Source organism: Macrococcus psychrotolerans (genome assembly GCF_038095555.1).
In the GTDB taxonomy this organism is placed as follows: Bacteria; Bacillota; Bacilli; order Staphylococcales; family Staphylococcaceae; genus Macrococcoides; species Macrococcoides psychrotolerans.
The window spans coordinates 1,153,432-1,384,117 of record NZ_CP124591.1; the positions used below are offsets into that span (position 1 = coordinate 1,153,432).

At 37.2% G+C, this 230,686-nt stretch carries 239 protein-coding genes, 2 tRNA genes, 1 other RNA gene, 5 pseudogenes, 3 riboswitches and 3 other annotated features (2 of these 253 running past the window's edge); of the genes and pseudogenes, 29 read left to right on the forward strand and 218 right to left on the reverse strand.

Annotated elements, in window-relative coordinates; all coding sequences use genetic code 11:
* The 4 genes and pseudogenes from QA539_RS05840 to cmk all read right to left on the reverse strand — a co-directional run.
* A pseudogene (locus QA539_RS05840) lies at window positions 1-582 on the reverse strand (NAD(P)H-dependent glycerol-3-phosphate dehydrogenase); it reaches 418 nt to the left of the window's first position.
* 10 nt (window positions 583-592) lie between these two features.
* Window positions 593-1,903 (reverse strand): ribosome biogenesis GTPase Der, encoded by a 1,311-nt coding sequence (gene der / locus QA539_RS05845; protein ID WP_219491805.1) that lies wholly within the window; start codon window positions 1,901-1,903, stop codon window positions 593-595.
* 109 nt (window positions 1,904-2,012) lie between these two features.
* Entirely contained in the window at window positions 2,013-3,176 is a 1,164-nt protein-coding gene (gene rpsA, locus QA539_RS05850; RefSeq protein WP_419894954.1) for a 30S ribosomal protein S1, read from the reverse strand.
* Between the two features lie 80 nt (window positions 3,177-3,256).
* A complete protein-coding gene (cmk, locus tag QA539_RS05855; RefSeq protein WP_219491811.1) occupies window positions 3,257-3,907 on the reverse strand; it encodes a (d)CMP kinase in 651 nt (216 codons plus the stop codon).
* Window positions 3,908-3,981: 74 nt separating this feature from the next.
* On the opposite strand from cmk, the gene QA539_RS05860 reads away from it, so the two are divergent.
* Entirely contained in the window at window positions 3,982-4,947 is a 966-nt protein-coding gene (locus tag QA539_RS05860; RefSeq protein ID WP_099483520.1) for an asparaginase, read from the forward strand.
* Window positions 4,948-4,962: 15 nt separating this feature from the next.
* Here QA539_RS05860 and QA539_RS05865 read toward each other — a convergent pair whose 3' ends face one another.
* From QA539_RS05865 to QA539_RS05885, 5 genes are all read right to left on the reverse strand, one after another.
* Complete coding sequence (locus QA539_RS05865; protein WP_120785594.1) at window positions 4,963-5,943, reverse strand: YpdA family putative bacillithiol disulfide reductase; 981 nt, start codon at window positions 5,941-5,943, stop codon at window positions 4,963-4,965.
* Between the two features lie 45 nt (window positions 5,944-5,988).
* Window positions 5,989-6,636 carry an HPP family protein gene (locus tag QA539_RS05870; RefSeq protein WP_219491817.1) on the reverse strand — a complete coding sequence of 216 codons (648 nt, stop codon included), beginning with the start codon at window positions 6,634-6,636 and terminating at the stop codon, window positions 5,989-5,991.
* 17 nt (window positions 6,637-6,653) lie between these two features.
* A complete protein-coding gene (locus tag QA539_RS05875) occupies window positions 6,654-7,688 on the reverse strand; it encodes a LysM peptidoglycan-binding domain-containing protein (RefSeq protein ID WP_419894955.1) in 1,035 nt (344 codons plus the stop codon).
* A 76-nt stretch (window positions 7,689-7,764) separates the two neighbouring features.
* Window positions 7,765-9,147: a RecQ family ATP-dependent DNA helicase gene (locus QA539_RS05880; protein ID WP_419894956.1), complete on the reverse strand. Its 1,383-nt coding sequence runs from the start codon at window positions 9,145-9,147 to the stop codon at window positions 7,765-7,767.
* Entirely contained in the window at window positions 9,137-10,081 is a 945-nt protein-coding gene (locus QA539_RS05885; protein ID WP_419894957.1) for a helix-turn-helix domain-containing protein, read from the reverse strand. Before QA539_RS05885 ends, QA539_RS05880 begins: the two co-directional genes overlap by 11 nt.
* Before the next feature lie 132 nt (window positions 10,082-10,213).
* On the opposite strand from QA539_RS05885, the gene QA539_RS05890 reads away from it, so the two are divergent.
* Complete coding sequence (locus tag QA539_RS05890; RefSeq protein WP_041636407.1) at window positions 10,214-10,438, forward strand: ferredoxin; 225 nt, start codon at window positions 10,214-10,216, stop codon at window positions 10,436-10,438.
* Window positions 10,439-10,500: 62 nt separating this feature from the next.
* On the opposite strand, the gene QA539_RS05895 is transcribed toward QA539_RS05890, so the two are convergent.
* The 10 genes from QA539_RS05895 to QA539_RS05940 form a co-directional block, all read right to left on the reverse strand.
* Window positions 10,501-11,031 carry an ECF transporter S component gene (locus QA539_RS05895; RefSeq protein ID WP_241427513.1) on the reverse strand — a complete coding sequence of 177 codons (531 nt, stop codon included), beginning with the start codon at window positions 11,029-11,031 and terminating at the stop codon, window positions 10,501-10,503.
* A 49-nt stretch (window positions 11,032-11,080) separates the two neighbouring features.
* A riboswitch (FMN riboswitch) is annotated at window positions 11,081-11,198 on the reverse strand.
* Window positions 11,199-11,222: 24 nt separating this feature from the next.
* Window positions 11,223-12,980: an ATP-binding protein gene (locus QA539_RS05900; RefSeq protein WP_419894958.1), complete on the reverse strand. Its 1,758-nt coding sequence runs from the start codon at window positions 12,978-12,980 to the stop codon at window positions 11,223-11,225.
* Entirely contained in the window at window positions 12,980-13,687 is a 708-nt protein-coding gene (locus tag QA539_RS05905; RefSeq protein ID WP_219491832.1) for a response regulator transcription factor, read from the reverse strand. Before QA539_RS05905 ends, QA539_RS05900 begins: the two co-directional genes overlap by 1 nt.
* Window positions 13,688-13,705: 18 nt before the next feature.
* Window positions 13,706-14,914 carry a c-type cytochrome biogenesis protein CcsB gene (gene ccsB, locus QA539_RS05910; protein WP_219491835.1) on the reverse strand — a complete coding sequence of 403 codons (1,209 nt, stop codon included), beginning with the start codon at window positions 14,912-14,914 and terminating at the stop codon, window positions 13,706-13,708.
* On the reverse strand, window positions 14,907-15,272 hold the full coding sequence (locus QA539_RS05915) for a cytochrome c biogenesis protein ResB (RefSeq protein ID WP_419894959.1): 366 nt from the start codon (window positions 15,270-15,272) through the stop codon (window positions 14,907-14,909). Before QA539_RS05915 ends, ccsB begins: the two co-directional genes overlap by 8 nt.
* A 1-nt stretch (window position 15,273) precedes the next feature.
* Window positions 15,274-16,527 (reverse strand): cytochrome c biogenesis protein ResB, encoded by a 1,254-nt coding sequence (gene resB, locus QA539_RS05920; RefSeq protein WP_419894960.1) that lies wholly within the window; start codon window positions 16,525-16,527, stop codon window positions 15,274-15,276.
* A 16-nt stretch (window positions 16,528-16,543) separates the two neighbouring features.
* A complete protein-coding gene (gene resA / locus QA539_RS05925) occupies window positions 16,544-17,077 on the reverse strand; it encodes a thiol-disulfide oxidoreductase ResA (RefSeq protein ID WP_219491840.1) in 534 nt (177 codons plus the stop codon).
* An 84-nt stretch (window positions 17,078-17,161) separates the two neighbouring features.
* The gene (locus tag QA539_RS05930; RefSeq protein WP_413474539.1) at window positions 17,162-17,899 is read right to left on the reverse strand and encodes a pseudouridine synthase; all 738 of its coding nucleotides are present in this window, start codon (window positions 17,897-17,899) and stop codon (window positions 17,162-17,164) included.
* The gene (gene scpB / locus QA539_RS05935; protein ID WP_219491847.1) at window positions 17,896-18,441 is read right to left on the reverse strand and encodes an SMC-Scp complex subunit ScpB; all 546 of its coding nucleotides are present in this window, start codon (window positions 18,439-18,441) and stop codon (window positions 17,896-17,898) included. The genes QA539_RS05930 and scpB overlap by 4 nt, the downstream gene beginning before the upstream one ends.
* A complete protein-coding gene (locus QA539_RS05940; protein ID WP_419894961.1) occupies window positions 18,434-19,150 on the reverse strand; it encodes a segregation and condensation protein A in 717 nt (238 codons plus the stop codon). The genes scpB and QA539_RS05940 overlap by 8 nt, the downstream gene beginning before the upstream one ends.
* Window positions 19,151-19,179: 29 nt before the next feature.
* Between QA539_RS05940 and QA539_RS05945 the strand changes: the two genes are divergently transcribed.
* Complete coding sequence (locus tag QA539_RS05945; RefSeq protein WP_219491854.1) at window positions 19,180-19,698, forward strand: DUF309 domain-containing protein; 519 nt, start codon at window positions 19,180-19,182, stop codon at window positions 19,696-19,698.
* Between the two features lie 120 nt (window positions 19,699-19,818).
* Here QA539_RS05945 and xerD read toward each other — a convergent pair whose 3' ends face one another.
* The 3 genes from xerD to QA539_RS05960 form a co-directional block, all read right to left on the reverse strand.
* Window positions 19,819-20,706: a site-specific tyrosine recombinase XerD gene (gene xerD / locus QA539_RS05950; protein WP_419894962.1), complete on the reverse strand. Its 888-nt coding sequence runs from the start codon at window positions 20,704-20,706 to the stop codon at window positions 19,819-19,821.
* A 75-nt stretch (window positions 20,707-20,781) separates the two neighbouring features.
* The gene (locus QA539_RS05955; protein ID WP_283721872.1) at window positions 20,782-21,261 is read right to left on the reverse strand and encodes a Fur family transcriptional regulator; all 480 of its coding nucleotides are present in this window, start codon (window positions 21,259-21,261) and stop codon (window positions 20,782-20,784) included.
* Window positions 21,262-21,376: 115 nt separating this feature from the next.
* Complete coding sequence (locus QA539_RS05960; RefSeq protein WP_283721873.1) at window positions 21,377-21,913, reverse strand: NUDIX hydrolase; 537 nt, start codon at window positions 21,911-21,913, stop codon at window positions 21,377-21,379.
* Window positions 21,914-21,978: 65 nt separating this feature from the next.
* On the opposite strand from QA539_RS05960, the gene QA539_RS05965 reads away from it, so the two are divergent.
* A complete protein-coding gene (locus QA539_RS05965) occupies window positions 21,979-22,890 on the forward strand; it encodes an aldo/keto reductase (RefSeq protein ID WP_419894963.1) in 912 nt (303 codons plus the stop codon).
* Window positions 22,887-23,828: an alpha/beta hydrolase gene (locus tag QA539_RS05970; protein WP_419894964.1), complete on the forward strand. Its 942-nt coding sequence runs from the start codon at window positions 22,887-22,889 to the stop codon at window positions 23,826-23,828. Before QA539_RS05965 ends, QA539_RS05970 begins: the two co-directional genes overlap by 4 nt.
* Here the strand turns inward: QA539_RS05970 and QA539_RS05975 are convergent, their stop codons facing one another.
* Window positions 23,829-24,575: an SDR family NAD(P)-dependent oxidoreductase gene (locus QA539_RS05975; RefSeq protein WP_219491867.1), complete on the reverse strand. Its 747-nt coding sequence runs from the start codon at window positions 24,573-24,575 to the stop codon at window positions 23,829-23,831.
* Window positions 24,576-24,653: 78 nt separating this feature from the next.
* Between QA539_RS05975 and proC the strand changes: the two genes are divergently transcribed.
* Complete coding sequence (proC, locus tag QA539_RS05980) at window positions 24,654-25,457, forward strand: pyrroline-5-carboxylate reductase (protein WP_219491869.1); 804 nt, start codon at window positions 24,654-24,656, stop codon at window positions 25,455-25,457.
* Between the two features lie 82 nt (window positions 25,458-25,539).
* Here the strand turns inward: proC and rnz are convergent, their stop codons facing one another.
* Entirely contained in the window at window positions 25,540-26,460 is a 921-nt protein-coding gene (gene rnz, locus QA539_RS05985; RefSeq protein ID WP_419894965.1) for a ribonuclease Z, read from the reverse strand.
* A 106-nt stretch (window positions 26,461-26,566) separates the two neighbouring features.
* On the opposite strand from rnz, the gene zwf reads away from it, so the two are divergent.
* The 3 genes from zwf to QA539_RS06000 all read left to right on the forward strand — a co-directional run bounded on the left by zwf (window position 26,567) and on the right by QA539_RS06000 (window position 29,648).
* On the forward strand, window positions 26,567-28,045 hold the full coding sequence (gene zwf / locus QA539_RS05990; protein ID WP_419894966.1) for a glucose-6-phosphate dehydrogenase: 1,479 nt from the start codon (window positions 26,567-26,569) through the stop codon (window positions 28,043-28,045).
* A gap of 144 nt (window positions 28,046-28,189) precedes the next feature.
* Complete coding sequence (locus QA539_RS05995; protein WP_283721875.1) at window positions 28,190-28,789, forward strand: hypothetical protein; 600 nt, start codon at window positions 28,190-28,192, stop codon at window positions 28,787-28,789.
* Window positions 28,790-28,799: 10 nt separating this feature from the next.
* Entirely contained in the window at window positions 28,800-29,648 is an 849-nt protein-coding gene (locus QA539_RS06000) for an AraC family transcriptional regulator (RefSeq protein WP_419894967.1), read from the forward strand.
* Window positions 29,649-29,758: 110 nt separating this feature from the next.
* Here QA539_RS06000 and gndA read toward each other — a convergent pair whose 3' ends face one another.
* From gndA to QA539_RS06025, 5 genes are all read right to left on the reverse strand, one after another.
* Complete coding sequence (gene gndA, locus QA539_RS06005) at window positions 29,759-31,162, reverse strand: NADP-dependent phosphogluconate dehydrogenase (protein ID WP_283721877.1); 1,404 nt, start codon at window positions 31,160-31,162, stop codon at window positions 29,759-29,761.
* A 59-nt stretch (window positions 31,163-31,221) separates the two neighbouring features.
* The gene (locus tag QA539_RS06010; protein ID WP_419894968.1) at window positions 31,222-32,328 is read right to left on the reverse strand and encodes a M20/M25/M40 family metallo-hydrolase; all 1,107 of its coding nucleotides are present in this window, start codon (window positions 32,326-32,328) and stop codon (window positions 31,222-31,224) included.
* A 245-nt stretch (window positions 32,329-32,573) separates the two neighbouring features.
* Complete coding sequence (locus QA539_RS06015) at window positions 32,574-33,542, reverse strand: aromatic acid exporter family protein (RefSeq protein WP_099483053.1); 969 nt, start codon at window positions 33,540-33,542, stop codon at window positions 32,574-32,576.
* Window positions 33,543-33,545: 3 nt separating this feature from the next.
* Window positions 33,546-33,983 carry a BrxA/BrxB family bacilliredoxin gene (locus QA539_RS06020; RefSeq protein WP_219491888.1) on the reverse strand — a complete coding sequence of 146 codons (438 nt, stop codon included), beginning with the start codon at window positions 33,981-33,983 and terminating at the stop codon, window positions 33,546-33,548.
* Window positions 33,984-34,156: 173 nt separating this feature from the next.
* A complete protein-coding gene (locus QA539_RS06025; RefSeq protein WP_120785616.1) occupies window positions 34,157-35,251 on the reverse strand; it encodes a Glu/Leu/Phe/Val dehydrogenase dimerization domain-containing protein in 1,095 nt (364 codons plus the stop codon).
* 172 nt (window positions 35,252-35,423) lie between these two features.
* Between QA539_RS06025 and QA539_RS06030 the strand changes: the two genes are divergently transcribed.
* Window positions 35,424-35,657: a DUF2627 domain-containing protein gene (locus tag QA539_RS06030; RefSeq protein ID WP_099483051.1), complete on the forward strand. Its 234-nt coding sequence runs from the start codon at window positions 35,424-35,426 to the stop codon at window positions 35,655-35,657.
* 30 nt (window positions 35,658-35,687) lie between these two features.
* Here QA539_RS06030 and QA539_RS06035 read toward each other — a convergent pair whose 3' ends face one another.
* The 15 genes from QA539_RS06035 to QA539_RS06105 all read right to left on the reverse strand — a co-directional run bounded on the left by QA539_RS06035 (window position 35,688) and on the right by QA539_RS06105 (window position 48,908).
* Complete coding sequence (locus tag QA539_RS06035; RefSeq protein WP_419894969.1) at window positions 35,688-36,413, reverse strand: glycerophosphodiester phosphodiesterase; 726 nt, start codon at window positions 36,411-36,413, stop codon at window positions 35,688-35,690.
* Window positions 36,414-36,415: 2 nt separating this feature from the next.
* A complete protein-coding gene (locus tag QA539_RS06040) occupies window positions 36,416-37,087 on the reverse strand; it encodes a response regulator (protein WP_099483049.1) in 672 nt (223 codons plus the stop codon).
* Between the two features lie 12 nt (window positions 37,088-37,099).
* Complete coding sequence (gene recN / locus QA539_RS06045; RefSeq protein ID WP_219491900.1) at window positions 37,100-38,767, reverse strand: DNA repair protein RecN; 1,668 nt, start codon at window positions 38,765-38,767, stop codon at window positions 37,100-37,102.
* Between the two features lie 12 nt (window positions 38,768-38,779).
* Window positions 38,780-39,232 carry a transcriptional regulator AhrC/ArgR gene (gene ahrC, locus QA539_RS06050; protein ID WP_219491903.1) on the reverse strand — a complete coding sequence of 151 codons (453 nt, stop codon included), beginning with the start codon at window positions 39,230-39,232 and terminating at the stop codon, window positions 38,780-38,782.
* Window positions 39,233-39,309: 77 nt separating this feature from the next.
* Window positions 39,310-40,146 (reverse strand): TlyA family RNA methyltransferase, encoded by an 837-nt coding sequence (locus QA539_RS06055; protein WP_419894970.1) that lies wholly within the window; start codon window positions 40,144-40,146, stop codon window positions 39,310-39,312.
* The gene (dxs, locus tag QA539_RS06060; RefSeq protein WP_419894971.1) at window positions 40,133-42,016 is read right to left on the reverse strand and encodes a 1-deoxy-D-xylulose-5-phosphate synthase; all 1,884 of its coding nucleotides are present in this window, start codon (window positions 42,014-42,016) and stop codon (window positions 40,133-40,135) included. Before dxs ends, QA539_RS06055 begins: the two co-directional genes overlap by 14 nt.
* Window positions 42,017-42,109: 93 nt before the next feature.
* Window positions 42,110-42,964, reverse strand: a complete 855-nt coding sequence (locus QA539_RS06065) for a polyprenyl synthetase family protein (RefSeq protein WP_419894972.1) — start codon at window positions 42,962-42,964, stop codon at window positions 42,110-42,112.
* A complete protein-coding gene (gene xseB / locus QA539_RS06070) occupies window positions 42,957-43,157 on the reverse strand; it encodes an exodeoxyribonuclease VII small subunit (protein WP_219491914.1) in 201 nt (66 codons plus the stop codon). The genes QA539_RS06065 and xseB overlap by 8 nt, the downstream gene beginning before the upstream one ends.
* A 12-nt stretch (window positions 43,158-43,169) precedes the next feature.
* Entirely contained in the window at window positions 43,170-44,498 is a 1,329-nt protein-coding gene (gene xseA, locus QA539_RS06075) for an exodeoxyribonuclease VII large subunit (RefSeq protein ID WP_419894973.1), read from the reverse strand.
* Window positions 44,499-44,506: 8 nt separating this feature from the next.
* Entirely contained in the window at window positions 44,507-44,899 is a 393-nt protein-coding gene (nusB, locus tag QA539_RS06080) for a transcription antitermination factor NusB (RefSeq protein WP_120785626.1), read from the reverse strand.
* Between the two features lie 42 nt (window positions 44,900-44,941).
* Window positions 44,942-45,289, reverse strand: a complete 348-nt coding sequence (locus tag QA539_RS06085) for an Asp23/Gls24 family envelope stress response protein (RefSeq protein ID WP_012657076.1) — start codon at window positions 45,287-45,289, stop codon at window positions 44,942-44,944.
* Between the two features lie 85 nt (window positions 45,290-45,374).
* Window positions 45,375-46,724, reverse strand: a complete 1,350-nt coding sequence (accC, locus tag QA539_RS06090; RefSeq protein ID WP_219491919.1) for an acetyl-CoA carboxylase biotin carboxylase subunit — start codon at window positions 46,722-46,724, stop codon at window positions 45,375-45,377.
* A 1-nt stretch (window position 46,725) separates the two neighbouring features.
* Window positions 46,726-47,154 carry an acetyl-CoA carboxylase biotin carboxyl carrier protein gene (accB, locus tag QA539_RS06095; RefSeq protein WP_219491922.1) on the reverse strand — a complete coding sequence of 143 codons (429 nt, stop codon included), beginning with the start codon at window positions 47,152-47,154 and terminating at the stop codon, window positions 46,726-46,728.
* 119 nt (window positions 47,155-47,273) lie between these two features.
* On the reverse strand, window positions 47,274-47,831 hold the full coding sequence (gene efp, locus QA539_RS06100; protein WP_012657079.1) for an elongation factor P: 558 nt from the start codon (window positions 47,829-47,831) through the stop codon (window positions 47,274-47,276).
* A 24-nt stretch (window positions 47,832-47,855) separates the two neighbouring features.
* Window positions 47,856-48,908: a M24 family metallopeptidase gene (locus QA539_RS06105; protein WP_413474520.1), complete on the reverse strand. Its 1,053-nt coding sequence runs from the start codon at window positions 48,906-48,908 to the stop codon at window positions 47,856-47,858.
* A 95-nt stretch (window positions 48,909-49,003) separates the two neighbouring features.
* On the opposite strand from QA539_RS06105, the gene QA539_RS06110 reads away from it, so the two are divergent.
* Window positions 49,004-49,600: a hypothetical protein gene (locus QA539_RS06110; RefSeq protein ID WP_419894974.1), complete on the forward strand. Its 597-nt coding sequence runs from the start codon at window positions 49,004-49,006 to the stop codon at window positions 49,598-49,600.
* A gap of 154 nt (window positions 49,601-49,754) precedes the next feature.
* Here the strand turns inward: QA539_RS06110 and QA539_RS06115 are convergent, their stop codons facing one another.
* The gene (locus QA539_RS06115; RefSeq protein WP_419894975.1) at window positions 49,755-50,573 is read right to left on the reverse strand and encodes a VanW family protein; all 819 of its coding nucleotides are present in this window, start codon (window positions 50,571-50,573) and stop codon (window positions 49,755-49,757) included.
* A 1-nt stretch (window position 50,574) separates the two neighbouring features.
* Entirely contained in the window at window positions 50,575-51,108 is a 534-nt protein-coding gene (locus QA539_RS06120; protein WP_419894976.1) for a YqeG family HAD IIIA-type phosphatase, read from the reverse strand.
* A gap of 195 nt (window positions 51,109-51,303) precedes the next feature.
* Here QA539_RS06120 and QA539_RS06125 point away from each other — a divergent pair, with 195 nt between their 5' ends.
* Window positions 51,304-51,978, forward strand: a complete 675-nt coding sequence (locus tag QA539_RS06125; protein ID WP_419894977.1) for a hypothetical protein — start codon at window positions 51,304-51,306, stop codon at window positions 51,976-51,978.
* A gap of 119 nt (window positions 51,979-52,097) precedes the next feature.
* Here the strand turns inward: QA539_RS06125 and QA539_RS06130 are convergent.
* A pseudogene (locus QA539_RS06130) lies at window positions 52,098-52,313 on the reverse strand (IS3 family transposase); the annotation flags it as partial.
* 349 nt (window positions 52,314-52,662) lie between these two features.
* Window positions 52,663-53,493, reverse strand: coding sequence for a lipoate--protein ligase family protein (locus QA539_RS06135; RefSeq protein WP_419894978.1), 831 nt, complete (start codon window positions 53,491-53,493; stop codon window positions 52,663-52,665).
* A gap of 104 nt (window positions 53,494-53,597) precedes the next feature.
* Between QA539_RS06135 and QA539_RS06140 the strand changes: the two genes are divergently transcribed.
* Window positions 53,598-53,978 carry a rhodanese-like domain-containing protein gene (locus QA539_RS06140; RefSeq protein ID WP_099483037.1) on the forward strand — a complete coding sequence of 127 codons (381 nt, stop codon included), beginning with the start codon at window positions 53,598-53,600 and terminating at the stop codon, window positions 53,976-53,978.
* 40 nt (window positions 53,979-54,018) lie between these two features.
* Here the strand turns inward: QA539_RS06140 and gcvPB are convergent.
* From gcvPB to comGA, 10 genes and pseudogenes are all read right to left on the reverse strand, one after another.
* A pseudogene (gcvPB, locus tag QA539_RS06145) lies at window positions 54,019-55,487 on the reverse strand (aminomethyl-transferring glycine dehydrogenase subunit GcvPB).
* The gene (gene gcvPA, locus QA539_RS06150) at window positions 55,480-56,823 is read right to left on the reverse strand and encodes an aminomethyl-transferring glycine dehydrogenase subunit GcvPA (protein WP_219491932.1); all 1,344 of its coding nucleotides are present in this window, start codon (window positions 56,821-56,823) and stop codon (window positions 55,480-55,482) included. Before gcvPA ends, gcvPB begins: the two are co-directional and overlap by 8 nt.
* Window positions 56,824-56,835: 12 nt before the next feature.
* On the reverse strand, window positions 56,836-57,921 hold the full coding sequence (gcvT, locus tag QA539_RS06155; RefSeq protein ID WP_219494831.1) for a glycine cleavage system aminomethyltransferase GcvT: 1,086 nt from the start codon (window positions 57,919-57,921) through the stop codon (window positions 56,836-56,838).
* A 65-nt stretch (window positions 57,922-57,986) separates the two neighbouring features.
* Window positions 57,987-58,072: riboswitch (glycine riboswitch) on the reverse strand.
* Window positions 58,059-58,565, reverse strand: coding sequence for a shikimate kinase (locus tag QA539_RS06160; protein WP_219491935.1), 507 nt, complete (start codon window positions 58,563-58,565; stop codon window positions 58,059-58,061). It overlaps the preceding riboswitch by 14 nt.
* Before the next feature lie 160 nt (window positions 58,566-58,725).
* A complete protein-coding gene (gene comGF, locus QA539_RS06165) occupies window positions 58,726-59,178 on the reverse strand; it encodes a competence type IV pilus minor pilin ComGF (protein ID WP_219491938.1) in 453 nt (150 codons plus the stop codon).
* Complete coding sequence (locus QA539_RS06170) at window positions 59,123-59,365, reverse strand: hypothetical protein (RefSeq protein ID WP_419894979.1); 243 nt, start codon at window positions 59,363-59,365, stop codon at window positions 59,123-59,125. Before QA539_RS06170 ends, comGF begins: the two co-directional genes overlap by 56 nt.
* Entirely contained in the window at window positions 59,352-59,777 is a 426-nt protein-coding gene (gene comGD / locus QA539_RS06175) for a competence type IV pilus minor pilin ComGD (RefSeq protein WP_101037039.1), read from the reverse strand. Before comGD ends, QA539_RS06170 begins: the two co-directional genes overlap by 14 nt.
* Entirely contained in the window at window positions 59,770-60,093 is a 324-nt protein-coding gene (gene comGC, locus QA539_RS06180) for a competence type IV pilus major pilin ComGC (protein ID WP_283722000.1), read from the reverse strand. The genes comGD and comGC overlap by 8 nt, the downstream gene beginning before the upstream one ends.
* Window positions 60,094-60,114: 21 nt before the next feature.
* Complete coding sequence (gene comGB / locus QA539_RS06185) at window positions 60,115-61,188, reverse strand: competence type IV pilus assembly protein ComGB (protein WP_419894980.1); 1,074 nt, start codon at window positions 61,186-61,188, stop codon at window positions 60,115-60,117.
* A complete protein-coding gene (gene comGA / locus QA539_RS06190; RefSeq protein WP_219492120.1) occupies window positions 61,139-62,110 on the reverse strand; it encodes a competence type IV pilus ATPase ComGA in 972 nt (323 codons plus the stop codon). Before comGA ends, comGB begins: the two co-directional genes overlap by 50 nt.
* Before the next feature lie 211 nt (window positions 62,111-62,321).
* On the opposite strand from comGA, the gene QA539_RS06195 reads away from it, so the two are divergent.
* A complete protein-coding gene (locus tag QA539_RS06195) occupies window positions 62,322-62,570 on the forward strand; it encodes a DUF2626 domain-containing protein (RefSeq protein ID WP_041636023.1) in 249 nt (82 codons plus the stop codon).
* 27 nt (window positions 62,571-62,597) lie between these two features.
* Here the strand turns inward: QA539_RS06195 and QA539_RS06200 are convergent, their stop codons facing one another.
* The gene (locus QA539_RS06200; RefSeq protein ID WP_219492123.1) at window positions 62,598-63,218 is read right to left on the reverse strand and encodes an MBL fold metallo-hydrolase; all 621 of its coding nucleotides are present in this window, start codon (window positions 63,216-63,218) and stop codon (window positions 62,598-62,600) included.
* Window positions 63,219-63,307: 89 nt separating this feature from the next.
* Between QA539_RS06200 and QA539_RS06205 the strand changes: the two genes are divergently transcribed.
* Window positions 63,308-63,547 carry a DUF2759 domain-containing protein gene (locus QA539_RS06205; protein ID WP_219492126.1) on the forward strand — a complete coding sequence of 80 codons (240 nt, stop codon included), beginning with the start codon at window positions 63,308-63,310 and terminating at the stop codon, window positions 63,545-63,547.
* Window positions 63,548-63,573: 26 nt separating this feature from the next.
* Here the strand turns inward: QA539_RS06205 and QA539_RS06210 are convergent, their stop codons facing one another.
* From QA539_RS06210 to QA539_RS06270, 13 genes are all read right to left on the reverse strand, one after another.
* The gene (locus tag QA539_RS06210) at window positions 63,574-63,885 is read right to left on the reverse strand and encodes an MTH1187 family thiamine-binding protein (protein ID WP_086038848.1); all 312 of its coding nucleotides are present in this window, start codon (window positions 63,883-63,885) and stop codon (window positions 63,574-63,576) included.
* Window positions 63,885-64,853 (reverse strand): ROK family glucokinase, encoded by a 969-nt coding sequence (locus QA539_RS06215; protein WP_419894981.1) that lies wholly within the window; start codon window positions 64,851-64,853, stop codon window positions 63,885-63,887. Before QA539_RS06215 ends, QA539_RS06210 begins: the two co-directional genes overlap by 1 nt.
* Window positions 64,850-65,041, reverse strand: a complete 192-nt coding sequence (locus QA539_RS06220; RefSeq protein ID WP_133445012.1) for a YqgQ family protein — start codon at window positions 65,039-65,041, stop codon at window positions 64,850-64,852. Before QA539_RS06220 ends, QA539_RS06215 begins: the two co-directional genes overlap by 4 nt.
* A 4-nt stretch (window positions 65,042-65,045) precedes the next feature.
* Window positions 65,046-66,494, reverse strand: coding sequence for a rhomboid family intramembrane serine protease (locus tag QA539_RS06225; RefSeq protein WP_419894982.1), 1,449 nt, complete (start codon window positions 66,492-66,494; stop codon window positions 65,046-65,048).
* Window positions 66,470-67,024 (reverse strand): 5-formyltetrahydrofolate cyclo-ligase, encoded by a 555-nt coding sequence (locus QA539_RS06230; RefSeq protein WP_211517715.1) that lies wholly within the window; start codon window positions 67,022-67,024, stop codon window positions 66,470-66,472. Before QA539_RS06230 ends, QA539_RS06225 begins: the two co-directional genes overlap by 25 nt.
* 89 nt (window positions 67,025-67,113) lie before the next feature.
* Window positions 67,114-67,263 (reverse strand): 50S ribosomal protein L33, encoded by a 150-nt coding sequence (rpmG, locus tag QA539_RS06235; RefSeq protein ID WP_041636027.1) that lies wholly within the window; start codon window positions 67,261-67,263, stop codon window positions 67,114-67,116.
* Window positions 67,264-67,351: 88 nt separating this feature from the next.
* On the reverse strand, window positions 67,352-67,990 hold the full coding sequence (gene phoU, locus QA539_RS06240) for a phosphate signaling complex protein PhoU (protein WP_257886416.1): 639 nt from the start codon (window positions 67,988-67,990) through the stop codon (window positions 67,352-67,354).
* Window positions 67,983-68,873, reverse strand: coding sequence for a phosphate ABC transporter ATP-binding protein PstB (pstB, locus tag QA539_RS06245; protein WP_419894983.1), 891 nt, complete (start codon window positions 68,871-68,873; stop codon window positions 67,983-67,985). The genes phoU and pstB overlap by 8 nt, the downstream gene beginning before the upstream one ends.
* Window positions 68,874-68,898: 25 nt before the next feature.
* Entirely contained in the window at window positions 68,899-69,792 is an 894-nt protein-coding gene (gene pstA / locus QA539_RS06250) for a phosphate ABC transporter permease PstA (protein ID WP_219492139.1), read from the reverse strand.
* A 1-nt stretch (window position 69,793) separates the two neighbouring features.
* Window positions 69,794-70,723, reverse strand: a complete 930-nt coding sequence (gene pstC / locus QA539_RS06255; protein WP_219492141.1) for a phosphate ABC transporter permease subunit PstC — start codon at window positions 70,721-70,723, stop codon at window positions 69,794-69,796.
* Window positions 70,724-70,793: 70 nt separating this feature from the next.
* The gene (locus QA539_RS06260) at window positions 70,794-71,756 is read right to left on the reverse strand and encodes a PstS family phosphate ABC transporter substrate-binding protein (protein WP_419894984.1); all 963 of its coding nucleotides are present in this window, start codon (window positions 71,754-71,756) and stop codon (window positions 70,794-70,796) included.
* Between the two features lie 140 nt (window positions 71,757-71,896).
* Entirely contained in the window at window positions 71,897-73,906 is a 2,010-nt protein-coding gene (locus tag QA539_RS06265) for a peptidoglycan D,D-transpeptidase FtsI family protein (RefSeq protein ID WP_419895597.1), read from the reverse strand.
* A gap of 153 nt (window positions 73,907-74,059) precedes the next feature.
* Complete coding sequence (locus QA539_RS06270; RefSeq protein ID WP_419894985.1) at window positions 74,060-74,659, reverse strand: superoxide dismutase; 600 nt, start codon at window positions 74,657-74,659, stop codon at window positions 74,060-74,062.
* Window positions 74,660-74,791: 132 nt separating this feature from the next.
* On the opposite strand from QA539_RS06270, the gene QA539_RS06275 reads away from it, so the two are divergent.
* From QA539_RS06275 to QA539_RS06285, 3 genes are all read left to right on the forward strand, one after another.
* The gene (locus tag QA539_RS06275; protein ID WP_219492149.1) at window positions 74,792-75,523 is read left to right on the forward strand and encodes a DUF1189 family protein; all 732 of its coding nucleotides are present in this window, start codon (window positions 74,792-74,794) and stop codon (window positions 75,521-75,523) included.
* A gap of 85 nt (window positions 75,524-75,608) precedes the next feature.
* Window positions 75,609-76,715: a flavodoxin-dependent (E)-4-hydroxy-3-methylbut-2-enyl-diphosphate synthase gene (gene ispG / locus QA539_RS06280; protein WP_174804805.1), complete on the forward strand. Its 1,107-nt coding sequence runs from the start codon at window positions 75,609-75,611 to the stop codon at window positions 76,713-76,715.
* Window positions 76,702-77,280 carry a 5' nucleotidase, NT5C type gene (locus tag QA539_RS06285; protein ID WP_219492152.1) on the forward strand — a complete coding sequence of 193 codons (579 nt, stop codon included), beginning with the start codon at window positions 76,702-76,704 and terminating at the stop codon, window positions 77,278-77,280. Before ispG ends, QA539_RS06285 begins: the two co-directional genes overlap by 14 nt.
* Before the next feature lie 24 nt (window positions 77,281-77,304).
* On the opposite strand, the gene QA539_RS06290 is transcribed toward QA539_RS06285, so the two are convergent.
* The 5 genes from QA539_RS06290 to QA539_RS06310 all read right to left on the reverse strand — a co-directional run bounded on the left by QA539_RS06290 (window position 77,305) and on the right by QA539_RS06310 (window position 81,624).
* On the reverse strand, window positions 77,305-77,712 hold the full coding sequence (locus tag QA539_RS06290) for a Fur family transcriptional regulator (protein ID WP_219492154.1): 408 nt from the start codon (window positions 77,710-77,712) through the stop codon (window positions 77,305-77,307).
* The gene (locus QA539_RS06295; RefSeq protein ID WP_165980776.1) at window positions 77,702-78,547 is read right to left on the reverse strand and encodes a metal ABC transporter permease; all 846 of its coding nucleotides are present in this window, start codon (window positions 78,545-78,547) and stop codon (window positions 77,702-77,704) included. Before QA539_RS06295 ends, QA539_RS06290 begins: the two co-directional genes overlap by 11 nt.
* Before the next feature lie 2 nt (window positions 78,548-78,549).
* A complete protein-coding gene (locus QA539_RS06300; protein ID WP_101140304.1) occupies window positions 78,550-79,320 on the reverse strand; it encodes a metal ABC transporter ATP-binding protein in 771 nt (256 codons plus the stop codon).
* A gap of 68 nt (window positions 79,321-79,388) precedes the next feature.
* Window positions 79,389-80,285, reverse strand: a complete 897-nt coding sequence (locus tag QA539_RS06305; protein ID WP_101140303.1) for a deoxyribonuclease IV — start codon at window positions 80,283-80,285, stop codon at window positions 79,389-79,391.
* A 10-nt stretch (window positions 80,286-80,295) separates the two neighbouring features.
* Complete coding sequence (locus tag QA539_RS06310) at window positions 80,296-81,624, reverse strand: DEAD/DEAH box helicase (protein WP_101140302.1); 1,329 nt, start codon at window positions 81,622-81,624, stop codon at window positions 80,296-80,298.
* Between the two features lie 130 nt (window positions 81,625-81,754).
* Here QA539_RS06310 and QA539_RS06315 point away from each other — a divergent pair, with 130 nt between their 5' ends.
* The gene (locus QA539_RS06315) at window positions 81,755-82,723 is read left to right on the forward strand and encodes a 4-hydroxy-3-methylbut-2-enyl diphosphate reductase (protein ID WP_283721889.1); all 969 of its coding nucleotides are present in this window, start codon (window positions 81,755-81,757) and stop codon (window positions 82,721-82,723) included.
* A 37-nt stretch (window positions 82,724-82,760) separates the two neighbouring features.
* On the opposite strand, the gene QA539_RS06320 is transcribed toward QA539_RS06315, so the two are convergent.
* The 7 genes from QA539_RS06320 to QA539_RS06350 form a co-directional block, all read right to left on the reverse strand.
* A complete protein-coding gene (locus QA539_RS06320; RefSeq protein WP_419894986.1) occupies window positions 82,761-83,843 on the reverse strand; it encodes a Nif3-like dinuclear metal center hexameric protein in 1,083 nt (360 codons plus the stop codon).
* The gene (locus tag QA539_RS06325; RefSeq protein WP_219492162.1) at window positions 83,830-84,516 is read right to left on the reverse strand and encodes a tRNA (adenine(22)-N(1))-methyltransferase; all 687 of its coding nucleotides are present in this window, start codon (window positions 84,514-84,516) and stop codon (window positions 83,830-83,832) included. The genes QA539_RS06320 and QA539_RS06325 overlap by 14 nt, the downstream gene beginning before the upstream one ends.
* A 76-nt stretch (window positions 84,517-84,592) precedes the next feature.
* Window positions 84,593-84,946 (reverse strand): c-type cytochrome, encoded by a 354-nt coding sequence (locus QA539_RS06330; protein ID WP_219492164.1) that lies wholly within the window; start codon window positions 84,944-84,946, stop codon window positions 84,593-84,595.
* Window positions 84,947-85,035: 89 nt separating this feature from the next.
* Window positions 85,036-86,136, reverse strand: coding sequence for an RNA polymerase sigma factor RpoD (gene rpoD, locus QA539_RS06335; protein WP_219492167.1), 1,101 nt, complete (start codon window positions 86,134-86,136; stop codon window positions 85,036-85,038).
* A gap of 22 nt (window positions 86,137-86,158) precedes the next feature.
* A complete protein-coding gene (dnaG, locus tag QA539_RS06340; protein ID WP_419894987.1) occupies window positions 86,159-87,910 on the reverse strand; it encodes a DNA primase in 1,752 nt (583 codons plus the stop codon).
* A 13-nt stretch (window positions 87,911-87,923) separates the two neighbouring features.
* Window positions 87,924-88,739 carry a pyruvate, water dikinase regulatory protein gene (locus tag QA539_RS06345; protein WP_219492172.1) on the reverse strand — a complete coding sequence of 272 codons (816 nt, stop codon included), beginning with the start codon at window positions 88,737-88,739 and terminating at the stop codon, window positions 87,924-87,926.
* A gap of 11 nt (window positions 88,740-88,750) precedes the next feature.
* Complete coding sequence (locus QA539_RS06350) at window positions 88,751-89,383, reverse strand: helix-turn-helix transcriptional regulator (protein WP_219494835.1); 633 nt, start codon at window positions 89,381-89,383, stop codon at window positions 88,751-88,753.
* A gap of 283 nt (window positions 89,384-89,666) precedes the next feature.
* Here QA539_RS06350 and QA539_RS06355 point away from each other — a divergent pair, with 283 nt between their 5' ends.
* Window positions 89,667-91,055: a glycine--tRNA ligase gene (locus tag QA539_RS06355; RefSeq protein ID WP_219492174.1), complete on the forward strand. Its 1,389-nt coding sequence runs from the start codon at window positions 89,667-89,669 to the stop codon at window positions 91,053-91,055.
* A 38-nt stretch (window positions 91,056-91,093) separates the two neighbouring features.
* On the opposite strand, the gene recO is transcribed toward QA539_RS06355, so the two are convergent.
* The 21 genes from recO to lepA all read right to left on the reverse strand — a co-directional run bounded on the left by recO (window position 91,094) and on the right by lepA (window position 109,056).
* Window positions 91,094-91,849 carry a DNA repair protein RecO gene (gene recO, locus QA539_RS06360; protein ID WP_413474498.1) on the reverse strand — a complete coding sequence of 252 codons (756 nt, stop codon included), beginning with the start codon at window positions 91,847-91,849 and terminating at the stop codon, window positions 91,094-91,096.
* Window positions 91,849-92,751, reverse strand: a complete 903-nt coding sequence (gene era, locus QA539_RS06365; protein WP_120785658.1) for a GTPase Era — start codon at window positions 92,749-92,751, stop codon at window positions 91,849-91,851. Before era ends, recO begins: the two co-directional genes overlap by 1 nt.
* A complete protein-coding gene (cdd, locus tag QA539_RS06370) occupies window positions 92,751-93,155 on the reverse strand; it encodes a cytidine deaminase (RefSeq protein ID WP_419894988.1) in 405 nt (134 codons plus the stop codon). Before cdd ends, era begins: the two co-directional genes overlap by 1 nt.
* 11 nt (window positions 93,156-93,166) lie before the next feature.
* Window positions 93,167-93,511 carry a diacylglycerol kinase family protein gene (locus QA539_RS06375; protein WP_241427514.1) on the reverse strand — a complete coding sequence of 115 codons (345 nt, stop codon included), beginning with the start codon at window positions 93,509-93,511 and terminating at the stop codon, window positions 93,167-93,169.
* On the reverse strand, window positions 93,511-93,975 hold the full coding sequence (gene ybeY / locus QA539_RS06380; protein ID WP_219492183.1) for an rRNA maturation RNase YbeY: 465 nt from the start codon (window positions 93,973-93,975) through the stop codon (window positions 93,511-93,513). Before ybeY ends, QA539_RS06375 begins: the two co-directional genes overlap by 1 nt.
* Window positions 93,976-94,920 (reverse strand): PhoH family protein, encoded by a 945-nt coding sequence (locus QA539_RS06385; RefSeq protein WP_219492186.1) that lies wholly within the window; start codon window positions 94,918-94,920, stop codon window positions 93,976-93,978.
* 59 nt (window positions 94,921-94,979) lie between these two features.
* Window positions 94,980-95,399, reverse strand: coding sequence for a PH domain-containing protein (locus tag QA539_RS06390; RefSeq protein ID WP_219492189.1), 420 nt, complete (start codon window positions 95,397-95,399; stop codon window positions 94,980-94,982).
* Window positions 95,400-95,531: 132 nt separating this feature from the next.
* A complete protein-coding gene (locus QA539_RS06395) occupies window positions 95,532-95,792 on the reverse strand; it encodes a hypothetical protein (RefSeq protein ID WP_419894989.1) in 261 nt (86 codons plus the stop codon).
* Window positions 95,749-96,075, reverse strand: a complete 327-nt coding sequence (locus QA539_RS06400) for a hypothetical protein (RefSeq protein WP_419894990.1) — start codon at window positions 96,073-96,075, stop codon at window positions 95,749-95,751. The genes QA539_RS06395 and QA539_RS06400 overlap by 44 nt, the downstream gene beginning before the upstream one ends.
* A gap of 11 nt (window positions 96,076-96,086) precedes the next feature.
* Window positions 96,087-97,076, reverse strand: a complete 990-nt coding sequence (gene floA / locus QA539_RS06405; protein ID WP_219492193.1) for a flotillin-like protein FloA — start codon at window positions 97,074-97,076, stop codon at window positions 96,087-96,089.
* A gap of 17 nt (window positions 97,077-97,093) precedes the next feature.
* On the reverse strand, window positions 97,094-97,723 hold the full coding sequence (locus tag QA539_RS06410; protein WP_419894991.1) for an NfeD family protein: 630 nt from the start codon (window positions 97,721-97,723) through the stop codon (window positions 97,094-97,096).
* Window positions 97,724-97,878: 155 nt separating this feature from the next.
* Window positions 97,879-98,055 (reverse strand): 30S ribosomal protein S21, encoded by a 177-nt coding sequence (rpsU, locus tag QA539_RS06415; protein ID WP_219492197.1) that lies wholly within the window; start codon window positions 98,053-98,055, stop codon window positions 97,879-97,881.
* A 119-nt stretch (window positions 98,056-98,174) separates the two neighbouring features.
* Window positions 98,175-99,518 carry a tRNA (N(6)-L-threonylcarbamoyladenosine(37)-C(2))-methylthiotransferase MtaB gene (gene mtaB / locus QA539_RS06420; protein WP_283721896.1) on the reverse strand — a complete coding sequence of 448 codons (1,344 nt, stop codon included), beginning with the start codon at window positions 99,516-99,518 and terminating at the stop codon, window positions 98,175-98,177.
* A 119-nt stretch (window positions 99,519-99,637) separates the two neighbouring features.
* A complete protein-coding gene (locus tag QA539_RS06425) occupies window positions 99,638-100,375 on the reverse strand; it encodes a 16S rRNA (uracil(1498)-N(3))-methyltransferase (protein ID WP_419894992.1) in 738 nt (245 codons plus the stop codon).
* A gap of 1 nt (window position 100,376) precedes the next feature.
* Window positions 100,377-101,312, reverse strand: coding sequence for a 50S ribosomal protein L11 methyltransferase (prmA, locus tag QA539_RS06430; protein ID WP_283721898.1), 936 nt, complete (start codon window positions 101,310-101,312; stop codon window positions 100,377-100,379).
* Between the two features lie 2 nt (window positions 101,313-101,314).
* Window positions 101,315-102,433, reverse strand: coding sequence for a molecular chaperone DnaJ (gene dnaJ / locus QA539_RS06435; RefSeq protein ID WP_283721899.1), 1,119 nt, complete (start codon window positions 102,431-102,433; stop codon window positions 101,315-101,317).
* A 104-nt stretch (window positions 102,434-102,537) separates the two neighbouring features.
* Window positions 102,538-104,364, reverse strand: coding sequence for a molecular chaperone DnaK (dnaK, locus tag QA539_RS06440; protein WP_219492209.1), 1,827 nt, complete (start codon window positions 104,362-104,364; stop codon window positions 102,538-102,540).
* A gap of 52 nt (window positions 104,365-104,416) precedes the next feature.
* Window positions 104,417-105,010: a nucleotide exchange factor GrpE gene (gene grpE, locus QA539_RS06445; protein WP_219492212.1), complete on the reverse strand. Its 594-nt coding sequence runs from the start codon at window positions 105,008-105,010 to the stop codon at window positions 104,417-104,419.
* Window positions 105,011-105,012: 2 nt separating this feature from the next.
* On the reverse strand, window positions 105,013-105,966 hold the full coding sequence (hrcA, locus tag QA539_RS06450; RefSeq protein WP_219492215.1) for a heat-inducible transcriptional repressor HrcA: 954 nt from the start codon (window positions 105,964-105,966) through the stop codon (window positions 105,013-105,015).
* Window positions 105,967-106,077: 111 nt separating this feature from the next.
* A complete protein-coding gene (gene hemW / locus QA539_RS06455) occupies window positions 106,078-107,193 on the reverse strand; it encodes a radical SAM family heme chaperone HemW (protein WP_419894993.1) in 1,116 nt (371 codons plus the stop codon).
* Window positions 107,194-107,232: 39 nt separating this feature from the next.
* On the reverse strand, window positions 107,233-109,056 hold the full coding sequence (gene lepA / locus QA539_RS06460) for a translation elongation factor 4 (RefSeq protein WP_219492222.1): 1,824 nt from the start codon (window positions 109,054-109,056) through the stop codon (window positions 107,233-107,235).
* A gap of 181 nt (window positions 109,057-109,237) precedes the next feature.
* Between lepA and rpsT the strand changes: the two genes are divergently transcribed.
* Entirely contained in the window at window positions 109,238-109,486 is a 249-nt protein-coding gene (gene rpsT / locus QA539_RS06465) for a 30S ribosomal protein S20 (protein WP_283721903.1), read from the forward strand.
* A 66-nt stretch (window positions 109,487-109,552) separates the two neighbouring features.
* Here rpsT and holA read toward each other — a convergent pair whose 3' ends face one another.
* Window positions 109,553-110,524: a DNA polymerase III subunit delta gene (gene holA, locus QA539_RS06470; protein WP_219492225.1), complete on the reverse strand. Its 972-nt coding sequence runs from the start codon at window positions 110,522-110,524 to the stop codon at window positions 109,553-109,555.
* 92 nt (window positions 110,525-110,616) lie between these two features.
* Here holA and QA539_RS06475 point away from each other — a divergent pair, with 92 nt between their 5' ends.
* Window positions 110,617-110,751 carry a YqzM family protein gene (locus QA539_RS06475; protein ID WP_083754277.1) on the forward strand — a complete coding sequence of 45 codons (135 nt, stop codon included), beginning with the start codon at window positions 110,617-110,619 and terminating at the stop codon, window positions 110,749-110,751.
* Window positions 110,752-110,833: 82 nt separating this feature from the next.
* Here QA539_RS06475 and QA539_RS06480 read toward each other — a convergent pair whose 3' ends face one another.
* The 27 genes from QA539_RS06480 to QA539_RS06610 all read right to left on the reverse strand — a co-directional run bounded on the left by QA539_RS06480 (window position 110,834) and on the right by QA539_RS06610 (window position 135,088).
* Window positions 110,834-113,065: a DNA internalization-related competence protein ComEC/Rec2 gene (locus tag QA539_RS06480; protein WP_419894994.1), complete on the reverse strand. Its 2,232-nt coding sequence runs from the start codon at window positions 113,063-113,065 to the stop codon at window positions 110,834-110,836.
* Window positions 113,066-113,077: 12 nt separating this feature from the next.
* Window positions 113,078-113,539: a ComE operon protein 2 gene (locus QA539_RS06485; RefSeq protein ID WP_219492230.1), complete on the reverse strand. Its 462-nt coding sequence runs from the start codon at window positions 113,537-113,539 to the stop codon at window positions 113,078-113,080.
* Window positions 113,540-113,596: 57 nt separating this feature from the next.
* Window positions 113,597-114,262 carry a helix-hairpin-helix domain-containing protein gene (locus tag QA539_RS06490; RefSeq protein WP_419894995.1) on the reverse strand — a complete coding sequence of 222 codons (666 nt, stop codon included), beginning with the start codon at window positions 114,260-114,262 and terminating at the stop codon, window positions 113,597-113,599.
* A 78-nt stretch (window positions 114,263-114,340) separates the two neighbouring features.
* Complete coding sequence (locus tag QA539_RS06495) at window positions 114,341-115,057, reverse strand: class I SAM-dependent DNA methyltransferase (protein ID WP_283721906.1); 717 nt, start codon at window positions 115,055-115,057, stop codon at window positions 114,341-114,343.
* Window positions 115,057-115,410: a ribosome silencing factor gene (gene rsfS, locus QA539_RS06500; RefSeq protein WP_219492237.1), complete on the reverse strand. Its 354-nt coding sequence runs from the start codon at window positions 115,408-115,410 to the stop codon at window positions 115,057-115,059. The genes QA539_RS06495 and rsfS overlap by 1 nt, the downstream gene beginning before the upstream one ends.
* 12 nt (window positions 115,411-115,422) lie before the next feature.
* Complete coding sequence (gene yqeK / locus QA539_RS06505) at window positions 115,423-115,989, reverse strand: bis(5'-nucleosyl)-tetraphosphatase (symmetrical) YqeK (protein WP_283721908.1); 567 nt, start codon at window positions 115,987-115,989, stop codon at window positions 115,423-115,425.
* Window positions 115,967-116,545, reverse strand: coding sequence for a nicotinate (nicotinamide) nucleotide adenylyltransferase (gene nadD / locus QA539_RS06510; RefSeq protein WP_219492242.1), 579 nt, complete (start codon window positions 116,543-116,545; stop codon window positions 115,967-115,969). Before nadD ends, yqeK begins: the two co-directional genes overlap by 23 nt.
* A complete protein-coding gene (gene yhbY, locus QA539_RS06515; RefSeq protein WP_219492245.1) occupies window positions 116,545-116,838 on the reverse strand; it encodes a ribosome assembly RNA-binding protein YhbY in 294 nt (97 codons plus the stop codon). The genes nadD and yhbY overlap by 1 nt, the downstream gene beginning before the upstream one ends.
* Window positions 116,839-116,849: 11 nt before the next feature.
* A complete protein-coding gene (gene aroE / locus QA539_RS06520) occupies window positions 116,850-117,635 on the reverse strand; it encodes a shikimate dehydrogenase (protein WP_219492248.1) in 786 nt (261 codons plus the stop codon).
* Window positions 117,636-117,645: 10 nt separating this feature from the next.
* Window positions 117,646-118,743, reverse strand: coding sequence for a ribosome biogenesis GTPase YqeH (yqeH, locus tag QA539_RS06525; protein WP_219492250.1), 1,098 nt, complete (start codon window positions 118,741-118,743; stop codon window positions 117,646-117,648).
* Between the two features lie 112 nt (window positions 118,744-118,855).
* A tRNA-Gly gene (locus tag QA539_RS06530) sits at window positions 118,856-118,926 on the reverse strand.
* A gap of 78 nt (window positions 118,927-119,004) precedes the next feature.
* Entirely contained in the window at window positions 119,005-119,529 is a 525-nt protein-coding gene (locus tag QA539_RS06535; protein WP_283721910.1) for a YqeG family HAD IIIA-type phosphatase, read from the reverse strand.
* Between the two features lie 217 nt (window positions 119,530-119,746).
* Complete coding sequence (gene mtnN, locus QA539_RS06540) at window positions 119,747-120,433, reverse strand: 5'-methylthioadenosine/S-adenosylhomocysteine nucleosidase (RefSeq protein WP_219492254.1); 687 nt, start codon at window positions 120,431-120,433, stop codon at window positions 119,747-119,749.
* Window positions 120,434-120,490: 57 nt separating this feature from the next.
* Window positions 120,491-120,967 carry a transcription elongation factor GreA gene (greA, locus tag QA539_RS06545; RefSeq protein ID WP_012657154.1) on the reverse strand — a complete coding sequence of 159 codons (477 nt, stop codon included), beginning with the start codon at window positions 120,965-120,967 and terminating at the stop codon, window positions 120,491-120,493.
* A 22-nt stretch (window positions 120,968-120,989) separates the two neighbouring features.
* Entirely contained in the window at window positions 120,990-121,610 is a 621-nt protein-coding gene (udk, locus tag QA539_RS06550) for a uridine kinase (RefSeq protein ID WP_219492257.1), read from the reverse strand.
* A complete protein-coding gene (locus QA539_RS06555) occupies window positions 121,610-122,872 on the reverse strand; it encodes a peptidase U32 family protein (RefSeq protein WP_219492260.1) in 1,263 nt (420 codons plus the stop codon). The genes udk and QA539_RS06555 overlap by 1 nt, the downstream gene beginning before the upstream one ends.
* A 23-nt stretch (window positions 122,873-122,895) precedes the next feature.
* Window positions 122,896-123,819, reverse strand: coding sequence for a peptidase U32 family protein (locus QA539_RS06560; RefSeq protein ID WP_219492263.1), 924 nt, complete (start codon window positions 123,817-123,819; stop codon window positions 122,896-122,898).
* Window positions 123,820-123,830: 11 nt separating this feature from the next.
* Window positions 123,831-124,454 (reverse strand): O-methyltransferase, encoded by a 624-nt coding sequence (locus QA539_RS06565; RefSeq protein WP_283721911.1) that lies wholly within the window; start codon window positions 124,452-124,454, stop codon window positions 123,831-123,833.
* A 175-nt stretch (window positions 124,455-124,629) separates the two neighbouring features.
* Window positions 124,630-125,766: an endolytic transglycosylase MltG gene (mltG, locus tag QA539_RS06570; protein ID WP_241427439.1), complete on the reverse strand. Its 1,137-nt coding sequence runs from the start codon at window positions 125,764-125,766 to the stop codon at window positions 124,630-124,632.
* A 15-nt stretch (window positions 125,767-125,781) separates the two neighbouring features.
* Window positions 125,782-126,093, reverse strand: a complete 312-nt coding sequence (locus QA539_RS06575; protein WP_099482913.1) for a DUF1292 domain-containing protein — start codon at window positions 126,091-126,093, stop codon at window positions 125,782-125,784.
* Window positions 126,094-126,108: 15 nt separating this feature from the next.
* Complete coding sequence (ruvX, locus tag QA539_RS06580) at window positions 126,109-126,528, reverse strand: Holliday junction resolvase RuvX (protein WP_219492272.1); 420 nt, start codon at window positions 126,526-126,528, stop codon at window positions 126,109-126,111.
* Complete coding sequence (locus tag QA539_RS06585; RefSeq protein WP_241427516.1) at window positions 126,521-126,766, reverse strand: IreB family regulatory phosphoprotein; 246 nt, start codon at window positions 126,764-126,766, stop codon at window positions 126,521-126,523. Before QA539_RS06585 ends, ruvX begins: the two co-directional genes overlap by 8 nt.
* 79 nt (window positions 126,767-126,845) lie before the next feature.
* On the reverse strand, window positions 126,846-129,470 hold the full coding sequence (alaS, locus tag QA539_RS06590; RefSeq protein WP_419894996.1) for an alanine--tRNA ligase: 2,625 nt from the start codon (window positions 129,468-129,470) through the stop codon (window positions 126,846-126,848).
* Between the two features lie 247 nt (window positions 129,471-129,717).
* Complete coding sequence (locus QA539_RS06595; protein ID WP_283721913.1) at window positions 129,718-132,111, reverse strand: ATP-dependent RecD-like DNA helicase; 2,394 nt, start codon at window positions 132,109-132,111, stop codon at window positions 129,718-129,720.
* Window positions 132,112-132,113: 2 nt separating this feature from the next.
* A complete protein-coding gene (locus QA539_RS06600; protein WP_219492277.1) occupies window positions 132,114-132,773 on the reverse strand; it encodes a tetratricopeptide repeat protein in 660 nt (219 codons plus the stop codon).
* A 60-nt stretch (window positions 132,774-132,833) separates the two neighbouring features.
* Window positions 132,834-133,949, reverse strand: a complete 1,116-nt coding sequence (gene mnmA / locus QA539_RS06605; protein WP_219492280.1) for a tRNA 2-thiouridine(34) synthase MnmA — start codon at window positions 133,947-133,949, stop codon at window positions 132,834-132,836.
* Window positions 133,950-133,960: 11 nt separating this feature from the next.
* Window positions 133,961-135,088: a cysteine desulfurase family protein gene (locus QA539_RS06610; protein WP_101140268.1), complete on the reverse strand. Its 1,128-nt coding sequence runs from the start codon at window positions 135,086-135,088 to the stop codon at window positions 133,961-133,963.
* Window positions 135,089-135,259: 171 nt separating this feature from the next.
* Between QA539_RS06610 and QA539_RS06615 the strand changes: the two genes are divergently transcribed.
* Window positions 135,260-136,255 (forward strand): LLM class flavin-dependent oxidoreductase, encoded by a 996-nt coding sequence (locus QA539_RS06615; protein ID WP_419894997.1) that lies wholly within the window; start codon window positions 135,260-135,262, stop codon window positions 136,253-136,255.
* A gap of 525 nt (window positions 136,256-136,780) precedes the next feature.
* Here the strand turns inward: QA539_RS06615 and cymR are convergent.
* A complete protein-coding gene (gene cymR / locus QA539_RS06620) occupies window positions 136,781-137,203 on the reverse strand; it encodes a cysteine metabolism transcriptional regulator CymR (protein WP_012657169.1) in 423 nt (140 codons plus the stop codon).
* A 107-nt stretch (window positions 137,204-137,310) separates the two neighbouring features.
* Here cymR and QA539_RS06625 point away from each other — a divergent pair.
* Window positions 137,311-138,550 (forward strand): annotated as a pseudogene (locus QA539_RS06625) (replication-associated recombination protein A).
* Window positions 138,551-138,569: 19 nt separating this feature from the next.
* Here the strand turns inward: QA539_RS06625 and QA539_RS06630 are convergent.
* From QA539_RS06630 to QA539_RS06880, 51 genes are all read right to left on the reverse strand, one after another.
* Entirely contained in the window at window positions 138,570-139,568 is a 999-nt protein-coding gene (locus QA539_RS06630; RefSeq protein ID WP_219492287.1) for an ABC transporter permease, read from the reverse strand.
* Entirely contained in the window at window positions 139,561-140,490 is a 930-nt protein-coding gene (locus QA539_RS06635; RefSeq protein ID WP_219492288.1) for an ABC transporter ATP-binding protein, read from the reverse strand. Before QA539_RS06635 ends, QA539_RS06630 begins: the two co-directional genes overlap by 8 nt.
* Before the next feature lie 93 nt (window positions 140,491-140,583).
* Window positions 140,584-141,360, reverse strand: coding sequence for a tRNA threonylcarbamoyladenosine dehydratase (locus QA539_RS06640; RefSeq protein WP_419894998.1), 777 nt, complete (start codon window positions 141,358-141,360; stop codon window positions 140,584-140,586).
* 98 nt (window positions 141,361-141,458) lie between these two features.
* Window positions 141,459-141,647, reverse strand: a non-coding RNA gene (ssrS, locus tag QA539_RS06645) — 6S RNA.
* Window positions 141,648-141,700: 53 nt separating this feature from the next.
* Window positions 141,701-143,479, reverse strand: coding sequence for an aspartate--tRNA ligase (aspS, locus tag QA539_RS06650; protein WP_419894999.1), 1,779 nt, complete (start codon window positions 143,477-143,479; stop codon window positions 141,701-141,703).
* A 3-nt stretch (window positions 143,480-143,482) separates the two neighbouring features.
* Window positions 143,483-144,742: a histidine--tRNA ligase gene (gene hisS / locus QA539_RS06655; protein ID WP_241427440.1), complete on the reverse strand. Its 1,260-nt coding sequence runs from the start codon at window positions 144,740-144,742 to the stop codon at window positions 143,483-143,485.
* Between the two features lie 299 nt (window positions 144,743-145,041).
* Window positions 145,042-145,887, reverse strand: a complete 846-nt coding sequence (locus QA539_RS06660; RefSeq protein WP_219492297.1) for an N-acetylmuramoyl-L-alanine amidase — start codon at window positions 145,885-145,887, stop codon at window positions 145,042-145,044.
* The gene (gene dtd / locus QA539_RS06665) at window positions 145,884-146,336 is read right to left on the reverse strand and encodes a D-aminoacyl-tRNA deacylase (protein ID WP_419895000.1); all 453 of its coding nucleotides are present in this window, start codon (window positions 146,334-146,336) and stop codon (window positions 145,884-145,886) included. The genes QA539_RS06660 and dtd overlap by 4 nt, the downstream gene beginning before the upstream one ends.
* An 8-nt stretch (window positions 146,337-146,344) precedes the next feature.
* Complete coding sequence (locus tag QA539_RS06670; RefSeq protein WP_219492301.1) at window positions 146,345-148,537, reverse strand: RelA/SpoT family protein; 2,193 nt, start codon at window positions 148,535-148,537, stop codon at window positions 146,345-146,347.
* Window positions 148,538-148,641: 104 nt separating this feature from the next.
* Window positions 148,642-149,163 (reverse strand): adenine phosphoribosyltransferase, encoded by a 522-nt coding sequence (locus QA539_RS06675; protein ID WP_219492305.1) that lies wholly within the window; start codon window positions 149,161-149,163, stop codon window positions 148,642-148,644.
* A 10-nt stretch (window positions 149,164-149,173) separates the two neighbouring features.
* Window positions 149,174-151,441 carry a single-stranded-DNA-specific exonuclease RecJ gene (recJ, locus tag QA539_RS06680; protein WP_423245846.1) on the reverse strand — a complete coding sequence of 756 codons (2,268 nt, stop codon included), beginning with the start codon at window positions 151,439-151,441 and terminating at the stop codon, window positions 149,174-149,176.
* 21 nt (window positions 151,442-151,462) lie between these two features.
* Window positions 151,463-152,578: an amidohydrolase gene (locus QA539_RS06685; RefSeq protein ID WP_419895002.1), complete on the reverse strand. Its 1,116-nt coding sequence runs from the start codon at window positions 152,576-152,578 to the stop codon at window positions 151,463-151,465.
* The gene (locus tag QA539_RS06690) at window positions 152,571-153,686 is read right to left on the reverse strand and encodes a mandelate racemase/muconate lactonizing enzyme family protein (RefSeq protein ID WP_419895003.1); all 1,116 of its coding nucleotides are present in this window, start codon (window positions 153,684-153,686) and stop codon (window positions 152,571-152,573) included. The genes QA539_RS06685 and QA539_RS06690 overlap by 8 nt, the downstream gene beginning before the upstream one ends.
* Before the next feature lie 150 nt (window positions 153,687-153,836).
* Complete coding sequence (secDF, locus tag QA539_RS06695) at window positions 153,837-156,128, reverse strand: protein translocase subunit SecDF (protein ID WP_219492317.1); 2,292 nt, start codon at window positions 156,126-156,128, stop codon at window positions 153,837-153,839.
* 63 nt (window positions 156,129-156,191) lie between these two features.
* Entirely contained in the window at window positions 156,192-156,470 is a 279-nt protein-coding gene (yajC, locus tag QA539_RS06700) for a preprotein translocase subunit YajC (RefSeq protein ID WP_219492320.1), read from the reverse strand.
* An 11-nt stretch (window positions 156,471-156,481) separates the two neighbouring features.
* Window positions 156,482-157,621 carry a tRNA guanosine(34) transglycosylase Tgt gene (gene tgt / locus QA539_RS06705; protein WP_419895004.1) on the reverse strand — a complete coding sequence of 380 codons (1,140 nt, stop codon included), beginning with the start codon at window positions 157,619-157,621 and terminating at the stop codon, window positions 156,482-156,484.
* Between the two features lie 11 nt (window positions 157,622-157,632).
* The gene (gene queA, locus QA539_RS06710; RefSeq protein ID WP_283721917.1) at window positions 157,633-158,655 is read right to left on the reverse strand and encodes a tRNA preQ1(34) S-adenosylmethionine ribosyltransferase-isomerase QueA; all 1,023 of its coding nucleotides are present in this window, start codon (window positions 158,653-158,655) and stop codon (window positions 157,633-157,635) included.
* A gap of 2 nt (window positions 158,656-158,657) precedes the next feature.
* A complete protein-coding gene (ruvB, locus tag QA539_RS06715) occupies window positions 158,658-159,671 on the reverse strand; it encodes a Holliday junction branch migration DNA helicase RuvB (protein WP_219492326.1) in 1,014 nt (337 codons plus the stop codon).
* 15 nt (window positions 159,672-159,686) lie between these two features.
* Window positions 159,687-160,268: a Holliday junction branch migration protein RuvA gene (gene ruvA / locus QA539_RS06720; protein WP_419895005.1), complete on the reverse strand. Its 582-nt coding sequence runs from the start codon at window positions 160,266-160,268 to the stop codon at window positions 159,687-159,689.
* 8 nt (window positions 160,269-160,276) lie between these two features.
* Window positions 160,277-160,723: an ACT domain-containing protein gene (locus QA539_RS06725; protein ID WP_219492331.1), complete on the reverse strand. Its 447-nt coding sequence runs from the start codon at window positions 160,721-160,723 to the stop codon at window positions 160,277-160,279.
* Window positions 160,724-160,735: 12 nt separating this feature from the next.
* A complete protein-coding gene (obgE, locus tag QA539_RS06730; protein WP_219492333.1) occupies window positions 160,736-162,025 on the reverse strand; it encodes a GTPase ObgE in 1,290 nt (429 codons plus the stop codon).
* Window positions 162,026-162,514 carry a Spo0B domain-containing protein gene (locus tag QA539_RS06735; RefSeq protein ID WP_219492335.1) on the reverse strand — a complete coding sequence of 163 codons (489 nt, stop codon included), beginning with the start codon at window positions 162,512-162,514 and terminating at the stop codon, window positions 162,026-162,028.
* 176 nt (window positions 162,515-162,690) lie between these two features.
* Window positions 162,691-162,975: a 50S ribosomal protein L27 gene (rpmA, locus tag QA539_RS06740; protein ID WP_041636048.1), complete on the reverse strand. Its 285-nt coding sequence runs from the start codon at window positions 162,973-162,975 to the stop codon at window positions 162,691-162,693.
* A gap of 10 nt (window positions 162,976-162,985) precedes the next feature.
* Window positions 162,986-163,306: a ribosomal-processing cysteine protease Prp gene (locus QA539_RS06745; protein WP_012657189.1), complete on the reverse strand. Its 321-nt coding sequence runs from the start codon at window positions 163,304-163,306 to the stop codon at window positions 162,986-162,988.
* Window positions 163,306-163,614 carry a 50S ribosomal protein L21 gene (gene rplU, locus QA539_RS06750; RefSeq protein WP_012657190.1) on the reverse strand — a complete coding sequence of 103 codons (309 nt, stop codon included), beginning with the start codon at window positions 163,612-163,614 and terminating at the stop codon, window positions 163,306-163,308. Before rplU ends, QA539_RS06745 begins: the two co-directional genes overlap by 1 nt.
* A 13-nt stretch (window positions 163,615-163,627) precedes the next feature.
* Window positions 163,628-163,699, reverse strand: a sequence feature (ribosomal protein L21 leader region).
* A 51-nt stretch (window positions 163,700-163,750) separates the two neighbouring features.
* Window positions 163,751-164,254 carry a rod shape-determining protein MreD gene (gene mreD / locus QA539_RS06755; protein WP_419895006.1) on the reverse strand — a complete coding sequence of 168 codons (504 nt, stop codon included), beginning with the start codon at window positions 164,252-164,254 and terminating at the stop codon, window positions 163,751-163,753.
* Complete coding sequence (mreC, locus tag QA539_RS06760; RefSeq protein WP_419895007.1) at window positions 164,254-165,117, reverse strand: rod shape-determining protein MreC; 864 nt, start codon at window positions 165,115-165,117, stop codon at window positions 164,254-164,256. Before mreC ends, mreD begins: the two co-directional genes overlap by 1 nt.
* Window positions 165,118-165,146: 29 nt before the next feature.
* Entirely contained in the window at window positions 165,147-166,286 is a 1,140-nt protein-coding gene (gene nagZ / locus QA539_RS06765) for a beta-N-acetylhexosaminidase (protein WP_419895008.1), read from the reverse strand.
* Window positions 166,287-166,438: 152 nt separating this feature from the next.
* Entirely contained in the window at window positions 166,439-166,849 is a 411-nt protein-coding gene (locus QA539_RS06770; RefSeq protein WP_219492346.1) for a DUF4930 family protein, read from the reverse strand.
* 9 nt (window positions 166,850-166,858) lie between these two features.
* Window positions 166,859-167,380, reverse strand: a complete 522-nt coding sequence (locus tag QA539_RS06775; protein WP_413474456.1) for a GNAT family N-acetyltransferase — start codon at window positions 167,378-167,380, stop codon at window positions 166,859-166,861.
* A gap of 4 nt (window positions 167,381-167,384) precedes the next feature.
* Window positions 167,385-169,118 (reverse strand): ABC transporter ATP-binding protein, encoded by a 1,734-nt coding sequence (locus QA539_RS06780; RefSeq protein ID WP_219492350.1) that lies wholly within the window; start codon window positions 169,116-169,118, stop codon window positions 167,385-167,387.
* Window positions 169,115-170,854, reverse strand: a complete 1,740-nt coding sequence (locus tag QA539_RS06785; protein ID WP_419895009.1) for an ABC transporter ATP-binding protein — start codon at window positions 170,852-170,854, stop codon at window positions 169,115-169,117. The genes QA539_RS06780 and QA539_RS06785 overlap by 4 nt, the downstream gene beginning before the upstream one ends.
* 266 nt (window positions 170,855-171,120) lie before the next feature.
* The gene (locus tag QA539_RS06790) at window positions 171,121-171,483 is read right to left on the reverse strand and encodes a hypothetical protein (RefSeq protein WP_120785706.1); all 363 of its coding nucleotides are present in this window, start codon (window positions 171,481-171,483) and stop codon (window positions 171,121-171,123) included.
* The gene (gene radC, locus QA539_RS06795; protein WP_219492357.1) at window positions 171,483-172,154 is read right to left on the reverse strand and encodes a RadC family protein; all 672 of its coding nucleotides are present in this window, start codon (window positions 172,152-172,154) and stop codon (window positions 171,483-171,485) included. Before radC ends, QA539_RS06790 begins: the two co-directional genes overlap by 1 nt.
* Window positions 172,154-172,891, reverse strand: a complete 738-nt coding sequence (locus QA539_RS06800) for a prepilin peptidase (RefSeq protein ID WP_413474452.1) — start codon at window positions 172,889-172,891, stop codon at window positions 172,154-172,156. Before QA539_RS06800 ends, radC begins: the two co-directional genes overlap by 1 nt.
* A gap of 169 nt (window positions 172,892-173,060) precedes the next feature.
* On the reverse strand, window positions 173,061-174,443 hold the full coding sequence (locus QA539_RS06805) for a YfcC family protein (protein ID WP_419895010.1): 1,383 nt from the start codon (window positions 174,441-174,443) through the stop codon (window positions 173,061-173,063).
* A 157-nt stretch (window positions 174,444-174,600) separates the two neighbouring features.
* Window positions 174,601-175,863 (reverse strand): bifunctional folylpolyglutamate synthase/dihydrofolate synthase, encoded by a 1,263-nt coding sequence (locus QA539_RS06810; protein WP_419895011.1) that lies wholly within the window; start codon window positions 175,861-175,863, stop codon window positions 174,601-174,603.
* A gap of 5 nt (window positions 175,864-175,868) precedes the next feature.
* Window positions 175,869-178,502, reverse strand: a complete 2,634-nt coding sequence (locus QA539_RS06815) for a valine--tRNA ligase (RefSeq protein WP_419895598.1) — start codon at window positions 178,500-178,502, stop codon at window positions 175,869-175,871.
* Between the two features lie 42 nt (window positions 178,503-178,544).
* Window positions 178,545-178,748 (reverse strand) — a binding site (T-box leader).
* A 42-nt stretch (window positions 178,749-178,790) separates the two neighbouring features.
* A complete protein-coding gene (locus QA539_RS06820) occupies window positions 178,791-179,858 on the reverse strand; it encodes an AbrB family transcriptional regulator (protein WP_419895012.1) in 1,068 nt (355 codons plus the stop codon).
* Window positions 179,859-179,945: 87 nt separating this feature from the next.
* A complete protein-coding gene (locus tag QA539_RS06825; RefSeq protein ID WP_419895013.1) occupies window positions 179,946-180,365 on the reverse strand; it encodes a hypothetical protein in 420 nt (139 codons plus the stop codon).
* A gap of 97 nt (window positions 180,366-180,462) precedes the next feature.
* Window positions 180,463-181,746 (reverse strand): glutamate-1-semialdehyde 2,1-aminomutase, encoded by a 1,284-nt coding sequence (hemL, locus tag QA539_RS06830; protein WP_419895014.1) that lies wholly within the window; start codon window positions 181,744-181,746, stop codon window positions 180,463-180,465.
* Entirely contained in the window at window positions 181,746-182,729 is a 984-nt protein-coding gene (gene hemB / locus QA539_RS06835) for a porphobilinogen synthase (RefSeq protein WP_219492376.1), read from the reverse strand. The genes hemL and hemB overlap by 1 nt, the downstream gene beginning before the upstream one ends.
* Window positions 182,730-182,744: 15 nt before the next feature.
* Complete coding sequence (locus QA539_RS06840; protein ID WP_419895015.1) at window positions 182,745-183,413, reverse strand: uroporphyrinogen-III synthase; 669 nt, start codon at window positions 183,411-183,413, stop codon at window positions 182,745-182,747.
* Between the two features lie 15 nt (window positions 183,414-183,428).
* Entirely contained in the window at window positions 183,429-184,352 is a 924-nt protein-coding gene (hemC, locus tag QA539_RS06845) for a hydroxymethylbilane synthase (protein WP_419895016.1), read from the reverse strand.
* 9 nt (window positions 184,353-184,361) lie between these two features.
* Window positions 184,362-185,195, reverse strand: coding sequence for a cytochrome c biogenesis protein CcsA (ccsA, locus tag QA539_RS06850; protein ID WP_419895017.1), 834 nt, complete (start codon window positions 185,193-185,195; stop codon window positions 184,362-184,364).
* An 8-nt stretch (window positions 185,196-185,203) separates the two neighbouring features.
* Window positions 185,204-186,544: a glutamyl-tRNA reductase gene (gene hemA, locus QA539_RS06855; protein WP_219492384.1), complete on the reverse strand. Its 1,341-nt coding sequence runs from the start codon at window positions 186,542-186,544 to the stop codon at window positions 185,204-185,206.
* 90 nt (window positions 186,545-186,634) lie between these two features.
* Window positions 186,635-187,222 carry a ribosome biogenesis GTP-binding protein YihA/YsxC gene (yihA, locus tag QA539_RS06860; RefSeq protein ID WP_219492388.1) on the reverse strand — a complete coding sequence of 196 codons (588 nt, stop codon included), beginning with the start codon at window positions 187,220-187,222 and terminating at the stop codon, window positions 186,635-186,637.
* Window positions 187,223-187,306: 84 nt separating this feature from the next.
* Window positions 187,307-188,563 (reverse strand): ATP-dependent Clp protease ATP-binding subunit ClpX, encoded by a 1,257-nt coding sequence (clpX, locus tag QA539_RS06865; protein ID WP_413474865.1) that lies wholly within the window; start codon window positions 188,561-188,563, stop codon window positions 187,307-187,309.
* A gap of 142 nt (window positions 188,564-188,705) precedes the next feature.
* Complete coding sequence (tig, locus tag QA539_RS06870; RefSeq protein ID WP_219492393.1) at window positions 188,706-189,989, reverse strand: trigger factor; 1,284 nt, start codon at window positions 189,987-189,989, stop codon at window positions 188,706-188,708.
* A gap of 89 nt (window positions 189,990-190,078) precedes the next feature.
* Window positions 190,079-191,023, reverse strand: a complete 945-nt coding sequence (locus QA539_RS06875) for a hypothetical protein (RefSeq protein WP_219492396.1) — start codon at window positions 191,021-191,023, stop codon at window positions 190,079-190,081.
* A 1-nt stretch (window position 191,024) separates the two neighbouring features.
* Window positions 191,025-191,645, reverse strand: coding sequence for an NUDIX domain-containing protein (locus QA539_RS06880; RefSeq protein WP_219492399.1), 621 nt, complete (start codon window positions 191,643-191,645; stop codon window positions 191,025-191,027).
* A gap of 199 nt (window positions 191,646-191,844) precedes the next feature.
* On the opposite strand from QA539_RS06880, the gene QA539_RS06885 reads away from it, so the two are divergent.
* Window positions 191,845-192,576: an NAD-dependent protein deacylase gene (locus QA539_RS06885; protein WP_219492402.1), complete on the forward strand. Its 732-nt coding sequence runs from the start codon at window positions 191,845-191,847 to the stop codon at window positions 192,574-192,576.
* 82 nt (window positions 192,577-192,658) lie between these two features.
* Here QA539_RS06885 and QA539_RS06890 read toward each other — a convergent pair.
* From QA539_RS06890 to zapA, 14 genes are all read right to left on the reverse strand, one after another.
* Window positions 192,659-192,732, reverse strand: a tRNA-Arg gene (locus QA539_RS06890).
* A gap of 162 nt (window positions 192,733-192,894) precedes the next feature.
* On the reverse strand, window positions 192,895-193,395 hold the full coding sequence (locus QA539_RS06895) for a metallophosphoesterase family protein (RefSeq protein WP_413474861.1): 501 nt from the start codon (window positions 193,393-193,395) through the stop codon (window positions 192,895-192,897).
* An 11-nt stretch (window positions 193,396-193,406) separates the two neighbouring features.
* The gene (locus QA539_RS06900) at window positions 193,407-193,982 is read right to left on the reverse strand and encodes an XTP/dITP diphosphatase (RefSeq protein ID WP_419895018.1); all 576 of its coding nucleotides are present in this window, start codon (window positions 193,980-193,982) and stop codon (window positions 193,407-193,409) included.
* Window positions 193,979-194,785 carry a glutamate racemase gene (racE, locus tag QA539_RS06905; RefSeq protein WP_419895019.1) on the reverse strand — a complete coding sequence of 269 codons (807 nt, stop codon included), beginning with the start codon at window positions 194,783-194,785 and terminating at the stop codon, window positions 193,979-193,981. The genes QA539_RS06900 and racE overlap by 4 nt, the downstream gene beginning before the upstream one ends.
* Window positions 194,760-195,215, reverse strand: a complete 456-nt coding sequence (locus tag QA539_RS06910; protein ID WP_012657221.1) for a MarR family winged helix-turn-helix transcriptional regulator — start codon at window positions 195,213-195,215, stop codon at window positions 194,760-194,762. Before QA539_RS06910 ends, racE begins: the two co-directional genes overlap by 26 nt.
* A 137-nt stretch (window positions 195,216-195,352) precedes the next feature.
* Window positions 195,353-196,117 (reverse strand): succinate dehydrogenase iron-sulfur subunit, encoded by a 765-nt coding sequence (gene sdhB / locus QA539_RS06915; RefSeq protein WP_219492412.1) that lies wholly within the window; start codon window positions 196,115-196,117, stop codon window positions 195,353-195,355.
* 2 nt (window positions 196,118-196,119) lie between these two features.
* Entirely contained in the window at window positions 196,120-197,883 is a 1,764-nt protein-coding gene (gene sdhA, locus QA539_RS06920; RefSeq protein ID WP_219492413.1) for a succinate dehydrogenase flavoprotein subunit, read from the reverse strand.
* Between the two features lie 30 nt (window positions 197,884-197,913).
* Window positions 197,914-198,525 carry a succinate dehydrogenase cytochrome b558 subunit gene (locus QA539_RS06925; RefSeq protein ID WP_419895020.1) on the reverse strand — a complete coding sequence of 204 codons (612 nt, stop codon included), beginning with the start codon at window positions 198,523-198,525 and terminating at the stop codon, window positions 197,914-197,916.
* Window positions 198,526-198,728: 203 nt separating this feature from the next.
* Window positions 198,729-200,513 (reverse strand): excinuclease ABC subunit UvrC, encoded by a 1,785-nt coding sequence (gene uvrC, locus QA539_RS06930; protein ID WP_219492416.1) that lies wholly within the window; start codon window positions 200,511-200,513, stop codon window positions 198,729-198,731.
* Between the two features lie 73 nt (window positions 200,514-200,586).
* Entirely contained in the window at window positions 200,587-200,901 is a 315-nt protein-coding gene (gene trxA, locus QA539_RS06935; protein ID WP_012657226.1) for a thioredoxin, read from the reverse strand.
* Window positions 200,902-201,087: 186 nt separating this feature from the next.
* A complete protein-coding gene (locus QA539_RS06940) occupies window positions 201,088-203,424 on the reverse strand; it encodes an endonuclease MutS2 (RefSeq protein WP_419895021.1) in 2,337 nt (778 codons plus the stop codon).
* Between the two features lie 4 nt (window positions 203,425-203,428).
* Complete coding sequence (gene polX, locus QA539_RS06945; protein ID WP_419895599.1) at window positions 203,429-205,132, reverse strand: DNA polymerase/3'-5' exonuclease PolX; 1,704 nt, start codon at window positions 205,130-205,132, stop codon at window positions 203,429-203,431.
* Window positions 205,133-205,184: 52 nt separating this feature from the next.
* Complete coding sequence (locus QA539_RS06950; RefSeq protein WP_133433088.1) at window positions 205,185-205,727, reverse strand: CvpA family protein; 543 nt, start codon at window positions 205,725-205,727, stop codon at window positions 205,185-205,187.
* Window positions 205,720-205,992, reverse strand: coding sequence for a cell division protein ZapA (gene zapA / locus QA539_RS06955; protein ID WP_041636060.1), 273 nt, complete (start codon window positions 205,990-205,992; stop codon window positions 205,720-205,722). Before zapA ends, QA539_RS06950 begins: the two co-directional genes overlap by 8 nt.
* A 99-nt stretch (window positions 205,993-206,091) precedes the next feature.
* Here zapA and rnhC point away from each other — a divergent pair, with 99 nt between their 5' ends.
* On the forward strand, window positions 206,092-207,033 hold the full coding sequence (rnhC, locus tag QA539_RS06960) for a ribonuclease HIII (RefSeq protein WP_219492426.1): 942 nt from the start codon (window positions 206,092-206,094) through the stop codon (window positions 207,031-207,033).
* A 23-nt stretch (window positions 207,034-207,056) separates the two neighbouring features.
* Here rnhC and pheT read toward each other — a convergent pair whose 3' ends face one another.
* Both pheT and pheS read right to left on the reverse strand, forming a co-directional pair.
* The gene (gene pheT / locus QA539_RS06965; RefSeq protein WP_419895022.1) at window positions 207,057-209,456 is read right to left on the reverse strand and encodes a phenylalanine--tRNA ligase subunit beta; all 2,400 of its coding nucleotides are present in this window, start codon (window positions 209,454-209,456) and stop codon (window positions 207,057-207,059) included.
* Window positions 209,443-210,444 (reverse strand): annotated as a pseudogene (pheS, locus tag QA539_RS06970) (phenylalanine--tRNA ligase subunit alpha); the annotation flags it as partial. The gene pheT and the pseudogene pheS, both read right to left, overlap by 14 nt.
* Before the next feature lie 511 nt (window positions 210,445-210,955).
* Between pheS and QA539_RS06975 the strand changes: the two are divergent.
* Window positions 210,956-212,002: an LPXTG cell wall anchor domain-containing protein gene (locus tag QA539_RS06975; protein ID WP_419895023.1), complete on the forward strand. Its 1,047-nt coding sequence runs from the start codon at window positions 210,956-210,958 to the stop codon at window positions 212,000-212,002.
* A gap of 186 nt (window positions 212,003-212,188) precedes the next feature.
* Here the strand turns inward: QA539_RS06975 and QA539_RS06980 are convergent, their stop codons facing one another.
* Both QA539_RS06980 and QA539_RS06985 read right to left on the reverse strand, forming a co-directional pair.
* Complete coding sequence (locus QA539_RS06980) at window positions 212,189-212,929, reverse strand: TrmH family RNA methyltransferase (RefSeq protein WP_283721983.1); 741 nt, start codon at window positions 212,927-212,929, stop codon at window positions 212,189-212,191.
* Window positions 212,929-213,369 (reverse strand): MarR family winged helix-turn-helix transcriptional regulator, encoded by a 441-nt coding sequence (locus QA539_RS06985; RefSeq protein WP_413474851.1) that lies wholly within the window; start codon window positions 213,367-213,369, stop codon window positions 212,929-212,931. The genes QA539_RS06980 and QA539_RS06985 overlap by 1 nt, the downstream gene beginning before the upstream one ends.
* A 133-nt stretch (window positions 213,370-213,502) precedes the next feature.
* Between QA539_RS06985 and QA539_RS06990 the strand changes: the two genes are divergently transcribed.
* Entirely contained in the window at window positions 213,503-215,143 is a 1,641-nt protein-coding gene (locus QA539_RS06990; RefSeq protein ID WP_419895024.1) for an alpha-keto acid decarboxylase family protein, read from the forward strand.
* 134 nt (window positions 215,144-215,277) lie between these two features.
* The gene (locus QA539_RS06995) at window positions 215,278-216,726 is read left to right on the forward strand and encodes a potassium/proton antiporter (RefSeq protein WP_308317268.1); all 1,449 of its coding nucleotides are present in this window, start codon (window positions 215,278-215,280) and stop codon (window positions 216,724-216,726) included.
* Window positions 216,727-216,739: 13 nt separating this feature from the next.
* Here the strand turns inward: QA539_RS06995 and QA539_RS07000 are convergent, their stop codons facing one another.
* The 15 genes from QA539_RS07000 to thrS all read right to left on the reverse strand — a co-directional run.
* A complete protein-coding gene (locus QA539_RS07000; protein ID WP_219492444.1) occupies window positions 216,740-217,474 on the reverse strand; it encodes a class I SAM-dependent methyltransferase in 735 nt (244 codons plus the stop codon).
* Between the two features lie 450 nt (window positions 217,475-217,924).
* Window positions 217,925-218,989, reverse strand: coding sequence for a M42 family metallopeptidase (locus QA539_RS07005; RefSeq protein WP_219492446.1), 1,065 nt, complete (start codon window positions 218,987-218,989; stop codon window positions 217,925-217,927).
* Between the two features lie 157 nt (window positions 218,990-219,146).
* Complete coding sequence (locus QA539_RS07010; RefSeq protein ID WP_219492448.1) at window positions 219,147-219,320, reverse strand: hypothetical protein; 174 nt, start codon at window positions 219,318-219,320, stop codon at window positions 219,147-219,149.
* A 74-nt stretch (window positions 219,321-219,394) separates the two neighbouring features.
* Complete coding sequence (locus QA539_RS07015) at window positions 219,395-220,027, reverse strand: MOSC domain-containing protein (protein WP_219492449.1); 633 nt, start codon at window positions 220,025-220,027, stop codon at window positions 219,395-219,397.
* A gap of 226 nt (window positions 220,028-220,253) precedes the next feature.
* A complete protein-coding gene (locus QA539_RS07020) occupies window positions 220,254-221,612 on the reverse strand; it encodes a hypothetical protein (protein ID WP_283721986.1) in 1,359 nt (452 codons plus the stop codon).
* A gap of 34 nt (window positions 221,613-221,646) precedes the next feature.
* The gene (gene cobA / locus QA539_RS07025) at window positions 221,647-222,651 is read right to left on the reverse strand and encodes a uroporphyrinogen-III C-methyltransferase (protein WP_219492455.1); all 1,005 of its coding nucleotides are present in this window, start codon (window positions 222,649-222,651) and stop codon (window positions 221,647-221,649) included.
* Window positions 222,642-222,953 carry a nitrite reductase small subunit NirD gene (nirD, locus tag QA539_RS07030; RefSeq protein ID WP_219492458.1) on the reverse strand — a complete coding sequence of 104 codons (312 nt, stop codon included), beginning with the start codon at window positions 222,951-222,953 and terminating at the stop codon, window positions 222,642-222,644. The genes cobA and nirD overlap by 10 nt, the downstream gene beginning before the upstream one ends.
* A gap of 2 nt (window positions 222,954-222,955) precedes the next feature.
* Window positions 222,956-225,358 (reverse strand): nitrite reductase large subunit NirB, encoded by a 2,403-nt coding sequence (gene nirB, locus QA539_RS07035; RefSeq protein WP_219492461.1) that lies wholly within the window; start codon window positions 225,356-225,358, stop codon window positions 222,956-222,958.
* Window positions 225,359-225,385: 27 nt separating this feature from the next.
* Window positions 225,386-225,811 carry a precorrin-2 dehydrogenase/sirohydrochlorin ferrochelatase family protein gene (locus QA539_RS07040; RefSeq protein ID WP_219492465.1) on the reverse strand — a complete coding sequence of 142 codons (426 nt, stop codon included), beginning with the start codon at window positions 225,809-225,811 and terminating at the stop codon, window positions 225,386-225,388.
* Entirely contained in the window at window positions 225,792-226,523 is a 732-nt protein-coding gene (locus QA539_RS07045) for a sirohydrochlorin chelatase (RefSeq protein WP_219492469.1), read from the reverse strand. The genes QA539_RS07040 and QA539_RS07045 overlap by 20 nt, the downstream gene beginning before the upstream one ends.
* 166 nt (window positions 226,524-226,689) lie before the next feature.
* Window positions 226,690-227,046 carry a 50S ribosomal protein L20 gene (rplT, locus tag QA539_RS07050; protein ID WP_219492472.1) on the reverse strand — a complete coding sequence of 119 codons (357 nt, stop codon included), beginning with the start codon at window positions 227,044-227,046 and terminating at the stop codon, window positions 226,690-226,692.
* Between the two features lie 27 nt (window positions 227,047-227,073).
* A complete protein-coding gene (gene rpmI / locus QA539_RS07055; protein WP_012657249.1) occupies window positions 227,074-227,274 on the reverse strand; it encodes a 50S ribosomal protein L35 in 201 nt (66 codons plus the stop codon).
* A 12-nt stretch (window positions 227,275-227,286) separates the two neighbouring features.
* On the reverse strand, window positions 227,287-227,823 hold the full coding sequence (gene infC, locus QA539_RS07060; RefSeq protein WP_219492475.1) for a translation initiation factor IF-3: 537 nt from the start codon (window positions 227,821-227,823) through the stop codon (window positions 227,287-227,289).
* An 18-nt stretch (window positions 227,824-227,841) separates the two neighbouring features.
* Window positions 227,842-227,966 (reverse strand) — a sequence feature (ribosomal protein L20 leader region).
* 31 nt (window positions 227,967-227,997) lie between these two features.
* A complete protein-coding gene (locus QA539_RS07065) occupies window positions 227,998-229,443 on the reverse strand; it encodes an amino acid permease (protein WP_241427518.1) in 1,446 nt (481 codons plus the stop codon).
* Window positions 229,444-229,568: 125 nt separating this feature from the next.
* A riboswitch (Lysine riboswitch) is annotated at window positions 229,569-229,742 on the reverse strand.
* Window positions 229,743-229,794: 52 nt separating this feature from the next.
* Window positions 229,795-230,686, reverse strand: the final stretch of a protein-coding gene (gene thrS / locus QA539_RS07070) for a threonine--tRNA ligase (RefSeq protein WP_283721987.1). The gene runs 1,037 nt beyond the window's last position; the window shows 892 of its 1,929 coding nt (coding positions 1,038-1,929); the start codon falls outside the window, past its right edge — the gene reads right to left on this strand; the stop codon is at window positions 229,795-229,797.

Here is a 230,686-nt window from a genome sequence, read left to right on the forward strand (position 1 = left end):
ATATTCTTAAGCGCACCTCCAATTTCAACACCAATCAAGTCATCATTCGTATAGATTCTAAAATACGAATTCATAAAAATATCTTGTGCAATCTGCTTAATCTGTTTGTTGTCACTTGCTACAGCCACCGTTGTCGGATCTTTGAAGTGCAAGTTCTTCAGCATGACTCGGCCCACTCAGAACACCGACACCTTCAAACTTCTCAGGATCCATCTCTTCGGTTATCATTTCAGAGATTCTTTTAAATGTTATAGGCTCTATCCCTTTAGAAACATGAATAAAAATTTTCTTTTCATCCGCAACCTCATTAATCTGCTGCATGACTGAACGAATCGCTTTCGTAGGAACAGCTATTATGATTACCTTTGCATGCAGTACTGCTTGCTGAATATTTGAAGTCGCTTGCAATGCATCGTGCAGCTGAATCTCTTTAAGATACTTTTCATTCGTATGATGCGTGTTGATTTCATCAACGGTAGCTTGGGTCTTTCCCCACATTAAAACGTCGTGCTGATTCTCTGAAAGTACATTCGCTAGTGCAGTACCCCATGAACCTGTACCGATTACTGAAACTTGTAGCATACAATCACTCCTAATTTCTCTTTCTTGCAATTAAATGTAGTGGTGTTCCTTCGAATCCAAAGGCTGCACGAATTCTATTTTCTAAAAATCTTTGATAAGAGAAATGCATCATCTCAACATCGTTGACGAAGAATACAAAAGTTGGTGGCTCAATCGCAACTTGTGTCGTATAGAAGATGTTTAATCGACTGCCCTTATGTGTTGGTGTTGGATTCATTGCAACAGCATCAGTGATCACTTCATTAAGCGTACTGCTTTGAACTCGTTTACGATGGTTTTCCCCTGCCATATTAATCAGTGGGAATAATGTATTCAGACGTTTGCGTTCCTTTGCAGAAACAAAGGCAATCGGTGCATAATCTAAGAACTGGAAGTTTTCACGCACTTTATCTTCAAACTTCTTCATCGTTTTTGAGTCTTTCTCAACAGTGTCCCATTTGTTTACAACGATAACAATAGCTTTACCTGCTTCATGGGCATATCCAGCAATCTTCTTATCCTGTTCAATAATACCTTCTTCAGCATCGATAACAACCAGCACAACGTTAGAACGTTCGATTGCTTTCAAGGCACGTAATACAGAATAACGTTCTGTTGCCTCATATACCTTACCTTTTTTACGCATTCCAGCTGTATCGATCATCACGTATTCCTGATCCTCAAAAGTGTATACCGTATCTATTGCATCTCGTGTTGTACCTGCGACTGGTGATACGATAACACGCTCTTCACCAAGGATTGCATTGATTAAACTCGATTTCCCCACATTTGGTCTTCCTATAAGAGAGAATTTGATAACATCATCATCATAATCTTCTTCCTGCTGCTCAGGGAAGTGCTTTGCCGCTTCATCCAGCAAGTCTCCAATACCTAAACCATGTGATCCAGAGATCGGAATAGGCTCTCCAAATCCTAATGAGTAGAATTCGTATATATCTGCACGCATTTCAGGATTATCAATCTTATTGACACCTAATACAACAGGCTTGCTTGATTTAAATAATAGTTTTGCCACGAAATCATCTTCATTCGTAATCCCGTCACGTCCATTCACCATAAAGATGATAACATCCGCTTCCTCAATCGCAATTTCTGCCTGAGCACGAATCTGCTCCTGGAAAGGCTCATCACCTAGCTCAATCCCACCTGTATCTATAATATTGAATTCATGTGTCAACCATTCTCCGCTCGAATAAATTCTATCTCTTGTAACTCCGGGTGTGTCTTCTACAATCGAAACACGTTCCCCGACGATTCTATTAAAAATTGTAGATTTCCCTACATTTGCACGACCTACAATCGCTATCGTTGGTTTTGTCATTTTATCTATCCTCTCAAATAATATCCCTATTATTTTAACATAGTTTATCATTTATTAATATTTAAAAAAAAAGAGACAAGGCAAGCGCCATTGTCTCCTTAGAACTCTATTAAAGATTTAAGTTTTTAAGTTTGTCTCCAAACATATCTCCAAGTGTTGGAGCATCTTGATTCTCTTGATTTGAAGCATTGCTCAAGTATGTAGTATCAAAATCTTCTACTTGTTCTTGAGTCGCTTTAATTGAAAGACCAATACGTTTCTCTTCTTTGTTGATATCCAGAATCTTCACTTTAACCTTTCGACCTGGTTCAAGGACTTCTGATGGATTACCGATATGTTCGTGACTAATTTGAGAAATATGCACAAGGCCTTGTAATCCTTTATCAATTTCAACGAAAGCTCCAAAGTTTGCTAGACGAACAACTTCTCCATCAACGATGTCTCCGATACTAAACTTCTCTTCAATCGTTTCAAACGGCCCAGGTAAAGCAGCTTTAATTGATAAAGAAACGCGTTCTGCTTCTTTGTCGACGCTTAATACTTTAACCTTAACTTTGTCGCCGATAGACAGAGCATCTTCAACCTTATCGATATGATCATGCGTAACTTGAGAGATATGTACAAGACCATCTACTTCACCGATATCTACGAACGCTCCGAAGTTTGTAATACGTAAAACTTCGCCTTCGATTACAGAACCAACTTCAATTTCATCAAGACGTTGTTCTTTTTTCACTTTGTTCTCTTCAGCTTCGATGGCTTTGTGATTTAAGATTACACGGTTCTTCTCCTGATCTAGTTCTTCAATCTTTAAAGTTAATACTTGACCAACGTAGTTTGAGAAGTCTTCAATATAATTCGTAGAAATTAAAGATGCCGGAATAAATCCTCTTAGGCCTACATCAACAACAAGACCACCTTTAACTGCTTCTTTAACTTCTGCTTCTAGCGTTTCATCATTTTCGAACTTTTCTTTTAATGATTCAAATGATTCAGATTCATCTAGTTGACGTTTAGATAAGATGTAATGACCATCTTCCTCTTTATCTTCAATCTTAGTAACAAACGCTTCAATCTCATCGCCAATTTGAACGACTTCTTCAGCATTGTCAATATGTAGACTTGAAAGTTGACTGATTGGGATGATACCATCATATTTTGCACCATCTAAGTTAAGAACGACATGTTTCTCTTCAATCGCTTGTACCGTTCCTTTAACCTTGTCTCCTTCTTGAATTTCTTTAATCATTGCTTCGTTAAATTCTTCTGTCATTGTGGATTCCTCCTTGAAATTACAACTAGTGTTATTATAAACTTCTTACAAATCGAGCTGAAAGTCAAGGAATACGCTTTTTACATTGCGCTTTTTGCTAATTCAATAATCTGGGCTGTCACTTCTTCTATTGACTTTCCCGTTGTATCAATTTCAATAGCATCCTCTGCTTTTGTGAGCGGCGAGATTTCACGCGTCATATCCAGGTGGTCACGACGTTCAATATCTCTTTTCAATTCTTCGAATGTTGAGGCAATCCCTCTATTTCTGTTATCAATCAAACGACGTTCTGCACGTTCTTCTACAGAGGCTACCATATACACCTTTAATTCAGCTTCAGGAATAACTTTCGTTCCAATATCTCGACCATCCATAACAACACCTTTATGCGCTGTCATATTCTGCTGAAGATTCACAAGTTTCGTTCTAACACTTTCAATACTAGCAACCCTAGACACATTTGATGTAACATCGTGCTCTCTAATTCTATCGCTGACATCACTTCCATTGAGATAAATGCGCTGACCAGATCTATTGATCAGCTTCAAATCTATATGCTCAACCAACTTATCGATTTCTATTTCAGGCTGCTCTAAATGTGCGAGTGTAATCGCACGATACATCGCCCCAGTATCCACATAAATCATGCTTAATGCTTCAGCGACACGCTTAGCAATTGTACTTTTTCCTGCTGCTGCAGGTCCGTCTATTGCGATATTTATCTTATTCATTTATATACCTACCTTGTTGTTTAATCTTAATTATTCTATCATAGAGCTATATCAATGTATATTGGAGGACTAAAATGAAAAATATTCTCGTAATGCATACAGGTGGAACAATCAGTATGTCTGAAAATGCGCAGGGTGTCGTCACAACGAATGACACAAATCCTATGTCAAATATCGAAATCATTCAGTCGATTGCAAACATTACTGAAAAACACCCATTTCAAATCCCCTCTCCTCATATGACCCTTAAACATATGAATATATTAAGAAAATCAATTATCAATGAAATATACGAAGAAAACTATGATGGTATCGTCATCACACATGGCACTGACACACTCGAAGAAACAGCATATTTTCTGGATTTGACCCTCAACGTTTCAATTCCAGTAATCTTAACCGGCGCGATGCGTTCATCCAACGAAATCGGGGCAGATGGTCTGTATAACTACATCTCCGCAATACGTACAGCTTGCCATGATGATGCCAAAAACAAAGGCGTGCTTGTTGTGTTTAATGATGAAATTCATACAGCTATGAACGTAACAAAGACCCATACATCAAATACAAGTACTTTTCAAAGTCCAAATTACGGACCACTTGGTATTATCACGAAAAACAATATTTATTTCCATCATCATCCATTAACACATCCCCCGCTGGTTAAAGTCAATGAAGCGATTAAAGTTGGACTCGTAAAAGCCCATAGCGACCTAGACTCAGACTTAATTAAATTCTTTGCTGATCAGGAATATGACGGGCTTGTTATAGAAGCGCTTGGACAAGGAAACTTACCGCCTTCTTCATTAGACGGCATCCAACATCTAATCGATAAAAATATCCCGATTGTCATCGTATCCCGATGTTTCAATGGAATTGCAAGTGGTAACTATCAGTACGAAGGTGGCGGGTATGAGCTACAGAAGATGGGTCTCATATTCTCCAATGGACTTAACGGTCAGAAAGCGCGTTTAAAACTTATCGTCGCAATAAGTAATGGCTTAAATGATGCTCTTCTTGACGATTACTTCAAACGTTAAAAATACGCGGACAAATTATTGTCCACGTATTTCTTTTTTTATAATATCATCAGCTATCAGTCCGCCGTGAAATTTTCCGTTTTCAATGAATATCGTATTCGCGTCATTTCCTGCTGCGATCACCCCTGCGATATATAAATTGTCTATATTCGTCTCCATCGTCTCTTTGTCATAGAAAGGTGCTGTCCCGAATTCATTTGTTATGAGTTCTATCCCCATATCACTTAAAAACGTGTAGTCCGGGTGATAGCCAATCATTGCAAAAACAGTATCATTTTTGATTGCCATTTCTCCATCAGGGGTTTGAATGATCACTTCAGAATCATTGATAGAGGTTACATGACTATTAAAATAGAGTTTAATTTTTTCATGATTAACAAGGGATTCATAAAGAGGTAATATCCAGGGTTTCACACTCTTAGAATATGTATCGCCGCGATACACAGCTGTCACTCGTGCACCAGCTTTTTCAAGTTCGATCGCAGCGTCAATTGCAGAGTTTTTACCACCAATGATCAACACATCCTGATCAAAATAAGGATGGGCTTCCTTGAAGTAATGCTGCACCTTATCTAAATCAGCACCCGGTACATCTAATGTATTCGGCTGCCCATAATAACCTGTCGCAACTGTAACGTAATTACATTTATAGTGTGCTTTAGTTGTCGTGATGATAAATTCGTCTTCATGCTTCTCCACTTTTAGAACTTCTTCGCCAGAATGAATCTTTAAATCATGATATTTCACTACACTTCTGTAATAGACAAGTGCTTGGTTTCGATGCGGCTTATGTTCTTCAACAATAAACGGAATATCACCGATACTCAATTTTTCACTCGTCGAGAAAAAAGTCTGATGTGTCGGATAATTGTAGATTGCTTCGACGACATTCCCTTTTTCGATGATAATATTATCTATGCCTTTCTTTTTTTGCTCTATACTTGCTGATAATCCACATGGACCAGCTCCAATTATAATACTTTGTACGTGTTTCATTTTTTTCACCTTTCTTAAATAAAAAAGGGCTCAAAAGAGCCCCCTCTAGATTTCGTCATGTTCTTGTATATCGAGAATCTTAAAGCCATTGTTTTTAAGATACTTTGTAAACTTCTTAATATTTTTACTATCTTCAACTTTAACAATCATTCTTCGATGCATCTTATCTGTTTCGTCAAACGTTACAAAAGAAATAGCATTTAACTTATACTTCTTCAATGCTGAAGCAAGACGCATGATACGCCCTTCTGCATCTATTGATGTAATGGCAATGCGCACACCTTTTTGATTCATTCCAAATGCAGATTTAAACTGCTCCATAACATCAAATCGTGAAACCACGCCTAAAAAATCGTTGCGTTCATTGATAACACTTAAAATCGGAAAATCTTGTAATGTTAAGAAAGACTCTTCGAATAGCGCATCATCTTTAACACTATATTCATCAAGAGGAAGGATATCCTTAATCTTTGTGTTTTCAATGAATTCATCTCTTAGTTTGGGTGTCTTCATAAAGAAGAAATGTCTAAAGATGCTATAACGTGTCGCTGTGCCAATATATTTTCCTGTTTCAACAACAGGCATCCCGTCAATACCATGGTGTTCAAGCTTGTCAAGCACACTCTTAACCGTGTCATCTGGACTGGCAACATAACATTTTTCTTTAGGTATCATTATTGACTTTAAATACATAGTACCGCCCCCTTTTTTTATTTTGGTATAACTAACGTTTGTCCTTGTGAAAGATTATTGTCTGAAATACCATTTGCCTGTCTTATCTTTTCAACATTTTCTGGAGAGCCATTACCATAGTATTTAATCGCTATTCGGTAAAGATTCTCTTTAGCATTAACGACGTGTGTCGCCTGCGCCTGCTGATTGTCAGACTGGTTATTATTTGAAGCAGCTGATGATTGTGATGCATTGTCTGTTTGTGATGCATTATCCTGAACTTCTGCTGTTTTTTCTTCGGCTAATCTTGCTGCTTCTGTTTCATCAGCAGCTTTTTGTGCTGCCAGACGTTCTTGTGCCGCTTTTTCCTGTGCTGCTTTTTCCTGTGCCACTTTTTCCTTAGCCGCTTCTTCCTTAGAAGCTTCTTCCTTAGCTGCTTCTTCCTTAGCTGCTTTTTCTGACTCTGCCTCTTCAACAGTCTTATCCTTAGCTTTGTCTGTTTTTTCTTCAGCAGTTTTCTTCTTGTCGTTCGTTGCTACTTGTTCTGTATTATTATGTTTATTATCACTTTGAGAATTGATATAATTTGCAAGCAGCAACATAATTGGCAGTAGTATTAAAATCGCAGCAATCAGTGGAATAAATTTCTTAAGTCCACTATTATCCTTATCTTCTTGCTGTTTTCCATTTTCAGGCTTTTCTTCGACAGTCTTTGCATTTGCTTTATTTACTTTTGCAGCCGCTCCTGCTACCCCTGCTGCACCAGCTGCTTTTTTACTGTTAGAGACTTGTTTATTAGTCTTTTGATTGTTATCTCTTTTGTTGTTTTTCTTAGCGCCAGCGCCAATAGTTCCTGCTTCTTTGTTATCGTTAGTATTGTCTTCACGTTTCTTTCTTTCTTGTGAACGGCTACGACGTGAGACTCCACGAGGCGGAAAAATATCTTCTTCAGTTTCTTTTTTTCCTTCATATGTTTCTGAACTTACTTCTTCAGTTTCAACCGTCTCTTCTTGTTGTCTTTCGATCTTTTGTTTATTCTTTTCAAATTCATCTTTAAAATCATTTTTTGACACGTTTATCCACCCACTCATCAATTTATAGTCTATTCTTATTATAGACAAACACTATTGCTTTAGTAAAGTATTACAGCTATAAAAATAACCTTTCTAAAATTAATGCCACAGGCTCAAGTTGAATACTTTTAGTAATATTTTCATATCTTTGCAAATCTGTCACTTTGCACTTGTGACACTGATTACGTTCATAAAATTCATCTGAATTTATCGAAGATGTCCTCAACATGCCGGAAAGTTCATGGTGGAGACAATGATTGCTATGCACATACGCAAGCATCTTTGATAATAACTGCTGTTGCTCATATTGATGCGCCTTTAATTTATCAGCGATAATGTTGTTAGCAAACTTGCGATGAAAAATATCAAGCTTCTCTTTCTTTTCCGCATCATAAATATTTTGCAGAGTATAATTATGTAGATCGCTTGTGTCAATAGCGTCTAATTCGAGCAGTCGTGACGCTTGTGCGATATCATTATTATTATATAGGAGTATCGATTGACAAGAGTGATGATCTCTTCCTGCGCGACCAATCTCCTGAATAAACTGAAGGATTGATGCTGGGATGTGATAGTGAATCACCGTACGGATGTTTTTCTTATTGATTCCCATTCCAAAAGCACTGGTTGCACATATTACATGTACTTCATCTTCCATAAACCGACTCTGTACTTCAGTACGTTCACTATAGGTCATATCTGCATGATATCTATCCACAATAAAATCCTCAGAAAGCGCCTCGTATAAAGCATCACATACCTTCTTCGATGAGAAATAGATAATAGTAGGTCCACTTTCTTTAAGTACTTTTTGTAGAAATATGAGCTTATCATCTTCACGCACTTCATATTTATACAAGTACATATTGTCCTTATTTTTGAGAAAATCATGTACTTTCAATGGCCTTCCGATAATCTCCTCAATATCATGAACAATCTTTTTTGTTGCTGTAGCTGTTAGAGCGATTACCTGTGCATTATGTCTATCAATCACTTCATTCACAAGCAAGTAATGAGGACGGAATTGAAATCCCCATTGAGAAATGCAGTGTGCTTCGTCCAGTACAATATGCGTGAACCTTATGCGAGAGAATAATGCTTCTGCAAGTTCACTTTGTAACCATTCGGGAGAACAATAAATAAATTGATAGCTATCAATGCGATGCGTAATTATCGAAAGTTCCGCACGTGATAGACCTCCATGAATAGCTACAGCATCAATTTTACTCATCTTCAACTGCATCACCTGGTCCTCCATCAAAGCAATTAACGGGGTGATAACGAGCGCTTTTCCGTCGGTAAATACAACTGGCAGCTGAAACGTGATTGATTTACCACTTCCAGTAGGCATCAGTGCTAATACATCTTCATTATTCAATATACTATCAATTATTATTCTTTGTTCCTCATTTAACTTTTTAATCCCAAAACGCTTATTTAGCAAATGTTCAATCGACATGATCGTTCCTTTCCATCAGACTGGCGTATATAATACCAATCTTCAGTTTGAAATAATCTTTAACCTCTGAATGCTCATAAAATGATTTTAGCTTTCCATATGTTAACTGACTATAAAGATGAACAATTGCCTGCAGTTCATCCGCGCTAATAAAACGTGAAATCTCCACAGGATAATCTTTAATCATCATTTCAATAATATGGTCCTGGATAGTATGCTCTCTTAAACGAAGCAAACGAGCAGTTTCATCGATAGTATAGCTATTTATCAGCTGGTACGTTCTTGCCGTATTCTTATGTAAGGGCACCTTGTAATAAAGATGATTTAATAGATGGAATGATTCATTTCGAAGCAAATGCAGTATATAGTTTTTCTCTGCCAATAACATAAATTTCAAATGAGATGTTTCAACATTTAATAGTCGTGCCAATTGTTCATCGTTTCTTGGATGTATATCATGGCCCGTTATTTTATATACGAAATAGCTATGTTTAAATTTATCTTGCACTAAAGTTACAAGTTTAAAGAAATCTAGCTGCAGAAGGTTGAAGTCTTTAGTTTTCGCCCGCCTTATAACTTCTTTAACCTGCGACTGTACAATCAGGTTGTTAGAGACTGGCACAAACCTATTTGTGCCATAACTCATTTCTGAAGATGCCTGAATAAGTAGACATAACGTCTCAAAACTCATCTCAGATGCAAGGTAAAAATAAGGGAAAAGCATGTACTCTCGTTGCTTATCATTGTGACTTAACATACTTGTGAATGCTTCAAAAGGATAGCCTGGTGCAATCTCGTAAACAGGTAAAAGATGCTGCATAGAGGCGTCAAAATATGTCTGCTGCGTTCTTGCTCCGGTTACAATATTCCATAGACTTTTTATAGATTTATCTTCACGATAATGTGTACGTATGTAAGTTGATATAGAATTCATAAGCATCTCCTGAATCTTTTTGTTGAAAAACCATTAAACAATCACTAAAATAGTTATGTACATTGTTTATATATTTTATCATGAAATTGGTGGGAGGCGAAAATTTTGGCAGGTAAATATACAATTGTTGATATGGATACATGTATTGCATGTGGTGCTTGTGGTGCTGCAGCTCCAGATATATATGATTACGACGACGAAGGTATTGCTTACGTAATATTAGATGACAACCAAGGGACTCAAGAAATACCTGAAGAACTTGAAGAAGATATGATCGACGCATTTGAAGGTTGTCCTACAGACTCAATCAAAGTGGCAGATGAATCATTTGATGGTGACGCACTGAAGTTCGAATAATATAACAAACCCGGACTACTGTAGAAAATAGAGATTATTTTCTGCAGTAGTCCGGGTTGTTTTTATCTGGTTTTAGGCAGTACATTGAGCAATATAATCGATAATATCGCGAGTAGTATGCCTTTGATAATATTAAAAGGGATGATGCCGGCTGTAATAATTACCTTTAAGTTATTAGAGATATCAGTGAAATTCATTATCATACCGTAAAGCGGTAATAATACGAAATAATTCATAATACTCATTACCATCGTCAATACGATTGTTGCACATAAAAATCCAACGATTAGTCGTTGCTTTCTCCCTTTAGTTACTGCATACAATGTCAATATCAATGATGTCCCTGCAAGAAAATTCGCAACAGGCCCAATTGGATCTGTCATATTCATCAAGAAATTTAGCAAGTTTTTAATGACTTCGACTCCAATCGCTCCAAGTGGTCCAACAGTGAAAAGTGCGATAATTGCAGGAATATCACTTAAATCAATTGTGAGATAGGGTGGTAAAAATGGTAACGGAAACTTTAAAAACATAAGTAAAAAAGCAACCGCACTTAATAGACTCACCGTAATGAGTCGTCTTGTCTTATTAATCTGTGTCATTTCCTTCTCCTTCTATCCATCTTACAAAGAGGAGGAAAACCTCCATCTTCTCCCATCCAGACTGTACTGTCGGTACTGGAATTTCACCAGTTCAGCTGAGTAATCAGGTCGCGGACTGTAACCGCCGGTTCGGAATTACACCGACCCCGAAGATGAATGATATATTTTTTATAGTATATATCTTACTTGTTATTCTTTGTATCGTCAACTTTTGGGATTGAGATAACAAATGTTGTGCCTTTGCCGACCTTGCTATCCACATTTATACTGCCATGATGACCTTCTATAATTGATTTGACGATAAATAATCCTAATCCGGTACCATGTTTACCTCTCGTCCTAGCCTGATCCACCTTGTAGAAACGTTCAAATATATTATCGATATGTTTCGGCGCAATACCCACACCTGTATCAGAAATACTGATGATGAGGTTCTCATCGTCTTCATCAGTATGAATACTAATTACATCTCCTGCAACAGTATAGCGTAGTGCGTTATCAATGATATTGGTAATCACCTGAATCATCTTATCATAGTCTAACCAAGCTTTAGAATGATGCCTATAATGAGTTTGAATGTCTGTCTCATGTTTCTCGGCCACATGTTTGAAGTTCATTATCGTTCTTTCTATCAGCTCCTCTATGTCAGTAGCTTCTAAATTCAGAACTTGTTCACCGGCATCAATTCTAGCTACATTCAGCAGTTCATTCACAAGACGATTCAGACGCTTTGATTCGTCAAGAATAACATTTAGAAATTCATCCACATCAGACTTTTCGCTGACAATACCATCTAGAATGGCCTCCGTATATCCTTGAAGCATTTGAATCGGTGTTCTCAGTTCATGAGATACATTTGCAATAAACATCTGTTTCATTTGATCAATCTTCTTCTCTTCAGTCATATCCCTAATGATAGCTACAGCCCCATTACCTTGTTTTATTTCTGGGTTGTCGACTGGAGAAACAATGAGCACATAGTGCTTATCTTTGGTTGTAATTTCATTATATACCGTATCTTCCGACTGCATCACTTTATTCACAGTATCACTCAAGGCTTCAATCTGCAGTTGGTTGATGTCATCCAGAAATTTCTCTGCCATTGGATTTTGAAGCTGCTTCTCTAGATGCATATTGAAACTCAGCACGCCATCCTCCATTGCATTGATTAATCTGTCCCTCAAATTTCTTTCAGAAGATATCCTGTTCATGTTCAAAGTAATATCTTCTTCCATCTTATTAAATGCAAGAGCAAGTTCTCCAATTTCGTCACGTGATTGAACCTTGATTTTCTCATTTCGCTCACCCCGTGCAAGTTTAAACGCCGCTTGCTTCAGATGAATTAATGGTTTAGTTATACGTGTAGACAAGAAAAATGCAAATATTGTCGTCAAAATTAGCAGCACGAGTGCAACTAAAAATATGATGATTGCGATGTAGTTGAAAGCATCGGATATCGTATTGGTATCTTGATAAATAAATATTGCGCTTCCATTATATTCAAATGCCTGAGAAGGGTATCCTACGAGCAGATATTCATGTTTGCTGCCCTGATAATTGACTTCGATTGACTGAACAACAGTTTCATCTTTTTTATACACAGCATCAAATGCTTTGTTCGTCTGAATTTCTTTTAACATCAATGCTTTTAACGGATCCTCAATGTTCTTATGTTGATCCTGTTTATTCGTAATCAATATCAGTCCAGCAGGGTTTTCGATCAGTTCTTTCACATAGTTCATTGCATCACTTTTGTCATGCCGACTCATAAGGACGAGTTCAACTTTTTCTGCCTGTTGCTTTAATGCATGTGCAGATTCACTCATCAAATAAGCATTAAAAAAGCTCATCAGTGCAACCGATAATATAATTAAAACTGTGGTTACTATAAACAATATAGTTAACCACAGTTTAATAACGACACTATTGATATATTTCATCAGTCTCTGACCTCAAATTTATATCCTACACCCCATACTGTATGAATCATATCTGCAGCATGTGGCGATACTTTGTTCAATTTTTCTCTTAATCGCTTCACATGTGTATCAACTGTTCGTAAATCACCATAAAACTCATAATGCCATACATCTTTAAGCAGTTGCTCACGATCAAATACTTTATCTGGACTCTTAGCCAGAAAAAGTAATAGTTCATATTCCTTTGGAGTTAAATTAACCTCCTTATTATCTGCAAGCACTCTATGTGCATCATTATCTATCACTAGTGAATCAAAAACGATCAGATCTTTCGCATGCGCTTCCTGTTGTATGAACATTGTTGATTGCGAACGTCTTAAAATTGCCTTTACGCGTAGTACAACCTCTCGTGGAGAGAACGGTTTGACGATATAATCGTCTGCCCCAATTTCAAAGCCTTCTACGCGATTATGTTCTTCTCCTTTTGCAGTCAGCATAATAACAGGCGTAGATTTCTCTTCACGTAATCGTTTGCATACTTGGATACCATCCATACCAGGCAGCATGATATCTAGTAAAATACAATGAAAATCTTCACTCAGTGCAAGCTCGAGCGCGCGCTCTCCATCTTCCGCTTCTACAGTTTCATAGCCTTCTCTTTCTAGATACATCTTAGCAAGCTTTCTAATTCTATCTTCATCATCAACTATTAAAATCTTTTCTTTCATATTATGCTCACCCTTTCATTATGCATAGGAATGGAGACCTGCAATGATTAGATTCACCGCAATCACATTAAATAAGATGATACCGAGACCAATAACGGCAAGCCATGCTGATTTTTTACCTTCCCAGCCCTTTCCTAATCTTAAATGTAGGAAAATCGCATAGAACAAGAATGTAATTAACGCCCAGACTTCTTTAGGATCCCAGCCCCAGAATCTACTCCATGCAATCTGCGCCCAAATACTCGCAAATAATAATCCTCCAAGAGCAAATAACGGAAACCCGATGATGACAGAACGATAACAAATTTCGTCCATTAATCTCAACGAAACTTTATTAGTCAAAGGTTTGATGACTGAAAAAATAGTTCTGCGTGCGATGAGTCTGATTATCCCATAAAGGATAGAACCGATGATGATTGACCACACGACCGTATTTAATTTCTGTGCATTGATTACAGGTGGTAATTCGATTCCTGTGTCAAAGCGTTTAACTTCTTTATAGCTTTCTTTCGTCCCATCAACTTTAACAACTGGTGTACTATCCTTGAATGTAACTAATCCTGGTAAATGGTATTCAGCAACTGCATTCATGCCATTTTTATCTTGATAGAAATATTCTTCCTTATAATCAACAATACCTTTCATTACAATCGTTGTTAATATAAATGCTAAAACTAATACGATAAAATACATGACTACCTCAAGCCAGAATGCGTCTTTAGATTTCTCTTTCGCATCAACATATCTCAGAAGATAGATCAATCCCGCCACTGAGCTTACAGAAAGAATGCCATAGCTGATAGTTACAGTTATAACGTGTATCGCAAGCCAGTTACTCTGTAACGCTGGAATTAACGGTGATACTTCTCTTGAAAACATACTTGCATAGACGATAACAAGCATCGCAATCGGTAAAGAGAAGAGTGCAAGTATCGGTGTATGATAGATATAATTGATAACTAGAAATCCGCCTACCATCATAATCCCGAACATCGTTAAGAATTCATACATATTACTTACTGGTGCGTGGCCTGAAGCAATCCATCTTGTGATAAAATAAACAAGCTGCAATGCAAAACCAATCGTTGTTAATAAGACACCCATATTTTCGTAGCGTTTCGATTTTGCTTTAATACTTGCTGAAAAAGGTAAAATCGCTATTAAATATAGAATAAATGCTGCGTATAAAGAAGTACTACTAAAATTTAATAAAGTTTCATTATTCATTCTTATCCTCCACCTCATACTTATCATTTACTTCTTGTAAATGATGTTTATGTAACATCGTATCTATCTCGCGTTTAAATCCATAATAGTTTCTATTCGTATGAGCTGCGAGCGTCCCTTCATTCGTATTAATCCAGATTCTACGATGATTAATATAAGACCCTATTGCAAGTCCAAATAGGAAAATTGTAAATCCTACAAATAATATAGGAAGTGTCAGATCCTTCTTGACCGTTAAATACGTTATTGTTTTATTCGTCGCGCTGACAAATTTAACATCATACTGATTATCTTTCGATATATCTTGTGATGATCGGATTTTTAGCAGGCTGTATTCTGATTTTTTCCCATCATTCACTTCAAAGACAAATCTTTGGATTGTTCGGTAAAGGAGATTTTGTTGCTAGTGCTCCATTCTCCGTAATTTTATCAAAATCAGGTGCATAGTTACGTAGGTGCACATTCAACGTATCACTGATTTTATAATCATCTTTCGGATTATCGAGCTTGACCTCAAAGTTTTTTCCGATTTGCTTACCTTGTTTATCTTGTACTTTAAAGAGCATCGTTTCTAACTGCGACTGATCAAAACTATTCTGATAGAGTGCAAACTGGTCAAACTTTACTGGATGGTTCACGCGAATACTATCATCTTTTAGTTTTACAAGTTCCGGTTTACTACCAATAACTGATGAATCAGATTTATTCTCAAATAGCGTAATTTTTGATTCATAGTTTTTAGCAATTTTATTCATTGTCGCATCAGCTGATTTACTGTTTGTATTCGACATTGATTCTTTATCATACTGTTCAAAGATAAATTGATTATTTTTTATGTAATACTGATTTTCAGTACCCGGAATGACTTTCGTCTCTCCTTCTCCAATACCTACGAATTCATCTACATAAAACATCGGTACAAAACGCAGCATTGCTCCAGCAAGCAGAATTATTAGTCCAGTATGATTGATATATGGCCCATATCTACTGATTCTTCCTTTTTCTGCAAGAATGAAACCTGCTTCCTCACGCACTTTATATTTATTGTCCTTCAATGTCTCAATGAGTGACATATCTAATCTATCATCGTGCAAAGTGAGTCTTTGACGTTTAAAAAATGACGGATGTTTTTTTACTGTCTGTCTCGTCAGCGATTTATGAAGCGGTATACCTCGATCGATACTTGCTGCGATAATTGAGAATGCAACAAGCGCAAGTAAAATTAAGAACCACCAGGAGGTATAAAGATTATCAAAGCCTAATCTATAATAAATCAGTCCAAGTGTTCCATATTTGTCCTGATAGAATGTTGATGGATCTTCTCCGACCGGAATAAAATACTGCTGTGGAAACATCGTCCCAATTGCAGAAGCAATTACCGTCAATACAAGTAGTATAACTCCCGTCTTTACAGAAGCGAAAAAGTTCCACACTTTATCTGCCAATGATTTATGTTTCGTCTTACTACGGATGGCCTGTCCATCATAGCGCATTATATCAGCGATTTTCTTCTTATCATAATTATCGTTGATTAAGCGACCACAATTTTGACAAAGCTGTGTACCTGGCGGATTAATATGTCCACATGTACATTGAATTGATTGGTCTTTCATTTAATACTGCACCCCTTTATGGTTGTACCATATCCATATATTTTTTTATGTCTGCACGTGACATCTGCCCTTTATGGTGTGCCTTTATAATACCATTTTTATCTATAACATATGTATTCGGTAAATCATTTGCATTATAGGCTTTCATCACATCTCCTGAACCGTCAAGCGCAACCATTAACTCTACTTCTTCAGGCAGTTCGCTGAAGAACTGCTTTATTTGCTGTGGTGAATCTTTCACATGTACTGTAAGCACTTCAACACCTTTAGAGTGATAGATTTTGTTCATGCGGTTTAAGTCAGGCATCTCTTCTTTACATGGGTTACACCATGTTCCCCAGAAGTTTAGAATAACACCTTTACCTTTATAATCACTTAATGCTACTTTTTCACCTTCTAAATTTTCAAGTTCAAATAACGGTGCTTTATCTCCGACTTTCACAACCTTCTCACCATCTTTAACAACACTCACATATAATATAAAACCAATAGCAATTAATATCAGCAGCATTATTATATACTGAATCCACTTTTTCTGTGACTTTTGCATATAAACCCATTCTCCTTTTTGCAATATAATTTTTATTATAACATGCAAAAACACATAGTCTGTGGCAACTATGTGAATTTTGGACTATGATTTATTTAATGCCATATTTCTTAAGGTCTTAACTTCATGGGGACTTAATTCTCTTGCATCTCCTGCATTTAACCCTTTTAGTGTTAGCGGTCCATACTCAATACGTGATAGTTTAACGACTTCATGACCAAAATGAGCAAACATTCTACGGACTTGACGATTTCTACCTTCATAAATAGTAATTTCAACTAATGTCGTGTTTTTCTCTTTATCTTGAGACTTAACTTTCACAAGTGCAGGAGCAGTTTTACCATCTTCAAGCATAATACCTTTTTCAAGTTGCTTTACTTGTTCACGTAACAAGAATCCCTTTAGTTTAGCAACGTATTTTTTCTTCATCTTATATTTAGGGTGCGTCATTTGGTTTGCAAAGTCTCCATCATTCGTTAATAAGAGCAAGCCCGACGTATCATAATCCAGACGTCCAACCGGAAAGATCCTTAAATTGAGACCTGGAAAATAGTCTGTAACGACCTTTCTTCCTTTTTCATCAGAAACACTTGTAATGACACCTGTAGGTTTATGGAAAAGAATATAAATTTTCTCTGGGTTCTCTAGCGGGATACCTTCTACTTCGATAATATCATTTGGCTTTACTTTTGTGCCGAGCTCAGTCACAGTTTGTCCGTTTACTGTTACTTTGCCTTCAGTAATTAACACTTCAGCTTTCCTTCTTGATGTAACACCACTCTTTGCGATTACTTTTTGCAATCTTTCTAACTGTTCATTCATAATTCATCCTCCGTCTCTAAATTTTTAAAGAATCGTTCAATTTCATCTGATTCTGTATTACCCTCTTCATCCATCGGGAGCTCATCCAGGCTTTTTAAGCCGAATGCTCTTAAAAACTCCTGTGTTGTCACCAGTAATTTAGCTCGAGCCTCTTTTTGTTCATTTGCTTTAATAAGCCCTTTTTCAATGAGTGTCTTTATCGGTCCATCAGAATTTACACCACGTGCAATTTCTATATCTTGTCTCGTCAGAGGCTGATTATATGCGATAATCGCTAAAGTTTCCATTGAAGCTTGCGTCAGTTTCTTCTCTTTCGTATGTGTAACAAGGTGTTGTAGATACGGTGTTAAACTGTCATTAGCCATAAGAAAGTAACTGTCTCCTAACTTTCTTATCTCTAATACACTATGGTGAAATCTCCTGGTCATATCACTTATCTGTACTGGTGTTAGCTGTACAACTTCGCATAAAGTCGATTCATCAACGCCCTCATCTCCGGCTGCATATAATAACCCAGTTATAATTTCTAGTTTATCAACCATTATAACATCTGCCCCTTTCTATATAAATATCACCAAATGTATGCTCTTGACGTATTTTTACCGTCTCCACCTTCATTAGTTCTAATAAAGCCATAAAAAGGGTGACAATCTGCGTCTTAGTTTCCGAAAATGTTACAAAATCAGCAAACGTAATCTTTTGTTTGTGCTGCAACTTTTCAACAATATTCTTAGTTGCATCTTCAATTGAGTATGTATCCCTTGTCATTGATATTGTAGGTTTTACTACATGCTGTCTTTGCTTTGCCTTATGATATGCCGTTATAAGATCCATCAAATCAAGTTCTAACGAGGTATCAATCTTCTCGAATCGAGAAAGGTCATTCCCACGTTTAACAAAATATCGCTCTTCTTCCTTCTTTTTTTCATTGAGTATTTCTACTAACATTCTATAGTTCTGATACTCAATAAGCTGGTTCATCAGACCCTCTCTCGGGTCCTCAGTTTCTTCAACCGTTTCTGTACTTTCTGGCAGAAGCATCCTACTTTTGATGCGCAACAACTCACTCGCCATTACAAGATAATCGCCATGCACATTGATATCTAAATCAGTGACTTCTTTGATATAATTGATATATTGTTCAGTCAGAATTTTCATCGATATATCATAGATATCGATTTCATACTGCTTTATAAGATGGAGCAGTAGATCGAGTGGTCCCTGAAAGGACGCGAGTTTTACTTCATACATTATTTCACCTATATTCTGGAGTGGTTAAATTGAAAACTATTATTGCTGAGTACGTCTATTATTTTGAATATCTGAGAGATTATTTCGAATGTCATGAACTGTTGGAAGACTTCTGGAAAAATAAACCTGAATTTACCAAGCAAGACTTTGAAGTTGGCCTAATACTACTTGCAACTGGCCAGTATCATATGCGCCGTGGCAATATTACAGGCGGACATCGCTCACTGTCGAAAGCAAAGCGAATCCTCAAACTTTATATCGATTCCCATTATGAACGATTTATTGATATTGCGAGATTAGCATCCGAGATTGATATGCTTATAAACTCACCAGTATACCAGCAGATCACTCTTCCAGTGCGTCCAGAAGTTCGTTCGTTATTGCGTGATAAAGCGCATCACATTTCATCAGACATCCACGAAAATATCATTCACAAACATTTGAAGCGTGATAGAACCGAAGTCCTTTTGGCTAGACACAGTGCATTATACAATAAAAAGCCAATAGACGAGTCCCCACACAACGGCCATCATGGTAATAAAGGTTAGCAGCATCATGTTATTTCGAGGCTTTCCATCCTTATGTTCAGATGTTTTCAGTATCTGTCGTTGTTCCTGTGGTTTGAATGCCTTATTTTCACTTGCATTTTTTTTATTCATACATTTCTCCTATGCTCTCGGGTGTGTATTTTTATAAACTTCACGAATTTGTTTCGTATCGATATGTGTATATAGCTGCGTAGATGAAATATCAGCATGCCCAAGCATCTCCTGTACAGCACGTAAGTCTGCACCGTTCTCAAGCAGGTGTGTGGCGAACGAATGCCTTAACGTATGAGGTGTCAGCCTTTTTTGTATTCCTGACTCTGCCTGGACCTGTTTCATTATCTTCCAGAAGCCCTGTCTAGTCATACGCTTTCCATGGAAATTCAGAAACAAACTATCTGTCATCTCCTTTTTAAGCATTTTATGACGTGTGTTCGCAATATAAGCATCCATCAGCTTAATCATATGCGTTCCTATAGGGACAATGCGCTCCTTATTACCTTTACCTGTCACTTTAACAAAGCCCATAACAGTATTTACATCCTCGACATCCAGATTGATAAGTTCTGACACGCGCATACCTGTTGCGTATAGTAGTTCGAGCATTGCCTGGTCCCTTCTACCTGTTACTTTAGAAGTATCAGGTGAAGATAAGAAAATGTCAACTTCCTCAACCGTGAGTATATCCGGAAGTTTTCTTTCAAATTTTGGCGGTTCCAGGATGATTGTCGGATCTTTCACTGCATATTTTTCTCTAAGTGCAAACTGATGGAATCCTCGAACGGATGCAGTGATTCTAGCAAGCGTCTTTGACGATTTACCATCGTCCTTTAACTTGCCGAGAAATAATGAAATCGTAAATCTATCGATATTATCTATAGAACCAATATGTGATTCTTCTAAAAACTTCTTATAATGATTCAAATCTCTTCTGTACGCTGCGATCGTATTTTCACTCAGTCCTTTTTCAATCATAATAAAGTGTAAAAATTCATCTATGATTTCCTGCATATCCTCACCTCTTTGTAGATTAAGTTTACCATAATATTTTATATGAATATATAAAAAAAAGAGACTGCAGTCTCTTTATTCATTGATACGTTTATTAAGTTCATCCGCTCTGAAACCTTTTTCAGTGCACATTCTACATATTCCATGAAAGGTCAGACGGTGGTCCATAATCTGAAAGTGATAGTCACGTTCAACCTTTTTCTCAACATCCTCAAGTAAATCTTCTTCAATCTCTTCCACCGCACCGCAATTCATGCACACAAGGTGATGATGGAAGTGTTTTGCACCTTCTTTTCTCAGGTCAAAACGTGCGACCCCATCACCAAAATTTATTTTATCTACAACTTTCAGTTCAGCTAAAAGCTCCAGTGTCCGATAAACCGTTGCAAGTCCAATTTCAGGAGATTTTTCCTTTACCTTCAGAAAAACATCTTCCGCACTTAGATGATCTGCTTCATTCTCCAATAATACAGTAACTGTCGCTTCCCTTTGAGGGGTTAGTTTATAAGAAGCTTCATGTAACTGCTCCTTTATTCTATTAATTCTTTCCTGCATATCCTCACTCCTAAAGGTAACGATTAATATATATAAAATATCAGTAATTGAGAATTAATGCAAATAAATTTATTCTCAGATTAGAATAATTATTAAATGATAATTAATTTATACCTTATTTTCTTAATTTGAGCTGATAATTTAATATCGCAAGAATCGTCTTCGCATCTTCTATCTTCCCTTCATCTATCCAGCGCAGAGCTTCATCTAATGTCAGCCAATGATGACTGACAAACTCATCCTCATCAGGAGATAGTTCGTTAGATGCAACTAAAGTATCTGTATAATAAAGCGAAATAAATTCATCACAAAAACCTGGAGATACATAGAATTCTTTTAAAAGTGATAATTGCAGAGGCGTATACCCAGTTTCCTCTTCAAGTTCACGCCTAGCAGTTTCTATTCTTTCTTCTCCTGGTTCAACCTTTCCTGCCGGGACTTCAATCAGACATTTCTCCATTGCCTTGCGAAATTGTTCTACAAATAGAATCTTATTGTCTTTAACAGCAAGAATCGCAACAGCTCCTGGATGTTTTACAACTTCTCTCACTGTTTCTTTGCCATTGGGTAATGTAACGATATGTTCTTCAACCTTAATCACTTTACCGTCAAATATTTGTGTTTTTTCAATCGTACGCTCTGTCAGATCCATATCAATTCACTCTCTTTCATTTATCATGTTAAACTATACTTATTATAACGAATGGAGGAATAATCTTGAAGACAAATCATACGAAAAGTGGTCTTATATTTTCACAGCTCGGCTTAGGAGCAATGAATCTTCCTCAAACACAAGCCGAGGCAGATAAAATTTTAAAGACGGCGTTAGAAAATAATATTACTTATATTGATACTGCCGACTTGTATCAAAAAGGACATAACGAGGAAACTATTGGGGAATTTCTGAGTTCTAACAAGCTCAGACATGAAGTAACCCTTGCTTCTAAAGTTGGGAATGAGTTTAATATGATTAACGATGAAGTTAAATGGAATCCTTCTAAATCTCACATAAAACGTAGTATTACTGACAGCTTAGCCCGTTTAAAGACAGATTATCTGGATTTATATATGCTGCATGGCGGGACAATTGAAGATAATAAGGATGAAGTCATAGACACGTTTGAAAGCTTAAAGAAAGAAGGATTAATTCGTGCTTATGGCATAAGCTCTATCAGACCGAACGTTATTGATTATTACCTTGAACATAGCAATATTGACACAATAATGATGCAGTTCAGTTTAATCGATAATAGACCAGAGCAGCTTATTGAAAGTATCGAGAAGCACGATGTTCGAATATTGGCAAGAGGTCCTTTAATGAAAGGTCTACTGACAGATCATGCATCCCGCATACTAGATACTAAATTTAAAGACGGCATTTTAGACTCGAGTTATGAAGCATTAAAACAGAGTATTGATCAAGCTAAGCGTTCTGGAAATCTAACTGAACTTGCGTATCAATATTTACTGCAGTATCCTGTAGCATCGATTGTAAACGGTGCATCAAGCAAGGAACAGTTACTGGAAAATATTAAGCATTTCGAAAATGCGTTGAAGCAACAAGGATCAAACATCGAACAAGTAAGGACATTTTTTAAAGATATTGATTATAAGGATCATATTAAATGAAATCAAGAACACTGATAAACACATTGTTAGGTCTATCTGTTGCGAGTGGTATTACTTCCAGCATCATTGGTATTATTGCTTCAAATTATCTTCTGAACTTTAAGCTAAGAGACGTTGAAGTAATCAGGAGAAGAGAGATCAAAGCAAAACGGCTGGATGAACAAGCCTTTAAAGCATTGAATCCAATCGATGTAACAATTCACTCACGCAACGGCTATAATCTTAGCGGAACAGTGGTTAAGCCTTATCAACATAATTACTGGATGATTTTTTGTCATGGTGTCACTGAGAATAAGATAACAAGCATAAAATATTTAAATCTATTCATATCATTAGGCTTTAATGGTATCATCTTTGATCATAGAAGACATGGCCAAAGTGAGGGTAATCACTCAACATATGGATACTATGAAAAAACCGATCTGGAAAGTGTGATCACCTTCTTGAAGGAGCAGTATGGCTATGATATTAAGTTTGGCATTCATGGTGAGTCTATGGGTGCAGCAACAACATTGCTCTATGCTGGAGAGCTCGCAAATGAAGCTGAGTTCTATATTTCTGATTGCGCTTTTAGTAACTTTAGTCAGCTGCTGACTCAGATCATCGAACAAAAGTCGAGATTAGGAAGCGGCTTCCTTCTCTATTCTATGAATCGAATATTAAGACTAAGAACACATTTCACCTTAAATCAGGTCTCACCTATCAATGTCATACACAATGTCGAACAACCTATCCTGTTCATCCATTCAAAACCAGATACATTTATCCCATATACACATTCCGTTGACCTTTATAACAAGAAGATTGGACCTAAGATGCGCTGGTATCCGGAACATGGTGGTCATGCTGCGAGCTATAACGTCAACCCTCTGACATATAAGAAAGTCGTACAAAACTTTCTTGAAACATACAACCTATTGCCTCCAGCTCAGCCATAATCATTTTACTTTTGTCATAAAAAATGGTTTGAACATCTTTTCGATGGAGCGTGGAGCGAGGTTATACACCTTTAAAGCAATATACATCCACTTTGGACGATTAATTTCTCTTCGTGGATTGTGTATTGCCTTTATTATTTCTTGTGTCAGTATATCACTACGTATCATAATCAGACGATTTAAGAGAGATACATTGCCGCTCGCCTTAAAGATAAATTCTGTATCTACTGGACCTGTGTTGACAACAGTAAATGAAGCTTCAGGCATCTCGAGCCGCAAAGCATTTATCGTTTGATTGAGTGCAGCTTTAGAAGCAGAATAGATTGCCCCTCCTGGGGTCGCTGCATGAGCCGCCAATGAACCTAGTATAATGAAATGCGGTTTGTGTTGTTCATTTAACATCGACTTGATAATATAGACGACACTTTGATAGTTGACGAACATCATCTCATTCATTATTTCGGGTGTCATCGACACGAGCGATCGATAATTTGCGAATCCTGCACAAAATATTACAACATCAAAGTCAATACGAGCTACCTCCTCAATAAAGGCCAAAGTTGACTCCTCTGACTTAAAGTCAGCATATAGCAATACACATCGATCAACGAACGATTCTCTTAGATGAAAGAGCTTACTTAATGTTCTTGCACATGCATACACCGTGTTTCCTTCTATTAGAAGCTGTTCAGCAAGTTTAATTCCAATGCCTCCCGAGGCACCCGTTATCAATATTCTTTTACTCATAATCCTCACCATCGCAATTGTAAATTATATATAGTTTACACTATAATAAATGCTATGAACAATTTATGGAGGGATAGTATGAAAATCGTGTTCTTTGGTTCTGGTAATATGGCAAGTGCCATTTTTATCGGACTTGTTGAGAGTAAAACGATTCAAGGCAAGGATATATTTATCACGAACCGCTCTAATGAAGAAGAATTAAAACGCTTTAATCAACTTTATCAAATAAATTATAGCTATGACGACGAGGCTCTGTTAAAAGATGCTGATTTCGTCTTCCTGGCGGTAAAACCGTACGACTTTGATTCAGTAGCACAACGAATCAAACCTTATCTCTTTGAAGAAAACCACTTTGTATCAATGATGGCTGGTGTTCCAATCAATCAAATTAAGAATAAATTAAATGCACATAATCCAGTCGCACGCATTATGCCGAATACGAATGCACATGTTCAGCAATCGGTTACCGGCATATCTTATTCTGATAATTTTGGTGAAGATGCTAAATCAAATCTTAATGCCCTACTGGAAGCATTCGGTACATCTATCGAAGTGAAAGAAGAATCTCTTCATGATGTCACTGCAATAACAGGAAGTGGACCTGCGTTTCTTTACTATGTATATGAAGAATATATAAAAGCTGCAAAGCATCTTGGACTGTCTCCTGATGATACGGATATTGCCGTGAGAAACTTGATTATAGGTACTGGAAGAATGCTGGAAAACTCAGAACTTTCAATTGATCAGCTACGCGAAAATATTACCTCTAAAGGGGGAACAACTAAAGCCGGATTAGATGCTCTGCGCAAGCATCCAATAGAAGAAATATTTATTGATTGTTTAGAACACGCGTTGAACAGAAGCAAAGAACTAAGTGAATAAAACGGTAGTGACACCGATATACATGAATAAAATCAAAAAAGACGGAAGGAAATGATTTTTGTTTCCAGCCGTCTTTTTGATTTTATTCCACATCGTACTCAGAAAAATCATCTGCAATAAAAACTTCACATTCTGTTTTAGTTTCTATTTCAGCTAGTAATCGATTTATATCTTTAGTAGTATAGCGATTGCTGACATGATTGATAATAAGCTTTTTCACATTTCCCGTACTGACAAAAGATAGGACATCATCAATATGACTATGATAGTATTTATGACTTAATTCTACATCCCCATCGAGATATGTACACTCATGTACAACAACATCTGCATTCTCTGCCAAAGAAGCTTCGTTTTCACAAGGCATTGTATCTCCAAAAAATACGAGCCTCTTCCCTTTTTTTCCGGCAGTCTTAAAATCCTCAGTGTTGTATATTTTCCCATTTACTATGACTTGTTCACGCAACTTAAACTCTTTATAGACCGGACCTGGAGCGATGCCTTCAGCTATCAACTTTTCTTTTATTAAGTTACCAGCCGTATCAGGCATTACTACTCTGTATCCGAATGAAGGGATCCCATGTTTTAATGCTCCGACTGTTATTTCGATATCATTGATAATAAATTCGTCACCATGATCAATCTCGATAATCTCAAGAGGATAATTAAGATGTGAACAGGAGATCGTCAGTACTGTATCAACAAACTGTTTTAACCCAGCTGGACCATATAATGTCAGTTTTTTGTCCTGGCCCCCTTGAAAACTTCTTGAAGTTAATACACCTGGTAGTCCAAAGATATGATCTCCATGCAGATGAGAAATAAATATATGCGTGAGCTTACCAAGTTTAATGTTAGTATGTAATATTTGATGTTGTGCTGCTTCCCCACAATCAAACATCCAGTATTCATTATAGAGTGGATTTAAAGAAAGGATCGTCGTCTGCGTATTTCTTTCTTTTGTAGGTAATCCGGCGCTCGTTCCTAAACAAATAATCTTCAAATTAAAAACCACCTTTTCATCACGTAATTATAGCATGTTTTAATTGTATTTTTATGTGTTCTATGAAAAAATATAAAGAATAACAATAGAATCGAGGTTAGTTATCTTGGATATAAAAAAGCAAAATATTCCCTGCTTAATTACCATTTTTGGTGCAACAGGCGACTTAAGTCATCGTAAATTATTTCCATCCCTGTTCCATCTTTTTCAACAAGGAAATCTCAATGACCAAATTGCAATCATAGGAATCGGCCGACGTGACTGGTCAAACGATAAATTCAGAGCTGAAATCAGAGCATCTATCGAGAACTTCGTAGCTGATACACATAAGATTGACGCCTTTATGGAACACGTATTTTACCAGCCGCATGATGTAAATGATGCAGCAAGCTATGCATCGCTCAAATCTCTTTCAGAAACTTTGGATAGTGAATTTAATCTGCAAGGTAACCGCCTATTTTATTTAGCAATGGCTCCAGAATTCTTTGGTACTGTTACCGATCATTTAAAATTAAGTGGCCTTACAAAGACGGATGGTTTCAAACGTTTAATAATTGAAAAACCATTCGGTAAGGATCTGAAATCTGCTGAACAGTTGAATCAGCAGATTCGTAAATCATTCAAAGAAGAAGAAATATATCGTATCGACCACTATCTCGGAAAAGATATGGTGCAAAACATTGAGGTCATCCGCTTTAGCAATGCTATGTTCGAACCATTATGGAACAATAAATACATCTCAAATATCCAGGTCACTTCATCTGAAATACTTGGTGTTGAAGATCGAGGAGGCTACTATGACAAGAGTGGCGCCCTTAAAGACATGGTTCAGAATCATATGCTGCAAATCGTTTCTCTTCTGGCAATGGAGCCTCCTATCTCACTCTCATCAGAAGATATCAGAAATGAAAAAGTAAAAGCTTTACGTTCCATTCGTAAGATCAAACCAGAACATGTCAAAAGCTATTTTGTTCGCGGGCAGTATGATGCTGGTGAAATCAACGGTGAGAAGGTAAAAAAATATCGTGATGAAGATAATGTCGCACCAGATAGTAATACCCCTACTTTCGTTGCAGCGAAAGTCATGCTTGATAACTTCAGATGGGCCGGTGTGCCATTTTATATTAGAACTGGAAAGCGCATGAAAGAAAAAGAAATCAGAGTGGTTGTAGAATTCAAAGAAATGCCGATGAATCTATATTATCAAAAAGACAACGAACTCGATTCAAATCTGCTGATCATCAACATTCAGCCAAACGAAGGCATTGAACTTCATTTAAATGCTCGTAAATATATAGAAGGCCTCGACACAGAGCCTGTAAAGCTCTCTTATGCGATGACTACACAAGATAAGATGAACACCGTAGATGCATACGAAGGATTAATCTATGACTGTTTACGTGGCGATGCGACAAACTTTACGCATTGGGAAGAATTGAAAGCAACTTGGTCATATGTTGATACAGTAGCGGAATACTGGGATAACAATCCAGCACCATTTCCAAACTACCCAGCAGGGAGCAACGGACCAATCAAGAGCGAATTACTGCTTAGTCGTGACAATTTCCATTGGTGGGACTTCTAAACATATATACAGCTTTATCATTAAATAACATCTGAACAGTTTTTGTTCGGGTGTTATTTAATATGATTCAACTCTATAATTCAAAGTAATAATTTTATTTTCTATTTATTTATGTTATCTTAATCATAAAAAGGATTTAACTTTATGAACGATGCATACTTTGATCACCAGCTTAATATTCAGACAGAAATTTATTATGAGTCATACTCTCGTGGTGCAATTCATCGCTATGAACCGACAGACTATATACATCTCGAAAAACTATTCCAAATGATTAAGCCATTGATAACTGTTGATGACGTATTTGTCGATATCGGCTCAGGGATGCATCGAGTACCAATCTATGCGGCCCATCAGCTACAAGTTCAAACTAAAGGCATCGAAATTAACAAACAGCTTTATATGCATGCATTAAAGAATATCCAGGCATATTCAAAGCATCACCGATGCCATATCGAAGCGATCAACTGTGATATATTGGATTATAATATTAAAGCACAGGATAGCATTTTCTTTCTATTCAATCCTTTTTCTGTACATATCTTCAAAAAGTTTATCGATTCGCTACTGTCAATTAAGGACTTACAAAGAAAATTACTCATCTTGTATTATCCTGATGCTAGTTATATCAACTACTTGCAATATTTCAATGAAATCACCCTGCTTCACACGATCAAGCTAGAAGACTATGATAACGACAAGCAGGAAATGATACATATCTACGCTATTAACTACGAGATTTAGAAAGTGTGAAATGATGAAATCAATTGAAACTGTCCAAAAAACAATCGTATATCTTGAAGATCATTTATTACAGTCATTTACACTTGATGACCTTAGTAATTACCTTGAAGAGAGTGCATTCCATATTACACAGTCCTTTACCATGATCACAGGAATGACTGTGGAAGAATACCTCCACAGCAGGAAGATGACAGAAGCTGCAAACTATTTATTGAACGGAAACTATAGACTTGTCGACGTTGCAAAAAAGTACGGTTATACGAGTGCTCATGAATTCAGTACAGCGTTTAGTGAATTTCATGGAACTTCTCCGATACAAGCCCGTGCAAATCCAGAGAAACTCCAGATGGTTCATCGCCTTTATCTGCAGCTCTCAACAACAACGAAGCCCCCCGCGCATTATAGTATAAAACATGCTGATCATACTGAGTTAGTCGGAAAATCCGTCAGAATAGATAACCAGCATCTATCGAATCAATTTTTAATTCCTGATCTAATCTATAATGAAAACCAGGATGGATTTATCGATGAATTGTTGCATTTGAGTACGAATGGTAAATTATATGTAACACTTCATCCGGATATAACAGGTGTTCATATATTTATCGGCGTTCAGTCAGAACGATCTTATCATTATGAAACTTTCGCCATCAATCGTGCTCAATATGCAGTATTTCAATCCAGAGGACATCTGGATTATATTTTCAGTGAGATTTGGTATTCTATCGAAAAACAGGTCGATCTTCAACTTAATTATTTAAGGAATGAGCAGTTTGTCTATGTGCTTCCTTCAGATTATGCATTCGACAACCACTTTAATAAAGTAGAGCTATGGATTCCTATCGAGAAACAATTCTAATGTCAGATTATAAATCAATATATCAAATAAACCAGAACGATGCTGTACAGTGACAGTATTGTTCTGGTTTATTTGAATTTACTTATTATATTTTCAGAATGAAAAAATTATTATTTCCAGTCCGTATGGAATGTACCTGCTTTATCTTTTCTTTCATATGTGTGTGCTCCAAAATAATCACGCTGTGCCTGGATAAGGTTAGCAGGAAGATCTTTCGCAGTATATGAATCAAAATAGTTGATTGCAGAAGCAAAAGTCGGTACCGGTGTACCTGTCAAAATTGCAGTTGATGCAACCGTTCTTAAACTTTGCTGATATTTTTCAACAATCCCTTTAAAATAAGGATCAAGCAATAAATTCTGAAGATCATTATCAAGATCATATGCGTCTTTGATCTTTTGTAAGAACTGTGCACGTATAATACACCCTTCACGCCAGATCATTGCGAGATCACCAAGCTGTAAGTCCCAGTTATAGCTGTCTGAAGCTTCTTTCATCTGTGCAAATCCTTGAGCATAACAACAAATCTTACTCATATATAATGCTTCACGAATGGCTTCAAGGAATTCATCCTTATTTCCTTCAAAATTATTCTTTTCATTTTGAATAGCTTCATGCGCAATTACACGTTCATCTTTTTGACTTGATATCGTTCTGGCAAATACAGATTCGGTAATAATCGTTAATGGAACCCCTAAGTCAAGCGCATTAATTGATGTCCACTTACCTGTACCTTTTTGTCCTGCTTTGTCCAGTACTTTCTCTACAAGCGGTGTGCCATCTTCATCTAGCTTATTAAAGATATCAGCCGTAATTTCGATAAGATAGCTATCTAGCTCTCCTTCATTCCATGTCTTAAATGTTTCTGCAATTTCTTGATGTGACATATTGAGTACATTCTTCATCAGATCATAGCTTTCTGCTATAAGCTGCATATCCGCATATTCTATACCGTTATGTACCATCTTCACATAATGTCCTGCTCCATCTGGACCAATATAAGCGACACACGGCTTGCCATCCTTAGCTTTTGCTGCAATAGATTCTAGAATCGGTTTAACGAGTTCATAAGCTTCCTTCTGACCACCTGGCATGATAGATGGACCGTGAAGTGCGCCTTCTTCACCACCAGAAACACCCGTTCCGATAAAGTTGATTCCTTTTTCAGAAAGATAGACATTACGTCGAATCGTATCATTATAATTGGTATTGCCGCCGTCAATTAGAATGTCACCTTTATCTAATAATGGCAATAGACTTTCAATTGTCGCATCTGTTGCTTCTCCTGCTTTAACCATCATCATAATCTTTCGGGGAGTTTCAAGACTATTTACGAATTCTTCCAAAGTATATGTCGGATGAATATTCTTACCAGTTGATTCTTTCATCATTAAGTCTGTTTTGTCACTTGAACGATTATAGACTGAAACAGAATTACCTCTCGATTCAATATTCCATGCAAGATTTTTACCCATAACTGCAAGACCAATAACACCTATTTGTTGTTTACTCATACTCTACCTCTTTCAATAATTATTCCATTTCATTATAACATATTGTAATGTCACTTTGATTAAACAAGCTTGATGATTTCAAGGACCTGTTCTGTTAATTTCTCCATCTCCGTAACTGCAATTCTTTCATTTACTGTATGAATCTTCTCATAACCAACCGCAAGAACAACTGTTGGAACACCATAACTATTAATAAGGTTGGCATCACTACCGCCACCATTGGATACCACCTCAGGCGTTCGACCGATATTAAGTGCTGATTGCTGTGCTATCTTTATTACTTCGCTTTCTTCAGGTACATGGAATGATGGATAATTCACAGTAACTTCTACGTCTGCTGACCCACCAAGTTCTGCAGCGGCTGTTAAAAATGCCTCTTTCATGTGCTGTACTTGTTGATGCATCTTTTCCTCATCCAGGCTTCTTGCTTCAGCGAGTATAAAGCAGCTGTCAGCTACAATATTCGTTTTTTCTCCACCTTCTATACGGCCAATATTTGCAGTAGTTTCACCATCTATTCTTCCGAGCTTCATATTACTGATTGCACGTGAAGCTATATTAATTGCACTTACACCTTTTTCAGGCTCAACACCAGCGTGTGCTGTAACACCTTTAATAGTGACATTTAATGATGCATTATTAGGGGCTCTATTGACGATTGTACCGACTTTGTTACCTGCATCCAATGCAAATCCATAGCCGTCAACTAATTTACTACCATCTAAAGCTCTAGCCCCGACTAGTGATGACTCCTCTCCTACAGTAATCACGATTTGAATTTCACCATGGTCACGATGCTCTTCTTGCAATGTCTGAATCGTTTCGATAATTGCTGCAATACCTGCTTTATCATCCGCACCAAGAATGGTACTACCATCAGTATGGATGATACCATCGGTTACAATCGGTTCTATACCTTGACCAGGTGTCACCGTATCCATGTGACAAGATAATAATATCGGTTTTTGATCTGTGTTTCCTTTTAATGTAATAAAAAGATTGCCCGCACCAAAACCTGTCTTTTGCTGAGTGTCATCTTCTTCTACTTGCAGTCCGAGCTCTGAAAATACATTTTTAAGGTGATCAGCGATTGCTCTTTCATGTCCTGTTTCACTATCAATCTTGACAAGACTTTTAAATGTTTCTACTAATCGTTCAGTATCCATATCATCTCTCCTTTTTTTTCGTTACTACTAATGTACCAAAGGTTAGGTAAACAGAAAAGTCTAAGCATTGGCATGAGACATTTGTTATAATTATTTTAATACTTATGAAAGGATGGTTTCCTTGAACAAAAATCTTTTACGTTTTACAATCATCATTTTACTTGTACTTATAGTATCTGCTCTTATTTTAAGCAGTGTACTACCATATTTAACGAACTAAAAAATCAGGACTGCGTCCTGATTTTTTAGTAGAGTTTTAGTGATCCAAAATTTGATTTAATCTCAAGATACTGCTCAATCTCATTCAGAAGCTGGATTAAAGCTGCTCTTGATTTCAACTGTTTATTATTCATCGGTAAAGGATACTTTTCAACATCCAGCATAATAGCATATAGGTCATGTAATCGGATAGCAGTGAAATTGTTGCTGGATATATTGCTTGATAAGTCTTGTAATAGATTACTACAATTAACATGAAGCTTATCACTATGGTCCATCTGGTTAATTAGGTCCACCATCCGTAACAGAAGTTCAAGCTGTGCTTCACGCATATTAAAGTAATGATAGTATGAATTTTCATTTCTTGTAAAATGATTCTCCACTTCTGTATATGCTACAGATTTAGCACGTTCTATCGTCTGATGCAGCTTAACAATCTGTTGTTTATCTAGTGCTATTTCTGGATAGATAAGCGCATCACTCAACTTTGAGACGATGACCTGAAACTCTGCTTCGATTTCTTTCTTATACTCATTCAATCGCATTGATAAGTCCGGCATATATAGATTAAGCAATAATGCAATGCCAAGTCCGACGACAATCAAAGTTATTTCATTGATTATTACGTGTCGGTTTATATAACCAAAATTAAAACAATGTAGAATGATGACACAACTGGTGACTACACCTTCTTCAATACCGAACATAACAGTCACTGGAATAAAGACTAGTACAAGTAAACCGAGCACGACTGGATTAAACCCAAGATGCGTAAAGAATAGATAAGAAAACAGTAATCCTAGCATACACGAAAAGAAACGCGCGCTGGCTGCCTGCAATGACTTTACACGTGTATTTTTTACACATAAAACAACCAGGATGGCTGCTGATGCGTAATTATCAAGTCCTAATAACTTACAGATAATTACACCCAGAGCCATCCCGAATGCTGTCTTTATCGTTCTGAATCCAATACGATAAGGTCTAATCTTCATCTATTAACGCTCTTCGCAATGCTCTTCGAATAATGCTTGAATATTTGTAATAACACTCATAGGATCATGACCTTCAATTTCATGTCTTTCAATCATAGAGATAATCTTACCATCTTTAAGTAATGCAAATGATGGACTGCTTGGTGGATAACCTTCGAAATATTCACGCGCTGTAGCAGTTGCTTCTTTATCCTGACCTGCAAATACTGTTACAAGCTGATCCGGTAATTTATCATAGTGAACAGCATGAGCTGCAGCTGGACGAGCTATTCCACCCGCACACCCACAAACCGAATTAATCATAACAAAAGTTGTACCAGGCTTATCGAATGTTTCATTTACCGCTTCAGACGTCGTTAATTGCTTATACCCTGCATTCTCAATCTCTTGACGCGCTGTGTTAACAAAATCTTCCATATACATATTGAAATTCATATCCATTGATATAACACCTCTTCTAAATTGATACAACTATCATAACGAATAAAGCCTGTTAAATCTAGTGATTAATTCGTGAAATTTTAACACATATAGATAAGCTTTTAATTCATTCTGCTACCGACATTAAAAGAAAAGCACCTGCAAAAATCTTTTGTAGGTGCTTAGAATAGCTCTTAACGTCTCGAAATCAAAGAATGTTCATTCAAACTAAATGTACTACGTACACGCATCATCTGATCAATACGTTCTTCAGCTAAGCGTTCTGCTGCTAAAGCTGTTGAAATGTTATCACGTTTCGCGATTTCAAATACTTTATCCATCTGATCATAGATTTCATTGACTTTTTTTGTTGCACGGTCCTGGTTATAGCCGCTTAACTCATCAGCTACATTAATAACTCCCCCAGAGTTTACAACAAAGTCTGGTGCATAGATAATATTTCTTTCTTTAAGCATCGCTGCATGGATTTCCATATCCTTCAGCTGGTTATTCGAAGATCCACACACTGCCTTAACTTTCAGTTGTGGAATTGTATCATCGTTTAGAACAGCGCCTAATGCACATGGTGCAAAGATATCCGCTTCAACAGAATAGATTTCCTCAGGCTTCACTGCAGTTGCGCCGAAGTCATTCACCGCGCGATCAATTGATTCCTGGAAGATATCTGTAACGATTAGTTTCGCACCTTCTTCGTGTAAATATTTACATAAAGTATAAGACACATTTCCTACACCTTGTACAGAAATCGTCTTACCTGCTAAGCTGTCATCGCCAAATGCTTCTTTGGCCGTACGTTTCATCGCACGATATACGCCTAACGCTGTCATCGGGCTTGGATTACCGCTTGATCCATAACTTTCTGATAATCCTACAACATAGTCAGTTTCTGCATATATCGTGTCCATATCTGTAACGGATGTACCGACATCTTCTGCAGTAATATAACGACCATTTAGACTTTGGATATAACGTCCTAACGCTCTGAACATCGCTTCAGACTTATCTTTCTTAGGATCGCCGATGACAACCGTCTTCGCACCACCTAGATTAAGTCCCGCTGCTGCGTTCTTATACGTCATTCCACGAGCTAATCGAAGCGCATCTTCAATTGCTTCTTCTTCACTATTATATGGCCACATTCTGCATCCCCCAAGTGCAGGACCTAGCGTTGAATCATGTATTGCTATGATTGCTTTAAGACCGCTCGCCTTATCCTGACAGAATACAACCTGCTCATAATCGTATCGTTCTAATGTTTCAAATATCATTGCTATTCCCCTTTTCAGATCAAGATATGTAACTGCTTACATTTTTATTATAGTACTAACAATTAAATATTTCAATTTACGAAGTTTTATTAGATTGCAGCATATTTTTCGACTATCAAATTAATACAATCATGTTATAATAACGATATATAAAAATGAAATTGGTGATGTTTTGAAAAAGGTTATTGCATTGATGGTGCTTGTTGTTCCAATCTATTTGGCTGGATTAGGTATTAAATGGATGAGAGATGCACTTTTTGGTATTCTTGTTCCAGAGCTCCATTATATTTGGCTACAATTTATTATTGGGTTTGTTTTGATGGTGCTTGGTGTTAGTTTTGTCGGTGGATATATACTGCACATCGAAAAGAAAAGTAAACGAGCACAGCAAAAGTTCCGTAAATAATTATATTCAAAAAATCGAGATGCTGTAAACTCAGCTCTCGATTTTTTTCGTTCGTTTTAATTGGACTGCACGTTCAACTTCATCTGTAATAATCCCGGTAACACTGCTACTCATCCATGTCTTCAGATCTTTTTCTTTGTTTACTGTATATACTCTTGCTGGAAGTTCATTATGTTCTAGTTCAACAAGGTGATCAATCGTGATATGCTTTGCATTCGGATGGATACTCTTTATATTATAACTTGTCTTATAGTCCCAAGGTGACGTATGATATCTATCAAATAACAAAGCAGTTTCGTATGATGAATCTAACGCTTCCATCTTAACTAAACTTTCAATATTAAAGCTTGATATGATAATCTGATCAATAATATCATAACGCGTTAATAGTTCATGTAATTTTATCTCTATCTTACCTGCTTCAGCTTTAATTTCGATATTTAATAGCTTATTATGCTTTTTCACGATATCTAAAACTTCACTGAGTAGCGGCACCTTTTCATCAGTCACATTAAAGAGGCCGTTCTTAATGTTAAACTGCTGAATTTCATCAAATGACATTTCTACAACTTTTCCTCTTCCAGTTGTTGTTCGGTTGATTGTATGATCATGAATCACAACGATCTGTTCATCTTTGGTCAGATGTATATCTAATTCGAAGCCGTCTGCACCATATTCGACTGCCTTATTAAAGGCAAGTAATGAGTTTTCTGGGTATTTAGCGGAATATCCTCGGTGTGCAAATATCATTACCATAACTATCCATCCTTCAGAAATTTAATAAGTTCACCAATTGTCGGCTTTATGTATCTGCCCTGCTCCTTAAAAATTTGTTCTAACCCATTGCTCCATGCTTTTTCTATCGCATGGCGAATAGACCTTTCAACATTCGCCGATTTCACTTGATGTAATTCAGCGATTTCAGGATATAGCATGATCGTCAGTTGAATTTTCTCATTTGGATGTTTGCTCACAATATCAAGTGCATCCTTTAAATATCTTGTTCCTTTATGTTTGTCGTTAAAGCCTAAGTTATTCAACAGCTGATCTGTATGATCAACAAAATCCATATTGCAAATTTGATAGATTCTGCTGATAAAATTATCAAAATTAATCGGCTTAAGTATGAAATAATCGACACCTAACGACATCGCCTCTCTTAAGATCGAGTCTTTGCCAAAGGCGCTTAAACAGATTATCTTATACTCATGAGATCTAGGAATATATTTTTCAAGTAAGCCAATACCATCAATGTACGGGAGAATCAGATCAAGTAGAAGTAGATCAAAATCGCATGTTTCAATCATGTGCACTGCATCTTTTCCATTATGACACATCGCTACGACCTTCATGTCATATTGTTCTAGATAGGACTTGATCGAGAGTGCTAATTCCCTTGAATCATCAACTATTGCAACTTTAAGTACCATATTATCCCTCTTCTACTTAGTGTTTTGAGCAATTAATTCTGCTGCATGATCAAGCGTTAACGGTGTGACCTCTACCCCCGATATCATTCTTGCAACTTCATGAATTCTCATCTCTCCATCAAGTTCTGTAATCTGAGTAATCGTGCGATCATCATGTTCGATCTTCTCTATATAGAGATGATGATCACTGATTGCAGCAACCTGAGGCAAATGTGATATGCATATCACTTGAATATACTCAGATATATCATGCATCTTTTCAGCCATTTTCTGTGCTACTTTACCTGAAACGCCAGTGTCTACTTCATCAAACAATATAGCAGTCTTTCCTTTTGATTCTGCAAATATACTCTTTAGGGCTAACATAATACGAGAAAGTTCCCCACCTGAAGCAATTTTATATAATGGTTTCAAAGGTTCACCTTTATTTGGACTAATCATAAATTCCAATGACTCGATTCCTTCACTTGTCGGTTCAGTTTTATGGAAAGCCATTTCAAAGTTTGCACCTTTCATCTCAAGATGGTGGATCTCATCTAAAATGTTATCTCTGAGACTCTGCGCAACGCGTCGTCTTGCTTTGCTCAGTTGTGACCCTGAAGTCATAACTTTGTCGTATAGGTGTGCGATAGCCTGGTGAAGTTGCGTTGTCGATTCTTCGATATTTTCTATTTTATTGATTTCCGCTTGCAGTTCCTCAATAAATGGAATTAGATCATTTAAGGATTTACCATACTTTCGTTCTAAAAATTGGATATCATTCAAACGAGCTTGTAAATCATTAAGCTCCTGTTCATCATAATCGTTATTCGAAAGTGCATCATGTAATGTATGCTTTGTGTCATCTAAAATATAATATAGCCCTTCTACTTCTTCTTTTGTTTTATCAAACTTTCCAGGAATAATTGCACTTACTTCTGTCAGCTGCTCTTTAAAATCAAACAATAATTCCAGTAATTTTCCCTCATCATTAAGCAGCGTTATCGATTTAGATAAGACATCGTTTAATTTTTCAAAGTTTTCAAGTCGATTAATCTCTTCTTCTAAACGTTCTTTTTCATTCACCACAAGATTTTTATCCGATAACTCTTTATACTGATATTTTATCAGATCAAGTCTTTGAAGCAGTGCTTCATCTTTTTGCTGGAGCTGTTCTAGCTCCTTCTGTTTCTCTTTGTAGTCAAAGTAATACGCTCTGTATTCTTCATATAACTTCTGATAGTCCTGCTCTGAATATTCATCGAGCAGCATAATATGATATTTCGGTTTTAGTAGATGCTGTGTTTCGTGTTGTCCATGAATATCAAGAAGCTCTTGCATAACTTCACGAAGTTCAGTTAACGTTATCAGGTGGTTATTTATTCTACAAAGACTTTTACCGCTTTTAAAAATTTCGCGCTTGACAAGCATAAAATCATCGAGTGGTATCTCTTTTTGTTCAAGCAGGTATATCACCTTATCATTGTTCTCAATATCAAATACACCTTCTACAACTGCTTTTTGTTCTCCATGACGAACCATAGTCTGACTCGCACGCATTCCAATCAACTGCCCAATCGCATCAATAATAATTGACTTTCCTGCCCCAGTTTCTCCACTTAATACTGTTAAGCCATTTTTAAGTTCAATCTCTAATGATTCAATAATTGCAAACTGCTGAATAGATAATGAAACAAGCATCTAATACCCCCATTATAACATGTTAAAAATACGTTCCGTAACCTGCGCCGCAGCAGATTTATCTCTACATATTAATAAGCATGTGTCATCTCCACAAATTGTACCGATTACTTCATCCCATTCAAGCTGATCAATGATGGCTCCAATGGATTGTGCATTACCTGGTAATGTCTTTAAGACGAGTAAGTTCTCCGTACCATCTAGTTTTACAAAAGAATCCATCAAATATCGTCCGAGTTTATCAATCGGGTGATACTTGCGATCTCTTGGTAGAGAATATACATATTGTCCGTCCTTAGTCGGTACTTTAATAAGCTGTAGCTCTTTTATATCTCTCGAAATGGTTGCCTGAGTTACATTTAGGTTGATTTCATTTAATTTTTCTACCAGTTCTTCCTGTGTTTCAATATGCTGATTAGAAATGATCTCTCTAATTTTAATTTGTCGCATCGTCTTGTTGGCCATTGTGCACCTCCATGTGCATATTTATACATTATATTCTATCATAGACATGTATCATTGTATATGAAAAAACCACTGACCTAACAGTGGTTTAAAGTATTAAAAGCTTCATTTATGATGGATATAATATCAGTATCCTTAAAAATTTGCTGTCTATTATGTGAATGATTATCCATCGTACCCTTCTCAAATTTAAGATGCAATAAATATTCAATATTCCCTTTAGTCCCCGAGATTGGAGAATACGTAAGGTTTTGAGGGCGCAGATTATAATCAGTTGCATAATTCAATACTTTTTGGATTACATTTATATGTGTATCCTTCGACTTGACGATACCTTTATCAACCTGTTCTTTATGGGCTTCAAACTGTGGTTTGATCAGCGCAATTATATCACTGCCATCTTTAATAACTTCGACAAGTGTCTTAAATATAAGCGACAGAGAGATAAAGCTGACATCAATGCTTACAAAGTCAGGAATAGGAACAAATAAATCACGCGAAACATATCTAAAGTTTGTCTGTTCCATTACTGTGACTTTCGGATGAATACGAAGACGGTAATCCAGCTGGTTTGTTCCGACATCGAGCGCATATACATGTTTTGCACCATTTTGAAGTGCACAGTCCGTGAAACCTCCTGTAGAGGATCCTATATCGAGATGAACGCGATCATTTATATCGAGTTCAAATTGCTGTAGTGCTTTCTCTAATTTCAGTCCGCCTCTACTTACATATTTTTTTCGTTGATCCTTAACTCGTATTCTTATCTTTAGCGGATCAATCTTTTCACCAGCAGTATCAATACGTATATTATCATCAAAAACGAGTCCTGCCATTATTGCACGCATTGCAGCATCCTTCGTCTGATAATAATCTTGAGCTACAAGATATTCATCTATCCTAACTTTCTTCATGTAATATCGCCAACTGCTTTATTTCATGGATAAGATTTGCTTTATTAATACCAATATCGTCAAGCAGCATAGAAACATCCCCATGCTCTATATACTCATCGTCGATTCCAATACGTGTTACGTGGACATTCAAGTGTAAATCAGAATAATAATTGCTAACAGCTGCTCCAAAACCACCACTCAACATTGCTTCTTCTATCGTCAATACAGGGATATTACGTTTAGCAGCGGCATCTAGATACTGGTAATCTAAAGGCTTAATGAAACGTGCATTTACAACTTCAATGCTGACTCCTTCTTTTAGAAGCTCTTCTCTGACTGCTTCAATGAGCTTTAATGTCGGACCGAAACTTAATACGATTACATCAGTGCCTTCATGAAGCACTTCCCAGTTGCCTCGCACGATACTTTTTGGTGTTGCATCTACTTTCACACCATATCCATTACCACGGGGATAACGAATCGCTATAGGGCCCTCATATTCATAAAATGCATTATGTAAGAGGTGATACGCTTCATTTTCATCCTTCGGCATCATAACAGTCATATTCGGCATATGCGTCAAGAAAGAGATATCGAAGACACCTTGATGTGTCTCCCCGTCCGCACCTACAAGTCCAGAGCGGTCGATACCAAAAACTACATGTAAGTTCTGTCTATCCACGTCATGCAGCATTTGATCATATGCCCGTTGTAAAAATGTCGAATAAATCGCAACGTAAGGTTTCATACCGTTAGCAGCCATTCCTGCCGCCATTGTAACCGCATGTTGTTCTGCTATCCCTACATCAAAAAACTGTTGCGGAAGTTCTTTTTGAAACTTCGTGAGCTTACTTCCGACAGGCATCGCAGGCGTAATGGCTGCGATCGTCTTGTCTCTTTCTGCAAATGACTGCACAGTATCACTAAAAAACTGACTCCAAGAAGGGCCTTGTACACTTCCCTTCAAGACCTCACCTGTCTCAAGTTTATATGGACCTAGACCATGCCATGTGCCGATCTTATCATTTTCTGCCGGATGATAGCCTTTCCCTTTTTTCGTAATGACGTGAACTATTACTGGGCCATCAATGCGTTTTGAAGTCAGTAATGCTTCCTCAAGCTCCTTATAGTTATGACCATCTACCGGTCCAATATATTTAATACCTAACTCTTCAAAAAAGATACCGTTGACGACAAGATATTTTAAACTGTCTTTCACACGATCTGCCGAATCTCTAAGCTTATGTCCTCCTGGAAGTTTGCTCAAGAAGAGATCAATATCACTTTTAGCACGATTATAGTTCGAGTTCGTTCTTAATCTTCCGAACATATTATGCATTGCCCCGACATTCGGCGCGATACTCATTTCGTTATCATTTAAAATGATTGTCATATTCGTTTTATCATGACCAATATGATTTAATGCTTCTAAGGCCATTCCACCTGTTAACGCTCCATCTCCAATGATGGGCACTACTTCATAATGCTGCTGCTGAATATCACGCGCTTTCGCCATTCCCATCGCTGCTGATAAAGAAGTAGAACTATGCCCTGCTTCCCATACATCATGTTTACTTTCATTCAGCTTTGGAAACCCGCTTAATCCTTTATATTGACGTAATGTATCGAACTGCTCTGCTCGACCTGTCAAAATCTTATGGATATATGCCTGATGGCCGACATCAAATATCAATTTATCTTCTGGACTATTAAATACTTTATGGAGTGCGATCGTCAGTTCAACGACCCCTAGATTTGCACCAATATGTCCACCTGTAACTGCACACTTTTCTATTAGAAAGGTTCTTATGTCCTGACTCAATCCATCTAATTCTTCATATGATAAATCCTTTAAAAAGGAAGGATCTTTAATCTTTGTAACGTCCATTACTTCCCCACCTACAGTCTATACTTTAGTAATCCCTATTATAACACTCTTTTGTAAGTCATGAAAAATAAAAAAAGCCTTCACAGGCTTTAATTATTTGTTTCTTTCGATAATAAATCTTATAAGCTGTAGCAAGCCATCATTAACTGGACGTAACGCTTGTACTAGTTTTTCTGTATGTTCAAATTTTTCTTTCAGCAGTGCTTTAGATTGTTCAAGGCCGAGCAATGAAACATAAGTACTTTTATCATTTTCGACATCACTGCCTACAGGTTTACCAATCTCTTCAAATGAGCCTTCAACATCTAATATATCATCCTGTATTTGAAACATGAGCCCCACATTTCTTCCAATTTGGTCTAGAAGCTGCATCTTTTCGTCCGAAAGCTTCATGATTATCCCTGCTGCAACGAATGCCGCTCTAATCAGCTCACCTGTCTTATAACTATGTACTCGTTCCAGCTGATTGAGTCCGAGTGCCTGATGTTCGCCTTCCATATCAAGCATTTGTCCGTAAACCATTCCTTTAGAGCCAGCAGCTTCACTTAACAGACTTATAAGCGGCAGCTTGATATCTGCATCAAACTTACTTTCTGTAATCATACGAAAGCTGTCTGTCAATAATGCGTCCCCGGCTAATATTGCTGTTGCTTCATCAAAATGCTTATGATTTGTTAATTTACCTCGTCTATAATCATCATTATCCATGGCAGGTAAATCATCATGGATAAGCGAATACGTGTGGATCATCTCTAAAGCCACACCAAAAGATAGACCGTCAACAGCATTACCACCCAAACTATCTATAGTCGTCAAGACAAATAATGGGCGTATCCTCTTGCCACCAGCACTTAATGAATAGTGCATGGAGTCAAATAACCGGTTGTCCTTTGAGTTATATAACCCTGCAATCACATCTTCAATATTTTGGAGAAACTGTTTATTCATCTGGATTTTCCTCAGCACTATTCAGCTTGGTAAGCTTCGCTTCTGCTTCAGCAAGCTTCATTTGGCAGGCTTGAGATAATTTTACACCTTGTTCATACAGTTCTATAGATTTTTCTAGACTCACCTGTTCATCGTCAAGCGCTTTAACGATTGATTCCAGCTGCTGCATCATTTCTTCAAATGTCTTAGCCATGATAATCACCTCTTATTTATTAATATGCATCACTTCTGCCTTAATTTCCCCATCATTAAGCTGTATATGTACATAATCATGTTCATTCACATCATCTACAGATTTAATAATCTTATCCTCACTTCGCACAATCGCATAGCCTCGTAATAAAGTCTCTGCTGGACTTAAAGATGACAGTAAAGCAATATGGTGTTTGAGCTGCTGATGATAGTTTGACAGCTTATATGATAGCATTCGATCCATAACATTCTGCATCGAATGAATCTGCTCATATTGATACTTTAATTTCGTATTCAACTTCTGCGCATCAATTTTATTCGAAATGAAATGAAAATTCATCTTATTCTGATTGATCAAATTAAATGATGCATGCTTCATTCTCTGCTCAAACTCATCTAGTTTCTGCATCTTCTGTTCGATCAGCATATATGGATTTTTAAAGATATAATATGAAGAAAGATAATTTAATCGTTCATTATTATGCTTTAGTCTTTGATTCATTGCGCGCAGCATCGTGATATCTACTTGCTTTAACCCGACGAGCAGCTCTTTGCTATCTGGTGTTGCCATTACGGCTGCTGCAGTCGGAGTAGGGGCTCTGTGATCCGCCACTAAGTCACTGAGTGTAGTGTCCGTTTCATGCCCCACCGCAGAAATGACCGGTGTATTACATGCATATATCGCTTCGACGACAACTTCTTCGTTGAACGCCCACAAATCCTCAATAGAACCCCCACCACGTCCCACGATAATAACATCGGCACCTAACTGATCAGCTGCATTTAAATTATTGACGATATCATCTTTTGCTGCTTCACCTTGAACGATTGTTGAAATATACGTAACTTCCGCTAAAGGATAGCGTCTGGATAACGTCGTTCTAATATCTTGTACAGCAGCTCCAGTACTCGCTGTAAGCACCGCGATATGTTCAGGATATTTTGGTAGCTGTTTCTTATTTTCTACATTAAAATAACCTTTTTCGAAATACTTTTTCTTCAAAGCTTCTAGTCGTTCATATAATATACCAATACCATCTAATCGAATATCTTTGGCATAAAGTTGATAGCTCCCTCTGCTTTCGTATACACTGATACGTCCCGTAATAAGAACACTGTCTCCTTCTTTTGGAGAGAAAGTAAGCTGTGCTGCATCACGCTTAAACATCATACAGCTAATAACACCGTCATTATCTTTTAATGCAAAATAAAGATGGCCACTTGAATGACGCTTAAAATTTGACAGTTCACCCTTAATATAGACATTGGTTAAATAAGGATCTTTATCAAACTTCGTTTTAATATATCTCGTTAATGCACTTACACTTAGATACTTCTCCATAATTATCACTACGCCTTATTTTTAATAATTTCACTCAAAACTCCGTTGATAAACTTATAGCTTTCATCGTCGCTAAATTTCTTCGCTAAGTTCACTGCTTCGTTGACAATTACTTTTTCTGGTGCATCTGTATACAGTAATTCAAATGCGCTTAGTCTCAGTATAATACGGTCAATTTTATTGAGGCGCTCCAATGCCCATGACTTCAGGTGTGGCGTAATCTTGTCATCCAGTTCATTTTGTTTTGAACTGACACCACGAACTAATTCATCAGCAAATACATCTCTGTTTGGAGGTTCCACGATAAAACGTGTTGCATCTTCCACTGATATTTCGTGCGCTTCATTTTCTATCTGAAATAATATTTGTATCGCATGTTCTCTAGATTCTGTTCTCGACATAAAGTTTCTCCTTCAATCAAAAAGGGATGCAAGCATCCCTGATTAATTCTCTTTAAATTTAACATTTACAATATGGATATTTATTTGTGACGGCTCAATCGCAGTCATATTTCCTAGTGCATTCTTGATTGCTTTTTGTACAAGTGTAGCAGTCTTTGCAATCTTTGTACCATAGTCAAATGCGCAGTACGCATCTAGAACTATCGTGTCATCTTTCGTATCAACTTGTACACCACGTTGATTTTTAACACCAAGCTTTTCTAAAGATTTACTTTTTTGTACAAGTGACACACCTTTCACTTCTGAAACTGCAATTGAGGCAATGAGTTCAATAACACTTGGCGCAATTTCAACTGTCCCAAGATTACCTTTTTTATTTGTTTCGATCATGACATAACCTCCTGTCTATAACAATAACTATACCATGAATTTATTATAAAATAAAAACAGAAATTAAAAAACGCTAAACGCGTTTTTAATCTGACAATATATTGTTGTCTTCAAGAAATTTAGTGTTGTAGTCATTTGAACGAAATGTTTCATTCTGAATTAATGCCATATGGAATGGAATCGTTGTATCTATACCTAATATAATAAATTCTGAGAGCGCTCGATACGCTGAGTTTAGTGCAGTTTCTCGGTCTTTATCATGAACGATAAGCTTGGCAACCATCGAATCATAAAAAGGTGGAATGCTGTAGTTTGTGTAACATGCCGAATCTACTCTGACACCATAACCCCCAGGAGCAATATACTGGGTAATTAACCCTGGAGAAGGCATAAAATTATGATATGGATTTTCTGCGTTGATTCTAAATTCAATCGCATGACCGTTAACCTTTATCTCTTCTTGTGTCATCGTAAGTTTTTCACCACTCGCAATTTTTATCTGCCATCTAACAAGATCTGTCGCTGTCACCATTTCTGTAACTGGATGCTCAACTTGAATACGCGTGTTCATCTCCATGAAATAAAATTGCTTCGTATCTATATCATATATAAATTCAACAGTTCCGGCACCTTCATAGTTAACAGCTTTAGCTGCATTAATTGCTGCCTGACCCATCGCATATCGCGTAGCTTCATCAATATATGGCGAAGGACTTTCTTCGACGAGTTTCTGCATACGACGCTGTATCGTACAGTCACGTTCCCCGAAATGCAGTGTATTACCGTATTGATCCGCAAGGACTTGAATTTCTACATGACGGAAATTTTCTATAAACTTTTCTAAGTATAAGCCTTTATTCCCGAATGCAGTTTCTGCCTCCTGTTCTGTCATACGATAACCATCTCTTAACTCTTGCTCATTCCTGGCAACACGTATGCCTTTGCCACCACCGCCAGCAGTCGCTTTAATTATGACCGGGTAACTCATGGTTTCAGCAAGTTTTAGCGCACTTTCAACATCTTCCAGTAACCCATCGCTACCAGGCACCACTGGAACACCAGCTTTTATCATCTCTTTTTTAGCAACGTCTTTAATTCCCATCTTACTGATTGATTGATGACTTGGGCCGATAAACTTAATTTGGCATGCCTCACACATTTCGGCAAACCGTGCATTCTCTGCTAGAAATCCATAACCTGGATGAATCCCATCACATCCTGTACTACTCGCAATCATCAGTATGTTCGGGATATTCAAATAAGAGTCTTTAGACTGTTTCGGACCTACACAATATGCTTCATCAGCAAGCTGTGTATGTAGTGCATCTCTATCAGCTTCTGAATAGATAGCAACGGACTGGATTCCTAAATCTTTAAGTGCTCGAATGATACGTACCGCTATCTCTCCTCGATTTGCCACTAATACCTTCTTCATATCACTTCACCTTGAAGAGGGGCTGACCATATTCTACCAGTTGACCATCTTCAACTAAAATTTCAATGATTTCTCCACTTACTTCAGCTTGAATTTCATTGAACAGTTTCATCGCTTCTAAAATGCACACAATACTATCATTCGTCACCTTATCCCCTACCTTAACATAAGGATCCGCTTCAGGGGATGGAGATTTATAAAATGTTCCAACCATAGGCGCATTAATCGTAATAGTATCTTCATTATGTTCTTCAGTCGTAGTTATCTCTTTAACTTGAATTTGCTCCTGTGTCAGTTGCTTTACAGGTGCTGCCACCTTTTCTTTTTCTTTCTTCAATACAACCTTCAATTCTTTATCTTCATAATTAAATTCAGTGATTTCTGATCTATCGACCATATCAATCAGTAATTTTATATGTTCAAGATTCATAAGATACTCCTTTATACATAGTTTTAAGACTAGCTACTAATCAATTGTAAACTAGTGGTCTGACCAATTCAACAATAAAAATAAAAAAGACATGTATAAAAACATGTCTTTCATAAAAATTATCCTCGAGATACGTAAGAACCATCTGTTGTGTTGATAATTAATGTATCCCCTTCATTAACAAATAAAGGGACGTTTAATGTGTATCCAGTTTCAACAGTAGCAGCTTTCGTCGCACCTTGAGCTGTATCACCTTTAATACCAGGTTCAGTCTCAGTAACTTGAAGCGTCACTGTATTCGGTAATTCAACACCTAAAGTTTCCCCTTCATACATCTGGATATGAACTTCCATATTTTCTTTCAGGAACTTTAATTCATATTCAATTGTATCCTCAGATAATTCAATCTGTTCATATGATTCAGTATCCATAAATACATGTTGATCGCCTGAAGCATATAAATACTGCATGCGTTTGTTGTCAATTTGAGCTTTTCCGACTTTTTCTCCTGCACGGAATGTCTTTTCCTGGATTGCACCTGTTCTTAAATTTCTTAGCTTTGAACGTACAAATGCAGCACCTTTTCCCGGTTTAACGTGTTGGAATTCAATAACACGCCATATACCATTATCTACTTCGATTGTTAAACCTGTCTTAAAATCATTTACTGAAATCATGAATTTTCCTCCTCAATATACCTACTATAAAATAATAAGGTCTTTTGTGGAATGTGTAAAGCGCTTTAGACCATTTTTAGTGACTAAAACATCATCTTCTATACGAACGCCACCTAAACCTGGCACATAGATTCCGGGTTCAAGCGTTACACACATATTTTCTTCCAAAGTATGAGGAGAACGTTGTGAAAGCATAGGGTTTTCATGCACTTCAAGTCCAATGCCGTGTCCAAGACTATGGCCAAATGCGTCTCCATAACCATATCCTGCAATCACGTCTCTCGCAATTTTATCCGCTTCAACGCCAGTCATTCCAGGTTTAATTTCGTCAAGTGCTTTAAGCTGCGATTCTAAAACAATGTTATAGATTTTAACCATCTCATCTTGTGGCTCTCCGACTGCAATTGTTCGTGTAATATCCGAAATATAACCTTCATAAAGTGCACCATAATCAAATGTAATCATTTCACCAGATTCAATCACTTTATTACTTGCAACACCGTGTGGTAATGCACCTCTGATGCCTGATGCGACAATTGTTTCAAAAGAAGAACTTGTAGCACCTAATGCTCTCATCTTCATCTCCATCTCATTATTTAGATACATTTCAGTTACACCAGGTTTTGTAATCTTTAAAATATAATCAAACGTAGCGTCTGCGATATCCGCAGCTTTTTGTATCTGCTCGATTTCAAATGGTTCTTTTATCATTCTAATCTTTTCAATTTCACCAGTAACATCAATAAGCTCTGCACCTGTTGCAAGCTGCATGTACTCTTGATAAGTGACAAGATTCCCTTCAAATCCTACTGTCTTTAATTCTAACTCTTTAATTACTTCAGTTATCATATCTAGTAAAGATGTTTTTTGTTTTACGATTTCAAAAGATTGTGCCTGTTTCGTTGCTTGTTCTATGTATCTGAAATCTGTAACGAGTATGTTTCTTTCCTTACTGATGATCAAGCCTGCACTACTGCCTGTGAATCCAGATAAATATCTTCTGTTATGTGGTGAAAGGACTACGACTGCGTCCAGCTGCTTTTCTTCTAATAAATGTCTGACTTTTTCTATTTTCATCTTTTTCTCCTTAGTATATGTATTTTGACTATATTTTCTGAATATATACATGTTACCATAGTATTTAGAAAAACGAATCATTCGAGGAGTAAAAAATGAAAAAATTCAAAATATTATCATTAATAATGACTTCTACTATAACACTTACTGCCTGTAGCGGAGGTGCTGAGACTGACCTTACTGAGAAAGCTACTGAGCTAAAAAAAGAAGTTAAAGTACTGAAAGCAAGAATTGAAGATGAGAAGACGAATACTATAACGAAACAGAACACATTAAACGCAACTAACAATGAAATCAAGCAGTTGCAAGGAAACACACAAATGTCTAATCAAGAATTTACAAATCACTTTAATTCATATGCGGACTCACTTGCATTAGCAATAAAAAATTTTTCTGCGATTGAAAATAAGCTTTCAGTGCCGAAAGACATACAACATGAAGAAACGTTAAGTACAATAAAATCAGACGTTAAAGACACAATCAAGCAATATGACCAGAGATTTAAAGATAGTGAACCACCTGCCACTTTTATAAATGTGCATCGCCAGGTGAATGATGCGAACCATAAATTTGAGAGTGCCATCAATTTGATTCATGAAGGTTATGAAAAGTCTGATACAAAAAAAATAACGCAAGGTAAAGCGATGCTTCACGATGCGATAGAGGCGTTTAATAAAATAACGATTGAATAACAAATTAAGACTCTGTAAGCTGATGCTACACGCAGAGTCTCTTGTTTGGTGACAAATAATTAATTTCAATTTTCATCGAATTTACTCAGGCCTTGTCTAGAAAAGATCTAGGATGTACAAATAGCAACTATAATGTATTACACCTCTCAGCTTTTTATTTTATTAACTCTTTTGGGATTAAATCATAATCAAACATCACTTCTGATTTATTTTTTAGTATAAGATCTTTACTTATAATTTCACCGTCTGTATTTTTAGTCAATTTGTAAATCATCGAGCGACGGTAAAATTTATCTCCCTGTTTAATGTAATGATGATTTTCTTCAATTAGTTCGTATTGGTTCTTTATTGGTTGTTCACTACGTAATTCACCATACAATTTCTTATCTTCCACCCATACACAAAGTTGGACATTCTGATTAGTAGTATTCCTAAATCGATAGTCAACATAATTGTAAGCAACAGATGTGCCATTTCTAAGCGGTTTCCTTTCAACTTCTTCTAAAGCCAGTGCATCCGAATGCATATGAAACTCTGTTACTTCTAAGGGACTGTGCTGAATGAGAAGATTGATTGTATTTGCTAAATTACATAAACCTCCACCTGCTCCAGCTTGTAATTTATTATTAATGATTACACGTCCGTCTTTATATCCATTTTGCTTGTTAGCATTCCCTACTAAATACCAAAATGAAAACTCTTCTCCTGGACGAATGATTAAACCATTCATAGTTCTTGCAGATTTATCGATATTAAAAGCTTTATTATATTGCAATTTTGGGTCAATGCCCTTTCCTTTTTTTATTAAATTAGAATGATATGAATATATTACATTCGGTAATTTATCATCTATCCGTATTGAAGCGAAAATTTTCTTTCTATTTTGTATTTGCCTTTTCAATCTTTCTTTTTGAACAGATAATGCATATAATACTGGATGAATTTCCGAAAATAACTTTCTGTGCTTTGTCATTTTATACCCTCTTCTCAATGTTTTGAAGCCGTGCAGAATAACTTTTCCTTATTTTATAAAACTTGAGTAACAACGCTTCAACTTTTCTTTTCTTTCCGATGTTCAGTTCACCTTCATGCAGCAAATATTTTACTAAAACACTTTTTATTCCTGCTCTATTCGCGCCTAAAATATCTGTAAAAAGTTGATCTCCAATTAATAAGATCTCATCTTTTTTTACATCTAACATTTCAACAGATTTTAGGAAGTTCATTTTATTCGGTTTATTTGCCATAGGAATAAATAAGGCATTGATATTACGGTTAAATTCAGATATACGTTCTTCACTATTATTAGATAGCAATAATGTTTTTAGACCTAATCTGTGTATTTCATAAAATAAATTATCTATTTCATTCGTTGTATCTGCTCCGTGAGGCACCAAAGTAGCATCTATATCAAATATTATCGCCTTAAATCCTTGGGCTTTTAATAATTCAAAATCTATATTGAATACAGAATCAATCATTGCATACGGATAAATTATTTTTATCAATGGAATTACTCCTATCTCAATACTCCAAATTTTAAAAAGTCTATTTTATACACTTTAATTTACTTTAAATGTAAAGTATTGTCAATATTCTATTTATTAATCATTTATTATTCATAGTTCTATTTATTGCTAGTTACAAGAAATAAATTGTAATTTTTGTATTTTCATGATAACATCTTAAAAAATGAGCTAAGGATGAATTTAACGATGAGCAGTGAACTGATAGTGATGTTAACCTATGATGATTTTACAGTTAAAAATGCAAATGAAATTTTTGAAGCTTGTGTCGACTCGAAAGCAAAATATTGGGGGTGTAAAGATAAAGGCTTACCATTAGAAGACATGAAGTTATTATTCAGAGTGATGAAGGAACATGGTAAGACGACGTGCCTTGAGGTCGTAGAATATACAGAAAAAGAATCGTTAGAAGCGGCGAAATTGGCAGCAATTTGTGAGTGTGACATCTTAATGGGTACGGTATATTACGATTCTATACATAATTTTTGTAATAAAAACCAAATTAAGTATATGCCATTTATCGGTGAAGTAACTAACCGCCCTTCTGTATTAAGCGGAGAAATAGATTCCATTATTCAACAAGCTCAAAGTTATATAGATAAAGGCGTATATGGTCTAGATTTATTAGGATATCGCTATAATGGTGATGCTAAAACCCTTATATCAGCTGTAGTAAATTCAGTGGATGCACCAATTTGCGTAGCTGGTAGTATAGATTCATTTGAACGATTAGATGAAATCAAAATCATTTCACCTTGGACATTTACTATTGGCAGTGCATTTTTTGATAATAAATTTAATGGCAGCTTCAAAGAACAAATCGATATCGTTTGTGATTATATCAATCAATAACTAAAAATTTTAAATGTATGAGAAATGAAGAAGAGCTTAGTCTATTTAAACTTGAAGTGAACCCAAAAAGTTAGACTTTTCTTGGAATGGAGAGATCCATTCCTCTTTTTATACAATTTTTAATTAATACATTTTCTTCTGTAGCCTACCGGGCTCAACCTCCCTAATTTTAAATTAATACATTTATTGTTGTAATAACATATATAAGTGCCCATTGTTTCTTCAAATTGCTCATAACTTTCCTAAACTTTATTGTAGAATATTTCCTGCTTCAAAATACCGAAAAAACTTTCCAAAGGGGAATTATCCACACAGTTACCTTTACGGGACATACTATGGACGTCCTTTACTCTTTTCGGTTAATCTGTCAATACCACGTTTATTAAAAGCACTTATCCAAGAGGAAATAAGAGATGTTTTATTGATACGAAATTTTATAGAAGTAATGCTTAATGAAGCATTATTTATTCTCATCCACCTTAGTATAATAATCTTATCCTCTAAACTGTATTTTGTCTTTCTGTTTTTCTTTCAAGTCCTTCAATTTGAATTCCAAACCATATTTAGACAAAATTAAACACCCCAAAAACTGGATTTTAGGGCGTAGTTCAACTAAGTTCTTTTTTATATGATTCAATCACAAATCCTTCTAGCAATCATTTCAAAGCATAATAGCGCATGCGCTTACCTTCTTTTTAACCATTCTTCACTTCTATATTTTTCTATTATTACAGAAACTTCCTGTTCAATCTCAGCAGTTACTTCAAAAGGCTTGAGCTTAATGTCGAGACCTTTCTCAAACCCTTCATAAAATGCTTCTTCCATCATTGCAATGGTAATCTCTTCATCGGTCAGATCAGCTATACTGACTGCTTTGGAATAGAAGCTACGTTTCATACGTTCTTTCAGTCGTTCGCTACTAAAGATGAACAAATCAAACAGTTCATCTACATCAATCGACTGTAATATTGAACCGTGCTGCAGAATCACTCCTTTTTGACGGGTCTGTGCGCTACCCGCAATCTTTTTGCCTTCAACAACTAGTTCATACCAGCTCGAAGCATCGAAACATACTGAACTTCGCGGGTCTTTTAGGCGTTCTCTATCTTCTTTCGTCCTTGGCACCGAAAATTCCGCCTGGAACCCTAAATTCTTAAACCCTTCTAACAGCCCTGTTGAAATCACTTTATAAGCAGCAGTAATCGACTCCGGCATCATAGGATGAGATTCAGGTACGATCACACTGTACGTCAGTTCTTTATCATGCAGAACTCCTCGTCCACCTGTCGCACGTCTGACAAGTCCGTATCCTCCGGTAGACACTTTATCAAGATCAATTTCTTTTTCTAGTTTTTGAAAGTAACCGATCGATAATGTTTTCGGATTCCATCCATAGAATCTGATGACAGGCGGCAGCTTTCCTTGTGCTACTAAGTTAAGCAATGCTTCATCCATCGCCATATTATAATATGGATCATTATTGTGTGTATTGATAAACAACCATTCTTCCTGCATATGCAACCCTCTTTACTGTATGTCTATAGTTTTAAAAAATACTTTGAAAATAAAGTATATTATATCTATAATATATCTATGAAATAAAAAGGAGGAATACCTGTATGAATTTCTGGTATGTGTTAGGTATTGTTCTTCTCTTACTATTCATCTATATACTTGTTAATTACTTTATTAATCGTAAAGCTGTTACTGAGTTAAGTCAAGATGAGTTTCAACAAGGGTTAAGAAGAGCACAAGTAATCGATTTACGCGAGAAGGCTGACTATGATTATGGTCATATCATCGGGGCTAGAAATATTCCGATGTCAATATTTAGAACACGTATGCTAGGTCTACGTAAAGATCAGCCCATCTACTTCGTCGATGCGAACGGTATTTCAAGCTATCGTGCTGCACGAATGATGAAGAAGCATGGATATAATGATATCTATATGCTTAAAAATGGCTATAAAGGCTGGACTGGCAAAATTAAGTCAAAATAAAACAAGGTTAAGACATGCGTCTTAACCTTGTTTTTTTATACTACTTCTCGTTTGAACCTTCATACTTTAAAACCGGTTTACGTGCTGCTAATGTTTCATCTAATCTACCGATCACCGTGTGATGTGGTGCTTCTAGTACGATATCCGGATTCTCTTCAGCTTCTTTAGCGATTTGAATCATCGTATCACAGAATGAATCTAGCGTTTCTTTTGATTCTGTTTCTGTCGGTTCGATCATCATACATTCTTCTACGTTAAGCGGGAAGTAGATTGTTGGTGGATGGAAGTTGAAGTCTAACAGGCGTTTCGCCATATCTAAAGTTCTAACACCAAGTTTCTTCTGTTTAGATCCACTAATTACGAATTCGTGCTTACAATGACGGTCATATGGTAATACGAAGTAATCCTGCAGACGACGCATCATGTAGTTCGCATTTAGCACTGCAACTTCTGAAGCTTCTTTCAGACCATCTGGACCCATCGTACGAATATACGTATAGGCACGTAAGTAGATACCAAAGTTACCATAGAAAGGTTTAACGCGACCAATTGATTGTGGTCGGTCGTTATCAAATTTAAAACCATCTTCCCCTTTAATGATATGTGGTTTTGGTAAGAATGGCACTAGATCTGCTTTCACACCCACTGGTCCAGAACCTGGTCCACCACCACCGTGAGGTCCAGTAAACGTTTTATGTAAGTTCAAGTGAACTGCGTCAAATCCCATGTCTCCAGGGCGTACTTTACTCATAATCGCATTTAAGTTTGCGCCATCATAGTATAATTTACCGCCGGCAGCATGTACGATTTCACGGATTTCTAAAATATCTTCTTCGAATAAACCTAAAGTATTTGGGTTTGTCAACATGATTGCAGCCGTATCATCACCTACAACACGCTTTAAGTCCTCGATATCAACTAGCCCGAATTCATTTGATTTAACGGTTACTGTTTCAAAGCCAGCAACTGTTGCAGATGCAGGGTTAGTACCGTGTGCTGAGTCAGGTACGATGACTTTTGTGCGGTTATGGTCTCCATTCGCTTCATGGTAAGCACGAATCATCATAAGTGCAGTCCATTCACCATGAGCCCCCGCTGCTGGTTGAAGCGTTACTTCATCCATACCTGTAATTTCTTTTAAGTGTTCTTGTAAATCGTAGATTACTTCTAAAGAACCTTGAATTGTTTTTTCATCTTGAAGCGGGTGAGCGTTCGCAAAGCCTGACATACGTGCGACTTTTTCATTAATCTTTGGATTGTACTTCATCGTACAAGAACCTAGTGGATAGAACCCAGAGTCTACACCATGGTTTTTATTTGAAAGTTCGGTATAATGACGCATTAAATCTAGTTCCGCTACTTCAGGAGCATCGGGCGTTCTTTACGGATGAACTTACTATCTAATAAATCTTCGACTTTTTTATTTTCTACTTCTAATTCTGGTAATGAATAGCTGAAACGATTTTCTTTTGAACGTTCAAAAATTAACGGAGAGCTTCCTTTAAGCATTGAACACACCTACTTTCGCGATAAATGTATCAATTTCTTCTTTCGTACGTAATTCAGTTACTGCAATTAACATATGGTTATGATATGTCTCTTCAACTTGACCTAAGTCATAACCACCAATGAAACCTTCATCAAGAAGCTTTTCATTAATCTCTTTAACCGGATGATTAAATTTCACTACGAATTCATTAAATGTTGTTCCTTCAAGCACTTCGAATCCTTCTTCAATCATACGTGATTTCATATAATTTGCTTTTTGTAAGTTCTGGTTCGCCATTTCATAGACGCCATTCTTACCTAATGCACTCATTGCAACTGACGCAGCTAAAGCATTTAAAGCTTGATTAGAACAGATATTTGATGTTGCTTTATCACGACGAATATGTTGTTCACGCGCTTGTAATGTTAATACAAATCCGCGGTTTCCTTCATCATCCTGTGTCTGTCCAACAAGGCGTCCCGGCATTTTACGCATTAACTTCTTCGTTGCTGCAAAGTAACCACAGTGTGGCCCACCCAGTTGTGCTGGAATACCAAATACTTGTGCATCTCCAACAACTAAGTCTGCCCCGAATTCTCCAGGTGGTGTTAATAGACCTAGACTCATCGGATTACTCGAAACTACGAATAAGGCCTTAGTGCCTTCAGTGAAAGATTTGATTGTTTCTAAATCCTCTATACTTCCGAAGAAGTTTGGATATTGCACCATTACACATGCAGTATCTTCGTCAATTGCTGCTTTTAAAGCATCTAAATCCGTAACGGTATCTTTCACATCAATTTCAACTACTTCTAGATGTTGACCTTTTGCGTAAGTGTGTAATACTGCGCGTGATTGATCGTTCACTGCTTTTGAAACAATAATCTTCTTATTTCTCGTATGACCACATGCAAGCATTGCTGCTTCCGCAAATGATGTACCTCCATCATACATAGAAGAGTTCGCACAATCCATACCAGTAAGTTCTGCAATCATCGTCTGGAATTCAAAGATAGCTTGTAATTCACCTTGTGAAATTTCAGGTTGATAAGGAGTATATGCAGTATAGAATTCACTACGTGAAATCACATGATCTACCACTGTCGGAATATAATGATCATATACGCCTGCACCTAAAAATGACACATGTGTATCACTCGTTACGTTCTTGTTTGCAAGCGCCTGTAATTCTCTTAGTAACGGAGTTTCAGATTTACGTGGCTTGATATTTAAATCGCCCTGGAAACGTACTTTCTCAGGTATATCCTGGAACAACTCATCAACTGAGTTGATACCGATTGTCTCCATCATTTCTTTTTTATCAGTTTCTGTTAATGGTATATAACGATGACTCATTTTCTTCGCCCCTTAATTTTTATGGAATGGAGTTTTAACAACTTTTGCTGGAATACGTTTTTTACGAACTTGTACATAAACTTCTGTATCAATTGCTGTAAAATCTGTATCAATTAATGCTAAAGCAATTGAACGGCCAGTTAATGGTGATTGCGTTCCACTAGTAACATAACCGATTTTATTATCCTTATTATCAAACACTTCATAGTCAGTACGTGCAATCCCGCGTTCTAACAGTTCAATACCAGCAGATTTACGCTTTACACCTTCTGACTTTTGGGTTTCAAGTACTGACTTGCCGATAAAGTTGCCCTTATCAAGTTTAACGCTGAAGCCCATCTTAGCTTCATAAGGTGTTATATCAGTTGATAAATCTTGTCCGTGTAGCGGTAATGCCGCTTCTAAACGTAACGTGTCTCGAGCACCAAGACCACAAGGCGTAACACCTAAATTAAGCAGTGCTTCCCAGATTGCTACCGTATCTTCGGCTTTACAATAAATTTCAAAGCCATATTCACCAGTGTAACCTGATTGACTTAAGATTACGTTTTTACCGAAAATTTCAACATCTTTTAAAAATTCAAATAATTTCATTTCCGAAATATCTTCCTTAACTTCAGGTGCAAGCTTTTCTAAAGTTTTAGGCCCTTGTACTGCAATTTGTCCATATTCAGAAGATACGTTCGTTATTGTTACACCATCTTTTTCATGTGATTTTAACCATTCGAAGTCAATATCAGTATTTCCGGCATTTACTACGAGTAAGTATTTATTCTCTCCTAATTTATATACAACAAGGTCGTCAATGACACCACCATCTTCATTACAGATCATTGTATACTGAGCTTTTTTATCAGTCATTTTAGATGCATCATTTGTAAGTACATACTGAAGATATTCAAGTGCATGCTCACCTTCGACAATAATTTCACCCATATGACTGACATCAAACATCCCTACGCCTTCTCTAACAGTGATATGTTCTTCTTTAATGCTAGAAAATTGAACAGGTAAAGCCCAACCAGAAAAATCAATTACTTTTGCACCATCTTCCAGATATTTTTCATAAAGTGGTGTTTTCTTTAATTCTGACATGATATTCCTCCTAATTGTTAAAAATAAAAACAGCATAGCATAGTGCTATCCTGCTTCATTACAGGGTTTGTCCGGAAATTATCCTTTTGCCTGAGAGTTTAATATAGCGATGCCCCTTCGGCGATGATTTATCATTCTCTCTAACTTCCTTCTTCCGCAATAATAAAATTGTGAATTTCCTGCACACAGTCTGACAGTTCATCATCATTGTTAACGCTAATGTATGCGATTTCATTATAACGTGAACGTCTTCCAAAGTACAAGTCTTTAATAGCATCAAATGATCTATTCATCGCATTCGGACGATTAGCATCATTTATAATTCTATTATACACAGTGTTAATGTTCGTATCTACCCATATATTCATTTTATTTTCTTTTAAAAGTGAAATATTGTTCGGATTTTCGACAATTCCACCACCTGTAGCTAATATAATATTCATGTTTATGTGTTTTTTTAAAACGATATGTTCCAACGTTCTGAAGTAAGTTTCTCCGTACTGGTCAAATATATCCTTGATCTTCATATTCATTTCTAATTCAATTTGTTCATCGATATCAACAAACTTTATCCCGAGCTTTCGTGCTAATAAATTACCGATTGTTGTTTTTCCAACACCCATAAATCCTACAAGTACATAAGCCAACTAAACACCTCTTTTTTCTACAGACTTTAGAATCTCTTCATAATAATACTGTTCAAGATGATCCATTGTCTTTAATTTTAACATGAATCTGTTGCTATAATAACTTAAAAAAAAGACTGTTAAAAATAATAGAATCAGTAAATATGGCGTTATAAACCCATTATAGAACCTGATATTTCTTTGCGAGAGATTCATTTTTTGATTGCAGAGATATGTATAGATGTTCATCTTCTATAAAAAAGACTCCTTCCTTAATGCCTTCCAGCATGATGATGTAACCCTCTCCATTTACTTTTCGTACGATGCGATTATGCACACATTCATATGTAATCAAATCTGCTCGAAGTGCTATTCGAAGTTTGCCATCCCTAACTGTAACGTCCTTCGCATTTTTAAGTTCAGTAGCAATCTCCCTTAAAAATAAAGCCGTATTTATATCGTGATGATCTGTAGAACGTCCATTAAATTGATATATCTGAATTAAGATCATCGGTATAATTGATATAACAATCATAACTACAGCCATATTAATAAGCATCTCAAGCAGCGTAAATGCTTTATTTGAACGTATGGCATATCTTAGATGCTTTAATACAGATTGTATCTGCTTCACGTGTGTATTCTCCTTCTCTAATTACGATATGCATATACAGTAACCGAATCTTTTCAAGCGTAGCTTGCTTCCTCTGATATGTCATGGACATTTCGTTGTACATTGGAAGTAGCAGCATTACGATTAGGATGATGACAGAAAATGCCAGCATGCTATCTATCAATAAAAAACCACTATAACGTTTCAATTCTCATTCTCCCCCAATGAATCTGAAAGATTAGACGATATTTTTTATCGCCTATATGATAAATAACTGAGCCACCTTTATTAATCCCTCTCCCATCAAAATAATACTGCATATTATTCGAACTATTGTGCCGATCAATATAACCATCATCTATTTGATAGGAAGCATTAATGTCGAGTGCAGCTGATTTAATATAAATGGTGTCACTTCCCGGAGGAAATGACACATAGATATTCACCTTAGATACAATGGCTTTTGTCTGATAGTAATTTAGTAGTGAAATTATTTCATCATTAATCTCTTCATGTTTTATTTCATCTAGTTTAAACCTGTTTACAGGTACAACAGCGAGTATTACGGTGACAATCATTAGTACAATGAGCATTTCTATATATGAAAATGCTCTAAGCACCTAATGATGCCTCACCATTATTGATTATTATGTCTGCTCCATCTTTACATTTCACTTGATTTTCTTTTAAATATTCAGGAACAAGCTCATTTATTGTAGATGGTGTTTTACCCGTATCAATTCGATATGCCTCAATCTGACCTTGTACCATCTTTACTTGAGCTTCACATCCTTTAGCCTGTACTGTCTTAGATTGTTTAGCGATATTCGGAATGATAACGATGATTAAAATCGAAATTACGAGTAATACTAATAACATTTCAATTAAAGTAAATCCTTCATTCTTACTAAATTGTTTTTTTAATCTGCTCGCTATGCGTTTCACTATAACTCCTCCTTATTTTATACCTTCCATCATTTGTAGCATCGGTAATATGATGACGAGATACATGGTCACAATTAACAATGCTAATATCATAAAAATTACTGGCTGAATTGCTTTTATACAGCGTAATAATCGATGTTGAAATCGATAAAATATAAATTCACTGTAGTATTTTAGTTCCTTATCTAATTTTGAATTTCGCTCTCCATGCTCCATAAATTGAACAAGTGAAGACTCGAATATATTCATCTCCTTGACAGCATCAGGGAGCGGTCTACCTTCTAAAAGCTTATGATTGATCATGAGTGCAATGTATCGAAAGGTTTCATTCTTATTCTGTGACGATAATATTTGCAATATTCTTTTCATCATCACACCATTGGACAGAAAGAAAGAAAGCATTTCACTAAAGCGATAGGTAATGTACAAGCGATACAAATCTTTAATCAGCGGTACAGAATATAATATTTTAAGCTGACTAGCAACAGACTGTTTCCTAAAATAGAAAGCATAAGCTAAAATAAGTGCTATGAATAATAGTATAAAACTATAGATGATATAAGGTAGAGAAAATAAAATTGCAGTCATAACTTTTATTTCTGTCCCTACATCTACATCCATAGTGTCATACATAGATTGAAATTGAGGAAGTACCGTTAAGTTTACTGTAAATATAAGCGCAATAAATATGAGGATTAAAATAAGAGGGTATTGAATTGTCTTTATAAGTTGTGAGGCAAGCCTTGCTTTACTTTCTAAATAATCGTAACATCGTACCAATGTCATATTTACATCACCGTACCGCTCAGCAAACTGTACCTGCATTACAATATCATCACTATAGTTAAAGTAGTCGAGCAACTCGGATAACTGCTTTCCTGATTCAAGTAATTTTAATGCCTCTTCCTTTATCTCTTTTTCAATTTCTATATATTGCGTATTCAAGAAAGAGACTGCTTCATAAAGAGTGAATCCGTTATTTGTCATTTCAGAAATTCTGATTAAGAAATCTTTGTGATATATTCTCAGACGATTTTTATAGATCAAATTTTTCAAATTCATGTTGTGAAATCTGATTTGTTTCATACATCTCCTTAAATATGTCAGCCAGCGTTCTATAGTTTATATGTTTATCCTTTAAATATTTTTCAATATCCTTTTTTGTCAAAAATTCATAGGCTAAAACACGCTCCTTTCCATCTATTCTTTTTACAAGTCTTTGATTGATAATTAAATTAATACTTTGATATAGATCAACAGCATTAATTCCCATTTCTTTAAGTCGAAATAATGCGCCGATGCAATCATTCGCATGTAATGTCGTTAAAACTAAATGCCCGCTTAACCCTGCATTGATAACTTGCTGGGCTACGACTGAATCTCTTATTTCACCTAGCATAATGATATCTGGATCACATCTAAGGATTGCCTTTATCGCGGTTTGATACGTTATCTCTGCTTTTTCGTTAACATTAACTTGTATGATACCGTCAATATGCTGTTCTACAGGATCTTCTATTGAAATTACTTGTCGTTTCAATGTATTCTTCGCAAAATGTACAAGTTGATACATTAATGTACTTTTACCACTTCCAGTTGGTCCACTAATGATAATTATACCGCTTGATTTTTTCATTTGATTGAACAATATTTGATCATCTGTCTGATATTCATCTATAAAACTTTGTCTGATAATCCTCAATACACATGCTTCATCACCTAATGACCGAGGTAAAGTAGATGCGCGAATATTGTATCGTAAGTTATTCAGGTTAAAATGTATTATGCCACTCTGGGCCTTATTCTTTTCTGATACATCAAGATGTGCTGTAAATTTAATATATGAAAGTAGTTTTCTAAATAATATATCGTCGATGTCGCTATAGTCTTCAATATCACCTTGTATCCTAAATTTAATAGATATGCTTTTATCACCAGGAATGAAGTGTATATCTGATGCACTTTGTAAAATTGCCTGCTCTATTATTTCATTGAATAATCTCTCCATCTCTACCTCCTCATCTATCATATAAGCTTATTCTTGATCTTTCTTCTTAAGCTATTTAATATCATACAAATAAATAAATTTATCTAAATTTACAAATAAAAAAGAAAAAATTGGATGTTACAAATTTCGTAAAATTAAGGTTTACTTATCTTATCGTTAACTTTATAATAATAAGTGATATGAAGAGTCTGAAATTAGGGGGAATTGCCAAATGGATAAGGTTTTTAAAACTTTAGGGTTCTGGACAGCAATCTTTGCAGTAATGTTCTATGTAGGCGGAATGTCTATGATGTCATTTGTATTCATTGCTCAAACAGGATTTTTTGTATTACTTGGATACTTAAACTTATCAGAAAGAATGTACATGTATATATTTGCAGCATACTTAATCGTGTGTTTCGTAGGCTTCACTTATTATTCTACATTTTTATTAGAGCCAAGCTTTGGCCACCACGAATAAAACCTTCCGGAATCGGAAGGTTTTTTTCTATAAGTATGGATTGTGTGTTTTTTCATATCCGACAGTCGTTTCAGGACCATGACCCGGACAAATGATGAATGCTTCATCTAATGAAAGTAATTCCCTTTCGATGCTATTGAGTAATTGCGACGTATCTCCTTGATAAAGATCTGTTCTTCCGATACCTTCCTTAAACAAAGTATCACCAACAATCGCAAAATTCTTAAATATAAAACTTAAGCTCCCTGGCGAATGTCCTGGCGTATGTCGTACTTCAAAACTAAATGTTCCGATTTGATGGAAACCATTATCCATAAATTTCGGCTGTTGCTTCACTATTGTGGATTCTATTCCGTATTGACTGAATTTATCTGAACCATTTTTAAGCGGGTCTGTTAAAAAGTATTTCTCAATTTGAGACATATAAACTTCACACTGATAATAGCTACATATTGCATCAACTGCTCCAATATGGTCAAAATGTGCATGTGTCAGCAGCACACCAATTACTTTTTTATCTGTATTACCGATTGTAGCGATGAGCCTATCCGCTTCATTTCCTGGATCAATGATTAAAATTTCTTGTTCATTCTCTAATATATAGCAGTTCGTTTCAATCATACCTAAAGCAATTTTCTTTTTCTTCAAACTGAATTCCTCCTAAAATTTACTCGACAAATATATACTTTAATTATACAATATTAATGATAACAAAAGAAAATCATGGGGGTTATACTATGCCATTTATTAACACGGGCGAACTATTTGAAGTTTTTGGCGTAAAAATTCACATCGGTGTGAATATTTTTGCGATTCTAATGTTTTTAGTTTTCTTATTTTCAATAAAAGCACTATTAAGTTCATTAAAGTCTAAAAATGTATTAGGCATCATTTTTGGTCTACTTGCAACTTTGTCTTTTGGATTCTTCTCGTTAGCAACAATCTTCACTTATGGATATCCAATTTTACACCATTAAAAAAGACATCATTCGATGTCTTTTTTTTAATGCATATGTTTCTTTACAGCGTCAAGCTTGTCATTCATCTTTCTTTGCTTATCTCTTCGATCATCAATTCTAATATTCGTACACACCCGTTCAACCCCTGCCTGAAACGGAGATTCGTGAATGCGTTCTAATGCTACGAGACAGTCGTGAAGCTCTCCTTCAATCAATGTACTCATCGGTGTCAGTTGATAATCTATCTTTCCCTCTTGTTTCATCGCTTCAAGTATATTCTGTACTTCCGCAACATATTTACTGATACTGATAGATTTTCCATCCATCGGTATGATTACAACATCTATTATCGCCATTATATTTTCTCTCCTAGAATATAAATTTTGATTAAACCTGCAGCACCAATCATCCCTGCATCATTGCCTAGCTCAGCAGTTACAATCTTTGTTCCTTCATAAGCTGGAAGGAATGTTAAGTCTTTATAATACTGTTCGATATGATCTACAAGAAACTGTCCTGCTTTAGAGACTCCCCCACCAATAATAATGTGCTTAGGATTTGTCATGACACTGATAATGCTAAATGCATAAGCGAGGTGCTTCGCTACTTTCTTAATCACATATACCGAAAACTCATCCCCTGCTTTTGCGGCATCAAATATCATCTTTGCCTGAAGCTCTTTATTTCTGATTGCATCTTCGATCACCGTCTTGAATTGAAGCTCTTCATAATAATGATAAGCTAAATTTACGACCCCTGTAGCACTTGCAACCGTCTCAAGACAGCCATTTTTTCCACAGTTACATTTAAATCTCTGCTTCGTATCTACAGTAATATGCCCGAATTCACCTGCTGCACCATTGAATCCGTGAATAAGCTCATGATTACTGACGATACCCCCACCTACGCCTGTACCTAGCGTTACACATACGACATCAGACTCATTTCTGCCTGCTCCTCGAAATTTTTCACCGAGCGTTGCTACATTTGCATCATTATCTACATATACTGGCAATCCGCTTAATGCTTCAAACTGCGCTTTAATATCGATCTTACCATGCCAGTTTAAGTTAATCGCTCCATTGATGATGCCATTGTTAAAATCTACCGGACCCGGAACACCGAGACCCACACCTATGCAGTCTTTAATGTTTAAATTTACATCACTTAAATGTTTAATAAATGAATCATAAATGTTCTTTAATATATGTGTTCCGTTATCCTCTTTATTCGTAACGATTTCCCATTTTTTAATAATATTGAGGTTTGAGTCTAATATACCTAGCTTACAAGTTGTTCCACCTATATCTGCTGCTAAAATCATAGTTTATTCATCCTTCTCTGATTAATCAGTAAACGCGCCTGGATATAAGTCTCATTATCAATTAACATTGCATCATGCAATGACTTTAACTCTTCATCCATCATCGCTAACGTATTCTTTTCATCTTTAAAATAGATAATAATTCCAAATTTTTGCAATAGTTTCTGTACATCATAGAATTGCTTCATTTTCTCACCTGAATTCCTGAATCTCTTTCTTTAATTTTATGTATTCTTCCTTTTTATTGATTGTAATGGTCTTATCAATATATTTCTCTGCTTTCGGGTAGTCATCCATTGCTCGGTATGCTAATGCAAGCTGAAAGTTCAGCCGTTCACTATTAGGATACTTTTTCAGAGCATCTAACCAGACTAACAAACCACTTGATAAACCTTCATCCTTTGTTTTCCACAGGCCATAGAGAACATAAGTTTCATCATTCTGATAGCCTCTATCAATGGTCTTGCGAATAATCTCAATGCCCTCACTATCTTTTCCTTCCATCAAATATTGCTTAGCATATTCATTGTATATATGATGTTCACGCTCGGAAAAAATATTGATGATGAGTAATCCTAAAATAACAACCAGGCCGAGTGCCATATAATAGAAATATCTTTTATTGTATCGATAAATAAAAAACATTGAAGCAATGAACAATCCACCAAATAATCCACCAAAATGTGCATAATGATTTACGTTCTCAAAGATTGCACTGCCAATTAAGAAGATAAGAATGCCGATAAAAGTTTGTATGAGAAATTTTTTCTCGAATTTTCCACTGAATATCAAATGGCTCATCAGTGCTCCGATAAGCGCACAGATGGCACCACTGGCTCCTACAGATATCGATATATTATCAAATGTCAAAGAAATCAGATTACCAATAATACCACCTATAAAATAAATACATAAATATTGCCAGCGCGTATATAAATATTCTACAAGCTTACCAAATATAAAAAGCGTCATCATATTGTAAAGCAGATGCTGCACATCGAAGTGTATGAAGATAGAAGTAATGATCCTATAGTAATCTCCATGCACAAAATTAAAATGTGTCAGCCCTCCTTTATCAATTATCATTTCTACTTTATGAATATGTTGAACGATACTCATAAGAATAAAAATAACGACATTGAGCAGCATAATTAAATATGTCAGCGGGGAAAACTTTCTGATTGCATTTTCAATCATATTTCCATTTAATACACTTTTCTTATACGTTTTAATTGCCTTATCCTTATTCTTGCCTGTAATCTTCTGATATGGATGTCCAAATAGGCGCTTTAAATCGCTCTCGTCATTACACTGTTCGATAAATATATGATTCGGCATGTTATCCTGAAAATGATTTGTCTGATTTACGAGAATAATTTCAAATCTATTGATTATATGACCTACTGTATCCTCAATATCATTAAAATGATCCATAATTTTTTGTACCATAAAGAGTGTGGACTGTGCTGTCTCTTTTTTTAGGATAACCCTTTTAATGATACCCTTTTTTCTATTAATCAGCCATATATCGTCTTCTGCTTCTCCGTGTGTAAAATACTCAAAACCACTGTATTTTGTGTATTCATAAATCGTTCTCCATATCTTTTTTTGTTCTATCATTGCTTCGTACCTGTATGCCATTCTCTTTCTTCAGTAATGATATACGCTACGGGAATATCATGTGGCTCAATGATCACTTCTCCCATCTGCGCTTCAAATACAAGACTAATTGTATGCCCTTCATACGTACTTAAATATTTATCATAATAACCGCCACCATAACCTATACGGTATCCTGATTCATCAAAACGTACACCAGGAACAATAAGAAGTGCTGGCTGTTCATTTTTTCCGTCATCATGTTTCATCACATCAATTCCAAAACGATCTTCAACTATATCTTCCGCAGATGTAAAGTACGTAAAATACATTTGTTGTTTACTGTAATCACACTTTGGAACAAATACAGTCTTACCAAGCATTTGTGCATAACGGATAATAAATCGTGTATCCATCTCATGATCCATTGATAACGTTATACCAATAGACTCCGCATCTTTAAAATCTTGGTGCTTTATTAATTTCTCAATGATCATATTTTCTTTAGTGTATTTGTCTGTTAACGATTTTAACTGATTTATCGTTGCCTTCCTTAACTCTTTCTTAGTCATAACATCACCCATATATAATTATACAATAAACTGATCAAAATTTTATGATTTAACAAAAAAACAGACACAAAATGTGTCTGTTTAAAATATTATTTAGTTTCTCTGTGTAAAGTTTTCTTATTATCTCTTGCACAGTATTTTGACATTTCAATACGTTCTGGGTTATTACGTTTATTTTTTTTAGTGATGTAGTTACGGTCACCACATTCAGTACAAGCTAAAGTAACATTAACGCGCATAGTTGTTCCCTCCTCACGTTTCTAAATATCCATACGACTTTTATATAATACCATGAGAAGCATGATTTATCTAGTGTAAATTTGTGATTTAGGCAAATCTTTCACCAGTAATCGTGAAATAAACACTTTCCGCAATATTTGTAATATGATCACCAATGCGCTCGAGATATCTACCTGCTAAATGGGCCTGACCTGAAATATATGGATCATTATCAATTAAGTAAGCACTGTTGATGATTTCTTTATATAAGTCATCTATATCATTATCACGCTCAATAATCTCTTTAACCAAATTAACATCTTTACTCTCATAGGCTTCCTTTAAATCAGCGAGCATCATCATACTAAGTTTTCCCATCGTTTGCAGACGCGTGAGAATATATGCATCTTCAATCTTCACACGTTTACGAATCTTAGCAATGTTGGCTGCATTATCACCCATTCTTTCTAGTTCAGATGATACTTTACTTGAAGAAAGAATAACCCTTAAATCTGTAGCGATTGGCTGCTGCTTTGTAATCAAACTAATTATCTGGTCATCAATATCACTTTCCATCGAATTGATAACACGGTCATGTTCGATAATTTCTCTAGCCATCGCTTTATCACTATCACTCAGTACATTGATACTTTTTTCGATTGCTCTATATACTTCATCAGCCAGTTTAAGAACACTTGCCTCCAGATGCTGTAAACTTTCTTCGTAAATCTCTCTCATATCAACCAAACCTTCCTGAGATATATCTCTCAGTCTGTTCATCAGCTGGGTTAGAGAAGATCTTATCTGTTGCATCATATTCATTTACATATCCATTTAAGAAGAATGCGGTTTTATCAGAGATACGTGCAGCTTGCTGCATATTATGCGTAACAATGATAATTGAATACTTATTTTTGATTTCCTGTACCAATTCTTCCACCTTTAATGTAGAGATTGGGTCTAATGCTGATGTAGGCTCGTCCATCAGGATAACATCTGGTTCAATTGCTAAGCATCGTGCGATACAGACACGTTGCTGCTGCCCACCAGATAAGCCGTAAGCATTCTTGTCCAGACGATCTTTCGTCTCATCCCAGATTGCAGCCCCACGTAAAGATTTTTCAACAATTTCATCTAATATTTTCTTATCAGTAATACCGTGAATTCTAGGACCATACGTAATGTTATCATAGATAGATTTTGGGAATGGATTTGGTTTTTGGAAGACCATTCCTACACGGGTTCTTAAATGTTCAACTTTATAGCTTTTATCAAAGATATTATCCCCACGGTAAAGAATTTCACCTGAAGTACGCACGCTAGGGACCAATTCTATCATGCGATTGAGCGTTTTAATATACGTCGACTTACCACAACCAGATGGCCCGATAATTGCAGTTACTTCATTCTCTAAAATATCAAGATTGATATTTTGTAAAGCATGATGGTCACCGTACCAAAGATTTAAATTTCTTGTCTGATAAACGATCTTACGATTATTTGGATTTGGTGTCTCTCCTGTAACTATCGTATGTTCATTATTCGTTAATGCAGGTTGACTTTCAGCAACAATTTTCTTATTCTCAGTTGAAGTTTCATTTCTATTAATAACGTTTACTTTTGAATTCATTATATTGACTCCTCTCAAAAATGAGCTAGAATTTTTTCTGATATTTATTGCGGATAAATATAGCGATTGAGTTCATTGCAATTAAAATAATAAGTAACACGATAATCGCTGCTGATGATACAAACTGAAACTCTGCTTTTGGCAATTTCGCCCAAGTAAAGATTTGCATTGGTAAAGCCTGAAAACGGTCCATAATACTATCTGGTGTTTTCATAAAGATCGTCGGAATACCAATAACTACTAATGGTGCTGTTTCACCAATTGCACGGGATAGTGCAAGAATCGTTCCAGTTAATATCCCAGGAATAGACGCCGGAAGTACAACGTTCGTTATCGTCTGCCATTTCGTTCCACCTAATCCTAAAGATGCTTCACGAATGGCGTTTGGCACTGCACGAATTGCTTCTTGTGACGATACAATAATAACCGGCAGAATCATAAGAGACATCGTCAATGCTGCAGCTAAAACAGATTTTCCTAATGAAAGTGCTTCTATTCCGCCACCACGAACGAATAGTGTTAATCCTAATAAACCAAATACTACAGATGGTACAGACGCTAGGTTTGCAATATTTACTTTAACAAAGCGTGTAAAGAAATTATCTTTAGCATACTCTTCCATATAAATAGCTGTCGCAACTCCTAGAGTAATTGCAATCGGTGCAATCGTCATCATAAGCCATAATGTACCGATTAAAGCCCCTTTAATACCAGCTTTTGAAGGTGTAGTACTAGAGAAGTTCGTAAAGAACTCTAGTGTTAGATAACCTGCACCCTTTCTGATAATGTCAAAAAGAAGCATTGCTAGAACAATTAATCCGATAATCGTACATAAGAAGAAAATAAACTTAACTATCGCGTTTTTAGTCAGACGTCCAGAGAGTTTTTTCGCGACTCTTTCCTGATTAATTAATTCCATTCTAATACTCCTCTCTGAATTTGTTTGTGATCCATTGTGAAATCATATTCATAATTAATGTAAATACAAACAATGTAAATCCAACTGCATAGATACTATAGTAAATATCTGAACCAAATGTTGCATCACCAGTAGCAACTTGTACGATAAATGCTGTCATAGTCTGCAATGAATTTGTAAAATCTAATGAGAATTCTGGTGAACTACCTGCTGCAAGTGATACGATCATCGTTTCACCAATTGCACGTGATACAGCGAGGACGATTGATGCTAAAATACCAGATAAGGCAGCTGGGAACACAACTTTAAGCGCCGTTTCTAATCGGGTTGAACCTAGTCCTAACGCCCCTTCTCTAATTGCTTGTGGTACTGCACTCATCGCATCTTCAGAAAGACTCGCAATCATTGGCACAATCATAATACCGATGACTAGACCAGGACTGATTGCATTAAATGAACCTAAGTCTGTCCAAACAGAACGAAGCATCGGTGTAACAAAAGTTAATGCAAAAAATCCATATACAATTGTTGGAATCCCTGCAAGAATCTCTAAAATTGGTTTAATGATTCTTCTTACTTTGTCACTTGCATATTCACTTAAGTAAAGCGCTGCGCCTAATCCAACCGGAACAGCAAAAATTGTCGCAATAAGTGTTACTTTCAATGTTCCTAAAATTAAAGAGATAATTCCGTATTTTGGATCCTGTCCGAAAGCATTCCATGTCTTCTCAAGGAAAAATTCACTGAATGATACTCTTGTAAAGAAAGTAATCGTCTCAGTTAATAATGTAATCAGAATCCCAATTGTAGTTAATATAGAAATAGATGCAATTACAGCAAGTATTATCGGGATAAATTTCTCGATAATATTTTTAGAACCTTTACTTTGACGCTGCTGAATCAATTCCTGTACAGATACTTTATTTTCCATAGCATTGACTCCTTCATTTTAAAAAGGGACGAAAAATTTCGTCCCTGAAAAATTTCTTATATATTATTAACTATTTAACTTCTTCTAATTTCTTTAGATCTTCTTCGTAAACTTTATCTTCTAAAGGCACATAACCTGATTCTTTAGAAGCATCTTTAGCATTATCTAGAGTAAACTTCATAAATGTTTTAAATGCTTCATTACTCTTAAGTGATTCGTTTTTCGCATAGATATATAAAGGACGGCTTAATGGGTATGAACCATCTTTAACCGTTTCTTCAGTTGCTTCAACACCTTCACCTTTACCTTCTTTTTGAATCTTAACCGCTTTTAAGTTATCTTTGTTTTCTTGGTAGAAGTTATATCCGAAGAATCCAACACCGTTTTTATTATCTTGTACAGATTTAACGATAACGTTAGTATCAGCATTTTTCTCAGCTGTAATTTCACCTTTATCTAAAACTTCTTCACTGAAGAAGTCGTAAGTACCATGTGATTGGTCTGGAGAGAATGCTTTAATTTCTTCAGCCGGGAAGTCAGCACGAACATCTTTCCAAGTTTTCGCTTCACCAGAATAGATTTTTTTCAACTCATCAAACGTTAAGTACTCAACAAAGTCATTCTCTTTATTAACTGCAACAGTTAAACCGTCACTTGCAATTTTGAATTCAGTATACTCGATTTTTTTATCTTCTAGTGCCTTCTTCTCTTCATCTTTAATATCACGAGATGCATTTGAGAAATCTGTTTCTCCAGCGATAAATTTCTCGAAACCACCACCAGTTCCTGAAGTACCGATTGAAACAGTAACATCTGGATATTCAGCATTGAATTGCTCGTTAATTTTTTCAGTAACAGGAGCTACAGTAGACGATCCGTCACCATTTACTTCACCTTTAACATCTTTAGCTGCTGTGTCTGTGGCTTTATCTTCACTCTTTGAGTCAGAATTTTCAGCTGCACCACCACATGCACCTAATAATAATGCAGTACCTAAAACAGTTGTTGATCCTACTAATTGCCACTTTTTCATTGTTAAGAATCCTCCTAATATAAAGACGAATAAATTTTTTGATTTGTTATTACATTTCTAACTATATAGATTTATTGTTAATTTAGAGTGAATGTATTGTAAATATTTTGTAAAGAACGCACAAATTAAAAAGCAGTCGACTATTTATCGGCTGCTTCTTTATCTTTAAAGTATTCATTGATAATTTCTTTACCTAGATCTCCACCTGGTAACCATGGAGGTGGTACTGGCTGATTCGTATAAATGATAGAAAAACTCATTTCAGGTTTTTTCACTGGCGCATACCCTATATATGTTGAATTTACTCGAGCTTCACCATCTTGAGTTACTTCAGCTGTACCTGTTTTACCTGCGGCTTTAACAGCAGTATCATTAAAACTAGCATATCCTGTCCCTTCTGCTTGGTTAAAGACCATTTCGAAACCAGACTTTACTTGTTCAATTTCTTTATCTGTATTATTAATCTTATTTAATACTTTTCCATTAAAGTGACTTTTAATCGGACCTATTTTACCTGTTTTAGACGCTCCTCTAATTTCTCTGACGATATGCGGCTGAATACGATACCCGTCATTAGCAATCGTAGATACATATTGAGAAAGCTGTAATGGTGTATATGTATCATACTGTCCAATTGCTAAATCCAGAAAATTCCCTGGATTATTTTTTAGAATACCAGTTTGTCCTGTCACTTCATTCGGCAGATCGATGCCTGTCTTTACACCTAAACCAAATTGGTTCATACCTTTTCTTAATTTCTGCCCCGCCTCAGTTATATCATCTGGTAAGCTCATTCCAGATGAATAATCGAGTCCAGCAAGTTTGAGCGCCGTCTTAAACATATAGACGTTTGATGAGTGCATCAATGCCTGCTTATCATTAATAGCAAGACTCCCACTTTGGTTAAAATAAGAACGTTTCTGTATCCCACCTTTAAATACTAACGGCTCATCCGTCATCGTCTCTCCGACATTAATTGCGCCATTACTGTATCCTGTGAGTAACGTAGCACCTTTAACCGAAGATCCTACTGCATATTGTGAAGTGAATGTGCCATAATGATAATCGGTTATCTTACCTGATTGATCAATCTGACGGCCTGCTAACGCCAATATATCTCCATTATGAGGATCCTGTACAACGACCAGTACTTTATCCATATCTTTAGCACCCATGCTTCTCAGTTTTCGAATGTTATTATCGACTAATTTTTCTACTTTGAGCTGCAATTCTATATCGATGGATAAAACGAGGTCGTCTCCTCTGGACCCTTCTGCGAGGACTTCTGAATCGATAATCTTACCTGATTTATTCGTAATATACCTCATTTTTTTCTTTTTACCGCGCAGGACATTTTCATATTGATATTCTAGGTAGCTTTGCCCAACTCGGTCATTTCTAGAATACCCTTTCGCTAAATAATAATCTGTAAGTTCCTTAGGTAATCCTTCTTCTTTAGAGGATACACGACCAAACAGAGTACGCAGCGTATCACTATATAAATACTTTCTATCCCAGTCCATAGACGTATTGACGCCCGGTAACTCTCCTAGGTTCTGAGATACCAATGCATATTCTTTTTCTGTAACATCTTCATTCTTTATTATTTGTGGACTTAATTGGCTGCCACTAGACATTTCTCTATAAATTGCAGCGACTTGCAGTTCTTTTTTCGATAGTTTATTGATTTGCTGTTCCGTTAATTTTTTATAGAGCGCTGTGTTATAAGTCTCTTCAGTAATTTCTCCATTTTTAAGTAACGTATTCTCTTTCTTCATCAATTGATCTATCGCTTCTTTATGCGTCAATATATAGAAATCCTGCTTATCTCTTTGAGTGAGTGCCCCTGTTGGCATATCAATTATCTTTTGCAGTTTCTTTGCAACGACTAATATTTCTTTACTCGTCGTCATACGATCTCTTGTATATGTGATTGATTTTTTTGATGTATTATCGACTAGTAGTTTACCATTCCTATCATAAATTCTTCCACGTGGTACTGATTCATTGACTTCAATATTTTCATTATTATCTACTGCCTGTCGATACGCTTCACCTTTTACAATCTGCAAATAACCTAATCTTAATACAAGAATTATAAGCAAGGAAACAATTGCCATAAAAATGACGCCGATTCTTCGATTAGTCATTCGTTTTTGCTTTAGTTCATTGGATTCCTGTTTAACACGTTTCAAAAAAAATCCCCCATTGATACATTATCCTTCTATAATATATGAAATGCTGTCAGTTTTCTATAATAAACATAAAAAAACACCGTTCATAAGAACGGTGTTTTAAAAACTTTACTTCGCTGCTAAGTATAATTCGTTTACTTTGTCCCAGTTAACAACATTCCAGAATGCTGCGATATAATCTGGACGTTTGTTCTGGTAGTTTAAATAGTAAGCATGTTCCCAAACATCTAATCCTAAGATTGGTGTTTTACCTTCCATTAATGGATTCTCCTGGTTTGGCGTTGAAGTTACTTCAAGCTCTCCGTTATTAACAACTAACCATGCCCAGCCTGAACCGAAGCGACCAGCTGCAGCATCAGCAAATTCTTGTTTAAATGCATCTAAAGACCCAAATTTTGATTCAATCGCATCAACAACTTCGCCTTTTGCTTCTTTACCTGGAGCAAGTAATGTCCAGAATAATGAGTGATTATAATGACCACCGCCATTATTAACTACAGCAGTTTTCTTATCTGCAGAAACTTCATCAATTCTCTTCATTAAATCTTCAATAGATACATTCTCAAACTCCGTACCTGCCACTGCATCATTTAATTTCGTTACATAAGTATTATGATGTTTTGTATGGTGAATCTCCATCGTTTCTTTGTCGATGTGTGGTTCTAATGCATCATATGCATACTCTAATTTTGGTAGTTCAAATGCCATAATAAATCATCCTCCTGTGTTTTACGAAAATTGTTTACAATTAAATAGTATCAATTTCATCGAATGTTCTCAAATAGTTTGCTTATTTTGAGACGATTTCTGATAAAATAATAGAAGTCAGGAGGTAATCCATTGTATAAACAACATCTAAAACGTTTATTCCAGCCAAAACGATATCCTTTATATAGAATTGTCAAGATGAGATATATTTTACTACATATATTGATACTTTCAATAGCCATGTCTTCGCCAGCAATGATTAATTATTTTCAAACATTTCAGTCTATTAATCATATTAGTCATGAGGAACTTTCTGCTATTCCAGATTTTAAAGTTGTAGATCACTCGCTTATCCTTTCACAGGAAAAGCAGATTGAACTGAGTGCAGTCACTTTATTTTTCACCGAAAAAAATGTACAGCCACGTTCAAACTTTATCATCTTAGATAAGGATGAAATTTTAATCAGTAAAAGCTCACGTGTAAAATATTCAAACATCAATATGTTCCAGGATAAGGAGACATTGATTCAGTTTCTTAAAACATTTACAGACTCGATTTATTTTTATTTCTTCATCCTGGCAATACTGATAATCAGTTCCCAATATGTAATTATTATATTAAAGATTATCATCATAAGCATAGTCAGCCATATCATTTCAAATAAATCAAACAAAAAATCACGCTATATGAACTGGCTGAAAATCAATACATTCTTGCTCACACTGCCTACTTTAATATTGCTGTTCGGTATTATCCTAAACTCTGTCGTCTTAACAATAGCTTCATGGATTGCTTTAATAATACTTAACCTAGTAACTATCAAGAATCTACCGAAAAACAAGCATAAAGCTAAACAAATTTGATTTCCAACTATATAATAGAAGTGTTATTCTAGTAAGGATAGTAATTAATAAGTTTAAATTATGAAGGAGAATTATAATGCCTGAAATTACACATAGAAAAAATACACGCCCGGTTAAAGTCGGTGATCTTACTATTGGGGGCTCAAATGAACTTGTAATCCAAAGTATGACGACAACGAAGACACATGATGTTGAAGCTACAGTTGCAGAGATCAAACGTCTTGAAGAAGCGGGATGCCAAATTGTCCGTGTAGCCTGTCCTAAAGAAGAAGATGCACTTGCAATTGCAGAAATCAAAAAACAAATTAATATTCCATTAGTCGTCGATATTCATTTCGACTATAAACTTGCATTGCTCGCAATTGAAGGTGGCGCAGATAAAATTCGTATCAATCCCGGAAATATCGGTCGCCGTGAAAAAGTTGAAGAAGTTGTAAAAGCTTGTAAAGCGAAAGGTATTCCAATTCGTATCGGAGTAAATGCAGGTTCGCTTGAGAAGCATATATTGAAAAAATATGGTTATCCTACAGCAGATGGTATGGTGGAAAGTGCACTGCATCATATTAAAATATTAGAAGACCTGGATTTCCATGATATTATCGTTTCGATGAAAGCAAGTGATGTTAACTTAGCAATCGAGGCATATACAAAAGCTGCGCAAGCATTTGATTATCCGCTACATTTAGGTATTACAGAAAGCGGAACATTATTTGCAGGGACTGTAAAATCGGCAGCAGGTCTCGGTGCAATTATGAGTTTAGGTATTGGTAACACGTTACGTATTTCATTATCTGCAGATCCTGTAGAAGAAGTTAAAGTGGCGAGAGAACTACTGAAATCTTTCGGTCTGGCAAGTAATGCAGCAACGCTTATTTCATGTCCTACTTGTGGTCGTATTGAAATCGACTTAATTTCAATTGCCAACGAAGTTGAAGAATACATTTCAACGATCAAAGCACCGCTCAAAGTCGCAGTATTAGGGTGTGCTGTAAATGGCCCGGGAGAAGCAAGAGAAGCTGATATTGGAATCGCAGGGGCACGTGGAGAAGGATTATTGTTTATGAAAGGTAAGACGGTAAGAAAAGTGCCTGAAGAGACAATGGTTGAAGAATTGAAGATGGAAATCGACAAACTTGCTGAAGAATACTTTAAAAAACAGGAAGCAGAAAAGTTAGCGAATGCAGAAAAATAAAATAAGATTTGGCATTGATATTGATGGTACTGTCACATGTCCGACAGCACTTGTCCCATATCTTCAGAAATCCTTTAACCCCCACTTTAAGTACGAAGATATTACTGCATACGAACTAACAACTGTACTAGGCATTAGCAATGATGAAGTTGCACAGTGGTTCAAAGAAAACGAGCGTGCTTTATATAAAGATTCGCCTGTGCATAAAGATGCGGATTTAATATTAAGACAGTGGTCAGAACAATTTGAGCTATTCTTTATCAGTGCAAGACATACTTTACTAACAGATATCACCTATGATTGGTTTGATAGACATAATATCCCCTATCACCATATCGAACTTACAGGTTCGCATAATAAAATTGAAGCGGCGCGCAATCTAAAGGTAGATGCTTTCTTTGAAGATAAACTTGATAATGCACTTGATATTCAACAGGCGCTTGATATTCCGGTCTATCTGTTTGATACACCATACAACCAGGCAGAGTTACCTGAAGATGTGTTTCGTGTGCACTCCTGGATTGAAACGAATCGACTTATTCAACAACATTTTAATACAAAATAAAAAAGATGCCGAGAGGCATCTTTTTTATTTGCATTTTTCACATAATCCATAGAGTTCAATTTTATGACTTTCTATTTCAACATCCGGAAGTTCATCCTTAAATATTTCAATTGGACAATGTTCCACAACACGCGTATCTCCACAATGCCTGCAGATAAAATGATGATGATGATGATGACTACAGGCAAGTCTGAACTTCTTCTCTCCTTCTAACTCAGTTGTTTCTATAATCCCTAATGATTCAAATAGATGTAGGTTGCGATAAATTGTGTCAAATGAAATACCAGGATATTTATCGTTCAGAGCTTGCTGCATCTGTTTAGCGTTTAAATATTTACTATTATCATGCAGAAGAGTAATCATATCTTTTCTTTTGTCAGTATATTTGTGCCCATTGTCCTTCAATATTTGAATTGCATCATTAATTTCCATTTAAACTACCTGCTTTTTCTTTATTTTTCTTGATTATAATCGATAATATCAAAATCGCTACAAGTAACATGACAATAACACCGCCTGGCGTTATATCAAGATAGAATGCTGTTACTAAACCAGCAATAACAGCAAATTCACCGATGACGACACTCCATACCATCAGTTCTTTATAACTTCTTGTCAGTCGCATGGCACTAGCGACAGGTAACGTAATTAAACTAGATACTAGCAGTATTCCCACGACACGCATAGATGCAGAGATAACAAGCGCGACCATAAGCATAAACAAAATATGTACATACCTTGGCACGCCAATAATCGAAGCATATTCTTCATCAAATGAAAGGATGAATAATTCTTTGTACAGCAGTCCAATAAACAACACTACGACTATAAAAATAGAAAAGATGACTACAACATCATTGAACGTTACTGCACTGATACTTCCAAATAAATAGCCGAATAAATCCTGATTGAAACCATCTGCAAAAGAAATAAATATAACACTCAATCCGATACCAAGACTCATAATTATCGGAATTGCAAGCTCCTGATAATGTTTATAGACACTTCGTAATCTTTCGATCATAAGTGAACCTGCAATTGAAAATAATATCCCCGTCCATACAGGATTAATCGTAAATGCCAATACTTTAGTCAATAACATACCAAATGCGATACCACCAAGTGTAACATGACTGAGTGCATCCGCTATTAATGACAGTCTTCTGACAACGATAAAAGTTCCTATTAATGGTGCAAGTAATCCAATCAGGATTCCAGATATAAATGAATAACGAATAAAGTCAAATTCTATTAGCGCATCAATCAGACTCATAAACAGCACTCCCTATCATGTCCACTATGATCGATGAACTGTACAGGATGACCATAAATTTTAGAAATTTCTACTTCATCAAGCGATTTAAATTGATGTGTTGTTCCGTGGAAATGCAGATGTTCGTTGAGACAAGCGACTTGTGTTGCTGTATCAACAACTACACCAATATCATGGGAGACAAGTAGAATTGTGATACCTTCTTGTTTCAGCTGTTCAAGTAACGCATAGAATTCCGCCACATTTTTTGCATCAATCCCTACTGTCGGTTCATCGAGCACAAGCACCGATGGATTTGATATCAAGGCTCGCGCGATATATACACGCTGCTGTTGTCCACCAGAAAGATCAGATATATTTTTATCTTTTAGCTGATCGATATGGAGACGTCTTAAAATGTCATCCACTTTTTTATGATCATTCTTGTCAAATCTTTTAAACATAGGTTTTATCTGTATTAAACCGCTTCTTACAACTTCAAAAACATTTGCCGGGAAACCTGAATTCCCTGCATTTGATTTTTGTGACACGTAACCAATGCCCGTACGATTCTTTAGCTTGCGAATGTCCGTACCATTCATCAGAATACTGCCATCCTGCAAATTCAAGATACCAAGTATCAGTTTCAGCAAAGTTGATTTCCCAGACCCATTCGGACCCACAATTGCCAGAAAATCACCTTGATAGACACTAATATTAATATGGGATAACGCTTTCTTATCTGGATAACTGTAAGATACATCTTTAATTTCAAATACGGGTTCCATATCCTCATCCTTCTATAAACAAAAACAAGCATTAATCATAGATTAATCCCTGTTTCTATTGTCAAATTCTACTGCAATTTAATCTTTTCTAATAATTCAGGATCAAAAGTTCTACTTTTAATCATATCGATTTCAAATTTATAAGGCGGTTTTTTATTTTTCTTATCGTCTCCAACTTGAACGTAAGGGGTTTCTAGAATCTTAGGAATATTTTCAAATGCTTCATGATAAACGAGTTTTGTTAATGCATCAAAACCAATATTTCCGAAACCAAAGTTTTCATGTCTATCTTTTCTTGCACCTGTAACATTTTTGCTGTCGTTCACATGCACAACTTTAATACGATCTAATCCAACGACGTCATCAAATTCCTGTAATACCCCATCTAAGTTATTGATAATATCATATCCCGCATCATGTGTGTGACATGTATCAAAACATACAGAGAGTCGTTCATTATGTGTTACACCTGAAATAATTTCGGCAAGTTCTTCAAATGATTTACCACATTCAGAGCCTTTACCCGCCATTGTTTCAAGTGCAATACGCACATCGTTATTATTCGATAAAACTTCATTCAAACCTTCGATGATCTTCTTAATACCTGCTTCTTCTCCAGCTCCTACATGTGCACCTGGATGCAGCACAATATCTTTTGCACCAAGTGCTTCAGTACGCTCGATTTCCTTTTGTAAAAATTCAACACCTAAAGCAAATACTTCAGGTTTTACTGTATTTGCAATATTGATAATATATGGTGCGTGGACAACAATATTTGATAAACCGTTTGCTTGCATATGTGCCTGTCCTGCTTCAATATTTAAGTCTTCAATTGCTTTACGTCGAGTATTTTGAGGTGCACCTGTATAAATCATAAAGGTAGAAGCACCATAGCTTGCCGCCTCTTCTGATGCCTGCAGGAGCATCTTCTTTCCGCTCATTGAAACATGTGATCCGATTAACATAAGTTTCACCTTAACCTTTTCTGTTCTGCTTGTTTACACGTTTGGAGTGCGCTCTCTTTTCATTACGTTTAACCTTATCTAATTCATATCTGAACTTCTTCTTATAACCTGGTTTTACTTTCTTTTTCTTTTTCACTTTATGAACTAAAGATTTTTCAATATTATCTTCTTTTTTCTGACGACTTCTACGCTCAGTACGATCCTTAATTTCTGTAAGTTCACCATTTTTAATATCCGAATGAATGAATGAGAACCCTTTTTTCTCTATCTGGTTGATTAAGTCTTCTTCGTCAGGCGTGTAAAGTGTGATCGCAACGCCCGTGTAATTACCACGTCCTGTACGCCCTACACGGTGTGTGAAGAAATCGATATCTTTTGGAATATCATAGTTAAATACATGACTTACACCATCAATATCAATCCCTCTGCTTGCAAGGTCACTTGCTATAATATATTGAAATTCTAAGTTCTTGACACGTTTCATCATCTGAGTACGTTCACGAGGTGCCAGTCCCCCGTGCATGATACCTACTTTCATTCCTTGATCCTGTAAGTACTCAGCAAGTTCATCTGCGCGGTCACGACTATTCGCAAAGATAATGGCTAAATATGGATTACACGTGTTCATAACGCTCACTAGCTTCTCTTTTTTGTCGTTACTCTTTGTTGGAACGAGGTAGAAGGTAATATTCTTATTCGTCTTACTATCTGGTTCGATTTCGATAAATTCCGGCTTTGATAGATATTTGTTTAAAAATGGATGTAATGCTTTAGGAATCGTTGCTGAAAAGACAGCAATCTGAGCATCACGTGATACGTTCGCAGCAATTTTATCAACTGTTGGTAAGAATCCAAGATCTATCATTAAATCCGCTTCATCAATTACCACTGCATTCGCCAAATGAATATGCAGTACATTTTCCTCCGCTAGATCTTTAATACGGTTTGGTGTGCCAATTACGATTTGTGGCTGTACTTTTGATTTCTGTATATCTTTATTCTTATCTGTTCCTCCGATGTACAGGCCTGCTTTAATGCCTTCAGTAAAGGAAATAAGATGTTCACTTGCATCATATAATTGTTTTGCAAGTTCACGTGTCGGCGCTAGAATAATCACTTGCGGCTGAATTAAATCTTTATCAATTTTATTAATTAACGGCAACAGGAATGCATGTGATTTACCTGTACCAGTTTGAGATTGTCCGATTAAATGTGTTTCTTTTTTTAATTTTGGAATAACTCTTCTCTGGATTTCTGTGGGCTGGTTGAAATTTAGATCCTTCACCGCTTCTATTAAATATGGTGCAAGTTCAAAATGTTCAAATGGGTGTTTGTCCATCATAATCCTCCTCTTTTTCTTCATCTAATGTATTATATAGGAAACATTACTAAAAAGAAAGTAAACATTTTTAAAACCATATTATAAATGGTATGATAATGGTACTGATTCATGAATTGGAGGCACAATAATGGAAATCATTAAAATTACACCTCGTGGCTATTGTTATGGCGTAGTCGATGCAATGGTCATCGCACGTAACGCATCCTTAGACAAAACCCTACCACGTCCTATTTATATACTTGGTATGATCGTTCATAATAAACATGTCACAGATGCATTTGAAAGTGACGGCATTATTACATTGGATGGTCCTAACCGACTTGAAATCTTAGAACAGATTGAAACTGGAACGGTCATCTTCACAGCACATGGTGTAAGTCCAGAAGTAAAACGTCTTGCAAAAGAAAAAGGCCTTGTCTGTATCGATGCCACTTGTCCAGATGTTGAAAATACACATACATTGATTCGTCGTAAGAAAGCTGACGGATATCATGTCATCTATATCGGTAAGAAAGGTCACCCTGAACCTGAAGGAGCAGTGGGTGTTGCTCCGGATATCGTTCACCTTGTAGAAAACAAGCAGGATATCGAACAATTACCTGAATCATTAAATGATCAGAAACTCATTGTAACAAATCAAACAACAATGAGTCAGTGGGATGTTAAACATCTGATGGAAGACTTAGAAGAGAAGTTTCCGCATATTGAAGTGCATGAAGAAATATGTCTCGCAACACAAGTGAGACAGGAAGCCGTTGCAAATCAGGCTCCAAGTGCGGATGTTCTAATCGTTGTCGGTGACCCTAAAAGTAATAACTCTAACAGACTCGCACAAGTTTCAAAAGAAATCGCACATACCGAAGCCTATCGTATTTCAGATATCAGTGAATTAAAGTTAGAGTGGCTTGAGGGAAAATCAACGATTGCAGTTACAGCAGGAGCTTCTACACCTACACCGATCGTTAAAGAAGTGATTGACTATATTAAAGGCTATGATCCACTAAATATTACTCCTATACCTGAAACGTCTGGTGTACCAGTTGAAAAGATCTTACCTAAAATTAAAAACGCAGCCCCTGTCAAAATATTAGATTAACAAAAGTGCCATCGTCTACTGACGATGGCACTTTTATTTATATTTCATTAAACGGATTAGTATTTGTCGTTGATGCGATAACTGTAATTTCAGGTATCAGGCCATGAATTATCGCTTTCAGTCCTTCTCTCATTACATATTCACTATAATGACCGATATCAATTGCGATTTGTCCTTTCATCAGTAAATCATGTGCTTCATGGTACTTGATATCCCCAGTTAAAAACACATCAGCTCGTCCTGCAATTTGATCCATATACGATACGCCGGCACCACCAATAATAGAAATTGACGTAAGCTGGGCATTTAAATTACCAATTACTTTAACAGACGGAATATCAAGCTTATCTTTTAAAATTTCAGCAAGCTCGTGAACCTTCATTTCTTCAATCTTACCGATAGTCCCCGTACCATAATCTGCCGGAACGTCATATTCAAATATATCATATGCAGGCGTTTCGTACGGGTGTACATCCATAATGACTTTCTCTACTTGCTGCCTTAATTGAGGTTCAAATACACACTCAATCTTCATTTCCTGTTCGTAATGGATCTCACCTTTCTTACCTACAAATGGATTTGCACTTGATAATGGCATAAATTCTCCTGTACCTTCTGTTGTATAGAAGCAATGTGCATATTCTCCAATTTGTCCGGCACCAATTTGCGCTAATGCACCTTTCATTTGCGCGGCATGATCATTCGGTACAAACAACTGTAATTTGCAAAGCTTTCTAGATTCACGTAACAGAATCGTCTGATCCTTCAAACCAATTTGTTTACCGATCATATAACTCACACCATATTTGTAGTTATCTAAATTTGTATGCATCGCAATCACTTGAATATCATGCTTAATTGCATGGCACATGACATTGCCGTATCCTCCGGCATTAATTTGTTTTATGCCGCTAAAAATAAGCGGATGGTGACAAATAATTGTATTGATACCATACGTAATTGCTTCATCAATAACTTCCTCTGTACAGTCTAATGTTGTCAGAACCCCTGTCACTTCTGTCGATTCATCTCCGATTAATAGTCCAACATTGTCCCAGGATTCCGCTGTGTACTTCGGAATTTCGTTATGAATAATCTGCTGTAATTCACAAATTTTCAATGTCTAAGACCTCCTTTAGAGTTTCAATATCGTTCAGTAGCTGTGATGCTTTTTCAGAGTGTCTTTCTTCTAATTTTATCGCTTCATATACTGTTTGCAGATGATGATACTCACGTAACCACTTCTCCTTAAAAACATCGTCCTTTTTATTTAATAACACCGGACCAAACTTTAACTCTCTTTCATTATACGTTACGTCTATATCATTTCGTTCAGCAACGATAATTTCGTATACGTGTTTACGCTCTTTCATAATGACTTCATCTTTTATCATGTAGCCTAATGCTATCAATCTACGCCTAACTGCTTCTGTATGAATATTACTTTGCAGTATAAGTGTCGGATAATGTGTAAGTTTTCCTTTACCGTTATTTAAAATCTCACTGATTAATGGACCACCCATCCCGCAAATGGTAATGCAGTCTACTTCATTCTGCTCAATTACATCAAGGCCGTCTCCAAGTCTGACATCTATCTTACTGTCCAGTGCATACTTCTTTACATTTTCTACTGCTGACATAAATGGACCCTTTACAACTTCACCTGCAACAGCACTTTTTACTTTGCCTTGTTCTATTGCATATATCGGAAGATACGCATGGTCTGAACCGATATCTGCTAATTTTTCATGATTGATATATGTTGCAACTGCCAATAATCTGTTATTTATCATCGCGTTTATCCTTTCATTTCATTCAATCTAAAAGAGGATGAGACAACGTTGTCCCATCCTCTCATATTGTAAATTATTATTTAGCACCATCTTTAAGATACTTAACTAAAGTATCTAGATCTTTATCAGAAATTGTTGCTTCGTCATGTGCTGGCATCGCACCTTTACCTTCACGGATAACTTTCTTTAAAGCACCTGCGTCTTTAGAGTTCCCCGCTAATTTAGGACCCATACCGCCTTCTAAGTTTTGACCATGACAAGAAGTACAGTTGTCTTTAGCAAATGTTTTTGCATCAAATTTCTGTTCAGTTTTAGCACCGTCTTCGCCCTTCTCTTCTCCTTTGTTTGCACCGTGTGCTGACATAAAGAAAATAAGACCTACACCCATAAGCATAATAAGTATAAACGGTATCACTGGATTACGATTCATTCAATTAACCTCCCTTTAAATTCACCATATACATATCTATTTTATATTAAAAAGTAGGATTGTCAAAGACTTTTCACAATTTAATTTAATTAATCCATAAAATCTTTTAAGCGTTTACTTCTTGATGGATGACGTAACTTTCTGAGTGCCTTTGCTTCTATCTGTCTGATACGTTCACGTGTTACTCCAAACACCTTACCAACTTCCTCAAGTGTGCGTGTACGACCATCATCTAGTCCAAATCTTAAGCGCAGGACATTTTCTTCTCTGTCCGTCAGGGTATCAAGTACGTCCTCTAACTGTTCTTTCAGAAGTTCATAAGCTGCATGATCTGCGGGACTTTGTGCATCCTGATCCTCAATGAAATCACCTAGATGGCTGTCATCTTCTTCTCCAATCGGTGTTTCAAGAGAAACTGGTTCCTGAGCAATCTTCAAGATTTCTCTTACTTTTTCCGCTGGCAGATCCATTTCTTCGCCAATCTCTTCTGGAGAAGGATCACGACCTAAATCTTGCAGTAACTGACGTTGTACACGAATTAATTTATTGATTGTTTCAACCATATGAACCGGGATTCGAATTGTACGTGCCTGGTCAGCGATTGCACGTGTTATCGCCTGACGAATCCACCACGTTGCGTAAGTCGAAAATTTAAAGCCTTTTGTAAAGTCAAATTTCTCAACCGCTTTTATAAGACCCATATTTCCTTCCTGAATCAAATCAAGGAACAGCATACCACGCCCAACATAACGCTTCGCAATACTAACCACAAGACGTAAGTTTGCTTCTGCAAGTCTCGCTTTCGCTTCTTCGTCACCTTGTTCAATTCGTTTCGCAAGTTCAATTTCTTCTTCTGCACTTAATAAATTTACACGACCAATTTCTTTTAGATACATACGTACAGGGTCATTAATCTTAACACCTGGTGGTGCTGAAAGATCGTTTAAATTAATCTTGTCGTCCGTATCTTGTGCATCTTTTTCATTAATTAATGTAATATCATTCTCAGCAATTGCTTCAAAGAATTCATCCATATGATCAGAATCCATTTCGAAGTTCTGCAGTTTATCTGCAATCTCTTCGTGACTGAGATGACCATTTTTCTTACCAGTCTCTATCAACTGTGCTTTAACCTGGTCAATTGTTAATAATACATCGTCTTTATTTTTTTTCGTTTCTTTTTTGGCCATAATGTTTAACCCCCTGTAGAATCTACTGTTTCTTTTGTCGTTGTAAATTAATAATTTCACGCATAAGCTGCGCACGCTTTTCATGATTCTCTGTACTTACAGCATCACTAAGTTGTGCCTTTAACGATTGCAGCTGTTCTATTTCTTTCGGTTCCTGCTGAAAGACATAAAGGTAATCATTGACTTCTTCGATAGAAGGCTCATGATTTACGAGCATAGCATCAATTTTCAGGCAAGTTTCATGGCATTCATGTGGAACATGTGATGAGAATTTGCTTAGCATAAATGTCTCTTCTATTTTATAGTACCCACTTAATGCTTTATAAATCATCTCATGAACTTTGACGCTAAAATGCTCTTCTGTAATCTGATCTTCAAATTGCATAAAAAGCATACGATCATTCATAAAATATTTCAGCACAGTACGCTCAGCTAACAATTGTCGTGACAGTGTCTCACTTTCAAATGTCGGCATACGCGCTTGTATTCTATTATCCTTCTGTACTTTGAATTTTAAGCTGTCAAAGTCTACATTAAACAACTCGGTGATTTCATGCAATACTTTTTTCTGTAAATGCTCGGAATTCATTAGTTTAGCATCTTCGATAACGTTATTCAAATGTTTTTCATAGGCAAGATCATTATTCTTAATTTCATCGAGATAATGGCGCATATAAAAGCTCACATAAGTAAGCTTATTATGATTAAAATAACTTAAAAATTTATCCGTTCCAAGTTCTGTAATCATCTCATCAGGATCGTATCCTTTTTTCATCGGTACAACAAATACATTCATACCTTCTTGATTTAACTGCTTACCGATTTTAAGAGTGGCTTCGATACCCGCTCGGTCGCCATCATACATCAATGTAATATTCGATGCCAGTTTCTTCAGCTGTAGGATATGCTCACGGCTAAGTGCCGTACCCATCGTTGCAATCGCGTTTAATATTCCAGTTTCATTAAGTTTAAGGACGTCCATAAATCCTTCCAGCAAAATAACTTCATCTTGATTACGAATCGGTTTTCTTGCAACATCAATGTGATAAAGCACATTTCTTTTTTGGAAAATTAAAGTTTCAGGACTGTTTAAATACTTGGGTTCGCTCCCATCAATCGAGCGCGCCGAAAAACCGATAACTTTACCGCGGAAGTCCTTGATAGGAAACATGATACGGTTTCTAAACCGGTCAAAGTAGGATATCGTTTCTTCATTACGACTCAGCAGACCTGCATCATAGGCAAGTGCCTCATCATAGCCTTTATTCTTTAAATAATCACGGGTAAATGTTGACACGTTAGGACTATAACCTATTTTCTCACGTGCAATCTGTTCATCTGTAAATCCTCTTGAATACAAATACTTAAGTGCCGGCTCAGCTTGTTCAATCGCCTTAAGCACATAGTTATAATAATGTGCCATCGCTTCATGCATCGCAATCATCTTGCTCTGCTCATTATCTGCTTGAGGCGTACCGTCGTCAGTCTTAACTTCTATCCCTGCACGCTCACCTAGTATCTTCACCGCTTCTATAAAGCTGATGGCTTCAATCTGCTCTATAAACTGAAAAACATTACCACCTTTTTTACAGCCGAAGCAGTGGCAGATCTGTTTTTCTACCGAGACAGAAAACGAAGGAGTCTTTTCATCATGAAAGGGACATAAACCGATGTAGTTTCGTCCCCTTTTTTCTAATTTCACATATTGACTGACAACGTCCAATATATCGTTCTTCTGTTGGATTTCATGTATTAACTCTGGCTCTATATGCAAATTATGCACCTCTTTAACGTTGATTCTCAGTAACAATCTTAATAATTTCGTTCGCTGTTTCTTCTATCGCTTTATTCGAAACATCAATCACCTTACATCCAATTCTATCGACAATCGAATGGAAATAGTCAAGTTCTTCATGAATACGGTCATCCTTAGCATAGTTCGCATCATTCTTTAACCCAAGTTGAGCAAGACGTTCCACTCTTATCTTGTTTAGCTTAGCTGGATCAATTTTTAAGGCGATGCACTTGGATGGATCTATATCAAACAGCTGCTCAGGTGGATCAACTTCGGGTACAAGCGGCACGTTCATTACCTTATATCGCTTATGCGCTAAGTATTGACTTAGCGGCGTCTTAGATGTACGAGAGACGCCTACCAGCACGATATCTGCTTTAGCTAAACCACGCACATCTCTTCCGTCATCGTATTTTACGGCAAATTCAATGGCTTCTATTTTCTTGAAATAATCTTCATCTAACTTATGTACGATACCTGGTTCATTTAAGGGATGCTCGTCTAAAACATCAACCAGCACTGTCATCAAAGGACCCATTATATCGACACTCTTAATAGCAAAAGCCTCAAGCTGCTGCTGCATATACTTTCTGATCGCTGGTTTAACAAGTGTATAGACAACAATCGATTCCTGTTCCTTTGACAGATTAATAACTTCATCAACATTCTCGGTTGTCTCGATATAAGGTAGTCGTATCGTATCAATCACATTATTAAGTAGATTAAATTGAGATACACATGCTTTCGTAACGAGTTCTGCAGTCTCCCCTACAGAATCCGATGCGATGATTAACCTAATTTCTTTCATAAATTTATCCCCTATTCATCCTCAATTAGTGACACAAAGGCACGCGTAATCGTTGTCTTAGTGATACGCCCTGTCACTTCATAATGTTCTCCTGACTTCTGTACAACTGGTAACGAATCAATCTGTTTCTCTATCAATAGATTTGCCGCATATATGAGCAGATCATCCTGTACACATACAGAAATATTTGGCATACGGGACATAAAGACATTTACCGGCAGATTATGAATCTCCTGATTACCCATCGATGCACGGAGCAGATCTTTACGAGAGCATACACCAACAAGATGATTTTCATGATTTGTCACAAAAAGTGTACCTACATCCTCCAGAAACATCGTACAAATTGCATCATAAGCTGAAATGTCTTCGTGGATGACGACCGGTATAGACTGAAAATCTTTCACCTTAAACTTCTTAATAGAAGCTGATAAGAGCTGTGTGCTTGACTTACCCGTGTAAAAGTAACCCACTCGTGGTCTCGCATCTAAGTAGCCAGCCATAGTCAGGATTGCTAAATCTGGTCTTAATGTTGCTCGTGTTAAACTCAATTTCTCAGCAATCTTCTCTCCAGTAATGGGGCCATTGTTTTTTACAATCTGTATTATCTTTTCCTGCCTTTTATTCAGTTCTATCGTAAACACCCCAAACATGCACAATTTAATAACTTTATTATACCCATCAACTGCAATTTTTACAAATGACATGTCTAACATCTTGAGTCTTAGTAAGAAAGATGATATATTCATATTAAGCGAGTTAAGGGTGGTGTGAGCTTAACAGAATAATTGGCGCAATATCATAACTTAACATTTATAAAAGTGAGTAAACACTAATTTGGGTGGAACCGCGGGTTTATATACTCGTCCCAAGGCTTGATTGCCTTGGGACTTTTTTGTTTACTCTAAATTAATAGGAGGTCATATTATGGCAGAAAAAAACATGGAAACAATTGTTAATCTTGCAAAACACAGAGGCTTCGTCTTTCCTGGCAGCGAAATCTACGGTGGGCTTGCTAACACTTGGGATTACGGTCCGTTAGGTGTAGAACTTAAAAACAATGTAAAACGTGCATGGTGGCAAAAATTCGTTCAGCAATCACCTTATAACGTAGGTCTTGATGCCGCGATTCTGATGAACCCAAAAACTTGGGAAGCGAGTGGTCACTTATCTAACTTTAACGATCCTATGATCGATAACAAAGATTCTAAGATTCGTTACCGTGCAGATAAATTAATTGAAGATTATATGCACGCACAAGGTGATGAACACTTTATCGCTGACGGTATGAGCTTTGACGAAATGAAACAATTTATCGATGACAAAGGGATTGTATGTCCTGTATCAGGTACAGCAAACTGGACTGAAATCCGTCAGTTCAACTTGATGTTCAAAACATTCCAAGGGGTCACTGAATCATCTACAAATGAGATTTTCTTACGCCCTGAAACAGCACAGGGTATCTTTGTAAATTACAAGAACGTTCAACGCTCAATGCGTAAGAAACTTCCATTCGGTATTGCACAAGTAGGGAAATCATTCCGTAATGAAATCACACCAGGTAACTTTATCTTCAGAACACGAGAATTCGAACAGATGGAATTAGAATTCTTCTGTAAACCAGGCACTGAAATTGAGTGGCAGGAATACTGGAAGAACTTTGCAGCGAAATGGCTGAAAGATTTAGGTATTAAAGAAGAGAATACGAAACTTCGTGACCATGATGAAGACGAATTATCTCACTACTCTAATGCAACAACAGATATCGAATATAAGTTCCCATTCGGCTGGGGTGAGCTATGGGGTATCGCAAGCCGTACAGACTTCGACTTAAAAGCGCATATGGCAGCAAGTGGAGATGACTTCAGCTACCACGACCAGGAAACGAACGAAAAATATGTACCATACTGTATTGAACCCTCATTAGGGGCAGACCGTGTAACGTTAGCATTCTTATGCGATGCATTTGAAGAAGAGACATTAGAAGGTGGAGATACACGTACAGTGATGCACTTCCATCCGGCACTCGCACCATATAAAGCTGCGATCTTACCACTGAGTAAAAAGCTCTCACCAGATGCGATGAAAGTATATGAAGAACTCAGCACATACTTTGCCATCGACTTTGATGAAAGTCAGTCAATTGGTAAACGTTACAGAAGACAAGATGAAATCGGTACACCATTCTGTATCACATTTGACTTTGATTCGTTAGAAGATAATCAAGTTACAGTTCGTGACCGTGATACGATGGAACAAGTACGTATGCCAATCAGCGAAGTAAAAGCATTTTTAGATGAAAAAATTAAGTTTTAAAATGATAAAAGCGGGTTCATTTTCATGAACTCGCTTCTTTATTTATAATTATCTAGTCTTCTCATCTGCTCCAGAATCTTCCTCGACTTAATAAAGACACCTATAAATTCATCATACATCTTATACACGAGCGTTTCCATCTCGTCGATTAAACTGTGTTCAATGTTTATAGAGCTTAAACTTTCAATTGGTACTTCACTGAGCAGATAAAGCATATAGAGACTCTTATTCGTCATAGGGATTGCATGTGGATCTTCATTGAGTGCCTCTTGCGTTATCACGCTATTAAATTGAAACGAGTACGCAATAAAATCTTTATGTGTCATGTTGCCATCATAAGTACTGTACTTAAAATTTGGTACATAGCCATAGAGCGGCATACATTTAATACTTACTAGCAGCGCAATAAGTCTCGCATTATCACTTCGCTCCATATGTGTCAACGCGACTTTAAGTAACTGATATGCATATGGATTCGTCTCATCTTCTTCAAGTGCACGATCAATCAGTTCAACAACGTACTGTGCATACGTCATCACATAGATATCTTCACGTATTTCATAATGACTGTTAATTGTATCCACCGAAGACAATGTACCCATTCCTTTGAACTGAGAGAAAATAAACAAATTTTCATAGAACAAATCTAATCCCGCACCATACTTTGTTGATTTACGGGCATTCCTTGCCATTAACGCAACTTTAACCCCCGCTTCATTCAAAAAGGTGATAATCAGATGATTATCACCATAAGCGACACGTCTAATGACGATACCTACAGCTTTCTTAAGCATTAATACTCGTCTTCTCTATAGCCAATTTGTCGTATGAAATTCGGTTTATTTCTCCAGTCCTTCTGTACTTTCACCCATAGCTCCAAATACACTTTAGAACCTAGTAACATCTCGATATCTTTACGGGCAAGCTGTCCGATCTTTTTAAGCATTGACCCTTGTTTACCGATAATAATCCCTTTTTGAGAATCTCGTTCGATATAGATCGTCGCTTCAATATGAACACGTTCTTCTGATTCTTTGACCATCTTCTCCACCTGCACACCAATTGCATGCGGGATTTCCTGGCTTGTTAAATGAAGCGCTTTTTCACGGATAAGTTCTGCCACGATAAACTCTTCCGGATGATCTGAAATCTGATCTTTCGGATAGTACATCGGTCCTTCCGGCATATATCCTTCAATGACTTTTACAAGATGGTCAACATTATTACCTTGTAATGCTGAAATCGGTACAATCTCTGCAAACGGCAATAAGTCCTTATACTTCTCAATTTCTTTAATCAGCTCGTCAGGATGTATCTTATCGATTTTGTTTAATACTAAGAATATCGGTGTGCGGTTATTCTTAAGTAGTTCAATAATAAATTCATCTCCACGGCCGATACTCTCTTCTACATTGACCATGAACATGATTGCATCAACTTCACGTAACGTGTTCTTCGCTACTTTCATCATATAATCACCAAGCATATGTTTCGGTTTATGAATACCAGGTGTATCGATAAAGATGATTTGTGACTGTTCTGTCGTTAAAACACCTTGTACTTTATTGCGTGTCGTCTGTGCTTTATCTGACATTATCGCTACTTTCTGTCCAAGTACTTTATTCATAAATGTAGATTTCCCTACATTCGGGCGTCCAATAATCGCAACAAACCCTGACTTAAATTCATTTGACATTATTTCAAATCCTTTCCTGAGAAACCAAGCGGCAATAAATCGTCGACAGTACGTGCGATAACATCACCTTTAACATTCGTTAAGAATACAGGCATTTCATCATCGCATAACTCCTTGATCACTTGTCGACATGAACCACATGGCGATGATGGTGCATCAGTATCTGTTGTAACAACCAATACTTCAAACTCACCTGGCTTATAACCATCTGCAATCGCCGATACTAGCGCTGTACGCTCCGCACAGATGCAGTCACCATATGCAGCATTCTCTACGTTACAACCATCGAAAGTTTTGCCGTCCTTCGTAATTAAATAGGCACCTACTTTAAAGTTTGAATACGGTGCATGTGCTTTTTCCTGAGCGCGAATTACGCCCTCTAACCATTCCTGTTTGAATTCCATGATCATTCCTCCTAGAATAACTTCAATATGTACGGTATAAAAATAATCATACCAATAAGCAGGCTCATCATGGATGCAATTAATACCGCAAGACTTGCTGTGTCTTTTGCGTACTTCGCTAACGGGTGATACTCATCTGTTACGAGATCTACAACATATTCAACAGACGTATTGATCACTTCCATAAAGAGAACTGCACTTATTGCAATAATGATAAACAACCATTCCGTTCTCGTGATATTAAATAATACACTAATAATGATTACGAATAAAGCAGCAATTAAATGCAGGATAAAATTTTTATCCTTTTGTAATAATATAACAAGTCCTGCAATTGGATGTTTAAATCGTTTGATCATACATCTCTTCGTAATCCGAATGCATTTAATATTTCATCCTGACGCCCAAACATACGTGTTTCATCTGCTTCATTCATATGATCATATCCTAGAAGATGTAGTAAACCATGCAACGATAAGAAACCTAGCTCACGCTCAAAAGAATGACCATACTCTTCAGCCTGTTCCAAAGCTCTTTTTACACAGATAATGATGTCTCCCAGCACACGTGGTGCATCAGGCATTTCAAAGTCATCCTCGCCTTCTTCAAGGGCAAAACTGATGACGTCTGTTACTGCATCCTTATTGCGGTATGCTTTATTAATTGCCTGAATTTCATTTTCGTCTACAAATGACACTGCAACTTCAGCCTCTTCATTAATTCCTTCCTGCTCGGCAGCAAAAATGAGCAAACGCTCAATTTCTGGTAAGTGCTTTGCATCAATTTGTGCATTATCATCAATAAAATCTACTGTTAACATTTAAACGTCTCCTTCGTATGCATTGATTATCTTTCCAACGAGCGGGTGTCTCACAACATCAGCACCATCAAAATAATGGATTTCTATCCCTTTTACACCGTTTAAGCGGTGAACCGCTTCAATCAGACCACTCTTAACACCTTTAGGTAGGTCAATTTGTGTTTCATCACCCGTAATGACCATCTTAGAGCCAAACCCTAGTCGTGTTAAGAACATCTTCATTTGAGCATGTGTCGTATTCTGTGCCTCATCCAATATAACGAAGGCATCTTCTAATGTACGGCCACGCATATATGCAAGCGGTGCAATTTCAATCACCCCACGTTCAATGAGTCGAGCTGTATGCTCTGCACCGAGTACAAAATGCAAGCCATCATATAACGGACGTAAGTATGGATCTACCTTCTCTTTCAAGTCTCCGGGTAAGAATCCAAGGGACTCACCCGCTTCAACAGCTGGACGTGTTAATACGATACGCTTCACCTTTCCGCTACGTAAACTCTGGGCGGCCATTACAACTGCTAGAAATGTCTTCCCTGTCCCAGCAGGTCCAATACCAATCACGAGATCATTCTTCTTTATCTGATGGGCATATAATCGTTGACCCATCGTCTTTGCACGGATAGACTTTCCAGTAGCGTCTTTTGTTATTTCTTCATCGTACAGATCACTTAAATAATGAATCGTGCCTTTCTCAGACATCTGAACAGCAGACTGTACATCACGTAACGTAATATTCGTACCTTTTTGAATAATCTTAAGCAAACTTCTGATAACGACCTCAGCCTTCGAAATCGCATCAGCTTGACCATGTATCGTAAGTTCCTGACCACGCGTATGCAATTCCACACCATAAAATTCCTCAAGATAATTTAAATGTTCGTCGTTATTGCCAAGCATTGCCTGGGCTTCATTTATATTGTCAAAGCGAATGATATCAGACATTCAAAAACTCCTTTATTTATCGTTACCTTAACTTTATCAGTTTGGGAAATAACACACAATTATTTTATATCAGCGACTCTATCAAGCATTGAATCGGCTAAACTGAAGTTCTGAATGCGAATATCCGGATTAACCTTCTTCAAGTGCGCAATAAATTCTAAGGTTAACTTAGGTTTCACAACAACCTTCTGCTCTTTACCATAAATTTCTACCAGCACATTATCTCGTACTTTCACACAATTTAACAATTCAATATCATGAATATTAATCGCTTTACGCTCAAAACCTTTCGTAATATTAAGCGCATTTCCCTCTATATCATAAAATTCATTTAACAGCGTATAGATAAGGAGACTCCCAAGTACAAAAGAAGCGACACCACTCGTCAATGGATTTAAATAGAATGCAATGGAAACGAGTGTAACAATAATGACGAGTAGCGACTTCTGAAATGAATTGACGATACTTTTATATCTCATGCCATCACCTCTTACCTCTATTTTATCAAATTTTATTCATGATACGTTAATAGTTTCTCTATAAACTAATAAATTATCATCATTAAAATTAAAAAACCTTAAGTGACTGAAACAATCACTTAAGGTTAACCATTATTGCATTGATTTCGGCTTGCCGAGCACTTCGCTCATAATAATACCATTTAATACTGCAGCTTTGTCAAACGTCAAATCGTCTACTGCAACTTCAATGTCCTGTGCCATCACTAAACTTTGAATGCGATTCTGTTTTTGGCGTGGTGTGAGATTCTGATCATTTTCAATTTTGTAGATTTGTTCAGCCAACGTGAAAGTTTGGGTTACAACTGTCTTACTCTGTCTTGAAAGACTTGCTTGTTCTGCCTTTGCTTTCAAATTCTCTCTTATATTGCTTTGATCTTTGCACAACTTTCTTCGGCTTCACTTGACCAACTGTCTGCCCACGCGCTTGAGTAGTGGCATTACGAGTCGACTTATCATTCATACCTTGATTTATCGTTGCCTCGATTTGCTGTAACTGTTTCTGAAATTCTGATCGCAAACCTTTTGATGTTCCAGCCTTTTTACCAGGAGCGGTATTTTTCTTATCATTATCTAACAAAGAAGACACACCGCTAATTACCGCAATCAATATAAATATTATCGTACCTACACTCATGTAATCACCCTTTATTTTTTAGGCGTATCATCATTCTTATCTGTCATCTTGTTAATCGCGTTGCGCATACCTGTATCTGATTCGATATTCTTTAAGTTATAGTATTCTTTAACACCGATATTACCAGACTTTAATGCTTCAGCCATTGCAAGCGGCACTTCTGCTTCCGCTTCCACAACTTTCGCACGCATCTCTTGAACACGCGCTTTCATCTCTTGCTCCTGCGCAACCGCCATCGCACGTCGTTCTTCAGCTTTCGCCTGTGCGATATTCTTATCTGCCATCGCTTGCTCTGTCTGAAGATCTGCACCAATATTCTTACCGATATCTACATCAGCAATATCAATCGACAGAATCTCAAACGCTGTTCCAGAGTCTAGACCTTTTCCTAATACTGTCTGAGAAATCATATCCGGGTTCTCTAATACAGATGTGTGGGAACGACTTGATCCGATTGTCGAAACGATACCTTCTCCGACACGGGCTACAATCGTCTCTTCACCTGCACCACCAACAAGGCGCTCGATGTTTGCACGCACTGTAATACGCGCTTTCGCCTTAACTTCAATACCATTCATCGCAACGCCGGCGATAAATGGCGTTTCTATAACTTTCGGGTTAACTGACATCTGTACCGCCTCTAGCACGTCACGTCCTGCCAAATCAATCGCAGCACCACGCTCGAAAGGTAAGTTAATGTCTGCACGTTGTGCTGCAATAATTGCATCTACGACGCGGTCAACGTTCCCACCTGCTAAATAATGCGACTCTAACTGGTTCGTCGTCAATGATAAACCTGCTTTATGCGCCTTAATCAATGGATCAATAACGCGACGTGGCGATACACGACGTAAACGCATACCAACAAGTGTACCAATGCCGACTTTAACACCTGCAGCTAACGCCGAAATCCATAACCCTACTGGTACAAACGAGAATAATATCATCAAGAAGACGATAACGATAAATGTAATTATTCCAATACCTATTAAACCTGACATTCATTCCACTCCTTTATTTATAATGTTTTTACTACAACACGCGTACCTTCAACCTCGGTTATCTTCACCGAAGTATCTTTTTTGATAAATGCACCTTCACTCACGGCGTCAATACGCTTATCATTATGCACGATAATACCAGAAGGTCTTAAGTCAGTTAGACAAACAGCTACCTGCCCTACTAAATATGACCTGTCATCATGAGATGTGTAGCCTGCCTCCTTATTCGTTGAGTCATGTAACACGACTTGCTGAAGCAGAGGAACTCTCTTCTTGAAAAACTTCACTATGATCACCCATTCTATAAGTGCGACGATTAAACAGATCGATACGAATAAAGTCATCATCATCATGTTGTCTCCAACAAGCAGAAAACTGATGATAATGCATATAATACCGATAATTCCAATAATAGCACCGATAATAAACAACTCTAAAATGACAAGAAGTATACCACCGATAAACAAAATAATCGCCAGTGCTTCCATATCACCGTTATAGATGTTCATGACAAAAAATAATAAACTCGCAATTGCGCATATTATTCCAGCACTGCTGATTCTCGGAGTATAAAGCTGCCATATGCATGACACTGTCATAACAATCATTAACATAGGCAGGATGATATCCTGTAATTGTAAATCCAACTGAACACCTCCTTATTTTCATTATACAGAAAATTCACTCACAATATATGTATAAACATAAAATTTATGAAAAATTCACAAATAACAGTTACAAAAAAAGAAGCCTGGATAATCCAGACTTCTACATCTATTAATAACATTTGAGGGAGCAAATATTATTTGACTTTACGTTTACGCGCTGCTTCTGATTTCTTTTTGCGTTTTACACTTGGTTTTTCGTAGAATTCACGTTTACGTACTTCTTGAATTGTACCATTTTTAGAAACAGTACGCTTGAAACGACGTAAAGCATCTTCAATTGATTCGTTTTTACGAACTACAGTTTTAGACATATAATTTCCCTCCCTCCAAATATCAACGGAACATTTTAAACATAGATATAAGTAAAATATTCTATGTACTAAAACATTATAATACAACAGTTACACGAGGTCAATAACGAATTTGAAGGTTATTGAACTTGCATCTCTGACTTCTTATAAGTATTTGGGATGACCGTTACGAACGTTCCTTCATTTATTGGATAGCCGCTCTTGTCAATCTTCACCTTAACAAGCTCACCGATTAAATGCTCATCTGCTTCAAACTGTACCTTAAGGTAATTATCCGTGTAACCAACAAGCATATTACCATTACTAGCCTTCTCTTCTGGAATCACTTCCAGCACTTCACCTTCAAAACGACCTGCATATTCTTTTGCAAGCTGATCGCTTAATGTAATTAAACGATGTACGCGGTCATTCTTCACAGATTCATCAATTTGATCCGTCATTCTTGCAGCAGGCGTACCCGTACGCATTGAATACGGGAAGACATGTAGTTCACTGAAACCATGCTTTAAAATAAAGTCATATGTCTCCTGGAACTCTGCTTCAGTCTCACCAGGGAAACCGACAATAACATCACTCGTAACAGCAAGACCTGGCATAATGGCATGCAGCTTCTTCAGACGCTCTGAGAAATGTGACATCGTATATTTACGACGCATACGCTTTAATACCGTATCACTACCGGACTGAAGCGGAATGTGTAGGTGACGCACAACTTTATTGCTCTTGTCAATTACATCAATCACTTCATCCGTTAGCTGACTCGCCTCGATAGAAGAAATACGAATACGCTTCAAACCATCAATCGTCTCTAGATCACGGAGTAATTGTGCCAAATTATAATCCTTTAAATCTTCACCATAACCACCCGTATGAATCCCTGTTAATACAATCTCCTGATAACCAGACTGTACAAGCTGCGTTGCCTGACGGACAACCTCTTTAGGATCACGAGAACGCATTAAACCACGCGCCCAAGGAATAATACAGAACGTACAGAAGTTATTACACCCTTCCTGAATCTTAAGTGACGCACGCGTACGGTCCGTAAAGTAAGGTACATCTAACTCCTCATATGTACGATTCTTCATAATATTCGTCACACCATTAATCGGTTGACGTTCCGCGCGATACTGTTCGATATAAGGAAGCATCTTATGACGATCCTGTGTACCGACAACAATATCTACACCGGCAATATCCATAATTTCTGCAGATGACGTCTGTGCGTAACACCCCGTAACACAAATGACCGCATCAGGATTGCGACGAACCGCACGACGGATCACCTGACGACTCTTCTTATCACCCGTGTTCGTTACTGTACACGTATTAATAACATAGACATCAGCACTTTGTTCAAAATCAACGCGCTCATAATCAGCATCTTTAAATAACTGCCAAATCGCTTCTGTTTCATAATGGTTTACTTTACAACCCAACGTATGAAATGCAACTGTTGACATATGTTCACCTCATTTATAATTCTTTGCATTATATAAAAATACCATGAATATCAATAACTTTCAATGTCATTGCATGGAATGTTATTGATATACAATAAAAGACACTGAAAGTTCAGTGTCTAATTCAACTCAAAATGAAAGCTCATTGCTGACAATGCATATAACGGCGCGGTCTCAGCTCTTAATATACGTGGTCCGAGGCCAATAACCGTACTTCCAAACTGAGCCACTTCCGCTTCACTCAGTCCACCTTCCGGACCGAATATCACGCACACTTTATCACCATGCTGTACATTTTGTAACGCTTCAGTAAAGCTTTTCATCTCACCTGACTTCGCTGTTTCTTCATATGCAATCAGCACATGATCAAAGTCTTTCAGCTTTTGTCCTAATGCTTTCCCGCTCGCGACAAACTCAATAGACGGGACAATTTGTCTGTAACTCTGCTCAGCCGCTTCCTTAACAATCTTCGTAAAACGCTCTAACTTCTTCTGGAACTTCTTTTCGTCCACTTTTACGATCGTTCTTTCACTAACAAACGGCATAAACGACGCAGCTCCAAGTTCTGTCGCCTTCTGTATCATCCATTCATACTTATCATTTTTAAGCAACCCGCTGGCAATCGTCACAGACACAGGCATCTCTGTCTGAATATCAATGTGCCCAATCGGTTTCACTGTAATCTCAGCCTGAATATCGGTAATTTCACAGATCATCGTTGCATTCGTAAAGTTAACGATCACCTTATCTCCCGTTTGCTGTCTCATAACGTTTTTAATATGATGGACGTCGTCCTTACTACTGATCCGATATGTTTCGTTTATAACACTTTTTATACCAAGAAAATAACGCTGCATACTATGCCTCTTTTCTTGCTGCAATGGCAACCCATCCACTATCGTGCATCACTTCAACAATCGTATAACCGACGCGTTTTAAGTGGTCGATGATCATCTCTTCTTTCTCGTCAATGATGCCTGACGTTATAAGCAGACCATTATCATTTAATAATGCATAACTATCATCAATCATCATATCCACGATATGAGCTAATATATTAGCAAATATTACATCGCGTTTCTCTGTCTCACCTTTAAGGAGATTCCCTGGTTCTGCTTGTATCGCGTCAAGACAGTCATTCTTCTCGAAATTGTCTTCTGCTACTTTCACAGCAACAGAATCTAAATCGAGTGCTTTAATTGGCTTTGCTCCAAGTTTATGTGCAGCGATACTTAGTATGCCAGACCCAGTCCCTACGTCAACTATAGACTGATCACTTTCTACATACTTCTCAATTAACTTGAGACACATCGAAGTCGTCGCATGATCACCAGTACCAAATGCCATACCAGGATCTAGGTGTATCGCATGCTCACCGTCCTGTAAACCGTCATAGCTTTCCCAGCTCGGTACGATAACGAACTTGTCTGAAACTTTAAAGGCATGGAAATGATTTTTCCATTCATTAGCCCAGTCTTCTTCCTGCACGGTATGTGTACTGAATTCCAGACGAGTGACGTCGACATCATTTAATGCGTCTACTTTTTCTTTAATTTGCTCGATAACAGACGCATCATAATCTAGTTCACTAAAGTAAACTTTAACGCGTACATCCTCTTCTGGAAAATCATCCGGATTTAATTCATAAATTTCCCCGAATGTTTCAATACGACCTTTCTGAAGTTCAAGACTATCTTCAATCACTACACCATTCGCACCGACTTCATTCAGGATCTCTGCAATAAATGGCTCAAGTTCATGATTGATCATCATCGTTATCTCTACATAGTTCATCTTTATTCTCCTTTAAAGAAGCGTTTCGTTTTATCAAAGAAATTTGAAGGCTGTTCTGTAATATCATGTCCGTCGATCTCTGCGAATTCTCTTAATAACTCTGCCTGTCTGTTCGTCATCTTAACAGGCGTCATCACTTTAACCGTTACATATTCATCACCGCGACCATAGCCGTGTACGTTTTGAACACCTTTTTCCTTTAATCGGAAACGTTTGCCCGTTTGTGTTCCTGCTGGAATTGTTAGTTTCACTTTACCTTCTAACGTTGGCACTTCGACTTCATCACCAAGCGCTGCTTGAGCGATTGAGAGTTCAAGTGTATAGAATATATCCTCACCGGAGCGATCAAAGTAAGCATGGTCCTGTACGTTAAATACAACATATAAATCTCCAGCCGGTCCACCATTTATACCTGGTTCACCTTGACCTGATAGTCGAATTTGCTGACCTGTATCGACACCTGCTGGTACTTTCACACTAATCTTAACTGTCTTAATCTTTCTGCCAGTACCACCACAATCTGAACATTTCTCTTCAAACTCTTTACCAGTACCACCACAATCTGGACAAGTACGTTCACTTCTCACGCGACCAAATGGTGTGTTCTGTTCAACATGCACATTTCCACGTCCACCACAAGTAGCGCATGTCTTAATATTTGTTCCTGGTTTCGCACCACTGCCATCACACGTATCACATTCGACTTCCTTCTTCACTGAAATTTCTTTCTCAGCACCAAATACAGCCTCTTCAAACGTTACATTCATCTGATACTGCAAATCATTCCCTTGTCGCGGTGCATTCGGGTCACGACGTGCGCCGCCACCGAAGAATGAACTGAAGATATCTTCGAATCCACCGAAACCACCAAAGTCCTGGCCACTAAATCCTGCACTTTGGCCCATACCTGCATGACCGAACTGATCATACTGTGCTTTTTTCTGATCATCACTTAACACTTCGTATGCCTCAGCAATTTCTTTGAATTTATCTTCAGCATCCGCTTCTTTATTAATGTCCGGATGGTATTTCTTTGATAGTTTCTTATATGCTCTTTTTATCTCTTCTTTAGAAGCACCTTTAGATAATCCAAGGACTTCGTAGTAATCCCTTTTCGCCACGTTTCATTCTCCCTTTCTTATTTCTTTATTACTATATCAGTGTATCGCATGTTTTAAAAGAAAAAGTCAAAGCCAATAAATTGACTTTGACTTTAAAAGAGTACTTATTTATTATCGTCGTCTTTCACTTCAGTAAAATCAGCATCTACAACATCGTCATCTTTAGATTCAGCACTTTGTGCTCCTTCACCTTGCTGTTGTGCCATTTGCTCATAAAGTTTCATAGATAAGCCTTGAACAATTTCGTTTAGTGTGTCTTTTTTCGTTTTAATTTCTTCAAGGTCATTACCTTCTAACGCTTTTTTAAGGTCTTCTTTTGCTGCTTCTGCTTTTTCTTTTTCAGCAGCATCTACTTTATCTTCTAAATCTTTGATTGCTTTATCCGTTGCAAATACAAGTTGATCTGCTTCGTTACGTAAATCTACTTCTTCACGACGCTTCTTATCTGCTTCAGCATTTGCTTCTGCATCTTTAACCATACGATCGATTTCTTCGTCACTTAATGAAGATGAAGACTGGATTGTAATCTTCTGTTCTTTTTGCGTACCTAGATCTTTCGCTGTAACGTTTACGATACCATTCTTATCGATATCAAACGTCACTTCGATTTGAGGCATACCACGTGGTGCTGGTGGAATGTCAGTTAACTGGAAGCGGCCTAACGTTTTGTTATCTGCTGCCATTTGACGCTCACCTTGTAATACGTGAATGTCTACTGCTGGCTGATTATCCGCTGCAGTTGAGAACACTTGTGATTTAGATGTTGGAATTGTAGTATTACGTTCGATTAACACTGTAGACACACCACCCATTGTTTCGATACCTAATGATAATGGTGTTACGTCTAATAATACAACATCTTTTACATCACCAGTGATAACGCCACCTTGAATTGCAGCACCCATCGCCACAACCTCGTCTGGGTTAACACCTTTGTTTGGTTCTTTACCTAATTCTTTCTTGATTGCTTCTTGTACTGCTGGAATACGAGTTGAACCACCAACAAGAATTACTTCATCGATATCTGCATTTGATAATCCAGCATCTTTCATCGCTTGACGTGTAGGACCCATCGTACGTTCTACTAATGTATGAGATAGTTCTTCAAACTTCGCACGTGATAACGTCACTTCCAAGTGAAGTGGTCCTGCCTCACCAGCAGAGATGAATGGTAATGAAATTTGTGTTGAAGATACACCTGACAAGTCTTTTTTCGCTTTTTCAGCAGCATCTTTTAAACGTTGCATTGCCATTTTATCCTGAGATAAATCTAAGCCATTTTCTTTTTTGAATTCTTCTACTAAGTAGTCGATGATTACTTGGTCAAAGTCATCTCCACCTAATTTGTTGTCACCTGAAGTAGACAATACTTCAAATACACCATCACCAAGTTCAAGGATAGATACGTCAAACGTACCGCCACCTAAGTCGAATACTAATACTTTTTGTTCTTTATCGGTTTTATCTAAGCCATAAGCAAGCGCTGCAGCAGTTGGTTCGTTAATAATACGCTCAACTTCTAATCCTGCAATTTTACCAGCATCTTTAGTTGCCTGACGTTCTGCATCGTTGAAATATGCAGGTACTGTAATAACTGCTTTCGTTACTTTTTCACCTAAGTAGCTTTCGGCTGTTGCTTTTAAGTTTTGTAGGATCATTGCTGAAAGTTCTTGTGGTGAGTATTCTTTACCTTCGATGTTTACTTTGTAGTCTGTACCCATATGACGTTTAATCGAAATGATTGTATTAGGGTTAGTGATCGCTTGACGCTTCGCCACTTCTCCGACTTGTGTTTCACCATTTTTGAATGCTACAACTGAAGGTGTTGTACGGTTACCTTCTGGGTTTGCGATTACTTTTGGCTCTCCACCTTCTAATACAGATACACATGAATTTGTAGTTCCTAAGTCAATACCAATTACTTTACTCATTGTATAATTCCTCCATTAATTTAAAATTTATGAAATGTTATAAAACTAAAAATTATTCGTTTACTTTAACCATTGACGGTCTTAGTACACGTTCTTTTAATTTATAGCCCTTCTGTAGTTCTTCAAGTACGATACCTGAATCTTTACGCTCATCACTTTCTTGCATCACTGCTTGATGAAGATTTGGATCGAATGGCTGGTCAAGTGCTTCTATGACTTCTAATCCATTCTCTTTAAGTGAATGTAACAGACTTTCATAAACCATCTCTACACCCTTGTGAAGTGATTTAAACTCATCTGATTCACCTTGCTGCGCTAATGCACGTTCAATATTATCAATTGCTGGTAATATATCACGTAACACACTCTGCGCACGATATGTTCTTTCGGTATCTAATTCCTGACGCGTGCGTTTCTTATAGTTTTCAAACTCTGCATACAGTCTTAAATACTTCTCTTCTGACTGCTCAAGCTTTGCTTCAAGTTCAGCTACCGGATCGGTACTTTCATCTTCAACAGGCGCCTCACTTACTACTGTTTCATCTGGAGTTTCAGTTGATGCAACATCTGTTTCATTGCTTTCAGTTTCATTCGTTTCTGTGATGCTTTCGTCTTTCATTACATCCTGCTTATTTTCTTCTGACAAATCTAGTCCTCCTTAAACATTCGATGTAAATTCGATAATTTATTAAATATATCACGGTAACTCATTTGAGTTGGTCCGATGATTGAAATGTTACCATTCATATTATGCATATGAATCGGTGTCGTTACAATCGATATCCCTTGTAAGTTCTGACTAATCTCCTGACCTAATATTACTTCAATCTGATTCGACTGTTTTGATTCTATTAGATCTGGTAATGTATTAGAGTCGATAAGCTTCAACATTTCTCTAATCGCTTCTAGATTATCAGAGTCCATAATTTCGTATAAATACTCGCGACCTTCAAAGAACACCGCGTTCGTATTCGTTGTCGCTTTCTTAATAATCTCTGATTTAATATGTGTTAAAGGAAGTTGCTTTATCGACGGATATCCTTCCTGATGTAAGTTCGACTTATTAATTGACGCCAAATTCGCATTCAGAAAATTATTCATCTTCTCAATTTCAAGTCTCGTTAAACGTACCTGCCATGAAATTTGCTGATGTTCAACATTTCCGTTCTCATATACGATAATCAACACCAGCTTCGTCGGTGTTAAGTATGTTAAATGAATCTGGGAAATAGACTTCATATCGATTTGAGATGTTGTTGCAATAGACAAATGTCTTGTATCTCTTGCGATTAATTGTGCAAGTCTTCTGAAGTCAAGTGCATCACTGTTATTAATATCAAAGTTCGGTTCATAAGGAAATTCTTCCTGCAGCGCTTCTACATAAAACTTGTAACCCGTTTCTGAAGGAACACGTCCTGAAGATGTGTGCATCTTCTCGATCAAACCAAAATCTTCTAGACGTTTCATCTCTGCACGTATGGTTGCAGGACTGACATTAAAGTGATGATCATCAATCAACTTCTTAGATCCTATAGGCGTTCCACTATCAACAAAATCCTCAACAATTACGTTCAACAAATGTAATTGTCTATCTGTTAGCATATTTCACCTCGTTAGCACTCTCTTACCTCAAGTGCTAATGCTAATTTATCAAATTGGTCAAAGTATGTCAACATTAACACTCATAATTATAAAAAAAGAAGTTTCTATTTACTAAACAGTAAGTAGAAACTTCTCAAATACATCATTCCCACGCATTCTTCCAAGTGCTGTTAAAGAGATTCGGTCATCTGTTTCAATTAAATACCCTTCATTTACGAGCTTGGTCGTGACATCTTTAAACACATTATCATACGACGTTTTATATCGCGCAAGAAATTCATTCTTGCTGATGCCATCATTCAACCTTAACCCTAAAAACATAAACTCCTCCATCGCAGCATCAACTGTGACAGGTATACGTTCTTTAACCGCATTTCCTTTATGCATCGCCTTAATATAGTGTGGAACAGGTGCAATGTTATAATAGCGTACTCCGTCGATATACCCATGACTTCCAGCACCGGCACCATAATATTCTTTATTCTGCCAGTATACTTTATTGTGTATTGATTCATGGTGTCCTTTAGCGTAATTAGAGATTTCATATTGATGAAAGCCACGATCTCTTAAAGTATTCATCGTGAGCGTATACATCTCTGCAGCGAGCTGTTCATCCGGCAGCTGAAGCATGCCCTTTTTATACATATTATAAAACTGTGTCTTCGGCTCTAATATTAGGGAGTAACTTGAAATATGGTGTATATCCAGTGATGTCGCAAGTGCTAGATCACGACGACATTGCTCTAATGTCTGTGTCGGTAAATGATACATTAAGTCGAGACTGATAGATTCTATACCCAGCTCGTTTGCGGCGTTCACCGCGTTAAATATATCTTGTTCTTGATGTGTTCTGCCAAGCGACTTTAATAGATCATTATCAAACGTCTGTACACCGAGTGATAGACGGCTGACACCGTACTGCTTCATTAATGCAATCTTGTTACGCGTCAATTCATCAGGATTTGCTTCCATCGTAAATTCTTCATGTATCGTAAATGACTGTTCAATATAACTGAGCAATCGTTCAAGTTGTCCTTCATTCAGCGCTGTAGGTGTACCTCCACCAATAAATACCGTTAGCAAATCGCGTTCATCAATGGATGAAAGCTCTTTGATTAAACAGTCCAGATATTCATCTACTGGCTGATTTTTAATGAGGAACTTATTAAAATCACAGTACGTGCATATACGATTACAAAATGGAATATGAATATATAAACTTCTCATTATGCCTCCTAACAAATAAAGACATGGTTACCCACGTCTTTATTCTTCATCCATTTTCAGTACAGCTAAGAATGCATCCTGAGGAATTTCAACCGATCCTACTGATTTCATCTTTGCTTTACCTGCTTTTTGTTTTTCAAGTAATTTGCGCTTACGGCTGATATCCCCACCGTAACATTTCGCAAGTACGTTCTTACCAATCGATTTAATATTTGTACGTGCAATAATCTTCTGACCGATTGCTGCTTGTATAGGGACTTCGAACTGCTGTCTTGGAATTAAAGTCTTTAGTTTCTCAACGATGACTTTACCACGATCATATGCAAAGTCTCTATGCACGATAAAACTTAGTGCATCTACTGTTTCACCGTTTAATAATATATCCATCTTCACAAGCTTACTTTCCTGATAGCCAATCAATTCATAATCAAATGAAGCATACCCTTTGGTACTTGATTTCAGCTGGTCGAAGAAATCAAATACAACTTCTGAAAGCGGCACTTCATAAATGATGTTAACACGAATATCATCCAAGTAATCCATCGTCTGGAAGTTTCCGCGTTTCTTCTGGCATAGTTCCATCACTGCACCAACATAATCATTCGGTACCATAATACTTGCTTTAACGTATGGTTCATAAATTTTGTCGATCTTCTGTGGGTCCGGCATCTTAGAAGGATTGTCTACAACAATTTCACTACCGTCTGTCATCTCACATTTGTAGATAACGCTCGGCGCAGTCGCAATTAATTCAATACCAAACTCACGTTCAATACGTTCCTGAATAATTTCCATATGCAATAGCCCTAAGAAGCCGACACGGAAGCCGAATCCTAACGCTTGAGACGTTTCTGGTTCAAATTCTAGCGATGCATCGTTTAACTGAAGTTTCTCTAATGCTTCACGAAGATCATTATATTTACCCGTATCAATCGGATACACCCCACAGAATACCATCGGGTTCATCTTCTTATATCCTTGAAGTGGCTCAAGAGCAGGATTGCTGGCATGTGTGATTGTATCACCGACACGTGAATCGCCAACATTCTTGATCGATGCTGTTAAATAACCAACATCTCCAACCGTTAATTCAGCAACCGGCATTTGCTTCGGTGTATTGATTCCTACTTCGACAACTTCAAATTCTTTACCTGTCGCCATCATCTTAATCTTATCGCCTGCCTTAACCGTCCCATCAATAATTCTGATTGATGAAATAACACCACGATAAGCATCAAAGGCACTATCAAAGATCAACGCTTTAAGCGGTGCTTCTGGGTCACCCATCGGCGGCGGAACAAGTTCAACAATCTGTTCTAAAATATCTTCAATACCGATATTTGCCTTCGCACTCGCAAGCACCGCATCACTCGCATCAAGACCGATAACATCTTCAATCTCCTGGCGCACACGCTCAGGTTCTGCTGCTGGTAAATCTATCTTATTGATAACAGGAATAAGTTCTAACTCATTATCAAGTGCTAAATAAACGTTTGCCAGCGTTTGCGCTTCAATTCCTTGCGCCGCATCCACTACGAGAATCGCACCTTCACATGCAGCCAAACTACGAGAAACTTCATATGTGAAATCCACATGACCAGGTGTATCGATTAAATGAAAGATATAGGTCTCGCCATCTTTCGCTGTATAATTTAACTGTACTGCATTTAATTTAATTGTAATCCCGCGTTCACGTTCCAGATCCATAGAATCAAGAAGCTGTGCTTTCATCTCACGCGTTGCTACAGATTTCGTATTCTCTAAAATTCTATCCGCCAAAGTCGACTTCCCGTGGTCGATGTGGGCAATAATCGAAAAGTTTCTAATTCGTTCCTGACGCTTTAAACGTTGTTCATTATTCATAGTTATTGTCCAACTTTCTTAAATTGTTCGTATATTTGATTATAACAACTAAATGTAAGTGTATCAATCAGTTTTCAAAAAATTAGATTGCATATAGCGCTTGAATTTGATAAAATATTTCTTGTTGCAATCAAATTTATAATTTTATGCAAGTGTAAGACATTTTTAGGAGGTGAAATTTATGCCAAACATCAAATCTGCAATTAAACGCGTTACTACAAGTAACAAAGCACACGATGCTAACATTTCTCAAACAAATGATATGCGTACTGCTGTGAAAAACGCTAAAGCGGCAATTGAAAACAACGCTGACAATAAATCAGAATTAGTACAAGTAGCTGTTAAAAAGATTGATAAAGCTGCGAAAAGCAACTTAATCCACTCAAACAAAGCTGACCGTTTAAAATCACAAATCATGAAAAGTAAATAAAATGTCGTGACAGAAGTGTTCTGTCACAAGAGAAACAAGGCGATAGTTTCACTATCGCCTTGTTTTTTATACCTTCAAGATAAACAGTTCCAGTATCAATACTTTATCCATATAAGATGACTTCAGTTCATAATCTGCTTCGGCACATGCATCGATAACATTCAGCAGATGCTTTAACGGAATTTGTCGTACTTTACGCATCGATAGTTTTACACGATATGGATGCACCTTCACTTCGCGTGCGATCTGCTGCTCAGAAAATCCCTTTTCAGACAATATCTTCACCTGATAGTATAATCGATACTGACTTGTTATAAGCGCGAGCAGTTTAATCGGTTCTTCTTTCATATGTATCAAGTCTTTCAATAGATGAATAGCTTCTGCCTTCTTCCCTGACGTTATGTAGTCTGTGAGCAAAAACACATTCTGTTCAAGGCTTCTGCTGACGACCTGTGACACATCGCTTTTCGTTATTATAGGTGCGTCGCCACTATATAACACTAGCTTATCCAGTTCCTTCATAACCGCTCCATAATCGATCCCGGTGAGATGGATCATTTCATTAAGTGCATCTTCTTTAATATCCTTAAAATTTTCATTTAAAGTTGATTTAATAATTTTTTTTATCCCTTGTTCATCCAGTGGTTCAATCTTCTTCACTTCATGGTTGGCCTTTATTTTCTTCACAATCTTCTTACGTTCATCGAGCTTATCTGAATAGACGGTGAAGATGACATAGTTCGGGCCTTCAAATCTTTCAATAAACGCCAATATTTCATCTATATCGATTTCAAATGTCGTCTTGACTTTCTCGCCTGTAAACACAAAAGCATTATGTATGACAATCGCTTTCGCATCGGACAGAAAAGGAATTGTCATCGCATCTTCTAATATCGGTTTAACTTCGGTTTCCTTCATATCGTACTGACTATAATTAAATTCATCTTTCGTACCGATTAACTTTGCAACCAGCTGCTCTGTTTCTGATTCAACTAAAGGCTTCGTACTTCCATGTATTAAATAAATATAGCGCATCATTTACTCCTTAAAATAAAAATCTCTATTTCATTATAGCTTTTTTTTATATGTTATCATATACTTAAATAGATACATTAGGAGGTTGAGAAATTATGAATCAATTCGAAAAAAATGTTCAATCAAAAAATAATGACGTACAAGATTCTGGTTATGCATTCTTATTTGGATTTGGTGGATTTGCCACAATTTACATCATCGCTCAAATCTTTGACCTGATTGCAAAATAATGTACTTATCTGTGTGTCCGTTTCGTACATCACACGAACCCGAATAATAATGCACACTATCGTGCCATTATTGCTCGGGTTTTTATTTATTATCCTTTAATTCCTTGCGCATCGTAGAGATTTCATTTTGGCCTAACTTTACTGTTATTCTGCCATCTGACTGCGTATTATAAATCAGCTTATTATACTCAATTAGTCGTTTGATTGTCTCTTCATGCGGATGACCATACCTGTTGTTTCGCCCGGCAGATATCATTGCTGTTTTAAATTCACGTTTTAATAGTGCATCACCTGTACTTGTATCGGATCCGTGATGGCCAATCTTAACGATATCGATCCTTGATGAAATATGAGCCAGCACCTCTTCTTCCTGCGCTTTGCTCAAATCTCCCGTCAGCAATGCATTGACTTTTTCTCCTTGAATAAATGTGACGATGCTTTCGTCGTTAATATCATCCCCTTTACTTGCTGTAATTAAGTCAATCCCAGCTATCTTGACCTCTGATTCATCGAATATTGGAATGTTGTATTGATGAGCAATCGCTTGAAGTGATTTGTATTTCGGTATCGATGCAGCTGTTTTATTTATGATAATGCGCTTTACAAGCTTTAATTTTATAAGTTGTTCTGCTTCTCCGATATGATCCAAGTCTGGATGTGTCAATATTAAATCATCGATTTGTGTGATCCCTTTATGATATAGGAATGGTACGATAATTTTCTCACTGATGGAACGTGCGTCTCTCCGTTTCTCCCACCCTTCATTGAAATCAAACTTACCGCCGGTATCCACCATCACAACTCTGCCATTATATTCAATAACAATACAATCCCCCTGCCCAACATCCAGAACATGTAGTGCGTCTTCATTTTGTATGCGACTAATAAGAATAAGCGCTATACATAGACATATTGCAGTCACTTGAATACGGGGTTTCTGATGAAATAAATAATAGATTACGCCTATCATGATGACATAATAGATTATATGCTGTGATTTAATAACAAGTGGCAATGCATGTAACGACAAAAATTTTTCTACACATATATCATGGAGTAAGAATGCATAGTGGGTCAATGCGTCCAGTATCTCCGGTATAAAATTAAACAACATTAAACAAAGTAAAATGAAAGTACAAAGCGGGAAAATAACGAAAGAGAAAAGTGGTATAAATAAAAGATTAGTCAACAATCCGATAAAATAGACGATATTGAAATGATAAAAAAGAATGGGTAACGTTGCAACTTGTGAAATGAAATTGGTTAATAAAAAAAGTTTGATTGGCGTTAATTCATAGCTTTGTAATATGAAGATAAACGAAAAGCAGATAATATAAGATAGCTGAAATCCAATGTTAAAGATTACAAAAGGTGTCATTATTAAATTTACGATAAATGTAATTGCGAGTGCATCGAGCATCGAGATAAATCTTGGCTTCACCAATACGAATGCCATAAATAGTGCTGCACGCACAACGGCTGGTGCTTCTCCTGTCAATATAACATAGCCCGGCAGAATAATTAATATCATCAATTTGCTTATATGTAACGGTACATAAAGTCGTTTAAACAAATAATAGAGCTGAACTGTAACCAGTGCAACGTGGCTGCCGCTAATCGCATAGAGATGATAGATGCCTAATGTTTTCAAATCATTTAATGTCTTATGATCTAAATATCTCGTATCGCCTGTAGTCAGCGCCGTGATATAGGCACCGTACTTTAATTGCACCATCTGTTCGCCTAAGTGATAGCGATACAGACGTATGTGATCCAATATCGTTAACGGGTGTTGTCTGCATGAATCAAAATTAACCTCTTCGATTGTAAGTGTGCCTTTATAGGTGCCATAATATAAATATTCATCATAATGAAATCCCGGCTGATTTGTATTCGGCAATGGCGATTCAGCTGCACTACTGAATGCACATTGCTGATAGATGTGGATTCCACGTTTAAGACGTAATTGTTCAGCTTGATCTTTAATCCTATAAACGAACTTATACGTATCGTTATCAATGACAATATCACCCATCATCAAGTTGCCATCCACTTTAAACTGCGTTGTAAAATAGCCGGTCGTATTTATCTTAATATCCGATTGGTCATTAAACTGAGTAACAATCCGGCTGAATGAATGGCTCTCATAATAAAGGTACGTACATAAAAATAATGCTGCATAAATATAAATAAAGCGTGATAAACGCTTCTTATAGATAATCATTATCGCTACGAACATCAACATAACGCTGCTTAAATAATCGTACTGACATAAAACTGCAGATATCACTACAAGAACTGCAATTAAGCCCACATATCCTCCGTTCTACATTTGTTCAAAATAATGGACAACATGATGTGGATTAAAGTCAATCTTCTCAGTATCAACGTGATTCTTATCCAGCAGTTCTATGGCATAAGGATGATTCTTATAATCCTCTGCATAGTAAATTTTCTTAATGCCTGCCTGAATGAGTGACTTCGTACAATGAATACACGGAAAGTGTGTGACATAAATATCAGCGCCTTCAGTCGTTACACCCATTTTAGCGCATTGTAATAATGCATTCATCTCGGCATGTATCGTTCTGATACAGTGTCCATCTTCAACATAGCATCCTGCATCTATACAGTGCACTTCACCTGATACTGAACCGTTGTATCCACCTGCGATAATACGATTATCCTTGACAATTGTTGCACCGACACTGAGTCTTGTACACGTTGAGCGTAATGCTAACAACTGACTTTGCGCCATAAAGTACTCTTTCCACTGTATACGTTCCATAACATCCACTCCAAGTCATTTTGATACAATTGTAATATGATATTTATGCTAAATCAATCATACTTCTATATATTCCTTTAAACTTTCATATGTCTTGTCTCCTATACCTCGTATTTCTTTAATTTCTTCGATAGCTTTAAACCCTCCGTTATCTGTTCTGTACTTAATAATATCCTGCGCTTTCTTCGGACCAATTCCAGGTATTTCCTCAAGCTCAGACTGTTCTGCCTGATTAATATTAATCTTACTCTGTACGTTGCTTCCAGAATTACTTTCAGGATGCCCCCCGGTATTCTGATAGAGCGTATATTTGTCCGTCTTCACTTCACCTTTAAATGGAATATAGATCACAAGGGCATCACGTACTTCTTGAGATAAGTTCACTGCCTCCAGATCTGCATTCGGAAGTACTTCAGCATGTTTTAATACATCATGTACACGCTCACCTTGCTGTGCATCATAGACACCGCCATACTTGACAGCGCCTTTCACATCAACTTTAATATTCTGTGCTGTACTTTCCTCAGTCTCTTCTTCCTTCTGTAAGGCTACCTCAGAAGTTTCAGCCGGTTGTTGTATTTCTTCCTCACTAATTTCTGTACTTGATATTGATTTCATCAATACAATCATCCCAACGATAAAGGTTACGATTGTTAATCCGATCATCTGCTTGTTCACATTGTATCTGTCTAGTAGCGCCCCGAAATTTAATAATTTCTGCAAAAAAACACCTCCTGAATAGTTATATCAGGAAGTGAACAAAATCTCTTATTTGTAACAATTTAAAATTTATTTTATCTATCATCGTTTTTTTGCGACAAAAAATACGCGTTCTACGTCGTCAGTTTCCGTCACTTGCGCTTCATTAAAATCAAAGAATACTCTCTCGATATCAAATCCTGCCTGTTCGAGCTGCATCTTATAGAAATCAATCGGGAACGTACGTTGTTCATGAGATTCATCGAATCTATCATAACGTGTTCCATCTGATACGAAAAAGGTCATATCATGATACACAGAAAATGGTGTCTCACCTTTAATGGCATGCCATATATACACAACGTCTGATAGATCGTCACTATAGGTTGCATTATTGAAGTAGCGCTCAAACTTCTGAACACTATGCACATCAAAAATAAATGTACCTTCACGTTTCAGATGCGCATACACATTTTGAAATGTGCGGGCTATAGCATCTTCATCTTGCAGGTAGTTTAGACTGTCACATAAACACGTAATCGTATCGAATGATTTCGCAAGATTAAGTTCAGTCATATCCTGTGCAATAAATTGTGCATTGCCTACATTATGCTGAGCAACAGCAAGCATATCCTCACTTAGATCGACACCGATCTTTTCATTGGCAGTGACGAGCTGCAATAACTTTCCTGTCCCCGTCGCAACATCTAGAATCGAGCCCTCTGCTGGGATATATCGCTGAACGATCTGTGCCCAGGTGTCATAAGGCTGATCATACATAAATCGATCATAGATGTGCGCAAATTGCCCGTATTCCATTATATCGTTTCCGACTCGTACGTAATGATTTCCTGATCTCGGAATAATTTCTCTAAATTATAATAATCACGTTCTTCATGATGGAAGACATGCACTACAACATCTCCAAGATCCACAAGTACCCAACGCGCTTCATTAAATCCTTCCAGACGGTTAACTTCAATGCCATTCTTTTGTGCTTCGTCTTTAACTTCGCGTGCAATTGCTTGTACTTGTCGATCAGAATTTCCCTCACAGATTACAAAATAATCCGTAATACCCGTTACATCTGCGACATTTATACCAATAATATCTTCTGCTCGTTTGTTATCACATGCATTAAATGCAAGCTCCAATAATACTTTACTATTCATTAAATCCATCCTTTATCTTTGTAAATTATAATAATTAAGACATTCAATCGTTTTCGGATAAATTGTCTTATCATTTTCAACTAAATAGAGTGTCGTACGTTTTGAAATTTCATATATTGCTTTGTCTAAATTTTGCTCGTTATACACGATGTCTCTAATCTCATCAACACCAGGCTGTGTTCTACCCGGCTCAATATAATCACTCACAAATATAATTTTTTCATTTAATCTCATCTGCTTACGGCCACAAGTGTGATGATAGATCGCATGATATATTTCTTCATCTTCAATATGATGTTCATGCTTCATAATTTCAGCTGCAACAGGTCCATGTAATATTTCTGAGTTGTAAGCCAGTAGTTCATTATCAAGTTCATAATGTGTCACTGCCTGATAAAGTACGCTTAAATCATCATACTTTGCATAATCGTGCAATATCCCTGCAATCTCTACGACATCTTTGTCACCACCGAACATTTCAGCGAGTTTAACACCTGTTTCAGCAACACGTAATGAATGTTCAAATCGCTTCTTAGGTAATTTCTCTTCTACTAATTTAATCGCTTTTTTTCTCTTCATACAAGTGCTCCTCTCTAATATACTTCTCTACATCGTCTAGTAGTAAGCATTTCACTGACTGTCCATTAAGCATACGCTTCCTAATATCAGTAGCACTCACATCCATCCTTGGCAATGTAAAAGGTATAAAAGGCTCTCTTAAATTCAGTTCATCACGCGATCTGTTCACGACGATGAACGATGCAAGTGAAGTAATTGCTTCTAGATTGTACCATTTATCAATCGCTTCGTACTGATCATATCCGATTAATATTTTTAGCGTGCAATTTTTATACTTTTCCTTCAAATATAAAACAGTATGATACGTATAACTCTTTCCTGACTGCTCTATTTCAAACGTATCAATTTCACCGAAAGTTAAATATTCAATCGTCTGTTCTATCATATTTAACCGATGTTGATCTGATACGTTTGGTCTTGATGTTTTATGCGGGCTTTGTCCTGCTGGCATGAAGATAAATTTATCTGGTCTAAACTGCTGATACACTTCATTTGCAACAAATGCATGACCAATATGAACAGGATCGAATGAGCCACCGTAAAGTATGATTTCCATTAGCGTGGGAGTTCTATTTTTTTATGATTTACTGAAGGTTTATACAGAATAATTGTCGAACCGATGACTTGTACAAGCTCCCCGTACACACGGCGTGCAATTGTTTCTGCAAGCTCCTCTTTATCATCCATATTATTCTGCAATACACTGACTTTTATGAGTTCACGTTTTTCCAGTACATCATTTAATTGCTCAATTAAGTTATTGCTAATACCACCTTTACCAATTTGAAAGATTGGGTCCAAATTATGAGCTTTTGCGCGTAAATATCTTCTTTGTTTTCCTGTTAACATAATGTGCTCCTTTATAAATGATTTATTACAGCTTGTTTCATCGCTGCTTTATTCGCTTGCTTACCAGTCCATATTTCATAACTCAGCGCACCTTGATTCACAAACATATCAAGGCCGTTGATAATCTTTAATCCTCGTTGTGCTGCACTTTGCAGTATCGGTGTCGTGTCAGGTGTATATATAATGTCGCATACGACAGCACTTGACTTCAACTGGGCTATATCGATTAAAGTCTCCGACATAAATCCCTCCATCCCGACCGGTGTCGTGTTGATAACAATATCCGCTTGCTGAATGATCACGTCACTCTCCTCATACTTGTAAGCGTCTATTTGAAACGGCCAGTCTGCAACACGATTACAATTTCTGTTCAGTACAGTAACTTTATTATCTTTAAATAACGTATAACATATCGCTCGACTCGCACCACCAGCCCCGAGTACGACAATATTCTTTCCACCAATATGTTCCTCTATAGATGCTTTAAATCCTGCACCGTCTGTATTATAGCCATACCATACACCATCTTTAATGTGCACCGTATTAATTGCACCAATCATCTGCGCTTTTGTGTCTACTACATCCACAACTTGCAACATATCCACTTTATACGGAATCGTAATATTAAAGCCGTCAATGGCCTTCTCGTGAATAATATCTCTCAAATGATGAAAGTGTTTCGGATCGATGTGAAGTGCAGTGTATTCATCATCAGTTTGCAACGCTTTGAAATTGGCATGGTGCATCAACGGTGATAGTGAATGTTTAATAGGATGACCTATAACTGCAAATTTCATAATGTCACCTCTACAATATGCTCGGTCTTAAATATACATCAACTTGCTTCGGTGCATGTACGATGATTTGCGCACCTTTATCCACCGTAATAAAACCGAGGCCTGAAATAATGATATCCTGTTTCTCTTCTTTCACAGATAACTGAACTTGCTTCACATTATCAAAATCAAATTCGCCACTACCAGGAGGTACTAATAGTTCACCAATCTGACGATGCCACAAACTTTGCGCATTATCTGTCTTTGTTCTATGAATGTTCAGTAAATTGCTTACGAAACAGTTTAAGCTTCTTCTACCTCCAGACACATAATCAACGCGTACTAAGCCTCCTAGAAACAACGTCTGTCCTTCGTTTAACTGGAAGTTACGAGGCTTGATTTCTTGTTTTGGCATAATTACTTTGAGTTCCTTATCAGTAACGTAATGGGTCATCTGGTGTGCCTGGATGATACCCGGTGTATCAAACAGAAATGAATGTTCATCGAGTGGAATATCGATTAAATCAAGCGTTGTGCCCGGGAAGTGACTTGTCGTAATAACATCTTTCTCACCCACGCTCGTCTCAATCAATTTATTAATTAAAGTCGATTTACCGACGTTTGTCGTCCCTACAACATAGACGTCCTGATTTGATCTTAAAGTTTCAATCGACTCAAGCAGTTCTTCAATACCGTGATTTTTCTGTGCCGAAATTAATACGACGTCATCTGGATTCATACCAAGTGCTTTCGCCTGTTTTTCAATCCATAGTTTTACACGGCGTTTGTTAATCAGTTTCGGTAATAGATCCATTTTGTTCGCAGCAATGATGACCTTCTTATTACCTACGATACGCTTTAATCCGTTAATCCATGAACCTTGAAAATCAAATACATCTATCACATTAACAATGATTCCTTGTTTTTCGCTCAATGCATTTAACATCGTTAAAAAGTCATCGCTTGTCATATTTACGTCCTGAATCTCATTATAATGCTTTAATCTAAAGCAACGTTTGCATATGACGTCTTCTTTCTTTAAACTTGAAGCAGGTACATATCCAGGTTTATTCTGATCATCTGACTGAAGTTCTGCACCGCAACCGATACATTTCATGTGTTCACTCAAATTATATTCCTCCATTATTAAACTCACTATTGTATATTTTATCATAAATGATGTTATTAGTATTGCAAGTCACAATAAAAAAGGACGAGACATACGTCCCATCCTATTTAGAAGCGGGTGATCGGAATCGAACCGACAACATCAGCTTGGAAGGCTGAGGTTTTACCACTAAACTACACCCGCATATATCAACTTTGTAAGATAATAATACAAAAATTATTTTACAAAGTAAAGGATTAATTTTACATTATCGATATAAAATTAATCCTCCCACGTGATATATCCCTTTTTCTTAAAGTACGCTAAAAACTTACGCTCCATCATACGGTTCACTCTCGTTTTCCATTCGTCGTTTGCTTTGACCGGGACGACCATAATAGAATAGAATCCATTTGAGTTGGCAGCTAGAACATCCGTCATCATCTGATCACCGATAACAACTGTTTCTGCCGGTTTCACATTCATCGCCTTTACAGCCTTCTTAAATGCTTGTCCCATTGGTTTACGTGCTCCAAAGATATAATCAACTTCAAGTGGTGTTGCAAACGTTGCTACACGTGCTTGATTGTTATTCGACACAATCGTCACTTGAATGCCTGCTTCACGCATACCATTGAACCATTCAATCACTTCAGGCGTAGCAAGTTCAACATCCCAGCCGACTAACGTATTATCGAGATCAGTTATTATTGCCTTTACACCTCTGCCTGTTAATTCTTCCGGCGTAATTTCAAATACTGACTTTGCATACTTGCTTGGTAACAAATATTTTTTAAATATTCCCATGATACACCTCTTATATTTATTACATTTATGATACCCACTATTCCTTCTGTAAAACAAAAGAGCGAACCAAACGATTGATTCGCTCTGTACAACTTATTCGATTTCTTGATTTGGAGCGTAATCTACTTCAGTTCCATTATAGATTACAAAACCGATAATAGAAGTTGCAATCACTGCTAATGCCATAATAAATATCATATATAAGCCCCCTAGCTTATTATAATGTCTCTAATAATGATTTTACAATGTTAGAACTTGATACGCAAGCTACTTTTAAAAATTGCTCGAAACTCATCTCAGCTTCACCATTTGCTAAATCACTTACAGCGCGCGTAATGATGAATGGTGTATTAAACTGATAACACGTCTGTGCAACTGCCGCTGCTTCCATCTCAACAGCCATTGCGTCAGGAAACTTCTCTAATATCGATGCTTTCATCTCAGCTGAGCCGATAAAGCTATCTCCTGAAACGATTAAACCCGTTTGTGCAGTATAGTTATGTTTGGATATCGCACGTTTAGTTTTATCTATTAGCATGTCATCTGCTTTATAAGTTTCAGGCATCATCGGCACCTGACCTTGTGCATACCCAAATGCAGTTGCATCTACATCATGATGCAGAACATCTGTACTCACTAATACATCTCCAACCGTAAGTCCTGAACCTAAACCACCTGCACTACCTGTATTGATAATATAGTCTGGTTTAAAATTAGAAATCAGTAAAGTTGTACAAATGGCTGCATTCACTTTACCGATACCGCTTTGCATCAGAACAACTTCCTTGCCCAAAAGTAAGCCTCTATAAATTTCAACATGTGCAATTTTTTCAGTCGTTAAGTTTTGTATTTCACTTTTTAAAATTGCAACCTCTTCTTCCATCGCACCAATAATACCAATCATAATTTTCCTCCACATAAAAGGTTCAAAGGACACCTGCTCAACCTTTTCAACATTTATTTAGCTAATTTCAACAATTTTTACTCGCATTTCATTACCGTTTGGAAGCGGCACGTTCACTTCATCGCCAACTTTTTTACCAAGTAACGCTTTAGCAATTGGCGATTCATTAGAAATCTTACCTTCAAATGGATCAGCTTCTGCGCTACCGACAATCTTATATGATTCTTCTTCATTTCCAGGTACTTCTGCAAATGTTACAGTTCGACCGATTTGTACCTCTGACTTTGAACCGTCATCTTCAATGATTACAGCATGACGTAACATCATTTCGATTTTTGTAATTTCCTGTTCAACGAAACCCTGCTCATCCTTTGCTGCATCATACTCAGAGTTCTCAGACAAATCACCGAAGCTACGCGCAACCTTAATTTTTTCTACAACTTCAGGACGACGTACTGTCTTCAAATGTTCTAATTCAACTTCTAATTTGTCAAAACCTTCTTGTGTCATTGGGTACTCTTTTTGCATTTCCATAAATAATCCTTCTTTCCTAATTCTAAACTTGAATTAATGATTGTATTTTTGTTGTCATTATATCGATTGCAACTGAATTACTTCCACCTTCTGGAATGATAATATCAGCATATTTCTTGGTTGGCTCGATAAACTGATTATGCATCGGTCTTACCACCGTCAAATACTGATCGATAACAGATTCCATCGTGCGTCCGCGATCTTTAATATCTCTGACGATACGACGCAGTATTCTTAGATCGGCATCGGTATCTACATAGATCTTCACATCCATGAGGTCACGAAGATCGCTATTTTCCAGTGCAAAAATGCCTTCTACTATAATAACATCTTTTGGTTCAAATGTAATCGTTTTCTCACTTCTTGTATGATTTGAATAATCATATGTCGGAACTTCTACCGTCTTACCATTACGCAAATCTTTCAAGTTTTGAATGAGCAGTTCATTATCAAACGCAAAAGGATGATCATAGTTTGTTTTTAGACGTTCTTCAAAGGTGAGATGATCCTGATTTTTGTAATAGTAATCCTGCTCAATGAGAGCAACACTATATCCTTCTAGATTCTTTAATATCTTAGATGTCACGGAAGTTTTACCTGAACCTGATCCTCCCGCAATGCCGATAATCGTCGTTTTGCTCATCAGTTCAGTTCCTTCCTCATCATATTCATCGGATAGACCGGATGATCTACTTTAATTTGTACAATTTGTAACGGGTGGCGGGCAGCATCTAATACATTGCCCTCTTCATCGACAATTTCAGTTACAACTTGTCTGAAATTTTCAATTTCCGGACCGAAAAATTCAATTTCCTGACCTGGTTTAAAGTTATTACGTTGCTGAATGGTCGCAATTTGAGTTGTTTCATCATAATCTAGTACTAAACCACAGAAATCATACGGTGTTTTCTTAGATTGCTCGTGTCCAAACATCTGCTCTTCAAATCCTGGTACACCTTCAAAGAAAGCAGAGGCTGTATCACGGTTCGCACATTTATCAAGCTCGACTAACCATTCTGGATCAATCTTAAAGTTTTCCGGGTCATTGACATAAGCATCAATGACCTTACGATAAACGGATACAACCGTTGCAATATAATGGATTGATTTCATACGTCCTTCAATTTTAAGTGAGTCAACACCGATATCAATCATCTTCGGAATGCTTTCAATAAGCTTCAAGTCTTTTGGACTCATTGCAAATGGTGTTACGTTATCTCCTTCATAAGCTACATCCAGTTCACCATCATTAACTGTAATAAGATCATAATCCCAGCGACAGCTCTGACAACAGCCACCACGGTTTGAGTCTCGTGCTGTCATATGGTTACTTAATGTACAGCGCCCAGAATATGCAATACACATTGCACCATGAATAAACGCTTCAATCTCGATGTCTATTTTCTCTTTCATTTCTTTTATTTCTTCTGCGCTAGTCTCACGTGCTAATACAACACGCTCTAACCCTTCAGATTTCCAGTACTCAACGGCTTTAACATTCGATAATGATTGCTGTGTTGATAAATGGATTTCTAATTTCGGTGCGACGCGCTTACACGTCTCAATAATTAACGGGTCTGCAACGATAATACCTGTTGCCCCAGCCCCTTCTAACTTCTGTAAATATTCTTCTAATCCAGGCATGTTCTCGTCATGAGCAATAATATTTGTTGTTATATATATTTTTGCACCATATCGGTTGGCAAATTCAACGCCTTCTTTGATTTCTTCTATTGTAAAGTTATCAGCATTAGAGCGCAGACCATACTCCTGTCCACCTAAAAAGACAGCGTCGGCACCGTAATGTACTGCTATTTTTAACTTTTCAAGGTTTCCAGCAGGCGCTAATAATTCCGGCTTTTTAATTTTTGGTTGCTGATTGATGATTTCCATTTCAGTTTTCATATTATCATTCCTTAATTTCCATATTAGTAAACAGTTTGTTTAAATAAGAATCCTTGATCAAGTGGACGATGTTCAGGCTGGATTTCTTCAATCATATCGATTAAATCAAACTTCGCATCATCATATAGATCAGGGTCTTCGTTAAATAGATCGATTGCCTGACGGTAAGCTCTCGTTACTGTCGTAATATAATCTTCACTATGCAATACACCGTCAATCTTAAAGCTATCGATATCTGCTTCAAGCAGCTCTTCTAATTCTTCGATGACGCAAATATCGTTTGGACTCATAATATGCGTTCCATTACTATCTTCAAAGATTGGATATTTATTATTACGCTCTTCATCATATAACAGCATGCTATCAGCTTGTGCTCTATTCTCTATCTTCATTACTTTATCTTGATACATAAAGTAGTTCCCGAGTAAATTACGTTTTGACTGGAACATACATGTCATTCCATGCACCTGCACTTCTATCTCAACATTCGCATGCGTTTTAATATTCATTACTTCTTCTAATGAGAGTTCGCGTGCTAGCACTGCGCGATTCGCGCCACGCTCACCCCAGTAATTGCATTGGAAATAATTAGTTACGAGCGTCTCTTGATTCCACTGTAATGGAATCGTATTTCCAAGTTCGCGTGCATACATGACAATCGCCGGATCACCGAAACTAATCGCATCAATGTCTAATGTATGCAGATACTTCATATAATCTTCAACATCATCTAAATGTTCATTATGAAATAATCCATTAACTGCTACATACACCTTCTTGCCATGTGCATGAATTTTCTCAGCAGCAAGTCTTACTTCTTCTCTATTAAATTCACCGGCAAGTCTTAATCCAAACTTTGACTCACCTATTAAAAATGCATCAGCACCCGCTTCAATTAATGCATCTATATGTAATAACGATTTTGGTGTTACTAATAATTCTGTCATTGTGTTCTCCTTTATTTCTTAATTGATATGCTCATGCCATCGCCGATATCAAGAAAGTTTGTATCATAATCCGGGTGTTCACTTAACCACGTATTATATTTTTCAATTTTACGTACCATCTGTTTTACATTTCTACTGCGTACAATTTCAATATTACCAACAAAATCATGATATAAAATGTTGTCCGTAATAATTAATCCCCCTCGTCTTACGAGTGGACTGTACAGTTCAAAAAACTTCATCGACTGTGCTTTTGCGGCATCGATAAACAATATATCATACTGTCTATCATTTACATCATGAAATGCTTCAAGTGCATCTTTGTATATCGGTCTAATCTGCTTCGTGTTAAACGTCTCAAAATTTAACAACGCTGTTTGATACATTGTTTCATTACGTTCGATCGTCGTAACATGAATCGCATCATCTACAGAAGCAAAATGCAAAGCACTATATCCAATTGCTGTACCTATTTCAAGAATAGATTGCGCTTTATGAATTCGAATCAACTGTTTAACAAATTCTACAGAAATCTTATCCATAATTGGCACTTCATTATCAATTGCATATTGAATTAACGTATCAATATCATTTACTGGATTTAAATTACTGATATATGTTGCTTCTTTAATCATCTAAACAATCCTTTAACGAAAAAATTACCAACCACACGGCTGGTAGTAGAAAATTTATTTTCAAAGTATTGTATCACATTTTAGTAGAAAATGTAATAGGTAATTCATTAACAAACGTTATGTATATAATTAAAATCCGGTCAATGACGAAAAGTCACCACCCGGATTTTAATTATTAATTTTCAACACTATCAATATGTTTATCTTTTTTCTCTAAATGTTCATCTAATGTTTTAGAGAAATAGTTTTTCCCGTCTTTATCTGCTAAGAAGTATAAATAATCCGTTTTCGCCGGGTTTAATACACTTTCCATAGACGCAGTACCGCTCGTTGCAATCGGTCCAGGTGGTAATCCTGTGTGAATGTACGTATTATAAGGGGAGTCCACTTTTAAGTCTGCTTCATAAGTTACTGCTTTATGCTTTCCAAGTGCATATAGTACAGTTGGATCTGTCTGCAGAGGCATTTCTGGATTTTCACCCATACGATTAATAAATACTGATGCAATTTTCGCACGGTCTGTTAATCCTGTCGCTTCACGCTCCACAAGAGAACTGAATGTTAAAAATTCATGGAAAGTAAGTTTCCTTTCTTTGCCTGCTTCAGTAATAATAATACCGCCATACTTATCCCATAAAGGAAAGGCATTATGCTCCATGGCAGTAAGCATCTTGTCAACAACTTGTTCAACCGTTGGGTTCTCTTCAGTAAAATCATACGTAGCCGGGAATAAATAACCTTCTAGAGGGGACTTGATATCTTTAGCTAATACTTCATCTGTAACTAACTTCGGATGCTTCTGCATCATCTTTTTAACAAAAGTTTTATCATTTACAGTCTTCATAAATTCTTCCTTAGAGATATCCGTCTTCTTAGATACGATATCAGCAATTTGATCCATCGTCATCCCTTCAGGCACATTCATCTTGAATAGTACAGGTAGATATACTTCACCTTTTTGTAAGCTCTTTGCGATTTGATCATAAGTCATTGAGGGTGAGAATTCATAATTCCCTGCCTGGAAGTTAGAAATATTATTAAACTTTAAATAATATTTGAACATCTTACTATTCTTAATGATTTTCTTTTTCTCTAACTTTTCTCCAATCATCGTTGCCGTTTCACCTGGAAGCACTTCAACTTTCGTTACCGTCTTATTTCCTGGATCCAGTGGCTTTTGACTTGCATTAAAATATATAAAGCCTGCAATACCTAATACAACAGCGCCTAATAAAATAATACCAATGATAATAGAAGAAAGAAGTTTAGAGAACGTCTTTGAATCTCTAATTTCTTTGTTCCTGTTTGTCATCACAGTCTCCTTCTATTATTCTCCATCAAAGTTCGTATTTACAACTTCTTCAATCATATCCCACTCTTCATCTGTTTCAACTGGTAGTAATTTACCACCTTCACCGTCTTCACTAGGCTCATTAATCATAGGAATTAATTCAATTTCTTCTTCCTCATCTGCGCCTTCTTCAGCTAAGATAATGTATGTCTTCTCAAATTCAGGGTGATAGAATTCTAATAGTTTACGGTATAATACTTCGTTACCTTCTTCATCAAATAATGTTAATAGCTCTTCTTCGTTATTAATATCTAATGTTCCTTGGTTTAATTCATTGTTTTCTGTCATGTTTATCATCCTTTTCTATTTAGAGTTAAGATAACCTTGCAGTATAAATACTGCTGCCATCTTGTCGATTACTTGCTTACGTTTCTTACGTGATACATCGGCTTCAAGCAAACTACGCTCAGCACCAACTGTAGAAAGTCGCTCATCCCACATGATGATATCAAGTTCAGGACAACTTGACTTTAACATTTCACTAAAGTGCAGTGATGCCTCTCCACTTGGACCAATCGTGTTATTCATATTTTTAGGGAGTCCGATTACCGCCGTAGTTACATTATTTGTTTCTATTATTTCTTTAAGTGCTTCAATTCCATAATCTTCATTCGCTTCATCGATACGGAGTGTTGTTAAACCTTGAGCAGTCCATCCCATAGCATCACTAAGAGCGACACCTATAGTCTTTGAGCCGACGTCTAGTCCTATTGATTTATGCATTGGTTTTCTCTGAATTGATATAACTTGATACAAGTTGTTCCATAATTTCGTCACGGTCTAATCTGCGAATTTGATTACGTGCATCATTATGTCTAGGAATATAGGCTGGATCACCCGATAATAAATAGCCAACAATCTGATTAATCGGGTTATATCCGCGCTCTTCCAGCGTATTGTAGACATTTAATAATACGGTGCGAACTTCTTCTTTGGGTAAGTCTTCGATGTTAAATTTCATCGTCTTGTCAAATTCCACTTGAAACACTCCTTTTAGTATGACCTGATACACATTCATCATACTATAGATAACATTTTAATTACAATTGATTAATGTAACTATTAACGAATTGTAATGCTTTCGTAACGTCTTTAGGGTTCGGCGCTCCGCCTTGAGCTGAATCTGGGCGTCCGCCACCTTTACCTTCAGTTTCCTGTGCCACTGCTTTAATTAAGTCTCCTGCTTTAACTTTATCCGTTAAAGCCTTAGGAACGCTCGCCATGTAGCTTAATTTATCTGTTGCAGCGACTAGGAAGATGACTGCATCTTGTACTTTCGATTTATAGTCATCCATAAGTTCTCGTAACATTTTAGCGTCTTGTACTTCTACTTCAGTACTTAACACTTTTATGCCATTGATTTCTTTAATATTATCTGAGATATCACCCATCTTTAAAGCAGAGATTTCTTTATTCAACTGAACAATTTGTTTTTCTTGCTCTTTCATCACTGAAGTTATCTCATTTACTTTTTCAGTTAACTGTTCTTTAGCTTTTACTTTTACAACTGGCAATAACGTATCTACTGTATCCACAAACTCAGATAAGTAATTAAATGCTGCTTTACTTGTAACAGCTTCAATACGGCGAACACCTGCGCCTGTTCCAGATTCGGATACAATCTTGAACAATCCAATTTCACCTGTATTACGGACATGGACACCTCCACATAGTTCGATAGAATAATCACTCATTTCAACAACACGTACAATGTCCCCATACTTTTCACCGAACAATGCCATCGCACCTTTTGTCTTTGCTTCATTAATCGGCATCTCGTTGATTTCCACATGTATGTTCTGCCAAATTTTTTCATTAACAATTTGTTCAACTTTTGCAATTTCTTCTTTTGTAACAGGTCCGAAGTGCGAGAAGTCAAAACGTAAACGCTCAGGCGTAACTAAAGATCCTGCCTGATTAACGTGTGTGCCTAACACATCTTTTAAGGCTTGATGCATTAAATGTGTTGCACTGTGGTTTTTAATGACGAATGTTCTGAATTCTGCATTCACCGCTGCTTTCACTGCAGATTTCGTTACTTTACCAAAACGCACTGTACCTGTGTGTAAGTTTTGACCGTTCGGTGCTTTCGTAACCTCTGTCACTTCAATTTCAAAACCTTCACCTGTAACAATACCATTATCTGCAACTTGTCCACCACTTACAGCATAAAATGGCGTTTCTGCCATGACGAACTGCACATCAGAACGGTCGTCTGCTTCTTCTACTTCAACACCATCCTGTAATAATGCAGTAATGACAGTATCCGTCGTTAATGTATCGTAACCGACAAACTTACTGTCAACTTTAATATTCGATAACACCTCATTTTGTACTTGCATACTTTGTGTCTTCTGACGTGCTTCGCGGGCACGTGTACGCTGGGCTTCCATCGCCACTTCAAAACCTTCATGATCAACTTTCACGCCTGCCTCTTCAGCAAGCTCTTCCGTTAATTCAACAGGGAAACCGAATGTATCATACAGTTTGAAGACATCTTCACCCTTTAAGACATTGTCAGAAGCTTTAGCACTATCTTTAAGTGCATTGAACTGCACTAAACCTTCTTCTAAAGTTTCATGGAAACGATCTTCTTCAGATTTCACGACTTTCTTGATAAAATTCTTATTCTTATCAACATCAGGATAATATGGTTTCATAATGCTAGCTACAATGTCAACAAGCTCGTACATGAACGGTTTATTAATATCAATCTTCTGTGCAAAACGCACCGCACGACGTAATAAACGACGTAACACATAGCCTCGACCTTCATTTGAAGGCAATGCACCATCTCCTATAGCAAAGCTTACCGTACGAATATGATCAGCGATGACTTTGAATGCAACATCATCTTCTTTATTATCGCGATATTTACGCCCTGAAATTTGTTCTGTTGCTTCGATAATCGGCATAAATAAATCTGTATCATAGTTTGTCGGAACATCTTGAGAAATAGACGCCATACGCTCTAATCCCATCCCAGTATCTATATTCTGCTTTGGAAGCGGAGAATACGTATGATCTGGATTATGATTGAATTCAGAAAATACTAAGTTCCATACTTCTAGATAACGCTCATTCTCTCCACCCGGATACATTTCTTCAGCTGGATCATCTTGACCATAGCTTTCTCCACGATCATAGAAGATTTCAGTATTTGGTCCACTTGGTCCTTCACCGATATCCCAGAAATTACCTTCAATACGTGTGATATGGTCATCTGTTAATCCGATATCATTGACCCATAAATCATATGCTTCTGTATCTTCCGGATGAATCGTTACATATAACTTTTTAGGTTCAATGGCCATCCATCGCTCGCTCGTTAAGAATTCCCATGCAAATTCAATCGCTTCTTTCTTAAAATAATCCCCAATCGAGAAGTTCCCGAGCATCTCAAAAAATGTATGGTGACGTGCAGTGAATCCAACATTCTCAATATCATTCGTACGAATCGATTTTTGTGCGTTCGTAATTCTTGGATTACGTGGAATCACACGTCCATCGAAGTATTTCTTAAGGGTCGCAACACCCGAATTAATCCATAATAATGTATCGTCATCAATTGGCACTAATGGTGCTGATGGTTCAATCATATGACCTTTCTCTACAAAGAAATCTAAATACATCTGTCTTATTTCTGCAGCTGTTAAACGTTTCATCTTATCTTCTCCTCTAGTTAAAAAAATACACGCTCTCCCTAAAAAAGGGACGAACGTGTTCGCGGTACCACCCTAGTTATGACAAAGTCATCACTCATTCGTTATTCACTTACAACTATTAAAGTAGCTTCAGCAGACGTACATCATATCTCTCACCAGCCGATATGTCTCTATAAAAGTACGGTTTGCTTACTCACCTTTAAAGTATATTGAATTACATAAATTATAAAAAAATAAGCAGTAATCGTCAACTTATAAAATCATATGGTGTAATGCCTTCCATGTTGATCATCGGATCAACGAGATGCATATTGTCTTCTGTCATCTCACCAACATTGAATGGCAATATGTTTCCATCTGAATTAACATGCTGTGTATCATCCGCTTCATCTGTCTTAAAATATTCGATAAGGAACTGATAGAAGCTTGTAAACCTTGCGTTACCGATACGCTTTATCCCTTCATTAAAAGCCTGTATATCTCCACAAAAAATAAGTGATTGTTTCGCACGCGTTAATCCGGTATATAGTATATTCTTCTGCAGCATTCTGTAGTACTGATTGACAACCGGCATGATTACTATCGGAAATTCCGAACCTTGAGACTTATGAATAGAACAGCAGTATGCATGCGTAACTTCCATTAAATCTGCTTTCGTATACGTTACTTCACTACCATCATAGTCAACAATCACAACATCTTTGTTTAATGCATTCTCAGCTGCCATAAAGATGCCGATAACTTCTCCGATATCACCATTAAATACGTTATCTTCAGGTCGATTGACAAGCTGCAGAACCTTATCACCCGTTCTGAAACAAACATCTCCAAACTGCAGTTCACGCTTGTTTTCATCACTTGGATTCAATATTTCCTGCAGCACTTTGTTCAGCGCACGTATACCTGCTGGTCCTCTATATATCGGTACGAGTACTTGTATGTCACGCATATCATACCCTTTACTCACAGCACTACGCACAATTTTCTCAATCACATCTGGTATTTGATTGCTTGAGCACGGGATAAAGCTTCTATCGTTATAGCGTTTCGTAATATCAAATGGTTCATTACGCTTAATTTGGTGTGCAAGTTCAACGATTGATGAACCTTCCTGCTGCCTGTACACTTCGTTCAACTCAATCTGAGGCATAATTTGTGCATCTATCATATCCTTAAATACTTGCCCCGGACCGACCGATGGGAGCTGGTCCTGGTCACCGACAAATATAATCTGGGCATCGTTTGGTACAGCCTTCATCAATTGAAACATGAGCCACGTATCAACCATTGACATTTCATCAATAATGACCAGTTTCGCTGTAATTTCGGTTTCCAGCACATCGTCCGGTTTATTTTCTTTCGTCCATCCAATTAACCTGTGTATCGTCGTCGCTTCAAGTCCTGTCGATTCCTGAAGACGCTTCGATGCACGACCAGTTGGTGCTGCGACGACAATAGGATAGTCCTGTCCGTCGTAGTCATCATAATCGAGACTTAAGCCATGCAGCTCGGCATATAAATTCACAATACCACGCACTACCGTTGTCTTTCCTGTACCAGGACCCCCCGTTAGAATCATCAGCTTAGCGTTCATCGCCGTAACAAGTGCATCTTTCTGACGTTCTGCATAGCTGACTTCAAACAAGGTTTCCAGATCCCCAATTGCCATCAACACTTCTGACTGTTCGAATTGTTTCACCTGATCCTTATGATTCATTAATCGATGCAATATTTGTACAGCTTTTGTTTCAGAATAGAATAGACTCGGGATATAGATGTTCTTCTCATGTTCAACGAGCTTATGTTCCTCTGTCAGTTCAGTGAGTGCGATAACGAGACGATCAGGATTGACTTTACTGCCATTTTTCGTCAGTAGATTGAAGCTTGTTTCAAGTAATACCTGGTCTGGAATATATGTATGTCCATTCTGGTTAGAGGCTTGTTCTATCGTAAACACGAGCGCTGCTTTCAGACGTTCTGGGTGATTGTTATCGATACCGAGTTTCCCTGCCAGTTCATCCGCCTTATTAAATCCGATACCTTCAATATCCATCACGAGTTGATACGGGGATTCATTAATCACCTTTAGCGTATCGTCCTTATAGAACTGATAAATCTTCATCGCAAGCTGTGGCCCGAAACCAAATTCATTCAGTCGAATCATAATCTTCTCGATTGCCTGATTATCATGAATCGTACTATAGATTAATTCTTTCTTCTCATCTGATAACTTCGGCACCTGGTCAAGACTACTTTTATCATCAAGAATAATGTTCAGTGCATCTTCACCAAGTACTTCTACAATCGTTCTCGCTGTTTTCTTACCGACTCCTTTAAACAGATCACTTGATAGATAATGAATAATACCGTCACGCGACTGTGGCATATCCTTCTCGAATTTATCCGCCTGTAGCTGCTTTCCGTACTTCGGATGCGTTACAATCTTACCGGTAAAAGTATATGTATCACCTTCAGCAATTTGCGGAAGGTATCCTGTAATCGTAGCATCATCATCGAAATCTTCATTTGATTCAATCACTTCAGCTTTCAGCACAGTATAGAAATTATCATTGTTATAAAATAATATTCTCGTTATTGTCCCTTTTACAAAGGATTGCTCAAACAAAGTCATATTTTCCAATGCTACTCCTCCTTAAGTAATTCGAATTGCTTAACAGCGTGACCAGCAAGCATATGATCCGGACTCACCATTAACACACGCTTAAACCCTTCAATCGCTTTATCTGCATCTTCATCAATCATATATTGTGCAAGCGTTAAATTATATAACGCATCCGCATGAGACGCGTCCTGATCCATTACACGCTGTAGCATCTCGACAGCGTCACCATACATACTAAGTTGACACATCACGAGACCATATTGGAATGCAATCTCAATATCTGCATCATTTAGCTCATGTGCACGCATCAAATACGGCAATGCGCTACTCATCTCACCTAGATTAACGAACGACATACCGAGCATATAATACGTATCCGCATCCTGCAGCTCATACGCTATCGCCTTCTGATACAACTTCACCGCTTCATCAAATCGTTCAGCATTATAATAAATATTGGCTAAGCCGTAATAAGCGCCACCATGCTCAGGATTAACAGTGATCGCCTTCTGGAAGAAACGCTCTGCCTCTTCAAGCTTACCTGTATCAAACAAGATCGTACCAACATTAATATAGTGCGTCACCTCTTCAGGCTCAGACTCAATTGCTTCAAATAATAACTTTAACGCCGCTTCATACTTTTTATTCTTAATTAATTCCATTAACTGATTATCATCCATTGTATAACCTCCAAATACTACTATTATATCAAACTATAAAAAAAGAAGACAAATTGTCTTCTAATTCTGTACTACATATTCTAACTGTCCTGACGTCTTATATACATCGTCAATTGTTGCACCGCCGAGACACACTTCTCCGTCATAAAACACAACAGCTTGACCCGGTGTAATTGCACGCACAGGTTCTGCATACGTTACCTTAATTGTGTTATCATCAATTTTTTCAACTGTAACTTTCGTATCTTTCTGACGATATCTGAACTTCGCAGTACATTCAAGTGGCGTCGTTAAATCAACAGGATTTACAAACGATACATCAGATGCGATTAAATAATCACTGTATAACGCATCATGATCAAATCCCTGCTCAACATATAAAACGTTATCCTTCAAGTTTTTACCTACGACAAACCAAGGATCTCCGTCTCCACCGATACCTAATCCGTGTCGCTGTCCAATCGTATAGTACATTAAACCGCTATGTGTGCCCATCGGTTTACCATCCAACGTCTGCATTTCACCGTTTTGTGCTGGTAAATATCCACTTAAAAATTCTTTAAAGTTTCGCTCACCGATGAAACATATGCCCGTAGAATCTTTTTTCTTTGCTGTCGCTAAATCATGTTTCAAAGCAATTTCACGCACTTCAGGCTTTTGCAGATGTCCAAGTGGAAACATCACACGTGAGAGTTGTTCTTGCGTTAACTGGTTTAAGAAATATGTCTGATCTTTATTGTTATCGACGCCGCGCAACATTTCTACACCGTCTTCTGTATGTCTTACTTGCGCATAATGACCGGTTGCAACATAATCCGCACCAAGTTTCACTGCGTGCTCAAGAAATGCTTTAAACTTAATCTCTTTGTTACACATCACGTCAGGATTTGGTGTACGTCCCTTTTTATATTCATCTAAGAAATACGTAAACACTTTGTCCCAATATTCCTGTTCAAAGTTCACTGCGTAATACGGTATGCCGATCTGGTTACATACACGAATCACATCTTCATAATCTTCAGTCGCTGTACATACACCAAATTCGTCCGTATCATCCCAGTTCTTCATAAAAATACCGATAACGTCATACCCTTGTTCTTTCAGCAGTAAAGCTGTAACAGAACTGTCAACGCCACCACTCATTCCTACTACCACTTTTGTTTTACTGTTATCCATGTTATCAATCCTTAATTATTATATATTTCCTGTATACTTTGTGCGATAAATTCAATTTCTTCTTCTGTCATTGTGTACGAGAAGCTAAAGCGAACGGACTGCTTCGTACGCTTATCCTCACCATACATTGCTGTGAGGACATGTGATGGTTCGATACTGCCTGCTGTGCACGCTGAACCGCTTGATACATATACACCAGCCATATCAAGACGCGTTAACATAATCTCTACATCACTAAACGGAAAGTAAAGATTAAGAATGTGAGGTAACTGATTGTTCAAGTCGCCATTTACTTCGAATGGAATATCACGTTCAGTTAATGCATTAATAAAGTGCATCTTTAAATTAACAAGTTTCACATTGCGTTCTGTCATGTTTTCATGTGCTTCTTTAATCGCCTGTGTCATCCCAAGAATATAAGGGATATTCTCCGTTCCTGCACGACGCTTCGTCTCCTGAGACCCTCCAAGCTGCTGATATTCTAAATCCACACCTTGTTTAACATAGAGTAAACCAACACCTTTAGGTCCATATAATTTATGAGCAGTTAAAGTGAACAAATCTATGTTCAATGCACGAAAATCGAGTGGCATATGACCGACTGCCTGTACGCCATCCGTGTGAAATAATGCCTGATGCCCATATAATAGTTCACCTATTTCATCAATCGGCTGTATCGCGCCGACTTCATTATTGCCGGTCATGATTGAGACGAGTATTGTATCGCTTCTTAACGCATGCTTCAGATCTTCAATATTAATCACACCATGACGATCGACCGGTAAGTACGTCACTTCAAATCCTTCTTGCTCTAACTTATTGAAGACATGCAGTACAGCGTGATGTTCAACTTGAGAAGTAATAACATGCTTCCCCTTATGCTGATGACGATATGCCGCTCCTTTTATTGCTGTATTATTTGATTCAGTAGCGCCACTCGTAAAGATAATCTCTTTCGCATCGACATTAAATTCACGTGCGATATTTCGACGTGCATCATCTAACAATTTTCGTGCTTCACGACCTACTGTGTGAATACTTGATGCATTACCAAATTGTTGAGTAATCCCATCATATATCACTTGTGCTACAGTTGGTGATACATGCGTCGTCGCAGCATAATCTGCATAAACTTTCATATTGAACATCCTTTCTATTTTTTCAATAACTTATATTAACACCCTTTCTATAAAAAAACTATAAGAACAGCTTCATTGTATAAAATATATCACTTAAAGCAAATTATTATTCATTGTTTCTGACGAAGTGTTAAAATAGCGATACATGAGAGAGTATTAGGAGGAATAACATTGGCAAATATTAAAGTACCTGTTTCAATATTAAATTTAGCACCTGTTAGAAAAGGTTCAACAAATAAAGAAGCAGTAGAACAAATGACAGCACTCGCGCAACTCGCTGAAGAACTCGATTACAGAAGATATTGGATAGCAGAGCATCACAATACACCGAACTTAGTAAGTTCTGCAACGAGCATATTAATCGGTCACGTATTACAACATACGCAGACAATCGAAGTTGGTTCTGGTGGTATTATGCTTCCAAACCACGCACCACTTGTTGTTGCCGAACAGTTCGGAACCCTCGCAACAATCTATCCGAACCGTGTAAGTCTAGGATTAGGACGTGCACCTGGAACAGATATGATGACTGCAAGTGCATTAAGACGTGATAGACACGACAGTGTCTACACATTTCCTGATGAAGTGAAAGACTTATTGCAATACTTTGGACCAGAAGAAAAACAAGGCTACGTCAAAGCATATCCAGGTGCAGATACGAACGTTCCTATCTATATATTAGGATCTTCAACAGATTCTGCACATCTAGCAGCGCGATTAGGTCTCCCTTATGCTTTCGCATCACACTTTGCACCAGAACAGATGAAAGAAGCCATTCAGATATACAGAAATTTATTTACACCTTCTGAATATTTGAAAGAACCATATGTTATGGTCGGAACAAATGTTATCATCGGAGAAACAGACGAAGAAGCAGAATACCTGGCAACAACGATGCACCAGATGTTCTTAAGCATTATCCGAAATACACGCATTCCGATGCAGCCACCTGTAGAAAATATGGATGCACTGTGGAGTCCGCAAGAGAAATTGATGGCCATGTCACGCACAGCGACTGGATTTATCGGTTCTGAAGAGACAGTGAAAGCACAGCTGGAAGCATTTCAAGAAGAATTTAATGTAGATGAGTTTATCGCTGTAAGTTATATATATGATATTGATAAACAGCATGAAAGCTATCGTAAGTTTAAAGCACTAACATCATAATTTAAAACTCCCGGATCATAGATCTGGGAGTTTTTTAGTGTTATATGTGGGGGTGATGTTTTGGGTGGTCGCCCTGACACTTGTAGGTGGCGAACTTTCACGATGTTCGGCATCTAGTCCTTCCAGGTGGTCGCCCTGACACTTGTAGGTGGCGAACTTTCACGATGTTCGGCATCTAGTCCTTCCAGGTGGTCGCCCTGACACTTGTAGGTGGCGAACTTTCACGATGTTCGGCATCTAGTCCTTCCAGTTGGTCGCCCTGACGCTTGTAGGTGGCGAACTTTCACGATGTCCGGCACCTAGACCTTCTAGGTAGCCGTCCTGACGCTTGTAGGTGGCGAACTTTCACGATGTTCGGCATCTAGTCCTTCCAGGTAGCCGTCCTGACGCTTGTAGGTGACGAACTTTCACGATGTTCGGCACCTAGACCTTCCAGGTGGTCGCCCTAAAGCTTGTAGGTGACGAACTTTCACGACATTCGCCATCTACTCCCTATCACAACATAGAATCAAACATTACAAAACATTATATATAGAACATATACCCTTCTATCGGACTGCTTTCTTTATAATGCATTAAGTCATACAATGTCGTTTCATCAAGGACTTTCTTCACCGCATCACGAATATCAATCCATAACTGTTTCTGTGCTGGCGGTTCATCTTCAATGCCCTCAACTGGTGTAATCGGTCCTTCTAACAAACGAATAATTTCACTCGTTGTCACTTCTTTCGGATGTTTCATCAACTTATAACCACCACGTGCACCACGTACACTTTTAATGAGTCCTGCATTTCTAAGTGGTCCAACAAGTTGTTCTAAATATAAGTCACTTAAATGATTTTCTTCTGCAATCGTTTTTAAGGATACAGTTTCACCTTTATCATATCGTTTCGCGAGCGATATCATTAACGTTAAACCATATCTTCCTTTAGTTGATATTTTCATTATATAGATGCTCCTTTTCAATAAATCAATTTTATCACATTTTTATGTAAAATAAGGTACACTTTATATGAAAAGGGGAGGATTTTTTGGAACCATTAGCATATAGAATGAGACCGAATACGATTGATGATATCATCGGACAGGCACATCTCGTCGGTCCCCGTGGCATTATTAGACGTATGGTTGAGTCGAAACGTTTATCCTCAATGATATTATATGGACCTCCCGGCATTGGCAAGACAAGTATCGCACAAGCCATCGCTGGAAGTACAAATGTTAAATTCAGACAATTAAATGCTGTAACAAATACTAAGAAAGATATGCAGCTCATCGCTGAAGAGGCAAAGATGAGCGGTCAAGTCATATTATTACTGGATGAAATTCATCGACTCGATAAAGGAAAACAAGATTTCTTGCTGCCGCATCTAGAAAAGGGCAGTATTATACTGATTGGTGCAACGACGAGCAATCCATATCATGCTATTAATCCTGCCATTCGTAGCAGGACACAAATTTTCGAACTGTACCCACACGGTGATAAAGAAGTAAAGCAGGCGCTGACGCGTGCTTTAAATGATGATGTGAATGGGTATGGTAAAAAAGATGTTCAAATTGATGATGATGCAGTTTCCCACTTTGTCCAAAGTGCTGCCGGGGATATCAGAACTGCACTCAATGCACTGGAACTTTCAATTTTATCTGCACAGGATGACCCTGTTCATATTACTTTACAGGATGCGAAAGATTGTCTGCAGAAACCGAGTTTTAATTTCGATGCAGATGGGGATATGCATTACGATATAATGAGTGCATTTCAGAAATCCATTCGTGGTAGTGATGTTGATGCAAGTCTCCATTATCTAGCACGCCTGATTGAAGGTGGAGACTTACCGACAATTGCGAGACGTCTGCTCGTTATCAGCTATGAAGACGTTGGACTTGCCTCACCAGGTCTTTGGTGCAAGAACCCTCGCTGCGATAGAATCTGCAGAACGTCTAGGCTTTCCGGAAGCACGTATCCCACTCGCACAAGCTGTGATTGAATTATGTTTAAGTCCAAAATCAAACTCTGGTATCAGTGCGATCGATCACGCACTAAAAGATGTTAAGAGCGGTAAAGTCGGTGCGATACCAAAACATTTGAAGGATGCACATTATCAAGGTGCCAAAGACTTAGGAAATGGTGTTGATTATAAATATCCACACAGCTTTGAAAGTGGCTATGTCGTGCAGCAGTATTTACCTGATACATTAAAGCATAAGCACTATTACGAACCAAAAGCAACGAGTAAGTCAGAGCAGCAGTTCAAACAGATTTATGACAATATAAAACGACAAAAGCGTTAATCGCTTTTGTCGTTTTGATTTAGTTTGCTACATCTCGTTTCTTAAATATAACAGCAGTTACGATAATTACAATGAGTAGTGCAACAATGTTGTAAATTAAACTGTAAGTAAACGTCATATCGTCTACAGGTAGTGGTGCAATATTATCAACATTATATTGATTCAGTCCCCAGTTCGCCGGCCATAAAAACTTTACAAGTTCAGTTTTACTTTGTAAGAACATGACAGCGATATCTCCGAAGAACATTAACGTAAATGCGATACCGATACTTAATGAAGTATTTCTGAACAGTACGGATAAACTAAATGCAATAACTGCAAATATAACAACGTACATATAGTCATTTGCAAAATGTCTCATCAGTAATGGCATGAATTCTACCATTTTATACTTCATCTCTTCACCACTCTGTACAGCAATCTTACTTGTTGGATTCATTTGAGATGTTATAAGACTAATGATAAGCTTCACGACATAACCAAATAACAGGAATAAAAACGATGCAATAAATGCAAATATTAATTTAGATGCAAATATTTTAAGTCGTGATGCTGGGCGTATTAATAACAGTTTAATCGTCCCTTGCTGATATTCACGCGACATTAATCCGCTACACATAACTGTAATCATTATCGCGATTAATGGGATAAAACCATTGATACCGAGCATATCACCATATACATCATTACCAGCAGGTGGCTGAACATCTTTTTTCAAGTAGAATGACAACTCAGAAATACGACTTTCATACGTCGCAAGTTTATTATAATCTACTACTTCTCTATCTTTTTCTTTCTTTTTATTAATTTTTGCAAGTTCCGTCTGCATATCCTTAATATCTTTTTTTACTTCAGTTTTCCAGTTATCACCATACGTTTTATGGTCATACTTCGTTGAACCAAACTGCATCGTTAGTAAACTAGGCAGCAACATAAATAAAATGATTAACCCGAGCATGATCCATGTTCCAAGTCGATTGAAATATTTAATCCATTCGTTATAAACCAGCTTACCCAATGTGCACACCTCCGTCATTCGTAATATTCATAAAGCGATCTTCAAGTGATACTTTTTCTTTCGTAACACTATATATATCAATATCATCCTTTACGATATTACGTATCAATTCCGGTATATCTTTACTTGCGGTATCGATTGTAAACGTATCACCTTCTTGATGATACTGTTTACCAATACGCTGGAAAAATGCCTGCGCACGTTCAGAAGGATATAAGTCTAACGTATGTTTAACAATAGTGTCTGATGTTACAACTTTATTGACTTCTTCAATTTGTACCATCTTACCATTTTTAATAATACCGAAACGGTCACACATCAGCTCCATCTCACTCATTAAATGGCTTGATACGATTACTGACATATTTTCTTCTTTAGCGAGTTTCTTTATGTAGTCACGAATTTCACGAATTCCGGCCGGATCTAATCCGTTTGTCGGTTCGTCTAAAATTAAAATTTTCGGTTTATGTAAGAGCGCCTGTGCCAGACCTAAACGTTGACGCATACCTAGTGAATACTTCTTCACTTTATCTTTTATACGTGGCTGGAGCCCTACAAGCTTCACAACGCGATCGATATCAGCTTTCGTTATTCCTTTTTGCATACGTGCAAACTGCTTTAAGTTTTCATATCCAGATAAAAATGGATAAAGCTCAGGATTTTCTACAATTGCACCGATATCTTTCATTATTTCTGAACGATTGTGCACGACAGACTTTCCAAGTACTTTAATGTCACCTTCTGTTGGTGTTGTAAGACCTACAATCATACGGATTGTCGTCGTTTTACCTGCACCGTTCGGACCGAGGAAGCCAAATACTTCTCCTTTATTTACGGTGAAGTTCAGATCTTTAATAATTTCTTTCTTACCAATCTTTTTGTGAAGATTAGTGACTTCAAGACTATATTGCTGACTTTCCATGATACACCTCCATCATTTTTACCACTTAATTGTACTATAGTTATCCATTTAATGCTAAAATTACTAGTAAAATGACATTAAAAAACAGCAACCTCAATTGCTGTTTTGTTTATCTTTCACACGTGTCACAGGAAAATCCTTCAAAATATCATTTACCACATAGCTCGCACAAATTAATCCGACAACACTTGGTACAAAAGCATTAGAAGACGGGGGCATCTGCGCTTTACGAATCGGAGCATCAGGGTTGCCGACATACGATTTCACATCGTCACGTATTACAATCGGACTTTCATCAGAGAAAACAACAGGGATGCCTTTATAAATCTTCTCTTTACGCAGCTTTGTGCGAATTACTTTCGCCATAGGATCTGTATGTGTCTTCGAGATATCTGCAATCTGGAAACGCGTCGGATCCGTTTTGTTTGCCGCACCCATACTCGAAATAATTTTTATGTTACGCTTTAGACATTCTTTCATTAAATGAATTTTATACATGATTGTATCTGATGCGTCTACAACATAATCAATGTCATATTCGAATATCTCTTCATACGTTTCGTCTGTATAGAACATATGCAGAGAAGTCACCTTACATTCAGGATTGATTAATTTTATACGCTCTTCCATTAATGTTACTTTAGATTGTCCCACAGTTGTCGTCAGTGCATGAATTTGACGGTTTACATTCGTTATATCGACGTCATCTTTATCAATCAAGATAATATGACCAATATTGGTACGTGCAAGCGCTTCAGCAGCGAAAGAACCTACCCCTCCAACACCTAAGATCATTACCGTCTTTTTATTTAATGCATCTAATCCTTCTTTTCCATATGCAAGTTCATTTCTTGAAAATTGATGTTTCATTATGTTCTCCATTCTTCTTTCATTATATGTATATCCTACCATATAACTCGAATATGTGAACATAAAAAGACGAAGGACATAAGTCCTTCGCCAATACGATAGTATCCAACTGAGCCGTCATTGTATAGTTGATCATTTTGGCCTGATAAATTCAGGTGGGTGCCCTGTTTCTTATTCAGCAAGTCCTCCATTAGAGGCGTGTGCATCGTAAGAAAACCTATTAGGCTCCCTGATCATAAAGTGTTAGGTCAAAATATAAAAACTAATGTCGTACTCTTCAGACACCTATCTTATGTCTTTATAATATCATATATTTCATATAATGCAAATAAAAAACTTTCTATTTTTCTGAATTTTCAATATTTAACTGGATATGAAGTTCTTCTAATTGCTTGTCGTCCACTTTACTTGGTGCATCTGTCAATAAACAAGTTGCACTTGCAGTTTTCGGGAATGCGATTACGTCACGTAAGTTTGAGCGGCCTGATAATAACATTACCATACGGTCTAATCCTAGAGCGATACCGCCATGTGGTGGCGCACCGTACTTAAATGCATCCATTAAGAATCCAAACTGTTCCTGTGCTTCTTCTTCACTGAATCCTAATGCCTCGAACATCTCCTGCTGCATCTCCTGATCATGTATACGGATTGATCCACCACCGAGCTCATAACCATTTAATACGACGTCATATGCATTCGCCTGTACTTTTTCTTTGTCCGTTTTCAATAATTCTCTATGCTCTTTTTTCGGTGCTGTGAATGGATGGTGTGCTGCGAAGTAGCGATCTAGCTCCTCGTCATATTCAAATAACGGCCAGTCTGTCACCCACAAGAAGTTAAATTTATTATCGTCAATTAAGCCAAGTTCCTTACCAAGCTTATTACGTAAGTTTGCGAGACTCGCATTGACAACACTCCACTTATCAGCAACAAATAATATTAAGTCACCCGTCTCTGCATTTGTCACATCTAATAATTCTGATGCATGACTTTCTTCAAAGAATTTCGCGATCGGTCCGTTTAATCCATCTTCAGTCACTTTAACCCATGCTAACCCTTTCGCACCATATATCTTTGCATATTCCTGTAACGCACCAATATCTTTACGTGAATATTTATCGCTTGCGCCTTTTACAACGATTGCTTTAACGGCACCACCACTTTCTACCGCACCTTTGAATACTTTAAATTCCATCTTTGAAGCAAGTTCATTTAAAGTCACAAGTTTCATATCAAAACGTGTGTCAGGTTTATCAATTCCGTAATCACGCATCGCTTCTTCATACGTCATACGCGGGAAAGGTGTCACAATATCGATCCCTTTAACATCTTTCATAATACGTTTAAGCATTCCTTCATTCATTGTCATAACATCTTCCTGATCAACAAAGCTCATTTCGATATCAATCTGAGTAAACTCCGGCTGACGGTCTGCACGTAGATCTTCATCACGGAAACACTTAACGATCTGATAATATTTATCAAATCCACCAATCATCAATAACTGTTTAAAGATTTGCGGAGACTGTGGTAATGCATAGAATTCTCCTTCTTGTACACGTGACGGAACAAGATAATCACGTGCACCTTCAGGAGTAGACTTTGTAAGTACAGGTGTTTCAACTTCGTAAAATCCACCTTCATCTAAGTAGTTACGTACAGCACGTGTAATTTGATGACGCATTTTAAATGTGTTCGCTAAAGGTTCACGGCGTAAATCTAGGTAACGATATTTTAAACGCACGTCTTCTGAGCTATCAGTCTCTGCTTCAATCTGGAATGGTGGTGTTTCAGATTTATTAATAATCGTTACATCACTAACCTGAACTTCTACTTTACCTGTTTTAATCTTTGGGTTGATAACAGCTTCATCACGCATCGCTACCTTACCATGAACTTCAATAACATATTCAGAACGGATGGTTTCAGCAACTGCCAATGCTTCTTTTGAGAAGTCCGGGTTAAATACAATCTGTACGACACCTTCACGGTCGCGTAGATCAATAAAGATTAGTCCGCCTAAGTCACGACGTTTTTGTACCCATCCCTTTAAAATAATTTCTTGTCCTATATATGATTCTGTGACTAAGCCACAATAAGTTGTTCTGTTATCCATTCATTATTCTCCTTTAATATATGATGCAATATCCTGTAATTTAATTGTTTCACTTTCACCGGTCTGCATCGCTTTAATTTGTATTTCATTCGTCTCAATTTCGTCGCTTCCGAGTACAACAGTGTATGTTGCGTGAATACGGTCGGCCTGCTTCATCTGACCTTTCATCTTACGTCCGAGATAGTCCATATCAGCACGTATACCTGCATTACGCAGTTCTGCAACAATCTTAACTGCTTCTTTCACAGTTTCAGGCATCGTTACAACAAATATATCTACTGATTCTTCAACATCAAGTTCAATGCCTTCTGCTTCAATCGCAAGCAATAATCGTTCAATACTTAATGCGAATCCGATTCCTGTTTCTTTAGGTCCATCCAGCATTTCCAGTAATCCATTATAACGACCACCACCACAAAGTGTTGTAATCGCTCCGAAACCTTCCGCTTCACTCATCACTTCAAATGCAGTATGCGTATAGTAATCTAGGCCACGCACTAAATTTGCATCCTCGATATATGGAATGTTTAGCAAGTCTAAGTATTGTTTCACTTCTTCATAATAATTTCTTGAATAATCGTTTAAGTACTCAGTAATCTTCGGTGCTGTTTTAACTGCAGGCTGCTCATGGTCAACCTTACAATCCAGGATACGCATCGGATTCGTATGTAATCTGTTTTTACAGTCATTACAGAAATTATCGATATGTGGTTCAAAATGCTCAATGAGCGCCTGTTTATACTCTTCTCTACTATCCATATCACCAATTGAGTTCAGTACAATCTTAATATGCTTCAACCCAAATGATTTGTATATGTTATACACCATATGAATAACTTCTGCATCAATTGCTGGATTTTCACTACCGATTGCTTCAACACCGAACTGTACAAATTGACGATAACGTCCTTTTTGTTTACGTTCGTAGCGGAACATTGGCCCATTATAATAAAGTTTAACCGGTTGATTAGCATCTCCATTCATCTTATTCTCAATATAACTTCTTACAACAGCTGCTGTCCCTTCTGGACGTAATGTTAAACTACGATCCCCTTTATCTTTGAACGTATACATTTCTTTTTGAACGATATCTGTAGAACCTCCAACACCACGCGCGAAGAGATCCGTCGACTCAAACATTGGTGTACGGATTTCCTTATAGTTATAACTTGCTGCAATATTATGCAACTTTGATTCGACATAGCGCCACTTGGCAGTTTCAGCAGGTAGTATATCTTGTGTTCCTCTTGGTATATTAATCATCATTATCCTCCTTAATATAAAAAAGTCCCTTATGCATATGCATAAGGGACGAAATATTCGTGGTGCCACCCAAATTGATATTCAGTAAAGAATATCCTCTTTAGTACATTTAACGCATGCATTACGGCTCTACTTTCATAAAGCAACCTTGCTTATTGTTCACATTGTCATCATTAATCATCTACTTCCAGCAGCTGTAGATGTCTCTTTAAATAATCAATAACAATATATAAGCTCATAACGGTTGATATGGAATTAATATTAGGTTTATATTACTAATTTAACTGTTTAAAGTCAAGTTAATAAGAAAAGTAATTTCTAAGACCGTCTACTATACTCGTCGTCGTAATCTGGCGGTATATTTGGTCGTTCATCATATGTTCATCAGTAGGATTACTTATATATCCAAGTTCTAGCAATACTGCCGGCTGCTTCGTCTGACGTATGACCTGAAAGTTCTCCTGCCTTACACCACGATCAGATAATAACGCTTTTTTCTTAATCGCCATATGCAATGTATCAGCGAGCATTTTTTGTGAGTCTCTATAATAATAGACCGTCAGACCATGTGGTGCTGAACCTTCCAAAGCATCTGCATGAATACTTAAAAATGCATCAGCCTTTCCTTTACGGTCATTCAGCTTAACGTATTCATCAGTTGCGCGCGTCATAATTACATTCGCACCTTCATCCTGTAACTTATCCCTCAGCATGAGACCGGTCTTTAAGGTGATTTCCTTTTCCTTTGTACCATTTCTACTTGATGCACCTTGGTCTGCACCACCATGTCCTGCATCTATGATGATGGTCTTATTTTTTAAAGGGTGTTCCTGATGAACGTGGTCACGTTTAATATTTAAATTCGTGTGCCAACCTGCAATCCATCCTTTTTTCTCATCATTTTGAACGAAGAACCATTTTTTATCCTGCTTCAATATTTTGAAGGACTCACCTTTTTCAACTTTGAAGATTTCAGGATACATCGCACTCGGACCAGTTCTCAGTGAATTGTCTTCAACTAATGACAAACGTTTTGGGTTTTCCTGCTTTGCAATGAAAGCAAACATAATAAGCACAATTAATACCAACAAAGAAAGTGCCAGTAATAGTTTCAATGCTTTTGTCGTCAGTTTTATCTTCGTCATACTAACTTACCATCTTTACTCTCATACATGATGGTAACGGGTCCTTCATTTATCAGTGCAATATCCATCATTTCACCAAAACATCCCTGCACAACCGTCATCCCTTTATTTTTAAGCTGCATATTAAAATAATGGTATAACTGCTCTGCTTTTCGTGGCTGCATAGCTTTAGTAAAGCTTGGACGATTTCCTTTTTTTACATCTGCATACAGTGTAAACTGAGAAATCGACAAAATTTCTCCGTCGATATCCTGAACAGATAAGTTCATCTTACCGCCAGCATCTTCGAAGATTCTAGATTTCACAATTTTATCTGCCAATACATCTGCATCACGTTCTATGCTCTCTTCATGAATACCGACAAGTAGCAGCAACCCTTTTTGAACCGATCCGTAATAATCACCACTCTTCACGGAAGCTTCTTTCACTCTTTGTACTAAAACTCTCATACAACACCTCAGTTTAATGTTCTTGTTACTGTATAGATATCACCAAGCTGCTTAATCTTATCTACGACTTTCATTAATTCTGATACATTTCTAACCATGATACTGATATTGATTTTCGCATTCTTATCAACATCAGATTTACCAGAAACTTGAACGAGTGATACTTTCGTCGCATTTATAGCCTGCAGCACTTCATTAATAAGTCCGAGACGGTCGTAAGCTGTTATCTCGAGGTCAACTTGATACGTCTTATTCTCAGAAGAGGAAACAACCCACTCTACGTCGATTAAACGCTCCGTTTCATTTACAACATTAGGGCATTCCGTGCGATGAACTTTTACGCCATGACCTTTAGTAATGTAGCCGATAATCTCATCCCCAGGAATTGGGTTACAGCATTTTGAAAGCTTTATCAGCATGTTATCCATACCTTCGACATATACACCTGACTCTGTCTGGATATTACCCTTCACGCTTAACTGTTTATTTACTTCCTGAACTTGATTGAGCTTCAGTTCCTTCTCTTTAATTCTTTGTTTCTCTGAAAGCTTATTAAAAACAGCTGATGCAGTTAACCCACCAAAACCAATTGCCGCATATACATCCTCAACACTTTGAAAATTATACTTTTCCACGACGGCCTGAATATTTTCTGCCGTCATAATCTCTTCAACTTGATAACCATTTTCTTTAATTTCAGCTTCTATCATAAATCGACCTTTTTCAACATTGCTAGAACGGTCTTGTTTCTTAAAGAAACTCTTTATCTTACTTTTTGCACTTGCACTTTTAACAATTTTCAGCCAGTCACGACTTGGGCCATAAGAATGTTTTGATGTTCTAATCTCTATAATATCTCCCGTCGATAATTCATAATCAATCGGTACAATCTTACCATTTACCTTTGCGCCAATCATCTTGTTGCCGACTTCACTGTGTACAGCATATGCAAAGTCGATCGGCACTGCACCAATCGGAAGCTCAACAACATCTGATTCTGGGGTAAACACATATACTTTATCACTTTGAAGCTCGTACTTTAATGATTCCATAAAAGCTTCCGCATCTGGTGAAGTAGAATCTGTTTCTTCAATTTCCTGCATCCAGCTCATCTTGCTTAAACTTTTCGCTTCATCTGGGTTAACTAATGACTTTCCTTCTTTATATGCCCAGTGCGCAGCAACCCCATGCTCAGCAATTTCATGCATTTCATGTGTTCGAATCTGGATTTCAAGCGGATCGCCATTCGGTCCTACGACTGTTGTATGAAGTGATTGATACATATTGGGTTTCGGCATCGCGATATAGTCCTTAAAACGACCAGGCATCGGTTTCCATAATGTATGTACAAGTCCAAGAACCGCATAACAATCTTTAATACTATCAACAATAATGCGGATTGCTAATAAATCAAATATCTGATCAAACTGCTTCTTCTGTTTAACCATCTTTCTATAAATGCTGTATATATGTTTCGGTCTCCCTGTGATTTCACCATCAATACCTGTAATCTGCATCTCTTTTTGAATATTGTCGATGGCATTCTCTATATAAGATTCACGTTCACTACGTTTCTTTTTCATAAGATGAACAATTCTAAAATACTGGATACTATCAATATATCTCAGTGAAATATCTTCAAGCTCCCATTTTATCGTATTGATACCAAGACGGTGGGCCAGAGGGGCATAGATTTCTAGCGTTTCTTTTGCGATACGCACCTGCTTTTCGTGGGGCATCGCTTTTAATGTACGCATATTATGTAGTCTATCTGCGAGTTTTACGAGAATAACACGGACATCTTTTGCAATTGCAATAAATAGTTTACGATGATTTTCTGCCTGCTCCTCAGCTTTAGAACGGTACTTTACTTTTTCGAGCTTCGTCACCCCATCAACGATATAGGCAACCTCTTCATTGAACATCTGCTTCAGATCTTCATATGTATAAGGCGTATCCTCAACGACATCGTGCAGGAACCCTGCAACGATTGTAGGTCCGTCTAATTTCATTTCGGCAAGTATACCTGCGACCTGGATAGGATGCATGATATAAGGAAGTCCATTTTTACGAAATTGACCTTCATGTGCCTTTTCTGCCAGCTCATAACTTTTTACTACAAACTGATAATCTTTCTCTGACAAATAGCTTCTTGTCATCTCAAGCACATCATCTTTAGTGTATGGATATTCGTTATTCATCCTATCACCTCCTAAGCTATAATGTATTAATAATACTACAATCTATATATAAAATAAATAATATAAAAAAAGAATAAGTACATACTTATCCTTTTTAAACATAATTATTCTTCTTCATACGCAACGAGCGAAATCACATCATATCCTTTTAACTTGTCCATACCGTTCAAGTATTTAAGATCGATGATAAATGCAATCCCTGCAACGATACCACCAAGAGATTCAACTAGCTTGATTGTCGCTTCAATTGTTCCACCTGTAGCAAGTAGATCATCTGTTATTAGTACACGCTGACCCGGTTTTATTGCATCTTTATGCATTGTAAGTACATTCGTGCCATATTCAAGTTCATATTCATAGCTAATGACTTCACGGGGAAGTTTTCCTTTTTTGCGGACAGGTGCAAAGCCAATATTCATCGCATAGGCAACCGGACACCCAATAATAAATCCACGCGCTTCAGGACCTACAACGATATCAACTTGTTTTTCTTTTGCATATTCCACAATCTGATCCGTTGCATATTTATATGCCGTACCGTTATCCATGATTGTTGTAATATCTTTGAAATTTACGCCTGGTTTTGGCCAGTCTTTAACCTGAGTAATATATTGCTTTAGATCCATAATATGCCTCCTAGGACAATGAGTTATTCGATAAGATAAATTGTTTTAATTCATCGAATGATGAAAACAATAGCTTACTTTCTAATTTTAACTGATTTAATCGTGCTTGATAAGTACTTGAGCTCGATAAATCGACCTTTTTATCAACTTCCTGCTTTTTTATAAGTTGACCTTCTTTAATAATAAGGCCAAGTTCATGATACACATCCAGCATAAACAACAAAGTATCCGGTGACACATTTATTGTCTGTAGTAAATAACTGCCTTCTTTTTCCAGATCAATCTCTGGCTTTATCATGATACATTTATATAGCAGCTTAAATTTTTCTGCTGTCGGCATACCTTCAAAATATAATTGTCTTGGTGTGTGAAATATAAAATAGATTAATGTCGCATCCACACTGTTATACGTATCTAAAAACTTTTCTTCACTATCCGGAAGATCACGGAAGATAACTTTGTCATAACCCGATATCGTTTCGCCATAGTGAAAATAATGTTCATTTAATTTATTTTTACGTGGATGAATAATCAATGCAGCACGCTCGTCCTTTAAAAACTTGTATGAATTTGGGTGTACATTTCTAAAATCAATCATCTGCATAGCGTCCTGCTTTATATGACGCACAATCATCTGAGGCTGAACGTTACCATTCCATTCGTTCAGCTGCAGCGTACCTGCCAATTTCACTTGACTGCCTACTGGAAGTTCTGACATTCTTGCCCCTTCATTCCACATAAGTGCATTCAGGGTGTTTTGAACAGTCATCTTTAGATGTGCCTGGTTCTGTCCAATCTGCTTCACATCTGTTAGTTCAGCATTCATTAATGAGAGTAACGGCGCACTGAAGTCTGTTCCGAACGGTCGAAGTTTATCCATATCATTAATATTCTTCACTGTAATATCTGACATTTCAATAGCAGCATCAATTTCTATTTCCTGAATGATTTCACCATGAATACGTGTATCTAAATAGTCATTCAAAGCTTTTTCGAGCTGTTCAATATTTTCAATGGGCAATGTCATCCCTGCTGCCATATGATGTCCACCAAATTTAGTAATAAGATTTCTCGATGCATCAAGACTGTCATACATCGATACTTGCGCAATACTTCTTGCAGAGCCTTTCGCGTAGCCATTATCATAATCAATGTTCAATACGATTGCGGGTAAATGATACTGCTCCGTAATTCTACTTGCGACAATACCAAGTACACCTTCGTTCCAGCCTTCCTTCGCAACAACGATAAAACGATTGCCCTTCGCAATTTTTTCTTCAACATCTATCAATGCTTGTTCAGTAATTGAGCTTACAATCTCCTTACGTTCAATATTGAACTGATCGACTTGTTCGCTCATCCATTCTGCTTCATCTTCATTATCTATCTGCAGTAATTCGCATGCTAATCGTGCATCATCTAATCTACCGACTGCATTCAGTCTCGGACCTATAATAAATCCGACTGTTTCTTCTGTGATTTCACCATTAAAAGCCGCTTGCTTAAGTAATGCCTTCAAGCCCATCGGTGTATGCACATTTAAGGCTTTAAGTCCACGCTTTACGAGCGCTCGATTCTCACCCGTCAATGATACAAGATCACTGATTGTACCAATCGCAACAAATCCAAGTAAGTGCTCATTCATCTGTTCGTTTAATGCACATGCAAGCTTATAGCTCACCCCAACACCTGCAAGATGATGAAAGGGATAGCTGCCATCTGGATGCATCGGATGCAGAATTGCATAAGCATCTGGAAGCGTCTGACCAATCTCATGATGATCTGTAATAATTACATCTATCCCTAGTTCGTTCACAATATTTACTTCATGATGACCTTGTATCCCGTTATCAACCGTAATGATTAAAGATACACCCGCATCACTCGCTTCACGAAAAGCCTGCTCATTTGGTCCGTAGCCTTCTGTAAAACGATTCGGAATGTACCAGCCTACGTTTGCACCGATAGACTTCAAGCTATCAACGAGAACAGTGACGCTCGTCACACCATCTGCATCATAGTCTCCATAAACGAGTATCATTTCGTTATTATCTATTGCGGTTTTAATACGCTTAACCGCCTTACTCATGTCATGCATAGCAAATGGATCATGAATGTCATCTGCTGCAAAAATATCATGTAATGCTGCGTCCGTCACAATATGACGAGATTCTAATATTTTCTTATTAATTTCAGTGATGTGATATTTTTTAATTAACGCTGCAGGAATTGTATCTACAGGTTGTTTGACTGTCCATACAGTTTTATCCACAACAATCCCCCTATATAAGTTTGCCTATTATTTATCGATATCTAATAAAAGTTGATAAAATATTTCTATCGCATCAAAGATGACTGATTTATCCAGATTCATATCAGGATGATGCAATCCATGTTCCATATTACACCCAATCCCTAGCATTGTCGACTTGATATCCGGCAGTGCATACGTATAGTTATGGAAATCTTCTGCACCTGGAGTATAGATGGTATCAACATATTCAAATCTTTTGCTTTTTATCGCTTTTTTCAGAAGTTCCTTCGCATCTGGATCTATTTGTGCAGCTACTGTATAACCGTCAATTCTAGTATTGATCAATACATCTTGTTCAGCATATTGAACTTTACTATCATCAAGTATCTTATTAAAAACTGCGATCAGTTCATCCATCGTATCATTATAATTGGCTCTAATATCAAAAGTTACGCTTACGTGCCCAGGAATGGAATTATCTTGTCCGTTCATCGTATTAATCTTTGTCATCTTAATAGAATAATTACGGTTACTTCCCATGTTGATACGCTTTATATGTTCATATATCTCCATTACGATATCAATACTGTTAATTGATTCCCACGGTCGTCCCGCATGCCCTGCTTTAGTAATTACATCCATATAGATTGTACCACTTGCACCATGCTGTATACTTGCAGAAAACTGACCTTTTTTAAGTTCATTTAAAGGACGTACATGCATACCAAATAAATAGTGTACATGTTCGAGAGCTCCTTGTTCATGTTCCACAACATACTTCGCGCCTTCTCCTAGTTCTTCAGCAGGCTGAAAAATAAACTTTAACGTATGTTTCGGTTTATAGTTCATCTCTTTTAGCTTTAAGATGAAGCCTGTTAATATCGTCATATGAACATCATGTCCACATGCATGCAGCACTTTCAATTCATTATTTAAACGGTATGGAAGCGCATCGATATCCGTACGAAATGCAATTGCATCTTTAATCTTACCATCAATTTGCAGCAAAAAACCGGTTTTGTTGAAGCGTTCAATGGTATAGTCCTTTAAATACGTGGTTAAATACTCTGTCGTCTTCTGTTCCTTCCAGCTCACTTCTGCAATACTGTTCAATTCTGTATTAATTTCTTGCATTTCATTTTTAAAGGTGGTGCTATTCATTTATTTCACTCATTTCGAATTGTCGTGTCGTTATTGCATTTAAACTTTGCTGATCTATTTCTATTCCAAGTCCTGGTGCCTCACTTAAGTAGACATATGGAATTTCATATTTTAAATTTCCGATTTCCTTACTGAATAACAGGGGTCCTGTCAGTTCAGTAGACTGTACATTATGATGGCTCATTGCAACATGATACCCCGCAGCACTGCCGATAGAAGATTCGACCATAGAACCTATTTGGCATGGAATATCATGTGCCTCAGCGTAATTAATAATATGAACTGCTGCTTTTATACCCCCACACTTCATTAATTTAACGTTGATTAAATCTGTATTAATATTAAGTTGTACAAGCTGCTTAACATTTAATATACTCTCATCAACCATCAACGGTACTTTCATATGGTCATATAAGTAATTTAGCCCTTCAATTTCCTTATAACTTAACGGTTGTTCTATCCACATTAAATTCGGATAATCTAATTGATCGACCATTTGTGCAACACGTTTCGGCGAAGACCACGCCTGATTACAATCGACACGAACTTCAATCGATTCGTCTACATAATCCAGAATCTGTTCTAACTTTCTGCAGTCCGATACCACATCTCCACCAAGCTTGACTTTAATAACATTGTATCCCTGTCCTATTAAAACATCGATATCATCCTTTAGTTGTTCAAATGGTTTAACGCTTAACACTTTTGCATATGATAGTCTGTCTTTCGTTTTACCACCTAGTAATTCATATAATGGGAGTCCAGCCTTCTTCCCAAGAATATCATGTAATGCAATATCTACAGCTGCTTTTATTGAAGGGTTATGAATGATTAAGTCATCTAATCTATTCAGTATCGCATTAATGTTCAGCGGATTTCTGTTAATCAATGCTGGTGCAATGACATGCTGCATAATTTCAAAAGCTGCATTCACATGTTCCCCATTTACATGTTCATCAGGTACAGCTTCACCATATCCTGTAATGCCTTCGTCTGTTTCTATTGCTAAAATAAATGCCGGCATATAAGGATACGTAGCATAATTAATAACGAATGGTTCTTTTAACGGCAATTCAATTTGATAACCTGTTATCTTAGTTATTTTCAAGTTCATCCCCCTTTGACTTTACTATTTATCATATCATTTTTTACACAAAAATAGAAAACAGGATATACGCATTTATTTATTTAACAAAGCCCGGGGAACTGTAGTTGTATACAGTTCCCCGGGCTTAGTTTGCCGATCAATAGTCGGCTATTAGACGTAGATTTTTTCTTCGTTCGGTTTCTTCTCTTCATAAACAATAAGTTTGCCGTTTGATTTTTTCAGTTGTTGTTTCTTTAGCATTCCCCAAAGTGGTACTGCAATAAAGACTGAACTGAAGACGCCTGAAATTAATCCGACAAGCAATGCAACCGAGAAGTTAAAGATACTTGTTGCACCGAGTAACATTAATGCGATAACTACGATTAATACTGTCAACACCGTATTGATTGAACGCGTCATCGTCTGACGAATCGAACTGTTTACGATATGATCGATTTGTTCTGGTGTTGTGATAACTTTAATCTTATGTAGATTCTCACGGACACGGTCAAATGTAACGATCGTATCGTTAATTGAATAACCTATAATGGTCAGAACTGCTGCAATGAATGTAACGTCTACTTCCAGGCGGAATATAGTGAAGAATGCAATGATTAAAAATGCATCATGTAATAAAGATAATACGGATGTCAGTCCCATACGCCATTCAAAACGGAATGTAACGTAGATGATGATTCCGATTGAAGCGATAATCACGGATTTAATCGCATTTTTCGCTAATTCTTTACCAATTTCACTTGATACCGTGTTTACGTTTGGCTCATGTCCATATTTTTTAGAGAATGTTGATTTTAAATCATTGATTTGTTCCTTCGTTAACGGATCTTTATATTGTACAGATGCCATTTTTGGATTTTCAGCATTTACGACAACATTTTCACTTGGCATCTTTAACGTTTCTAGCTCTTTTTTAAGTCCATCTTCTTTTAATACTTGTTCACTTTTAATGTCTACACGTGAACCACTCTTAAAGTCGATACCTAAATTTAATCCCATCATCGTAACAATGATACTTCCAATGATAATTGATGCTAATGATAAGCCTAGCAATGGTTTTGCTAACTTCACAAAATCAATACGTTCCCAGGCTGATTTTAAATCCTGAACATCCATACCTTCTGCAATATCATGACGATGCGCTCTGTTGACACCAAAGAATGAAAACTTATTGTCAAACATTCCGGAGTTTACAGCAAGTTTGAGTAAGAAACGTGATAAGAATACTTGCGTAACAAAGATCATTATTATACCAAGCAGTAACATCGTTGCAAACCCTTTTACACTACTCGTTCCAAGGAAGAATAGCACTAATGCAGCCAGTACAGTTGTTAAGTTGGCATCCAATATTGTTAAGAAAGATGAATTCGAGCCTTTTTTGAAGGCTTGTTTGATACTTCTTCCGATTCTAATTTCATCCTTAATACGTTCATACATTATGATATTTGCATCGACTGCCATACCTACACCTAGAACGAGCGCGGCAATGCCTGGTAATGTCAAAACACCTGAAATCAAATTAAAGGCGATCATCGTTAACCAGATGTAGACCGACAATGAAATTACGGCAATAGTTCCTGGTAATCTGTAATAGAGTATCATGAACAAGAAAATTAATCCGACACCAATTGCAGATGCCAGTACAGTATCATGTAGTGCATCCTGGCCAAACTGTGCACCAACAGATGTTGAATATACTTCTGTTAATTTCACTGGAAGTGAACCAGAATTTAATAGATCAGCAATTTGTTTTGCACGAATTAAACCATCTTCTCCATTAAATCCACCTGAAATTTCAACATTTTGGGAGTTGATTTCCTGTGATACACCTGCTGCACTCACATATTTTGGTTGTTTCCCCTGCTGTTCTTTTTTTGCTTCTTTCTCGTAGCTATCCTTACCTTCTTCAAAATCCATCCAGATAACCATTATATTTGGATCTTGTTGAGAGATTTTTCTAGTGATTTTAGCAAATTTTTCAGCTGATTTTAATTTTAAAGTAACAACAGGTGCATTGTTTGTCTGATCAAAGCTTTGCTTTGCACCGCCTTGAACAAGATCCTTACCGCTTAATAACAATTTGTCATTTGCATCACGAATTGTCAGATTGGCACTTGTCGATAATATCTTTCTCGCTTCATTCTGATTTTTAACGCCTGCTAACTGTACTCGAATTCTGTCTTTATTCTCAATCTGAATTTTAGGTTCGCTTACTCCAAGTACGTTAACACGAGATTCAAGGGTCTTGCTCGTGGCTTTAACAACTTCTGGTGTGATCTTATCTTCTTTTTCAAGTTTATCAACTTTATAAAGTACTTCAAAGCCACCTTGCAGATCTAAGCCGAGATTTACTTTATTCATAATGTCTTTTGCTGTTACACCCATTGTACTGAACAATAATATAGTCAGCAGCAAAAGGGCAACGATTCTGCTACGTTTCTTCACACTTTCACCTCTATAATCCTTTTGATGTAAAAAGTATACATCTAAATTCTGAAGGAATCAAAATTATTTATTAGATACTCCTTTTATCGCTTGTTTTTCGAATGTCATTTCAGTACCTTTATTATTGACGATTAAAGTAACAAATTGATTATCTACAGATTTAACAGTTCCTTGTAATCCTCCGATTGTAGCGACTTTATCTCCACGCTTTAAATTTCTGATCAGCTGCTGCTGTTCTTTCGTACGCTTTTGCTGGGGTTTAATCATAAAAAAGTAAGCAACTGCAAAAATTGCGACTAATGGTAATAAATTGATTAACAATGCTTGTGTTTCTGGGCTCATCTCTGTACCTCCTAAAAGTTTTTCGGATTTTCAACGTTTAATCCGTATTCTTCAAAAAATTCTTCCTTAAAATCTAATAAACGGTCATTTCGAATCGCTTCACGCACTTGTTCCATTAAATTAAGCAAGAAATGCAGATTATGAATTGTCGTTAAACGAATACCAAATGTTTCATCCGCCTTAATCAGATGGCGTAAATAGGCTTTCGTATAATTTTTGCATGTATAGCAGTCACATTTTTCATCTAACGGTGTGAAATCTCTTTCATATTTAGCATTTTTCACAACGACGCGTCCTTTAGATGTCATACATGTTCCGTTTCTTGCAATTCGTGTCGGCAATACACAGTCAAACATATCAATACCACGAATCGCACCTTCAATTAACGCATCCGGAGAACCAACGCCCATTAGATATCTTGGTTTATTAAATGGCATAAGTGGCGTCGTATGTTCAAGTATTCGGTACATTATTGGTTTTGGTTCACCTACAGACAGACCACCAATAGCATAACCCGGGAAGTCCATCGAAACAAGATCCTTTGCAGACTGTGTGCGTAAATCCCCATATTCTCCACCTTGAATAATACCAAATAGCGCTTGGTCCTGGGGACGCTGGTGCGCTTCTAAGCAACGTTCTGCCCAGCGTGAAGTTCTTTCGATACTCGCTTTAACGTATTCATAGGTTGCCGGCATCGGTGGACACTCATCAAAAGCCATCATAATATCTGAGCCAAGATCATTTTGAATATGCATTGCTTTTTCAGGGCTTAAAAATAATTTAGAACCATTCAGATGATGCCTGAAATGCACACCTTCTTCTTCAATCTTACGCATATCGCTTAAGCTGAATACCTGAAAACCGCCACTATCTGTAAGAATCGGGCCGTCCCAGTTCATAAACTTATGTAATCCTCCCGCCTCACGGATAACATCATTCCCAGGACGTAACCATAAATGATACGTATTACTTAAAATAATTTTTGCATTCATCGCTTTTAATTCTTCCGGGCTCATCGTCTTAACTGTAGCTTGCGTACCTACTGGCATAAACATCGGTGTTTCAAATGAACCGTGTGGTGTATGCACAATACCAAGGCGTGCGCCAGATTGCTTACAAGTTTTTATATGTTCATATGTTACTGCGTTCATAGTTCTCTCCTTTAATAGATAAACATTGCATCTCCGAAGCTGAAAAATCGATATTTTTCGTTCACAGCTTCATGATATGCATTCATTATAAATTCTTTCGTTGCAAGACTTGAAACAAGCATCACTAATGTTGACTTTGGGAGATGGAAATTTGTAATCATCGCATCCACTGCTTTAAACGAATAACCTGGATAAATAAAGATATCCGTCCAGCCACTCTGTGCTGTAAAATGACCGGAATCATCCACAATTGTCTCTAACGTACGTGTTGAGGTTGTACCTACTGTAATAATTCGGTTTCCACCATTACGTGTGTCATTTAATAGCTTTGCTGTTTCTTCGCTCATCTCGTAATATTCACTATGCATCTTATGACTTTCAACATCATCGACACTCACCGGACGAAATGTACCGAGACCTACATGCAGCGTGATATATGCGATATTAATACCTTTAGCTTTAATATCTTCAAGCAAAGATTCTGTAAAATGTAATCCTGCAGTAGGCGCAGCTGCACTTCCCGTAGCACGTGCATAGACTGTCTGATATCGGCTTTGGTCTTCTAGTGTTTCTTTAATATAAGGGGGTAAAGGCATCAACCCAAGCTCATCCAGACGCTCCTGAAGTATCCCATCATAGCTCAGCTGCATAATTCGGCCGCCCTGATCCAGTTCCTCCACGCAAGTTGCAATAATCTTACCCTCACCGAATGATATGCGCGTTCCAATCGTAACACGCTTTGCCGGCTTGATCAGAACTTCCCAGCCGTTATCATGTTCTGTCAGCATCAGCATTTCAATCTTCGCACCTGTATCTTCCTTTAAACCGAACAATCGTGCTGGCATAACCTTCGTATCATTCAGTACTAAAGTATCTCCTGCATTCAAGTAATCGATTATCGATCTAAAGTTTGTATGCTTGATTTCACCGGTATGCTTATTCAGTGTAAGGAGTCGACTTGCTGTACGGTCTTGTAATGGTGTCTGAGCAATAAGAGACTCCGGTAAGTTAAAATCGAATTCATTTACATCCACAATTATTTCCTCTTTTCATTAACGTATGGCACATTCAGATGTTCATAGGCATGTACAGTTGCAACACGCCCTCGTGCAGTTCTTTCTAGTAAGCCTTTTTGAATCAAGTAAGGTTCATAAACATCTTCTAAAGTTATGCGTTCTTCTCCTATGGAGACTGCAATCGTATCTAATCCTACTGGTCCACCATTGTAACGTTCGATGATGGCACGTAAAATCTTGTGATCGATATGGTCAAGTCCATATTGATCCACTTGTAATAGGTTCAATGCATGCGTCGTCATTTCAATATCAATTAGTCCATTATTTCTAACTTGTGCAAAATCTCTTACACGCTTTAACAGTCGATTCGCTATTCTTGGAGTACCTCGACTTCTTAGCGCAATTTCCTGTACAGATTGTGCATCTATTGAAACCTCAAACACATCTGCTGTTCTTGACACAATATGGGACAAGTCTTTTATCTCATAGTAATCCAATCTCAGATGGACGCCAAATCGATCCCTAAGCGGTGCTGACAAACTTCCTGCCCGCGTAGTGGCTCCAACAAGCGTAAATGGAGGAAGATCGATTCTGATACTTCGCGCTTCCTCTCCTTTTCCAACTACAATATCTAAGCAGAAATCTTCCATCGCAGGATAGAGTACTTCTTCTACAACACGTGATATTCTATGAATTTCATCAATGAACAAAACGTCACCCGCATTTAAGCTCGACAAGATTGCTGCTAAATCTCCTGGTCTTTCAATTGAAGGACCAGATGTAATTTTGATATTGACATCGAGTTCATGCGCAATAATATTCGCGAGCGTCGTCTTACCTAATCCTGGCGGCCCATAGAGTAGTACATGATCAAGCGCTTCATTTCTGAGCTTTGCAGCTTGAATAAAAACATCAAGATTCTCCTTTATCTTATGCTGTCCAATATATTGGGAAAGTCGCTCTGGTCTAAGAGAGAGTTCTTCTTCAACTTCATCATGATCAATTAAATTGTTATCAACGATTCTATCGTCCAAAATAACACATCCTTTTTATGACACAAACATCTGCAATCCTTGCTTTACATACTCATCCACACTACTAAACTGTTTTTTCTTGAGCTCTTTTTCAATCTTAGAAATCTCTCGCTTTGAATATCCTAATGCTTCAAATGCAAGCAATGCTTCGTTTAATAGTGTATCATTTACTTCTTTAAATAATTCACTTTCATCCGTAATCGTCAATTTACCTTTTAAATCTAGAATGATTTGTCTTGCCGTCTTCTTCCCTATTCCTGGGAATTTAATTAAATAACTTTCACTCTCCGACTCAATTGCTCTAATAATCTCTTGAGGAGTACTTGTAGCTAATATTGCAAGCGCTGATTTTGGTCCAATTCCTGTTACTTTATTCAAAGCGTTAAACATCGCTTTCTCTTCCTCATCTTTAAAACCATAGAGTAACTGTGCATCTTCTCTTACAACAAGCTGTGTATGAAGTGTAATCATCTGATTTAACTGATGATTAAACCGGTAAGGGTTCGGAGTTAGACATTCATATCCTATCCCACTCACTTCAATTACAAGATGCGTTGGCAGTACTGTTATTACTTTACCTTTTAAATATGCGTACATAGTTCCTCCTATAAACTCATTCCAAGGAGCTTTACATCATTAACATGCTCTATCGAACCAATTGCTTCAATAAGTTCGTTAATTGTCATGTCGATATTTGTAGCATTCAATGAAATCGTAATGGTCGTCTTCTCTTTAATCGGAATGGTCTGATGTATCGTTAATACTGACCCATTCTGTAACGCAATAAAGGATAGTATCTTACTTAAAAGTCCGACCTTATCATCCACTTGTACCATTATCGTCAAATTCTTCTCACGCGCCTTTTCATCAACCGGGAAGATCGTATCCTTATATTTATAATAAGCGCTTCGTGATAAATCATGTTTTTTAACGGCATCAAAGATAGATAGTTTAGGATTCTTATCGAGTAGATCCTTGATCAATAGTGTCTTCTTTACAGATTCAGGCAGTACATCTTCACGTATTAAATAAAATTTCTTTTGTGTCGTCATTAAATACACCTTCTATTCAATAAATTCAAATTCACCACGCAGAATACGTACTGTATCTCCATTTTTTGCCCCACGTTCACGCAGTGCATCATCGATACCCATCGTACGCATTTGTCTAGCAAAACGGCGCACCGACGCATCTCTTGTGAAGTCTGTCATCTTGAACAGACGTTCTATCGAGTTACCGCTTACGACATATGCACCGTCGTCATCACGCGTAATTTCAAAATGATCCACTGATTTCTCATGTTTATACATGACACGATGAACTGCACTCGCTTCTTCATCTAGATCATAATCGATATCTTTCGTTTCATCTAATATATCGGCGGTTTTATATAGTAATGTATCAATATTTTGATACGTTGCCGCACTCAGTTCGATGATTTCAACGTCTTCTTCCAATTTAGATTTAAATTCCTGTAAATATTCCTCAGCATTTGGCATATCCATCTTGTTCGCTACAATAATTTGAGGACGACGCGCAAGCTTTTCATTATATTGCTTCAATTCTTTGTTTATCGTTGTATAGTCTTCAAATGGATCACGACCATCCGTACGTCCCATATCGATCATGTGGATAATAACACGCGTACGCTCAACATGTTTAAGAAACTGATGTCCAAGCCCAACACCTTCTGATGCTCCTTCTATTAACCCTGGAAGGTCCGCCATCACAAAACTACGTTGATCTTTCGTCTGAACTACACCAAGATTTGGTTTAATCGTAGTAAAGTGATAGGCACCGATCTTAGGCTTTGCTTTAGAAACAATCGATAGTAAAGTAGATTTACCTACACTTGGATACCCAACGAGGCCAACATCTGCCAGTAACTTTAATTCGAGTGAAACTTCTATTTCCTCACCCGGTTCACCATTCTCACAGAAGTCAGGTGCAGGGTTACTTGCAGATGCGAAGCGGGAATTTCCTCGTCCACCACGACCGCCACGTGCAACTACTGCACGCTGTTCATGTGTCACCAAATCTGCAATAATTTCACCCGTCTCTGCATTTTTGATAACTGTGCCAGGCGGAACTTTTAACACTAGATCTTTCGCTCCGCGACCATGCATATTGCTCGACTGTCCATTTTCACCTTGTTCCGCTTTAAACATACGTTGAAATCTGAAATCAAGCAGTGTTCTGAGACCCTCATCTACTTCAAATACAATTGAGGCACCCTTTCCACCATCCCCACCTGATGGTCCACCGAGTGGAACATATTTTTCACGACGATAAGCAACGATTCCGTTACCACCATCTCCTGCTTTTAAATTAATCTTTACCTGATCTATAAACATTTAGACACCTCTTTTATTTATTTCATATTCATATTCTACTAAATTCTGATTCATTTCAGTTATTGCCGGATGTATCGCTTTATCCATAATCCTCCCTGTTAAAACAAATAACAGTTCAAATGCAGCTTCAGTTTCAAAGATACTGATCGTTATCAGTCCCTTTTCTTCAATACGATGTCCGGCATCTGCAAACACATCATTAAATATTGACGAAACACGCCTATCATATAAGCCAATTGCACTTGATAGCGTACCTATTTCAAATGCGAAGTCAAATTTATGCTGTTCTATTTTGTATCGTATGTAACAATCAATCGTCTGATTTAATGGCAACTTTAAAAAGTCTTGTTCATCTTTAAATGACATGACAACGCTTTGTATAAGTCTATCTCTTTTCTCATGTTCTCCGAGCTGTGTATATGTATCTATCAACTGCAATTGGTTTGCAAAATCATGTTTCATCTTAAAGTATATATCTCGGCGATTCATTTCCTCACCTCTTATATAGTATAACATGGAATAACACTTTGTATACGTCAGACGAACACTATTATGTGTGATAAAAAAAGGACAGCATACAAAATCATTGAGGATTTTGTACATGTCCGGTATTAAATAAAATGAAAAAGGACTTGAGACAACTGTCCCAAGTCCCACGATTCACATTATTTCGCTTCAGCGTATACTGATACTTTCTTTTTGTCGCGTCCGAAACGTTCGAATTTAACAACGCCATCAATTTTAGCGTAAAGCGTATCATCTCCACCACGACCTACGTTCTCACCAGCAAAAATTTTAGTACCGCGTTGACGGTATAAAATTGAACCACCAGTTACGAATTGACCGTCAGCACGTTTAGCACCTAAACGTTTTGATTCAGAGTCACGACCGTTACGTGTAGAACCTACCCCTTTTTTCGATGCGAAGAATTGTAAGTTTAATTTTAACATGAGTTACACCTCACTTATAATTTAATTTTATATACTGTCCGTATTCAGCTTCAATTGTCTGTAGCGACACGAGCATTGACTGTATGATCAGTTGCGCTTCCTTATTATTAAGGTCTACAACTCTAGCAGTAAAATAACCGCCATCATCTGCATAATCAATATCGGGTCTTTCATCTGTCAAACCCATAACTGCATTCATACTACCAAATACAACTGCTGATGCGCCCGCACACACAAGATCCTGCCCATGAGGTGCGCTATCCGCATGGCCTTCCATAGTAAACTCAGTTACTTGTCCATCTTCATTGACCAAGACGGTAACATTAATCATTATGCGTTAATCGCTTCAATAACTAATTTTGTGTAAGGTTGACGATGACCTTGTTTACGTTTGTAGTTTTTCTTTGGTTTGTATTTGAATACAGTGATTTTTTTACCGCGACCGTGTTTTTCAACCTTCGCTGTAACAGTAGCACCTTCAACTACAGGTGAACCAACTTTAACTGTTTCTCCACCAACCATTAATACTTGATCAAACGTGAATGTTGAACCTTCTTCTGCGTTTAATTTCTCAACCCAGATTTCTTGACCTTGCTCAACTTTTAATTGTTTTCCACCAGTTTCAATAATTGCAAACATACTTGCACCTCCTATTATTTATAAGTCACGCCATCTTTAGGTGGATCACTCACTTAAACCTAAAGTTGTGCGGTTGTATGTAGCTTGAAACTACTCAACTTCAATATGATATCATCAGAAATGTAAATAGTCAATTTTAAATTGTATATTTATCTAATATTTTAAGAAGTATCGGAAACACAATGATAATAAACAGGAAATTAATAAGTAATGTCGGAATTAAATGCGCGAAAACAAATCCAAAACCACCTGTTGTGGCCAGCCCAAGTACCTTAACTGTTATAAACTTAAAGCTTTCGAATAACAATACAAATAACAGCAATAAAGCAATCATCATCTTTAAGTCTTTATAAAAAACTTTAAAGAGCTGGTCCATCAGCAACACTGCAATAATAAATCCAAATGTATAGAGCCCGTATATATTGCCAATGTAAATGTCACATAGAATACCAAATAAAATGGCTAAGATCAGTGCAATTTTCGGATTCTTATATACCGTTAGTATCAGCAAGTATATTAATACGAGGTGGGGTATAAAGTAGAGCTCATATCCAAAGAAGTTTATAGGCATAAATGTCGTTATTAAATTATTTATAAGTAACAGCAACAATCCGATAGCAGGAAAAATAATGATTTGCATTACTCTCCACTTCCTTCAAGCGTAACAGCTTTGGGACTTTTCTTCGCGATATATACTTGGGAAAGACCTTTTAAATCTGCGGAAGTTTCAACATACGCAATCTGGCTAAGACCATACTCATCATTTTCTACTTTTTTAACTTTCCCTATAAGAATTCCTTTAGGAAACTGACCTCCAAGTCCACTTGTCACAACTCTCGTTCCAACTTTAACTTTAACGTTATTATCAATGTCAGAAATTACCAGCAAGTTCTTCTTATCATCAAAATGGTCTACCATACCGAAGATTTCTTCAGCACCCTGCTGAAGCGTGACACTAATTTTACTTGCTTTAACATTTGAAGTAATCATTTCCACTTGTGATGAGTAGCTATTTACTTTCTTTAGTCGACCGACCAATCCTTCAGTCGTAATTACAGCCATATTCTCTTTGAAACCGGAAGATTTCCCTTTATTAATGATCATCGTATTCATCCACTGATCATGATTTCTACTGATGACAGTTGAAATTTCAGGCTCATAGATGGAAATACTTTCTGTCTTTAAGGCATGACGTAATTCTTGGTTCTCTTTATCAAGCCTATAGTTATCAGCTTCCACCTGCTCAAACCCCTTTATCTTTTGTTTGAGCTTCTTATTTTCTTCATTAGCATTCCACATATGTATTACATTGCTGAAGTTCGATGTTACAAACATAGCAGGATAGGATACAATACGCTGACCAGCTGCAACGGTATCTCCAGCAAATGCTTCTGCTGTAGAAGTTGCGCGCTCTTTTAAAGATACACCGACTAATACGATAAAGACAATCAGCCCGAATAAAATAAAGACCAGTTTATTTCTTTTGTAGAAATTAGGCAACATTAACACCTCATTATAGAATATTCAATATATTATAAGATACCATATTTAAGCTTTAATCTGATTATTTTTTCATTATTTTCATCAATTATTTTTTTATCTATATTGCCTTTTTCAACATTCGATTTAACATATTGAATCAGTGTATCAACATCTACAGCATCACTTCCGATGAGCATGATTGTCTCACCTGACTGAAGCCCACGAACAACTGCCTCATTCAAAGAATAGCGATTACTGATTGCACCCATATTTAGATCATCTGAAATGATAACGCCTTTATACCCGAGCCTTTTCTTTAATATATTTGTCACAATTTCTTTACTGATAGATGCCGGGTAGTTATTATCGATGCTCGGAAATGAAATATGGCTGACCATTATCATATCGATGCCATCATCAATATGTCGTTTAAATGGAAGCAGTTCGAACTTCATAAGCTCATCAAGTGATTTATTGCTCACAGGTAGTGTCACGTGACTATCTGCAACCGTATCTCCATGTCCTGGAAAGTGTTTGCCACTCGTAATGATTCCGCTATCGTTTATGCCTCGACGAAACGAACGACTCATGTCCGACACTGTATTTGCATCGTGACCAAAACTTCTGTCTCCAATTACTTTATTCACTGGATTGCTCCAAATATCCAGTACAGGTGCAAAGTCCAGATTAAATCCCATACGTTTCACATTTTCTCCAATATATCTCCCCTGCTGATATGCATACTGTTTATCATGCGATAAACCTATTGTGTAGGCGGATTCAATATTTTGTATAGAAGCTGGCAATCGATTCACTCTGCCGCCTTCTTGATCTATTCCGATAAACATCGGTATGTCAGTGGCATTGTGAAAGATATCCCGATTCAGTTGCGTTACTTGAGATTCATTCACTATATTTCTCTTAAACAAAATAACACCACCAATTTTGCGAGCAGAGTATCTTTTTAAGGCTGCATTATAATCCGTACCGTTAAAGCCCAGCACGAGCTGTTGCGCTATCTTTTCTTCAAGTGTCATTGAACTTGCGTAATAAGTGGTCAGATCAACATGTGATAACTTCTGTATTTCAACGATAGGATGTTGTACTTTAGCTATTTTATGATTATTGCATGCAGTTAATATTAAAAAGACAGGAATAAGTAGAATTAAAATAAAGTGATTGTGTTTCATATATTCTCCTAGTTCATAGTGTGGGACTTATGAATGATAACATTCTAAGTTATATTTCAAGTTGTTTATAAAAAAAACAAGAACTATACAGAAAATAACATACATTTTCTATGCATAGTTCAAGTTATATTATTGGTGTATTTATCATACCATTAATAGGCTGAAATATCCTTTAATTCAATTCTTTGACTGCGTTTTGTTAATGCTTGATCCAGCGCATACTCATCAGCATAAACTTGTACTTGCTGTTCCCCAAATCGATAGAGAATATAATCATTACCACGCTTACCAGCCAGATATTCATCGTTATACCCCATTAAACTTAAACCTGAAACTGCCATAAACTCCTGCTTGTCCATGAAATTAAATGCATTTTTAACTTGAGATAAAGGAATATTTCTAAATAATGCATTATCTTCGAGGTTGTATGTGACTGCTTCTCTTTCATTCTCTGGTTGATTCGGATTATTTGCAAACGGATTGAGCTGTATAATTAAATATATCATGATACATACAGTCACAATCAGTGTTAATTTTATTATTGCTTTCAAAAACTTAAACATTCGGACCCCCTACCTTCTTACATAACTATAATGTAAAACAGGGATAGCTTCATCCGTCTTAAGATGGAAATCACGGGACATTACGTAAAATTTCGTGAGTACTCCATCTTCAATCATCGATATTTCCTTATTAAATTCAAATCCAATGCGATGGTATAAATAGATCGCTCTCGTGTTAAATGATGCAACAGTGAGTCTGAAATGACAGACATCTTGATACGCATGATAAAAGTGCATGATCATCTTAATAAAGGCCCTGCCATACCCTTGACCGATAAATTTTGGATTCAGCGCGAAACCAAAGTCTATCTCATACAAATTTGTCGACATAAAATCGACTTGGGCGCTATCACCGTCACAAAAAAAACCAAATATATCATCGTCCTTATATACAACATAATAATGTCCATGCAAAAATTCCTGAATAGCGCTTTGTTCGCCATTCAGGTTATAGTGTGCATATGCCTCTCCAAAATTCCATAGACTGATTGCCTGTGCACTGTCTTCATCCATATCCCTAATAATAAGCATCTCATTACCTACCTGACTGTAATGCATACATTTTAGCATATTGACCTCGAAGTGCAATTAATTCTTCATGTGTGCCATGCTCAATAATCTCACCCTTATCCAGCACGATAATCTGATCTGCATTCTTAATTGTAGACAGTCGATGTGCGATAACAAATGTTGTACGTCCACTCTTTAATACATCCATCGCCTGCTGAATCATCGCTTCAGTTTCTGAATCTATGCTAGCTGTTGCTTCATCGAGAATCAGTATTTTTGGATCAAATGCAAGTGCACGTGCAAATGAAATTAACTGACGCTGTCCGCTCGATAAAGTGGCACCACGTTCTACAACTTCAGTATCAATCCCTGCCTCAAGCGACTGCAGTACGCGGTGACCGCCTACGCGCATTAAGGCATGCTCTGCAGTTTGGCGTGATATACTTTCATCACCTAAAGTAATGTTGCTTAGAATTGTACCTGTATATAAGTATGGATCCTGTAAGACGATACCCATACGACTTCTCATAGAAGCTTTTGTCACCGACTTCGTATCTACTCCATCGATTAGAATCTGCCCTTTTGTTGGGTCATAAAACCTAAAGAGCAGATTCATAATGGAGCTTTTACCAGAACCTGTATGACCGACTAAACCAACTGTCTCTCCAGGTGCTGCCTGGATATTAATATTTTTAAGGACAAGTTCATCTTTTTTATAGCCAAACGATACATCTTGAAACTTCACTTCTCCACGTGTTATCACCAGTTCGTCCTGCTCAATGATTTCTGGCGTTTCATCCATCATTTCAAACACACGATTGCTTGATACACGTGCTTGTTCCAATACGCTTAGCTGATTAACGATATTGAACATTGGATTAAATAATCGCGTCAAATAATCTACAAGAATATACATCATTCCTGCTGTTAATGTCGCTTCATTCGATAAGAATGACTGACCAAATATATAGATCATGATTAAAAACACCGCAGAACGTATAATTCCCATCAAATTATGACTTGTTAATGAATCTAGCTTAATAATTCGTTCATAGTTCTTTAAATACTCTTTATTCAGCTCTTCGTATTCCTGCTGTATCTTCGCTTCTTGATTGAAAGCCTGAATAATCGCCATCCCATTGATCGATTCATTCAGCATCGCATTCATATCACTGTTTCGTTCACGAACGATATGATTATATTTATCGGAAACCTTACGATAGATCAACAGCCAGAAAAACAATAATGGTACAACAATCAATGCCAGCAGTCCTACTTTTGCATTAAAATAGAATATGACAATAATAATCCCTAAGATATTTGCAAAACCTGCGATATATGTCGGAAGCATCACTGTGAAAAGTTCAAGAATCGTCTGAGTATCATTCGTAATTCTTGCAACAACTTTTCCAGCAGGCAAGTTATCAAAGTATTTTATCGGTAATTTCTGAATATGTTCAAACAAGTTTGTTCGTAGATGTTTTATAACATTCGAACCCGCTGTCTGAAAGGCAATTGTCTGATAATAACTCATAATTGCATAGATTAAAGCAATAAGGAAATATAATCCAAGCAGCTGAAATATAGGCTGCATATTGATTATTTCACCGGCATCCTTGATATGATGATCGATAATATACATTCCTATTATCGGACCTGATAATTCAGTAACGACTGCAAAGAAAAGAATGATAAAACCTGCGATAAATAATTTCTTTTCTTTTACTGCTTCATGATAGAGACGTTTCGTCGTACTCATGACGACTCACCTCCTAGTTGTTGTCGATTAAACTGTTCTTTATACCATCCATCCTGTGCAATTAGTTCATCATGTGTACCTTCTTGTACAATGATTCCTTCAGAGAGCACGACAATATGATCGGCATGCTGTACAGCAGAAAGTCTATGCGTGGAAATAATGGTTGTCTTGCCTTTACGTGAAGATTCTATATTCTCGATAATCGCTGTTTCCGTCTTTGCATCTACAGCACTTAAAGAATCATCAAGTATAAGAATATCTGGATTTTTAATCATCGCACGTGCAATCGAGATACGCTGTTTTTGACCTCCAGATATCGCTATCCCTTTTTCTCCTACCAATGTATCCAGACCAGATGGCAGTCTTTTGATATCTTCATCAAAGTTTGCAAGGCGTATAGCTTCAGCGATCTCTTCCTCGGTCGCATCGTCTTTACCAAACTTAATATTTTCTCGAATTGTCCTTGAGAATAAGATATTTTCCTGGGATACGTAACCAATTTTATCTCTTACTTCTTTTTTTGTTAGTCGATCCAGAGCAACATTTCCTAAAGTTATCTCACCTCGTCCAAGTGGATATTCTTTTAGTATCTGCTTAATTAATGTCGTCTTTCCGCTTCCAGTCGGACCAACAATCCCTAAAGTATCTCCCGAGTCCAGGTGGATCGAAACATTCGACAGATTGACTGTTTCGCTCGATGGATATTGGAACGTCACAGCTTCAAATGCAACATTATGGTCGTCAGGTACAACGTGGTCAACCGGTTCCAGTAAGGCATCCTGAGCATCTAACGTTTCCATTACACGATCCAATGATGCATTGCCACGCTGCATAATATTAAAGAGCATGCCGATTGCAAACATTGGCCATACAAGCATATTCAAATAGACGTTAAATGATATTAATGCACCGACCGTAATTTCACCTTGATTGACCAGAAAGCTTCCATACCCTAGCGCAATCATAAAACTTAAAGCCGTAATAATAATAGTTAGAGGCTTGAATAACGCATCAAGTTTCTCTACGTGGATAAATTTATTTACTACATCTGTGGTCATATGACGGAAACGTTCGTTTAAATTTTCTTCCTGAGCAAACGCTTTCGATACCCTAACTCCTTCTATAGACTCAAGTACACTGTCATTCATTTCACCGAATGCATCTTGACTCACTGTATAGCGTTCATGAATCATCTTACCGAGTTTCTGCTCGATTATCGCTAAAAATGGAAGCGGTAATAATGCAGCTAACGTTAATTTCCAGGATACAAGGACTGCCATTGTTGCAATAATTGTAATCATGTAAGTCGTACTATCGACTAATGTCAATATTCCGAAACCAACAGTCATACGAATTGCACTTAAGTCATTTGTCGCTTTGGCCATCAAGTCTCCTGTTCTGTTTTTCTCATAGAATCCCGGACTCATCGTCAGAAACTTTGCCATCAACTTTCTGCGCATCATACTCTCAAGCAGTTGAGATCCATTAAAGAGTAGATAACGCCATAAGAAATTGATGATATAACTAAGGATAATCGTAATTAGGAAGACAAGCATTATCCAGTTAAACTTTGATGCGTTCAACGTCTTCAAGTTAACTGCATCTATCGTCTGACCAATTAACCATGGTGGAATGACTTCAATTACATTTGCTATTAACAAAACGATGATCGCAATAATATAACGTTTCTTCTCCTGTTTAAAAAACCAGCTTAACTTACTTAAAACATCAAACATATTCCATCTCCTTTCTCTTTAAACACAAAAAAGCACACACTCCCATAAAATGAAAGCATGTGCGCTTTTATATCTAGAGAGATCTCCCTGCAATCACATAAATTTATGCACTGCACGAGGAAAATATTGAATTTCTTGTCGTATCAATACAAAATGTATTAATTTGTTCATCTTATTTTCCTCCTTTCTCTATAAGTTATCTCCATCATAATTTAATCTTCTGAAAATTTCAATAGTTTATATGAATAAATTTCGAAAATCGAAGATTAATAATCTGCTAAATACAGTATTTGATATTTTTCTTTATCTATTGATATTAAGCGTTTTAAGTCTTTATGAAGCTGAGAGATGTGGCCGAAATATATCGCTTCGTATTCATATGAACCAAAGAACGGCCCTGTATAATACGGGAGTCTCATAGGTGCATCATCAGGACGAGACTGTATAGCTTTTACTGCGCTCAATAAATAAAGAAGGTCCTGAGAGGTCACTTCACATTGCCCAGGATTATCCAGCTGATATTTCTTATCAAAATATCCGTGCAATGCATTGAACTTTCTATAGTATGCAAGTTCTATACGTTCACGTGTTGCTTTATCTTCAACATAGAAATACATATCAAGTCCCATTAAAGTATCCCCTTTTCTTTTATACTGACATAATAACCATCTCCTATAATAATATGATCCAGTACGTCTATCCCGAAGATCTCTCCACATTTAATCAGACGTTTTGTAGCTTCTATATCCTCATAGCTCGGTTCTGGATCTCCAGAAGGATGGTTATGCACAACGATGATTGCTGCTGCACTTCTTTTAACCGCCTCTTTAAATACTTCTCTCGGATGTACGATAGATGCATTCAGTGAACCGATGAATATCGTTGATTCATGCATCACGATATTCTTTGTATTCAGTGATAATACGATAAAATGCTCCTGTGTCATATAACGCAGACGTTCCATCAATAAATTTGCTGCACATGCAGGTGATTTCACTTTGATTCTTGCTTCTTTCGTATGCGTATGCATTCTTATGGCAAGTTCAATAATGGCAAGAATCATCGCTGCTTTCTTCTCGCCTATGCCTTTAATTGTGATCAGCTCCTGAAACGTCGTATATCTTAAATCTCCAATATGACCTATATGTTCCAGCAAACGCTGTGCCACCGTATAAACACTTTCATCTCGAACACCGCTACCAATAATAAGAGATAGTAGTTCTTGATTTGTTAACTGTGCAGCACCATAAGTCAGAAGACGTTCTCTCGGTTTATCAGATTCCAGTGCAACCGTCTGCATTAAATAAACCCTCCAAAATAAATATATTTAATATCCTGGTACAAATACATCACCACAAAGAAACTTGCAGCAATAAATGGGACAAGCGGAATCTTCTTTAAATTTCTTTTATAGGATAAAAATATCATGCTGGCAAAACCTCCAATTAGATATGTCATAAAGAACATTGCAATGTAATAAGGGATTGGCAGAAAAATAAGTAAAATTACGAAAAGTTTGATATCTCCATATCCGATACTTTTCGTTAAGAAGAAGAAAATATGCAGAAGAAGAATAATCAGTAATTTGATTATAATATGTTCAAATCTTATCTCGGAAATTGTTTCGCTATGAAAGATAAATAGATACGTATAACCTGTCATTAAGCAAAAAAAGAATAACGTAAGTAATTGATTAGGAATAGTATATGTTTCAATATCAATGATCGAAAGTGGGATTAAAAAAATTGTGATTGTAAGCGCAATATTATTATGAATTATACTATTTAAGGAAAATATATATACAAAAGCAGCACCCATTAATAATTCACCCCATAACAATTCAGTCGGTATATGTATGCTGCAATATTTACATCGTCCCTTTAGCATGAAATATGAAATGACTGGAATCAAATCTTTAGCTGATAGTTTATGATGACACTTAAGACACCTAGAACGACGAAATAAACCGTTCTGGTCATTGACGCAACTTATAAACGAACTAAAGCACGCACCGAGCAAAAAAATGATGACTGTCATAATTCACCTCACTTTCGCTTATAATATATAACAAAAAGTAAATCCTGTAAAAAGTGCATTTTTTAAAAATAACCGTGATTTTGATACATCTATTAAAAAATTTCTAGACTAAAATTAAAAAACTGCATATAATTTATGCAGTTTTTTAATTTTAGTAATATTTTATTTTTTAAAGATACATATAAAGTATCAGTCCTCCAAGACATATCAAAATCCATATTGCAGAAATTCTCCAGACAAATTTCAGCCACTTATTATATGGAATACCAGCGACTGCTAATAAGCCCATAAGACTGGCACTTGTCGGAATGATATTGTTGCTGATTGCATCCCCATATTGGAATGCCATAACGGCAACCTGTCGATTAATCCCCAGAAGGTCACTGATAGGCACCATAATCGGCATTGTAGTCATCGCCTGGCCTGAACCAGAAGGGATAAAGAAGTTCAATATAAGCTGTGTCAGGAACATTGCGACTACTGAAAAGGCAGCGGGTAGATGGTCTATAAAATCTGTCATATGAAAAACAATTGTATCAATAATCTTACCAGAAGTGAGTACGACAACAATAGCCTTAGCAAAACCGACAATCATCGCACCAAACAGAATATCCTTCATACCTTCAAGCAATGCATCGAATGTCCCGTTAACCCCGAGTCCTCCAATGATTCCGACAACAATACCCATAATTAGAAAGTTTGCACTCATCTGTGTTAAAAACCAGCCAAACTTGAATATACCATAAACATTGATAATTATCGTTGCAGCTAGAATCACTAAGATAACAGCATGACGCTTTTTAAAAGAATCAAATTTAGTATCGAGCACATCATCACTCATTGTTCTTCTCTCTTCTACGTTCACATCATATAATAAACTTTTTTCGGGATGCGCCTTAACTTTCTTAGCATAATGCATTACATAAAGAATGCCAGTAAATAAGACAAGTAGATAGATCAAAGTACGATAGCCCCAACCAGAAAATAACGGTACTTCCGCTATACTTTGTGCGATTCCGACCGTGAATGGATTAATCATGCCACCTAAGAATCCAATCCCTGCACCTAGAGCGATCATTGCAGCTCCAACCATGGCATCATATCCTAGTGCTGTCGCTAATGCAATTCCAATGGGTACAAATATAATTGTCTCTTCACTAAGACCAATTGAAAACCCAAGAATACTAAACATAGTCATCGTAATCGGAATCAGCCATCTTCCATGACGACCGACACGTTCCATTAATGCGTTAACGCCAGTAGTAATGGCATCGGTGCGATGGATAATACCGAAAGCTCCACCGACGATAAATATATAGAAGATAATCTCTCCACCTTCTATTAGACCGTTCGGAATAGACCTAAATATCTCAATTGGTGCAACTGGTGATTGCGTTACATGATGATAGGAACCATTGATAACTTCTGTTCGGTCTTCTACTTTCTGACGTTCAAATTCTCCAGCAGGTACGATATATGTCATGAAAGCTGCGAGACAGACAATTATAAGCAGTAGTAAATATGTATGCGGCATCTTTAATTTAAAATTCATACAATTCCCCCTTTTTGTTAGCATTCCCTAATTTATAAAGTACATTCAAAAATTTCAGATTTTAAATGCATTTATTCTTCAGAATACAAAAAACTTTCGGCAATGTACGAATCTCTTAATTCCTACATTTTCCGAAAGTTTATTTTTTTAACAAAATTTATTGTCTTAATTTATCTTTTACGGCACTAATAAAATACAGGCTTCCTGTTACAAGCAGTACATCACCTTCATAGTTTCTGATAAAATCTGCGTAATCTTTTACCTTAATTCGTTTATCATGTTCGACATGTTCATATAAAGTGTCGAGCGGCAGCGCTTTAGGAAAATCAAATGTTGTCACATAGAAATGCTCGCTTATTTCTTCAAGCGACTTTAACATGCGACCGATTGGTTTTCCATCGATTGCGGAGAACAACACATCAATCTTATGACCTGCATAATGAGATTTCATCGTATCGACTAATACTTCAATTGATTCAAGATTATGTGCGCCATCCAATATAATTGTCGGATGCTCCTGAATTTTCTCTATACGACCAGTCCACGTTGTATCTTCAATGGCTTGAATCATTTTATTAAAGTCCAGAAGAAGCATACCTCTATCGTACATCTCAAGCAATGTAGCAATCGCGAGCGCTGCATTTTCCTGCTGATGCGCGCCGATCATCTTCAGTTCAATCGCCTCAAGTTCGTAAGATTTATATCGGAATGTAAATTCATTTCCATTTTGAATGAGTTGAATGTCACAACCAAGCTTAATCCCTTTGATATGCTTTTCAGCGACGACACCATCGATATATTCCTGTGCATCTTCATTCTTTGCCGCATAGACTAACGGTACGCCAACTTTAATGACACCCGCTTTTTCTTTAGCGATATCTAAATAAGTATCTCCGATGATATTTGTATGATCTAACCCAATCGATGTTAATATCGACATGACCGGTGTAAATACATTTGTAGAGTCATTCTTTGCTCCCAGTCCTGCTTCAACAATTACAAAGTCTACAGGATGAACTTCACCAAAATAGACAAACATCATCATCGTAATAATCTCGAATTCTGTTGCAGTACCAAGATCTGTTTCTACTTCCAGCTGTTCGCTTACTGGCTTCACAATGTCAACGAGTTGCACGATTTCCTCATCAGATATCGGCTGACCGTTTAAACTGATACGCTCGTTAAACGTTTCAATATATGGACTTGTAAATGTACCGACTTCATAATGGTTAGCTATAAGTGCATCTTTAAGATAGCTTACAGTCGACCCTTTTCCATTCGTACCTACAACATGAATACCTTTTATCTTGTGCTGAGGATTATCGAGTTTGTCGAGCATCCATTCCATTCGTTTTACACCAGGTTTAATACCGAATTTATAGCGTTCATGTATCCAATATAAACTCTCTAAATAATTCATAGTCATTACTTCCTATTCAATTGGTTTAGACGTTCCTGAACACTATTATATTTCTCTGTATATAGTGCCTGCTTTTCTTTTTCTTCATTGATAATTTTCTCTGGCGCTTTAGCGACAAACTTTTCATTACTTAGCTTCTTATCGACACGTTCTAGTTCTTTCTGCCATTTTTCAAGTTCTTTTTCAAGACGTGCAATTTCTTTTTCCATATCAATCAGACCTTCTAATGGCAGAATGACAGAACCTCCTGTCACCGCAGTTGTGATTACTTCTTCTGGAATTTCTACATCCGTTGAAATCGTTAATGTAGATGGATTACAGAATCGCTCAATAAATGGACGTTCTGTTTCTAGACGATTTGAATTGGCTTCAGAATTTGTCTTAATCATCATCGGAATTTGTTTACTCATCGGCGTATTCACTTCGCTACGCGTATTACGCACAGCACGAATAATTTCCATCAACTGCTCCATATCACGTTTAGATTGTTCATTTGATAGTTCAGGTTTCACCACTGGCCAGCTTGCAGTAACAATTGAATCACCTGTTACCGGTAAGTTCTGCCAGATATGTTCAGTTACAAACGGCATAAACGGATGTAACATACGCATGATTGAATCTAACGTATATGCTAATACTGATCGCGTCATTTGTTTTTGTACTTCATCCTCACCGTTCATCGGAATCTTACTCATTTCGATGTACCAGTCACAGAATTCATCCCAGATAAAGTTATACAGTACACGACCTACTTCACCGAATTCATACTTCTCAGCAAGACGCGTAACGTCTGCAATAGTTTCATTTAAGCGTGTTAAAATCCACTCATCAGCTAGTGATTTCTTACCAGATAGGTCAATATGTTCAGCTTTAAAATCATCACCAATGTTCATTAAGCTAAAGCGTGAAGCATTCCAGATTTTGTTGATGAAGTTCCATGCCGCTTCAACCTTTTCAGTTGAGTAACGTAAATCTTGTCCTGGTGAAGAACCTGTCGCTAAGAAATAACGTAAGCTATCTGCACCGTACTGATCGATAACATCCATTGGATCAACGCCATTACCTAGAGACTTACTCATTTTGCGACCATCTTCTGCACGTACTAATCCATGGATTAACACATCATCAAATGGACGTTTTCCTGTGAATTCTAATCCTTGGAAGATCATACGTGCTACCCAGAAGAATATAATATCATATCCCGTTACGAGGACATTCGTCGGATAAAACGTTTTATAGTCAATCGTCTCAGTATCTGGCCAGCCAAGTGTTGAAAATGGCCAAAGCGCACTTGAGAACCATGTATCTAGTACGTCTTCATCCTGGGTCCAGTTCTCTATGTCTGCAGGCGCTTCTTTACCTACGTAAAGTTCACCTGTTTCTTTATGATACCATGCTGGAATTTGATGTCCCCACCATAACTGACGAGAAATACACCAATCATGAATGCCTTCCATCCAGCGGTTAAATGTGCCTTCGAAACGATTCGGAACGAATTCAATGCGTCCCTCTGTTTTCTGGTTGTTTAATGCCTGCTCAGCAAGCGGTGCCATCTTAACAAACCATTGCGTTGAAAGATAAGGCTCTACAACTGCGCCACTACGTTCAGAATGGCCGACTTGATGCATATGACGTTCCACTTTCACAAGTTCTCCGCTTTCCTTCAAGTCAGCGATAAGCTGTTTGCGGCATTCGAAACGGTCCAATCCTTCATATTTACCACCTAACTTATTAATCGAGCCATCAGTATTCATCACATTGATGCGCTCTAAATTATGGCGGTTCCCGATCTCAAAGTCATTTGGATCATGTGCAGGGGTAACTTTCATTGCTCCAGTACCAAAGTCCATCTCAACATACTCATCTGCAAGTACAGGAATTTCTCGATTCATAATCGGTAAGATTACATTTTTACCGATCATTTCTTTATAACGTTCATCTTCTGGATGTACCACAACCGCAGTATCACCTAACATCGTCTCAGGACGTGTCGTCGCAATTTCGATAAATCCTGAACCATCAGCTAAAGGATAGTTAATATGATAGAACGCACCTTCAACTTCTTCATGAATAACTTCAATATCACTTAATGCTGTACGTGCTGCAGGGTCCCAGTTAATGATACGTTCCCCACGATAGATTAAACCTTTTTCGTACATCTTAACGAACACTTCTTTAACCGCTTCACTTAATCCTTCGTCTAATGTAAAGCGCTCACGTGAATAGTCTAGTCCAAGACCGAGCTTTGCCCACTGTTGACGAATAAATCCTGCATATTCTTCCTTCCATTCCATCGTATGCTCTAAAAATTTAGTACGTCCGATGTCGTGACGACTGACACCCTCTTCACGTAATTTTGCTTCTACCTTCGCTTGCGTCGCAATACCGGCATGGTCCATTCCAGGTAAATATAACGTATTATAACCTTGCATACGTTTCATACGTGTAATGATATCCTGTAATGTTGTATCCCACGCGTGTCCGATATGTAGTTTTCCTGTTACGTTTGGTGGTGGAATCACAATTGTATACGGTTTTTTGTCGCTTTTACTTTCTGCTTTAAATAATTCTTTCTCAACCCACTCTTTATATCTACCTGTTTCAACTGTATTTGGATTATATTTCGTTTCCATTATTATACCTCCACTCAATAATTTCAAATAAAAAAATCCATCCTATAACTATAGGACGGATTTACCGCGGTACCACCTAAATTCAGTATTGCTACTGCACTCAAAAGATTAACGCTCTTACACGTATTAACCTACTTTATTCAGCAAATAAACGCTCCAGGCTACCTTCACAAAATTGCATTATGCATTCTCACCAACCATGCACTCTCTATAAATACGCATCCGCTACTCTTCCTAATATAATATGAACTTAAAATAATTGTATTAGATTCATGATATATTGTCAATTTATATTCAAATATGACGTGCTCTATATTTAAGGTAGATGGATAGTAATGGTGTTACCACCAGCAAAATAATAAAAATCCTAAAAATATGATAACTTGAAATCATCGCTACGTTCGCTCCTGTTTCCAGTCCGACAATAATAATCTGAGCCATACCGCCTGGCGCTGCACTTAAAAAAAGATCATTAAAACTCTCATGCATAAAAAGATTCATTAAATACACAATTATAAATGTCCCTATAATCAATAGTAAATTCTGAATCAGCACGCCAATAAATAGCTGTCGATTAATTTGATAAGAAAGGTCATAGAGCTGTAATCCAATACGAATGCCAAAAAACATTTGAGCCAGAATAATTAGCGGTGTAGGAATCATGAAATTTATTCCGGTCGTTAAATTCCAGATCATCAGGACAGTTATCGGACCCATCATATCCGGTACAGGAAAATGTATGCGTCTATAAAGATAACCTGCAATTACCATCGCACCTATTAACAACAACATGGTTTGCAGATTTATAGCCTCCATCATGGAAGGCGTCTGGGATATTGTCGCATGATGCCCGCCTTCTGGAAGCAAAGAAGAAATGAAAGGTACAATCAACACAACAATCAGTATTCGCGAAGTCTGTGCTAATGTGACGACCAATAGATTGGCATGTTTATTCTCTTCTGCCATCACGATCATTTGATTAAGTGCACCTGGTATCGACGCTAAAATTGCTGTTTCGAGAGAACAGTTTAAAAAATGCTTTAACACAAAAGATATCATTATAGCTAACAAAATAACGAAGATACTTATTAATATGATGTACATTAATTCATCGTGAATATCAGCTACAATTTCTTTCGTAAAAGATGCTCCAATCTGAGCTCCTAGAATATATAGTCCGATTTCGCTTAACCACTTCGGCCATTGATATTCTCTTGAAGTAAACTTTCTCAGTAGCACTGTGGCAATAATCGGACCGAATAACCATGGTAAAATAAGATGAACAGTACTTAGGATCAGCCCCATGAGTAAGCTCACGATAAAAATAATGATGTAATTCAAAGGATCACCTGCCTTCTTCATACAAATCATACCATATTTAGGTATAATAATTATACTAACACGCTCAAAAAAGTCTAAGACATATGTCTTAGACTTTAAGCAACATTTTTAAGCTACTAAATCAAAGTTGACGATTGATGCTAAATCAAATGATTTTACTTGTGCATCAGACGTTTTTTCTTCTGTAGCTTTTTCTGTTGTAGGAGCTTCAGTTGTTGCTTTTTCTTCTGTCTTTACATCTTCTTCAGCATCTTTATTATCATTACAGAACTTAAATAATAAAGGTATTAAAATCAGAAGAAGTAATAAAGGTAAAATCCATTTCAACGGATTACTTTTCTTCTCATGGTCTACATTATCTCGGTCTCCAATCACTTTATCGTGATGTTCACCTTCACGAACTTTTTGACCGTTTTTGTATGTATCTCCATCTGCTTGATGGGTTACATTTTCATGTCTATTCTTAGATGAATCATAGATGACTTCATTTTCTTTGTCGTTGCTGTTGCTGTTTTTGTTGTTTGTCATAATAACGACCTCCAGATTAGATTATGCAGCTTATTTCATCTACATATCAATCTATATCCTATTAATCACAACTCGAAACATTATTTTAATTTTTATTTTATAAAATGACAGTTAAAGATTTATCAAAAGCATTGATTGTTCTCTGAATATCTTCTTCAGTATGTTCAGTCGACAGGAACATCCCTTCGAATTGTGAAGGAGGTAGGAACACACCATTATTGGCCATCTCTTTGTACATAGCTGCAAATAGTTTTAAGTCAGACTTAGAAGCAATTTCAAAATTTGTCACTTTTTCTTCATTTAAGAAAAATCCTATCATACTACCAGCACGATTAATCGTGATCGGTACGTTATGTTTTGCAAATACATCCGTTAAGCCTGCTTCTAACATATCCCCTAAATGGTTAAAGTATTCATAACTTTCAGGTGTTAGTTGACTTAATGTATAGTAACCACCAGTCATCGCAAGCGGATTTCCACTTAATGTTCCTGCCTGATATACCGGACCACTTGGCGCAATACGTTCCATAATGTCTTTGCGCCCACCAAATGCACCTACTGGTAATCCACCACCGATAACTTTACCTAAACACGTTAAATCCGGAGTAACGCCGAAGTAACCTTGAGCACAGTTATAACCTACACGGAAACCTGTCATTACTTCATCAAATATTAATAATGCACCGTATTCAGATGTAATCTCACGTAAACCTTCTAAAAACCCTTCAACTGGAGGTACTACTCCCATATTGCCAGCCACAGGTTCTACAATGACACCAGCGATATCATCACCAAATTGTTCAAATGCAAGCTTAACAGCATCTAAATCATTATAGTGAACCGTAATCGTGTTCTCTGCAGTACCTTTAGGAACTCCAGGAGAATCTGGTAATCCTAACGTAGCCACACCACTCCCTGCTTTTATTAATAATGAGTCACTATGCCCGTGGTAACATCCGATGAATTTTAAAATTTTATTCTTACCTGTAAATCCTCTTGCTAAGCGAAGTGCTGCTAGTGTTGCCTCAGTACCACTTGAAACCATACGAACCATTTCAATTGAAGGTACACGTTCAATTACAAGTTCTGCCATTTTGTTCTCAAGTTCTGTAGGCGCACCAAAGCTTGTACCATTTAGTACAGCTTTATTTAACGCGCCCGTTACAGTGTCGTTTGCATGACCTAAAATTAACGGCCCCCAGCTTAGAACGTAATCGATGTATTCATTGCCATCAATATCATATATTTTAGAACCTTTCCCACGCTCCATAAATATAGGATCCATGTCTACACTTTTGAATGCGCGAACCGGACTATTTACACCACCTGGCATCAAATTGACTGCTTCATTAAATGCTTGCTTTGATTTTGAATAATCCATTAGTATTCTCCTTCGTCTAAGTATTTACAAATGTCTTTTGCAAAGTACGTTATAATCATATCTGCACCTGCACGCTTCATAGAAAGCATCTGTTCCATTACGATACGCTCTTCATCAACCCAGCCATTCATACTAGCTGCTTTTGTCATTGAATATTCACCACTAACATTATATGCTACAATCGGTACATTTGAGTTGTTACGCACATCACGAATAATATCTAAATAAGATAGTGCGGGCTTAACGATCATCATATCGCAGCCTTCTTTTAAATCACTTTCAAGTTCAAGCATTGCTTCAAGACGATTCGCCGGATCCATTTGATAGCTCTTACGGTCACCATGACTCGGTGCACTTTCTGCTGCATCACGGAAAGGTCCATAGAATGCTGAAGCGTACTTAATACCATAACTCATAATTGGGACATTAACAAAACCTGCCTCATCTAATCCTTTACGTATTTCTGTAACAAAGCCATCCATCATGTTGCTTGGTGCAATAATATCGGCACCCGCTTTTGCTTGAGAAACTGCAGTTTGAACGAGTAATGGTAGCGTTTCATCATTGATGACATCATGTGTATGTTCATCTAATACACCACAATGACCATGATCTGTGTATTCACATAGACATGTATCAGCAAGTACAAGCATATCTGGATATAGAGATTTTACCTTACGGGTTGCTTTTTGAATGATTCCTTCATCATCATAAGCACCTGTTCCGCATGCATCCTTACGGTTAGGAATACCAAACAGAATAACAGCGCGGATTCCGAGCTTGTATGCTTCGTGCACTTCTTCATCCATAATATTAAGGCTCAGTTGATAGATACCTGGCATAGACGAGATTTCTTTCTTTACATCATCTTTTTCTATTACAAATATCGGATAAATAAGGTCACGTTTATGTAACGCTGTTTCTCTAACCATATTACGCATATTGACTGAGCTTCTTAATCTTCTGTGACGATCAAAATTCATTATTTATACCTGCCTTTAATTTAATTTTTTAATTGTTTCATACATAGCGTACAATGTTTCTTGCTCACTAATTACGTGGGACACATTGTACTTTTGTAACGCTTCACTCGTAACTTGTCCAATCGCCATAACACGTATATCTTCCGATAAAGAAAAGTGCTGAAAATATGCATGAACAGATGATGGACTTAAAAACAATATCCAGTCGATAGTTCTGCTACGAATCATCTGATGAACACACATGACATTATCAAGATGCGGCTGTGGTTCATATAATTCTATTTTATCGACAGTAGCGATATTTTTCAAAGTTTCAAACATCAAGGGCCTTGCTTTTTTTGAAATGGGTAGACAAACTGTTTTATCTTGAAAGCGCGTGTCCATATCTTCTAAGAAATATTCCTGCTGAAAGCGACTCGGAACATAATCTACCTTAATATTCAGATTGGAAAGAGCCTCTTCTGTTTTCGTCCCTATCGCTGCAACTTGTTTATATTTTATATATGGATATATTTCAAAGAATAAAGTAACCGCATTTTTACTCGTAAAAATAAGCCAGTCATATTGTGCACGGATCGTTTCATCTAAAGGCAGCGCACAAATTTTAATCAATGGTTTATGCAGTACTGTCAATCCTTTATATGTTTCATTACGACTTCCTGTGTTCAATACAACCGGCTTCATTTTAATCAATCCTTTTTATACGTCTTGATTCAAAGTTTCAATAATTGCTTTTGCTCCGTTTTGTTCCATCGCTTTTGCCACCTGGGTACCGATTTCTACCGGATTACTGCCACTATGTGTAACTTTGTATTTTTCTTTCCCGTCTGGACTCATGATAAGACCTGTAAATTCAATTGACTCGCCAACCATCGTTGCATGACCTGCAATTGGTACTTGGCAACTACCATCCATCAATCTCAAGAATGTTCTTTCAGCTTCTGTGCAGATTTCAGTCTCTTCATCATGCATTGATTTTAATAATGCTAAAACTTCTGCATCATCACTTCTGCATTCAATACCTAATGCACCTTGGCCAATCGCAGGTAACATCAGTTCAGGATTTAGATATTCAGTAACAATCGACTTATCCCATCCCATTCGGTTAAGTCCTGCTGCAGCTAAAATAATTGCATCATAGTCTTCATCACGAAGTTTTGCAAGGCGTGTATCAATATTGCCTCTTATCCATTTAATTTCTAGATGTGGATATTGATCTAACAATTGGGCACCACGTCTTAAAGAAGATGTCCCTACAATACTTCCCGGCTTTAATTCATGTAACGGAATATGGTTCTTTGCAATATATGCATCACGCGCATCTTCTCGTACTGGAATACAGCCTAGTGTTAACCCTTCAGGTAACACACTTGGAACATCTTTCAGTGAATGAATCGCAAAATCGATTGTACCATCATAAAGTGCCTGTTCAATTTCTTTAACGAACAAACCTTTACCTCCAACTTTAGAGAGCTGAACATTCACAATCTGATCTCCTTTAGTCACAATCTCCTTAATCTCTATTTCAAGATTCGGATGCTTGCGCTTTAACTGATCAATAAATTGCTGACTTTGTGTCAGTGCTAGTTTACTTCTTCTTGAACCCACAATAATTTTTCTCATAACTGCCTCCTAATAGAATAGCTGATGAAAACCAGAAAATCTTGAAGCGACCATATAATTGATTAGCAACATCAAAAAAAGCATAACATTGATGTCCATCAGCAAGCGCATCTGCAGGAGTGTTTGCTGATGGAGATAAATATAGATAAAGTATCCAGTCAGTAATATAAGAGAGCCGATCACTTTCGAATCATACCATATGGCATTACCTTCAAAGGATAACCCCCAGTAGATGCCTAATATTAAAGAAATCAGCAAAAGGACCGAACCAATAATTGCAAACAAAAACGCCAGTTGGCTTAGGCTTGAAAGATCACTAATTCTAAAGAATTTCTGATTAAACTTCTTCTTCTTTAAATAGTTCATCTGCACAATATATAGTACTGCATGTAAAGATGAAACTAAAAACATTACATAGCTGATAATTGCAAGCGTGACATGTATCCATAAGAGTTCATTCATCATATGTGAGACCGTCGTATCTTGATAGAATTCAGCTGGATGAAACGTATGGATCATCATAAAGATAAAACCAATTAAGTTCATCATAAACACAAAAAATTCCGTTTTGATGAAACGTGAAAGTATGATAGAAAGTAATATAATCAGCCACGTGTAAAAATAAAAACCTTCTGTTAAAGTTTCAAAAGGCATCCGCCCTACGACGACTCTAAACAATAAAATTGAGCCTGTTTGCAGGACGAATACTAGCCATAAAAGTGTGTAGCCTATTTGTTTAATCCGATTTGATTTCTGGACGAAATCAAGGAAATAACAAGCAATACTTATCATATAGATGATAAGTATTGCTTCGTGCATACGCATTAATAGTAATTCACTCATTCCATCACCTATTGCTCGGGATTAAAGACAAAACTGTTTTTTGAACGACGAACTTCCGGTTCATTGTTCTTTATACTTTCAACTTCATTCGTAATATTGAAAATCTCCTGGAAGAACTGCAGTTCCGCTGCTCTGTTCTCAGAACCACTCACTTCTTTTGCCTGTGAAATTGGATCTTTAAGAATCTGGTTAATTATACTCTTCATATGCTTTGAGATTACCTTACGATCGCGCTCAGAAAGGTCAGGCATCTTACGGTCGATACTCTCCATCGTTGTTTCCTGAATTCTTAATGCTTTCTCACGTAAAGCAGTAATAACAGGTACGACACCCAGCATATTGATCCAGTCTACAAAAGACATCACTTGTTTATCAATCATCGTATAGATTACTTGCGCTGCACGTTCACGTTCTGCTAGATTGGCATCGACCAGACCCTTTAGGTCATCTACATCATAATTAAAGATAAGATCGATATCATTTACTTTAGGATCAATATCACGTGGTACTGCGATATCAATTAAGACGAGCGACTTATTCTTACGTAACTTCATAATATCCTGCATCATCGGTTTCGTGATAATAAATTCCTGTGAACTCGTTGAAGAGATGACGATATCACTTTCAATAAGCGCACATTGAAGTTCTTGCAACGATACTTGACGACCGCCATACTGATCTGCAAGTGATTTCGCTTTCTCAGCTGTACGGTTGATGACCGTAATATCTGTTGCTCCCGAGCCGACTAAGTTTTGTAGTGCCAGCTCAGCCATTTCACCCGCACCAACAATCAATATTTTCTTATTTTCAAGCTTACCTAATATTTTCTTACTTAATTCCACAGCTGCATAACTTACCGATACTGCTTTTGAAGAAATATCTGTCTCAGCATGTGCACGCTTTGCAAGCGTAATTGCATCTTTAAATAACTTATTAAAAACAGTTCCGGTCGTACCTTCACTTTGTGCAAGCAGAAAACTATCTCGAATTTGTCCAAGAATCTGTGTTTCACCAAGTACAATTGAATCCAGTCCTGTGATCACTTTGAAAAGGTGATGGATTGCTTCATTGCCAACCTTTACATCCGTCACAGACTTAATCGTTTCGATATCAACATCAAACCATTCAGACATAAATGATTTTACGTAGTATCTACCTGTATGAACCTGGTCAGTAACAGCATAGATTTCTGTGCGGTTACATGTAGAAAGAATGACACCTTCTAGTATTGATTTTTGATTAATCAAAGCAGATAATGCCTGCTGAATTGATGATTCACTAAATGCCAGCTTCTCCCTCAAGCTGACATCTGCTGTCTTGTGATTAACACTCACAACAACAATATGCATATTAACGCCCCCATTTTTGCCATTGTTACTATTATAACATTTCGTTCCCTTTATGCTTTAATTCTGCCCGATTTCATAAAAAATTCACATTTATAGATATTTCTCGATTGCATTAAAAATCATCGGATTTTTATCTTTACTTAAAGCTGTATAGCTGATTAACGTATCTGATGGATCCATATCGAGATCCTGTTTGATTACCTTTAGATGTTTTTGAATTTTACCTTTAGGTATTTTATCTTCTTTAGTCGCAATGACGATTGTCGGTATATCATAATGCTTCAAAAAGTCATACATCAAACGATCATCTTCAGTAGGATTATGACGTATATCCACAAGCTGTATCACACATGCAAGATTATCACGAGTAGTAATATACGTCTCGATCATCTTGCCCCAGCGTTCTCTTTCCGTTTTAGAAACTTTGGCATAACCATACCCTGGTACATCTACAAAAACAAGTTGTTCATCAATATTAAAGAAGTTTAACGTCTGAGTCTTACCAGGCTTTGAAGAAATTCTCGCCATACTCTTTCGACCGATCATCGTATTGATAAACGATGACTTCCCAACATTTGAGCGTCCCGCTAATGCAACCTCTTTCAATCCTGTATCAGGATATTGGTCAGGTTTCACCGCACTAATAATTATTTCTACATTATTTGGATTTATATTCATTGTCGTCTCCTCTTCTTTCATCTCATCTATTATACATGAAATCATACAAAAAAGAGAATGTACTGTTTACATTCTCTTCATTGTTTATGCTGACGTAACTTCGATATTTATAAGTTCATCTTCAGTATTATAAAGTTCTGGAGACGCGCCATCTTCTATTGTCTCTTTAGTAATAACTACTTTTTTGACATCTGTTCTTGACGGAATACTGAACATAACTTCAAGCATACTTTCTTCGATAATCGATCTTAAACCACGTGCACCAGTCTTACGCTCGATTGCAAGTTCGCTGATTGCAGTTAATGCTTCATCTGTAAACTCCAGGGAAACCCCATCAATTTCAAGCATCTTCTTATATTGTTTGACTAATGCATTTTTAGGCTGAGTCAATATATTCTTCAGTGCATCAACATCTAACTGCTCTAGATTCGCAACAACTGGTATACGACCAATGAACTCCGGAATAAGACCATAGCTTTGTAAGTCTTCAGGTTTTATCTGTGATAACAGCGTCGCCTCGTCAATACCTTGTTCTTTAATACCAGTAAAACCAATTACTTTTTCCCCTAAGCGACGCTTAATCACTTCGTCGATACCATCAAATGCGCCACCTAAAATAAACAGAATATTCGTTGTATCAATTTGTATGAACTCCTGATTTGGATGCTTTCTTCCACCTTGTGGCGGTACACTTGCAACAGTACCTTCTAAAATTTTCAGCAATGCTTGTTGTACCCCTTCACCACTGACATCACGTGTGATGGATGTATTTTCAGATTTACGGGCAATCTTATCGATCTCATCGACATAGATAATACCTTTTTCTGCGCGTTCAACATCAAAGTCAGCTGCCTGAATTAAGCGCAGTAAGATGTTCTCTACATCTTCACCTACATAACCTGCTTCTGTAAGACTGGTTGCATCTGCAATTGCAAATGGTACATTAAGAGAACGTGCTAGCGTTTGAGCAAGTAAAGTCTTTCCGCTACCTGTTGGTCCGATTAATGCGATATTACTCTTTTGTATTTCCACACCATCTTCATCATTCAATGGATTAAATATACGTTTGTAATGATTATAAACCGCCACTGCCAGGGCTTTTTTCGCTTTGTCTTGTCCAATAACATAAGCATCCAGTAACGCCATCATTTCGTGTGGTTTTGGAATTTCAGTAATCTCTTCGTGTTCAACAGTCTTTAGCTCTTCAGCTACAATCTCTGAGCATAATTCAATACATTCATTACATATATATACGCCACTTCCTGCGACTAATTTCTTAACCTGATCTTGATCTTTTCCGCAGAAAGAACATTTTAAGTTTTCTTCTTCATTATTATACACTCTTAACACCCCTATTCTTAAAAGAATATACTAAACATTTACAATGATTGCAAATGATTAAACTAAAATTAAAAAACACGGACGAAATTCCTTAAAAGCAGGAGTCGCCGTGTCTTTTAACGGTAATGTATCACTTTACAATTTATTTCTCTTTTGATTCTTTAACAAGAACATCGATTGCTTTTTGGATACGTAAGTCGTCTTTTAAAACTTCACCGTTACCAAGAGCAGCTTTAATGTCATCTACTGATAATCCGAACTGTTCGCTCATCTTAGAAAGTTCAGCATCTACATCTGCATCAGATATTTCGATGTTTTCAGCTTTAGCAATTGCTGCTAATGTTAAGTTAGTTTTAACACGTGCTTCAGCATCAGCTTTCATGCTTTCTTTAAGTTGCTCTTCAGTTTGACCTGAGAATTGATAGTAAAGTTCTAAGTTTAAACCTTGTTGCGCAATACGTTGTTCAAACTCCTGCATCATACGGTCTAATTCTGTATTGATCATCGCTTCAGGAATATCAACTTTAGCATTTTCAACAGCTTGAGCAATTAAACTCTCTTTCATGTTGTTTTCTGCTTGTAATGTTTTTTGTTCTTGAAGATCTTTTTTGTATTTCTCTTTGTAAGCATCTACTGAATCAACTGACTCATCTAGTTCTTTCGCCATTTCATCATCTAATTCAGGTACTTCTTTAGATTTTACTTCGTTGATTTTCACTTTAAATACTGCTTCTTTACCAGCTAATTCTTCAGCGTGGTATTCTTCAGGGAACGTTACTGTAACATCTTTTTCGTCACCAACTTTAGTTCCTGCTAATTGTTCTTCAAACCCAGGGATGAATTGACCTGATCCGATTTCAAGATCGTATCCTTCAGCTTTTCCACCTTCGAATGCTTCATCATTAACATAACCATCAAAGTCTAAGTTAACAACGTCGCCTTCAGCAACTTCGCCATCTTCTTTAACAACTAATTCAGCTTTACGTGCTAAATCAGCTTCGATTGCTTTATTTAAATCTTCTTCAGTTACTTCTGTATCTTCTTTTTCCACTTCAAGACCTTTGTAATCTCCAAGTTCTACTTCAGGTTCAACTGTAACTTTAGCAGTAAAGATTAATTCTTTACCCTTTTCCATTTGCTCGATATCGATTTCTGGGCGATCAACCGGGTTGATTCCAGCTTCTTCAACAGCTGCAGCATATGCATCTGGTAAGATGAAATCTAATGCATCCTGGTATAATGCTTCTGCACCGAAACGTTGTTCGAACATTGGACGTGGCATTTTCCCTTTACGGAAACCTGGTACGTTTACTTGTTTAACAACTTTCTTAAATGCTTTATCTAATCCTGCATTAACTTCTTCAGCTGGAACTGTTACTGTTAATACACCTTCGTTACCTTCTTGTTTTTCCCATTTTACTGACATGTGATATTCCTCCACGAATTTCTAATTTTTTCAACTCTCTCATTATAACATAATACATGATAGCTTCAACAATCTACAACTATTATTTTTTATCGGTTATACTTTTCAAGTTGATTTATTTTGTTCATTATATCAATTGTATGTTGATTACCCAAATCATCCGTCTTATTGTCTGTAAACAACTGCAGAAAATAATGCGCATACGTCTGTATAATTAAATCCAGCTGCTGTTTATCAAAATATTCGAATTCCAGTGGGTATAGTAAAAGATGGTGCTGCTTCATTAATAACACTGCATGATCTGCAGCTGATGGCATTTCACGCTGCAGATAAGAATAAACTCCATCGATTACTTCTTGAAATTCTGATGTTTCAAGACGCGGTAGTTTTGATACCTCTATTTGCATGGTGAGGTTAAATTTCGTTATCGTCACATGCTTATCGCACTGCGCCATCAGCAAATACTGCAGAATAAATGAAATGACTTTTGGATGTAATGTATTCGATTCTAATATATGTATAAACGACATCTGATAGGCGAAGTCGCCTTCATCAATCAACTTTAAGATTAATTCACATTGTGCATTACTATCAGAACTTTGGAACGTCACGATAAAATTTCTGCTCACACGTCTTTTCATTTCTAAAGCTTGGGCTGCTTCATCATACAATGGCATAAGCGTTATCAATAATTTCTGATCGACATTTTCTTGACGGAGCCTCTCTATTAATTCTACAACTGTCTGATATTGCTTATAATACATTAAACTTTCCAAAAAATAAGGAATAATCTCGTTATACGCCTGATGCCCTTGGTTCAGAAGAATACTTGATTCTTCTTTAAGCTCAAGGAAGCTTTCAAGCTGATAGAGACATTCAAGCTTTAACAACTGCTCATCAGCACTCAGTTCAAAGTGCCTTTCGAATGTCATAAACACATCGTATGCATCTTCATAGCGACTACTTTTCATTGCATGACGAATTTGACGGCTTAAATTTTCCTTTAGTTTCGGGAAGATTATGATATCTGACATATTAATGACCTACGTTATAAATAGACTCGATAATTAACCTGGACCATGATTCATATTCTGCGTTCTGCATCAGTGTATGTTCTTTCTTCCAGTCAATTTTAAGGGTATCTGTTTCATTTACAAATACATCAGAAGAAGCAACTTTCAATTTGAACACAAGTCCGATATGCACACGGCCAACTTCTGTGTCATCATCATTAATAAATCCAATGAGCTGCAATACATTTGCTGAAACATCACGAACACCTACTTCTTCCTCCAGTTCACGACCTGCGTTCTCAAGTAGAACATCTTCAATTTGTGCGTTATCGATACGATTCATATGGCCGCCGATTCCGATAGAAGATAGACCGTGGAGTCTCCCTTCGCCCCCACCAGCAAGACGTTCATACACTAAAATTTCATCGTTTTCATTTTCCAGGATACAATATGAAATCAACTGTTTATATCGTTCATCTTCTTCCATATCTCCGCGGCGTTTCACTTCATACTTCGTTAGTGTCTCATATATTTCAAGCGCACGTTGATCTTCCATCGAGATAAAACCATTGAAATGATTCTTCTCATGACTAAATATCGTTTCACGATCAACGACGATTATTTGCTCATCCAATTTATTCATAGTATTTCTCCTCACAACAGATTTATAGGTTACTTTGATTTTATCGAAATCAGACAATGCTTTCAATCGATATTTTCTGTACAAGTGATGATTATAATCTAAATTCATTTATTGTGCAAAGGAGGTAAAACAATATTTTAATATCCGTATTCGAACATGTTAAAATAGAAGAACGACGGATAACAAGGAGTAATTGACAATGGAGAAAATTAGTATGCTTGAAAAAGCAATAAAAAAGAGCGAAAAAATAGTATTTTTCGGAGGTGCAGGAGTATCAACTGAAAGCGGTATCCCTGACTTTAGAAGCGCTGATGGAATCTTCATGCAGGAAACTAGCATTGAACATTCACCAGAAGAAATTATTTCTATTGATTTCTTTAACAAATATCCAAAACAATATTTCAAGTTTCACTTTGATAAACTCGTGTATCCACATGCACAGCCGAATATTGCTCATCGTTTTATCACGAAACTCGAACAACAAGGCAAAGATGTGACCGTCGTAACACAAAATATCGATGGACTACACCAATCAGCCGGCAACAGTAAAGTACTAGAATTGCACGGCAACGTTCAGACAAATTATTGCACACACTGCAAGAAAGTATTTCAATTAGAAGAACTTTCAATGGATAAAGACGGTATACCCAGATGTCCACACGATGATCATATCGTACGACCTGATATCGTGATGTATGGAGAAGCACTTAATTCATCGGTAATTACAGAAGCAATCACTGCCATACAGAATGCTGATATGATGATTATCGCCGGGACATCGCTAGTCGTATATCCTGCATCAACCTTTGTAGATTTCTTTAATGGTGAAACACTTGCAGTAATCAACAAAACATCGCTACGAACAGTACGCAGCGATGCATTAATCTTTGAAGATTATATTGGAGAAGTCCTCAATGCTATAAAATTATAAAAAGAACGCTATAGAAAATAAAGAAATTTTCTATAGCGTTCTTTTTGATTTTGAGAGAACATTTAAGTTCTCATCTCATTAGCGTCCTGGGAGGGATTCGAACCCCCGACCGACGGCTTAGAAGGCCGTTGCTCTATCCAGCTGAGCTACCAGGACAATATTTAACACAAGATTAATTATAATCAACTTTAAGAGGTAAAGTCAACAACAATCGGAAAATAAATTGACTAATAATCACATCAATAATTTCTAATTACACAATAAAAAGATAAATACATTATAAAGCAGAGTCCTATCCAAGTACTCTGCCTTACTGTTCTACAATAAAATGATTTCTTTATCTGTAATTTCATGATTCTGATTATAATACGTTATCATCTGATTCTCTTCTTCAACCGTTAATACTGCATAGGTCTCCACGTCCTCACTTCTTGACTGAGCAATCGATCCAGGGTTGATACATACGACACCTTGCACTGTTTCAATATGCTTGACGTGAGTATGTCCATAGAAAGCAAGGTTACAATTTGCTTCAGCTGCTGCTTCTGCAAGTTTCACAAGACTTCTACCAACATCATATAAATGCCCGTGTGTTACAAAGGCATTTATATGATGCATCTGTATTCGTGTAGAAGATTTGAATTGATGACCATAATCACAGTTGCCTGCGACTCTGATATACGGCTTTAATTCAGGGTCACTATAATCAAATTCAGAATCACCGAGATGGATAAATATATCTGCATCGTCATGAACAGATACAATATCCGTCAAAATGCCTTTCATACGATGATTATCACTTACGATTACCCACTTCATAAGAACACCCCTTATATGATTTGTGAATCAAGTAATTGTTCAATTGCTTTACCACGATGTGAGATTCTTGCTTTTTCTTCACCTGTAAGCTCAGCTGTTGTTTTCCCGAGTTCTGGAACATAGAAGATTGGATCATATCCAAAGCCCTTATTTCCACGACGTTCAGTCAGTAATTCACCTTCAACTTCACCTCTGAAAGTTTTCGTCTTTTCTCCAGGGATGCTCACTGCAATCACGCATACAAAACGTGCCTTTCGATTGTTCTGACCTTCCATCTGCTGCAGAACAAGATCCAGATTTGATTCATCAGTAGCATCTTCTCCAGAATAACGTGCTGAATATATTCCCGGTGCATTATTCAGTGCCTCTACTTCTAATCCAGAGTCATCACTTATCACGATCTTGTTCAGTAATTGACAGGCATGTTCTGACTTTAATGCTGCATTCTCTTCAAATGTCGTTCCGGTCTCTTCAACATCAAAATCTTTTATTAATTCTTTAATTCCAATCACTTTATGTGATTTAAAAATATGCTTAAAGTCATTGATCTTTCCTTTGTTTCCAGTAGCGATTACGATTTCTTTCATATATCCTCCAGTTGAATTGATTCGACATGTATATCTGGATCTTTTAACCATTCTCTTGCAATCTCAGTAAAATGTTCTGCATCACCATTAACAAAGAAACGGTGTGCTGTAGCAGCAGGCTGTGTCACATGATCATTTCTAAACGTAAGAAGCGCACTCACCTCACGTGCCGTTTCTAGTCCTGATGAAATCACTTTCTTCTGATCATTGAAAAATCGATTGATATATTCCTGTAATAACGGATAATGTGTGCAACCGAGAATTACAGTATCACTTTTATGCGCCTTGAATTCCTGCAAAGCCTGAGAGATGATTCGCATACTTTCTGCTTCATCCTTATATCTTCTGCTTTCTACTAATGGTACGAATTCCGGACAACTTTTCCCAGCGACTTCAATATGAGGATTGATCATATGTATCTTCTCTTTATATGCATGCGAGCGTATTGTTCCTTCTGTTCCCAGCACAAGCACGTGATTATTTTCAGTCGTCATAATCGCTGTTCTGGCTCCGGGTTCGATTACACCGATAATCGGTATGTCAAATGTCGCACGCAGAGACTCAAGCGCGGCGGCAGTTGCAGTGTTACAAGCAATGACAAGCATCTTTATATGTTTATTAATAAGGAATTCTGCCAGCTGTACTGTGAATCGTCTTACTTCCTCCTGTGTACGCGGACCATAGGGGCAACGCGCCTCATCACCAAGGTAGTAGATCGTTTCATTTGGAAGCTGTCGCATAATTTCTTTCGCTACAGTTAATCCACCAACGCCTGAATCAATTACTCCTATCGCTTGATTCAATACGTTCACCTTCTTCTGTTTCTTTATATAAAGCATGGGTGTGTTTGTAGTAATCTTTAACACTGTATTCGGACGCTTTAACGAGTGACTGCAGATAACGCTGACGTTTAATAATGACATCGTCAATAAGCTGCTGTCCACGTTCCGTTAGATGTATATTTACTTTACGTTTATCCTCATCATCCTTTCTGCGCACAGCAAACTCTTTCTGAACGAGCTGATCCACTAGTTCTGATGTAGAAGATATAGCGAGATTCAGATGTTTAGACAATGCGCCAATCGTCATCGCGTCCGTCTCTTTAATCCACTGAACAGCTATAAACTGGACATCAGAGATGTTATACGCTATCAATTCTTGCCGACCTTCATTCTTGATGATATCTGCAAGTCTCCTAAGTTCATATTCTAAAGCAATAATATCCTGGTTCATAGGCGTCTCCTTTTACATATATACTCTTATCATAACAAATAATTACCCTAAGTTTCAGTAAATATATAATTCAAATATATTATTTTAAAAAAATAGCTTTCAGAAATTTAAATTTCTGAAAGCTATCATCTTACAAATTATTGAACTTGGTGGTCAGAACCAAAGAATGATTTGAACATCTGGAATGTTGTTTCACGGTTCATTGCCGCGATAGATGTTGTTAAAGGAATACCTTTAGGGCATGCTGTCACACAGTTTTGTGAGTTTCCACATTCAGCAAGACCACCTTCTCCCATCAGTGCATGGAGTCTCTCATCCTTGTTCATACTTCCTGTTGGATGTAAGTTAAACAAACGCACCTGAGAAATTGGCTGAGCACCCATAAACTTAGAATTTTTGTTCACATTAGGACATACTTCTAAGCAGACACCACACGTCATACATTTCGATAATTCATATGCAGTTTGACGTTTCTTTTCTGGCATACGCGGCCCAGCACCTAAGTCGTATGTGCCGTCAATCGGTACCCAAGCTTTTACACGTTTCAAGTTGTCGAACATCTTTGTACGGTCAACCTGTAAGTCACGAATAATCGGGAATGTAGCCATTGGTTCTAAACGAATTGGCTGCTCCAGCGTATCAATAATCGCTGAACATGATTGACGCGCTTTCCCATTAATCACCATAGAGCATGCGCCACACACTTCCTCAAGACAATTCATATCCCAAGTTACCGGCGTTGTCTTTTCACCTTTGTCATTGATTGGATTACGCTGAATTTCCATTAATGCAGCAATCACATTCATATTCGGGCGATAAGGAATCACGAAAGTTTCATCATAAGGTGCACTATTTGCATCTTTTTGACGTTTAATAATCAGTTTGATTGATTTTTCTGCCATGATTATTTACCTCCTTTACTTGATTTAGAGTAGTCACGAACACGTGGCGGGATTAAAGATACGTCCACTGGCTCATATGAAAATTCGGGTGCCTCTTTCGGACCCCTGTACTTCGCCATCGTTGTCTTTAACCACTCTTCATCGTTACGCTCAGGGAATTCCGGTTTATAATGGGCGCCACGAGATTCATTACGATTGTATGCACCAATGGTCATGACACGTGCTAACACTAACATATTCCAAAGCTGGCGCGTAAAGAAGACAGCCTGGTTGCTCCACAATGCTGTATCCTCCATATCAATATCATGATAACGTCCCATAAGCTCAACGATCTTCTTATCTGTTTCAAGCAGACGATCGTTATGACGCACTACAGTAACGTTGGCCGTCATGATTTCTCCAAGTTCTTTGTGCAGTTTATACGCATTTTCAGTTCCTTTCATATTCAGCAATGCATCAAAGCGTTTCTGTTCTTTTTCAACATGCTGCGTATAAATTTCTTCTGATACGTCTTCATATGATTTTTCTAGACCTTTAATATATTTAATTGCGTTAGGTCCGGCAACCATACCGCCGTAAATTGCAGATAGTAATGAGTTCGCACCTAAACGGTTACCCCCGTGCTGTGAGTAATCACATTCACCAGCTGCAAATAATCCAGGAATGTTGGTCATCTGATCGTAGTCGACCCATAATCCACCCATTGAGTAATGTACTGCCGGGAAGATCTTCATTGGCACTTTGCGTGGATCATCCCCTGTAAATTTCTCATAAATCTCAATAATACCACCAAGTTTAACATCAAGTTCATGAGCATCCTTATGTGATAGATCAAGGTACACCATATTTTCTCCGTTAATACCAAGCTTCTGGTTGACACATACGTCGAAGATTTCACGCGTTGCGATATCACGAGGTACTAAGTTGCCATAGTCAGGATATTTTTCTTCTAAGAAGTACCAAGGTTTACCATCTTTATACGTCCATACACGTCCACCTTCACCACGAGCTGATTCACTCATCAGACGTAGTTTATCGTCTCCAGGAATCGCTGTTGGATGAATCTGGATGAATTCGCCATTTGCGTAGATTGCACCTTGCTGATAAACAACAGACGCCGCTGAACCTGTGTTGATCATAGAGTTTGTTGATTTACCGAAGATAATTCCAGGACCACCTGTCGCCATAATTACAGCATCAGATTTGAATGACTTAATTTCAGATGTTGTTAAGTTCTGCGCAATGATACCACGCGCAGCACCTTCATCATCAATAACCGCACCAAGGAATTCCCATCCTTCATACTTCGTAACTAAACCTTCTACTTCAAATTTACGTACTTGTTCATCTAATGCATATAATAATTGCTGACCAGTTGTCGCACCTGCATATGCAGTACGGTGGTGTAAAGTGCCACCGAAACGACGGAAATCAAGTAGGCCTTCAGGTGTTCTGTTGAACATCACACCCATACGGTCTAATAAATGAATGATTCCAGGTGCCGCTTCTGTCATTGCTTTAACTGGAGGTTGATTCGCTAAGAAATCCCCTCCGTAAACTGTATCGTCAAAGTGAATATATGGTGAGTCACCTTCACCTTTTGTATTAACTGCCCCATTAATACCGCCTTGTGCACAAACAGAGTGTGAACGCTTCACCGGTACAAGTGAGAATAGATCAACCGGTGTACCTGATTCTGCCGCTTTAATTGTTGCCATAAGACCGGCTAGTCCCCCACCGACAACGATAACGTTACTTTTTGCCATTGATATGTCACTCCCCTAAATATCTATAAATTATACGAATGCGAATAACGCTCTTAAACCGATAAACGTAACGACGATAAATACTAATAATGACACGTATGCCATAACGTTCTGTGACTTCTGAGATTGTGTAATACCCCAGCTCACTGCAAACGACCATAGTCCATTAGCAAAGTGGAAGATTACGCTTACAATTCCAATTACATATAAGATTAACGTAATCGGATTACTAAATAAATCCGCCATCATATCATAATTAACATGATGTCCAAGTGCTGCCTGAACACGCGTCTGCCAAACGTGTACCGCGATAAAGATAAATGCAATAACCCCCGTTACACGCTGCAATAAAAACATCCAATTACGGAATGTTGAATAATGCTGTACATTATTTTTCGCAGTAAAAGCAATGAAAACACCATAAATTGCATGGAATAGAATCGGTAAATAGATTACCAAAGTTTCTAATACAATCTTAAATGGTAAATTCCACATAAAGTCAGAAGCTTTATTGAAACTTTCCGGCCCTGCTACTGCAAAATGGTTGATGACTAAATGCTGAATCAAAAAGACACCGAGCGGAATTACACCAAGTAATGAATGTAGTCTGCGTAGTGCAAAAGATTTGTCTGAACTTGCCAAGTGAGGTCCCCCCTATAAACTATTAGTAATTTCACAAATTCAATAATACGCCTCTTATGTATCGAAATCAAGAAACCGATTACATTTAATATTAAAAAAAAGTTTGTGAAATCAATTGTTGTTCTTATTGTATCATTTATTCATACGTTTTGGGATATGAAAATGATTCTCAATTATATGATTTCACAAACATTTAAAACGATTTATTCAAGATTTAATTTTGTCTTTACTTCAATTGCAAGCTTCTCCGGCAATCCAGCAGCACTAATTTCTTCAACCGAAGCTTCTTTGATGCGCTTAACAGAACCGAAATGTTTCATCAGCTTCTGCTTGCGTTTTGGACCCATACCTTCTATTTGATCGAGCTGTGAAGATAGGCCTGTCTTACGTCTAGTATTGCGATGAAAACTGATTGCAAAACGATGCACTTCATCTTGAATACGCTGTAGTAAATAGAAGCTCTGACTCTTCTTATTCAGTGGAATGATATTAAAATCATCACCATAGATGAGTTCACTTGTCATATGTTTATCATTCTTCTTAAGACCTGCAACTGGAATATCAAGATTAAGCTCATTGATAAGAACATCCTGAACACTTGTCATATGGCCTTTCCCGCCATCGACGATAATCAAGTCTGGTAACGGCAGATTTTCTTTAAGCACTCTCGTGTAACGACGTCGGACAACTTCTCGCATACTTGCATAATCATCTGGTCCGGACACCGTCTTAATCTTATACTTACGATAATCACGTTTACTTGGTCTGCCATCAACAAAAGTAATCATCGCCGCAACGGGATCCACACCTTGAATATTTGAGTTATCGAAAGCTTCAATTCTAATCGGTGTTTCAATGCCCATTGCATTCCCAAGCTCTTCTATCGCTTTTATCGTTCTAGATTCGTCACGCTCGATTATGTCAAATTTATTTGCCAATGCAATTGTCGCATTTTTCACTGCCAGGTCGACCATCTCTTTTTTCTTGCCTTTTTTAGGCTGAATCACTTTGGTGTCTACAACTGAGCGGACCATCTCTATATCCAATCCCAGGGGTATATGCACTTCACCTGGCAATATATTCTCTTCTAATTGGTAGAACTGTCCAATAAAATTATAAAAGTGACTCTTCGCGTCATCCATCAACGGAATCATCTGCACCTTACGCTCAATTAAGTTTCCTTGACGGATAAAGAATACTTGTACACACATCCAGCCTTTATCTACATTGAAACCGAATATATCACGTGTCGTCATATCACTGGTCATCATCTTCTGTTTAAACATCAATGATTCTACATGCTGTATGAGATCCCGATATTCTTTTGCCTCTTCAAACTCAAGATTTTCTGCTTTCTCATTCATCTTCTCTTTAAGTTCTTCGACAATGGTCGTATCCTGTCCGTTTAAAAAATTAGTAACAATCTGTATGTATCTCTGATATTCTGCTTGATCAACATCATACACGCACGGACCGAGGCACTGACCGATATGGTAATATAGACACAATTTATCAGGCAGGTGCGTGCATTTTCTAAACGGAATAATTCTATCCAGCAGCTTCTTCGTTTCATGAGCAGCATACGCATTTGGATACGGACCGAAATATTTTCCGCTATTTTTCTTTACTGTTCTTGTAACAAGAAGTCTCGGATGCTTTTCATTTGTAATCTTGATAAATGGGTAACTCTTATCATCTTTCAGTAAGATATTATATCTTGGATAGTGCTTTTTAATGAGTGTCAGTTCGAGCAATAATGACTCAATCTCTGTACTAGTCACAATATATTCAAAATCACGTATTTCCATTACAAGACGCGTCGTCTTCTCATCGTGACTCCCCGTAAAATAACTGCGTACACGGTTTCTTAAGTTCTTTGCCTTGCCGACATAGATGACTTGGTTATTCCTGTCTTTCATCAAGTAACATCCAGGTTCAGATGGTAACACGGATAATTTATTCTTTATTTGTATTTCATAATCTTCCACGACATTCACCACACATTCATTCAGTCATAAAAAAAAGGGCAGAGACTAGAGTCCCGCCCGCAAGTATTATTGATTAGTAATGTTTCGCAAGCACAGCTTGTAATTGTTCTTTAGGTTGGAACCCTACAACTTTGTCTACTGCTTGACCATCTTTAAATACGATTAAAGTTGGGATGCTCATCACTTCAAATTTAGCTGCTGTTGCCTGGTTTTCATCAACATCAACTTTAACGATGTTTGCTTTACCTTCGATGTCTTTTGCTAAATCTTCTAATACAGGTGCAATCATTTTACAAGGCCCACACCAAGGTGCCCAGAAGTCTACTAAAGTCACACCTTCTTTAATATTATCTTCAAAGTTACTATCAGTTGCATTAATTAAAGCCATAATTTATTCCTCCATATCTATTTCATTTATAAAAGGAGTATATCAAATAAATATCTGATGGTCATTCCTTTTGCTCATTTATTAAACTACAAATAAATAAATGATGCCACCTAAAAGCATCAGTACTGAAATTACAATCAGCACCTTTGCGAGCTTATACATATCGAAATTATCCATAGCTCCTCCTTACTTCAGTTCAGCAACTGTAACGCCAAATCCACCTTCTGAAGGTGTACCTCCACGGAAACTTGATACAGCTTTTGAACGTCTTAAATATTGTTGCACTCCTTTTTGAAGGGCACCGGTCCCTTTACCGTGAATGATTGTCACCTGTTCATAATTACTGAGAAGCGCCTGATCCAGATATTGCTCTAGTTTTATTAGTGCATCTTCATAGCGTTCACCGCGCAGGTCCAGTTCCATCTTAATTGTCTGACGATTACTTCGCGGTACTACACGAATCTTATCCTCTTTAGGCGGTGCTTCTTTTTCGAGTTCATCAAGCGGTAATTTCATCTTGATAATTCCCATCTGTACAATTGCTTCCTTGCCATCTACGTCAAGAATGACTCCTTTTTGACCGTAGCTTAACACTTTTACGTGGTCACCTTTTTCTATCACTTCATTCTTCGTTGATTTTTTATCTGCTTTAATCTTTGTTTCATGATACATTTTACCGAGTTTTGAACGTTTTTCAATCAATTCGTTTTCTTTTATATCTGCATTTGATTTTAAGTTACGTAATGTTTTTAATAGTTCATCCGCTTCTTTTTCAGCATCTTTAACAATCTTATTCGCATCTTGTTTCGCACGTTCAATTAAGTTTTCTTTTTGTGCTAAATAACTATCAAAGTTCTTCTTTAAGTCACTATGCAATGACTGAACTTCTAACTTCAGCTGTTCTGTGAAGATGCGATCATCTTCCATCTGCTTTGCATTACTTTCTAAGCTTTTGATCATATTATCTATCTCAACATCATCCATTTGAATCATTTGTCGTGCATGCTTTATGATCGAAGGACTCAGTCCTAACTTCTTCGCGATATCAAACGCATTACTTTTACCTGGTACTCCCATCAGCAAGCGATAAGTTGGACTTAATGTTTCAATGTCAAACTCCACGCTCGCATTCATAACACGATCACGATTATAACTATAAGCTTTGAGTTCTGGATAATGCGTTGTCGCCATCGTCATAATGTTCTGCTCGAGACACTTATCTAATATACTCATCGCCAGTGCTGCACCTTCACTCGGATCTGTTCCTGCACCAAGTTCATCAAACATAACGAAACTGTTACTTGTCATATCTGTTAATATCGATACAATATTTGTCATATGGCTTGAGAACGTTGACAGTGACTGCTCAATTGACTGTTCATCTCCGATATCACAGAATACTTCATCAAAGATACTGATCGCTGCACCTTCAGCAGCAGGTATCATCATACCACTTTGTGTCATCAAGATAATCAGCCCAGTTGTTTTTAATGTTACTGTCTTACCACCTGTATTTGGTCCAGTAATGATGACGGTCTGTGTGTCACCGATAAAACTAATATTATTTTTTACGACCGTATCAGCTGGTAATAATGGATGCCATGCCCCTGGTAAATCTACAGTACGTGCTTTTACAACATTCGGCATGACCATCTTGTTACGGTTTCCATATTTCGCTTTAGCCATAAGTACGTCTAAATCAGATAACACATCCGTCGAATATGTCAGTGCATTATCATATTCTGCGACTTCATTCATCAGTTCATACAGAATACGCTCAACTTCTTCTTGTTCACGATGCGTTACTGCACTCAGTTCTGTTGATAACTGTACAATACTGTTAGGTTCAATGTAAAATGTCTGGCCGCTACTCGATGTATCATGAACGATACCAGGAAAATCCTGTTTATATTCACTGCGCACCGGAATTACTTGTCGTCCATTACGAATCGTCACAATCGCATCTGATAACTTCTTCTGGTTATTCGAGCTGCGAACGATGCTTTCTAATCGCTCTTTTATACGACGGTTGATACGGTTCATCTCTTGACGTATCTCCGAGAGTTTTGGAGACGCATGGTCAAACAATGTCGTTTCATCACACTTAGACTGTATACTTTCAGCAAGTTCCGTCACTTGAGGTAAATTTTGGAACTTATGATATGTCACCGGAATTTCCAGTTCACGCTCTTCATATAAGTTCGCGATATATGTTTTATAACGATTGACGACTTTAATATTGTTCTTAATTTTATTTAATTCAACAACCGAAAGTACTGATCCGATTACTGCACGGCGTACGAGCGACTGAATATCGCTCAGCATACTCATGCCAGGTTCTGTTTGTGTCATTTCTATTAGACGTGCTTCTTCAAGATGTGCAAGCATGCTATCTATTTCAGCTTTGTCGCTGATAGGTTGTGTCATCCTCACTTTTTGGCTTGAAAGTTCATTTTGAGTAAATGCGTCAACACGCTCAATAATTTTGTTATATTCTAATATATTTAATGCTTTTTTATTCATATGATTACTTCCCATTCTGTATCCAAGATTTAAAGGCTTCACGTGGCAAAGTATTTATTACCTGTTCTTTTTTCACATAGCCTTTTATTGCTGTACTCACACCATATTTCATTAAATCAAGCTGATCGATTGCATGCGCGTCTGTATTGATCACAAGTTTAATATCTGAGTATTGCTTTAATACGTCACTCGATAAGTCAAGACGCATCGGATGCGCGTTAATTTCAAGGATGGTATTTGTCTTCTGTGCAGTTTCGATGAGCTTTGACATGTTTACATGATAACCATTACGGCGACCAATCAACCTGCCCGTTGGATGAGCAATATGTCTGACGTATGGGTTATTACAGGCATTGATCAGGCGTTTCATAATCTCATCTTCACTTTGATTCAACGACTGATGAATAGCACCGATACAATAGTCAAGCTGTGCTAGTACATCATTGCTGTAATCCATTTCACCATCTGCTAGTATATCCATCTCAACGCCTGAATAAATATCAATTTCTGAATATTGTTCATTCAAGGCTTTAATACGTGCATGCTGTTCTAACAAACGTTCTTCTGACAATCCATTTGCGACATGTAAACTTTTCGAGTGATCCGTAATCATCATATATTCGTATCCTTTAGCGATACATGCTTCGATCATCTGTTCTAACGTATGCGCACCATCACTATATGTAGTATGCATATGTATATCACCACGAATGTCTTCAGGCTGAATAATCTCACCAAATTCTTTAAATTCAAATTCGGAACCGTCCTGGCGCATTTCAGGAGGAATAAATGTTTGATCAAAATGTTGATAAATTTCAGCTTCTGATTGCATCTGAATCAGATTTCCATCATCAGTTGTAATGCCATATTCACTTATCTTCTCATTTCTTTCTTTTGCAAGCTGACGAATTCTAATGTTATGTTCCTTACTCCCAGTGAAATGCTGTAACATATGCGCATAGCCGTCGGAATCTGTAAACCTGAAATCAACCGTCGTAATTAAATCTTCTCTTTCAGCCTGTATCGTAACTTTCTCATCACCAGCAAGTTCAACTTTCTTGATAAACGGTAATGCTGTTAACTGTGCTTTTACAGTTTCACGATCACTTGTTTCAACAATATAGTCAATATCCTTCGAAAATTCATTGCGACGTCTAAAGCTGCCAGCTACACTGAAACGATCGATTTCATCAATTTGAGCGAGTGCTGCATCAATCATCTGCGTAAACTGATGCACTTGATAAATACTGAGTTTCTCTGTCATCGTTAACATTTCTTCTATACCTGACAGTATATTCTCTTCAGACTTTTTACCAAATCCCGCAAGGGCACTGATTTCATTATTCAGACACGCCGCTTTTAATTCATCGACAGTTGTAATTCCAAGAGCATCATTAATCTTCACAATCTTTTTAGCACCTAGATTACGAATCTTCAGCATCTGTATAAATCCTTCAGGAACTTGTTCCTTTAACGTTTTAAGTAGCGATGATTCATGATGAGCTCTAATATCTTCCAGCACTTCAGCAACACCTTTACCGATGCCTTTAATTTGTGTGAAATCAGATACTGCGTTGATGTCGTCTTCGAATGTCTCTAGATTCGCTGCTGCTTTACGATATGCAGAAACTTTGAATGGATTCTCAGCTGAAAGTTCAAGTAATGTCGCAATACGTTCTAACTGCTTTATATAATCTTTTTTTGTAATACTCATAATACCCTCCAAAATAAAAGCCATAGACAAGTAGCCTATGACTTTATTAAATGATAAACCCTGCATATTCAAACAGATGTTTCGCAAAATTACTTAATACCGGGGTATGGTTCGCAATTAAATTTGCAATAATGCTTCCTTCTAATTTCGTTTGTATTGCTGTTATCGGAATCATTGACAATAGAAATAGCACGATAAATATGAGAAGATGCGACTCAATAAATCCTAATATCGCTCCAAACAAACGATTGAACTGTTTCAGTAATGGTAACTGTGCAATATAATCAAAAACAGTTGCAATAAATTGAAGGATTACCTTACTCAATAAAAATAATATTACAAAACTTACAACGTTATAAAATGTCATTTCATTAGTGATCATATTCAAAAACTTCGACTCATAATTTCCTTCTGTCGATGGAAACGGAATCATAAGCACGAGCTTTTGTGCCAGGTCCTTATAAAATAGCTGTGCAATAATGAACGATCCGAGTGTACCGATCAAATGTAGTGATTGTAAGATCAATCCTCTTCTAAAACCGATAATCGTTCCTAGACACAAAAAGAATATCAATAAAATATTAATCATGACTGTTATTACCCTCTAGACGATTCAACTTATCTAACAGTAAATCGTGTTCTTCCTTTAGTTTCACATAATCATCCATCACGTTAACTGCTGCAAGCACAGCCTTTCGTGAAGTGTCGAGACCTGCATTGTACTTCGCAATCTCCCGAATACGTTCATCAACAAGACTCGCAACGTGACGGATATGGCTCGGCTCTTCTTCGCCGAGAATAGTATAGAACTGATCATATATGTTTACAGTAATACGATTCTTAAACTCTCCCATATCAACACTCCGACATCGTCATTTATTTTAGTTTATGTTACCATTTTTATAGGATAATTAACAATAAAAACATACTATCATGTAAGAAAGCAGGCAAAAATGAGCAATAAAGTATACCTATTAAATGCTGAACAAGCAAAAAGAATAGAAGATATATTACCTGTACCCAGTACTACAAGCCTTCCACAAGGTACAAAATATCGAACAAAACTATCCGGTCATACAGTAACACTCTACAACTCCAATAAGTTGATGATTCAAGGTTCAAATAGTGAAGTAATCGGTGAACAAATTCTTTCTAAAGCTGGTATTCAACTCACTCAGCAACTTCCAGACAGTAATTCTACCTCTAAGCATAACGTATCCATTGAAAGTATCCAGTATGATCATTTCAACTGTATCGGTAGCGATGAAGCAGGTTCTGGGGATTACTTCGGACCGATGACCGTTGTCGCGAGCTATGTATCAAAGAAAAATGCTGAAATTCTGAAAGTGCTTGGTGTCATGGACTCTAAGAATCTCAAAGACAGACAAATTATAGAACTTGCAGAACAAATCATCCCGATAATCCCACATTCACTACTCGTCCTAGATAACATCAAATATAATGAACGTAAACAGATGGGCTGGTCACAAGTTAAGATGAAGGCGGTGCTGCATAATGAAGCGATTAAAAACGTGCTGAACAAAATAGATGAACCTGTGGATTACATTGTAATCGACCAGTTTGCAGTTCAAGGTGTATATGAAAATTATGCACTCAGCGCAATACCTGAGCGCAATAAAACTAAGTTCGAAACGAAAGGCGAATCCAAAGCGATTGCCATCGCCGCAAGCTCCATTATTGCAAGATATGCGTTTGTAAAACATTTCGAACAAATAATTAAAGAAACCGGCATCTCAATCACAAAAGGAGCAGGCGCTAAAGTAGATGCTGAAGCTGCAAAAATTATTAAACTTAGAGGCCTTGATTATTTAGATACGATAACGAAAAAAGACTTTAAAAACAGAGAAAAAGCATTGAAGCTCATAAAAAAATAAGCTGACGATTGTCAGCTTATTTTTTAACCTCTAAGTTTAGCGCCAATTGACTCTAATCTTTCAATAACCGCATCGTATATCGGTTTAATCTCTTCATCTGTCAGCGTCTGTTCCGGATTCAGGAATTCCATTCGAATCGCTACCGATTTCTTATCCTGTGCAATATGCTCACCTTCGTATACGTCGAATACTTCAGCTGACTTCAAGTACTTAGAATCCACTTTAAGAATTTCTGCAATCAGTTCGCCCGTATCCTGTTTACGTTCAACTTCAAGTGCGATATCACGGCTAGTTCCAGGGAACTTCGGAATCATATTGTAGATAATCTGACCTTGCTGAATTGAAAGCAAGACTTTTAAATCTAATTCAAACACATACGTTTCCTTTAAGTCATTTGCTTTCTCTACTGTCGGGTGCAATTGACCAATGATGCCGATCTTCGTTTCATTCACATAGATATCTGCACTGCGACCAGGATGCAACATCGGCTCATCACTTCTAACATATCGGAACACTAGACCTAATCTTTCACTTAACGCCTCCACTATCCCTTTCACATGGAAAAAGTCAACTTGCTCCTTTTTCCCTTGATGCATCGTTGGTGTGACAAGTCCAGTAATAATCCCAGCAACATGTTCTTCTTCTGAAGGTAATAAGTCTTCTTGTTTAAAGAATGTATTTCCAATTTCATAGAACGCGACATCTTTCATTTGACGTGCATTATTATAGCTTACGACATCAATTAAGTGAGGCAATAATGATTGACGTAGCACTGCATGATCTTCACTCATCGGCATTAAGAGCGCTGTCGTTTCAGCTTCTTTTAGTGCGAACTGTTTCGATTTTTCATTTGAGACAAGTGCATAGGTGATTGCCTGATTTAATCCTAACCCTTGAAGCAACGCCTTCACTGCACGACGTTTCGCCTGATAATCAGTCAGTCCTACTTGTTTGTTCGTCTTCGTTTCTGGTAATGTCGCAGGTAGTGCATCATAACCATAAATACGCGCAACTTCTTCGACTAAATCTTCTTTAATAGTAATGTCACCACGACGAGATGGTACGATGACGTTGAATGAATCACCATCTATCTTCGTTTCAAAGCCAAGACGTTCGAATATGTTTTTAATTTCTGTATTAGAGATATCAAATCCAATCAATCGATTAATATCATCCGTTGTAATTTGAACGTTCGTTGTAAACTCTGGTAATGCTCCAGCTGAAGCAACACCACTTAATACTTCTCCTTGCGCATTTTCCTGCAGGAGATACGCTGCACGGTCTAATGCATCAAGTACAAATTCTGCTGCAACACCTTTTTCAAAGCGACTTGATGATTCAGAGCGCAAGTTCAGACGGTTCGCAGTTTTACGTATGTTTAGCGGCGCAAACATCGCAGACTCAATCAGTACATTCACTGTACTATCCGTTACTTCAGAGAAATCTCCTCCCATCACCCCAGCAAGCGCTACTGGTGTTGTACCGTTTGTAATCACGATATCTTCTGCAGTTAATGTGCGCTCTTTATCGTCTAATGTTGTCATCTTTTCGCCATCAGTTGCTGGACGAACTTTAATCGTTGTGCTGCCAATCTTATCATAGTCAAACATATGCAGCGGCTGTCCATATTCCAGCATAACGTAATTCGATACGTCAACAACGTTATTAATCGGGCGGATACCCGCTTTAATTAAGCGGCCTTGAATATGTGCAGGTGAAGGTCCGATCTTTACGTTCTTCACGATACGTGCAGCATAATACGGTGATAACGTCGCTTCTTCAATTTCAATACTGATTAAGTCTGATACTTGTTCACTCGTTTCATTAATATGCGTTGCAGGTAGCTTCAATGGTTCTTCATATAATGCACTTGTCTCAAATGCAGAACCAATCATGCTCATACAGTCGCTTCGATTAGGTGTTAGACCGAATTCCATCACGGCATCATCTAGCGATAATGCAGCAAGTGCATCTGTACCTGGCGCGATAGCTTCTTCAAATACGTATATCCCTTTTTCGTACGCTTCTGGAATCAAGTTTGAAGAGATACCTAGTTCACCCAATGAACAAATCATACCGTTAGATTCTACTCCGCGTAGTTTCGCTTTTTTTATCTTAACACCACCAGGCAGACGTCCACCAGGTAAGCAGACGATTACTGTCTGACCAGCTGCGACGTTCGGTGCACCACAGACAATTTGTTTCACTTCTTCGCCAACATTCACCTGGCAGATATTTAATTTATCTGCATCAGGATGCTTCTCGATCGATTCTACATGTCCAATCACTAAATTCTTAATATCTTTTGTATAATCGATAATTTCTTCAATCTCAATTCCGCTTCTTGTAATCTTCTCAGCAAGCGCTTCTACCGAAACATCAACTTTTACATATTCATCTAACCATTCTTTACTTACTAACATTCGGTTCTCCTCCATCTTCTAAACGTAAAAACTGACGAATAAATCTTAGATCATTCGTATAGAAATGACGAATATCTTCAATACCATACTTTAACATCGCAATACGATCTGGTCCCATACCGAATGCGAATCCAGAATATTTATTAGAATCAAAACCAGCCATCTCTAAAACATTCGGATGTACCATACCGGCACCGAGAATTTCAATCCATCCTGTCCCTTTACAAACGTTGCAGCCCTTACCTTTACATTTGAAGCATGAAATATCCACTTCTACAGAAGGCTCAGTAAACGGGAAGAAACTTGGACGCAGACGAATCTCACGATCTTCACCGAACATCTTCTTCGCAAAGTATTCAAGCGTTCCTTTAAGGTCGCTCATTTTAATATTCTCATCAACAACTAATCCTTCGATTTGTGTAAACTGATGTGAATGCGTCGCATCATCAGAATCACGACGGTAGACTTTACCTGGACAAATAATTTTTACAGGTCCTTCACCTTTACGTGATTCCAACGTACGAGCTTGAACAGGAGATGTATGCGTACGCATTAATACTTCTTCAGAAATGTAGAAACTATCCTGCATATCACGTGCAGGGTGAGATTTTGGAAGATTTAACGCTTCAAAGTTATAATGATCGCTTTCTACTTCGAATCCTTCTACAATTTCATAGCCTAAACCGATGAATAAATCTTCAATATCCTCAACGATACGGTCGAGCGGATGACTGCTCCCTGAACTTAACTTTTTACCTGGTAAAGTAATATCAATTGTTTCACTTTCAAGTCGTTTGTTCACAAGTTCCGCTTCAATACGAACTTCAACTTCTGCAATTGCACTTTCTACGGTTTGTTTGGCATCATTAACAAGCTGACCAAACATCGGTTTCTCTTCGTTCGGCAGAGATTTCATCTCTTTCATCAGACCAGTGATCACACCTTTTTTACCGATGTAAGAAACTTTGATATCTTGTAATGCTTTCTTATCTGTAATCTGACTTACTTTGCCCACTGCCTCAGACTTTAACGCCTGTAATCTTTCTTTAAGTTCCATGTTCTTCCTCCTTAATTTTAAACAATAAAAAAAGCCTTCATTCCCTATACAAGGGACGAAAGACTCCGCGGTACCACCCAAATTTGTGCATATGCACACAGCTCATTAAGCGATAACGGAACAACCGGTCTAACTTCTTATTAGACTGCCTGTCAGCTGAAAAGATAGGTATGTGAAGATTTCACTCTCACCAATGTGAAACTCTCTTGACAACACATACATATCCCGGCTGATAAACGGCGATGTATTTCATTATTTTAATTATATAGAATGTATGCACGTTATTCAAGTCCATAGATTATAGTATGTATATACATAAATCAATATATCAAAAAAACTTTAAGTAAAAATATAGATAAAAGTTGTCATATGTATTATCATTTAAATTAAGTACCTTATTATTATTTATTATACTAAAATATATTAACTAAGGAGTCTTATCATGAAAAATAAAAAAATTTTGACGATGGTATTTGCAACTTCCTTCTTTATAGTTCCTGCACAAGCATTTGCTAATACATCCGAAACTTCAAAAATCGATTTAATTAAGCCTCAAATCGAATCAAGTAAAAGCGAAATTAAGGAGAATGTTAATACAATAACTGAGGAAGCTAAAATAAAAAAAGAAGAGATCCAAACCTTAAGAGATGATGCAGCAGAAGTACGTGATAAAGTAACTGAGGAAGCTAAAATAAAAAAAGAAGAGATTCAAACCTTAAGAGATGGCTCAGCAAAAGTGCGTGATACAATTTCAACTCAACTTCAGGAAGTTAAATCATCAGAAAGTGCAGTAAACTTTAATGAAGCGCCTAAAAATAGTGTAACAGCACCTTTAGATGATACCGAAAAGAGCAGCGCCGAGAAACAACACATCAATCTAAATAATATTTCACCTGAAATAGACGGGAAAGCAATCTCTCTTTCTGATAAATGGCTGAACAAAGAAAATATCGATACACTATTAAAATTAGAAACTTTAAAGTATAAACAGGAAATCAGCGAGTTAGAATATAAAACCAAAGTACTTAAAATACTTAATGAGACACTAAGCAACTATCTGAATCAGACAGATCGCTTACATTTTAACTTTGACGACCTGCTGGCACATGATTTTAACACAGATGAGCTTACTCAGAAATATCAATCAAGATTAAATGATCTCTCATCTTTAAAAGATGCCGGCCAATTTACACAGCATGAATATAACGGAAAAGTTTTCGACCTCCTTCACGACCATCTTCAGGAAGGAAATCAAAAACTCGCCACACTCAATAATAAAATTGGAACTAATGATATTAAGGACTCGCTTGCTAGCGGATTTGTCGACAACTTATCAGCTCCTGTAAAAGCAGAACCTATGAGCATGAAATCAAGCACAAACACGCTACCTGAATCAGGTGAAGCAGCTAGCAAACCCTTGATGGTAGCTGCAATTGTTGTACTCATTGTTGGTGCATTGATACTATATCGTTCACGTAAAAGAAAATAACTCAAATAATAAAACACATCATTAAATTGATGTGTTTTATTACTGTAAAAAAAAACGAAAGCATTTTTACGAGAAACTTTTACTATGACAATCTCACTATTACGTTTTCTCCGTTTGTTAATCACTTCAAAAATTACTTTACGACCCATTTAATTGCAATAAAAAAGTAGAACCGATTACCCGGTTCTACTTCACAAAATGATACATCAATATTCCTGCACAAACGGCAACGTTCAGACTTTCAGCCCTACCATAAATGGGTATATATAAATTTTCATCTGTAGCGGATAGTATTTCAGGGTTCACACCTTGCCCTTCATTTCCTAATACAATCATAAAATTATCACTTGGTATGACTTCTTTATAATCACGTGCCTTCTCTAAACTCGTACCATAGATTGTACCGTTAGACTTTGAGCTTGCTTCATCAAAATCCATCTCAATGACCGGTATATGAAACACACTACCTTGAGATGCACGCAGAACTTTGTCGTTATAAATATCAACAGTCCCTTTTGCTATAATAACGGCGTCCAATCCTGCTGCATCAGCTGTACGAATAATCGTTCCAACGTTCCCAGGATCCTGAATACGGTCTAAATAAATAACACGGTTCAGTTCAGCGTCTTTCCCATCTTTCATATTGCATACGGCGTATATTCCTTGAGGTGCTTCTGTCTGAGATAACTTCTCAGCAACTTTAAAAGTGATTTCATACTGTTGTTTGCTACCTGCAACCATAGCTTCTGTCAATTTATCCGGATTAACAGTAAGGATCATTTCAATATCAACATTACTGTTTACTGCCTCTTCAACGAGATGTTCTCCTTCAATTATAAACTGCTGCATTTTCTTTCTATCTTTCCTGTTATGCAGTTTAGCTATCTGTTTGATCTTCTGATTTTGTATTGATTCAATTATTTCCATTATTGTCCCTCTTCCTTTATCAATGAGAATCCTGGTCTCATTTCTGCTAATGACTCCATCACATCAATCCACTGGTTGCCAGCTTCTTTAAAAGTTGTTTCAAATAGATGACGCTGTGCTTCGTTTAACGTATCTATCAGCTGTATCCCTTGATCAGTAGGATAGAGTTCTTTCAGACGTTTATCCTGGGGTGATGGTTGTTCAGTAATCAGCGCTTTTTCTTTTAATACTTTCAGTGTACTTTGTGAACCTTGCTTAGAAATCTCAAGTACTGTCAGCAATTCTTTCATAGTTATCCCTGGTTTCTTACAAATAAAAAACAGAAATCGATGATGCTGTCTTAACATACCGTGTTGTTCAATAATTTCATCTGCTGCTCCAATGAACGTCTTATATGCAAAGTAAAATAACATATGTTCATAGTCTTTATCCATATACATTGTCTCTATCCCTTCAACGTATTACTTATATTATACAGTGAAAAATTAAGATTACAACAAATAGGTCAATGCAGTTGACTTAATATTATTTTAGCTATATATTTAAATTGTTACTAAAGAAAGGATGAGAGATATGAAACAAAGAATCGGTCAATACTTAATCGATGCACTTCATGTTAACGGTGTCGATAAAATTTTTGGAGTACCAGGTGACTTTACGTTAGCATTCCTTGACGATGTCATTCGTCATGACAGTGTCGAATGGATAGGCAATACAAATGAACTCAATGCAGCCTATGCTGCTGACGGCTATGCGAGAGTTAACGGACTTGCAGCAGTAAGTACAACATTTGGCGTAGGAGAACTAAGTGCCGTAAACGGAATTGCTGGAAGTTATGCTGAACGTGTGCCTGTCATAAAAATTTCGGGCGGTCCTTCATCTGTCGCTCAACAAGAGGGACGCTACGTCCATCATTCACTTGGTGAAGGTATTTTCGATTCCTATTCGAAAATGTATGCACATATCACTGCGACGACAACAATACTTTCTGTCGACAATGCAGTGGGTGAGATTGACCGTGTCATTCATAGCGCGCTCAAAGAAAAGCGTCCTGTACACATACACCTACCAATAGATGTTGCTTTGACAGAAATTGAGATTCCCCATGCACCTAAAGTATATACACATAAGTCACAAAATGTTGATGCATATATCCAGGCGGTAGAGGAGAAGCTCATGTCTGCAAAACAACCTGTAATTATAGCGGGACATGAGATCAACAGCTTTAAACTACATGAACAGCTAGAGCAGTTCGTAAATCAAACAAATATACCTGTTGCACAGCTTTCTCTTGGTAAATCTGCATTTAATGAAGAAAATGAGCATTACCTAGGGATTTATGACGGTAAGATTGCGAAAGAAAATGTGCGTGAGTATGTGGATAATGCAGATGTCATCTTAAATATCGGTGCAAAACTGACAGACTCTGCAACAGCAGGTTTCTCATACAAATTCGATACTAATAATATTATCTATATTAACCATAATGACTTTAAAGCTGAGGATGTTATAAGCGATAATGTCTCGCTGATTGATCTAGTAAACGGATTGAACAGCATCGACTACAAGAATGAAACACACTACCCATCATATCAACGTTCGGATATGAAGTATGAGTTGAACGACGCACCTTTAACACAAAGCAACTACTTCAAAATGATGAATGCATTCTTAAAAAAAGATGATATTTTACTTGCAGAGCAAGGCACATCATTCTTTGGTGCTTATGATCTATCTTTATATAAAGGGAATCAATTTATCGGTCAGCCGTTATGGGGATCTATCGGCTATACATTCCCATCTCTATTAGGTTCCCAGCTTGCTGATGTGAATAGACGTAATATTCTGCTCATCGGTGACGGTTCATTACAATTAACTGTTCAGGCCCTATCTACGATGATCAGAAAAGACATTAAACCGATTATCTTCGTAATCAATAACGATGGCTATACTGTTGAACGTCTGATACATGGTATGGAAGAACCATACAATGACATTCAGATGTGGAACTACAAACAGTTACCAGAAGTATTTGGTGGTAAAGACACCGTTAGAGTCCACGATGCTAAGACTTCAAATGAATTAAAGACAGTTATGGACAGCGTTAAAGCAGACAAAGACCACATGCACTTTATTGAAGTACATATGGCTGTAGAAGATGCTCCGAAGAAATTAATCGATATCGCAAAAGCTTTCTCTGATGCGAATAAATAGTATATTTATTGTAGCCAGGACACATTACGTTGTTCCTGGCTCTTTTATAGTGAATGATATTTCATAATAATTTGAATTTTTGATATAATTATTATGAAATATCATTTAGGAGTGATCTCATTAATACTGAAATTATTATTTTAATTCTTGGTTTGCTACTTTTTACTGCAGTCATGACAACAACGTTATCCAGTAAACTCGGACTTCCCTCATTAATCGTCTTTCTCGCTGTAGGTATGGCACTGAATTCATTCATTATGTTTGATAATGCTTTCCTCGCACAACTTATTGGAACAATCGCACTTGTCATCATTCTGTTCGATGGTGGTATTCAAACAACTAAATTAACGGTGAAAAATGCAATCTCTTATGCATCTATACTAGCAACAATCGGTGTTCTCATTACAAGTTTCATTGTAGGTGTAGCCACAGTTTTTATATTAGATTTATCCTGGAAACAGGGGCTGTTATTTGGAGCCATTGTCGGATCTACGGATGCTGCCGCTGTATTCAGTATTCTTGGTAACAAGCAAATTAAACAGAAGATTAAAAGCATACTTGAGGTTGAATCTGGAACAAATGACCCTATGGCGTTATTTTTAACTGTTACGATGATCAATCTACTAACAATGCCAGATGCATCACTTCTAACAAGTGCATTACTATTTGTATGGCAAATGGTAGGCGGCGCATTACTAGGCCTGCTCATCGGATATATTACAGTTAAACTCATAAACTTTGTAGAGCTTGAAGCGACTGGACTCTATCCTATCCTTGCACTTACTTTAGCCTTTCTTACATACGGACTATCTTCTCCACTGAAAGTCAGTGGACTCCTTGCTGTATATGTCTTTGCATTATATTTAGGTAACCATCCGCTCAGCTACCGTGCAAATATCATCAGATTCGGCGAAAGCTTTGCATGGATGGCTCAGATGACAATGTTTATACTATTAGGATTACTCGTATTCCCTAGTCAGCTGCCAGGCATAATGATTCAAGGATTACTCATCGCAATCGTCCTGATGTTCGTGGCAAGGCCTATAAGTGTCTGGCTAACACTCTTCTGGACGGATCTATCGAAGAAAGAACTTACCTTTATCTCATGGGCAGGATTACGGGGTGCAGTACCAATTATTCTTGCAACATATGCACTGTTAGCAGAAGTTGAAAATTCAGAAATTATCTTTAACGTCGTCTTCTTTGTCGTGTTACTAAGCGCATTACTGCAAGGTATGACACTTGTCCCTCTTGCGAATAAACTCGGACTTAATAAAGGAGAGGCACATACAAGTCCTTACCACTTTGATATGGTTGCAAGCGAAGTTACAGAAGTTGATATACGTGAATACCTTGTAAAATTAGGATCACCATGGGCAAATAAAAAAATACATGAACTTGGTCTACCGAGACAATCCAATATTAATGCGGTTGTAAGAGACGACAAGTTGTACGTGCCTGATGGTAATTTTGAGATACAGACAAACGACATATTATATATCATCGCAAGTAAGAAACTACATCTGAGCATTCAGAAAGAACTTGCGAAATTAAAAGCGAAAAAAGAACGCCCTGTCAAATAGACAAGGCGTTTTATTATTCCTTCACAGCTTTAAAGATGACAAATGACGGGCGATGATTAATTTTTTCGATATCGACATGGCTCATATATTCATTGGATAACTCGGTATTTCCGGTTTCGATGATACGCTCTAATTTAAATCCTGCTTCAAGTAATGTATTCAGCAGCTCCTCCATCGTTCGATGATATTTTATTACGTCTTGCTGCAACCATCTTGTACTACGCATACCACTCTCGAAGTAATGATCTAGCTTATAATGATCATACATATCAGGCACATGTGACCATAAATCGTCTGAACGTGTTGCAGTTGCGACAGGATGCTCAATTGAGAAGATAAACACACCAGTATTTTTCAAATGATTATAAACCTTTTGAACAGCACCTTTATAATCTTCAATATAGTGAAATGCAAGGGATGAAACGATAACATCATAATCCGCGACAGAATCAAATTCCATAAAATCAGTATTCAAGAAAGTAACATGCTGATCCTGTATATTTTCCTTTGCTTCCTGTATCATGTTGCTAGAAATATCGATGCCCGTGATCTGAATCGGAGACTGCTCAAGCATATACTGGACGAGCTGTCCCATTCCACAACCGATATCGAGTATTGTCTTATTATACAGATTCGGCAGAAGTTCTTTGATTCTCGGTACTTCTATCATTTCGTTATAACTCGTTGGATTTAATCTGACTTCTTTATAACGATTAAAGAAGTCGTGGTTATCATAAATGTTGTGCATATGGATTCTCCTCTTAGTGTAAGGAATACAGTACGTTTCATAGGTGGCGTACTTTAAGATAGTTCGACACATACATCACGAATCTCACTATCTCAACGCTCTAGGTGGCGTACTTCAACATAGTTCGACACATACATCTCGAATCTCACTATCTCAACGCTCTAGGTGGCGTACTTTAACATAGTTCGACACATACATCTCGAATTTCACTATCTCAACGCTCTAGGTGGCGTACTTCAAGATAGTTCGACACATACATCTCGAATCTCACTATCTCAACGCTCTAGGTGGCGTACTTTAACATAGTTCGACACATACATCTCGAATTTCACTATCTCAACGCTCTAGGTGGCGTACTTCAAGATAGTTCGTCACCTGCAACATAATTCACAATGCATCAACGCTTTAGGTGGCGTACTTTCCAATAATTCGCCATCTACAAAACCATTCCTAAATCTCCTGCTTAATAATTCGTTCCACCGCTTCATCATCAATACTTTCTACAACTTTCTTAAGCAATTTCACTGCACCATTATAATCTTCACGATGCATCATCGAAACATTACTATGGATATAACGTGTTGGCACAGATATTGTAATCGCTGGTACACCGTTATTACTCACTGCAACGTGCCCTGCGTCCGTATATCCTCCTGTAAGATGATCAATTTGATATTTAATACCATTCTCCTCTGCCACCTGTTCAACATATCGTCTAAAGGATACATGTCCAATATTCCAGGCGTCTGATAACAAAATTACAGGGCCATCTCCCATCTTAGTTTGTCCGGCGTTCTCCATACCCGGTGTCTTTGAACATATACATACATCAATAGCTATTGCCAGGCTCGGACGTATCTTATTTGCTGCAGTGATTGCACCACGAGATAAAGTCTCTTCCTGCGTAACAGCGCCTGCATACAAAGTAACATGATTATCAACTGCTTTAATAACTTCGTATGCTGCAGCACATCCAAAGCGGTTATCAAATGCTTTAGCAAGTAAATAATTAGGATTAGCCATCACTTCAAACTCTGAATACGGGGTGATTGGATCGCCAACACGTACACCTGCATCCAATGTCTCTTCACGATTATCTGTACCGATATCGATAAACATCGCATCTGGATCAACTTTATTACGTTCTGCTTGTGGTAAGACATGCGGTGGTTTACTACCGATGACACCTCGCACTTCCCCTTGTTGCGTTAAAATCGTAACCTTCTGACTTGTCATTACAGTTCCAGACCAGCTGCCTAAATTCGTAAATTTAATAAATCCATCTTCAGTAACTTCTGTTACCATGAAGCCAATTTCATCTAGGTGGCCCAGTAACATTATTGAATGGTTTGAAGCCATCTTTTTAACCCCAAAGATGCCTCCTGTATTATCGTGCACCGTTTCTATACTTTCTTCATCAAATAGTTCCTGCATCAGCTTTGTCATCGGCAGTTCAAATCCAGCCGGTGCATTACAGTCGGTCATTTGTTTAAGTAGTGCTAGTTGCTTGTCCATAAATACATCTCCTATTCCACCGTAAACTTATATTTTATGTTATTATAGGATATTATTACATATATTGTTCCAAAAATATACCATCGCTGGTCCAATTAATTTATGCCATCCTTTAGCAATTGCTAATGCAGCAGTCTTCGGTCATCCTATATTTGCATTACTTGAAAATAATATTCCCTCCAGCTTTCGGTAATATATCAGTCTTAGATACTGAGCTTCTAAATGATACAGCCATAATAAAGAACTCTGCATCAAAATTTAACACAAGTTCGAGCAACGAGATTTCTTTTCTACTAATATAATCCTCCTGCCCTGCAAAAAGTGGCTTCATTGTTAATCTCATCAATAAACATTATATTTCTTATTTATCAGAATGCTTTATAATATTGATGAACCACTCACATCTCATAAGCGCTTTGCAAACTTTTCTTTATGTTCAGCAGGTAAAGCCTCCACCTTCAATGCTTTATCAATCAATGCTTTATTCTTCTTATCACCGTATACTAATTCATTAAACTCATGTAATGTAAACCCTGTTTCATCTTTTTTCACAAGTTCTAACTGACAATCAGGTGCTACCATACCTTCAGCAAGTACTCTAAAGTAACACCCTGTTGCTCGACTTGCGGCCATCATCTTTACGATATTTGGTACATTGTGTATCTGGGCGATTGTATTACATGGTCCACGTCCTTCAGTCACTTGAATAAGCGCCTCTCCAAGTTTATAAATGTCACCAATGCTAATTGTATCTTTATCTAATCCGACGGTTGTTATATTCTCACCGAACAAACTAAATTCCGTGTCAATCTCTATGTAATCTGACCATAAATCATAATCATTAAGATCATATAAGCAAACCGCTTTATTTATACCGCCATGCCCTTTATAGACATGTTGATCTCCTACAAACCCCATAAAAGTGAGTTGTACTGCATTCTCAACAGGATATTTATAATAAGCAGTTTTCTTCTCTTTACCTTTTACATTAATCTTTTCTATACTACCGATACAAATTCTTTTCACTTCATACTGCATGTCCTCACCTCTTCAATTGTGTTATTTCAAGTGTATTATTATCGATTAAATAAGTAAATTAAAAATCAGCTACTCAAATGAGCAGCTGCTGATATAAATTTAATTTCTTTTTACTGAACACGGTATAATTAAAAAGATCAAAGTAATGCGCAAGCTTTAGTTCAATAATAAATCAACATAAAACCGAAACATAATAATATCTTTATGTTTCGGTTTCTATCGTTAACTATCTTTTCTTATTACGTTTCTTATATGACACAACGCGTGACTTCTTCTGCTGACGATATTCCGGCATTTCGATAACTTTATGTCCACCGATACGCCATAACCTTACTTCTGTGTACATCGTCTTTAACAACTTCGTTAAGTTCTCTGTCGGTACTATAGAGATCATCTGTCTTGCACCAAGATCTGCGACAAATTCAAATGCTGTTTCAAAGCTATCTGTCACACGAAATGTCTCTATAATTTCGTTGAACAGTGCTTCTACTTGCTGTGGATAAATATGTTCACCTTTCATATTGTGCTTCAATTCTGTCTTTAAGTCTTCTTTTAATTTATTATTCTCTACATGTGAGTTCTGTACATATTTATAGATTTGCTGAGCGTTCACTGGTGTATAGTATTCCATATTGCTGAACATTACATCTAAATCCATCTGCTGATGTGAATATATTTCATGTTTCACCCAGTTGCCTTTAATATTCGGTACGAGATTTGGAAAGTAGGTCGTTATATCCTGCTTGATGTCATCACTCGTAATATCCTTGCGATATACTTTCTTATACACTTGCTGCATAAAATCCAGACGTACAAATCCGTATAGGTTCATCATTCCACGGTAAAACTTAATCTTCTCGATTTCCGGATTAATTATGCCTGATGCTTTCAATTTTTTAAAATGTTCAAGCACATCTTTCGGTACGAAGAGGATTTCATTAAAATCATGACTGAACGCAAAGATTTCTCTCGTTGCCCCTTTCATATATGTGAAATTGTCATAGCCGAACTGCAATGCATTCTCAATATTCAGTTGCAGCTCAAAGTCCATATACTTCATCATCTTCTGAATCATCGTGAAGTCTTTAAAGAATGCCTGATGAATCATGTTAATATTTGAATTTTTATCTGATTTTTCTTCTAACTGATAAAAGCGTACAATCCCGATGATATCTTCATCACTTAATGTTTGTAAATGTGTCTTCAAATCTTTGTTCGACCAGTTATCAATCATCGTATGAATGTTTGTTTCAATTTCAAGCTGTGATTGATATTGTTCGAGATTGGCTTTTAGCACATCGCTTTCATATGCAGTTTCTTCATCAGTCGGTGCTTCAATCCATTCATGTTCACTATTTAGGTGCAGTTCATTATAATAGTTGATCATTTCATTTGGAATTTCAAAGATTTTACCGCTACTTGCTTCAATCAGTCCTGCTTCAACTAAGTTAGGTAATACATATTCCGTCTGTATACTATCTTTATTGATACGGTTGCCGTTTGCGGCGAGCAATGTTAAATAGAGGTGCTCTGTTTCATTTAAATTTGGAATCACTTGGTGAATTATTGATTTAGTAATTGTCATATATTGCTCCTATCTATAAAAAGGCTGAACTACTTCAGCCTTTAATATTAATGATATTGCGATTAAATTGTATGCCATACGTTTCTTCAAATAATTGTAGCGCTTGAGTACTGAATGCAAATACTTGCGTAAAAGTTCTTTCGCTTAATACATCAACATGTACGTTTCTGTACTTTTCCTGTACTAATGCGTCATTCATCTGGTCGATTGCGTAATAAAATCCACCTTGCTCAAATCGTTCGATAAGTTCATGCTTATTGATTTCATCTGTACTTATATAGAGATGGGCTTCATTAAATTCAGGTAGGGATTCAAACCATGATACCCCTTTTCTGCAGTTCACAACGTCACCAATAATAATCATTGCCGGATGTGTAACCTCTTCTTCCTGAACTTTCTGGATAATATTTGTTAAATCTCCTGTAACCGTCTTCTGGAAGCCATAACTTGCATGTCCAATTACTGCTATTTTTAGATGAGCTTCATTTTTAGATAATACTTCTACGATTTCAGGTAATGCTTTCATCCCCATATACAGTGCAAGTGTTCCACCTTTCGCGAGTGCTTCAAAATCAATTTCTCTGACGCTGTCTTTTTGCAGATGACCCGTTGAAAACGTAACATGCGGTGAATATGCACGGTCCGTCAGTGGGAAGCCTGAATAGAGCGCTGCAGCCGATGCGCTTGTAATCCCTGGAACAATCTCGTATGGCGTATGGTCGTCCAGACTTTCTACTTCTTCAGTCAGGCGACCGAATATACCTGGGTCCCCACCTTTTAGACGGACAATAGTCTTATACTGCTGCGCACAATGATTAATGATTGTATTGATTTCATCCTGCTTCTTATATTTTACGTCAGGATTCTTACCAACGTATATCAGTTTGCATTCGCGCTTGCTGAGCTGCAGTAATATTGGATTTACAAGACGATCATATATAATCACATCTGCCTGCTCGATTTTACGTATTGCCTTATAAGTAACAAGACCTGGGTCACCTGGTCCTGCACCGATAAAGTAAACTTTACCTAGATCCATATATAAAGTACACCATCTTCGACTTCTGTTTTATAAGTCTCAACACATCCGTCTGCTTCATCTGGTGCCTGAATTTGTCCATCGTTTAAATTAATCTTTCGATCATGCAGCGGACAGAATACGTAATGCTCACTTACCGTACCTTCTGATAAAGGACCATTTTTATGAGGACAGCGATTACCGATCGCTCTAATATCTCCAGATTCTAATAAGAATATACCAATCTCTTCGTCTTTCACAAATACTTTTTTACCAATTTGAGGTTCTAATTCAGATACATTGAATAGTTTAATTTTTTCCATGACTATACGCGCTCCACTTCATACATTTTTCGTTTCTCTTCATCTGATGCAATTGCTTTCCATGGTTCTTCCTGACGTGCTTTATTAGCATCCATCAAACGATCGTATAATTCCTGTTGTTTCGCTTCATCCAGCAGTACTTCTTTCACCTTGTCGAAACCTAAGCGCTCCATCCACGGTGCAGTACGTTCAGCGTAAATTCCTGTTTCACGGTAGTATTGCATCATCGCGCCACATAAACGTACAACTTCATCTTCAGTTGCTACTGTCGTAAGTAACGTTGCAGCTTTAACTTCTGTACCACCATTACCACCAACAAAGATCTGGAAGCCATTCTCGACACCGATAACACCGAAATCTTTCACACCAGATTCTACACAGCTACGTGGACAGCCTGATACCCCAATCTTAAATTTATGCGGTGTATCAATATATTCAAATGTTGACTCGAGACGAATTGCAAGTTGCGTCGTTAACTGTGTACCGAATCGACAGAATTCTTTACCGACACATGATTTAACAGAACGTAGTTTTTTACCGTATGCAGATGCCGAACGCATACCTAGATCTTCCCATACTTGAGGCAATTCCTCTTTCTTAATACCATATAGACCGATGCGTTGTGCACCAGTGATCTTCACTAATGGCACATCATATTTCTTCGCCACTTCACCTAATTTAATTAACTGATCAGGATTCGTTACTCCACCCTGCATCTGTGGAATAACTGAGAAAGTACCATCATTTTGAATGTTTGCATGGAAACGTTCATTTGCATAGCGCGAGTCTTTTTCATCTTCATGTTCATGTGGCCAGCACATATTTAAGTAGTAGTTGACTGCAGGACGACATTTCGGACATCCACCTAAGTTTTTAAATCCTAATACGTGACGAACTTCTTTAGATGTCTTTAATCCTTTTGCACGAATTTGTGTCACAATCTGATCACGCGAAAGATCAGTACAACCACATATTCCAGCCGGTCCCCCTGCTTCAAATTTATCTCCTAAAGTAAAGCTAAGTAAATCAGCGATTTGACCTTTACATTTACCACATGATCCACCCGCTTTAGTATGCGCTGTAACTTCACCAACCGTCGTCAATCCTTTTTCATGTACAGCTTTAACGATCTGCCCTTTAGATATACCGTTACATCCACAAATTGTTTCATCGTCTGCCATCGTTTCCACACTGATTGCATCAACTTCACCAGCTTTATGCAGTAATGACACTAATGTAAATTCTTCGATTGCTTCTTCTTTTTTCATCATATTGTAGAAGCGGTTACCTTCTTCGGTATCACCGTACAGTACTGCTCCTACAACTTTACCTTCTTCTACATACACTTTTTTATAGACATTATCTAAACCGTTGTACACTTCAATACCGCGTGTCTTTTCACCTTCATAAATCTTACCCGCAGAGAATAAGTCACAACCAGATACTTTAAGTGAAGTAAATGTAGTTGAACCGTGATATCCATCTGTTGGATTGCCAGTAATGTGGTCAGCTAATACTTTCCCTTGTTCGTAAAGTGGCGCTACTAAGCCATAAACTTTTGCGTTATGCTCAACACATTCACCAACTGCGTATATATCTGGGTCACTTGTCTGCATAAAGTCATTAACAACGATACCACGACCGATTTCAAGTTCAGCGGCACGTGCTTGCTTTGTTACGGGACGAATACCAACAGCCATAACAACTAAATCCGTTTCAATTACTGAACCGTCACTTAAACGGATTGCTTCAACGCGTTCTTTACCGATAATTTCCTGTGTATTCCCTTGTAATTTAAATTTCATACCTTGTTTCTCTAAATCTGCTTTCAACATTTCTCCAGCTTTACGGTCTAGCTGCATTTCCATTAACCATTCGCCTAAATGTACAACAGTAACATCCATGCCCTGGTCAAGCAATCCACGCGCACATTCTAATCCAAGCAATCCACCACCGATTACGACAGCTTTTTTGTAATGACGCGCCTGCTCAATGATGTATTCTGTATCTTTAATCGTTCTCCAGCCGATTACACCTTCAAGTTTCACACCATCAATCGGTAACATGAAGGCAGTAGAACCTGTTGCAATGATGAGTTTATCATATGAAACTGTAATTCCCTTTTTCGTTGTTACTCTCTTATTTGTTCTGTCGATTGATTCAGCTTTATCATCATTGATTAATGTGATGCCTTGTTCTTTATACCATTCATAATCATTTAGAATTGTTTCCTGAACATCCATCTTCTTCTGTAAAATATTTGACAGCATAATACGATTATAGTTCGGATATGGTTCTTCACCGATAACTGTAATTTCAAATAGATCTGGATTACGCTCCAAAATTTCTTCGATCGTACGTATTCCTGCCATACCATTACCAATCATCACTAATTTTTGTTTCATATTTTTTCTCCTCTTCAATTCAATGGTTTATTTTAATAACGCTTTAATTTTATGTTTAAGTGCTTTACTTTTCTCTGGACTTACACCTTCGCTTGAAATCATAATACGCATATCCTCATGCTTGAAAGACGCTACATTAAAGAAGTTTGAGTTACTCTTATTTGAGCAATCATTAACAAGCTGATTATCATATACACATTCCATCACCTGCTTATTGACATCGTCATCATTTGTTGTAATAAACACGATGTCATATTGACTGATGTCCTGCTTTATAAATGGATGTTGGATGCATGCAACATCCATGCGCTCTATTTCAGCATCTATCTCTGGTGCTATGACAGTGATATGTGCCCCTTCACCTTGTAAACCATTTACTTTGCGCTTTGCAATTCTGCCTCCACCAACAATAAGAATATTTTTCCCTTCTAAATTAAGCATGACCGGATACATGGGTACACTCCTCAAGCGCTTTGAGCTTATTTAATACGCCTTGAGCCATATTAAAATCTAAATCTAATGTTTCAGTAAAAGAAATATCATATCCCGCTTCAATGAATGGCTGACTTAGTCTTTTAATCTTGTGCACGAGATGACCATCGAATAAGAAATACGGCATAATTACAATCTTCTGATGCTTATCCATCGTCTTTAGTTTTTCTTCAAGACTTAAATTACCATATAACATTGCCGGAACTAGCGTCTGGTCTGTCGATTGCTGCATTACTTGTACCATAGCAGTAAGACGCTCATCGGGTTCAGTAAATCTTTTGTTACCATGGGCTGTAATCAAAATTGTTTCGTCGCTAAACTCAGAGAGGATGCGCTCACACACCTGGTACACGCTCGGTTCATCACCGAAACAGTCGGCAATGCGATATGTTATGTAAGGAAAGTCCTTCAACACTTCATCAAGCTGTTCTGGAATATCTTCTCTTGCATGCATCGCCGGAAATAAGAGCATCGGCATCACCAATAATTCTGTAACACCAAGTGCTATCATACGACGTGTAACAATGGGTACATTCTCAGCATCTTTTTCCAGAAAAGCTAGCTGTTGCACTCTCTCGGGACGCTTAGAAATAATATGGTCAATAAATGCTCTAAAGCGCTCATTTTTATCCGGCATCTTTGATCCATGTGCAATATATATGATTCCTTTCATAGGTGTCCACCTCTTTATTAGATATATTTTTATTATAGCTTAATTAGTTGTGAATATGTTCACATAAGTAGATGAATAGGGATTTCCCTATATAATTTATTTTGCAAGAAAAAACAAAAAAACCGTTCAATGATGAAATATCATCATTGAACGGTTTTAATTACTATTATTTTAAAGCTGCTTTCGCTTGGTTTACTATCTCAGCAAATGCTTTTTCGTCAGAGATAGCGATCTCTGATAACATTTTACGGTTAACATCAATGCCAGCAACTTTTAATCCGTTCATTAAACGGCTGTAGCTGATATCGTGTTGACGTGCTGCTGCATTGATACGTGCGATCCATAATTTACGGAATTCACGTTTCTTTTGACGACGGTCACGGTATGCATATTGACCTGACTTCATTACTTGTTGTTTTGCTACTTTATATAATGTATGTTTAGAACCAAAGTAACCTTTAGCTAATTTGATCGTTTTTTTACGACGGGCGCGTGTTACTGTTCCACCTTTAACTCGTGGCATTATAATTCCTCCTTAAAATTCCTATTATTATTTTACGTACGTTAACATTTGTGCTACGCGTTTTTGGTCACCTTTAGAAACTAAAGATGCTTTACGTAATCCACGTTTTTGTTTTGTTGATTTGTTAGCAAATAAATGTGAAGTGTAAGCTCTTGAACGTTTTAATTTCCCTGAACCAGTTCTTTTAACACGTTTTGCTCCACCACGGTGAGTTTTCATTTTAGGCATGTTTTTATCCTCCTAGTTTTGTTTTTTATCGACGATAGGCGCTAACATTAAGAACATTGAGCGTCCATCCATCTTTGGTTTTTGTTCAACAGTCGCAAGATCTTTACATTCTTCTGCAAATTTCTCTAATACACGCTGACCGAATTCTTTGTGCGTAATGGCACGTCCACGGAAACGAATAGATACTTTGACTTTATCTTCTTTCTCTAAGAACTTACGTGCATTCTTAAGTTTCGTATTAAAGTCATGATCTTCGATTGTAGGACTTAAACGAATTTCTTTAACCGTAACAACTTTCTGCTTTTTGCGTGCTTCTTTATCTTTCTTCTGCTGCTCAAACTTGAACTTACCGTAATCCATAATTTTGGCAACGGGTGGTTTAGCGTTTGGTGCAACAAGAACAACATCAAGATTTACGCGTTCTGCAATTTCGATTGCTTCAAACTTAGTTTTAACACCAAGTTGTTCACCATCATGTCCAATTAAACGTAATTCCTTCGCGCGAATTTTGTCATTGATTTGAGTTTGATCTTTAGCTATGGTTGACACCTCCTATATGATTTACGAAGACAAACAAAAAAGCGAATGCATTATGCACCCGCTAAAAAATAGACATGTCTAACCATGTTATTTAACCCTGTAACTGCTATTGCGTCTTCAGGGCGAGAAGCGGGATGCTTCTACTTGTCCGTTTCGTATTCAACAGACTTAATAATAACAGGGTTATGCATCAATGTCAACATCTATTTTTTCATATTTACTCATATCTGTATCTTGTGATAAATCAACTTTTTCTAATGGGATCTTCTTTGTTTTATATCTCAGTTTATGATAGAAGAAAAATACTAAGAAAATAGGAATTCCCATATATGTAATCATAAAGCCATTCATGTCAAAGTTTCTATTTATAATCAGGTCCGTATCCTGACCAATAATTACAAAGAGACATAGTATGAATGCAAAGATTGGACCGAATGGGAACCACATTGCTTTATACTTCAATACTGATAAATCTTTGTTCTGCGCATAAAATGCACGACGGAATCTATAATGACTAATAGCGATACCGAGCCAGGCGATAAAGCCAGTTAATCCACTTGCCGCAACGATATATTCATATGCACCACTGGCCACACGTTCAACTAAGAAGATAATCAGCACAACTATGAAGGTCGCTAATAAACTCGGAATCGGAACCCCTTTCTGATTGGTCTCAGAAAATTTACGGGATGCTAATCCGTCTTTACCCATCGCGTATAACATACGTGTTGAAGCATACATACCACTGTTACCCGCTGAGAGAATTGACGTTAAGATAACAGCATTCATAAATGACGCTGCAAACGCAAGTCCAGCATTTTCAAAAACTAATGTAAATGGCGACTTCGCAACACTGTCTCCTCCCATTAAGTTCGGATTTGTGTAAGGAATGATTAAACCAATGACTAGAATAGATAAAACATAGAAAATTAATATTCTCCAGAATACTTGTTTGATTGCTTTTGGAATCGTTTTTTCTGGTTCTTCAGACTCACCTGCAGTAATTCCTACAAGCTCTGTACCTTGGAAACTAAAGCCTGCAACTAAAAATACACCAAGAATCGTTAAGAAGCTTCCGGTTAATCCATGACCTAGAAACGGTGCTTCACCAGTCGTGAAATTTTTGAACCCTAAATACTCTCCTCCGATTATTCCGAAGATTGTCAGTACACCAATCCCTAAAAATAAGATAACTGTTACTACTTTAACAATCGCGAACCAATACTCACTTTCACCATATACGCGCACTGATAATGTGTTCAAAAATAAAATGATGGCTAAAAAGACTAAACTCCATGCCCAGCCTGGTAAGAAGTCCATCGGTGCCCAGTATTTAATTACACTTGCAGCAATACTCACATCCGCCGCTACAGTAATCACCCAGTTAAACCAATAGTTCCAGCCTAATGCAAATCCAAGTGACGGATCAACGAATCGTGTTGCATAAGTTGAAAAACTTCCTGAAATCGGAAGATACGTTGCCATTTCTCCAAGTGATGTCATTAAGAAGAAGACCATAATTCCGATAATTGTAAATGCAAGTAACGCCCCACCGGGTCCAGCATCACGGATAGCTCCTCCACTGGTCATAAATAATCCTGTACCAATACATCCACCGATGGCAATCATAGATATATGACGCTGCTTCAATTTTCTTTGTACTTGATTTGTACTTTCTGACAAAGTAATAACTTCCCTTCTATAAATAAAAATGGATGCACACAATTGTATGCATCCATAAATGATTCTTCTTACCATTTAGTAGCGCATCACAATATGTGTGACAGTCTGTTACTTATTCAGTAACAGCCCAGAATTTAAGCTCATACACTTAGCTTCTTCGGCATCGTTTCCTTTCTACTGGTTTCAATTACGTGTATGACGTATCCATCAGTATACTCTTAAACAATGCGACCTCTACCTCAACGAGGAATATTAAGTTAATGATAAATATACATTACTTATCATAATTTTTCAAGCTTATTTTTTTAGACGAATCTCATCTACAATAGACCAGATGAAATCATCACGATCGATTGTCTTAGATTCTTTCTTACCATATTGACGAACGTTCACTTCATTATGCTCAATTTCTTTATCTCCTACAACAATCTGATAAGGAACTTTATGCATCTGAGCTTCACGAATCTTGTATCCCATCTTTTCTTCGCGGTCATCGATATGACAACGGACACCTTGTGATTTCAGTTCATCATAGAGTTTACGCGCGTAGTCATAATGTACCTCATTTGAAACTGGGATAATCTCAAGCTGATTAGGCGCTAACCATAATGGATAGGCTCCTTTATACTCCTCAGTTAAGAAAGCAACGAAGCGCTCCATCGTAGAGATCACACCACGGTGGATTACTACTGGACGATGTTTCTCACCATCACTACCGATATATTCCAGATCAAATCGTTCTGGTAATAAGAAATCCAGCTGTACAGTTGAAAGTGTCTCCTCTTTACCTAAAGCTGTTTTAACCTGTACATCTAATTTAGGACCATAGAATGCGGCTTCTCCTGGCGCCTCCTCATAATCCAGTCCCATTTCATCTACCGCTTCTTTAAGCATCAATTGTGCACGTTCCCACATTTCATCATCCTGGAAGTACTTTTCAGTATCTTCTGGATCACGATAACTTAGACGGAACTTATAGTCTTGGAACTTAAAGTCTTTATACACATCGATAACAAGCTGAACGACGCGAATAAATTCTTCTTTAATCTGGTCAGGACGAACGAATATATGCGCATCATTCAATGTCATACCACGCACACGCTGTAACCCGCTTACCGCTCCACTCGCTTCATAGCGATGCATCATACCAAGTTCTGCGATACGTATTGGTAATTCACGATATGAATGT

Coding starts and splice junctions, on each gene's coding strand:
- der (WP_219491805.1), bottom strand. CDS start 1,903: ATGACAAAACCAACGATAGCGATTGTAGGTCGTGCAAATGTAGGGAAA.
- rpsA (WP_419894954.1), bottom strand. CDS start 3,176: ATGACAGAAGAATTTAACGAAGCAATGATTAAAGAAATTCAAGAAGGA.
- cmk (WP_219491811.1), bottom strand. CDS start 3,907: ATGAATAAGATAAATATCGCAATAGACGGACCTGCAGCAGCAGGAAAA.
- QA539_RS05860 (WP_099483520.1), top strand. CDS start 3,982: ATGAAAAATATTCTCGTAATGCATACAGGTGGAACAATCAGTATGTCT.
- QA539_RS05865 (WP_120785594.1), bottom strand. CDS start 5,943: ATGAAACACGTACAAAGTATTATAATTGGAGCTGGTCCATGTGGATTA.
- QA539_RS05870 (WP_219491817.1), bottom strand. CDS start 6,636: ATGTATTTAAAGTCAATAATGATACCTAAAGAAAAATGTTATGTTGCC.
- QA539_RS05880 (WP_419894956.1), bottom strand. CDS start 9,147: ATGTCGATTGAACATTTGCTAAATAAGCGTTTTGGGATTAAAAAGTTA.
- QA539_RS05885 (WP_419894957.1), bottom strand. CDS start 10,081: ATGAATTCTATATCAACTTACATACGTACACATTATCGTGAAGATAAA.
- QA539_RS05890 (WP_041636407.1), top strand. CDS start 10,214: ATGGATACATGTATTGCATGTGGTGCTTGTGGTGCTGCAGCTCCAGAT.
- QA539_RS05900 (WP_419894958.1), bottom strand. CDS start 12,980: ATGAAATATATCAATAGTGTCGTTATTAAACTGTGGTTAACTATATTG.
- QA539_RS05905 (WP_219491832.1), bottom strand. CDS start 13,687: ATGAAAGAAAAGATTTTAATAGTTGATGATGAAGATAGAATTAGAAAG.
- ccsB (WP_219491835.1), bottom strand. CDS start 14,914: ATGAATAATGAAACTTTATTAAATTTTAGTAGTACTTCTTTATACGCA.
- resB (WP_419894960.1), bottom strand. CDS start 16,527: ATGAAAGACCAATCAATTCAATGTACATGTGGACATATTAATCCGCCA.
- resA (WP_219491840.1), bottom strand. CDS start 17,077: ATGCAAAAGTCACAGAAAAAGTGGATTCAGTATATAATAATGCTGCTG.
- QA539_RS05930 (WP_413474539.1), bottom strand. CDS start 17,899: ATGAATGAACAGTTAGAAAGATTGCAAAAAGTAATCGCAAAGAGTGGT.
- scpB (WP_219491847.1), bottom strand. CDS start 18,441: ATGGTTGATAAACTAGAAATTATAACTGGGTTATTATATGCAGCCGGA.
- QA539_RS05940 (WP_419894961.1), bottom strand. CDS start 19,150: ATGTATGAAGTAAAACTCGCGTCCTTTCAGGGACCACTCGATCTACTG.
- xerD (WP_419894962.1), bottom strand. CDS start 20,706: ATGCAGGAAATCATAGATGAATTTTTACACTTTATTATGATTGAAAAA.
- QA539_RS05955 (WP_283721872.1), bottom strand. CDS start 21,261: ATGCAGGAAAGAATTAATAGAATAAAGGAGCAGTTACATGAAGCTTCT.
- QA539_RS05960 (WP_283721873.1), bottom strand. CDS start 21,913: ATGGATCTGACAGAGCGTACGATTGAAAAAACACAAATATTTGACGGT.
- QA539_RS05970 (WP_419894964.1), top strand. CDS start 22,887: ATGAAATCAAGAACACTGATAAACACATTGTTAGGTCTATCTGTTGCG.
- QA539_RS05975 (WP_219491867.1), bottom strand. CDS start 24,575: ATGAGTAAAAGAATATTGATAACGGGTGCCTCGGGAGGCATTGGAATT.
- proC (WP_219491869.1), top strand. CDS start 24,654: ATGAAAATCGTGTTCTTTGGTTCTGGTAATATGGCAAGTGCCATTTTT.
- QA539_RS05995 (WP_283721875.1), top strand. CDS start 28,190: ATGAACGATGCATACTTTGATCACCAGCTTAATATTCAGACAGAAATT.
- QA539_RS06000 (WP_419894967.1), top strand. CDS start 28,800: ATGATGAAATCAATTGAAACTGTCCAAAAAACAATCGTATATCTTGAA.
- gndA (WP_283721877.1), bottom strand. CDS start 31,162: ATGAGTAAACAACAAATAGGTGTTATTGGTCTTGCAGTTATGGGTAAA.
- QA539_RS06010 (WP_419894968.1), bottom strand. CDS start 32,328: ATGGATACTGAACGATTAGTAGAAACATTTAAAAGTCTTGTCAAGATT.
- QA539_RS06015 (WP_099483053.1), bottom strand. CDS start 33,542: ATGAAGATTAGACCTTATCGTATTGGATTCAGAACGATAAAGACAGCA.
- QA539_RS06020 (WP_219491888.1), bottom strand. CDS start 33,983: ATGGATATGAATTTCAATATGTATATGGAAGATTTTGTTAACACAGCG.
- QA539_RS06025 (WP_120785616.1), bottom strand. CDS start 35,251: ATGATATTTGAAACATTAGAACGATACGATTATGAGCAGGTTGTATTC.
- QA539_RS06035 (WP_419894969.1), bottom strand. CDS start 36,413: ATGGTAATGATATTTGCACACCGAGGATATTCCGCTAAATACCCAGAA.
- QA539_RS06040 (WP_099483049.1), bottom strand. CDS start 37,087: ATGGTACTTAAAGTTGCAATAGTTGATGATTCAAGGGAATTAGCACTC.
- recN (WP_219491900.1), bottom strand. CDS start 38,767: ATGCTTGTTTCATTATCTATTCAGCAGTTTGCAATTATTGAATCATTA.
- ahrC (WP_219491903.1), bottom strand. CDS start 39,232: ATGGCCAACAAGACGATGCGACAAATTAAAATTAGAGAGATCATTTCT.
- QA539_RS06055 (WP_419894970.1), bottom strand. CDS start 40,146: ATGAAGAAAGTTAGGATAGATGAATATCTTGTAGCTCAAGATTATTAT.
- dxs (WP_419894971.1), bottom strand. CDS start 42,016: ATGGACGTTACAAAGATTAAAGATCCTTCCTTTTTAAAGGATTTATCA.
- QA539_RS06065 (WP_419894972.1), bottom strand. CDS start 42,964: ATGAATAAACAGTTTCTCCAAAATATTGAAGATGTGATTGCAGGGTTA.
- xseB (WP_219491914.1), bottom strand. CDS start 43,157: ATGGCTAAGACATTTGAAGAAATGATGCAGCAGCTGGAATCAATCGTT.
- xseA (WP_419894973.1), bottom strand. CDS start 44,498: ATGGAGAAGTATCTAAGTGTAAGTGCATTAACGAGATATATTAAAACG.
- nusB (WP_120785626.1), bottom strand. CDS start 44,899: ATGTCGAGAACAGAATCTAGAGAACATGCGATACAAATATTATTTCAG.
- QA539_RS06085 (WP_012657076.1), bottom strand. CDS start 45,289: ATGATCGAAACAAATAAAAAAGGTAATCTTGGGACAGTTGAAATTGCG.
- accC (WP_219491919.1), bottom strand. CDS start 46,724: ATGAAGAAGGTATTAGTGGCAAATCGAGGAGAGATAGCGGTACGTATC.
- accB (WP_219491922.1), bottom strand. CDS start 47,154: ATGAATCTTGAACATATAAAATTACTGATTGATATGGTCGATAGATCA.
- efp (WP_012657079.1), bottom strand. CDS start 47,831: ATGATTTCAGTAAATGATTTTAAGACAGGTTTAACAATCGAAGTAGAT.
- QA539_RS06105 (WP_413474520.1), bottom strand. CDS start 48,908: ATGAAAATAGAAAAAGTCAGACATTTATTAGAAGAAAAGCAGCTGGAC.
- QA539_RS06110 (WP_419894974.1), top strand. CDS start 49,004: ATGAAAAAATTCAAAATATTATCATTAATAATGACTTCTACTATAACA.
- QA539_RS06115 (WP_419894975.1), bottom strand. CDS start 50,573: ATGACAAAGCACAGAAAGTTATTTTCGGAAATTCATCCAGTATTATAT.
- QA539_RS06125 (WP_419894977.1), top strand. CDS start 51,304: ATGAATTTAACGATGAGCAGTGAACTGATAGTGATGTTAACCTATGAT.
- QA539_RS06135 (WP_419894978.1), bottom strand. CDS start 53,493: ATGCAGGAAGAATGGTTGTTTATCAATACACACAATAATGATCCATAT.
- QA539_RS06140 (WP_099483037.1), top strand. CDS start 53,598: ATGAATTTCTGGTATGTGTTAGGTATTGTTCTTCTCTTACTATTCATC.
- gcvPA (WP_219491932.1), bottom strand. CDS start 56,823: ATGAGTCATCGTTATATACCATTAACAGAAACTGATAAAAAAGAAATG.
- comGB (WP_419894980.1), bottom strand. CDS start 61,188: ATGAAACAAATCAGATTTCACAACATGAATTTGAAAAATTTGATCTAT.
- comGA (WP_219492120.1), bottom strand. CDS start 62,110: ATGGAGAGATTATTCAATGAAATAATAGAGCAGGCAATTTTACAAAGT.
- QA539_RS06195 (WP_041636023.1), top strand. CDS start 62,322: ATGGATAAGGTTTTTAAAACTTTAGGGTTCTGGACAGCAATCTTTGCA.
- QA539_RS06205 (WP_219492126.1), top strand. CDS start 63,308: ATGCCATTTATTAACACGGGCGAACTATTTGAAGTTTTTGGCGTAAAA.
- QA539_RS06210 (WP_086038848.1), bottom strand. CDS start 63,885: ATGGCGATAATAGATGTTGTAATCATACCGATGGATGGAAAATCTATC.
- QA539_RS06215 (WP_419894981.1), bottom strand. CDS start 64,853: ATGATTTTAGCAGCAGATATAGGTGGAACAACTTGTAAGCTAGGTATA.
- QA539_RS06220 (WP_133445012.1), bottom strand. CDS start 65,041: ATGAAGCAATTCTATGATGTACAGAAACTATTGCAAAAATTTGGAATT.
- QA539_RS06225 (WP_419894982.1), bottom strand. CDS start 66,494: ATGGCATACAGGTACGAAGCAATGATAGAACAAAAAAAGATATGGAGA.
- QA539_RS06230 (WP_211517715.1), bottom strand. CDS start 67,024: ATGACTAAGAAAGAGTTAAGGAAGGCAACGATAAATCAGTTAAAATCG.
- rpmG (WP_041636027.1), bottom strand. CDS start 67,263: ATGCGCGTTAATGTTACTTTAGCTTGTACTGAATGTGGTGACCGTAAC.
- pstB (WP_419894983.1), bottom strand. CDS start 68,873: ATGAATTCAAAAGTAAACGTTATTAATAGAAATGAAACTTCAACTGAG.
- pstA (WP_219492139.1), bottom strand. CDS start 69,792: ATGGAATTAATTAATCAGGAAAGAGTCGCGAAAAAACTCTCTGGACGT.
- pstC (WP_219492141.1), bottom strand. CDS start 70,723: ATGGAAAATAAAGTATCTGTACAGGAATTGATTCAGCAGCGTCAAAGT.
- QA539_RS06260 (WP_419894984.1), bottom strand. CDS start 71,756: ATGAAAAAGTGGCAATTAGTAGGATCAACAACTGTTTTAGGTACTGCA.
- QA539_RS06265 (WP_419895597.1), bottom strand. CDS start 73,906: ATGACTAATCGAAGAATCGGCGTCATTTTTATGGCAATTGTTTCCTTG.
- QA539_RS06270 (WP_419894985.1), bottom strand. CDS start 74,659: ATGGCATTTGAACTACCAAAATTAGAGTATGCATATGATGCATTAGAA.
- QA539_RS06285 (WP_219492152.1), top strand. CDS start 76,702: ATGCAGAAAAATAAAATAAGATTTGGCATTGATATTGATGGTACTGTC.
- QA539_RS06290 (WP_219492154.1), bottom strand. CDS start 77,712: ATGGAAATTAATGATGCAATTCAAATATTGAAGGACAATGGGCACAAA.
- QA539_RS06300 (WP_101140304.1), bottom strand. CDS start 79,320: ATGGAACCCGTATTTGAAATTAAAGATGTATCTTACAGTTATCCAGAT.
- QA539_RS06305 (WP_101140303.1), bottom strand. CDS start 80,285: ATGTTAATCGGATCACATGTTTCAATGAGCGGAAAGAAGATGCTCCTG.
- QA539_RS06310 (WP_101140302.1), bottom strand. CDS start 81,624: ATGGACAAACACCCATTTGAACATTTTGAACTTGCACCATATTTAATA.
- QA539_RS06315 (WP_283721889.1), top strand. CDS start 81,755: ATGGAAATCATTAAAATTACACCTCGTGGCTATTGTTATGGCGTAGTC.
- QA539_RS06325 (WP_219492162.1), bottom strand. CDS start 84,516: ATGATAAATAACAGATTATTGGCAGTTGCAACATATATCAATCATGAA.
- QA539_RS06330 (WP_219492164.1), bottom strand. CDS start 84,946: ATGAATCGTAATCCAGTGATACCGTTTATACTTATTATGCTTATGGGT.
- rpoD (WP_219492167.1), bottom strand. CDS start 86,136: ATGGCCAAAAAAGAAACGAAAAAAAATAAAGACGATGTATTATTAACA.
- QA539_RS06345 (WP_219492172.1), bottom strand. CDS start 88,739: ATGAAAGAAATTAGGTTAATCATCGCATCGGATTCTGTAGGGGAGACT.
- QA539_RS06355 (WP_219492174.1), top strand. CDS start 89,667: ATGGCAGAAAAAAACATGGAAACAATTGTTAATCTTGCAAAACACAGA.
- recO (WP_413474498.1), bottom strand. CDS start 91,849: ATGCTTAAGAAAGCTGTAGGTATCGTCATTAGACGTGTCGCTTATGGT.
- era (WP_120785658.1), bottom strand. CDS start 92,751: ATGTCAAATGAATTTAAGTCAGGGTTTGTTGCGATTATTGGACGCCCG.
- cdd (WP_419894988.1), bottom strand. CDS start 93,155: ATGGAATTCAAACAGGAATGGTTAGAGGGCGTAATTCGCGCTCAGGAA.
- ybeY (WP_219492183.1), bottom strand. CDS start 93,975: ATGTTAACAGTAGATTTTATTGATGATAATGCACAAATTGATGCAAAG.
- QA539_RS06385 (WP_219492186.1), bottom strand. CDS start 94,920: ATGTCTGATATCATTCGCTTTGACAATATAAATGAAGCCCAGGCAATG.
- QA539_RS06390 (WP_219492189.1), bottom strand. CDS start 95,399: ATGAGATATAAAAGTATCGTCAATTCATTTCAGAAGTCGCTACTCGTC.
- QA539_RS06400 (WP_419894990.1), bottom strand. CDS start 96,075: ATGAGTGTAGGTACGATAATATTTATATTGATTGCGGTAATTAGCGGT.
- floA (WP_219492193.1), bottom strand. CDS start 97,076: ATGTCAGGTTTAATAGGTATTGGAATAATTACATTTATCGTTATCGTC.
- rpsU (WP_219492197.1), bottom strand. CDS start 98,055: ATGTCTAAAACTGTAGTTCGTAAAAACGAATCAATTGAAGATGCTTTA.
- mtaB (WP_283721896.1), bottom strand. CDS start 99,518: ATGTCAACAGTTGCATTTCATACGTTGGGTTGTAAAGTAAACCATTAT.
- QA539_RS06425 (WP_419894992.1), bottom strand. CDS start 100,375: ATGCAGCGTTATTTTCTTGGTATAAAAAGTGTTATAAACGAAACATAT.
- prmA (WP_283721898.1), bottom strand. CDS start 101,312: ATGAACTATGTAGAGATAACGATGATGATCAATCATGAACTTGAGCCA.
- dnaK (WP_219492209.1), bottom strand. CDS start 104,364: ATGAGTAAAGTAATTGGTATTGACTTAGGAACTACAAATTCATGTGTA.
- hrcA (WP_219492215.1), bottom strand. CDS start 105,966: ATGCTAACAGATAGACAATTACATTTGTTGAACGTAATTGTTGAGGAT.
- hemW (WP_419894993.1), bottom strand. CDS start 107,193: ATGAGAAGTTTATATATTCATATTCCATTTTGTAATCGTATATGCACG.
- lepA (WP_219492222.1), bottom strand. CDS start 109,056: ATGAATAATGAACAACGTTTAAAGCGTCAGGAACGAATTAGAAACTTT.
- rpsT (WP_283721903.1), top strand. CDS start 109,238: ATGCCAAACATCAAATCTGCAATTAAACGCGTTACTACAAGTAACAAA.
- holA (WP_219492225.1), bottom strand. CDS start 110,524: ATGATGCGCTATATTTATTTAATACATGGAAGTACGAAGCCTTTAGTT.
- QA539_RS06475 (WP_083754277.1), top strand. CDS start 110,617: ATGAATCAATTCGAAAAAAATGTTCAATCAAAAAATAATGACGTACAA.
- QA539_RS06485 (WP_219492230.1), bottom strand. CDS start 113,539: ATGGAACGTATACAGTGGAAAGAGTACTTTATGGCGCAAAGTCAGTTG.
- QA539_RS06495 (WP_283721906.1), bottom strand. CDS start 115,057: ATGGAATACGGGCAATTTGCGCACATCTATGATCGATTTATGTATGAT.
- rsfS (WP_219492237.1), bottom strand. CDS start 115,410: ATGAATAGTAAAGTATTATTGGAGCTTGCATTTAATGCATGTGATAAC.
- yqeK (WP_283721908.1), bottom strand. CDS start 115,989: ATGAAGAGAAAAAAAGCGATTAAATTAGTAGAAGAGAAATTACCTAAG.
- nadD (WP_219492242.1), bottom strand. CDS start 116,545: ATGGAAATCATACTTTACGGTGGCTCATTCGATCCTGTTCATATTGGT.
- yhbY (WP_219492245.1), bottom strand. CDS start 116,838: ATGTTAACAGGAAAACAAAGAAGATATTTACGCGCAAAAGCTCATAAT.
- aroE (WP_219492248.1), bottom strand. CDS start 117,635: ATGAAATTTGCAGTTATAGGTCATCCTATTAAACATTCACTATCACCG.
- QA539_RS06535 (WP_283721910.1), bottom strand. CDS start 119,529: ATGGGAATATTTAAAAAATATTTGTTACCAAGCAAGTATGCAAAGTCA.
- mtnN (WP_219492254.1), bottom strand. CDS start 120,433: ATGATTGGTATTATTGGTGCGATGGAAGAAGAGGTTGCAATTTTAAAA.
- greA (WP_012657154.1), bottom strand. CDS start 120,967: ATGGAAATGCAAAAAGAGTACCCAATGACACAAGAAGGTTTTGACAAA.
- udk (WP_219492257.1), bottom strand. CDS start 121,610: ATGAGCAAAACGACGATTATCGGCATTGCGGGAGGATCAGGTTCAGGT.
- QA539_RS06555 (WP_219492260.1), bottom strand. CDS start 122,872: ATGAAAACTGAAATGGAAATCATCAATCAGCAACCAAAAATTAAAAAG.
- QA539_RS06560 (WP_219492263.1), bottom strand. CDS start 123,819: ATGACAGAATTATTAGTAACACCAAAATCGTTATTACATATAGATGCA.
- QA539_RS06565 (WP_283721911.1), bottom strand. CDS start 124,454: ATGATTAAAGAAGCAACATATATCAGTAATTTAAATCCAGTAAATGAT.
- mltG (WP_241427439.1), bottom strand. CDS start 125,766: ATGACAAACAGGAACAAAGAAATTAGAGATTCAAAGACGTTCTCTAAA.
- QA539_RS06575 (WP_099482913.1), bottom strand. CDS start 126,093: ATGACAGAAAACAATGAATTAAACCAAGGAACATTAGATATTAATAAC.
- ruvX (WP_219492272.1), bottom strand. CDS start 126,528: ATGCATAAATCAATAGGACTAGACGTCGGCTCAAAGACTATAGGTGTC.
- QA539_RS06585 (WP_241427516.1), bottom strand. CDS start 126,766: ATGAAATTTAACATCGAAGACTTACCCAAAGAAGAAGTTCGCACCGTA.
- alaS (WP_419894996.1), bottom strand. CDS start 129,470: ATGAAACGTTTAACAGCTGCAGAAATAAGACAGATGTATTTAGATTTC.
- QA539_RS06600 (WP_219492277.1), bottom strand. CDS start 132,773: ATGGATGATAATCAGTTAATGGAATTAATTAAGAATAAAAAGTATGAA.
- mnmA (WP_219492280.1), bottom strand. CDS start 133,949: ATGGATAACAGTAAAACAAAAGTGGTAGTAGGAATGAGTGGTGGCGTT.
- QA539_RS06610 (WP_101140268.1), bottom strand. CDS start 135,088: ATGAAAGTTTATGCAGATTATGCTGCGACGACGCATGTATCACCAACT.
- cymR (WP_012657169.1), bottom strand. CDS start 137,203: ATGAAAATATCAACTAAAGGAAGATATGGTTTAACGTTAATGATATCG.
- QA539_RS06635 (WP_219492288.1), bottom strand. CDS start 140,490: ATGGAAAGTCAGCAATATAGTCTTGAAGTCACTAATCTTCACAAAAAG.
- QA539_RS06640 (WP_419894998.1), bottom strand. CDS start 141,360: ATGAAACATCAATTTTCAAGAAATGAACTTGCATATGGAAAAGAAGGA.
- aspS (WP_419894999.1), bottom strand. CDS start 143,479: ATGGATAACAGAACAACTTATTGTGGCTTAGTCACAGAATCATATATA.
- hisS (WP_241427440.1), bottom strand. CDS start 144,742: ATGATTAATATACCAAGAGGAACACAAGATATACTACCTGCTGAAACT.
- QA539_RS06660 (WP_219492297.1), bottom strand. CDS start 145,887: ATGACGAAGATAAAACTGACGACAAAAGCATTGAAACTATTACTGGCA.
- dtd (WP_419895000.1), bottom strand. CDS start 146,336: ATGAGAGTTTTAGTACAAAGAGTGAAAGAAGCTTCCGTGAAGAGTGGT.
- QA539_RS06670 (WP_219492301.1), bottom strand. CDS start 148,537: ATGAATAACGAATATCCATACACTAAAGATGATGTGCTTGAGATGACA.
- QA539_RS06675 (WP_219492305.1), bottom strand. CDS start 149,163: ATGGATCTAAAGCAATATATTACTCAGGTTAAAGACTGGCCAAAACCA.
- QA539_RS06685 (WP_419895002.1), bottom strand. CDS start 152,578: ATGAATAGCACCACCTTTAAAAATGAAATGCAAGAAATTAATACAGAA.
- yajC (WP_219492320.1), bottom strand. CDS start 156,470: ATGAGCCCAGAAACACAAGCATTGTTAATCAATTTATTACCATTAGTC.
- tgt (WP_419895004.1), bottom strand. CDS start 157,621: ATGAACGCAGTAACATATGAACATATAAAAACTTGTAAGCAATCTGGC.
- ruvA (WP_419895005.1), bottom strand. CDS start 160,268: ATGTACGCATATTTAAAAGGTAAAGTAATAACAGTACTGCCAACGCAT.
- QA539_RS06725 (WP_219492331.1), bottom strand. CDS start 160,723: ATGACGACACAAAAGAAATTTTATTTAATACGTGAAGATGTACTGCCT.
- obgE (WP_219492333.1), bottom strand. CDS start 162,025: ATGTTTATAGATCAGGTAAAGATTAATTTAAAAGCAGGAGATGGTGGT.
- QA539_RS06735 (WP_219492335.1), bottom strand. CDS start 162,514: ATGAATCGCCGAGATATATACTTTAAGATGAAACATGATTTTGCAAAC.
- rpmA (WP_041636048.1), bottom strand. CDS start 162,975: ATGTTAAAATTAAACTTACAATTCTTCGCATCGAAAAAAGGGGTAGGT.
- QA539_RS06745 (WP_012657189.1), bottom strand. CDS start 163,306: ATGATTAATGTTACCGTCTTGGTCAATGAAGATGGACAAGTAACTGAG.
- rplU (WP_012657190.1), bottom strand. CDS start 163,614: ATGTTTGCAATTATTGAAACTGGTGGAAAACAATTAAAAGTTGAGCAA.
- mreD (WP_419895006.1), bottom strand. CDS start 164,254: ATGCAAATCATTATTTTTCCTGCTATCGGATTGTTGCTGTTACTTATA.
- mreC (WP_419895007.1), bottom strand. CDS start 165,117: ATGTTGCCTAATTTCTACAAAAGAAATAAACTGGTCTTTATTTTATTC.
- nagZ (WP_419895008.1), bottom strand. CDS start 166,286: ATGAAACACAATCACTTTATTTTAATTCTACTTATTCCTGTCTTTTTA.
- QA539_RS06770 (WP_219492346.1), bottom strand. CDS start 166,849: ATGTTTAAGTTTTTGAAAGCAATAATAAAATTAACACTGATTGTGACT.
- QA539_RS06775 (WP_413474456.1), bottom strand. CDS start 167,380: ATGCTTATTATTAGGGATATGGATGAAGACAGTGCACAGGCAATCAGT.
- QA539_RS06780 (WP_219492350.1), bottom strand. CDS start 169,118: ATGAGTACGACGAAACGTCTCTATCATGAAGCAGTAAAAGAAAAGAAA.
- QA539_RS06785 (WP_419895009.1), bottom strand. CDS start 170,854: ATGTTTGATGTTTTAAGTAAGTTAAGCTGGTTTTTTAAACAGGAGAAG.
- QA539_RS06790 (WP_120785706.1), bottom strand. CDS start 171,483: ATGGGACTTGATATGTATTTCTATGTTGAAGATAAAGCAACACGTGAA.
- radC (WP_219492357.1), bottom strand. CDS start 172,154: ATGCAGACGGTTGCACTGGAATCTGATAAACCGAGAGAACGTCTTCTG.
- QA539_RS06800 (WP_413474452.1), bottom strand. CDS start 172,891: ATGACAGTCATCATTTTTTTGCTCGGTGCGTGCTTTAGTTCGTTTATA.
- QA539_RS06805 (WP_419895010.1), bottom strand. CDS start 174,443: ATGAATTTTAAATTAAAGATGCCGCATACATATTTACTACTGCTTATA.
- QA539_RS06810 (WP_419895011.1), bottom strand. CDS start 175,863: ATGAATTATTTAGAGAGTTTATATTGGATACATGAACGCTATAAATTC.
- QA539_RS06820 (WP_419895012.1), bottom strand. CDS start 179,858: ATGAAGAAGGCAGGTGATCCTTTGAATTACATCATTATTTTTATCGTG.
- QA539_RS06825 (WP_419895013.1), bottom strand. CDS start 180,365: ATGACAAACAACAAAAACAGCAACAGCAACGACAAAGAAAATGAAGTC.
- hemL (WP_419895014.1), bottom strand. CDS start 181,746: ATGGATTATTCAAAATCAAAGCAAGCATTTAATGAAGCAGTCAATTTG.
- hemB (WP_219492376.1), bottom strand. CDS start 182,729: ATGAATTTTGATCGTCACAGAAGATTAAGAAGCTCAGTCAATATGCGT.
- QA539_RS06840 (WP_419895015.1), bottom strand. CDS start 183,413: ATGAAGCCGGTTGTATTGAACACAGGAAGTCGTAATGAAACATATAAA.
- hemC (WP_419895016.1), bottom strand. CDS start 184,352: ATGAGAAAAATTATTGTGGGTTCAAGAAGAAGTAAACTAGCACTGACA.
- ccsA (WP_419895017.1), bottom strand. CDS start 185,195: ATGAGTGAATTACTATTAATGCGTATGCACGAAGCAATACTTATCATC.
- hemA (WP_219492384.1), bottom strand. CDS start 186,544: ATGCATATTGTTGTTGTGAGTGTTAATCACAAGACAGCAGATGTCAGC.
- yihA (WP_219492388.1), bottom strand. CDS start 187,222: ATGAATATAAATCCAAATAATGTAGAAATAATTATTAGTGCGGTGAAA.
- tig (WP_219492393.1), bottom strand. CDS start 189,989: ATGTCAGTAAAATGGGAAAAACAAGAAGGTAACGAAGGTGTATTAACA.
- QA539_RS06875 (WP_219492396.1), bottom strand. CDS start 191,023: ATGTCAGATATCATAATCTTCCCGAAACTAAAGGAAAATTTAAGCCGT.
- QA539_RS06880 (WP_219492399.1), bottom strand. CDS start 191,645: ATGAATAAATTGGATGAGCAAATAATCGTCGTTGATCGTGAAACGATA.
- QA539_RS06885 (WP_219492402.1), top strand. CDS start 191,845: ATGGAGAAAATTAGTATGCTTGAAAAAGCAATAAAAAAGAGCGAAAAA.
- QA539_RS06895 (WP_413474861.1), bottom strand. CDS start 193,395: ATGAAGTGGGTAATCGTAAGTGATAATCATCGTATGAAAGGCATTTTG.
- QA539_RS06900 (WP_419895018.1), bottom strand. CDS start 193,982: ATGAAAGAAATCGTAATCGCTACTGGAAACAAAGGAAAGATCAATGAC.
- QA539_RS06910 (WP_012657221.1), bottom strand. CDS start 195,215: ATGAACCAGGATATTATTGCTTTAGAATATGAACTTAGGAGACTTGCA.
- sdhB (WP_219492412.1), bottom strand. CDS start 196,117: ATGGCAGAAAAATCAATCAAACTGATTATTAAACGTCAAAAAGATGCA.
- sdhA (WP_219492413.1), bottom strand. CDS start 197,883: ATGGCAAAAAGTAACGTTATCGTTGTCGGTGGGGGACTAGCCGGTCTT.
- trxA (WP_012657226.1), bottom strand. CDS start 200,901: ATGGCTTTAATTAATGCAACTGATAGTAACTTTGAAGATAATATTAAA.
- QA539_RS06940 (WP_419895021.1), bottom strand. CDS start 203,424: ATGAATAAAAAAGCATTAAATATATTAGAATATAACAAAATTATTGAG.
- QA539_RS06950 (WP_133433088.1), bottom strand. CDS start 205,727: ATGATTAATATTTTATTGATATTCTTTTTGTGTCTAGGAACGATTATC.
- zapA (WP_041636060.1), bottom strand. CDS start 205,992: ATGGGAGAGTTTAAGAATCGTATTACTGTAAACATATATGATCAGTTC.
- rnhC (WP_219492426.1), top strand. CDS start 206,092: ATGAGCAATAAAGTATACCTATTAAATGCTGAACAAGCAAAAAGAATA.
- pheT (WP_419895022.1), bottom strand. CDS start 209,456: ATGTTAGTAAGTAAAGAATGGTTAGATGAATATGTAAAAGTTGATGTT.
- QA539_RS06975 (WP_419895023.1), top strand. CDS start 210,956: ATGAAAAATAAAAAAATTTTGACGATGGTATTTGCAACTTCCTTCTTT.
- QA539_RS06980 (WP_283721983.1), bottom strand. CDS start 212,929: ATGGAAATAATTGAATCAATACAAAATCAGAAGATCAAACAGATAGCT.
- QA539_RS06985 (WP_413474851.1), bottom strand. CDS start 213,369: ATGTATATGGATAAAGACTATGAACATATGTTATTTTACTTTGCATAT.
- QA539_RS06990 (WP_419895024.1), top strand. CDS start 213,503: ATGAAACAAAGAATCGGTCAATACTTAATCGATGCACTTCATGTTAAC.
- QA539_RS07000 (WP_219492444.1), bottom strand. CDS start 217,474: ATGCACAACATTTATGATAACCACGACTTCTTTAATCGTTATAAAGAA.
- QA539_RS07005 (WP_219492446.1), bottom strand. CDS start 218,989: ATGGACAAGCAACTAGCACTACTTAAACAAATGACCGACTGTAATGCA.
- QA539_RS07010 (WP_219492448.1), bottom strand. CDS start 219,320: ATGAAGCCACTTTTTGCAGGGCAGGAGGATTATATTAGTAGAAAAGAA.
- QA539_RS07015 (WP_219492449.1), bottom strand. CDS start 220,027: ATGCAGTATGAAGTGAAAAGAATTTGTATCGGTAGTATAGAAAAGATT.
- QA539_RS07020 (WP_283721986.1), bottom strand. CDS start 221,612: ATGACAATTACTAAATCAATAATTCACCAAGTGATTCCAAATTTAAAT.
- cobA (WP_219492455.1), bottom strand. CDS start 222,651: ATGGATCTAGGTAAAGTTTACTTTATCGGTGCAGGACCAGGTGACCCA.
- nirD (WP_219492458.1), bottom strand. CDS start 222,953: ATGGAAAAAATTAAACTATTCAATGTATCTGAATTAGAACCTCAAATT.
- nirB (WP_219492461.1), bottom strand. CDS start 225,358: ATGAAACAAAAATTAGTGATGATTGGTAATGGTATGGCAGGAATACGT.
- QA539_RS07040 (WP_219492465.1), bottom strand. CDS start 225,811: ATGTATCCGGTCATGCTTAATTTAGAAGGGAAAAATATTCTTATTGTT.
- QA539_RS07045 (WP_219492469.1), bottom strand. CDS start 226,523: ATGAAAGGAATCATATATATTGCACATGGATCAAAGATGCCGGATAAA.
- rplT (WP_219492472.1), bottom strand. CDS start 227,046: ATGCCACGAGTTAAAGGTGGAACAGTAACACGCGCCCGTCGTAAAAAA.
- rpmI (WP_012657249.1), bottom strand. CDS start 227,274: ATGCCTAAAATGAAAACTCACCGTGGTGGAGCAAAACGTGTTAAAAGA.
- QA539_RS07065 (WP_241427518.1), bottom strand. CDS start 229,443: ATGATTGCCATCGGTGGATGTATTGGTACAGGATTATTTATGACCAGT.